This is a genomic window from Priestia sp. Y58, from assembly GCF_029522095.1.
Classification (GTDB): Bacteria; Bacillota; Bacilli; order Bacillales; family Bacillaceae_H; genus Priestia; species Priestia megaterium_E.
The window spans coordinates 515,492-746,177 of record NZ_JAKWFL010000001.1 but is presented as its reverse complement, the minus strand read 5'-3'; the positions used below and the strand labels follow the sequence as shown (position 1 = coordinate 746,177).

Here is a 230,686-nt window from a genome sequence, read left to right as displayed (position 1 = left end):
TGCTATGTGTAAACTGTATGCTTCTGAAATTTGTATGGAAGTAGCCAGTCAAGCTGTTCAGATTCATGGAGGATACGGCTACATGAAGGAGTATCACGTGGAGCGTTATTTACGAGATGCCAAGCTTTTAGAAATTGGAGAAGGAACTTCGGAAATTCAGCGCTCGGTTATTGCAAGACAAATTGGCTGTTAAGATACGCAATAATAAATTAGTTAATTATGTAAATAAAACCCTTTCACTTATGAGCATTTTCAAGTAAAATAAAAGTGCTTATACTATTTTGTTATTTCTAGGGATGGGAATACATAAAGGGGGTATAGTGAGTGAAGCGAAATCCGCTAATACCATTTTTATTAATTGCGGTAATTGGGATTGCTTTAATGTTAACGCTTTCGTTCAACGGATTGAACAATGCAAAAGAAATCGCGGCTGAAAAAGAAGGCGGTGGCGCGGAACAGCAGGCTTCAGCTAAACCAGAAGAAATTTATCAAAAAACTTGTATTGGTTGTCACGGTGATCAGTATCAAGGTGGAGTAGGTCCTTCGTTAAAAGGAATTGGGAAAAAAGTTTCTCAAGACGAAATTGCAGATATTGTTGTAAACGGTAAAGGAAACATGCCGGCCGGGCTGGTTCCTCCGGAAAAAGCGAAGGAAATGGCTAAATGGGTATCAGAAATTAAATAGAGTTCAGAAACATGATTTTCTGGAAAGCCGCTCATTTATAAAGCAGGCTTTTTTTTTATGATTTTTTTATACGCATTCGGCTAAAAGGAAAACATGAAGAGAAATAGGAATCATGCAGCTATTTATGTTAAAATAATGAACAGTAATCACATAGAGAATAGGTGACAAAATGAATGAATTAAACTTATCAATAAGACTTGAAGAAGTAGTAAAGTCGATTCCTTTGGGAGCAAAGATAGCAGACATTGGCTCAGATCATGCATACTTGCCGTGTTTTGCTTATTTAAATGGATATATTAGCGGTGCCGTAGCAGGAGAAATTACAGAAGGACCTCTACAATCTGCTATTCAGCAGGTGAAAAAAACAGGCTTAACGGACGTTATTGACGTTCGAAAAGGAAACGGCCTAGAAGTAATATCACCGAATGAAGTAGACTGTATTACAATCTGCGGAATGGGCGGAACGCTTATTACGATGATTTTAGAAGAAGGAAAAGCGAAGTTAGAAGGAGTAAAAAGGCTTATACTTCAGCCGAATATTGGTTCACACCATATTCGCAGCTGGCTGATTCAACACAGCTGGGAAATCATTGATGAAAAAATCATCGAAGAAGACGGTCGTATGTATGAAGTCATCGTCGCTGAACCTGGAAACGCCTTAGCTCCTTATAACGGTGAAGTGGAAGCCGGTGTGTTAATGGGCCCTATTTTAAAAGAAAAGCGCTCTTCTGCTTTTATGACAAAGTGGACGCATGAATTAAATCATCTTAAACAAATTGTCAGCCAAATGGAGCAGGCTCAGTCCGAGGAAAGCAAAGCAAAACTTCAAAAACTTACCCAAGACATCTCATTAATTGAGGAGGCGTTAAAATGAGTAAAATCCCTAACGGATTTCAAGTAATTGAAGCATTTGAATCATTTTCTCCCAAGCATTTAGCGGTTGAAGGAGATAAAATTGGTTTACAGATTGGAACGTTAAACAAGCCTGTAAAAAAAGTAATGGTAACGTTAGATGTTCTTGAAACGGTCGTAGACGAAGCGATTGAAAAACAAGTGGATTTGATTATTGCTCATCATCCTCCTATTTTTAGACCTCTAAAACAAGTGGTTACAGATCGTCCTGAAGGGCGTATTTTAGAGAAATGCATCAAACATGATATTGCTGTATATGCTGCTCATACAAATTTAGATATAGCTAAAGGCGGAGTAAATGACCTGTTAGCCGAAGCATTGGGGCTACAAGAGACAAAAGTGCTGGTTCCAACAACGTCTATTCAGCTGAAAAAGCTTGCTGTATTTGTTCCTTCAAATCATGCTGAAGCAGTGCGCACAGCTATTTGTGATGCGGGAGCTGGACATGTGGGTCTTTACAGCGACTGTACGTTTTCAACTGAAGGGGAAGGCACATTTAAACCTTCTTCAGAAGCCAATCCATACATTGGCTCAAAAGGAGAGTTAGAACGTGTAAATGAAGCAAAACTTGAAACTATTTTTGAAGCAGATCAACAAAATAAAATTATTCGTGCCATGCTCAGTGCTCATCCTTACGAAGAAGTAGCCTATGACATTTATCCAGTGGAACAAACGGGCGAGACGCTTGGACTTGGACGGATTGGGAAGTTAAAAGAAGAGATGACGTTAAAACAGTTTGCCGCTCATGTTAAACAAGCATTGGATGTGGATGGTGTTAGAGTAGTAGGGTCTATGGATGCCACAGTGAAAAAAGTAGCTGTTCTTGGCGGAGATGGAAACAAATATATTACAAACGCAAAATTTAGCGGAGCAGATGCCTATGTAACAGGTGATTTGTATTTCCACGTTGCGCATGATGCAATGGCAATGGGATTAAACGTTGTAGATCCTGGTCATCATGTTGAAAAAGTCATGAGACAAGGTGTAACGCGTGTATTAAACAGTCTTTTTGATGCGAAAAACTTTGAGTGTGAAGTATTTGATTCAAAAGTAGACACAAACCCATTTACGTTTATGTAACAAAGAAGGTGTTGACGAATGTCAACACCTTCTTTTGTGTCTATTAAGACGATTTTTTTGTTCGAACTTTTGGTAAAATCTTTGAAAGAGGCACGCTTTTTTCACGTGTCCAAGTTGTTTCATCTTCTGGATCGAACTGATCTAGAAAATTGATGACCTCTTTTGTGATTGGAGTAGGGGTAGATGCGCCTGCCGTAACAGCTACGGTTTTCGCGTTCATCAACCATTCGATTTGAAGCTCTGAGATGTCACCGATACGATATGCCTCAGTGCCGGCAATCTCCATTGATACTTGAGCTAAACGATTTGAATTGTTACTTTTAGGATCTCCTACTACAATTGTAACATCTGCTTCACCTGCTTGCTCGGCTACAGCTTCTTGGCGAACTTGTGTAGCTAAACAAATTTCTTTGTGAACTTCAGCGTGCGGATATTTTTCTTTTACCTTTTCCATTACTTCTGCAACGTCCCACTGACTCATTGTTGTCTGGTTTGTTACAATGATTTTCTCGCGTTGAATATTTAAATGGGCTACGTCTTCTGCTTTTTCAATTAAATGAACGATATCTGGTGCGATACCAAGTGCACCTTCTGGCTCAGGGTGATTTCGTTTTCCGATATAAATAACGTCATAACCTTCTTTTTCTTTTTGGCGAATAAGGTCATGGGTTTTTGTAACATCCGGACATGTAGCATCGATTGTTGTTAAGCCTTTTTCTTTTGCTCGTTCTTTTACTTCTGGAGATACTCCGTGCGCAGTAAAAATAACGGTTCCTTCATTTATTTGGTCTAAGATTTCTAGGCGATTAGCACCGTCCAGTGTGATAATGCCGTCCTCTTCAAACGCATCTGTAACGTGTTTATTATGAACAATCATTCCTAAGATATAGATTGGTCGAGGCAATGATTTATCTAAAGCGGCGTTTCGTGCAATGACCATTGCGTCTACTACACCATAACAATAGCCGCGCGGTGCAATTTTAATAACTTTCATTTCAATTTCCTCCTCATCATAATCCTGACGAGCAATTCAACTCGCTTCTATTATATAAAAGAGGAAGGAAGAATACAAAGATATTCTTTTTTTACTCACTGTATTTCCTTAAGGAATCAGCAGATTTATCAAATATAAAGTTTTGGTTTAGACACCCGATCTCTGGATGAATGTTCAATTTCTTCTTCAAAGAAATCCAGCTCATCATCGGATGAATCCGTGCTTTCTGCGCCTGCTGATAAGACCTTACTGTCTTTGCTTTCATCAGTTTCAGAAACCTCTGTTCCTTCTGCTTCGAGTACTTCATCTGTGTCATCACTTGAGCGCAAGGCCTGATAGATTTTCCATAGAGAAGGAGCATTTTTGACAAGAGGTCCGTATTGTTGAATCATAGGACCCATCGTTTCCGCTGCTTTTAGTACTCGCTGAACATTCCCCATCATGGAGCTCAAGTTAGCAGGGTTCGTTAATCCTTGCAAACCTCCAAGCAGGGAAGAAGAGTTAGTCGCTCCTGCAGCACCTTGGGCTCCTGAAAGGCCAGAAAACAAAGAACCTCGAGGAGCAGCTGCAGCCGCTTGTTGAAATGGTATGTTTCTATTTCCGCCTCTTCGAAATAGGCGAGTTAAGAAGTTACCTCCTCCACGGTTCAGGCCTTGCTGATTCGGGTAAAATGATTGTTGAGCATTTGTTTGCTGGGCAAAGTTACGAAACTGTTGTAATGGATTAAATTGGCCAAAGTTACCAGGTTGTTGCCCAAAGCCGTTTTGTGGTGGCATTCCTGGCATCATTCTTCTTTGCATACCGGGTGGAAATGGTGGTCTTCGCTGTAGCAAAGGACGCACCTCCTTTAGTAAAGTAGATTTTCTTTTACTATCGTATGCAACTCGCGATAAAATGTTTTTGAAACAGGTAATAAGTTTTAGTAATATGAATGAGAAGTAGTCACAGAAGGAAAAATCGATTATAATCATATATTGTGCCTTAAAAGATGAACGTGAATGTAAAAAAGGAGACTATTATGGAAAAAACAAACTTTGAACGTTTTGAGTTTCAACCATTTTTAATAGAAGCAATTAAACAATTAGGTTTTTATCAGCCTACAGAGATTCAGGAGCGCTTAATTCCTTCCGTTTTAAAAGGGGAAAGCGTAATTGGTCAGTCGCAAACAGGGACCGGCAAAACACACGCTTATTTATTGCCTTTACTTGAAAAGGTAGACCCTAAAAAAGAAGAAGTACAAGTTGTGATCACCGCTCCAACTCGTGAGCTTGCTTCTCAAATTTATCAAGAAGTATTAAAGCTAACAAAACACAGTGCTGAAGGAGAAGAAATTTCAGCAAAATGTTTTATCGGCGGTACAGATAAGCAGCGTACAATCGACAAATTAAAGAAGCAGCCTCAAGTTGTTGTAGGAACACCGGCTCGTTTGTTTGATTTAGTAAATGAAAAAGCGTTAGTTGTGTATACAACAAAGGCGTTAGTAGTAGACGAAGCTGATTTAATGCTCGATATGGGATTTTTAGAAGATGTGGACCGTTTGGCAAGCAACATGCCTGAAAAATTACAGATGCTTGTTTTTTCAGCAACTATTCCTGAAAAATTAAAGCCATTCTTAAAAAAATACATGGAAAATCCAAAATTTACGCATGTTTCGCCGAAGCAAGCAGCAGCAGCTAAATTAGAGCATGTATTAGTTCCACTGCGTCATCGTAACAAGTTTAAGCTGCTGCATGATATGCTTATTTCGTATAATCCTTATTTAGCTATCGTCTTTACAAATACAAAGAAAATGGCGGACGAAGTAGCAGATGACTTACTGTCTAAAGGCTTAAAGGTAGGAAGAATTCACGGAGATTTATCTCCTCGTGACCGTAAGAAAATGATGAAGCAAATTAATAATTTAGAATTTCAATACGTAGTAGCCACAGATTTAGCAGCTCGCGGTATTGATATTGAAGGAATTTCACACGTCATTAACTTTGAGCTTCCTTCAGATCTAGATTTCTACATTCACCGCGTAGGACGTACAGCTCGTGCCGGTCATTCTGGAATTGCTGCTACCATCTTCGATGTGGAAGATGAAGATGCAGTAAATAAGCTTGAGAAAATGGGAATCGAGTTTGCAAACAAAGATCTTCAAAAGCAAGAATGGGTTTCCATCGATGACCGTAACCGCCGTAAAAAGCGTGTGAAGAAAGCGGATGAAGTGGGAGAAGAGGCACATCGCTTTATTCAAAAGCCGAAGAAAGTAAAGCCTGGCTACAAGAAAAAACGTGCTCGTGAAATTACAAAGTATGTGCAAAAGAAAAAGCGTAGTGAAAGACGCAACAATCGTTAATCGCAATAGGTTAGAGGTGTAAAAAGTAATGTTGAAAATTGGTTCTCACGTATCAATGAGCGGCAAAAAAATGCTTTTAGGAGCAAGTGAAGAGGCAGCTTCTTACGGAGCAAATACGTTTATGATCTATACAGGCGCTCCACAAAATACTCGTCGCAAAAAGATTGAAGAGCTTAATATTGAAGCTGGTCTTTTGCATATGAAAGAGCATGGAATGACAGATATTGTTGTACATGCTCCCTATATCATTAATCTAGGAAATACAACAAAGCCCGAAACATTTGAGCTTGGAGTAGATTTCTTAACGTCTGAAATTCAGCGCACCCATGCTCTTGGCGCAAGGCAAATTGTTCTTCACCCAGGAGCTCACGTGGGCGCTGGAGCAGATGCCGGTATTCAGCAAATTATCAAAGGTCTAAACGAAGTGTTGACGGCTGATCAAGAAGTTCAAATTGCGCTTGAGACAATGGCTGGAAAAGGAACAGAGTGTGGAAGAAGTTTTGAAGAAATTGCCCAAATTATTGATGGCGTGACGCACAATGAAAAGCTCTCTATTTGTTTTGACACATGTCACGTACATGATGCTGGTTATGATATCGTTCAAGACTTTGACGGTGTATTAAATGAATTTGACAAAACTGTAGGAATACAGCGAATTAAAGTGCTTCACATCAATGATAGTAAAAATGTATGCGGTGCTCGAAAAGACCGCCATGAAAATATTGGATTTGGTGAAATCGGATTTGGTGCACTGAATTATATTGTTCATCACCCAGCGTTTACAGAAGTTCCTAAAATTCTAGAAACTCCTTATGTAGGAGAAGACAAGAAAAATAAAAAAGCGCCATATCAGTTGGAAATTGATATGATTCGTGCACAAAGCTTTGATTCAGAGCTAAAACAAAAGCTTATGTAATTTCATATGTGGTTGAAAGAGGTCATGTCTATAGACATGACCTCTTCTTTTACATCAACTGCTGAAATAATTCATTCACTCGTCTGGCAGTTTCACGATCTGTTACTTGAGCAATTTGTTTGATTAAATTTCGGCGCTCTTCAAGGTTATAAATATTTACGGGCTGCTGTCTAATGACGGATACAAGGGTATGTGCCTGCTGATCTGTAATGGGGATGTTGTATTGTTTGCTATACTTTAAAAGCTCTTTCGGGGTAATGTTGTTTACTTTCTTATTGACAATCTGCTGTACAATTTTCATATGATTACCTCCTCGTCATATACAGTTTATGAATAAAAAAGAAAGATGTGACTATATTGTGTAATAAAACAACATTTTGAGTCGGATGAACTTACGGAGGTAAGAAAACGAAGGAGTGAACCGGCTTAGTTTACAAATAAAAGACAATCCTGTATACTACATTAATGACTAAATCGTAATGATTCTGAGAAAGTAAATGGGTAACGGAGTATACGATAGAAACCGTGCCCTCTTTTGTATGGAGAAATATAAAAAAAGAATGGTGAGGCGCATATGAATACACCTGATATCATTGAAATTGATCATTTATCATTTCAATATGATGGAGTGAATGTATTAGAAGATATAAGTTTTTCAATTCCAAAAGGAGCTTTTTTGGGTCTCGTTGGTCCAAATGGTTCTGGGAAATCAACGCTAATCAAATGTTTGCTTGGTTTGCAAAAACCATCTCAAGGGGCAATTCGTTTATTTGGAAAAGATCAGAGAAGGTTTAAAGAACGAAGTAAAATTGGATATGTATCGCAAAAAGCGAATAGTTTCAACAGCGGTTTTCCTGCTACCGTTTTTGAAGTAGTTTCCACGGGTCTTACTTCAAAATTAGGTTTGTTTCGCTTTATGAATGCTTCTCATAAGCAAAAAGTGAAAGAAGCGGTAGAAGCAGTGGGGATGAGTGAATTTTTAAATCGAAACATAGGAGAACTATCCGGTGGTCAGCAGCAGCGAATTTTTATTGCGCGCGCGCTTGTAAGTGAACCCGAGCTGTTAATTTTAGATGAGCCAACAGTCGGAGTAGATGCACAAAATGTGTACACTTTTTATGAGCTTCTTGAAAAGTTAAATAAGGAAAAAGGAATTACGCTTGTGCTTGTTACTCACGATATTGGCACTGTCTCAGAAAAAGTAACCCACGTTGCTTGTTTAAATAAATTTCTACACTTTCATGGGAATGCTAAAGAATTCGAACAGCTTTGTGAACATGACGTATCTATGTTCTATGGTCATAATGTTCATGTGTTAACCCATGATCATCATCATGGAGGGCAGCACGTATGATAAGCAGTTTATTTCAATTTGAGTTTTTACGAAATGCATTTTTAACCGGTATGATTATTGGCGTCTTAGCCCCTTTATTGGGCACGTTCATCGTAGTAAGACGTCTTTCTTTAATTGCAGACGCGTTAAGTCACGTGACGCTAGCAGGGATTTCTGCGAGCTTGCTTCTTAGTCAGAAAATAGGGTTTATGCAAGGAGTGAACCCCGTTTATTTAGGGATGGTATCTTCCGTTACAGGTGCTCTTTTTATTGAAAAACTTCGAAGCGTCTACAAGCATTACCAAGAGCTGGCCATTCCAATTATTTTATCGGGCGGAATTGGTATTAGTGCAATTTGTATCTCGCTGGCGGACGGTTTTAATAATGATTTAATGAATTATTTGTTTGGAAGCGTAAGTGCGGTGAGTCGTTCGGATCTTTGGACCGTTGTTGTCATAGCCGTATTTGTCATAGCTATTGTCTTTTTCTTATATAAAGAATTGTTTATTCTATCTTTTGACGAGGAGCACGCTTCTGCTTCTGGGATTAAATCGAAGTGGATGCACTTTTTATTTATTGTGATGGTTGCTCTTGTCATTGCTGTATCGATGCGTATCGTTGGTATCTTATTAGTGTCATCTCTTATGACTCTTCCTGTAGCAGCAAGCATTCGCTTAGCTAGAGGCTTTAAACAAACGATTCTGCTTTCGGTAATTTTTGGTGAAATATCTGTTTTAGGCGGATTATTTTCAGCGTACTACTTGGATTTAGCACCAGGCGGTACAATTGTTGTCATTGCTGTTGTTATTTTAATCATATCTATTATGATTAATAAAGGACGGAAGGGGAAACAAAAATGAATTTAACTGAAGCCATTCATTTATTAAAAGATCAAGGATATAAACATACAGGAAAACGTGAAGAAATGCTTGCCCTGTTTTCAAAATCAAATAAGTACTTAACGGCAAAAGATGTATTAGAATACATGAAGCCTGATTATCCTGGTCTGAGTTTTGATACAATCTACCGTAATTTATCATTGTTTGTGGAGTTAGGCGTACTTGAAATGACGGAGCTTTCGAGCGAAAAGCACTTTCGATTTAAATGTGCAACCGCCCATCATCATCACCACTTCATTTGTTTAGATTGTGGAAAAACAAAAGAAATTGAAGCTTGTCCGATGGAGTATGTAGACGAGGATTTGCGAGGGTACAATATTACAGGCCATAAATTTGAAATTTACGGTCAATGTATAGAATGTAATCAATAAAAAAGAGAGGGCGTTATGCACCTCTCTTTTTTATTTTTGCTGTTTTTTTAACCAGCTGGCTACCCACTGATCTGCTTCTAGCCAATTGTATACGCGAACCACTCCTTTTGGAACAGGTAAGCGATTATAAGGAGTATCAAATAAGATAACGGGGATATTGCACTCTTCACTGATTTCACAAGCATTATCATGTTTGTCTTCAAAAAAGATATCAACATCATATCGTTTTGCTGTCTCAACTTTAAAATGAGAGCCGACTAACTCAATGTGATGAAACGATAGTTCATTTTTTTGAAACCATTCTTCTGTGACGTCCAATAGCTTATCGTGCCTTGCACTAATAAAGAATAATTCGTGCTTTTGATGCCATTTTTGCAAAACCGCTTTTGCATCGTCTGCAAGTGGAGAGGTTTCGTAAATAGAGCGTTCATTTGCTTTAAACCATTTCCCGAGTTCTGCAGGTGATACATTTACAAAAGGGCTGAAATCATATTCTGTAATGTCTTCGAGTGTTAAATTTAAGTTAAAGGCTTTATTTAAATGAGGAACAAAAGTTTCAGGAGAAGTAACAGTTCCATCAATGTCAATTCCAAACTTTTTCGTCAACTACGTGCACTCCTTTAATACGTTTATTCTACTTAGGTGCTTGATTATTCTTGTCTAGTGTAACATAAAGCCCAAAGAGAAACAGTAATACTTTTTATATGCCTTTGGCAAAACGTAATGATCACTGCACGGCCTGGTGATTGCATCTGTACCTATTTCTTATAAGAGAATGAGCATCTGTATAAGATTGACACTTATAATTTTTCCTCGCATTCAGATACTATAAATGCTCCTTATTTACGAAAGCGAGGGATTAAGCATGGAGAATGAAGAACAAAGGCGTAGAAAAGATGTATATGAAGCTGATTTCATGGAAGAAACTGCAGCTGAAGTGGGCGTTCCTTACCGAGTAGGGGAGCCTCATGCAGAGCGTGAAGTTATAGATGTTGATCGCAATCGCAATCATGAAGTCGCTGGACGAGGAGAAGGAACGGGATACGGGCGTTTCGCACTCGTGCTTTCGATTCTTTCACTATTCTTTTTACCAATTATTCTTGGTGCCGCTGGGATTATTCTAGGGTTTATCGCACGCAGAAAAGGAGCACTTACGCTAGGAGCATGGGCAATAGGGATCGGAGTTGTATCGATTATTGTCGGTACGTTTATATTACCGTTCTTTTCATAAAAAAAAGCGAGGCGCATATACGCCTCGCTTTTTTTTAGTTATGATTTAGCTGCAGCTTTTTCAGCTTCTTGCTTTGCGTGATATTCAGCAGCAATTTTATCAATTTCTTTTTTTAGTTCATCAACCATTGTTTCTTCAGGAACTTTGCGTACGATTTCACCTTTGCGGAATAGTAGACCTTCACCGCGTGCTCCTGCAATCCCGATATCGGCTTCACGAGCTTCACCAGGACCGTTTACAGCGCAGCCAAGTACCGCAACTTTAATCGGTGCTTTTACAGTTGAAATATACTCTTCAACTTCATTAGCAATGCTAATTAAATCAATTTCAATACGTCCGCAAGTTGGGCAAGAAATAAGAGTGGCAGCATTGGAAGCTAAACCGAATGATTTTAGCAATTCGCGCGCAACTTTTACTTCTTCAACAGGATCCGCACTTAAAGAAATACGTAATGTATTTCCGATTCCTTTAGATAAAATAGCGCCAAGACCTGCTGCACTTTTTACAGTTCCTGCAAATAATGTGCCCGATTCTGTAATTCCTAAGTGAAGAGGGTAGTCAAATGCTTGAGCAGCTTTTTCATAAGCTTCAATTGCCAAGTTAACATCCGATGCTTTCATTGAAACGATGATGTCATGGAAATCAAGGTCTTCTAAAATTTTAATGTGATGAAGTGCACTTTCTACCATGCCATCTGCTGTCGGATAGCCGTATTTATCTAAAATACGTTTTTCAAGTGAACCGGCGTTAACTCCAATACGAATTGGAATATTTTTAGCTTTTGCAGCATTTACAACAGCTTCCACTTTTTCACGGCGACCGATATTACCAGGGTTGATACGGATTTTATCCGCTCCGCCTTCAATTGCTTTTAATGCTAAGCGGTAGTCAAAATGAATATCCACAACTAATGGAATGTTAATGCGTTTTTTAATTTCAGGGATTGCATCTGCTGCGCGCTCGTCTGGACAAGCAACACGAACAACTTGGCATCCTGCTTCTTCTAAACGTTTAATTTCTGCAACCGTTGCTTCAACATCATGTGTCTTAGTGGTTGTCATACTTTGAATAACTAACTCGTTGCTGCCTCCGATTGTTAAATCTCCAACTTTAACCGGGCGTGTTTTTGTACGATGTATAATTTCACTCACGTGATAATCTCTCCTTCAAAATGAAATCAAGAATTTGAATTCATTAATAGAATAACTCTTTATGAACAAAATAACTAGTAGAAAGTACTACCTTAGCTATTTTAACAATGACTATCCCATCTTGACAAGAAGAATGCTGTCATTACTTGTAAATAGGGAACTTATACGTTTTTCCAATTTGAATATCCTCAGGCGCTGTACCGTTATTTAACTTTTTGAAGTCTGTAATCATTTGGTTCATAGAAACCGGTATCGCTTTTTTTGTAAGCTCCTCAATGACGGATAAAACTGTATCGCCTGGCTTAATTTTTATTTTTGTATAGGTGGAAGAAGAGCTGGCGGCTTTTGTTTCTGCAGGCTGCGCTTTGCTGACTTGAACTGCTTCAGTAGCAGTAGGGATGGTCCCGTATTTAATGTCATAGTGACAAATATATCCGATAAAAGCGAAAGCGGCTAATGCACATAGCTTTTTCATTATGCTCCTCCTTCATTCTTTTGCTTATGTGTAAAGCCTATGCTTGTCTTACTTAAATATGATTGGAGAACGAAAATTGAAAGAAAAATTAATGATTGTTTCATTAGGCTTATTGCCTTTGATTATGGTATTAGGAAATTCCATGCTCATTCCTCTGCTGCCAAGCATTCAAAAGTCACTTCATTTAAGCGGAGTTCAAACCAGTTTGATACTGAGTGCATTTTCGATTCCAGCCGCATTGTGTATCCCTGCTGTAGGGATTTTATCAGACCGGTATGGGCGTAAAAAGTTAATCATATATTCGCTCGTCATCATGATAATAGGCAGTGTCATCGCTGCTAGTAGTGCCTCATTCTCTTCTGGAAACTTTGCTGTGTTGATGGCTGGCAGAGTCATTCAAGGGATTGGAGCTGCAGGTACTACAACGTTGGCAATGGCATTAACTGGAGATGTATTTACAGGGGAAAAAAGAGCAAAGGTCCTCGGGATTTTAGAAGTGTATAACGGAGCAGGAAAAGTGGTTGCGCCGATAATTGGAGCATCGGCAGCACTCGTCGTATGGTATGCCGCATTTTTTGTCTATCCCTTAGCTGCAGGTGCTGCTTTAGTAGGTATAGTCATGTATGTGAGAGAAGGGAAAACAGGTTCGGATTCAGTATCTGTTCAAGAATATTTAAAGAGAGCCCTTGGGATTGTCTATGATAAAAGAAAATCGCTTTTTCCTTTATTCTTTGTCGGGGGATTGGGGTTGTTTTTATTATTTGGCATTTTATATTACTTATCTTTTTTAATAGAGGAAACGTATCATATAGACGGTTTTTTTAAAGGAACCGCTTTTTTATTTCCTCTTGGCGCAATGACGCTCGTTTCTTATTGGACCGGGCAGCGAATCAAAACAGACGTAGAGCTCATGAAAAAATTGATGATAGTAGGAATGGTTCTTTTATTTGTAATGTTTGGAGTATTAACGATGATTTACACGCTTCCTATTTTGATGTTTTGTTTGACAGTCGCCTTTGGCGGCTTAGGGTTTGTTCTTCCGTGTATTAATATGATGATTACTTCAGCGGCTTCAGAAGAAGAAAGAGGGTTTATTGTATCCATTTATGGAACGGTGAGATTTTTAGGAGTAGCGTTGGGACCTGTCGTTTTTGAAGTGTGGATGCATATTGAAAGGCTGATGTTTGTTTATAGCTTTATTCTGCTCACAGCAGGAGGTTTGTGGGTTTTGTATCAGTTGAAAATTTTTTCTTCTGCAATGGGAAGAAGAAAAGTTGTACAGAAATAAAGAGGCTGAGACAAAAGTATGTTAGTTGAAGAAGCTCCGAACGAATTTGATTCTTGATCAAGAATCAAATTCGTTCGGAGCTTTTCATTGGCAGGGTAAACATAGATTTTATGTATGTAGGTGCTTCTAGCGGTTGATTGGATTCATTTCGTTATGTTTCAATCGCTTTATTAGGTTTTATCTTTTTTCTTATAGGAACCCTTGTGACGAGCAACAAGTAAATGAAGAACGTTCCTATCCAGTAAAGAGAGCTATGTGTTGCTAGAGACAAAGAAAAAGCTTCAAAGAGCGTATAAAGCAGCGTGAAGGCTACCGTACTATAAGCGCTCAGTGCCCACAGCTGCTTAAAAGGAAGCTGCTTTTTATTAATGAGTCCAATCAGCTTTCCAAGATAAGCAAGGCAGGTAATAAAAAGGAAGTTTAGTCCAGATGTTAATACGTACAGTAAAAGCATAGCGATAGGGACAAGTATGTATAGAGAAAATTTTTGTTCGTGCAGCAAGTTTAACAGTTCATTTTTATCTTTATGGTGCCAGTTTAGCAACTCATATGAATACGTTTGTGTTTGTGAATTAGTCGTGATGTAAATTCCATCCTTTAAAAAACCAATTGCATGAGCAGGGGAATGAAACCGTTCAATAGACTGTGAGGGGTTTAAGATAAAAGCGGTACCGTTTACTTTTTTTGTGAAAGGTTGACTTGACGTAAGCTGTGAGTTTGAAATAGAAAAAGAAGAAACAGATTTTGGAAGATCTGTAGTAGCGATATGATAGCCGTTTACAATCGTCAAAGTCATAAAGAAAAATGTAGGCAGCAAAGAAATAAATGTTAAAAACAGCACAAAGCCAATTGTTTTATTCGTATGCTCAAAGCGAAGCGACCTTATTTTTTTGAAGGAAGTAAAACTCCATGCCATCTTTTTCAGCATGCTCATTGTAAAGCCTCCTCTTATTGAAGATTCTGATTATACCTTATTTTATAGCGAAAATTTAAGGTTTACAATAGATTTTAGAAACCGTTACCAATTACAATGATGCGGTGGAGCGTTTTGTCACAAGCACATCTTATGCGTATATGTACAGGTTTTGCCGTCATTGTTTTTGGGGATATTACGGGCAGCTTGAGGACCGTGCTGTTAATATTGCAGATGTACAATCGAAAATCATTATTTGAAGAGGTATTCGAAAGTAAAATAAAGGAAGGACTCGTCGTGCAAGGTCTTTCTTTATAGGAGTGATTATTGTATGATAAATAGTAATAATAAAAAGGATAGGTGCGGGCATGGCTATTTTATGTTGGGCATTAATTATCATTAGCTTTGTTGTATCGTTTGTTGGGTTGGTTTATCCCATCATCCCAAGCGTGCTATTTGTAGCTCTAGGATTTGTTATATACGGTTTATTTTATGATTTTAGCTCCTATAGCTGGTTATTTTGGGTGATACAAGGATTGTTAGTTGTCGCACTTTTTTTAGCAGACTATATAGCTAATATTATTGGTGTGAAAAAATTCGGAGGCACTAAAGCAGGTGTTTGGGGAAGTACAGTTGGGCTGCTTGTGGGTCCGTTTGTCATTCCGGGATTTGGAATTATTTTAGGGCCGTTTATCGGAGCGATTGTAGGAGAACTGATTGTTCATCGGACCACAATTAGCAACGCAGTAAAAATTGGAGTAGGTTCGGTTATTGGCTTTTTTAGTGGCGCTATTTCAAAAGGATTTATTCAACTGCTGATGATTGCCTATTTTTTATACGCTGTTTTAAAATAATATATTGACTTTAGGCTAGAAACATGTTAAATTTTTAATGTCGCTAGTAAATGTTATATTGTTCCACAGTAGCTCAGTGGTAGAGCTATCGGCTGTTAACCGATCGGTCGTAGGTTCGAGTCCTACCTGTGGAGCCATGGCGGTGTAGCTCAGCTGGCTAGAGCGTACGGTTCATACCCGTGAGGTCGGGGGTTCGATCCCCTCCGCCGCTATTTTCCAATTTGCATTTGTGACATACATAATTCATACTGTTCCACAGTAGCTCAGTGGTAGAGCTATCGGCTGTTAACCGATCGGTCGTAGGTTCGAGTCCTACCTGTGGAGCCATGTGGACCCTTAGCTCAGCTGGTTAGAGCAGACGGCTCATAACCGTCCGGTCGCAGGTTCGAGTCCTGCAGGGTCCACCATTTATAGGGTTGGAGGAATACCCAAGTCCGGCTGAAGGGATCGGTCTTGAAAACCGACAGGGGTGTTAAAGCCCGCGGGGGTTCGAATCCCTCTTCCTCCGCCATACTATTGTCTATTCAAAGCTTCTTTTGAGAAAAAGAAGCTTTTTTTATGTTTAAAAGAATAGCGAATGGGAATTAGGTAAATATAAATCATGGATTAGGAACTTTTTATTTGAAACAGTAGGGTAAATTTGCTAATCTAAACGTATATGGTGCTTTTGCGCCAAAATGCTTACATATTTTGAAGGAGGAATTATTCATGGCTTACAAATTACCAGAACTACCTTATGCATACGATGCACTGGAACCACATATCGACAAAGAAACAATGAATATTCACCACACCAAACATCACAACACATATGTTACAAATCTAAACGCTGCTGTTGAAGGCAAAGCGGATTTAGAAAGCAAAAGTATTGAAGAGTTAATTTCAAACTTAGATGCTGTTCCTGAAGATATCCGTACAGCAGTACGCAATAACGGTGGCGGTCATGCGAACCACTCATTATTTTGGACAATCCTTTGCCCTAACGGCGGCGGTGCTCCAACTGGTGAATTAGCGGACGCTATCGCTAGCAAATTCGGCAGCTTTGATCAATTCAAAGAAGAATTTGCAAATGCAGCTAAAACTCGCTTCGGTTCTGGCTGGGCTTGGTTAGTTGTAAACAACGGCGAATTAGAAGTAACAAGCACACCAAACCAAGATAGCCCATTAATGGAAGGCAAAACGCCAATTCTTGGTCTAGACGTTTGGGAGCACGCTTACTACTTAAATTACCAAAACCGCCGTCCAGATTACATTTCAGCATTCTTTAATGTTGTAAAATGGGACGAAGTTGCTAAGCGTTACGACGCTGCAAAATAAGCTAAAGACGTATTTAAGAGCCAGTAAAGTAATTATTACCTTTACTGGCTTTTTTGTTTTCCAATTCTTTTACATATCTCCTTTTCTTTTTCACACACTAGGTGTAGAAGAGAAAAGGAGTTTTTTGATATGCCTTTATTAAAAAAAGTAGTTGGAGATGTAGAAGTTAGTAAAGATTTACTTTTGCTTTTAATTATAGGCGGTCTTTATGCCTTGGCTATTTCAATTTCCAATTCGTTTGTTAACATTTATCTGTGGAAACAATCAGGCGAATTTTCGGATCTCGCTATTTATAATTTAGCGGTAGTGGTGCTTCAGCCGCTTACGTTTATTTTAGCAGGTAAATGGGCCAAACGAATTGACCGGGTTGTGGTTTTAAGGTTAGGTGTATCTTTTTTAGCTGTTTTTTATATCGCTGTATTAGTCAGTGGAGCTAACGCAGCCGAGTATTTAGTATTGCTTGGTGGACTGCTGGGTATAGGATACGGCTTTTATTGGCTAGCTTTTAATGTGCTAACTTTTGAAATTACAGAACCTGATACAAGAGACTTTTTTAACGGATTTTTAGGGATCTTAAACTCTTTTGCAGGGATGATTGGTCCTTTAGGAGCGGGCTTTGTTATTTCCGCTTTGTATGAATCACTTGGGTATAAAATTGTGTTTGGTGTATCGCTGCTATTGTTTATCGGTGCCGTTGTGCTTAGTTTTTTTATTACAAGACGCGCAGCGGAAGGAGTATACAAATTTAAAGAAGTATGGGCTGAACGAAACGTCAATAAAGACTGGAATCGAATATTGCAGGCTCATTTCTTTCAAGGGTTGCGTGAAGGTACGTTCATTTTTGTTGTATCCGTCATGGTATTTATTACGACGGGAAGTGAATTAGCTTTAGGAACATATGGACTGGTGAATTCAGCGGTTGCATTTGTAGGATACTATGTTGCCTCAAGGTTTATTAAGCAAAAAAATCGCCTTCGGTTTATCTTCACAGGGGGCCTCCTTCTCTATGGAGCAGTCTTTTTGCTTATCTTTAACTTATCGTATCCAAAGTTAATTATATATGCTGTTTGTATTGCCATTGCCTATCCTATTTTATTGGTTCCATTCATTTCTCTAACGTACGATGTGATTGGACGAGCAAAAGACGTTGTTTCAAAAAGAATTGAATACATTGTTGTCAGAGAAGTATTTCTGAATATCGGGCGTGTCGTTTCCATATCTTTATTTTTAATAGCTGTACTATTTTTTGATGAAGCAAAAAGTATTCCCATTTTATTAGCTATTGTTGGAGCAGGGCATACGATCATTTATTTTTGTGTGAGACATATCTCACAGCCTCTGCACAAAAAAGAAACGACTGTTACTCCTCCGGTATTAAATGAAGGAGACGGAGAGTCTCCAGCTTAGAGTGTTATCAGCTCCTTCATTTGTACTATGGAAAATGCTTCGCTTTTCTTTTAGAATAAATACGTTGTGTAAATAGGCACCTGCCAGGTGTCTATTTATTTGCTAAATGGCTGATTTTATGGTGTTATGGTATATATGTTTTATAAAGTGTAGGTGTTGGTATGAAAAAGAAAAAAAGAAGAAAAAGTCACGTGCCTTTTCGTGTAAACTTACTTTTTTTGACCGTATTTGCCCTATTTTCCGTATTAATTTTGCGGTTGGGACTTGTTCAAATTGTATACGGTGAGAATTACGAACGAGAAGTCGAAAAAACACAGGACGTTACGGTCAGTACGCCTGTTCCTCGAGGGAAAATGTACGATCGTTATAACCGCGTAATTGTAGATAATACCTCTTTAAATACGATTACATATACTCGTTTTCAAGGAAATACAGCTGAAGAAAGGCTGCGCATCGCTAAAAAGTTAGCCACTATGATCGATGTTCCTTACACCACAAATGTGATTGATATTCCGGAAAATAAAAAGAATAAAGATGCTAAAAATGTGGTAAAAATTACAGAACGTGATATGAAGGATTATTGGATTATGCTTCACCCTAAAGAAGCGGAACAGAAAATTACGCAAGCTGATCGTAAAAAAGTTCAAGATGGTGAAATGACTGATGACGAACTATATCAACGTCAGTTAGACCGCATCTCTAAAAAAGATTTAGAAAGTCTAAAGAGTGATTTAGAAGTTCTCGCTATTAAGCGCCAAATGGAGGCAGGTTACTCTAACACCCCGCAAATTGTTAAGAGCGGTGTGACAAATGAAGAGTATGCCGTTGTAAGTGAGCACTTAGATGAACTTCCAGGTGTTGATACAACAACGTATTGGGATCGCTCATACCCAGAAAACAGTACTCTTCGTACTTTGCTTGGAAATGTATCATCTGCCAACGAAGGACTGCCTAAAGATAAAGTACAGTATTACTTGTCAAGAGGCTATAGCCGAAATGACCAAGTTGGGACGAGCTATTTAGAGAAGCAATACGAAGCTCAGCTCAGCGGTCAAAAAGAAAAAGTCCAATATGTAACAGATAAAAAAGGAAATCTCCTTGATACAATTCAAGTGTCTAAAGGTGAACGCGGCAGTGATTTGGTTTTAACTATTGATATGGAGCTTCAAAAAGCGGTAGAAAAACAAATTACGGACCAGCTTTTAGCCAAAAAGCAAATGAAAGGAACGCAATTTTTAGACCGTGCTTTTGTTATTATGATGGATCCTCACACAGGAGAAATTTTAACAATGGCAGGTAAAAAATACACCGTTGATAAGAAGACTGGAGCGCCTAAAATAGAAGATTTTGCATTAGGAAATATTTCAACATCTTATACAATGGGCTCTGTTGTAAAAGGAGCAACGGTTTTAGCCGGCTTAGATGCAGGAGCTATTAAGCCAAACACAGTGTTCGTTGATGAACCGTTAAAAATTAAAGGAACACCGGTTAAGAAATCAGCTGAGGCTGAAGGGTTAGGACCCTTAACGTATTCATCTGCGTTAAAATATTCATCCAACGTATTTATGTTTAAAACGGTAATGGCCATGGCAGGGTTACAGTATCATAAAAACATGACTTTACCGATTAAACCTGATACATTCAGCGAACTGCGTTCTTACTACAGTCAGTTCGGCTTAGGCGTATCAACAGGCATAGATCTTGATAACGAATCAACAGGTGTCCAAGGCGGAAGCGATGTTCCAGGTACGGCGCTTGATTTAGGAATTGGTCAGTATGATACGTACACGCCGCTGCAGCTTGTTCAATATACTTCTGCAATAGCTAATGGAGGGTATCGCATTAAGCCGCAGCTAGTAAAAGAAATCCGAAAACCAACGATTAAAACCGATGAAATTGGCGGTACGCAGCATTCATTTGAGCCTGATGTATTAAATCGTATCACGATGAAAGAAGAGTACATTAAAGATGTTCAAAGTGGTTTTAAACGCGTTACGCAAGAACAAGGCGGTACAGGGTATGCAGCTTTCCATACAGCGAACTATAATCCTGCTGGTAAATCAGGAACGGCACAAGCCTATGAGAAGAACCCAAGCGGAGGGGATCCGATTAAAGTTAATAATTCAAACTTTGTGGCCTTTGCTCCGGCAAATGATCCTGAAATTGCAGTAGCTGTCGTGGTACCATCGGCATTTGTGCCAAGTGCACCAAATACCATTACAAAAGAGCTTGCTCGTTCTGCCCTCGATACGTATTTTGATTTAAAGAAAAAAGGTGAACAAGAAGTAAAAGACCAAGAAGAGAATCAACAGGCTGTCATTGCAAACGACGCCAATTAAAGAGGCTGGGACAAAAGCATATTAGTTAAAGTAAGATCCGAACGAATTTGATTAAGAATCAGCTTCGTTCGGATTTTTTTATTGGTAGGGTGAACGTAGATTTCGTGTGTGTAGGTGCTTTTAGCGGTTGATCGGAGGGCAAGGTGAATACTCCTGCAGGAAAAGCGGAAGCGACGAGGAGGCTCACCGGCCGCCCGTGGAAAGTGAAGTCTTGCACGAAAATCAACAGCGGTGTCGGAAGTGGTTCATACTAGCTTATTTATCCAATTTCCCCATCTTTAGATTGAATTAATTTAGTTATGTTTCTACCTCTTCTTTTTTTTGTTAAAAATCTTTACATATATGGTTTTTTATTGAATTTAAGGGTCGTAAGAACTAGTTTTTTACCTAAAAAACACGCAGATAGACCTTCGTTTACAAAAGCTTTACATTGAGTTAAAACACAATTAATAGTCGGCTATTATTCTGTAAGTGTAAGGGTTAATAGAAATGATCAAAATAAGGGGAAGCGTTTCGGCTTCTCGTATTTATTTACACTTATAGTAAACAATAGATATTAAATAGACATAGAGAGACTTTTATTGTGCTCAAAACGGTTAAAGACGATGAAGGAGGATTATCCAATGGCAATAACAATGGAATTGACTAACAAAGAAAAAGTAAATACTCCGCAAACAAAAGAAATTGTATATAAAACAAAAGGTTTGAATTTATGGTATGGCAACACACATGCCTTAAAAAATATTGATTTAGACATTCATGCTAACGAAGTTACCGCGATCATCGGTCCATCAGGCTGCGGAAAATCAACATATATTAAAACGTTAAATCGTATGGTAGAAATGACTCCAATTGTCCGTACATCAGGTGAGATTGAGTATAGAGGGAAAAATATTTTTGATAAATCGTACCACGTGGAAGAGCTGCGCACGCAAGTAGGAATGGTTTTCCAAAAGCCAAATCCGTTCCCGAAATCTATTTATGATAATATTGCGTACGGTCCAAGAATTCATGGCGTTCGCAACAAGAAAAAACTAGATGAAATTGTTGAAAAAAGTTTACGAGGAGCAGCTATTTGGGACGAAGTTAAAGATCGTTTGAATCAAAATGCAAATGGGTTGTCAGGTGGACAACAGCAGCGTATCTGTATTGCGCGCTGCTTGGCAATTGAACCTGACGTTATTTTAATGGATGAGCCTACTTCTGCGCTCGATCCAATTTCAACATTAAAAGTAGAAGAGTTAGTACAAGAATTAAAGAAAGACTTCAGCATTATTATTGTGACCCACAATATGCAGCAAGCGGCACGTATTTCAGATAAAACAGCATTTTTCTTAAATGGAGAAGTGGTAGAGTACGCAGAAACAGATAAAATCTTCTCAATGCCATCTGATAAACGCACAGAAGATTATATTACAGGTCGTTTCGGTTAAGACATACAAGGAGATGGGATGAGTGGTTGTACGCGAAAAGTTTCATGGTGATTTAAAGATATTACGTGAAAAATTATTAGAAATAGGGCGCTTAACGCATGAGGCGCTATCAAAATCAATTGAAGCGTTGCAAACAAGCAACGTTGAGCTGGCGCTAGAAATTATCGACGGCGATTCATACGTGGATGACTTAGAAGAAGAAATTAATGACCTAGCTATCTTACTGATTGCAAAGCAGCAGCCGGTGGCTATCGATTTAAGACGTATCATTGTGGCAATTAAAATTGCTTCGGATGTTGAGCGTATGGCAGATTTTGCGGTTAACGTAGCAAAATCAGCTATACGAATTGGAAACGAAGAATTAATTAAGCCGTTAGAACATGTAAAGAAAATGCACGATATTTCGATTGAAATGTTGAGCCTTTCGTTAAAAGCTTATCACGAGGAAGATCTTGTATTGGCTAAAAAGGTAGCAGAAATGGACGATCAAGTGGATGAGCTTTACGGCATAACAATCAAAGAACTTTTAAGTCTTGCTAAAGAAAAGCAGGAGGCTATGAACCAAATTACGCAGCTTTTATTTGTAGCCCGCTATTTAGAGCGTATGGCTGATCATACCACTAACGTAGCAGAAAGCGTATTTTACCTTGTAAAAGGCAAACGCTACGACTTAAACGAATAGTAGAAAAACCTCTTCTAATAAGCGAAGAGGTTTTTTTGTTAGTAAATTATAATTACTACGTTAACCTGAATTTTTAACACAAATCGACAAATTGCGTTTATTGTGGCAACTTTTTCTGAATGGTAAGATGTTAATAAGTTTATACGGCATTTATATGTAGAAAAAACATTCTAAGAAACGAAGTGATAAAACAGTGGCTGCTAATCTTATTCAAAACTTAAATGTGTGTATAGCTACTCAGCTTGACTCATCTCGTATTTATGTTCACTGGTCGTTTTCTGAGCATATTCGAGAGATGGTAGAAAGTATGTTTTCGACACGGTGGAAAGAATTGAATCTAGCTATGTGTACGTATGATATAACAGGTCTTCATTTTAACGGCCATGAATCAAACCGCTATTATATGAAGGGTCTTACTCCTAAGCAAGACTTCATGTTTATGAACAGCCTGGAAAGTGAGCGCACGTATGTAATAGATATTGGTATTCAAGATAAAGAAGGAAGTTTTTTTTCCCTTCTTCGTTCGAATCCAGTTTATTTGATGAAAGAACAACATGAACAAGTGAATGTAACTTCGTTGAGCTGGATGTACGAACCTGTAAAAGTTCACCAGGGTGTTCAAAATGAATTTAGCACATATTCCTTATATTCAAATGACTTGGAGCAGGTGAAGAAGCAATATGAATAGTGATGACTGTATTCTTTTAACTTATATGCATTATCCCTTGCTACATGTACTTCAAGCAGAGAGTGAGTATCCGCTGTTTGAACAAGTAACGAACGAGTTCATCCCTTTTTTAGATCAAATTGAGTCTAAGAAATTGATAGGTGCAACAGCTGTGATGTCTTGTGTGTTTTTGAACGCATTAAACGACGAGGAATTTAACACTCGTTACGCTCGGTATTTACACCAGTTTTCAAGCCGGCAGCATCAGAGAGCACTCACCTTTTTAAAAAAGTGGAACGGGAGCTTGTTCTCAGCCTGCAAATATTTCTTTCAGCATGACATGATGGAATGTATTCCTACTACTGTAACGAACGCGTTCGTTTCCGTCCTTAAAACCGAACAAACATTAAATCTACAAATCACAGAAGCAATACGTGTTTTTCAACAGTTTTTTGAAAAAAAGCCCGCTGGTTTTTTTATACAACAAGGAGAGTATACTCATCAAGTAGATATGCTCCTGAAATCTCATGAAATGCGCTATACCTTTGTGAAGTCATCAACAGATGAACTAAAAAAGTCGCCTGCTGGCATTATCTTGTTTCCATATCCTAAGCAAGGAAAACAAGTTGAGGAAGGAACCATGAATAAAGCGAGTGCTGTTTTGGATTTGAAAGCTAAGGACACGCTTGGCTTTCAGCGAATGCAAGCAGCAAGCGGTACATTTCAATATCCTTTAGACTACGCGAGGGATATACAGTTTCTTCAAAGCGAAACTCTTGCACTCTACGGTGCAACAAAAAGCGCCGAATTTGTCAGTGAGAACAATCGATTGTTTATTTCAACCGTACAGAAGTCAGAGGCGATGCTAGATGTTATCGATTCTAAACATCCTAGCGTGGTGAATGCTATCTACCGACAGTGGCTTCTTTTAAGTAGCAGCGATTGGCTTTATAATTTTGAAAAAGTCAGAGATGAATACGAAAGGCAAGTAAAACTATTTGATTTTCTTTGTCACGAAAAGAATCCAAGGATGGATAGCGAAAATAGTTTTCTTTCAGGAAGTTCTTTTTTATACCCTACAAAAGAGATAGAGCCGGCGGCTTTATCAGTAAATCAATATAAAGGCGGTCTCTCCATTTTAATGCTTGCATGGGAATTCCCTCCTCTAGTTATCGGAGGACTTGCACGACATGTATTTGATTTATCCAGAGCGTTAGCAAAGGCGGGCCATCACGTTAGTGTATTAACAACGTATGTAGAGGGGCTGCCGGAATATGAGCGGTTATACGGTGTTCACGTTTACCGAGTTAAAAGCCTGCAGCCTCATCATCCGGATTTTTTGACATGGGTAAACAGTTTGAACGTGGCTATGGCTCTTAGAGGACTGCAATTAGGCTACAAGCTGTCTTTTGACGTTATTCATGCTCATGACTGGCTTGTTGCCTCCGCTGCAAAATGTTTAGCAGATAAAACGGATAGACCGCTAATTACGACCATTCATGCGACAGAACATGGGCGCAATAATGGTATTCATAATGACATGCAGCAGAAGATTCACTTGCAAGAAGAGGAGCTGATTCGACAATCAAGCTCAATCATTGTCTGCAGTGACTATATGAAGAAAGAATTAATCACTTTATTTCACGTAGAGCAAGATAAAATTGCTATATTTCCGAATGGAATTGACAAGCAACTGGTAGTCGACGCAGTAAATGAGCGGCTAAAAGAAAATTTACAAAAGAAATATAATTTTAGAAAGGCCCCTATTATTTTTTCAATTGGACGAATTGTATATGAAAAAGGATTTCAGCTTTTTATTGAAGCAGCGGAACTATTTAAGAAAAAACAAATAGATGTTCAATTTGTTGTGGCGGGAAAAGGGCCTTTACTTCATGAGTTTCGAACACAGGTAAGTGAAAAGCAATTAGACAAATACGTGTATTTTATTGGATACATTACCGATAACGAACGAAATCAGCTTCTTCAAGCTTGCAAAATGGTTGTTTTTCCAAGTCTATATGAACCTTTTGGAATTGTGGCTTTAGAGGGGATGGTAGCCAAGAAACCAACTATCGTTGCCGATACAGGAGGTCTAAGTGATATTGTTTCACATTTCGACACGGGCCTGACGTTTGCCCGAGGAGATACGCTCGAATTAATCAACTGTATTGAATTTTTGCTAAAAAATGAAAAAACGGCTGCAAAAATCAGCGAAAATGGGTATAGAAAAGCAACAACTATGTTTAGCTGGGAAAAAATCGCTATTGATACAAGTAAGCTGTTTCAACATCACATTTGCCAGGATAAAAAAAGAAGGGAGGCAAAAAATTGAAAGCCATTATACTTGCTGGCGGTAAAGGAACAAGACTGCAGCCCTTGACCTATACGATTCCAAAGCCTATGCTGCCGCTTTACGATAAACCTGTGATGGAATATAGCATTGAACTGCTTAAGAAACATGGAATTACAGAGATTGGGATTACGCTGCAGTATAGGCATGAACAAATTATTGAATACTTTGGGGACGGCTCTCAGTGGGGAGTGACGCTTACTTATTTTATCGAAAAAGAGCCTCTTGGAACAGCGGGCGGAATTAAGCGAGCAGAGGCCTTTATTGAGGAAGACTGTATTATCATTAGTGGAGATGCCTTAACAGAAATTAATCTTCAAGACGTTATTCATTTTCATTATGAACAAAAAAGCGAAATGACCATTGTTACAAAAGAAGTAAACGACGTGCGGGGTTATGGAGTGGTGACGATAGATGAAGGGCATCGAGTCACGGGATTTGTAGAGAAACCGACTTACGAACAGGCCAATAGCCGATTGATTAATACGGGAGTGTATGTGATCAAAAAATCCGTTCTTGATTACGTGAATTCTTATGGTCCTACAGATTTTAGCTTTGACATTATTCCGCTTCTTTTGGAATATAATCATACTGTGTGCAGTTTTGTAACGGAAGATTATTGGATTGATATTGGGCAAATCCACCATTATCGTCAAGCACACTATGATTTGTGGAGGAAGTGGTTTGGCAAGAGACAGGAAAGTATTGTCTCAGATGACGCGCTTATAGAAGAAGGGGTGACTGTTTACGATCCGGTTTACGTAGGAGAAAATGTGGTGATTAGAAAAGGTGCTTCAATTGGTCCTTACACGATTATCGGAACCAATAGTATCATAGAAGCACATGCTGCAATCGATAAAACGATTTTGCTTCAAAACGTAACGGTGGGGACAGAATCATTTTTATACAACGCTACGATAGGTCCCTATGTAAATGTTCAAGCAATGACTACGTATGTCCAAGATACAGTAGCTGAAAACCAAGTGCTACCCCAACTTTCTGTAAAACCAGATGTTTCTATCTTTAAAAACGGTCGCCTGTATGTACATTCATCTGTTGATCGAGAAAGACTATACAATGCGTTATTACTTGTATGCAAACATCAAGGGTCGTTCTGTCTAGCAAGCGATGATGAAGGAGAAGCCACTCAACTTCGCAAAGAATGCTTTTCTTTTTTACGGAGTAATCATTCAGCTGTGTATGATATTAAAAAAGAAGCTCTTCCGGTATTTCGATATTACATGATGACTTCACAAGCGAGCATTGGTATTTATATTGGTGTGGATAGCAAAAACAGCGGTCTGTTTTTAGAAATATATGACAATAAAGGGCAATTAGTTAATCAGCTTATTGAAAAAAAGATTGAGCGGATGTACCTTCAAGCTAAAAAAGCAAACGTAACGACTTCTGTTTCATTTAAAGAAACAAGCATAGGAAATATCAGGGGAGAATATTGTGATGCTTTAGTAAAATCAATTAATCAGCATGCTTTATTAGAAGACAGTATGCGGATTGGCGTGATTTGTTCGCCGTTTATACAGGAAGTTGTCGAATTATTATGTAAGCGTCTTCGTGTCCACGTTTTATTTTTAAACAAATGGGAGAAAACAGAAGAAACCAAACGAATAATTAAACGAAATAAGCTGTCTTTTTGTATTCAGATTAAAGAAGATGGAGAAACATTTGCTCTATATGATGAAAAAGGCTGCAGCGTAAATGACTCAGAAATTATGTCGCTTTATATTTATAGCGTATACATGACAAAAAAAGTAGCATTCGTTCCTATTCCTATACACTATTCATCCACCCTAGAAACATTTGCTCAATCTCTCAATCAATCATTTATGAGGACAAAAGCAAAAAAACGTGATTTGCTTAGTCTTTTGGGGCCCGTTCAATTTCAGTTAGATGCCATGTACGCTTTATGTCAGCTGATCGAATTAATTATGGTGCAACAGCGGAAAATTTCTGAAATGATTCAATATGTCCCGCACGCTTATATGAACTGGCGGTATATTTCGTGTCCCCTAGAAATTCAAGAACAAGTGATGAAGAAACTATTAGAAGAAGCAATCGGTAAACAAGTGTATGTCATTGATGGCTTAAAAATTTACCATGATCCTCATGAATGGACGCTTATTTTGCCCGATGGTCACTTGCCTGTATTAAATATTTATTCAGAGGCGTTAAACACTCAGACTGCCAAGAAGCTGTCGGCATATTTTGTAGAAAAAATACAAGAGTATCAAAGAGTGTAAATAATGGCTTTTATTTAAAAGAAAGGAAGTGCGCCTCTCATAAAAAGAGTTCCGCTTATTTCAAGAAACTTCATCTATATATAAGGCGCAGCAGAGAAGGAGCTCAGGGCTCTAAGAGGAAAGAAAAAGTGAAGAAATGAAATTAAATGACTTTCTTCAAAAAAACAGACTGGCATTTCCTTTCGAAAAATGATATTATATTAAAGTCTGATTTATGTTTATAATGTTTGGAGGGAAAATAGATGCGCGTAAACGTTACATTAGCTTGCACTGAAACTGGTGACCGTAATTACATTACAACTAAAAACAAGCGTAATAACCCAGATCGTCTTGAGTTAAAAAAATACAGCCCAAGACTTAAAAAAGTTACACTTCATCGTGAAACAAAGTAAGCAGTAGGAGTACAATCCTGCTGTTTTTTTTATAGGGGGGAATTAAAATGAAATCTCATCTGCGCAAAGAGATGAAGCGCGTTCTTAATTTAATTTCTGAAGAGCAGCACGAGGCACATTCAACAAGCATAGCAAATGCACTGTATGAAACTTGTTTATGGAAAGAAGCTAGAGTCATTGCAGCTACAGTTTCAAGAAATAAAGAAGTTAATACGAAAGCCATCATTGAACGTGCTTGGAAAGATGGAAAGAAAGTAGCTGTTCCAAAATGCAACCCCACAACATCTCAAATGGTTTTCTACGAGATTACGAATTTTTCACAGCTTGAAACAGTGTACTACGGGTTAGCCGAACCAATTGTTGAAGAAACTGTTCCCGTTTCAAAATCTTCAATTGATTTACTCCTTGTGCCTGGCGTAGTATATAGCAAAAATGGATATCGTATCGGCTATGGAGGCGGCTATTACGATCGTTATCTAACAGATTATAGCGGACAGAAGCTAAGCCTTGCGTTTGAGTGTCAAGTCGTTTCAGAGGTCCCATATGAATCTCATGATATTCCCGTTGAATATATTTTGACAGAGAAGGAGCTTATTTGCTGTGAATCCGTTTGATGCTGTCATGATAATTGTAATATTACTCATGGCAGGAGCAGGCTACATAGCAAAAGCACTGACAGTATCGGGAGCCTGCATGTCTTTCATCGTAGGAGCGAGCGTTTATATTGGTTTTTCGCTTCAAGGTTTTTTACTCTTACTCTTATTTTTTAGCACTTCTACGTTGTGTAGTAAGTACAAAAAAGAAAAAAAACGCGCATTAGAAGAAAAGCTAGAGAAGCACGACAGGCGAGATTATATTCAAGTCCTTGCTAATGGAGGTGTAGCTGCTGCTTGCGGTTTGTTATATGCTGCAACAGCTTTTCCTGTTTACATGTGGATGTTTATGATCAGTATCTCAGCTGCTAATGCGGACACATGGGCATCTGAAATAGGATCTCTTAGTAAGAAGCCGCCGTTTTACCTTTGGACATTAAAGAGAGTAGAAGCGGGTACCTCAGGAGCCGTTTCACTTTTAGGTACAGCAGCCGGAGCAGCCGGAGCTTTTCTTATTGCTGCCGCTTGTTATTTTGCTTTTCCATCCGCATCGCTGAGTAGTATATTGCTAGTAGGGTGCTTTGGTTTTATTGGAAACGCTATAGACACTCTTCTTGGAGCAAGTGTGCAAGTTCGCTTTCGCTGTCAAAGCTGCGGTATTGAAACGGAACGGAAAGATCATTGCCGTAAGCCAACGATAAAAGAGAAAGGAATAACTTTCTTTAACAATGATGTTGTAAATCTTGCCGCTATTTTGCTTGCTGCTTTTACAGGCGGAATCCTTATCCTGCTTTTACCTATATAAGAGCATAAAATGTTCGCCATAGGAGCAAAGTAAACGTAAGGAGGCTTGAAAATGAGACATATTGTATTAGTACTTACGCTTTTAGTTGTTGGAACGCTGGGCTATCAAATGAGATACCGTGTTTTAAATTCGCTGTTTGGAAATTCATTTATCCGCAGTCTAGCTGTTCGTTCATTTTTTAATTTGCCGTTTGTTCGGGATCGTTTAATGAAGCAGGTCTTCCGCTAGGAGCGAAAGATACATAAAAAACACCTTACAGACCTGTAAGGTGTTTTTTTGTAGAAAAAGAAAAAGGGAAAATCGTTGCTTTTTTCCTGGCTTTCTGCCATCTTTACATATAGAGAGTATGAGGAGGTGACTATTTGTCTAGGCAAGATTTTTATTATTTGCAGCTGGCACAGCAATTGCTTGGCCATTCTTCATATGAGCTGATTTCGATGAAAGCTGATGCTTCAGAGCTATGGTTTCAATCTTCGCATCGCAAAGATAAGTCAATTGTCCGCATAGTCCGCCGGAATTTTAAATCAGCCGTTGAACAGCAAAAAGATGTGTTATATGCATTACAAAGAGCTGAGAATGTGCGAAAGCAGAGAGGTAAATCAACGCTTACTCTTAACACGATTTACTTTGCTGATTTTGATCCTTTTTATACAGAGCAGTCCTTAGAAAGTACGCCGAGTCCCTCTAAAGTGAACAGCTCAGTTGAACAACTAACGGCAGATAAAGCAAGCGCTTATGAATCTCTATTCGAACGGCTAGGTCTTACATTGGAAAGTGCAGACAATTTCTCTTCCGAAGAAGAAGCCGAGCGCATAGAACAGTGGAAACATAAAATTGTGCTTTTTGTACAGAAAAAACAAAGCGAAGAACAGCAAATAGCTGGATACGGGAAGCCTATTTTTACATATATATTTTTAGCGCTGCAAATCTTAATGTTTCTATTTCTGGAGTGGAAAAGCAGTACACAAAATACGCTCACTCTGATTCAATACGGAGCTAAATACAACCCCTTAATTATGGAAGGCGAATGGTGGCGTTTTTTTACACCTATAATTTTGCATATAGGACTTCTGCATTTGCTTATGAATAGTGTAGCCCTGTATTATTTAGGAACGCTTGTAGAGAGGATATATGGCAGCGGGCGTTTTGTCTTTATTTATATATTTGCCGGGTTTGCAGGATCTCTAGGAAGTTTTATATGGAATACGTCTATTTCCGCAGGAGCCTCAGGGGCTATTTTCGGTTGCTTTGGAGCTTTGCTGTTTATAGCAAGAACAAATCCACGCTTCTTTTTTCGAACAATGGGGTCGAGTTTCATTGTCATCATTGTGATTAACTTGATTTTTGGATTTGTTGCGCCGAACGTCGATAATGCAGGGCATGTTGGCGGTTTGGTTGGCGGGTTTTTAGCTGCGAGCATCGTCAGTTTACCGAAACAAAAAAAGCTGTATATTCAGATTCCGGCTTTCATTTGCACGCTTTTATTAGTAGGAAGTCTGCTTTTTTATGGATATCATGAGCGTTCTGTTTATCAAGATGAGCCCTATGCACTCAGCGTAGCAGCTACGTACCTGCAGCAGAAGCAGTATGAAGAAGCAAAAGATGCCATTAAGCTTTTTGTTGAAAAAGGAACAGGAAATAGTAACGTGTATTTCGTCAGTGCTAGCGCAGAATTTTATCTTGAAAATTATAAAGAGGCTAAACAGCAATTGAATCAGGCTGTAAAGTATGATTCAACTTTTCATGAGGCGTATTACAATTTAGCTCTGGTGAATATGAAGCTCAATGATATTCCAGCGGCCACACAAAATATCGATAAAGCAATTGCGCTGGAACCGCAAAATGAAAAATACGAAAAGCTGAAGCAAGAGCTAGGAAATTAAAACTGTTGAATGACGAATTTAATATTTTATACTTTACTATTGTGAGAACGTTTACTAGAATATTAATATGTAGACCTAGCAGTGGGCGTTAAATACGGCCGCTGTTTATGACTGAATGACTGTTGAGTTATCTCAAAATAAATGAATCATATCACCTAGAAAACAGGATAAAGGTGACAGAATGAATACCTTATATGATGTACAACAATTATTAAAGTCCTTCGGCATTTTTATATACGTGGGCGATCGTATTGCTGATTTAGAGCTGATGGAAGCGGAAGTAAAAGAGTTATATCAGTCTAACTTGATTGATGTACGTGATTACCAAATGGCAATTCTTTTGCTTCGTCGAGAGTTAAAACAACAAAAAGAGAAAAAGGATGAATGAACATGGATGACAAATGGTTAGTTGGAGTTGATTTAGGCGGTACAACAATAAAAATGGCCTTTATTAATCATTATGGAGAAATCATTCACAAGTGGGAAATTAATACGGATGTGAGCGAGCAAGGCCGTAAAATTCCAACAGATATTGCAAAAGCAATTGATAAAAAGTTAAACGATCTTGGAGAAGTAAAATCAAGGTTAGTAGGAATTGGTATTGGTGCACCGGGGCCTGTCAACTTTGCAAACGGTTCGATTGAAGTAGCTGTCAATTTAGGTTGGGAAAAATTCCCTATCAAAGATATCTTGGAAGTAGAAACTTCTCTTCCTGTTGTAGTAGACAATGATGCAAACATTGCAGCGATTGGAGAAATGTGGAAGGGTGCTGGAGACGGAGCAAAAGATTTACTTTGCGTTACGCTTGGCACAGGCGTTGGCGGTGGCGTCATTGCAAACGGTGAAATTGTACAAGGCGTAAATGGAGCCGCTGGTGAGATCGGGCACATTACTTCTATTCCTGAAGGCGGGGCACCGTGTAACTGCGGCAAAACCGGCTGTTTAGAAACAATTGCTTCAGCAACTGGAATTGTACGTTTAACAATGGAAGAATTAACGGAAACGGACAAACCAAGTGAGCTTCGCACAGTGTTAGAACAAAATGGACAAGTTACATCTAAAGATGTATTTGATGCAGCTCGTTCAAAAGACGAGTTAGCTATGCATGTTGTAGATAAAGTTGCCTTTCATTTAGGTCTAGCACTAGCAAACTCTGCTAATGCATTAAACCCTGAGAAGATCGTTCTAGGCGGCGGTGTGTCTCGTGCAGGCGAGGTATTACTTGCACCGGTAAGAGATTATTTCAAACGTTTTGCATTTCCTCGCGTAGCGCAAGGTGCTGAATTAGCAATCGCTACTTTAGGAAACGATGCGGGAATTATTGGAGGAGCTTGGTTAGTTAAATCTTATTTTGAATAATAAGCAAGAATCTAACTGAGATAAAAAAGCGCTTTGACATTTAGTCAAAGCGCTTTTTTATCATGCATCTTTTCAATCTTTACATATACATAGTGTAAAGGAGTGAAGATTATGCAAATTGTAGATATCCAAAAGCCCTACGATTACACGCGAACAATACAAGATATCCAAACACTTTTGACGTACTACCCCTATGGTTCTCTTGAATGGATAGGGTGCAGCGTGCTTGGAAAGCCGATTCCTCATATTTTAATTGGAAACGGAGAAAGAAAAGTTCATATTAATGCGTCTTTTCATGCCAATGAATGGATTACAACAAATGTTCTTCTACAGTTTGTTGAAGATTATTTAGCTGCTCTTCATTATGACCAGGCGTTGAACGGGCAGGAAGCAAGAGCTCTTTTTAACCAAGTTACGCTTTCTGCGGTTCCAATTGTTAATCCAGACGGAGTAGACCTGGTCTTAAAAGGTCCTACTGTAAGTGAACCTTATGCGTCTTTTCTTTCTAAAATAGGGAGAGATTTTCCTGATTTTCAAAGCTGGAAAGCAAATATCCGAGGGGTAGACTTAAACAATCAGTTTCCGGCTTATTGGGAAATTGAAAAAAAGCGCAAAGAACCTAAAGCTCCGCATTATCGGGACTTTCCAGGTTATGAATCACTGTCTGAACCTGAAGCGCAGGCAATGGTAAAACTCGTTGAGCGTCATGATTTTGATTGTGTGATAGCTTTACATACCCAAGGAGAAGAATTTTACTGGGGGTATATGAATGAAGAGCCGAAGGAAGCGGAGAAAATAGCCAGTTATTTTGAAAGGGTAAGCGGTTATAAAGCAGTCAAAACGATTGATAGTCACGCTGGATTTAAAGATTGGTTTATTTTAGAAAGGAAAAAGCTAGGGTTCACCTTAGAACTGGGGAAAGGAATTAATCCGCTGCCTTTATCTCAAATATCGCGCGTATATAATCCGACCAAGGCTATTTTAGTTGCGGCAATGGAATATCTATCTATTTGAAAAGCCACGCAAAGCATATGCTTTGCGTGGCTTTTTTAATGATGTACCGCCGGATAACCGTGATGTATAATGGTCATCACGGTAAACCATCCGAACACACCGAATGTTAGTACCGAAAAACCAATGCCTAATATGTTTTTATTTCTAAAAGATGAAATAGCTGCAAATACGCCTAGCAATGTTGTTAGTGCAAAAATAATCATAAGACCCACTCGAAGAAACCTCCTTTAGGCAACTTAAAATTAAAGCGCTATCATTAGCTTATCCCTTTAATTGTAAAACTTTTCTAACCGTTTGTCGAGATGAAAACCAATCTTTCTTTCGCCTTATTAGCTTAGAAAGGTCCTTACTTTCATTTATAAGATGATGTGTGTATGATAATGCATATAACGGAAATAAATTTTACAAGGAGGATACATTATGAACTATCATCGTATACCGCTAGGACCTATTCAAACGAATTGTTATATCGTTGCTAACGAAAAAAATGAATGTTTAGTTTTTGACCCGGGAGCTCAGGGAAAACAGCTCGTTGAATTTCTAGAAAAACAAACGTATAAACCGTTAGCTATTTTGCTGACACACGCTCATTTTGATCACATTGGAGGAGTAGATGAAGTGATGAATCACTACTCTATCCCGCTTTATGTACATAAAAATGAAAAAGAATGGCTTCATAATAGTGATTTAAACGGGTCGAAGTTTTTTGATTTAGGAGAAATTACGGCTCCAGATGCAACCGATATTATTTCAGTCGAAGGCAATTTAACAATTGGCTCATTCCAATTTGAGGTGTACGAAACGCCTGGCCATTCTCCTGGCAGCGTTTCATATTATTTCAAACCGGGTAACTTTGTAGTATCTGGTGACGCGCTTTTTGCAGGCGGCATTGGACGCACAGATTTACCTGGAGGCAATCAAGCTCAGCTGTTAGAAAGCATCGAATCGAAATTGCTGTCCCTTCCAGAAGATACACTTGTACTAAGCGGTCACGGACCTGAAACAACTGTGGGACACGAAATGGATCAAAATCCTTTTCTAAATGGTTTTTAAGAATACAAAAAGCGATGGAAGCCCATCGCTTTTCTCTTTACTGTCCTGGTGTCATCATAAAAGTTGACCAGTACGTGAACCCCACAAAAAAGACGGTCAAATATGCTCCGAAAACGTAAATGTACATTCTTTCAGACAGCTTTAAATAACTAAGAATTACAAAAAAGCCTGTTTGAGCTAAAAAGAGTAAAGAAGTCTTATGCATGTGACCGAGGTAAAACATTACAGTGAAAATTGCTGTCCAGAACCCCATTACACGGTACATTCGTTCCACGTCCATTTCCTCCTTTATCAAACTTAGTTAGTGTCATGATGAATGTCATCGCTGTGTAAGCACTAGAAAGCGCTTATGAAACTATATCGATACTTTTCCATTATAATACATCCTTTCTTTCCTGAAAACGCTATCTTTTCCTTGAAATACGACAGAAGAAAAAAAGTTATACAAAACATGTGCAAAATACTATACAAAAGTTATACAAAACGTGTACAATGTATATAAACAACCTATAACTAAAAAACGGGAGGGTTTCATATGGAAGAAATTAAATTTTATACGTACCCGAGCTGTACATCTTGTCGTAAAACGAAAAAGTGGCTAGTGAAGGAAGATGTGAATTTTAAAGAGCGTCATTTATTTAGAGAAACACCTACTCATAAAGAAATGCTTGAACTTCTTTCTATGACAACAGAAGGGATGGATGAACTTCTGGCTAAAAGAAGTCAAGAATATAAAAAGTTAAATGTTGATGTGGATAGCATGACACTATCAGAAGTGGTCAATCTATTAATTGAACATCCTCGTTTGCTTCGCCGACCAATTTTAACAGATGGCAAAAAGCTTGTAGTAGGCTATAATGAATCTGCTCTTAAAAATCTAGTCAAGAAAAAAACAAGTCTTGCTTCTCTAGTTGTCTAAGCGTACATGATGAAGAAGCTCAATTCAGTAAATAACGAATAAAACGACAGCGTAGAGTTTTACATCACGTTGTCTTTTTTTATGTAGTCGTTTAGAGGTGTACAGAAGTTGTACATCGTGTACAAGGACTGAAACGAAGAAAAGAAACGTATACTAAAAAAATTATAAAAAATGAAAAAAGAAGAAGGAAAATCTCGAAAAAGGTCGAAATTACTGTTTCTAGATGTTTTGACAATCATCTTTATTACAAATAAAGGAGCGATGATCGTTTGACCGAAATTGAACAGTTTGCAACTTACATTATACGAGATGCATGTGAGTGCCGAAGTTCTGATGTGCATATTGTGCCCCGAAAGAAAGATGCTGTGATTCAGCTGCGAATTGACCAGGAGCTTAGTTTAAAGAGGGTTATTTCAAAGGAAATGTCTGAACGGCTCATTTCGCATTTTAAATTTTTAGGGGGAATGGATATTGGCGAGCGCAGAAAACCTCAAAATGGTGCACTGACCACTTCCATTGATCACTATCAAGTAAATTTGCGTTTATCAACTCTTCCTACTTCTCATGATGAAAGTCTTGTTATTCGACTTTTGCCTCATCAACAATCTACATCTCTCAAACATTTATCTCTTTTTCCTGAACATACTAAAAAGCTTATTTCTCTCTTGAAATTCTCTCATGGATTAATTATTTTTACCGGTCCTACAGGATCAGGTAAAACCACCACTCTATATACTCTTTTACACGAAGTAAAGCACCTTTTTAATCGGAATGTTATTACATTAGAAGATCCTATTGAAAAACCGAGTGAAACCGTGCTTCAAGTGCAGGTAAATGAACGCGCAGGGATTACGTATACGACTGGTTTAAAAGCTATATTGCGCCATGACCCAGACATTATCATGGTGGGAGAAATAAGAGATAGTGAGACCGCCAAAATTGCTGTGAGAGCAGCGCTTACCGGACACTTGGTTTTGACAACAATGCATACTAAAGATACAAAAGGATCTTTGTACAGGCTGCTTGAATTTGGGGTTAGCTTTCAAGAAATGGAACAGACTCTTGTAGCAGTAGCTGCGCAGCGCCTTGTAGAAATTCGCTGTCCGCTGTGTTCCGGAAAATGCCACCCTGCTTGTAAGAAAATGAGGAAGCATCGTCAGTCCAGCATATACGAATTGCTTTATGGCAAGGAGCTTAGCGCAGTGATGAGAGAAGTGAAAGGAGAAAATGCGGATTATGATTATAAGACGCTCCGAGATGTTATTCTAAAAGGAATTGCGCTAGGCTATTTATATCCGCATTCGCTAGATGGATGGGGGTAAAGACAAATAAACAAAAAAGGTGGTCTCTGGCTCAGCAAGCAAAAATTCTTAAGCAGGTCTCTAAGCTCTTAGAAAAAGGCTACACTCTTTCTCAAGCTCTTTCATTTTTGACGTTTCAAGTATCTAGCAAAGAAAAAACGGATATTGAAAAATGTCTTGAACAGTTAAAACGAGGAGAATCTTTGCACGATGCTTTTGTTAAACTTCAGTTTCACCGTGATATTCTAAGCTATTTATATTTTGCAGAACAGCATGGAAACCTTCAATTTGCTTTGAAAGAAAGCAGCTCAATGATTGAAGAAAAAGTAAGGCATCGTAAAAAATTTCAAAAGCTTGTTCAATATCCCGTATTGCTACTGCTGTTTATTCTTTCCATTTTATTTGTTTTAAGTACGGTTTTACTTCCACAGTTTGAAGCTCTGTACTTATCCTTTGGAAACAAGCAGTCTTCGTTTATCCTCTTATTTATGCAGGCGATGTCGTTCTTTCCTTTTGTGTTACCTGCAGTCATCAGTATGCCAATCATCCTGTATTTGTTTTATGTGATTTACATTAAAAAATTGCCTCCAGTAGTTCAAATGCAGCTTTTTATGAGAGTTCCCGTTATCCGAACGTTCACACGGCTATTTAACTCGTACTTTTTTTCTGTTCATATGAGCAATTTACTAAATGGTGGTTTATCTATTTATGAATGCTTTGCTCTTTTTCAAAAGCAAGAGCATCATCCGTTTTTTCAAGTGGAAGCTTTTGCTTTTACAGATCAGCTTTCCTCAGGAATGCGACTAGATCATATCATTTCAGGTAAATCTCATTATGAAAAAGACTTGGCTCACGTTATTGTGCATGGCCAGCAGAACGGTGAGCTTTCTCAAGAACTGTATGATTACAGTCTATTTATGATGGAAAGAATGGAACAATTTATTTTTTGTATTTTAAAATATGTACAGCCGCTTACATTTTTATTCATCGGAATTGTCATTCTGCTTATGTATATGTCCGTTATGCTTCCGATGTTAGAAGTGATGTCGAGCTTGTAGAAAGGTGAAAGAGTATGATTCTAAAAGGTGATAAAGGATTTACCCTTATTGAAATGCTCATTGTTATGCTCGTTATTACCGTGCTTTTGCTCATTATGATTCCAAATGTATTAAAGCATAATACGGTTATTAACAACAAAGGCTGCTCAGCTCTTGTCAAAACCGTAGAGGCTGAGGTACAAGTATACGAACTTGAAAATGGCGAAAAACCAAGTCTAGAAGAGCTTGAAGCAGGAGGCTACTTAAAAGAAGGCACCGTGTGTCCAAATGGCCAAGCTATTCAAATTGACGGTACCGGAAAGGTTACAGCTAGTGGTTCTTCTTAAGCAAAAAGGGTTTACCCTCATTGAGATGCTGATGGTTTTATTTATTGTGCAAGTGATGATGTTTTCCATTATTGTAGCTATTCGACCGCTTGTGGAATATTACAAAATCACACTATTCTTGCGACAGCTGCAAAGCGACACGTTTTATGTGCAGCAGACAGCCATGAACCGAGAATCTCCAATTAAAATTAACTTCGCACCGAAGGGAACAGAATATATTATTTCTGATTCTCGTGCCGTTCTTTATAAGCGCGCCTATGACTCCACCATTCATATCACATTTGGAAGCGGCAATTCCACGATACAATACAACAAAAACGGCAATATTTCTCAAGCAAAGACCATTTTTATCAGCAATCAAAAATTTAAATATAAAGTTACTTTTCAAATAGGCAGAGGGCGTTTTTATGTGGACAAGATGTAAGGGTCAGCAGGGCTACACCTTGTTAGAAATGCTTGTTTCATTTAGTATGCTTTTACTCCTAACCGGTACAATTATTCCTTTGTATGTTCAGATGAAGGAAGCAGAAAAGAAGCAATATGTTTCGTATCAAGCTGATGCTATCTTGCACGAAGAGCTATTGAAATATAAATATGAAGCAGGATATAAACGGCGAGAAAAAATCGTAAAAGAAAACGTTGCGTTTTATCTGAAGTGGGACGGAGAAAGTGCTCAAAAGCTTTGTGTAGAATGGACAGATTCCGCTGAGAAAATGAAAAAGAAGTGTGATGTGATGTTGAAGTGAAAAGGGAAAAAGGTTTTACGCTTATAGAGATGTTAGTCAGTTTTACTCTTTTTTTGATCATTGTTTCATTTTTCCCCATTATCATTCCGCTAGCTAAGCAAACATATAATCCGGACTTTAGTATGAATGAAATGGAGTGGGAAATCTTTGTAAATCAACTTGCGATGGAATATCGAGAAGCAAAAGAAGTGGGAATTCATGCGACTACGCTTACGTTGAAAATGGAAAATAATCAGATCATCACTTATGAACGCTACGAAGACAAGATAAGAAGACGAGTGGATGAAAGTGGTCATGAAGTTGTGCTGCAGCACATTAAGAATATTATGTATGAACAGCAAAAAGAAAGGCTGTTGATTCGTTCAACAGACGGTGTTAACAAAGTTAGAGAAGAAACCATTACGACGTTTTTGATGTTTGCTTATGAAACATAATGAGCAAGGATTTATTCTCCCGGTTGTTTTGGCATTTTGTGCGCTTTTTCTTCTGTTAGTAGCTCAGCAAACCACTTATTTTGTGACGAAAAGTTCATTTTATCAAGAAGTAGAGCAGAAAAATCGTCTGCAGCATCTTTTAGAAAACGCGGTTGTACATGTAAAAAAAGAAATAAAAGAACGTAATAAATCTCCATTTGCATCTTTAGTATTAGAAACTGGTACGGTTTCATACGAAGTAGTAAGTGAAGATGAACAGATGATTATTCTAAAAATAAAGTGTCAAACATTGCAAGGAAGAGCATTGACGGAAACGGCATATATTCAAAAAAAGGATCAGCACATTGTAAAGTGGACGGATTAAGTCTCTTTCTCTCCGGATATAATAGTGCTGAGGAGATGATTATATGAAAACGAATGATTATGTAAAATATATGACTCAGCAATTTGTACAATATATGGATCAGCCAAAAGAAGAGAGGAAAACGAAAAAGATTCAAAAAAAAGAAGAGCGAGCACCTTTTGCAAACAGATGGTTTGGAATGATTCCGCTGTCGTTTATGCTGTGGTATCGAAAGAAAAAAGAAAGATGAGCATATCATATGCTCATCTTTTTTTTAACCGGCTTGTGTTTTGTTAAATTGAAGAGACATCGTTTCAGGCGATATGTAAAATAAGCCACCGTTTATAAACTTAAACAAGATAGTCGGCTCGTACAGTTCTTGAAGCGCTGTTTTTTCGGTCATATATATTTCTGGCAGCTCTTCTGCTGTTTCGTAAAAATGATCAAGAAGCGCTAAGTCTTCATACCATCTCTCTTGAGCTTTTTCAGCCCATTCAGTTGGCTGAGTTTTAACATAGTCAGTCACATATGATGTGAGTCGTGCGATGGCACTTTTAGGTTTAATAAAAGGTGAGAGAGTAAAGCAATAGTCTGAGATTTTAGATGACAGATTTTGATTAATGATTAATTCGTGAAATGATTCAATAATTTGTCCATTGATTAAATTAATGCCAAGCGACAAGAGCTCATCTTTTTTACGATCGCATTTGTACGAGACTTTAATATTTAATGCAAGCCAAGGGTGCAAAGGCTGATTCGTTGGCTGAGCTGATGCAACTTGTTCATACAAGTGAATAAACCCGCCTAGTTTTTGAGTAGAAGCGAAAATTTGGTGCAGTCTAGGTGAACCGAAATGAATTCGTTCTCCTTGAACGGAATCGTCTTCAAATGCTGGGTCTGTAATGAAAGTGAGCGAAGCAGGAGTTGCTTCTCCTCCCGTCTTTTCGATATAGTGCCAATAAAATGGACGATTCATCAATTCTTTATCGAGTTCAATCGTTAATTGAACCGTCAGGTAAGACGATGTTTCTGTGACAATAGAACAATTATTAGCTAGAAAATAACGCTTTAAAAATTGATGAATATCAGTTTGCTGCATGCTGATCCTCCTCGCTGTCTTCGTATTGAATAATAGACGTCAAGTTCTCCATTTTGATTTTTATTTCTCCTTCACTCCGTGAATGAAATAAAATATCCTGAATATGCTCTTCGATATTTTTTAAATCAAGCTTTGTTAAAATATCATCTAGCTCTCCAACAACTCGTTCAAAAAGGTTTATTTTTTCGTACAGTAATTTTAAAATATGTTCTTCGACCGTATGTTGAATGGCTAAATTGTAAATGTGAACATCATGTTTTTGACCTAAACGATGGACCCTTCCAATTCGCTGTTCTAGACGCATTGGATTCCACGGTAGATCATAGTTAATGATATGATGACAAAACTGAAGGTTGATTCCTTCTCCGCCTGCTTCAGTGGCAATAAATACTTGCGCGTGGCTTTCAAAAAGCTGCTTCATCCAGTCTTTTTTACCTCGCTTAAATCCGCCTCTAAAAGGTACAGAGGTAATTCCATGCTGTTTTAAATACCACTGTAAATACAGTTGAGTTGCTCGGTACTCAGTAAAAATAATGACTTTATCATCAATTTTCTGAACGAGCTCTAGCACTTTTTCTGCTTTTGCATTTTGCGGCACTTGCTGAAGTAGTTCCATTAACGGCGTAATCATATGTTCCGTTAATGCGCTGTTTTGATCTTCCTGACGTTCCAGCATGTTTTTTAATGTCATATACACCGCTTCGCGGCTGCTGCAGGCCTCTCGCTGCAGGGTTAAAATTGAAAAAGCGCTTGAAGGGTGGAGTCCGTTTCCTTTAAAAGATGTAATCGCATCGTACAGCTCCCGTTCTTTTGGCGAGAATTCAACAGGAATGGTTTGAACAATTCGCTTCGTCCATTCGATACCCGTATCGTGGCGGCGATTTCGAATCATAACTTTGTTAACAAGCTCTTTTAAGTGTTCATCGTTTTGCAAAGAGCGTTTTTTAGCGGAAAATAATTCTTCGAAATAGTCTTTATTACCGAGATGGCCAGGCTTTAAAAGAGAGACTAAGTTAAAAATTTCTTCAATTCGATTTTGAATCGGTGTTGCGGTTAGCAACAGACAAAATTTCTTTTTTAGACTTTGCACAAATTCATAGTTTTTTGTTTTGTTGTTTTTAAGTTTATGAGCTTCATCAATGATAATGAGGTCGTAGTCTTGTTCTAGCACAATTTCTCGATGAGGAGAACGTTTTGCTGTATCAATTGAAGACACAACGATGTCGCACTGATCCCACACATATGATTTTCTTTGAGGGACTGCGGGAATATAAAATTTTTGATTCAATTCTATAGCCCACTGTGAAACAAGCGAAGCTGGAACTAAAATGAGAACTTTTTTAACAAGTCCGCGAATCATATATTCCTTCAAAATTAACCCTGCTTCAATCGTTTTTCCCAGTCCTACTTCATCTGCTAAAATGGCTTTCCCATTCATTGTTTCAACTACTTGTTTGGCCACTTCGAGCTGATGAGGAAGCGGAGTTAAATCAGCTAGATGTTTTGGGCTTTGCAGTCCTTCAAATTCTGAGATAAGCGTTTGGTCTTCTATTTCATAGGCAAGTTTATACAAATCCCATGCAGACCAAGGGCCGTCTTGCTCCAATTTAGTTGAGAAGGCTGCTTCCCATGTTTCATCGATGTTTAATTTCACTTTCATGATAAAAATGCTCCTTTGTAAAAAATTTTTATTGAACAAATGATAAGAATCAGGTAGGATAAAAATATATTTAGAAAATTTGAAAAAGAAAATAGATTAGCACTTTACAAATGATTGTGTGAATAAAGATAGATACATCTTTCAGTAGTATGCCCAACTTTACCAACTTTATAGAAGCGAATGACGACACGGGGAGAGACTACTTGAATGTAGCGCCGAAGGAGCAAGCAATAAAATTGTGAATCTCTCAGGCAAAAAGACTCTTGTTTGACGCAGCTCTGGAGAGTGTCTATGCGTTTATAGACCACCCACGAGGCAAACCTATTCGTTTATAGGTAAACTTTCAGGTGAAAAGGACAGAGACTTCCTACTAAATACAGTAGGGGGTTTTCTGTCCTTTTTTGTTTGGATACATAGTGATCCCCACACTATTTGAAAACTCCCCGTTATGAAAAGTTTCACGTGAAAAAGAGGAGGACATAAATATGACAACAGAATTACACAAAACGCCGCTTTATGATACCTATCAAAAATATGGTGCCAAAACAATTGATTTTGGCGGATGGGCTCTTCCCGTTCAATTTTCTTCTATTAAAGAAGAGCATGAAGCTGTACGTACAAAGGCAGGCCTTTTTGATGTCTCTCATATGGGAGAAATTCTTGTAACAGGAGCTGATAGCTTAGCTTTTCTTCAGCACACGATGACAAATGACGTTTCTACCCTCGTAGATGGAAAAGCGCAGTATACGGCTATGTGTTATGAAGACGGAGGCACGGTAGATGATTTGCTGATTTATAAAAAAGCAGATCAAGAGTATTTGCTAGTCGTAAACGCTGCTAATATTCAAAAAGACTATGAGTGGCTGGTGTCTCACAAACAAGGAGATGTAACGCTCGTTAATCAATCTGGTGAAACTGCGCAGCTAGCTTTACAAGGTCCTGTAGCAGAAAAAGTTTTACAAACTTTAACGAACGAAAATTTATCTTTATTAAAGCCATTTACATTTGCTAATGATGTAGAAGTAGCGAATGTAAAAGCTCTCGTTTCACGTACTGGGTACACCGGGGAAGATGGCTTTGAAATTTATTGTTCTTCAGCTGACGCCGCTCACTTGTGGACGGCTATCTTAGAAGCAGGCAGTGATGAAGGTGTGTTGCCTTGCGGATTAGGAGCTCGCGATACGCTTCGTTTTGAAGCTACTTTGGCTTTATATGGCCAAGAGCTTTCAAAAGATATTACGCCCATTGAAGCTCGAATTGGATTTGCAGTAAAGACGAACAAAGACAGCTTTATTGGAAAAGAAGTGTTAAAAGAACAGCGTGAAAGCGGGGCACCTCGTAAGCTGGTAGGAATTGAAATGATTGATAAAGGTATACCAAGACACGGTTACGAAGTATTTGCAGATGAAGAACAAATTGGATTTGTGACAACAGGTACACAGTCACCGACATTAAAGAAAAACATCGGTCTAGCACTATTGTCAGCAGAGTATACAGAGCTTGGTCAAGAAGTGGAAGTGCAGGTTCGGAAAAAACGCTTAAAAGCAAAAGTAGTTTCAACACCTTTTTATAAACGTTCAAAGTAAGCTTTGGGGAGGAATTTAACATGTTACATCGCTATTTACCAATGACAGAACAAGATCAGCAGCAAATGTTAGCAGCAATTGGTGTTTCATCTGTTGAGGATTTATTTTCAGATATTCCGCAGCGCGTTCGTTTTCAAGGAGAATACAATATTAAAAAAGCGGCTTCAGAGCCTCAGCTGTTAAAAGAATTAAATAGTATGGCTGCTAAAAATGCTCATTTAAAAGACTATGCTTCTTTTTTAGGAGCAGGAGTTTACGATCATTACATGCCGGTTATTGTTGATCATGTTATTTCTCGTTCGGAATTTTATACGGCCTATACTCCGTATCAACCAGAAATTTCTCAAGGAGAACTTCAGGCCATCTTTGAATTTCAAACAATGATTTGTGAGTTAACGGGGATGGACGTGGCTAATTCTTCTATGTATGACGGAGGAACTGCTTTAGCAGAAGCCGCTATGCTCAGTGCAGGTCAAACAAAAAAGAAAAAAGTACTTGTCTCTGCGGCTGTTCACCCTGAGTCAAAAGATGTGTTAAAAACGTATGCGAAGGGTCAATACATTGAAGTGGTAGAAATCCCTGCAGCAGACGGAGTAACAGATATGATTGCGTTAGAAAAAGAGATGGGGAGTGACGTGGCAGCTGTTATTGTCCAGTATCCAAATTTCTACGGACAAATCGAGCCGTTAAAAGAAATTGAAGAAATTACCCATCAAGAAAAATGCATGTTTGTGGTTTCAAGCAATCCTTTATCATTAGGTTTACTTACGCCTCCTGGAGAATTCGGAGCTGATATTGTCATTGGAGATGCACAGCCATTTGGTATTCCAAGTCAATTTGGAGGCCCGCACTGCGGATACTTTGCAACTACGTCTAAGCTTATGCGAAAAATCCCAGGACGATTAGTAGGGCAAACAGTAGATGAAAACGGTAAGCGAGGGTTTGTTTTAACCCTTCAAGCACGTGAACAGCATATACGCCGCGATAAAGCGACTTCTAACATTTGTTCAAATCAAGCGTTAAATGCTTTAGCGGCATCAGTTGCCATGACAGCTTTAGGCAAGCAAGGTGTAAAAGAAATGGCGCTGCAAAATTTATCAAAAGCGCATTATGCATATGAAGAGTTAAAGGCAAAAGGGGTAAATGTAGCATATGAAGGACCGTTTTTTAATGAATTAGTCGTGAAGCTTCCTGTTTCGGTAACAGAAGCAAACAGTCAGTTATTAGCTTCAAAAATAATTGGCGGTTATGATCTTAGCCGTGATAACCAAGAGCTTGAAAATCACATGCTGCTTGCTTTTACAGAGCTCCGTACAAAAGAGGAAATTGACCAACTTGTAAATGAATTGGGGGATCTTCATGCTTAATCAAAATCAATCACTTATTTTTGAAAGCAGTAAAGAAGGACGAATCGGCTATTCATTGCCTGAGTTAGATGTGCCAAAAGTTAATGCTGAAGAACTGCTTGGAAAAGCGTATGTGCGTACCGAAGCGCCTGAGCTTCCTGAAGTATCAGAACTCGATATTATGCGTCATTACACCGCGCTTTCAAAACGAAATCACGGAGTGGATTCAGGATTTTATCCGCTTGGTTCATGTACGATGAAATATAATCCAAAAGTGAACGAACAAGCAGCACGCATTGCTGGTTTTGCGCACATCCATCCGCTTCAAGATGAGCAAACGGTTCAAGGTGCTCTCGAACTTTTATATGATTTACAAGAGCATTTAACAGAAATCACAGGAATGGATGAAGTAACGCTTCAGCCAGCAGCAGGTGCTCACGGCGAGTGGACCGGGCTTATGATGATTCGTGCCTATCACGAAGCAAATGGTGAGACGCAGCGAACAAAAGTCATTGTTCCAGACTCAGCTCACGGAACGAACCCGGCTTCGGCAACAGTTGCGGGATTTGAAACGGTAACGGTAAAATCAAACGAACATGGTTTAGTGGACTTAGAGGATTTACGCCGCGTAGTAGGAGAAGATACAGCCGCTTTAATGTTAACAAACCCAAATACGCTAGGGTTATTTGAAGAAGATATTTTAGAAATGGCTGAAATTGTTCACGCAGCAGGTGGAAAGCTTTATTATGACGGTGCAAATTTAAACGCAGTATTAAGTAAAGCCCGTCCTGGAGATATGGGGTTTGACGTGGTTCATTTAAACCTTCATAAAACGTTTACAGGCCCTCATGGAGGAGGCGGTCCTGGTTCTGGTCCGGTAGGGGTAAAAGCAGATTTAATTCCTTATTTGCCTAAACCAGTGCTTGTGAAAACAGAACAAGGCTATCACTTTGACTATAACCGTCCTCAGTCAATTGGACGCGTAAAGCCGTTTTACGGAAACTTCGGCATCAACGTTCGCGCTTATACGTATATTCGTTCAATGGGTCCAGACGGCTTAAAAGCCGTAACAGAAAATGCTGTGTTAAATGCCAACTATATGATGCGTCGTTTAGCAGAGCACTATGAGCTGCCGTTTGACCGTCACTGTAAGCACGAATTTGTTTTATCAGGAAAACGTCAGAAAAAGCTTGGCGTACGCACATTGGATATCGCGAAACGACTGCTTGATTTTGGCTATCATCCGCCGACGATCTACTTCCCGCTTATCGTAGAAGAGTGCATGATGATCGAACCAACGGAAACAGAGTCGAAAGAAACGCTAGATGCGTTTATCGATGCGATGATTCAAATTGCAAAAGAAGCAGAAGAAACGCCTGAAGTCGTACAGGAAGCTCCCCATACAACGGTTGTGAAGCGCCTTGACGAAACGCTGGCAGCGAGAAAGCCAGTGCTTCGTTATCAGAAAGAACAGGCTGTTCAAAACGTCTAACAAAAAACCTCGCCCAAAGGCGAGGTTTTTCTATATACATACCATTATTTTTTCTTTTTCACTTTACCGTTCCACATTTTGAAGCCGCCTTTTAAATCATAGATTTCTTGAACACCGTGGCGACGAAGCATTTGTGCTGCGCGTCCTGTGCGCATTCCGCTTTGACAATAGATGTAGACAGGCTGATCTGGACGAAATTCTTTAATGCGCATACGGAACTGTGACAGAGGAATATTTCGTGCGCCTAAAATATGTCCGTTTTCGAATTCATTCGGTTCACGAATATCAACTAGCTGTGCCTTGCGGTAGCCGCTGCGGAATTCTTCTTCAGTTAACGTTTTCATAATGCGACGTTGGACAAAGAACATAACGACAGAGTATATGATGATTACTCCAAGTAAAATGAGTACTGCTGTAATTGCTGACATGCTGATTCTTCCTTTCTTCGACAAAATCCATACTCTTATTATATAAGTGAATGAAATTAGAAGTAAAGCGATTTTGCCTTGAATCTAGCGGATTTCTTCCCGGAAATGAAAAAACTACCACATTTGAATTCACAGTTTTATGTTGCTCTTTGCTTTTCCTTAGCTCAATCTTTTGGTAGACTAAAAAACGGATTTATTTTTTATATTACATATAGCTGAGGATGAGGTAGATGAAAGCAAAGTGGAGATTTATTGATTCCAACAACCGTTCGCCTTATTACAATATGGCGTTAGATGAAGCGTTATTAGAATGGCATAGTAAAGGAGAAATTCCACCTACGATTCGTTTTTACGGATGGAACCCTCCAACGCTGTCAATCGGTTATTTTCAAAAAGCTGAAAAAGAAATTAACTTTGATAAAGTAAAAGAATTAGGACTAGGCTTTGTAAGACGTCCAACGGGCGGCAGGGGCGTGCTTCACGATGAAGAGCTTACTTACAGCGTCATTGTATCTGAAGAGTATCCTAACATGCCTAAGACAGTTACAGAGGCATACCGCGTAATCTCTGAAGGTTTACTGGAAGGATTTCGTTCGTTAGGGCTCGAGGCTTATTTTGCTATTCCTCGTTCAGAAGAAGAAAAAAATAGCTTAAAAAACCCTCGTTCGTCCGTGTGCTTTGATGCTCCTTCTTGGTATGAACTAGTTGTAGAGGGCCGCAAGATTGCTGGAAGTGCCCAAACTAGACAAAAAGGAGTTATTCTACAGCACGGCTCTATTCTGTTAGAGATTGATGAAGATAAATTATTCAGCGTGTTTAATTATCCAAATGATCGCGTGAAAGAAAGAATGCAGCGCGCATTTCGTTCTAAAGCGGTAGCCATCAATGCAATTGCGGGCCGCAAAATCTCTATTGAAGAAGCAAAAGAAGCGTTTTATAAAGGATTTGCTTCTGCTCTTGATATTGATTTAGAACCGTATACACTGTCTGAAGAAGAGGAAGCATATGTAGAAGAACTAGCGCGCACAAAGTACGGATCGGATGAATGGAACTTTAAGCGCTAAACGGATGCCCATGGGAAATAGATAAAAGTGCAACTTCTTATAAGTTGCACTTTTTATTGGGATTTTTAGAAACAATGCTTGGCTAATAGAATACATAGGGAAGAAAAGTCAAACACTTTTTTTACGAAAAAAAAAATATTTCACTTGACACCCTTCTATATGTAGATGTTTGGAGAAGTGTCAAATACTATATATTGAATTCGTCCAAGCCGTGTGGTAAGTTATTGATAGTTGATTGAAAAACTCTATTTCCTTTAAAAGGAAATAGAGTTAATAAATTTATAGATGTTCGATAGGTAAGGAGTTGTGAGAATGACTGTTTTGTTAAATCAAAAAGTGAATATGAATGTTGAAAAGCTCAATTCAGATATTGAACGCTTTCCGCAAGTACATCCGATTACACCGGATATGAAGTTGACTCATAAAGGTGTTTCAAGATTGGTAATGTTAGACCGCTATGCGTTTAAAGATACGGAAAAATTAACGTTATCAGAAGGAGATTTTGTTGTTCTAACCGTAAAGGAAGATCCAAAATTTCCAGCACGAGGACTTGGCTATGTGGAAAGCATTAATTTTGAGCAAAAAACTGCTGTTGTCAAGGTAGAAGATGAGTTTAGAGGAGCTTTATCGCCTGAAGAAGCAGAAAACGGATTAATTACTCGTTCTTTAGATGTCATTGAAAAACCTCTAGAAGTCTTCTATGAGCAAATTGCAAAACGTAATGCAACAGGCTTAGCTTCTGTGGAAAAAACAGAAGAAAAGCGCAAAGAGTGGTTTGAAAAGTTCTATCAAGAGCTTGTTCAGCTAAACTTTGTACCAGCTGGCCGCGTTCTTTACGGTGCAGGTGCTGATACGGACGTAACGTACTTCAACTGTTATGTAATGCCTTATGTAAAAGATTCACGTGAAGGTATTTCAGAACACCGCAAACAAGTAATGGAAATCATGAGCCGTGGAGGCGGTGTTGGAACGAATGGTTCAACTCTTCGCCCGCGCAACACGCTGGCTCGCGGTGTAAACGGCAAATCATCTGGTTCGGTTTCATGGTTAGATGATATTGCTAAACTGACGCATCTTGTTGAGCAAGGTGGGTCGCGCAGGGGCGCCCAAATGATCATGCTTGCCGACTGGCATCCTGACATTGTAGAATTTATTATTTCTAAAATGCAAAACCCTCGCATTTTACGTTTCTTAATTGAAAACACAAATGACGAAATGATTAAAAAACATGCGCAAGATAAATTGAAGTTCACGCCGCTAACAGAGTCTGAAGAAGCGATGTACCAAGGAATCATTAACTATAAACAAATTCCGGGTCTTGGTGGATTCAGTGAAAAAATCATCAAAGATGCAGAAGAAAAGCTGCAAACAGGCGGAACGTACAGCGTTCATAACTCAGAGTTTTTAACAGGAGCAAACATTTCTGTATGCTTAACAAAAGATTTTATGGATGCTGTTGAAAACGACGGAGAATACGAACTTCGCTTCCCAGACGTAGAAAGCTATTCAAAAGAAGAAATGGCTAACTACAATGAAAACTGGCACGAAGTAGGCGATGTGCGCGAATGGGCAAAACAAGGAAACAAAGTTCGTACGTATCGTACTATCCGTGCAAAAGAGCTATGGAACTTAATTAATATTTGTGCAACGTACTCAGCTGAACCAGGCATTTTCTTCTTCGACAATGCTAATGACATGACAAATGCTCAAGCATATGGTCAGCACGTTGTTGCAACAAATCCATGTGGTGAATAGTTTGCCTCATGTAAAACATTGCGGAATAAAGCAGGAACCCTGAGATGGGAATCTGAACCGAAGGCTAAACGTAAAGGTTTAGTCAGGGGCAACGCATAGAAGCTGATCCTGTATAACAGACTATAATGCTTCCACGAGGCCGCAACGTTACAATTTTAAAGCTCCGAAAGAGTACTTGAAAGAAATGGCTGAATAATTGTAACGAAAACGTATGCTGAACTTACGTAAATATGAAGCGTAAGAGGTAGAGGATAAAAAGCCTTTACGATAACAAATTTGGAACAACCACTTGCACCATTCTCTGTTTGCAACTTAGCTGCTGTTAACTTAGCGCAAATGGCAGATAAAGAAACGAAAACTGTTAACTTTGAAAAGTTACGTCAAACGGTTGAAACAGGCGTTAGAATGCAAGATAACGTTATTGATGCAACTCCTTATTTCTTAGAAGAAAACCAAAAACAAGCGCTTGGCGAACGCCGCGTTGGCCTTGGTGTAATGGGTCTTCACGATCTTCTTATTTATTGTGAGACAGAGTACGGCTCTGACAAAGGCAATGAGTTAGTAGATAAAGTGTTTGAAACAATTGCAACGACAGCTTACCGCGCGTCTGTAGAGCTTGGAAAAGAAAAAGGAAGCTTCCCGTTCTTAGTGGGCGAAACAGATGCTGAAACGGCTTCTTTACGTGAAGCATTTACAAATACAGGCTTCATGAAAAAAATGCCTGAAGATATTCGTGAAAACATTAAAGAGAACGGTATCCGAAACTCTCATTTATTAACAGTAGCGCCAACAGGCAGTACTGGAACAATGGTTGGAGTATCAACGGGTCTTGAACCTTATTTCTCATTCTCATACTTCCGAAGCGGCCGTTTAGGTAAATTTATTGAAGTAAAAGCTGATATCGTTCAAGAGTATTTAGATCAGCATCCAGAAGCAGATCCAAACAACCTTCCTGAATGGTTCATTTCAGCTATGGAACTTGCACCACAAGCTCACGCGGACGTGCAATGTGTGATTCAGCGCTGGATTGACAGTTCAATTAGTAAAACAGTAAACGCTCCTCGTGGTTACACAGTAGAGCAAGTTCAAAAAGTGTACGAGCGTCTGTATAAAGGCGGAGCAAAAGGCGGTACGGTGTACGTAGACGGCAGCCGTGATGCACAAGTCTTAACGCTAAAAGCAGAAGAAAATACGTTTGATGAAGAAATTGAAGCGCCAAAAGAAGAAACGAAACCGCACGTTGTGTTAGTTGATACAATTAATGAAATTCGTTCAACTGATGTAACAATCGGTTCTGAAGTAGGTAATACTTGTCCGGTTTGCCGTCAAGGAACGGTAGAAGAAATGGGCGGATGCAACACATGTACAAACTGTGGTGCACAGCTGAAATGCGGCCTTTAATTTTTAATCATCATTGACTAGTAAAAGCTGACTCAAGTGAGTCGGCTTTTATTATGTATGAAAATGGGGCATAAATAAGAAGCGGGAACGAGCGGTTCTTGTATTTGAATAAGCATTGTAGTATGATTTTAATTGAATGTCTTTTATCCAGTTTTATCTTATGACATCGCTTTATTTACACGTTTTTTTCACATAGATTCTTAAACATGAACACGATATCACTATAAGAAACAGACATTTATGACTTATTATTAGCAATACATAATATTAATTGGGGGAGATTTCATGCCTACACCGAGTATGGAAGATTATATTGAACAAATATATATGCTAATTGAAGATAAAGGATACGCTCGAGTGTCTGATATTGCTGATGCATTGGCGGTTCACCCCTCATCTGTAACGAAGATGGTTCAAAAACTAGACAAAGATGAGTACTTAATTTATGAAAAATATCGAGGCCTTGTTTTAACAGCTAAGGGACAGAAGATTGGAAAGCGTCTTGTTTATCGCCACGAGCTTTTAGAGCAGCTGCTGCGCATCATTGGCGTAGATGAGAAAAATATTTATGATGACGTAGAAGGAATTGAACATCATTTAAGCTGGAATTCCATTGATCGCATTGGAGATTTAGTTCAATACTTTGAAGAAAATCATAACCGTATTCAAGATCTTCGCAATGTACAAAAACGAAATGAAGAAGAGCAAAAATTATAAGAAAAAAGCAGCGGCCAATAGCGTCACTGCTTTTTTCTTTTTATCATAACTTGTTGCTGAGTTGACTACAAATGTAGAGTGGGTAGTTTGGAGGAGAGGCTGTGTACGTCGACGGAGTGTTTTCAGGTGGCGGTATTAAAGGGCTTGTACTGATTGGCGCGTTACAAGCTCTAGAAGAAAAAGGCTTTATTTTTCGGCGGTTAGCCGGAACGAGTGCGGGTTCCATTATTTGTGCATTTGTAGCAGCCGGTTATACAAGTGAAGAAATTGTTGAAATGATGAATGAAATTGAGTTATCGTCTTTTTTAGATCAAAGAATGTCTTTTTTACCATCAAGCTTGACAAAATGGCTGTTTTTATATTGGAAAATGGGATTATATAAAGGAGAAAGGCTTGAGAAGTGGATTGCTGAGAAATTGCGGAGCAGAGGAATTCGTACATTTGCTGATTTGCCTGATCAGTCGCTGCGTATTATTGCTTCAGATTTGACCAACAGTACGATGCTTGTTCTTCCAGATGATTTGCCTAAATATCAAATCGACCCGAATCGCTTTTCTGTAGCAAGAGCCGTTCGAATGAGCTGCAGCATTCCATATTTTTTTGAGCCAGTTAAATTAAAATCTACCCCAAGCAGTTTAATAGTCGACGGGGGCGTGTTAAGCAACTTTCCAATTTTTCTATTTGATGATGATAAAAGTCTTAAGAAACGACCGGTAATTGGTGTGAAGTTGAGCCCGAAGGACGAAGAAAGAGAACGGAATAAAATTAAGAATGCCGTTGGTTTATTCAGTGCGCTTTTTGAGACGATGAAAGATGCGCACGATGCAAGACATATTTCAAAACGTCACGAAAAAAATATTATCTTTTTGCCTGTTAATCAAGTTTTTGCGACAGAATTTACCCTCACAGAAGAACGGAAGGAAGAGCTGATTGCGTTTGGTAAAAAGCGTACAAGGGCATTTTTGAAAAAATGGTGCTATTAAAAAAACAAGGAGGTTTTTCTCCTTGTTTTTTTAAAAGAATGCTCTATTTTTCTTTTTTCCTTTTTTACCTTCGATGACGGTCAAGTGTGAGTTGTTTTTCTTTTTCTTTAGCGGTTTCGTTGATTTGGATACCGGGCGCTTATTTGAGCTTCGGTACGTATGCATATCAACTTTGTTGCTTCCTCGCTCTTTTTCTTTTTGACGCAGTTTTGATTGTTTTACTGCGCGCACATAGCCTCTATCTTGACCTTTTGTCTGAGAAGGGCGGAGAATAAACCGATAAACTAAGTAAAACAAAATGATAAACAGAAAAATATAACCTGCTTGACGTAATAAAACAGCTGGATCTGTAATCAACGTAAATGCAAAGCCAATGACTCCTAACCCGATTAGACCATATACAAGTGGTTTCACGAATGGACGTCTCATTTTGTTCACCTCCTAAAATAGTAAAAAAAGAAAGCAAAACGGTGTGGATTAGACAACTTGTTCGTCAGTGGTAGAAGAAAGTTCATTTTCAACGCGTAAAAGTTCTTTAAATGAAGCAATCGCAACTTCAACTTGATCATCTTTTGGTTCTTTGGTTGTTAAAAGCTGAAGCCATAAACCGGGATAACCTAAAAAGCGAAGAAGAGGGACATGACGAACTTTATTGGTTAACTGTAACACTTCAAATGATAAACCAAGGACAACTGGAATTAATGCAAGGCGATCCACAATTCGTAACCAAAGAGGATCCGTTGGAACAAGTAGGTAGACAAACATTCCTACAACTACGGTAAAGAGGATAAAGCTACTTCCGCAGCGATAATGAAGTCGAGATTGTGCTTGCACGGCTTCTACCGTAAGTTCAGCATTGTTTTCATATGCATTAATGACCTTGTGTTCTGCTCCATGATATTGAAACACCCGTTTAATAAGTGGCGTTTGTGAAATCACATAAATATAGCCAAGAAGCAATAATAGTTTAAATACTCCTTCAATAAAAACCTGAGCTACACTTGAAGTGAAAACAGGACGTGTCAATTGTGCTAAAAACACAGGAATCAATGTAAATAGTACTTTCCCGAAAAGAAAGGATATTACACCAATAGTTGCAACGCCAAATATTAAAGATAGTTTTGATTCTTTTTTCTCTTTTTGTTGTTCTGCTGCTACTTGAGCATCATCTTCTGGATTCACGTCATAGCGTTCAGAGGAAAAGTTCAAGTGCTGCGTACCGTTTGCACTGGCTTCAACAATAGCAGCAATTCCTCGTAAAAAAGGAATTTTTTTTAAAGCAGTGAGTACGGAATTTGATTTTCTTTTTGAATGAAAATAATCAATAGATTGATCTTTGCGGCGAATAGCCGTCACCATCATACGTTTGCCACCGAACATGACGCCTTCTATAACGGCTTGACCACCATACGCAGGTTTTTGTAATTTAGACATTTCAGGCACCAACCTAACTTAACTAGACTAGACTTCTTAGTATTTTATATTCTACAGCAAAATCAAATAAACCTCTAGGCGGATGCATGTTATCTAGTTTAGCCAATATTTTTCATCTCCACACCCTTGTTATGAATTTTTTTCCTTTCACTTATAAAATTTGTTTATGAAACTCTGTGCCAAGTAGTTTTAAAATGTCTCTGCGATATCAGGCTTCCTTCTTGCGTATAGGAAGAGTAATAAACGTAAAAACTTAGAAATGAGAAAAAAGTTCATACTACATCAAGAGGTGATTAATATGTCAGAACCTAAAGAACAGCATGAAAAAAAACAGGATAACCACCCTACGCATAAACAGGAAATGTCTTTTTTATTTAAAGCCGTCTTTATTTCCTTTTTTGGAGGGGTTTTCTGGAGCTTTATTGGCTATTTAAATTATCTGTTCAGCTTTAGTGTTATCAATCCAAATATGCTTTTAGATCCATGGGCATTAGGTGATTGGAAAGATAAAGGAATAGGTGTTATCGTCAGTATTTTTCTTATAGGGGTATTATCTATTGTTGTCGGGTTGTTATACTACGTCCTATTAAAGAAGTTTAAAACAATTTGGATAGGTTTTGCTTACGGCTTATTATGGTGGGCAATTGTATTCATTGTTTTGAATCCGCTCTTTCCCAACTTAAAAACAATTGGAGAGCTTCCAGCTAACACGATTATTTCATCCCTCTGTATTTATATTTTATATGGTGTATTCATCGGATATTCCATTTCTTTTGAAGCTGCAGAGCTTCAAACAAAAGATGAATCTACAGATTTTCAAACGGCGAATAAGTAGTGTGAATGTTCCAACGTATGCTAATATATTCTATATAATGATTTAAAAAGAAAAATAAAGTGCAAATTCACATAAGTGAGCTGCATAGAGGGTTCGTAGTAGGGGAGAGTGTTGAATTAAGATGAATAAGATTTTAGTAATAAACGGTCCTAATTTAAATCGTTTAGGCGTACGCGAACCAGCGGTATATGGGACAGATAATCTTCAAAATCTTGAAGAGAAGCTTCAGCGAGCAGGCAGAGACCATGGGGTAGAAGTTGAGTGCGTACAGTCTAATCACGAAGGTGTAATTATCGACTGGATTCATGAAGCGGATGAGAAATTTGATGGAATTATGATCAATCCTGGTGCTTTTACTCACTACAGTTATGCCATTCGAGATGCGATTGCCAGTATATCTGTTCCTGTTATTGAAGTGCATATTTCGAACGTACATAAGCGTGAAGAGTTTCGCCACCATTCGGTGACGGCACCTGTTACACATGGTCAAATTGTCGGGTTAGGTTTATACGGATACGAGCTTGCCCTGCAGGCACTTTTACAATTAAGGGGGAAATAAAATGAAAATCGAAAAACTACGCGAACAGTTTTCAAAGTTGAATGTGGACGGTGTTGTAATTACAAGTGAATATAACAGACGCTATATGACCAATTTTACAGGGTCTGCTGGTGTCGTTATCATTTCTGAAGACAAAGCGGCATTTGTAACAGATTTTCGTTATGTTGAACAAGCAACTAGTCAAACAGAAGGTTTTGATATCGTTCAGCACAAGGGTCCTATTGTAGAAGAAGTAGCGAATGTAGTGAAACAATTTGGAATTAAAAAGCTTGGTTTTGAACAGAATTATGTTACATATGGACAGCATCAATTATTTGATAAGCATATCGGCGCGGAACTTGTTCCAATCTCGCACGCAATCGAAAACTTACGCTTGATAAAGAGTGACTCAGAGATTAAGATATTAAAGGAAGCTGCAAAAATAGCAGATGCAGCATATGAACATATTTTAACCTTTGTTCGTCCTGGTTTAACAGAGCTTCAAGTATCTAATGAACTGGAGTTCTTTATGAGAAAACAAGGCGCAACATCTTCATCCTTTGATACAATTGTTGCTTCAGGGCATCGCGGGGCTTTACCGCATGGTGTTGCTTCTGAAAAAGTAATTGAAAAAGGGGAACTTGTAACGCTTGATTTTGGCGCATACTATAATGGTTACTGTTCAGATATCACACGAACATTTGCCGTCGGTGAAGTAAGTGATAAGCTAAAAGAAATTTATAATGTCGTACTGCAAGCGCAGCTTAATGGAATGAGCGGCATTAAAGCAGGTATGACGGGTAAAGAAGCAGATGCGTTAACGCGTGATTATATTACAGAACACGGATACGGCCAGTATTTTGGACATTCGACCGGTCACGGCGTAGGGTTAGAAGTACATGAAGGCCCATCACTTTCTGTGAAATCTACAGATGTACTGCAGCCAGGTATGATTGTAACCGTTGAACCAGGTATTTACATACCAGACTTAGGGGGCGTTCGTATTGAAGATGATACGATCGTCACAGCAGAAGGTAATGAGGCATTATCGCACTCATCAAAAGAGTTCATTATTTTATAAAATGTAGGAGGATTTCTTCATGATTTCAGTAAATGATTTTCGTACAGGTTTGACAGTAGAAGTAGACGGAGGTATTTGGCGTGTAATGGATTTCCAACACGTAAAGCCTGGTAAAGGCGCTGCATTCGTTCGCTCAAAACTACGTAACCTTCGTACAGGAGCTGTGCAAGAAAAAACGTTCCGTGCAGGTGAAAAAGTAGGAAAAGCACAAATTGATAACCGTAAAATGCAATATCTATATGCAAGCGGCGATCAGCACGTATTCATGGACAACCAGTCTTATGAGCAATTAGAGCTTCCGGCAAGTGCAATTGAATATGAGCTAAAATTCTTGAAAGAGAATATGGAAGTAGCAATTATGATGTACCAAGGTGAGACATTAGGTGTTGAACTTCCAAACACAGTTGAGCTTAAAGTAACAGAAACTGAACCTGGTATTAAAGGTGACACAGCTTCTGGCGGTACAAAACCGGCAACTGTTGAAACTGGCTTAACAGTAAACGTTCCGTTCTTCGTAAACGAAGGCGATGTATTAATTATCAACACAACAGACAGCAGCTACGTATCACGCGCGTAATTGGAGCGTGTAAGCAAGCTGAAAACATACAAAAAAGGCAGAGAATCATTCTCTGCCTTTTTTGTATGTTTTTTTGTGCTAACTCTTCCTTATTTTGCATAGGTTGTACTAAACAACGCAGAGATATAGGAGGGGCTTATGAAGCAGTGGTTGGATCATTTAAACGGTACGGTATTAACGATGGCGTGCCTTCGATTTATTTCTTCATTTATTGAGTTTATTGCCGCTATTTTAATTGTCACAAACAATGATGTGAAAAAAGCGTTAATGATTAATGGAATGTTAGCGCTTGTTGGTCCGATTGTAATGGTGAGTTCTTTTACTATAGGTTTAGTGTCCGTAGCCGATCAATTATCTTTTGGGAAATTAATCATGATTGTAGTAGGAGTGCTCTTCATTTTAATCGGCGTTTTTAAATAAAAGGTAGGCATAAAATGGTCAAGCTTATAATACATTGAAGTGAGTTCAAATATGAGGGGATGAATATGTTAAACGAAATACTTGCAATCTTTCCGCCTAATTTAAAAAAGACTGTTGAATTTTATGTTACAAACCATTCTCATGTACTAGAAGAAATTCGAGTGCGCATAGGAAGACCTGTCGAATTTACAATCAACAATCAGCCATATTTCGAATCGTATCTTCCCAGTGCAGAAGATGCTTTATTTATCTTAAATAAATTAAGCCAGTTTTCGATTTATATGATTGAAGAAGAATTGAAAAAAGGATATGTCACCATTGAAGGCGGGCACCGGGTTGGGCTAGCGGGAAAAGTTGTAACGGAAAATGGACAGGTTCGTGTGATTCGAGATGTATCATCCTTTAATATCCGGATTGCTAAACAAAAGATTGGTATTTCGAATCAGCTTATTCCTTTTTTATACAATCGCTATTGGCAAAGTACGGTCATTATAGGACCTCCTCAGACAGGAAAAACAACCATGATTCGCGATTTAGCCAGAGTAATAAGTACTGGCATAGAGCGCTCTAAGATTCCTCCGTTTAAAGTGGGAATTGTAGATGAACGATCAGAAATTGCTGGGGCTGTTAAAGGGGTTCCTCAGCATACATTCGGATCTAGAATGGATTTATTAGACAGCTGTCCGAAAGCTGAAGGCATGATGATGATGATTCGCTCCATGAGCCCCGATGTGCTGATTGTGGATGAAGTGGGAAGTGAAGAAGATTGTAAGGCCGTACTTGAAGCGGTTAATGCTGGCGTTCGTGTCATTATGACTGTTCATGGCTATGACATTGACGATTTAATGAAGCGTCCCACTTTGCAAGCTTTAATGAAACTTCACGTATTCAAAAGGTATGTTGTGCTATCGAACAGCCGAGGTCCTGGAACACTTCAGGCTATCTACGATGAGCACTATAATTCCATGAAAACGTCCGCTGAAAAGTCGCTTATTGAAAATAGTAAAGGGTGATGGTGTATGAAACTGTTTGGTGCCATCTTTATCTTATTTGCTTCCACTTACACAGGATTTGAGTTTGCAAAGCAGCTTAGTGCAAGACCTAGGCAGCTCAGGCAATTAAAAACGGCTCTGAGGTCGTTAGAAGCAGAAATTATGTACAGCAATCGGCCTCTTCAAGAAGTTGCTCATTTGTTATCTCTACAGCTTCCTAATCCTTTGGCTTCTTTATTTAATGAGTTTTCAATGAAATTAAAAGAAGGTACTGAAAGTGTCAAGGAAGCTTGGGAAAAGACGTTGGACCAATTTTGGAAACAAACCGCACTTAAAACGGGAGAGCTAGAAATCTTAAAACAATTTGGTGAAACGCTTGGTCAGCATGATCGTTATTCGCAGCAAAAGCATATCTTACTGACGCTGAATCATCTTGAACGCGAAGAACAAGATGCAGTTGATAAGCAGAATCGCTATGAAAAAATGGTTAAAAGTTTAGGCTTTCTATCTGGGTTGCTACTGGTCATTCTATTGATGTAGCGATAGAGGAGGATTGAATGTGGGAATTGATATGAACACCATTTTTCAGATTGCTGGGATTGGTATCGTCGTAGCTTTTTTAGTCACCGTACTCGAACAGATGGGAAAAAAAGATTACGCGAACTGGGTTACCCTCATCGGTTTTATTTATATTTTATTTATGGTTGCTTCGATTGTAGAGGACTTATTTCAAAAAATCAAATCGGTTTTTTTATTTCAAGGGTAGAGGGGTGAGTTGCCATTGAAATGCTTCAAATTGTGGGCTTAGGGTTAGTAGCTACGTTTTTGGCTCTTATTTTAAAAGAACATAAATCACCTATTGCTTTTTTACTTGTTGTATTCGTGGGATCCGTGATCTTTCTTTTTTTAATTGATCAAATCTACGAAATTATTAAGATGGTCGAGCGGCTGTCGATTAATGCCCACGTTAACATGATTTATGTGGAAACCATCTTGAAAATTATTGGTATTGCCTATATCGCCGAATTTGGTGCTCAAATTACGAAAGATGCAGGGCAAGGTGCCATTGCTTCTAAAATTGAACTAGGTGGAAAAGTGCTGATTCTCTCCATGGCAATTCCTATTTTAACGGTCATTATTGAAACGATTATTTCAATGCTGCCCAATTAATTTTACTTAATATGAGGTGACGAAATGAAGCGGTGGACGTTTAAAGTGAATATACTCGCTCTTCTTTTGTTCCTCTTTTTTTTCTTTCCAGAAAATGTACAAGCTTCCGAACCCCCGAAGCAGCAAGAACTTGTCAATGAACAAATTGATAAGCTCGGTATCGATGAAGTCAAACAGTTTTGGGACGATATTATTACCCAATACGGCGGCTTTTTACCCGAGAGTCAGAAGGGAAGTTTAGTCGATTTTTTAAAAGGAGAAAAAGAGTTCTCTCTTAAAGAATGGCTAGGAGGTCTTGTAAAGTTTTTATTTCACGAAGTATTAGCGAATGGAAAGCTCCTCGGTACGCTCATTATGCTAACGGTTTTTAGCGTGTTTTTGCAAACGCTCCAAAGTGCGTTTAATCAGCAAACCGTAAGTAAAGTAGCGTATGCGCTTGTATATATGGTTTTGATCATCATTGCTCTTAATAGTTTTCAAATTGCTATCTCTTATGCAACGGGAGCGATTGAGACTATGACTAAATTCATTTTAGCTCTGGTGCCGCTGCTGCTTGCCTTAATGGCATCATCAGGGGGAGTTGTATCGGCAGCCTTTTTTCATCCGATGATTTTGTTTTTAATGAACACAAGCGGCTTGCTTATTCAATACGTAGTGATGCCGCTGCTCTTTCTTTCAGCACTGCTTAGCATTGTGAGTACGATTTCAGATGAGCATAAGGTTACACAGCTTGCTCAGCTGTTGAGGAATATAAGTATTGGCGTGCTTGGAATATTCCTAACTGTTTTTTTAGGAGTGCTATCCGTTCAAGGGGCCACCTCAGCTGTTGCCGACGGTATTACAATTCGAACGGCAAAGTTTGTCACAGGGAACTTTATACCTGTTGTAGGACGTGTATTCACAGATGCGGCTGATACAGTCATCAGTGCCTCGCTTCTATTAAAGAATTCAGTAGGGATTGCTGGAGTAGCAGTCTTACTGTTAATCGTCGCGTTTCCGGCTATTAAAGTGTTAACGCTCGCTTTTATCTATAAGCTAGCAGCAGCTCTTCTTCAACCTATTGGAGGAGGACCGGTTATTTCCTGCTTGAGCATTATCAGCAAAAGCGTCATCTATATTTTCGCGGCGCTTGCGGTTGTCTCGCTTATGTTTTTCTTATGTTTAACGGTCATCATTACAGCGAGCAACGTCACAATGATGGTGAGGTGAAAAAATTGCAGGCCTTAACGACGTGGATTACTAATATCGTTCTTTTTATCTTATTAGCTACCATTATTAATTTACTGTTGCCCAATTCTAGTTTTCAAAAATATACAAAGCTGGTGGTTGGACTTCTTTTAATGCTGATTATTATTACACCCGTTTTTCAAATTTTCAAAGTGGATGTTAATCAAATGCTGAAATCACTTAGCTTATCATCTATTCGATCTGATCAGCAGATAGAAAATTCAATAGAAAATCAGAAAAAAGAAATACAAGCTTCACAACGTGCATATATTTTAGAACAAATGGCTGTCCAAATGGAGGCAGATGTAAAAGAGGAGTTGATGGATCAGTATGGTGTAGCAATTGATCGAATTCACATTGAAACCAAAAAGCCGAACGACGAACCTACCGCTGATAATATTAAATCCATTTCAGTTGCCGTAAGTAAAAAAGCATCGGGTGATTCCGAGGTTGTTTCAGCTGTGAAAGTTATTTCTATTGATACCTCCACACCGATCGAAACAAACAAACCAACAGAATCCAAGAAATTATCCAACTATTTAGCAGCAAAATGGGATGTAAAACAAGGCCAAGTTGTTGTGAATATGGAGGAGGGAGACACGAAATGAGTCAAAAGCCAGAAAAAGGTGACCCATCATTTTTTCAGCGGTTCTTTTCACTTAAACAGTCATCAACTACGAAGAAACCTTCAAAGTTAATGTATATAGGCATTTTACTAGCTGCAGGCGTTATCTTTATGGTATTTAGCAACTCACTCACAACATCTATGAATTCAGGCGGATTACTAAAGAGTGCAAGCAAAGAAACCAGCGCATCACCGGTATCACAGGATGTTCCCGCTTTTAGCTCTAAAAAGACAACAACGATGACAGGTTATGAAGAGCGGTATGAGGAAGAATTGAAAGATATTTTGGATCAAGTTAGAGGCGTAAGTAAGGTAAAAGTAATTGTGAACCTAGATGCAACAGAATCCAAAATATATGAAAAAAACAGCGTCACAAAATCGCAAACGACCAACGAAACGGACCGTGAAGGAGGGACTCGTAAAGTTGAAGATTCCTCAACAGACGAACAGCTGGTCATTGTAAGAAGTGGAGAACAAGAAAAGCCTGTTGTAGTTAAAACCGAAAAGCCAAAAGTAAGAGGCGTGTTAGTTGTCGCTAAAGGAGCTGATAATATCGAGGTAAAGAAATCTATTATTGAAGCCGTGACAAGAGCGCTCGATATACCAAGTCATAGAGTAGCAGTATTAGCGAAAAAAGGATGAGGGGGAAATGAATATGTTATTAAAAAAGCAAACGGTTTGGTTATTAACAATGCTAAGTTTAGTTGTTGTGTTATCGGTATATTATATGACAACGCCAGAAAATCCTCAGAGTAATGTTGCGTTAGTAGACAATGAAAAACAAAGCGAAAAGCAAGCTGATGATAAGGCTCCTGCAGAAGATACAAAACAACAGACAGATGAGAAATCAGGAACAAAAGAAGATTCAAAAACTGAAGGCTCAGCAGAAGATGTAAAGAAGGAAACGGCTAAAAATGCAAAAGAATCAGCGGTTGTATCAAGCACAGATAGCGATGAGCTATTTACGGCGCTTCGTTTGGAATTAAATGATGAAAGAAGTCAATTAAAAGAAGAGTATCAAGAAGTAGCGGCATCAAAAAATGTGACGCCTGCGGAAGTAAGCAAGGCGATGGATAAAATTGATGAATTATCAAAGCTCGGGGAAAAAGAAGCCACGCTGGAAACATTAATTAAAGCAAAAGGATACAGTGACGCGCTAGTAAGAGCAGACGGAAAGCAAGTACAAATTACGGTTAAGACAGAAAAACACTCAAAAACAAAAGCAAATCAAATCATTCAGCTAGTCAAAAAAGAAATGGGTCCAAAAGAAGTAGCGGTAGAGTTTCAGCCAACTAAATAAAGGGAATAAAAGAAGTGTGAAACAGCCGTAAATTGGGGTTGTTTACACTTCTTTTTTTATGAAATGACTAAAATCTAAGCGAGACGGTAAAAATTTTAACATGGCTTTCTTTTTTTACTTCGGTTATAATAGGTTTCATAATCTTATATTAGTACTAGGTGACAAATGTTTTCATACGTGTTGTCATCTGTAAAGCTATGTTTCCATTTATAAAACGATAACGCTAAAAAGTTATTATAGAGTAAGTGGAACTTCTTTTTAATGTTTGCCAAACGAATTGAATGGCTGTAGCCATCTGTCGTATTATTAACATTGTAGAGAATTCTATTTTCATGAGGTAGGAGTGTTCAATATGTTAAAAATTCAAGAGATCCGTGAGATCATTAAACTAGTTGATCAATCATCAATCGAGGAGTTCACCTATGAGCACGAAGGCTCCAAAATCAAGATGAAGAAAAAAGACGCAATTGTTTCCAAACAAGCGCAGCAAGTAATGGTTTCGGCACCTGAACAAGCGGCAGCACCTGCACCGCAGGCAGCAGCGGCTCCAGCGCCAGCCCCAGCAGCACAGTCTGCTCAACCAAAAGAAGAACAAGCGGCCCCAGCGGTTGATGAGAGCTTACATAAAATTACATCTCCGATGGTAGGGACATTCTATGCGTCATCATCGCCAGAATCAGATGTATACGTGACTCCTGGAGATAAAGTACAAAAAGATTCGGTTGTATGTATCGTAGAAGCAATGAAATTATTTAATGAAATCGAAGCAGAAGTTAAAGGTGAAATCGTTGACGTATTAGTTGAAAATGGACAACTTGTAGAATACGGTCAACCTCTTTTCTTAGTAAAGCCTGAATAAGGAGCGGTAAATATGATTAAAAAGCTATTAATTGCGAATCGAGGAGAAATTGCGGTTCGAATTATTCGAGCGTGTAAAGAATTAGGTGTAGAATCAGTAGCTGTTCATTCTCAAGCTGATCGTGACTCTTTGCATGTACAATTAGCAGACGAAGCGTATTGTATTGGACCAACGTCATCTAAAGACAGCTATTTAAACTTTACAAACATTATGAGCGTTGCGATGCTAACGGGCTGTGACGCCATTCACCCTGGATACGGCTTTTTAGCTGAAAACGCTGATTTTGCAGAGCTATGCAGAGAGTGTAACGTTACATTTGTAGGACCAAGTCCTGAAGCCATTAACAAAATGGGAACAAAAGACGTAGCGAGAGAAACGATGCGTGAAGCGGGTGTCCCAATTGTTCCTGGTTCAACTGGAATTGTAGAGTCAGTGGAAGACGGTATGTCAATTGCTAATGATATTGGCTATCCTGTTATTATTAAAGCAACGGCAGGAGGCGGAGGAAAAGGAATCCGCGTTGCGAAAAATGAACAAGAGCTTATCAAAGGTATTACAATTACACAGCAAGAAGCTGCTACAGCTTTCGGTAACCCTGGTGTGTACATTGAAAAGTTCATTGAGGATTTCCGTCACGTTGAGATCCAAGTGTTGGCTGATTCTCATGGGAATACTGTACATTTAGGAGAGCGTGATTGCTCGATTCAACGCCGTCTTCAAAAATTAATTGAAGAAACGCCTTCTCCAGCGTTAGACGAAAAAACCCGTGAATTAATGGGCGACGCTGCTGTTAAAGCCGCTCAAGCCGTTAATTACACAGGAGCCGGAACAGTGGAATTCATTTATGATTACCGTGAAAACAAATTTTACTTCATGGAAATGAATACACGTATCCAAGTAGAACACCCTGTTACAGAGATGGTGACAGGAGTTGACTTAATTAAAGAACAAATCAAAGTGGCAAATGGTGAAACTTTACCGTTTACGCAAGAAGAAGTGACATTTAACGGATGGGCAATTGAGTGCCGAATCAACGCAGAAAACCCAGAGAAAAACTTTATGCCATCACCAGGTACGATTCAAATGTACTTGCCGCCAGGTGGCTACGGAGTGCGCGTAGACTCTGCTGCATACCCGGGCTATGCAATCCCGCCTTACTATGATTCAATGGTGGCTAAATTGATTGTTCATGCGCCAACTCGTGAGGAAGCTATTGAACGAATGAAGCGCGCATTAGATGAATTTGTTATCGACGGCGTGGCGACCACTATTCCTTTTCACCAAAAACTATTAAATCATGAAAAATTTGTTAGCGGTGAATTCAACACGAAGTTTCTTGAGCTATATGACGTAATGAATTCTTAGTATAATATAAACTATAGGAGGTGCTGTACATGAATGAAAATCATGTATTAGAAATGGAAGAACACCCAAATTCTCTTGGCAAAGTAGAAATTGCTCCTGAGGTTATTGAAGTCATTGCGGGTATTGCTGCTTCTGAAGTAGAAGGCGTTTCTGCAATGAGAGGAAATTTTGCAGCTGGCGTTGTGGAGAAACTAGGAAAGAAAAACCACGGTAAAGGTGTAAAAGTGGACTTAACAGAAAACGGGATAAAAGTAGACGTATTTTGTATGATGAAGTTTGGAGTGTCTATTCCAAACGTAGCGCAACAAGTACAAGATAACATTCGTCAAGCCCTTAAAAATATGACAGCTATTGATCTCGATGAAGTAAACATTCATATCGTAGGGATTCAGTTTGACACGCAAAAAACTGATATTGAAGAAGTTGAATAAAACAAACGTTTACCTAACGGCTGTTGCTAAAATGGAATAACGTATGATTACTTGTTCCTTTTCAACACAAGCTATGGTAAAGTGAAAAAGACTGTCTCGTCATAAAGACGGTCTTTTTCGTGTTCTACAAACTTCGTATAAGAACAATGAAGTATCGTTTCATAAACTATGCTATTATCTAGGTATACTAGTTGAAGAAGATAAATAAAGGAGCAAAAATAATGAAAAGACATACAGCACGCCAAAAAGCATTACAAGCACTATTTCAGCATGATTTAGGGCAGACCGAGCCAATGGAGGCAATCGGAAATGTTGTACAAAATGAAAAGTCTGATCAATTTTTAGAAAGTCTCGTGCTAGGTGTGGTTGAACATCAGCAAGAAATTGATGAACTTTTACGCAATCATTTAGAAAAGTGGACGTTAGATCGTGTAGCTACTGTAGACCGCGTTATCCTACGTATTGCCGTATACGAAATGAAATATGAAGAAGAAATTCCTACGAGCGTTACGTTAAATGAAGCGATTGAATTAGCGAAAACGTTTGGCGATGATCAATCAAGCAAGTTTATCAATGGCGTATTGTCTAAAGTGTTAACAACTTTATCTAAATAAAGGTTCATCTTGCCAAATCAAGTGACCAAAATGCTTCTCTCCTTTATATAAAGGGGAGAGGGTGACTGCAAAGGAGGCAAAATGATGAGTGAAGTTCGTTATCTAACCGTTACGGCTCTTACACGATACATTAAGCGCAAGTTTGATGTAGACCCTCACATGCAAGATGTATGGATTAAAGGAGAAATTTCTAACTTTAAACGTCATAGTCGGGGACATATGTATTTCACCTTAAAAGATCAAAATGCTCGTATCGCAGCCGTTATGTTTGCTGGGCATAACCGGCAGCTTAATTTTCAGCCTGAAGAAGGAATGAATGTACTCATTCGAGCTGAAATTTCGGTGTATGAACCAAGCGGAAATTATCAAATGTACGTAAAAGAAATGCAGCCTGACGGCGTGGGAAACTTATACTTGGCCTACGAACAGCTGAAAAAAAAGCTGGAAAAAGAAGGCTTATTTGATCCTGCTAGGAAACGAAAGCTGCCGAAGTATCCAACAACAATAGGTGTGATTACGTCTCCAACTGGAGCAGCCGTACGTGATATTATTACGACATTAAAGCGCAGATATAACGCGAACATTATTGTTATGCCCGCTCTTGTTCAAGGAGTGAATGCGGCACCGTCTATCATTAAGGCAATTGAAGAAGCAAACCGTCGTAAAGAAGCAGACGTATTAATTGTTGGGCGCGGTGGTGGGTCAATTGAAGAGCTTTGGGCTTTTAACGAAGAAAGCGTTGCTCGTGCAATTTTCACTTCTACTATTCCTGTTATTTCAGCGGTTGGACATGAAACCGATTTTACAATTGCAGATTTTGTAGCAGATCTTCGCGCTCCTACTCCAACGGGTGCCGCGGAATTGGCTGTACCTCATATCAGTGAAATTACGGAAAGATTGACTCAGCGAAATATCCGTCTTCTTCGTTCGATGAAAGAAATGCTTCAGTCTAGTAGCCGCAGGCTTGAACGATCCCAGAAATCATATGCTTTTCGTTATCCTCAAAAGTTGGTCGAGCAAAAAGAGCAGCAGTTAGATCAGTTGATGGAGCGTTTTTATCGTGAAGGTAGAAGGTACATTGAACATAAACGGACGAACTACGAGCAGCTAACTGCTGCTTTGTCGCGCAATCATCCTGAGCACCAGTTAACGAAAGCAGCGGAGCGTCAACAGCAGCTGACAAAAATGCTGACAAAAGAGATGCAGCAGCTGCTAAAGCAAAAACAGCTTTTATTTGCCACGGCAACGTCAAAATTACATACGCTTAGTCCATTAAAAACAATGGAAAGAGGCTACAGCTTAGTATACGATGAAGAAAAAGAGTTAATTAAATCAACCAAACAAGTATCCGAAGGCGATGTGGTAAACGTTCGTTTGGCGGATGGACAATTGCAGTGTGAAGTTTCGAAAATAGAGGAGCGATGAAAAATGGCGACAAATAAAGAGTATACGTTTGAAGAGGCGATGGAACAGTTAGAAACCATCGTAAACAAGCTAGAAGAAGGCGACGTGCCTTTAGAAGAAGCAATTCAACAATTCCAAGAAGGAATGACTCTTTCAAAATTCTGTCACGATCGTCTTCAGCATATTGAAAAGCAAATGGAAACTATTTTACGTGAAGACGGAACGCTTGAGCCATTCTCGGTACAGGAGGAAGAGTGATGGTGAATGAAATGAATTTAAAAGAGTATATTTCTTTTACAAAAGATCGAGTAGAAACACGCTTGCCTGAAGTGGTAAACGCATTACATGCTCCGGTTAACTTAAAGGAATCCATGCTTTACTCTCTTACGGCAGGAGGAAAGCGACTTCGCCCAGTGATGTTATTCGCCACGCTACATGCGTTTGGAAAAGACGAGAGCATGGGATTAGAAACAGCATGTGCAGTGGAAATGATTCATACATATTCTCTCATTCACGATGATTTACCCAGTATGGATGATGACGACTTAAGAAGAGGAAAACCGACGAATCACAAGGTGTACGGCGAAGCAACGGCTATATTAGCTGGAGATGCTCTTTTAACAAATAGCTTTCAGCTCATTTCTGAAGCAGCCCATCCTGAAATTACGTCACATATGAAGCTTCAGCTCATTACAGAACTGGTAAAAGCAAGCGGAACAGAAGGTATGATCAGCGGACAGGTTGCGGATATGGAAGGCGAAAAAAAGCAGCTCACGCTAGACGAGCTTGAATATATTCACCTTCATAAAACGGGGAAGCTGCTAGGGTTTTGTGTAAAAGCAGGAGCTATTCTTGCAAAAGCTACGCCTCTACAGCAAGAATTATTAGAAGAATTCAGTAAGCACGTAGGGTTAGCGTTTCAAATTCAAGATGATATCTTGGATGTCGAAGGGTCTGAAGAAAAATTAGGAAAGCCAATTGGCAGTGATACAGAAAATGAAAAAACGACATATCCTTCTTTGTTAGGTATGGAAGCGGCCAAAGAAAAGTTACAGTATCATGTTGAACAAGCACTTCTCTCGTTACGTCAAGCTCAAATTAAGCACGGATTACTAGAAGAAATTTGTTTATATATAGCAAAACGTGATAGTTAATGACGATTTCTGTCAGGTTTTTTGAGTGATACAGTAAAATAAGATTGAGTCCCAATAGGGGCTATGCTATAATGATTTTACTACTGTATAAAAGCGTAGTGCATAGGTTTGAAAGACATATACAATATCTTGGTGGCCGTTATCACATTTGTGTTAGCGGCTATTTTTTCACTGTTTTCCTTTGAATATCACTGGTTTACTGATAGAATATCAAAGGTATTGTAAGTAATAAGGAAATACTAAAAATTGACTATACGTATAAAACAATAGACAATGTATTAAGGTAACTTTATAACAAGTACGAAAGTGAGTGATCCACCTTGGATCTTACAACGATAAAAAATCCTGAGTTTTTAAAGAAAATGTCAGTAACACAATTAGAAGAACTAAGTGAAGAGATTCGTCGTTTTTTAATTACAAAGCTTTCTGCAACTGGTGGTCATATAGGGCCGAATTTGGGGGTTGTTGAGTTAACGCTTGCACTCCATAAAGTGTTCGACAGCCCAAAAGATAAATTTTTATGGGACGTCGGGCATCAGTCGTATGTCCATAAAATTTTAACAGGACGAGCGGGAGAGTTTGATACAATCCGTCAATATAAAGGATTATGCGGTTTTCCAAAGCGTGACGAAAGTGAGCATGACGTATGGGAAACGGGACATAGTTCTACATCTCTTTCAGCCGCAATGGGAATGGCTGCTGCAAGAGATTTGCAAAAAACAAAAGCTCATATTGTTCCTATCATTGGTGACGGAGCTTTAACAGGTGGTATGGCTCTTGAAGCGCTTAACCACATCGGTCACGAGCAAACGGATATGACCGTTATTTTAAATGACAATGAAATGTCTATCGCTCCTAACGTGGGGGCTGTACACAGTATTCTAGGACGTTTGCGCACGGCGGGCAAATACAACTGGGTAAAAGATGAGCTTGAAGTCTTGCTGAAAAAAGTGCCTGCAGTAGGCGGGAAGCTTGCGGCAACGGCAGAACGTGTAAAAGATGGCCTAAAGTACATGGTCGTGTCAGGCATGTTTTTTGAAGATCTTGGCTTTACGTATTTAGGCCCGGTTGACGGCCATAGCTATGATGATTTATTGGAAACGTTACAATATGCAAAGAAAACAAAAGGACCGGTACTGATTCACGTTATTACGAAAAAAGGGAAAGGGTACTTGCCAGCAGAAAGCGATAAAAGCGGAGCATGGCATGGTACAGGCCCTTACAAAATTGAGTCTGGTGACTTTATTAAAGACAAAAATGTTCCGATTGCTTGGAGTAAATTAGTAAGTGATACGGTATTGAAGATGGCTAGAGAAGATGATCGCATTGTAGCCGTAACGCCAGCAATGCCTGTGGGTTCAAAACTCGAAGCGTTTCAAAAAGAGTTTCCACATCGCATGTTTGATGTTGGGATTGCAGAGCAGCATGCAACAACAATGGCAGCGGGTCTTGCAACTCAAAATATGAAGCCCTTTTTAGCTATTTATTCTACGTTTTTACAGCGTGCATACGATCAGGTGGTTCATGATATTTGCCGTCAGAAGCTAAATGTATTTATTGGGATTGATCGCGCTGGGCTAGTAGGTGCTGATGGTGAAACGCATCAAGGCGTGTTTGATATTGCATTCTTACGTCATTTGCCTAACCTTGTTATTATGATGCCAAAAGACGAGAATGAAGGCCAGCACATGGTTCACACTGCTTTGACTTATGAAGAAGGTCCGATTGCTATGCGTTATGCTAGAGGAAACGGATTAGGTGTTGAACTAGAGTCAGAACTGAAAAACATTCCGATCGGTACATGGGACGTATTAAAAGAAGGTTCAGATACAACCATTTTAACGTTTGGTACAACGATTTCAATGGCGATGGATGCAGCAGCAGAACTTGAGAAGCAAGGAATCAGCGTCAAAGTGGTAAATGCTCGTTTTATTAAACCGCTGGATGAAAAAATGCTTCATGAAATTTTCCAAACGAATAAGCCTGTGATTACGGTAGAAGAAGCGGTACTTCAAGGCGGTTTTGGAAGCGCGGTGTTAGAGTTTGCATCAGAGCACGGCTATTATGATACGCGCGTTGAACGTATGGGAATTCCAGATCGCTTTATCGAGCACGGCAGCGTAACAAAACTTTTAGAAGAAATTGGCTTAACCAAAGAAGAGATTATAAATCGAGTTAAAAAACTCGTAACACCAACACAAAAGAGGCTTGAAGTTAAGTGACAAAAAAAGAACGAGTAGATGTATTATTAGTAGAACGAGGTTTGATTGAAACAAGAGAAAAAGCAAAGCGTACAGTGATGGCAGGACTTGTCTATGCGAATGAAGTCCGCTTAGATAAGCCGGGAGAGAAAATTGAACGCGATACGCCGCTGACAATTAAAGGTGCAGTAATGCCTTACGTCAGCAGAGGCGGCTTTAAGCTTGAAAAAGCGATTAAAGAATTTAATGTCCATGTAGCGGATAAAATCATGATTGATATTGGTTCTTCTACTGGAGGCTTTACTGATTGTGCGCTTCAAAATGGAGCGAAGATGTCCTATGCGCTAGACGTAGGCTATAATCAGCTAGCTTGGAAGCTTCGTCAAGATGAGCGAGTAGAAGTAATGGAACGAACAAATTTCCGTTACGTGACGCCAGCTGATTTATCAAGAGGCTTGCCTGAATTCGCTTCTATTGATGTCTCATTTATTTCCTTAAGACTCATTCTTCCTGTGTTAAAAACACTTCTTGTTCCACACAGCGATGTTGTTGCGCTCGTTAAGCCACAGTTTGAGGCTGGAAGAGAGCAAGTTGGGAAAAAAGGAATCGTGCGTGATTCAAAAGTGCATGAAGAAGTCCTTCAAGGCATGGTGGATTTCTCGCTTCGTCAAGGATACGATGTATATAACATGTCGTATTCACCGATAACAGGAGGAGATGGAAATATCGAATTTCTTCTCCACCTGCGCTGGAAAGGCGAGCGTGAACTCGGCGAAAATCAAGCTCCGCTTACTGTGCGTGAAGTAGTCGAAGAAGCGCATAAAACGTTAAAAGAGAAAAAGTAATAATGGCCAATGTTAAGCGAAGACTTAGCATTGGCGATTTGATTATGACTCTTTATATAAAAAGGTGCATAATCAAGTTGAACACATTATGATACTTAAATAGTGAAAGACTTATACACAACAACACAAAAAGAAGATTACATATTAATGTGAGGTGCCAACATGAATAAAGGGCAAAGACATATTAAAATTCGTGATATTATCACGAATAATGATATTGAAACACAGGATGAATTGGTAGATATTTTAAAAAACCAAGGTTTTAATGTAACACAGGCAACAATCTCTCGTGATATTAAAGAATTGCACTTAGTCAAAGTGCCTTTGATGGACGGTCGATACAAATACAGCTTGCCTGCAGATCAGCGTTTTAATCCCTTACAAAAGTTAAAGCGCTCTCTTATGGACGCATTTGTAAAAATTGATTCAGCTGGGCATATGTTGGTGATGAAAACATTACCGGGAAACGCAAATGCGATTGGCGCATTAATTGATCATTTGGACTGGGATGAAATATTAGGAACAATTTGTGGAGACGATACATGTTTGATTATTTGCCGTACTCCTGAAGATACGCAAATTATATCAGACCGATTCTTAGAAATGTTATAAAGGTGAGTGAAGCAGGTTGTTAGCTGAATTATCCATTAAAAACTTTGCGATTATTGATGAACTTTCTGTTTCATTTGAAAAAGGCTTAACGGTATTAACAGGCGAAACAGGAGCGGGGAAATCGATTATTATTGATGCCATTTCATTGTTAGTAGGTGGGAGAGGCTCTTCGGAGTTTGTCCGCCACGGAACAGACAGAGCCGAAATTGAAGGACTTTTCTTATTTGATGAAGAACAGCATCCAAGTCATGAAAAAGCCAAACAAGTCGGTTTGGAAGTGGAAGATGGAATGATTGTGCTTCGCCGAGATATCACTACAAATGGGAAAAGTATTTGCCGCATCAACGGTAAGCTCGTAACGTTAGCTATCCTACGTGAAGTTGGACAGACGTTAATTGATATACATGGACAGCACGAGCACCAAGATTTAATGAATCAAGATCGTCACTTAACTCTTCTTGATCAATATGGAGGAGAAAAAGTAGAAGAGGCTTTGACGGAGTATCGAGAGGTATTTTCTAGGTATACATCGCTAAAAAAGCAGCTCGATCAATTAACTGAAAATGAACAGCAGATGGCACATCGCCTCGATCTTATTCAATTTCAATTAGATGAAATCAAAGCGGCAAATTTGCAGCTGAACGAAGACGAGGAACTAAATGAAGAGCGTTTGAAGATTTCTAACTTTGAAAAGATCTATACGTCACTAAACGATGCATACAATGCGCTGCATGGTGAACATCAAGGTTTAGATTGGGTAGGCGTAGCCATGAATCATACGGAGGATATTTCATCACTGGAAAAAAACTATGCCGAAATTTCTGAGATCATTTCATCGAGCTTCTATCAGCTAGAAGACGCATCTTATAAAATTCGTCAGCAGCTTGATTTATTAGAATTTGATCCCAAACGCTTAGACTTTATTGAAGCGCGCTTGAATGAAATTAATCACTTAAAGCGTAAATACGGTCAAAGTGTAGACGAAATTCTAGAATATGCTGCACAAATTGAAGATGAAATTGATCGTATTGAAAATCGAGATACGCATGTGAGCAAAATTAAAGAACAGTTAAACAGCGTAGCGCAGGATTTATTAGTAGAAGCTAATAACGTTTCAGCTATTCGAAAAAAACTTGCTCAAGAGTTAACGGACAGCATCCATCATGAGCTTCAAGAACTGTATATGGCTAAGACCGTATTTCAAATTAAATTCTCTGTTGTAAATGCAGGTAAAAATGACGTTGAAGTAAATGGAGAAAGAATAAAATTCACCAAAGACGGCATTGACAACGTAGAGTTTTATATTTCTACCAATCCTGGTGAACCGTTAAAACCTCTTGCAAAAGTAGCATCAGGAGGAGAACTGTCAAGAATTATGCTGGCGTTAAAGAGCATCTTCTCTAAGCATCAAGGTGTGACGTCCATTATCTTTGATGAAGTTGATACAGGTGTAAGTGGAAGAGTAGCTCAATCGATTGGTGAAAAAATACATGCTATTTCCGTTGATTCACAAGTTCTCTGTATATCTCATCTGCCGCAGGTAGCAGCGATGGCAGATACTCATCTCTTTATTGCTAAAGAGGTAAAAGGTGATCGTACAACGACGTCTGTTCTTCCATTAACTCTTGATGAAAAAGTAAAAGAAATTGGTCGAATGATTGCAGGAGCTGAAATTACAAGCTTAACAAAGGAACATGCCAAAGAGCTTTTAGATTTAGCGGATAAGATGAAGCACACCATTTAATAAAACACCTTTTAACACGTAACAGTATGTGTTAAAGGTGTTTTTTTATACAAAATGGAGAAACTGAAAATGTTTCCTTGCACTTCTTTTCATTTTTCTCTGAACTTCTGTTATAAATGCGCTCTAAGAAGGCTAAATTAAATGTGTAGCCATTTAGGCGAGGAAGCGAGGAGAGTGAAAACATGCAAAATCGATACAGACATATAATTGGTGCGATTCTCCTTGTTTCGTTCATTTTTGTAGGATTTATTCCAGTTGTGCAACAATATATACACATTCCAAAACAAATCGTCTTATTTGAACAGCAAAAAGAAAAAATTAATACGACATTACCGCTTAGCGTAGAAGCTTCGTCACCTGTTTACGATGTAACAAGTAACAAGGCGAAGCTGACCGTAGCAGGCAAACAGGTAGGCAAAGAAGAGTTGATGCTTCATTTGGCTGGTATTCCTGTAAAGCGTGTAGACGTGCAGGTATTATCTGATTTTAAAGTCATTCCAGGTGGACAATCAATCGGTGTGAAATTAAATTCAAAAGGTGTTCTTGTTGTAGGCTATCATCAGGTAGATACAGCAAAAGGTAAAAAATCTCCTGGCGAAATTGCGGGTATTCAAGTTGGAGATATGATTACGAAGATTAATGGTAAAACCATTGAAAAAATGAGTGATATTACACCGTTTATTCAGCAGGCAGGAAAAACGGGTGAACCATTAAATCTGCATATTTTAAGAGAAAAAAAGCAGTTTGATACTAAGCTGTATCCGTTAAAAGATAAGCAAGATTATGCGTACAGAATTGGTTTATACATCCGTGATTCAGCTGCAGGAATTGGCACAATGACTTTTTATGATCCAAAATCTAAAAAATACGGCGCTTTAGGCCACGTTATTTCGGATATGGATACGAAAAAGCCAATCGTAGTAGAAGATGGACAAATTGTCCGTTCGACCGTTACATCAATTGAGAAAGGTTCTAACGGCGTTCCCGGTGAAAAGCTAGCAAGGTTTTCTGAAGATAGACAAATCATTGGAAATATTACACGAAATAGTCCTTTTGGTATTTTTGGAAAATTGTCTTCAACGATGGAAAACGGAATAATGGATAAAGCAATGCCAATTGCCCTATCTCATCAAGTAAAAGAAGGACCGGCTAAAATTCTAACGGTAGTAGATGATGATCAAGTGGAAGAATTTGATATTGAAATTATGAGTACTATACCTCAAAAGTTTCCGGCTACTAAAGGAATGGTTATTAAAATTACAGATCCTAAATTGTTAAAGAAAACAGGTGGAATTGTTCAAGGAATGAGCGGGAGCCCAATTATTCAAAACGGTAAAGTCGTTGGAGCGGTTACCCATGTTTTTGTAAATGATCCTACCTCGGGTTATGGTGTCCATATTGAATGGATGCTTAACGAAGCAGGAATTGATATTTATAAAAATAATCGAAAAAAAGCGAGCTAATGTTGTCATTAGTTCGCTTTTTTTGATAAAAATTATTGTCGTAAATGTACGAGAAAAACGTCGAAAAACAAAGAAAATAAGAGAAAATCGAATAAATTCCATTTAAAAGACTTTTTTCTAAAAAAATAAAGGAAATAATGTTGCATTGTCGAATTTGTCCTTTAGAATAAAGAATAGAGACACGTAGGAAACGACGTATAACATAAAGGACTGAGGAGGAAGCTGCATTGAAAAAAATTAAAGTATGCTTGGTTGATGATAATCGGGAACTAATTGGTTTGCTTGAAGATTATATTTCAGAGCAAGAAGACATGGAAGTAATCGGAGTAGCTTACAATGGACAAGAGTGTTTATCCATTTTAAAAGATAAAGATCCGGATGTTCTTGTATTAGACATTATTATGCCGCATCTAGATGGATTAGCAGTTTTAGGTCAGTTAAAAGAAATGAAAAAAGAAAATTATCCAAATGTCATTATGCTAACGGCATTTGGTCAAGAAGACGTAACGAAAAAAGCGGTCGATTTAGGAGCTGCTTATTTTATTCTAAAGCCGTTTGATATGGAAAACTTAGTGAATCATATTCGTCAAGTTAGCGGACAAACATCTTCATTTATGCAACGTTCATCTTCTTCCATGCGTTCACATCGCGACAGCAAACCAGCAAATTTAGATGCAAGCATTACGAGCATCATTCACGAAATTGGTGTACCTGCTCACATCAAAGGCTATTTATATTTGAGAGAAGCCATTTCAATGGTATATAAGGATATTGAGCTGCTTGGTTCGATTACAAAAGTACTGTATCCTGATATTGCAAAAAAATATAATACAACGGCAAGCCGCGTTGAGCGCGCCATTCGTCATGCCATTGAAGTAGCATGGAGCCGAGGAAATATTGATTCCATTTCTTCATTATTCGGATATACTGTCAGCATGTCAAAAGCGAAGCCGACAAACAGTGAATTTATCGCCATGGTTGCGGATAAATTACGCCTTGAACATAAAGCGAGTTGAAAGGGATAGGACTGCTGGAATTACGGGGTTTTGAGTGAGCTGATACCTTTTGTAATACAGAGTACATGCCGATAAACTTTTGGAAATTACACTAGATAGTAAACTGAAAACCAATAAACTTTTTACTGCAGGGCCGATGAATTTTAATCATTCATTGGTCTTTTTATTTTGTTTTAAGAGGTGAAAATATTGAGGGTAATGGAACGTGCATCTTGTTTTTCTTCATATCCATAGTGGTGTATTTTATTGAAATAATTTATTTAATTGTTATGAGGGTTTTGTACTTGAAAGAGGATTTAGAAGATGCATTAAAAAATTTGTCTCCATATTTTAAATGTGATATGGATGAGTAAATTATAAGAAAAGCAGCCTTTTCTGAAGGCTGCTTTTTTTAATCCATTAATTTAGCAATCGGTTTTGAAAGGAACAGAACAATAATTCCAAGTACAATTGTTACAGCTCCGATTAAGCTGAAGATATCGAAATAACCTAAAGACTGTGTATAAGATGCAAGAACACCTGCTAGCTTATTAGCGACAGCAGAGCTTGCCATCCATACGCCCATTAAAAGAGAAGCAAGCTTTAATGGAGCTAGTCTACTTACCATAGACAGCCCTACTGGCGAAATCATAAGCTCAGCTAGCGTGTGCAGGAAGTAAGTGAAAATCATGAACAGGATATTTACTTTTAAAGCTGGGTCATTACCAGTATACATAACGGCTGGAATTAAAATTAAGAATCCTAATCCAACTGTTACAAGTCCCATACCCATTTTTGTTGGCGTTTTGAAATCACCGCGCTTTGAATTTCCTAGCTTGTACCAAACTAGTGACATAATTGGTGCTAAAATCATGATAAACAGCGGATTCAATGATTGGAACCACTCTGTTGGAACCGTGAAACTACCTATTTGACGATTAATTTGATCTTGAGCATATAGCGTTAAAGAACTTCCGGCCTGTTCAAAAGCTGTCCAAAAAGCAATAACAACGAAGGCTAGAATAACGATAGCAACCGTTCTTTTCTTTTCTCGTGCTGACAGCGGAGCAGTTGATGTTTGAGATGCCGCTGCGTGAACTTTTCCTGTAGGCTCTTTCCCGATATCGCCTAAGTAGCGATTAGCCAGTAGGTTAAATAAAATTTGTCCAACAACCATTCCGATAGCTGCTGTTAAGAATCCGTATTTGTAACTCATTAATCCAACAACTAACGGTGCGAAAAATGCACCAAAGTTAATACCCATATAAAAAATGGTAAAAGCACCGTCACGGCGAGGATCATTTTCTTCATAAAGATCTCCGACCAATGTGGAGATATTTGGTTTGAAAAATCCGTTTCCGATAATTAATAAAGCAAGTCCGATATACAAAGCGGCTATGCTTTGATGAATAAAGATGGAAAAATTCCCGAGTGCCATAATCACACCACCGATAGTGATGGCTAGCCTTCTTCCGAGGAAGCGGTCTGTTAAATATCCGCCAATCATCGGCGTAATGTAAACAGCACTAGTGAATGTTCCATATAAGCTCAGTGCAGTTGCTTTATCTACGCCGAGTCCACCTTGAGCAGCGGTAGCAGTTAAATAAAGAACCAGAATGGCTCTCATTCCATAATAACTAAATCTTTCCCATGCCTCAGTAGCGAATAATAAGTACAGTCCAGGAGGGTGTTTTTTCCTAGACCCATTTGGCTGCTGATTTTCGTGTTGTACAGCTGCTTGCATAATGAAGTCCCCCTAAAATTTTTCTCATACTATTTAATTCTTTTATTTGAATTGATCAAAAAATCAGAATATAAGTACTGGAATAAAAATAATGTATTTTTATTTTAGTAGAAAAACATTAATTTCGTCAATGAAATTATATGGAAAAATCAAAAAATAATTAAATATACATAAAAAAGTATTAAATTACTTATCTAAAAGCATTTTTAAAAATACATTTATATTATTAAATATTCTAATATATGTTATGGGGAATGGAGTTAGAAAGTAATACTATTTTTGGAAATGAAAATTCGAAAGAAAAAAGGATCTGTTATTCAGATCCTTTTTTATCTTCGCCCGCATTTAATTCGGCAAGTTTCTGCAGCAAAATATGCTGAGGCATATGCATTAATTGCTCGAGGGGGATATTTAATTGTTCCGCTAATTTTACGGCTGTATCCGGTGAAATTTGCAGTGGTCTCATACACAACGACCTCCTTTTGCATATAAAGTAATGAAAGTAAAAAAGTATAAACAGTAAATTCGTGCTTTCACTATTAAGTAATGCTAAAGTTAATAATAAGTGATAATAGAGGAGTTGAGCAAGTATGTTTGTAATAGGTCATCGCGGCGCAGCTGGAACGTTTCCTGAAAATACGATGATTTCCTTCAAAGAAGCAGCGAGAGTTGGAGCACACGGAATTGAACTTGATGTGCATATGACAAAGGATGGAGAACTTGCTGTAATTCATGATGAAAAAGTAGATCGAACGACGAATGGAAAAGGGTATGTAAAAGATTTTACGTATCAAGATTTACAAAAATTAGATGCGAGCTATAAGTTCAAAAAAAAGTATGGAGTATGTAAAATCCCCACGTTAAATGAAGTAATGGAGTGGGCTTCAAGTGAAGGAATTAGCGTAAATATTGAGTTGAAAAACAATATATTTGACTATCCATACTTGGAAATGAAAGTCTTGGATTTAATTTATTTATACAAGATGAAGGATCGAACGATGATTTCATCTTTTAATCATAACAGCTTAGCCCGAATTGGTTCTCTGGATTCTACGATTGAAACAGCTATTTTATACTCTTATCCGATGTATGAGCCTTGGGTATATGCGCAGCATCTTGGCGCAAAAGCTCTTCACCCTAATCAGCGTACCGTTAATGAAGTAAATGTAGCCGCTTCAAAAGATTGTCAAATTCCAGTGCGACCTTACACAGTAAATGATGTGAAAGTAGCTGAGCAGCTTCGGAAATATGGATGTGAATCCGTTATTACCGATTATCCAGAAAAAATGGTGAAGCAATTTGGAGGGCGCTTTTCCTAAAAAAACATCGCATTAATGCGATGTTTTTTTATCTTTTTGAAATCGGTTTTGAACTTTGTTTCGCTTGCGGTCTCTGTGCAGAATAAAGCCAGCAACAAATCCAAGGCCGATTAAAAATAATAGAAGGCCGACTGAAAATTGCAAAAATAAAGAAGGGAACGGGGATTGCAGGATGCCAAAAATCATATCTCTCATAAGTTTAATGCCATAGCCAGCGAGTATACCAGGAATAAGTAAGATTAGCAGTGCGATAATTCGAACCATAACTGCTCCTTTCGCTTCTCTTTTTTAAAATGAATGCGTTTACATTATAAAACCGTTATACTTGAATCATAAAAGAACTAAATAAATTGTCAAGAGCGTTTCTTTTTTTATATGATAGGTATATGCAATATTTTGCACGGGATATGTACATATTAAGTAGAAAAGGTGAAAAAATATGCAAAATGTGTTGATCGTTGGAGGAGGAAAAGGCGGATTAGCTATTCTGAAAATCTTGTTGGAAACCGAATTTATGAAAGTGATTGGTGTAGTAGACGTACGAGCTAACGCGCCGGCTGTTTTGCATGCGCAAGAACAAGATATTTCAACCGGAATGAATTGGGAGCCTTATATGACAAAGCAGCTCGATGTCATTGTTGAAACAACAGGTAAACAAGGCGTCTTTCAACAATTGCAAAGAAGCAAACCCGCTGATGCACTGGTAGTGCCGGGATTGGTTGCTGAAATTATGGCAAATCTGATGGAGGAAAAAGAAGAGTTAATTCAGCGGTTAAAACAAGAATCGTATAAATATGATCTTATTTTTAATGCAGCTCATGATGCGATGGTCGTGATTGATAGGAATGGATATATTACGCTATTTAATCAAAGTGCCGAGCGTTTGACGAACTTTTCACACAGAGATGTAATTGGTAAGCATCTTCATGAAGTCATTCCAAATAGTAAACTTGTTGATGTTCTTCATACAAAAACGATTGATCAAAATAGTGAATTTGTGTTAGATAGCGGACGCAAGGTAATTACGACTAGAATACCAATACTCGACGAGAATGGAGAGCTGTTTGGGGCCTTTTCGATTTTTAAAGATATTACGGACGTTGTCGGATTGGCAGAAGAAGTTACGAACTTAAAAGAAGTACAAACTATGCTTCAAGCTATTATTCAATCTTCTGAAGAAGCTATTTCGGTTGTCGATGAAGAAGGAAGAGGGATTTTAATTAATCCTGCTTATACGAGAATTACGGGTTTAAAAAAGACGGATATTATTGGTCAGCCCGCGACTGCCGATATCTCTGAAGGAGACAGTATGCACATGAAGGTGCTGCAAACAAGGCGTCCTGTTCGAGGTGTAAGAATGAGGCTCGGTCCGAGTAAAAGAGACGTGGTTGTCAATGTTGCCCCCGTTATTGTCGACGGGAAATTAAAAGGCAGCGTTGGCGTTATTCATGATATGTCTGAAATTCAAGAGCTTACAAATGAACTCAAAAGAGCGCGTCAAATTATTCGAACGCTTGAAGCGAAATATTCATTTGCTGATATCATTGGTCAATCTGAAGAGTTTCAGTTAGCAATTGAGCAGGCTAGACTTGCTGCCAAAACACCAGCTACTGTTTTGCTTAGAGGTGAATCTGGGACGGGTAAAGAGTTGTTTGCACATGCGATTCATAATGCGAGCAGCCGAAAGTTTAATAAATTTGTCCGGATTAACTGTGCTGCGCTTTCTGAGTCTTTGCTTGAAAGCGAACTTTTTGGGTATGAAGAAGGAGCTTTTTCCGGGGCGAAACGAGGCGGAAAACGAGGCGTTTTTGAAGAAGCCAATAACGGTAGCATCTTTTTAGATGAAATCGGGGAGCTTTCAGCTCATATGCAGGCTAAGCTGCTTCGGGTGCTTCAAGAAAAAGAGCTTATTCGCGTTGGAGGAACGACTCCTATTCCGGTGAATGTTCGCGTTATTGCAGCTACGAATGTGAATTTAGAAAAAGGAATGGCTGATGGAAGCATCAGACAGGACTTGTATTATCGGCTAAACAAAATTCCGATTCACATACCTCCTCTTCGGAAGAGAAAAGAGGATATTGGTGCGCTTGTTACACACTTAATTACAAAAATTAACCAAGATTACGGCCGGCATGTTGAAGGAGTAACAGAGCGGGCTTTACACTCATTAAGATCATACGACTGGCCAGGAAACGTTAGAGAGCTTGAAAACATATTAGGCAGAGCCATTATTTATATGCACTATACAGAAACAATGATTGATTCTATTCATCTCCCTTCGCTTGAAGGCAAGGGCAAAAAAGAAAAAAATCAGGTGAATGAAGAGGTAGTGTTCGAAGGGAAGACTTTAGCACACATGATGGAAAATTATGAAGCGGAACTTATTCAAAAAGTGCTGCTTGCAAACGAGTATAACCGAACAAAGACAGCAAAACAGCTCAATATTTCCCTGCGTTCTCTATATTATAAGTTGGAAAAATACAATCTTGCAAATAACAGCATGCAATAAAATGCATGGTGTGCAATTTATTGCATATAAATAGAGAGGTATTCTTTTTTTCTATTTGTTGTTAGAATCAATAAAAAAAATTTTTTGTGCGTAGAAACGGATATAAGCAGCTATATTATGTAATATATGCAGAGGGTGGCACAAATCTTGCATGTATTTTAGGTGACTGCATAAACGCGCAGTATGCTCTTTAAAACGGAGCAAAAGAAAGAATGAAAAAGGAGAGGTCGAACATTCCATGACTCTTGCTACCATCTTATCTCGGGTTGCTAAGCAGTCTTCTTTGACTGTTGCTGTTGCTGCAGCTGAAGACTTAGAAACAATTGAGGCAGTGTATGAAGCTGTGTCAAGGGAAGTTTCTGAATTTATTTTGTTTGGCAACGAAACGACAATTAATGAATTATTCAGGCAGTACCGCCCATCCTTACTCACTCATAAGGCTGTTACGGTCGTACATACGGAGTCCGTTTTAGAAGCGGCTCAATTGGCTGTGCGTTCAGTTCAGCAAGGTCAAGCTCATATCGTAATGAAAGGGAATTTATCCACATCGCTTATCTTAAAAGCTGTGTTAAATAAAGAGCATGGTTTGCGTACGGGAAATGTTTTATCACATGTAGCTGTGTTTGACGTTCCTCACTATGACCGTCCGATTCTTGTAACAGATGCAGCTATGAATATTACGCCATCTCTGGAAGAGAAAGTTCAAATCATTCAAAATGCGGTGAACGTTGCCCACTCGATTGGGATAGAGATGCCAAAGGTAGCTCCTATTGCAGCGGTTGAAGTTGTCAACCCTTTGATGCCTGCAACAGTAGAGGCTGCACTTCTTACACAGATGAACCGCAGAGGACAAATTAAAGGCTGCGTTATTGATGGACCTTTAGCACTCGACAATGCCATTAACATAGAAGCAGCCAAGCAAAAAGGCATTCAAAGTGAAGTTGCTGGTCAAGCAGATATATTACTCGTTCCTGCAATTGAAACAGGGAACGTTTTATATAAATCCCTCATTTATTTTGCTAAAGCAAAAGTTGGAGCTATTCTAGCAGGAGCAAAAGCTCCGGTCGTCTTAACATCCAGAGCAGATTCATCAGAAAGCAAATTATACTCACTGGCGCTTGCTATCAGCGTCGCTCAACAGAATTCTTAGGAGGCACTAACAATGAAAATTTTTGACTATATGGAAACATACGATTATGAGCAGTTATTATTTTGCCAAGATAAAGATTCAGGTTTAAAAGCCATTATTGCGATTCACGATACAACAATTGGACCAGCTCTAGGCGGTACGAGAATGTGGACATATGAATCAGAAGAGGCTGCAATTGAAGATGCGCTTCGTCTATCACGCGGAATGACTTATAAAAATGCAGCAGCAGGCTTGAATTTAGGCGGAGGGAAAACGGTTATTATCGGAGATCCTCGCAAAGACAAAAATGAAGCGATGTTCCGTGCATTTGGTCGCTTTATTCAAGGATTAAATGGTCGATACATTACAGCAGAAGATGTGGGCACAACGGTAGAGGATATGGATATTGTATATGAGGAAACGGATTATGTAACGGGTGTATCTCCTGCTTTTGGTTCATCAGGCAATCCATCGCCAGTCACAGCCTACGGTGTATACCGAGGAATTAAAGCAGCAGCAAAAGAAGCATTTGGAACAGATATGCTTGAAGGAAAAGTAGTAGCTGTCCAAGGCGTAGGAAACGTAGCATATAATTTATGCCGCCACCTTCACGAAGAAGGAGCGAAACTTATTGTAACGGATATTAATAAAGAAGCTGTTCAGCGTGCGGTAGAAGAATTTGGGGCGCAAGCAGTAGACCCGAATGATATTTATGGTGTAGAATGTGATATCTATGCTCCTTGTGCACTCGGAGCAACGATTAACGATGAAACGATCCCTCAAATAAAAGCAAAAGTTATTGCAGGGGCAGCTAATAATCAATTGAAAGAAACGCGTCATGGTGATTTAATCCATGAATTAGGCATTGTATATGCACCGGACTATGTTATTAACGCAGGAGGCGTTATTAACGTAGCTGATGAGCTAGTTGGATATAACCGTGAGCGTGCGCTGAAAAAAGTTGAAGGTATTTATGATAATATTGAAAAGGTAGTTGAAATCTCAAAGCGAGATGGCATTCCAACCTATCTAGCAGCAGATCGCTTAGCTGAAGAAAGAATTGAAAAGCTGCGTCGTTCACGCAGTCAATTTTTACAAAATGGACAGCATATTTTAAGTAGACGTCATACGCGCTAATGTTTGAGCTGAAGGCTAGGCAAAAGGAATAAATGAAATCCTTTCGACCTAGCCTTCGTTTATGAGAATGATAAGGTAGGAGGACATTTGTTGGATATGCACGAATATCGAATGCTGATAATAAATCCGGGTTCAACGTCCACAAAAATTGGCGTGTTTCACAACGATAAACCAATTTTTGATCGAACAATCCGCTACGATTCACAGCAAATGAATCAGTTTGAGACGATATATGCACAGTATGAGTTCCGTAAAAACTCGATTTTAGAGGCACTTGATGAAGAAGGGATTAATTTATCTAAATTAAGTGCAGTATGTGGAAGAGGAGGGCTTTTACGCCCGATTGAAGGCGGCACATACGAGGTAAATCAAGCCATGCTCAAAGATTTAAAAGACGGTTATGCCGGCCATCATGCTTCAAATTTAGGCGGGATTTTAGCGTTTGAGATTGCATCTGGATTAAATATTCCAGCATACATTGTTGATCCAGTGGTGGTAGATGAGCTAAGTGACATCGCTCGTATCTCAGGAACTCCTTTTATGGAAAGGAAAAGCATCTTTCACGCGCTGAATCAAAAATCGGTGGCTCGAAAAGTGGCCAAAGAAATGAATAGCACATACGAACAAATGAACGTTATTGTTACCCATATGGGCGGAGGCATTACAGTTGGAGTTCATCAACGAGGAAAAGTAATTGATGTGAACAATGGCCTGCACGGCGATGGTCCTTTTAGTCCAGAGCGCGCTGGCAGTGTACCGGTTGGTGAATTAGTTCGTCTTTGCTTTTCAGGTCAGTATTACCGCGAGGAGATTATGAAAATGCTTGTAGGAAAAGGCGGGCTTGTCGGTTATTTGGGCACATCTGACGTGCAGAAAGTCGAAGCGCTAGTGAAAAATGGAAACGAAAAAGCTAAGCTTATCTACGAAGCAATGGCTTATCAAATTTCGAAGGAAATTGGAGCTGCCAGTACGGTATTGCATGGAAAAGTAGATGCCATTATTCTAACGGGAGGCATTGCTTATTCAAAAGCGTTTGTTGAGCTGATTATCAATCATGTAAAGTGGATTGCAGATGTCATTGTTTATCCTGGAGAAAATGAGCTTCAAGCGCTAGCTGAAGGGGCTCTCCGAGTGCTTACAGGTGAAGAAGAAGTGAAGGAATATAAAGGCGCTTAATAGCGTTTGCAGAAAGGTGTGAAGCAGTGTGGCAAAAGAATATGATTTGGTCATTCTCGGCGGTGGAACCGGAGGGTACGTAGCAGCTATTCGTGCCTCTCAGTTAGGTCTATCGGTAGCGGTTGTGGAAAAAAATAAGTTAGGCGGCACATGCCTGCACGCAGGGTGTATCCCAAGCAAAGCTTTACTAAGAAGTGCAGAAGTCTATCAAACGGCTAAGAAAAGCAGTGAATTTGGCGTAGAAACGTCCAATGTACTATTGAACTATGCACGTGTACAAGAACGAAAGTCAGAAATTGTTTCACAGTTACATAATGGTGTCAAACAGCTAATGAAAAAAGGTAAAATTGACGTATATGAAGGAATCGGACGCATTTTAGGACCTTCTATTTTTTCTCCTATGCCAGGAACCATCTCCGTTGAATTAAAAAGCGGTGAAGAAAACGAAATGCTTATTCCAAAGAATGTAATTGTCGCAACAGGGTCTCGTCCTAGAACATTACCTGGTTTAACAATCGACGGAGAGAAAGTAATCACTTCAGATGAAGCATTAAAGATGGAAACACTTCCTGCTTCTATTATTATTGTGGGAGGCGGCGTCATTGGAATTGAATGGGCGTCAATGCTCACAGATTTTGATGTTGATGTAACGGTTGTTGAATACAGCGATCGAATTTTACCAACAGAAGATCAAGATATCTCCCGTGAAATGACGAAGCTTTTAAAAGCAAAAGGAGTTACCATTATTACTTCTGCTAAAGTAATGGCTGATACACTGTCTGTTGGTGGTCAGGTGAAAATTTCTGCTCAAGTAGGAGACGATATGCAAGAATATGAAGCAGAAAAGCTGCTTGTATCTGTAGGGCGTCAAGCGAATGTCGAAGGAATTGGTCTCGAGAATACCGATATTGTAGTAGAAAACGGTGTGATTGCCACGAATGATTTTTATCAAACGAAAGAATCTCATATCTACGCAATTGGAGATGTGATTGGCGGACTGCAGCTTGCACATGTAGCTTCTCACGAAGGAATTGTAGCTGTTGAGCATTTACATGGTGACAAGCCTTTGAAGATTGATTACACAACAATCTCTAAATGCGTATACAGCAGCCCGGAGGCAGCAAGTGTAGGATTAACAGAACAAGAAGCAAAACAGCAAGGATTTCAGCTGAAGGTTGGAAAGTTTCCGTTTAAGGCCGTTGGAAAAGCTCTTGTATATGGAGAGGCAGAGGGATTTGTTAAAATTATTGCCGATGCCGACACAAATGATGTTCTTGGTGTGCATATGATTGGACCTCACGTGACGGATATGATTTCTGAAGCGGGTCTTGCAAAGGTATTGGATGCTACACCATGGGAAATTGCTCATACCATTCATCCTCATCCTAGCCTTTCAGAAGCGATGGGAGAAGCTTCATTAGCTGTAGATGGAAAAGCGATTCATTTTTGATGATTAAAGGAGGTTTAAACATGACAAAAAACCGTCATGAATCATTAGGATTAACTGATGAACAAGTACTTGAAATGTACCGCACTATGCTGCTTGCACGAAAAATTGATGAGCGTATGTGGCTATTAAACCGTGCAGGGAAGGTGCCTTTTGTTATTTCATGTCAAGGTCAAGAAGCCGCCCAAGTTGGCGCAGCTTTTGCCTTAAACAGAGAGAATGATTACATATTACCTTATTACCGCGATCTGGGTGTTGTGCTGGCATTTGGAATGACCGCGCGCGATTTAATGCTTTCTGGGTTCGCTAAAGCAGAAGATCCAAACTCAGGAGGCCGTCAAATGCCAGGTCACTTTGGCCATAAGGAAAAGCGAATTGTAACAGGATCTTCTCCAGTTACAACACAGGTGCCTCATGCAGTAGGAATCGCTTTAGCAGGACGATTGGAGAAAAAAGACTTAGTAACGTTTGTCACGTTTGGAGAAGGATCTTCTAACCAAGGAGATTTCCACGAAGGCGCGAACTTTGCAGGTGTTCATAAGCTTCCTGTTATCTTTATGTGTGAAAATAACAAGTATGCGATTTCTGTTCCGGTTGAAAAGCAGCTAGGATGCGCAAAAGTATCTGATCGTGCGATTGGATATGGTATGCCAGGCTACACAATTGATGGAAACGATGTCCTTGAAGTATACCGAGTGGTAAAAGAAGCAAGAGATCGTGCATCCAGAGGAGAAGGGCCTACTCTTATTGAAACTGTTTCGGAGCGTTTGACTGCCCATTCAAGTGATGACGATGATCGTGCATATCGCGGAGCAGAAGAATTGTCTGAAGCTAAAAAGAGTGATCCCCTTGCGTACTTTGCGACTTATTTAAAAGAGGTTAACGTGTTAACCGATGAACGAGAAAAACAAATGCTCGATGATATTATGAACATCGTTAATGATGCAACAGATTATGCTGAAAACGCTCCTTATGCAGAAGCGGAATCGGCTTTAAAATACGTGTACGGTGAGTAAGGAGGAGAACATATGCCGGTTATTTCATATATTGATGCAGTAACAATGGCCATTCGTGAAGAAATGGAAAGAGATTCCCGCGTGTTTGTATTAGGAGAAGACGTAGGGAAAAAAGGCGGCGTATTTAAAGCAACCAACGGACTGTACGAACAGTTCGGGGAAGAAAGAGTTATTGACACACCTCTTGCAGAGTCTGCTATTGCAGGCGTAGGAATCGGAGCGGCAATGTACGGCATGCGTCCGATTGCTGAAATGCAATTTGCTGATTTTATTATGCCTGCAGTCAATCAAATCGTGTCAGAAGCAGCGAAAATTCGCTATCGTTCTAATAATGATTGGAGTTGTCCAATTACAATTCGAGCTCCTTACGGCGGCGGAGTTCACGGTGCTCTTTATCATTCTCAATCTGTTGAAGCACTGTTTGCCAATACGCCAGGGTTAAAGATTGTGATGCCTTCTACGCCTTATGACGTAAAAGGATTATTAAAAGCAGCTATTCGTGATGATGATCCAGTTCTTTTCTTTGAGCATAAGCGTGCGTACCGTTTGATTAAAGGAGAAGTCCCTGAAGATGATTATGTACTTCCGATTGGCAAAGCAGATGTAAAGAGAGAAGGAGACGACATCACGGTTATTACATATGGTCTTTGTGTACACTTTGCTCTTCAAGCTGCTGAAAAGCTGGAAGCAGACGGTATTTCAGCACACATCTTAGATTTAAGAACGGTCTATCCACTTGATAAAGAAGCTATTATAGAAGCAGCATCTAAAACAGGTAAGGTTCTGCTTTTAACGGAAGACAACAAAGAAGGCAGCATTATGAGCGAAGTAGCAGCTATTATTGCTGAACACTGCTTATTTGATTTAGATGCGCCAATTCAGCGCCTTGCTGGCCCCGATGTTCCAGCTATGCCGTATGCACCAACAATGGAAAAATATTTTATGGTGAATCCAGATAAAGTAGAAAAAGCAATGAGAGAATTAGCTCAATTTTAAAAGGAGTTGTATCAATTGGCTATTGAAAAAATTACGATGCCGCAGCTCGGTGAAAGTGTAACAGAGGGTACAATTAGCAAATGGCTCGTTTCTGTTGGAGATCACGTAAATAAGTACGACCCGTTAGCTGAAGTCATGACGGATAAAGTAAATGCTGAAGTGCCTTCTTCTTTTAGCGGAACAATTAAAGAGTTAATTGCAGGTGAAGATGATACTTTGCCTGTAGGAGAAGTGATTTGTTTAATTGAAGTAGAAGGAACTGTACCTCAAAAAGAACAGAAAACGTCTGATAAGACTGTAGAAGAATCAGCGCCAAAAACAGCTGACAGTCAATCCAATAAAAGCCGATACTCTCCAGCTGTTATGCGTCTGTCACAAGAGCATAATATTAATTTAGATACCGTGACAGGAACAGGAGCAGGCGGCCGCATTACGAGAAAAGATATTTTAGCTGTTATCGAAAAAGGCGGAGCTGCTGAAGTGAAAGAAACACCTGCATCAACAGTTCAGCCAGCAGCACCTGTAGCAGCTGCTGCTCCAAAAACGCAGCAGCCCGCGGCGCCGGTTGTGTCTGCTGCAGGAGATCAAGAAATACCTGTTACAGGCGTGCGCAAAGCTATTGCAGCAAATATGCTTCGCAGCAAGCATGAAATTCCGCATGCATGGACAATGGTTGAAGTTGATGTAACGAATTTAGTTTCTTATCGTGATTCATTAAAGGCGGAGTTTAAGCAAAAAGAAGGTTTTAACTTAACGTATTTTGCGTTCTTCGTAAAAGCAGTGGCTCAGGCTTTAAAAGAATTCCCTCAAATGAATTCAATGTGGGCAGGGGACCGTATTGTCCAGAAAAAAGATATTAATGTATCCATTGCTGTTGCAACAGACGATGCTTTATTTGTGCCGGTTATTAAACAAGCCGATGAAAAGACAATCAAAGGCATTGCGCGTGAAATTACCGAACTCGCGCAAAAAGTTCGTACTGGTTCATTGAAGTCTGAAGACATGCAGGGCGGAACGTTTACTGTTAACAACACAGGCTCATTTGGTTCCGTGCAATCAATGGGGATTATTAATTACCCGCAAGCGGCTATTTTACAAGTAGAATCTATTGTAAAACGTCCAGTTATTATTGATAACATGATTGCCGTTCGAGATATGGTTAACTTATGTTTATCACTTGATCACCGCGTGTTAGACGGCTTGGTGTGCGGCAGATTCTTGGCAAGAGTTAAAGAGATTTTAGAATCTACTTCTAAAGAGAATACGTCCGTCTATTAAAAAAGAGGCTGGCGCAAAACTATTTTAGCTGAAGGAAGATCCGAACGATGAATTGAGATTCTTGATAGAGAATCCCACTCGTTCGGATTTTTTATCGTGATGGTAAATGTAGGGTAATTATATCCCGGCCTCTTTTTATTTTGAAGCAATGATTGAACAATTTGTAAAAGATGTATTAAAATAAAAGAAGAATCATCAAACTTCAAAGTGTAATCATCTCGGTTTAGCAGGCAGCTATTAACTGTAAAGGGGCATGGAAATGAAAACAAATACATTATCATTTCATGAATTTACACGTACACCTAAAGAAGATTGGGAGCAGGAAGTTAGCAAAAATACCACGCTTAACTCAAAAGAAACGTTAGAAAACATCTTTTTGAAACCGCTTTATTTCGAAAGTGATACGGCACATTTAGACTACTTGCAGCAGAGTCCGGCGGAAATAGATTGTTTAAGAGGAGCCGGTAAAGAATCATACATATTAGGGGAATGGGAAATTACCCAAAAAATCAACTTACCTTCTATTAAAGAAAGCAATAAACTTCTTTTACACAGTTTGAGAAATGGACAAAATACGGCCGCTTTTACGTGCAGTGAAGCAATGAGGCAAGGAAAAGACGTTGATGAAGCAACTGAAGCTGAAGTAGCCTCAGGCGCTACAATTTCCACTTTAGAGGATGTTGCTCATTTGTTTCAGCATGTAGCTCTTGAAGCTGTGCCTTTATTTTTAAATACGGGATGTACATCTGTTCCACTTCTTTCGTTTCTAAAAGCATACTGTGCTGATCATAACTTTGATATGAGACAGCTAACAGGTACGCTTGGAATGGATCCGCTCGGCACCCTTTCTGAATATGGAAGAGTTCCACTTTCTACTCGAGATTTATACGATCATTTAGCTTACACGACGCGTTTGGCTCACAGTAATGTTCCAGAGCTCAAAACGATCATTGTATCAAGTATTCCTTACCATAACAGCGGTGCAAACGCTGTTCAAGAACTAGCTTATATGCTTGCTACAGGGGTGCAGTATATTGATGAGTGCATAAAACGCGGTTTGTCCTTACATCAAGTTTTACCTCACATGACCTTTTCTTTTTCAGTTAGCTCACATTTATTTATGGAAATATCAAAACTTCGTGCTTTTCGCATGCTTTGGGCAAATGTGGTTCGTGCTTTTGATGACACAGCCGTTTCAGTGCCGTTTATCCATACGGAAACGTCACATCTTACACAGTCTAAAGAAGACATGTATACAAATGCATTAAGAAGCACGGTTCAAGCATTTGCTTCTATTGTAGGAGGAGCGGATAGTCTGCATATTGAACCATATGATTCCGTCACATCCCCATCCTCTCAGTTTGCTCATCGCCTTGCCCGTAACACTCATTTAATTTTACAGCACGAAACACATATATCAAAAGTAATGGATCCTGCCGGAGGCTCTTGGTACGTTGAAGCTTACACACATGAATTAATGACAAAAGCTTGGGAGTTATTTGGCAACATTGAAGACCTCGGCGGAATGGAAGAAGCTTTAAAACAAGGGCGAATTCAAGATGAAGTTGAACAAATGAGAGTAAAAAGACAAGAGGATATAGAGTGCCGAATTGAGCGCTTGATCGGAGTCACACACTATGCTCCTAAGCAACAGGATGCATCTCAAGAGATAAAAAACACGCCGTTTAAAAAAGAAGAAATAAAAATGGATAAATACAGTGATCAGAACGCTTCGGAATTTTCATCAAATCTTTCGCTAGAGGACTATACAAAGCTAGCATCTAAAGGGGTAACAGCAGGGTGGATGCTAAAACAAATGGCGAAGCAGACACAGCCTGACAGTGTTGTGCCGCTCACTAAGTGGAGAGCAGCAGAGAAGTTTGAAAAAATACGGGTTTATACAAAGGGAATGAGCATTGGCATTATGGAGCTCACCGATCCTAGCAGCCGTAAAAAAGCTGAGATTGCCCGGTCTTTATTTGAAAGCGCAGGCTTTGCGTGTGAAACAATTAAAAACATAGATTCTTATGTGGAAATAGCAGATTGGATGAATGAACAAAAGCATGAAGCATATGTGATCTGTGGAAGTGATGAACTCGTGGAAAAGCTCTTAACAAAAGTGATGACTTATTTTGAGGAAGATTCGGTTTATGTGTACGTAGTGGGAGAAGAACATGTATCACGCAAAACGCAGTGGCAGCAAAAAGGTATAATGAGCGTCATACATCCTAAGACGAATGTTATTCAGTGCGTTAAGAAGTTATTATGTGCTTTGGAGGTAGAAGTTCATGTATAAAAAGCCTTCTTTTTCTAATATTCCATTATCATTTTCAAAGCAGCAAAGGGAAGATGACGTGACTCAAAGTTCCTTCACTGCTTTTCAAACAAATGAACAAATTGAATTAAAATCAGTATATACAAAAAAAGACAGAGATAACCTCGACTTTATTCACTTTGCACCTGGTGTCCCACCGTTTGTGAGAGGACCGTATGCAACGATGTATGTGAATCGGCCTTGGACTATTAGACAGTATGCAGGATACTCAACGGCGGAGGAAAGCAATGCCTTTTACCGCCGAAACCTAGCTGCTGGACAGAAAGGGCTGTCCGTTGCTTTTGACCTCGCTACCCACCGCGGCTATGACTCTGATCATCCAAGAGTTGTTGGAGATGTAGGGAAAGCAGGCGTGGCAATTGATTCAATGATTGATATGAAGCAGCTGTTTGAAGGGATTCCGCTTGATCAAATGTCCGTGTCGATGACGATGAACGGGGCGGTGCTTCCTATTTTAGCTTTCTACATCGTAACAGCTGAAGAACAAGGCGTAAAAAAAGAAAAGCTGGCTGGAACGATTCAAAACGATATTTTAAAAGAATATATGGTGCGCAATACGTATATTTATCCGCCCGAGATGTCAATGCGAATTATCGCGGATATCTTTAAATATACGGCAGAGTACATGCCGAAATTTAACAGTATTAGTATATCAGGCTATCATATGCAAGAAGCAGGTGCTCCAGCAGACTTAGAGCTTGCTTATACGCTTGCAGACGGACTTGAATATGTACGCACCGGCTTGGAAGCGGGAATTACAATTGACGCATTTGCTCCGAGACTATCCTTTTTCTGGGCAATTGGAATGAACTACTTTATGGAAGTAGCGAAAATGAGAGCAGGGAGGCTGCTGTGGGCAAAACTAATGAAGCAGTTTGAGCCGGATAATCCTAAATCACTCGCTCTTAGAACGCATTCTCAAACGTCCGGATGGAGCTTAACGGAGCAGGATCCATTTAATAATGTTATTAGAACATGCGTCGAAGCTCTGGCTGCAGTGTCAGGACATACGCAGTCGCTTCATACAAACGCACTGGATGAAGCGATTGCTCTTCCGACTGATTTTTCAGCTAGAATTGCTCGAAATACGCAGCTTTATTTACAAAGCGAAACGGAGATTTGTTCCGTTATTGATCCTTGGGGAGGCTCTTATTATGTGGAATCATTAACGAATGAATTAATGATAAAAGCGTGGAAGCACCTTGAAGAAATAGAGAAGCTAGGCGGAATGACAAAAGCAATAGAAGCAGGCGTACCTAAAATGAAGATAGAAGAAGCTGCTGCCCGTAGACAAGCAAGAATAGACTCAGAGGCAGAAATTATTGTAGGTGTTAACCAGTTCCAGCCAGAGCAAGAAGAACCGCTTGATATTCTGGATATTGATAACACAGCAGTTCGAATGAAACAGCTGGAAAAGTTAAAGAAAATACGCAGTGAACGTAACGAACAAGCGGTAATCGAAGCGCTTAATCGACTGACTACTTGTGCCAAAACAGGTGAAGGGAATCTCCTTGCTTTTGCGGTTGAAGCTGCTCGAGCTCGAGCTACACTAGGTGAAATTTCAGAAGCTATTGAGAAAGTGGCTGGAAGACATCAGGCTACTTCTAAGTCAGTCAGCGGGGTATACAGTGCGGAGTTTGTGCATCGAGATCAAATCGAAGAAGTTCGAAAGCTCACGGCTGAATTTTTAGAGGAAGAAGGAAGACGCCCAAGAATTTTAGTCGCGAAAATGGGGCAAGACGGTCATGACAGAGGATCGAAAGTTATTTCAACAGCCTTTGCTGACCTTGGATTTGATGTGGATATTGGTCCTTTATTTCAAACGCCTGAAGAGACAGCAAGGCAAGCTGTAGAAAACGACGTACATGTGATTGGCATAAGCTCTTTGGCAGCCGGGCATAAAACGTTGCTGCCGCAGCTTGTTGAGGAGTTAAAGAAATTAGAGCGCGACGATATCGTTGTTATTGTCGGAGGCGTTATTCCTAAGCAAGACTACTCATTTCTTTTAGAACACGGCGCTTCTGCAATCTTTGGACCTGGAACAGTAATCCCAAAAGCGGCCGTTTCCGTCTTACATGAAATAAAGAAACGGTTAGAAGAATAGTTGGTGAAGACAATTGGTGAAATTAAAAACGGTACAAGATTATAAACAAGGGCTGCTTGAAGGGAAAAGAACAGCGTTAGCTCAAGCCATTACTTTAATTGAAAGTAAAGCGCCGAAGCATAAAGTAATAGCACAACAGCTGATTAAAGAAATCTATCCTCATACAGGGCATTCAGTGCGCATTGGTTTTACAGGCGTACCCGGAGCAGGAAAAAGTACGCTGATTGACAAATTTGGGTCGTACCTCTGCAAAAATGGCCATTCCGTTGCAGTTTTGGCAGTCGATCCAAGCAGTACCTTGTCTGGAGGAAGTATTTTAGGAGATAAAACGAGAATGGAGCTTCTTGCCAAACAAGAGAACGCTTTTGTCCGTCCTTCACCTTCTCAAGGAACGCTTGGAGGTGTTCATCTTAAAACGAGAGAAGCCATTTTTCTTTGTGAAGCGGCTGGGTATAACATCATATTTGTCGAAACGATGGGCGTTGGACAAGGTGAAATGATTGTAAAAGAGATGGTAGACTTCTTTGTTCTGCTTGCTCTAACCGGAGCAGGAGATGATTTGCAAGGAATTAAAAAAGGGCTGCTTGAATGGGTTAATTTGATTTGTGTAAATAAAGCAGACGGGGATAACCGGCTAAAAGCAAAAGTGACTGCAAAAGAATATGAAAGCGTCATCGGTTTCCTTCACGGTCATTCTGGAGGATGGAACCCACAGGTCATCACAACTTCTGCTTATGAAGAAGCATCGTTTCAAGACTTGTGGAAGATAATTTGTGACTATAAGGAATGGATGAATAAAAAGGATCTGTTTTATACAGTAAGGCAAAAGCAAATGAAGGCATGGTTACAAGCAAGTGTTAATGAATATTTACAAGAATCATTTTATGAACATCCTTTAGTTAAGCAAACGTTAGGGGATGTTGAAAAACAAATGATGACAGGAGATGTCACAATGGCTGAAGCTCTCGAACACTTGATTAAAACCTACCAGCAGGCGATGAAGGAAATATAAAAAGGGATCCTGCATTTTATGCGGATCCTTCTACACTAGGGAGTTAGGAGTATGGTTTTCTAGCTGTAAAAATAGTATCACCATTTCTTTTCTTGTTTAATCTTGATTACCAAGAAAAAATGAGTCAAAGCAATCGCCTTTTTAGTTTTCGTTTGCTATGATAAAGAATAGATAGCAAAAGGGAGGTATGAAAATGAATATCGATTTTAACTTGTTTATGAACGACGTTGTTCGTCAAGCCCGCAAAGAAATTACAGCTGCTGGTTATACAGAATTAACGACGGCTGAAGCGGTAGATGAAACGTTTAAAAAGCCTGGTACAACGCTTGTAATGGTGAATTCAGTTTGCGGTTGTGCAGGAGGTATTGCAAGACCTGCTGCAGCGCACGCTGTACATTATGATAAACGTCCAACAAACTTGGTTACAGTATTTGCTGGGCAAGATAAAGAAGCAACTGCACGTGCACGCGAATACTTTGAAGGTTATCCGCCTTCGTCTCCATCTTTCGCTTTATTAAAAGACGGAAAAATTATCACAATGGTAGAGCGTCACGAAATTGAAGGCCACGAGCCAATGTCAGTTGTGATGAAGCTGCAAGAAGCATTCGAACAGCACTGTGAAGAAGTGTAAGAGAGAAGCCGTTTTGAACGGCTTCTTTTTTTATGCGTTTTTTTACCTATCTGTATGCAGGCTTTCTAGAGAGTGGAAAATGTTGAGAAAAGGTATTTTCAAATAGTGAAACTTATATTTAAAAAAGATATTGCATATTTATAATGTTGTGTTAAAATACATTTATATGAATATATATTTAAATTTCGACATTTACTTGCAATAGCAAAAAACTTATTTCATAATATTATTAATTTTTAAAAAATAATGTAAGGAATAAACTAGGGGGAACGAAGATGAAATTGAAGAAGTGGTTATCGGTAACGGCAATTGGTCTTTTAACAGCAGGCGTTTTAGCTGCATGCGGAGCAGGAGAAGGAACGTCTAATGGCGGAGCAAGCAGCGACGACAAAGATAAAAAAGTACTAGTAATGGGAACATCAGCAGATTACCCACCATTTGAATATATTGATACGGCAAAAGGTGATAGTGAAGCAATCGGATTTGACGTAGATTTAGCAAAAACAATCGGTAAAAAGTTAGGCTATGACGTACAGGTGAAGGATATGGAATTTGGCGGATTAATTCCAGCTTTACAATCTAATAAAGTCGATTTAGTTTTAGCGGGTATGACGCCAACTGAAAAGCGTAAAAAGAACGTGGACTTCTCAGACGTATATTATGAAGCAAAAAACATGATTGTATCGAAGAAAGATGCGCCAATTAAAAATGCAGAAGAACTAAAAGGAAAAACAGTCGGTGTACAAACTTCTTCTATCCAAGCAGACGAAGCAAAGGAAATTGCAAAAGAAGTTGACGGGGTAAATGTAACAACGCGTGACCGTATTCCAGAACTAATTCAAGAAATGAAATCAAATCGTATTGATGCAGCGATTATTGAAGATACAGTAGCTAAAGGGTATGTGAACAAAGACAAAAGCTTGCAAATGTCTGATACAGGACGTCCAGATTCAAGTAAAGGATCAGCAATCGCATTTCCTAAAGACAGCAAGCTAACGAATGACTTTAACCGTGAATTAAAGAAAATGAAAGAAAACGGTGAATTAGATAAATTAATCGTTAAGTGGTTTGACGACCAAAAATAAGAATGATAGTTAGAGAGGAATGGAACTAGGCATGAATTTGGATTTTTCGCAAATCGTGCCTTCTATGCCTTATATTTTAAAAGGGATAGGGGTAACGATACAGATAGTCCTAGCTTCAGCAATTTTAGGGTTTGTGCTGGGAGTTATTTTATCTTTATGTAAAATCAGCCGCAATAAACCTCTTCAATGGTTTGCGGATGCATATACGTCCGTGTTTCGCGGAACACCGCTTGTACTGCAATTATTATTAATATACTTTGGATTACCTCAGCTGCTCGGGTTTGATATTGCCCCGTTTCCAGCAGCCGTTGCTGCGTTCGGGCTAAACTCTGCAGCATATATATCTGAAATTATTCGCGCTGGTATTTTAGCTGTTGATAAAGGGCAGCGTGAAGCGGCATTAGCGTTAGGAATTCCTTATCGCCGCATGATGGGACAAATTATTTTGCCACAGGCACTTAAAAATATTTTACCTGCTTTAATGAATGAGTTCATTACATTAACAAAGGAATCAGCTATCGTTACAGTTATTGGAGCACTCGACATTATGCGCCGTGCTTACATTGTAGGGGGAGAAAAATTCGCCTACCTTGAACCGTTAATTTTTGCAGGGTTGATTTATTATGTAATGGTAATGGGCTTAACGCTCCTTGGTAAAGCAGTCGAGAGGAGAATGAGAAAAGGTGATTAACGTTGAAAATTTACACAAATCATTTGGTAAAAATGAAGTTTTAAAAGGTATTTCAACTACGATTAAAGAAAAAGAAGTCGTGGCTGTTATTGGCCCTTCTGGTTCTGGTAAATCTACTTTTTTACGCTGTATGAACCTGCTTGAAGAACCGACGGGCGGAGTAGTTTCAATTAACGGTCAAGTGATTACGGATAAAAAAACAAACATTATGCGTGTGCGTGAAAACGTAGGAATGGTATTTCAGCATTTTCACTTGTTTCCACATATGACAGTGCTTGAAAATTTGACGTATGCTCCGATGACGGTAAAAGGCGTGTCAAGAGAAACGGCTGTTTCTAAAGGTAAAGAATTACTCCAAAAAGTGGGACTTGCTCAAAAAGCCAACGAGTTTCCAAGTCGCTTATCGGGCGGTCAAAAGCAGCGTGTAGCTATTGCCAGAGCACTGGCAATGGAACCGAAAGTGATGCTGTTTGACGAACCAACCTCAGCATTGGATCCAGAGATGGTAAAAGAAGTGCTAGATGTAATGAAGTCGCTAACAGAAACAGGAATGACGATGGTCATTGTAACGCATGAAATGGGATTTGCACGAGAAGTAGCGGATCGTGTGCTGTTTTTAGACGGCGGTGTGCTTGTTGAAGATGCGCCTCCAGCTGAATTTTTCTCAGCGCCTAAAAGCAAGCGTGCTAAAGATTTCTTAGAAAAGATTTTATAATAAAAAAGTGCAGAAAGAGTACAATCTTTTCTGCACTTTTTTTATTGAAATTTATACGGTACAGCAAGATTTAAGGTTGTGTTATTTTTCTATTCGTGTTAATAAAGAATAGAGTATTTTATCACACTAAAAAGAAACCAACATGTAGGAGTCTAGAAAATGAAATTTAAAATTGGGTACCGGACAATTAAAACAGCGGTCGGTACATCACTGGCTATTATTATTGCTCAGTTCTTTCACCTCGAGTTTTTTGTATCAGCTGGAATTATCACCATTTTGTGTATTCAAAATTCAAAGAAAAAATCGTTGCGAAGTGCAAGCGATCGTTTTATTGCTTGTTCTTTATCCATTCTGTTTTCGTTTATATTCTTTGAAGGGATTGCTTATCATCCACTTGTTATAGGACTGATGCTGCTTTTGTTTATCCCGGTTACGGTTATATTCAAAGTTAATGCAGGCATTGTTACAAGCTCCGTTATTTTGCTTCATATTTACTCCAAAGGCAATATGACATGGGGAATCGTCTTTAATGAACTTGGCTTAATTGTAATTGGGATAGGTGTTGCCCTGCTTGTGAATTTATACATGCCAAGTTTAGATCAAGAGCTTCGCACGTATCAGCAAGAAATTGAAGAGAATTTCCGGTCGATGTTAAAAGAAATTGCCCTATATCTCAGAACCAATGACAGCAGTTGGGACGGTAAGGAAATTGCAGATACGGTAAAAATTTTAGAAAAAGCAAAAAGCCTTGCGTTTCGTGATGTAGAAAATCATTTTGTGCGTGGGGAAAACTATTATTACCGTTATTTTAAAATTCGTGAAAAACAGCTTGAAATTATTGAGCGAACGCTTCCTCTCATTACCGCTATTGATTTGGTGGTAGAACAGCGCTACATGATTGCCGATTTCATTGAAGAATTAAGTCTATCCATCCACCCCGGTAATACAGCAAAATTATTTTTAGCCAAACTTCAGCATTTACGAGAAGCGTTTGCAGAGATGCCGCTTCCTAAAACGCGGGAAGAGTTTGAAGCACGTGCGGATTTACTGCACGTAGTCAAAGAAATTGAACAATATTTGGTTATTAAACAAACCTTAAAAATAAGATAAACAGCATGCATGTTGTTTATCTTGCTTACGAACACTAAAAAAGACAAGAGATATCTCTCTTGTCTTTTACTTAGGACTAACGTAAGGTGGTGGATTACGTGCATGTGTTTGCTTTTATCCTTTTACTACTATCTCCGGTTTGGCCATTAGGAGAAAATCCGTTGCCAAATGATCCTTATATTATTATTAATAAACAAAGCAATGAGCTTGCTTATATTCAAAATAAAGAAATTAAACAAATTATTAAAGTAGCAACGGGGAAAACAGTTAACCTGACGCCCGAAGGGGAGTTCACGGTAACAGTAAAAGCTGTTAATCCTTATTATCGGAGAAGTAACATTGAAGGAGGCGCTCCTCAAAATCCTCTAGGTGTAAGATGGATTGGGTTTGATGCAAGAGAGACTGACGGACGTATTTATGGCATTCATGGTACAAATCAGCCGGGTTCCATCGGTAAATATGTATCGAATGGCTGCATTCGCGTAGAAAATCGGGAAGTAAGCCATTTATATGATCAAGTCCCGTTAGGTACAAAAGTGTGGATTGTATCTACAGATCAATCTTTTGAAGAGTTAGCCGCTCAAAAAGGCATTGTGAATATACAGCAAAAGACTGGTGACTAGTCACCAGTCTTTTTTATATGTTTGCACTGCACATAGAAACAGCAGTGCAGCTATGTTTTTAGTCATCAGTCCCGATTAAAACCACATGGCAAGTCCCGCTAAAAGCGTAGATATTAACATGACAAGAAGCATTAAAAACACAATGGTTTTTTGGATTTTCTTATTAGACATACAACCAAAGTCCTCCTACACGTTTTTTTCTTATTTTACATGTCTTCCGCTGCTTAGACAAGCAACTTTCTGTAGATACGCGAGCAGGAGATTTCTTTTGTTTTCAAGAATATGTGTAAATGAAAACGCTTTTTTAAGAGGTGAGAAAGTGATAAAAGGAATTGATCACATAGGAATAGCTGTAAAATCAATTGAAGGCAGCCTCCCGTTTTATGAAAAGGTATTAGGACTGTCTCTATTAAAAGTAGAAGAAGTAGAAGAACAAGGAGTAAAAGTTGCTTTTATTCAGTGCGGCAACGTAAAAATTGAATTATTAGAGCCGCTCTTTGAAGACAGTGCGGTCGGCGCGTTTATCAAAAAGAGAGGTGAAGGTCTTCATCATGTTGCTTTAGGTGTGCGCACGATTGAAGAACGGATTAACGAGTTAAAGGAAAAGGGTGTGCACATGATTGACGATGTTCCGCGAAAAGGCGCAGGGGAAGCATCCATTGCTTTTTTGCATCCAAAGTCAGCAAACGGTGTTCTTTATGAGCTCTGTGAAAAAACACTAGAGGAGGAGAAGAAACATGGTTGACATTTATGATAAATTAAATGAATTGTACGATAAGCGCCGAAAGATCGAGTTAGGCGGTGGAGACGAAAAAATTGAAAAACAGCACCATAAAGGAAAACTAACGGCGCGCGAACGAATTGAAATTCTTTTGGATGAACATACATTTGTCGAATTAAATCCGTTTATTGAACATCGGTGTGCAGATTTCAGTATGAATAATCAAGTAGGGCCAGGAGACGGGGTAGTAACAGGTTACGGCAAGGTAAACGGTCGCTCAGTCTACTTGTTTTCGCAAGATTTTACAGTATTCGGAGGTGCGTTAGGTGAAATGCATGCTAAAAAAATTGCGCACGTAATGGACTTAGCGGCTAAAACAGGCGTGCCGTTTATTGGCTTAAATGATTCAGGCGGAGCTCGTATTCAAGAGGGCGTCATGTCTCTTGATGGATACGGTCATATTTTTTATCGAAATGCCATTTATTCGGGTGTCATGCCTCAAATATCTGTTATTATGGGTCCTTGTGCAGGCGGAGCCGTGTACTCACCGGCGATTACGGACTTTGTTTTTATGGTAGAAGAAACAAGTCAAATGTTCATTACAGGACCAAAAGTAATTGAAACGGTAACGGGAGAAAGCATTTCCTCTGAAAATCTTGGAGGAGCAGCTGTTCATAACGAAATTAGCGGTAATGCCCATTTTAGAGGTGCAACAGAACAAGAGGTGCTAGAACAAGTACGAACGCTCTTAAGCTATCTTCCTCAGTCTAGCCAAGAGCAGCCTCCTTTAGCCTCAAAGGCAGAGTCTGATCATTATCGTCCGGATTTATTAGACGTTGTCCCGTTTGATGCCGTGCGCCCTTACGATGTGCGTCAAGTCATTCACCAAGTAGTGGACGAGCACTCATTTTTTGAAGTGCAAAAAGACTTTGCAAGAAATATTGTCATTGGTTTTGCTCGCATAGATGGAAAAGTTGTCGGACTTGTGTGTAACCAGCCTAAAGTAATGGCAGGCAGTTTAGATATTAACTCCTCAGATAAAGCAGCAAGGTTTATTCGATTTTGCGATTCATTTAATATCCCACTTATTACATTTGAAGATGTTACAGGTTTTTTCCCAGGTATCAAGCAGGAACATGGCGGAATTATACGTCATGGTGCTAAAATTTTATATGCATACTCCGAAGCTACCGTTCCGAAAATCACGGTGATTTTGCGAAAGGCGTACGGCGGTGCATACGTAGCTTTAAATAGTAAATCGATTGGAGCGGACCTTGTGTATTCGTGGCCGAATGCCGAAATCGCTGTTATGGGTCCTCAAGGTGCTGCAAATATTATCTTTGCAAACGACATTCGAGGTAGCGAAAACCCAGATGAAACAAGACACGAAAAAATTGAACAGTATCGCGAGAAATTTGCTAATCCTTACGTAGCGGCAAGCGCTGGAATGGTTGATGATGTTATTGATCCTAGGGAAACGCGAATAAAATTAATACAAGCGCTTGAAATGTTGCACAATAAAAAGGAAGAGCGTCCAGCAAAGAAACATGGTAACATACCATTGTAGGTTATTTTTGGAGGGATTACATATTATGATTAATGAACAACGAATCGTTGATTTATTTATTGAATTAGTACAAGTAGACTCAGAAACAAAGCATGAAGAAAAAATTGCTGTTGTACTAAAAGAAAAATTTACCGCATTAGGTGTCGAAGTAGTAGAAGATGATGCCAAAGAAAAAACGGGCCACGGAGCCAACAACTTAATCTGCACACTGCCAGCTACAAAAGAAGGCGTAGACACAATCTACTTTACTTCTCATATGGATACAGTCGTACCTGGAAACGGTATTAAACCATCTATTGAAGATGGCTATATTAAAAGTGACGGCACGACAATTCTTGGAGCGGATGATAAAGCAGGCTTAGCAGCAATGCTAGAAGCCATCACCGTATTAAAAGAAGAAAACATCGCGCACGGCAAAATTGAATTTATTATTACAGTAGGAGAAGAATCTGGCTTAGTGGGCGCTAAAGCTCTTGATTCTAGTCTCGTAACGGCAAAATTCGGCTACGCTTTAGATAGCGATGGCAAAGTGGGAGACATTATTGTTGCTGCGCCGACGCAAGCAAAAGTAAATGCAACAATTTATGGAAAAACAGCTCATGCAGGTGTAGCTCCTGAACGAGGCGTTTCTGCTATTACGATTGCTTCAAGAGCCATTTCTAAAATGCCGCTTGGGCGTATTGATGAAGAGACTACAGCGAATATTGGACGTTTTGAAGGTGGAACGCAAACGAATATCGTGTGTGACCGCGTCGATATTTTAGCAGAAGCTCGTTCATTAATTCCAGAAAAAATGGAAGCACAAGTAGCGAAAATGAAAGAAGCGTTTGAAACAGCTGCACAAGAAATGGGCGGACGTGCAGAAGTTGATATTAAAGTGATGTATCCAGGCTTTAAATTTGGCGATGGAGATCATGTTGTCGAAGTTGCTAAAAAAGCCGTGGCTAATATCGATCGTCCTTCACGCCTGCTTCAAAGCGGAGGCGGAAGCGATGCAAATGTAATCGCAGGCTTTGATATCCCAACAGTAAATTTAGCAGTTGGTTATGAAGACATTCATACGACAAATGAAAAAATTCCGGTAGAAGAACTGGTGAAGACATCTGAACTAGTAGTGTCGATTATTAAAGAAGTAGCAAAATAATAGTTGCAGCCTTGCTTTTATATAAAAGCAAGGCTTTTTACATAGTGAATAGTAAATAGTCTGAATTTTTTAACATAATGTATAATGAAGAAAAGACGGTCGTTTTGTACAATAAAGTTAGTAATACATTTTACCAAAATAGAAGTTGAAAATAACGTATATAAAAAATATGTAAGCGCTTTCAATTTGAGTTTTATCAACAGATATCCTTGGGAGGTTGATGCAATGCGGTCACAGGAAAGTTTGCAGTCCATCATTCAAAACTTTAATGAAGTAGAAAAAGGGTTGTCAAATAGAGAAGCAGTCGAAGAATCTAATCGATGTTTGTACTGTTATGATGCACCCTGTATTCAGGCATGCCCTACAGGAATTGACATCCCGACGTTTATTAAAAAAATTGCATCGGGCAATTTAAAGGGGTCTGCCGAAACGATTATGTCTTCTAATCCCGTAGGAGCAAGCTGTTCGAGAGTTTGTCCAACCGATGAACTATGTGAAGGAGCGTGTGTGCTTAACCACTCAACCAAACCAATTATGATTGGAGATTTGCAGCGTTACGCAACGGATTGGGCTATTCAAAATGAACAGGTGCTGTTTGAGAAAGGAAGAGCAAACGGCAAAAAGGTAGCAATCGTTGGTGGAGGTCCGGCTGGTCTCTCTGCAGCAAGAGAACTGGCGCGATTTGGGTATGACGTAACCATTTTTGAAGCGGAGAAACAAGCAGGAGGGTTAAATACATATGGAATCGTGTCGTTTCGTCTTCCTCAAGCGATTTCATTTTGGGAAGTTGAACAAGTAAAAAGCTTGGATGTAAAAATTAAAACAAACGTAAGAATTGGAGAAGATGTTCTTCCAAGCGAATTGCTGCAGTCGTATGACGCGGTCGTATTAGCTATTGGTATGAGCAAGGTGCCTTCTCTACATGTTGAAGGTGAAGAGCTAGACGGTGTGTATGACGCGATTGATTTTGTGAAAAAAACGAAGTCGGAAGCGTTATCAACAGAATTTGTGGGTAAGCGTGTTGCCGTCATTGGTGCGGGAAATACTGCGATTGATGGTGCTACGTGTTCCGTGCGCTTGGGGGCTGAAAATGTTCAAATTTTATACCGTCGTACACGAGAAGAAATGACGGCTTATGATTTTGAATTTGAATTTGCGAAACAAGATGGTGTTGAATTCCGCTGGTTAACGGCTCCTATACGAATTATTGGAGATGAAAATGGTAAGGTAAGCGGGATTGAATGTGTAAAAATGACGTTAACAGATCCAGATGCAGACGGCCGAAGAAAGCCTGTTCCTGTTGAAGGTTCAACGTTTACGATTCCAGTCGATGCTGTTGTTAAAGCAATTGGTCAAGAACGGTACCTGTCTTTGATTCAACAATTTCAGCTGAACCATGAAGACGGAGTTGTCTTAATTAATCAAGAGACATTTCAAACATCAAATCCAAAAGTATTTGCTTGCGGAGACGTTATTTTTGGTAAAGGGCAAGGAGAAGCAATGGTTGTGACCGCTGCTCAGCAAGGAAAACAAACGGCGTTAAATATTCATATGCAGTTAACAAAAGAAACAATGGAAACAGCTTAAAATCAGGAGGAGGAGAAATCTATGGCAGATTTAACAACAAATTTAGCAGGTATTCAATCACCAAATCCGTTTTGGCTGGCATCCGCACCGCCAACCAATTCAGGTTATCAAGTGCAGCGTGCATTTGAAGCAGGATGGGGAGGCGCAGTTTGGAAAACGCTTGGTGATCCGATTTTAAATGTTTCCTCACGATTTGCTGCCGTTGGTTTCAACGGTCAGCGCGTAGCCGGCTTTAATAATATTGAGTTAATCACCGATCGTCCGCTTGAAGTTAATTTGAAGGAAATCTATGAAACGAAAAAGAAGTTTCCTAACCACGCAATTATTGCCTCTCTTATGGTAGAGCCTCAGCAAGAAAAATGGCATGAAATTGTCAAAAAAGTAGAAGACGTAGGAGTGGATGGATTAGAGCTGAACTTTGGTTGTCCGCATGGAATGGCAGAACGAGGGATGGGTGCTGCCTCTGGACAAGTCCCTGATTTGGTTGAAAAACAAACGTATTGGGCTAAAGAAGTTGCCCAAACACCGGTCATTGTTAAATTAACCCCAAATATCACAGATATCACCGTTACAGCAGAAGCAGCGGTTCGAGGCGGTGCTGACGCTGTGAGTATGATTAACACTATTAATAGTTTAGCAGGAGTAGACATTCATTCATGGAATACGATTCCACACGTAGCAGGAAAAGGCGCTCACGGAGGTTATTGCGGCCCGGCTGTTAAGCCGATTGCATTAAACATGGTTGCTGAATGTGCAAGAAGTCCGTTTATTAACGTTCCAATATCAGGTATGGGAGGCGTTTCGAACTGGCAGGAAGCCGTCGAATTTATGCTCATGGGTGCTACAGGTGTGCAAGTATGTACAGCTGCTATGCATCACGGATTCCGCATCGTAGAGGATATGATTCAAGGTCTCAATTATTATTTGGATGAAAGAGGAATCGAAAAAGTAAGTGATATTGTAGGGAAAGCCGTTTCAAAATATTCCGACTGGGGCAACTTAGATCTCAATTATAAAGTAGTGGCTCGCATCGATCCGGATACGTGTATTAACTGCAATAAGTGTCATATTTCTTGTGAAGATACTTCTCACCAATGTATTGACATGCTGAAAGATCCTTCAGGGAAATCTTATTTAAAAGTAAGAGAAGAAGATTGTGTAGGCTGTAATTTATGTTCGATTGTATGTCCGGTGGACGGGGCTATATCCATGGTTGAATTACCAAATGAACAGCCTCCAATGACGTGGAATGAACGCCAAGCTGCTTTACAAGCGACAGCTGCACAGCGATTAGACGTATAAAGACAAAGGGGATGAAGAAATGAAGAAAATCGTTAAAAATGGTGTGGTAGTCACAGCAACAGATACGTATAAAGCTGATATTTTAATTGAAAATGGAGTTATTTCGGCAATTGGCTCGACATTTGAAGAGCAAGGCTGTGAAGTGATTGATGCAAAAGGAAACTATGTATTTCCGGGAGGCATCGATCCTCATACTCATTTAGATATGCCGTTTGGAGGCACCGTTACAAAAGATGACTTTGAAACAGGTACAAGAGCAGCAGCTTTTGGAGGTACGACAACTGTTATTGATTTTTGCTTAACCAATAAAGGCGAACCGCTGCAAAAAGCGATCGGTACATGGCATGAAAAATCAAAAGGAAAAGCGGCTATCGACTATAGCTTTCATCTAATGATTGGCGAAATCACGGAAGATGTATTAAATGAGCTTCCTACAATTATTGAAAAAGAAGGAATTACTTCATTTAAAGTGTTCATGGCCTATAAAAATGTTTTTCAAGCAGACGATGCTACCCTTTATCAAACGCTAGTGCAAGCTAAAAAACTAGGTGCGCTTGTGATGGTACATGCTGAAAATGGAGATGTTATTGAGTATTTAACGGCAAAAGCACTAGAACAAGGACAAACCGATCCTATCTATCATGCACTGACTCGCCCTCCAGAAATAGAAGGAGAAGCCACGGGAAGAGCCGCTGTGCTAACGGAGCTGGCTGACTCACAGCTCTATGTTGTTCACGTGTCGTGCGCTGAAGCGGTTAAAAAGATTGCTGAAGCAAGGGAAAAAGGCGTAAATATCTGGGGTGAAACGTGTCCGCAGTATTTGACGCTTGACCAAACCTATTTAGAGAAACCGAATTTTGAAGGAGCAAAATACGTATGGTCGCCGCCTTTACGTGAAAAATGGAACCAAGATGTTTTGTGGAATGCTTTGCGTAATGGCGACTTGCAAACGATTGGATCAGATCAGTGTTCATTTGATTTTAACGGTCAAAAAGATCTGGGAAAAGGAGATTTTACGAAGATTCCAAACGGAGGCCCTATTATTGAGGATCGCATGAGTATTTTATTTTCAGAAGGAGTAGTGAAGAACCGAATTAATATAAATCAGTTTGTTGATATAACATCAACAAAAATTGCTAAGCTGTTCGGACTGTACCCGAAAAAAGGAACAATAGCGGTTGGCGCAGACGCCGATCTGCTTATATTTGACCCTTCTGTTGAACGTGCGATTTCAGCAAACACGCATCATATGGCAGTCGATTATAGTGCATTTGAGGGAATGAAAGTCACAGGTGAGCCGGTTTCAGTACTTTGCCGCGGGGAATTTGTCGTAAAAGATAAGCAGTTTGTCGGTCAAAAAGGCTACGGACAATTTACAAAACGAGCAAAGTTTAATGAGTTAAACACGGCTAACGAAGCTGAAAAATTAATGTTATAAAAACAGATGAAGAAATAGATCGGGGGCAGGGAAATGTCAAGTTACCATGAATATATGGCAGAGCGAGAAAAGATTGATTTTTTGCTGCAAAAAGGATTTAAAATAACAGCCGTAACGGAGAATCTAAGCGGGGCATTTGTGACGTTTGAACGCACCGAAAATAACCAAACCGAACAAGAAACCCTTCATATATTGACGGCGGATGCTAGAAAATATTTTTCATCCGTACTGATTCAACAAGTATAAAAACGGAGGCTGGGACAAAATTATTTTAGCTGAAGGAAGATCCGAACGATGAATCGTTCGGATTTTTTTATTGGTAGGGTGAACGTAGGTTTCATGTATGTAGTTGCTTCTGGCTGTTGATTGGAGTAATTTAATTATGTTTCAATCTCTTTATTTGTTTACTAATACCTATAAGTTTTTTACTATATTGGCTGACAAAAGTGATCCGTTTTTGTGTTTTTTTCGTTTTGGATGTGAAGCAAAATAACTAGATATTATCCATTCACTGTATTACAGTTGTTACATTTCGTTTACATCGAAAGAGAAAAGGTTTAGTTATCTAGTAAATTGTAGTAAATATTATAGTAGAACGTTTTCAAACTAAATCTATTAAATACGAAAAGGGTGTGACACGGATGGATCAAGCTATGCAGTGTATGACACAGGAAGAAACAAAAATTATTGATAAATTAAAAATGGAAATGTTAAATGCAGTGTCACTACAAGATTTGCGTTTTTATAAAAAAGAAATTCACCGAATTAAAGAACAAGCGGTTAAACGCCACGGTTTTTTTAATAAATTACAGCAAACAGCTCAGAAGCTGTAACGATCCATTATCGTTACAGCTTTTTTCGTTTCTTTCATTAAATATTTTATTTCTTCTAAATATTTAATATAATGTAAGAAGATATAGCTTTTGTTCTACACATATGCGAAATACGCGTTAATGATCCAGGAGACATGATGTGAAATTCGCTAGGGGCGGTGTTGACTTGAAATCATATTTAACAGTAACAGAGATTTTAACAAGGAAACATTTTGTAAACTGTGAAGTAATAGCTGGAGAGAAAGGGCTTACTAATTCTGTGAAGTGGGTGCACGTGATGGAAGTGACGCGCATTAATGAGCTGCTAAAAGGAAACGAGCTCATTTTATCAACAGGGGTAGGCTGGGGAGAAGATTCTCAATCTTGTTTATCATTTCTTCAGCAATTAATTTCTTGTAAGGCATCAGGACTGTGTATTGAACTTGGCACTTATACTTCTAAGATTCCGCAAATTGTCATTGATAAAGCGAACGAATGTGATTTTCCGATTATTTTATTTCACGAGGAAGTTCCGTTCGTTGAAATTACACAAGATGTTCACTCGCTTTTAATTAATCAGCACTATCAAATGATTTCCGATTTAGAACAGTATTCTCATAGGCTAAATCAGCTGCTGTTAACAGTTAATGACCCAGCCGTCATCTTACAGTGTTTATATGAATCTACGGGGCTTCTTGTCGGCCTTAAAGTTTCAAATGAATTGCTTACCTTTGCTCCGGAGATGGACTTGCTCAAACAGCAGCTTCTACTTCATTATATAAGCAGGGAAAATGAAAGTCCGCATTTTACTGAGCAGCCTATTCATTTATTAGGACAAGATTATGCTCAGCTGTATGTTGCTTCTATAAATGAAGCCTTAACAGAACTTGAAGTGCTCACCGTTGACCGAACGGCGACTGCACTTGCTCAGCATTTTTTGAAGGACCTGTATGTCGAAGAGAAAAAAAGAGTAGATGAAACCGAATGGATGACGAAATGGATGAACGGAGAGTTAACTCTTGAACAAATAAAAGACTCTATGCACGAAGTGTGTTCAGATTCGCCTATTCGCGGAGGTGTCGTTGTTTGCTGTAAGTGGCAAAGGCGGGAGAAGTTTGATCGAACGTATTTTAAGCTGATCTTGCGAAGCATTTTTGAACAAGAAGGCTTTCACTTATTAGTCTCCGAGCGAAATCGCGAAGTATTATTTATTCTTTTGAACAAACGAATGGTTAGCACGTGGAGAGAGAGACTAGAAAACAGCCTTCATCGCTGGATGAATCAATATGAATCGGATGAAAATTCAAAGAGGAACGCCATTAGCTTTATCGGAATTGGCCAATACTGTGAACAGCTTGACTGCATGCATAAAAGCTATGAAACGGCTAAAGAAACAATTTCGATTCAAGAAATGCTGCAGAAACAAACCATTATTCATTTTTATGATGATTTGCATATGTACCGGATTATTTCGCTTTTACATCAGCATGAAGACTTACAGGAAGTGGTGTTTGAATATCTGCAGCCCGTTATTACATATGATGAAACGTATAATGCAAAACTCATGGAAACATTAAAAATTTATTTAGCATGCAATGGATCTAAACAAGAGACGGCTAAGCGTTTATACATTGTTCGGCAAACGCTGTATCACCGTATTGAAAAACTAGAAAAGCTGCTGGGTGAAGACTTTATGGAGCCGGAAAAACGACTGGCAATTGAGTTTATGATTATGGCATATGAATATTTGTTTATGATGAAAAAGTCGCGCGCGGAATTTATAAACGGATAAGTAAGCAGCTGGAAACAGCTGTTTTTTTATGTTGAGGATGATTTTACTATATGTTCATTTTAGTTCATGCTTTCTCCTAGTTCACTGCGCAAAATGTGAAACGAGAATCTAGAGTTGTTTCACATTTTGTCTAATGCAACCACCATTTATTTATTCAATAATAAAGGTAGATTTGTCATTTCTTATTTTTTGAGGAGGCCAAGCGATATGTCAGTTGTGAATAATGATACGCAAGTTTTAAAAAATTACGTGGGCGGAAAATGGGTTGATACGGCAGGGGAAAAATTTGGAGAGGTAATTAATCCATCGACGGGCGAAGTAATTGCAAAAGTACCGCTTTCTACAAAAGAAGACGTAGCCAATGCGGTGGAAACAGCTCAAAAAACATTTGAAACATGGCGTAACGTTCCTGCTCCAAAACGAGCAAGATTAATGTTTGCGTTTCAGCATTTACTAGTTAAGCATCATGAAGAGTTAGCTAAATTAGTTGTACAAGAAAACGGCAAGGCTTTCAAAGAAGCTTACGGTGAAGTACAGCGCGGTATTGAATGCGTGGAGTTTGCCGCGGGTGCTCCTACTTTATTAATGGGAGAATCATTAAATAACATAGCGGAAGAAATTGATTCTGAGATGTTCCGTTTTCCACTGGGTGTCGTTGGCGGCATCACACCTTTTAACTTTCCGATGATGGTACCGCTTTGGATGTTCCCTCTTGCGATTGTATGTGGAAATGCGTTTGTATTAAAACCGTCTGAGCGAACGCCGCTTTTAGCAACGCGACTTGCTGAACTTTTTACAGAAGCAGGAGCACCGGATGGATTATTAAATATTGTGCACGGGGCACACGATGTCGTGAACGGATTAATAGAGCATGAAAAAGTTAAAGCGATTTCATTCGTCGGATCGCAGCCGGTAGCAAAATATGTTTATGAACAAGCTGCTGCTCAAGGGAAACGAGTTCAGGCTTTATCTGGAGCTAAAAATCATCATGTTGTGATGCCAGACTGCGATATGGATAAAGCGGTATCACATATTATCAGCTCGGCTTATGGAAGTGCCGGCCAGCGCTGCATGGCGTGCAGCGCCGTGGTCGTGGTTGGTGAAAAAGGCGATGAATTCGTCGGGAAATTAAAGCAAAAAGCAGATGAATTAATTATGGGAAGCGGATTTGATGATGAAGTGCTTCTAACGCCTGTAATTCGAAAAGAGCACCGTGATAAGGTGCTGGATTATATTGAACTTGGCATGAAAGAAGGAGCGGAACTCATTCGTGACGGACGTAAAGAAATGGATGAGCATACGGAAGGCAACTTCTTAGGGGCAACAATTTTTGACCGCGTAACTCCTGATATGACCATTGCTAAAGAAGAGATTTTTGCACCTGTACTAAGCTTGCTTCGTGCTGACACATTAGATGAAGCACTTCGCTATATGGAAAAATCCCGTTTTGGAAATGGAGCAACGATTTATACAAAAGATGCAAAAGCGGTGCGTCAATTTAGAGAAGAAGCAGATGCCGGTATGCTCGGTATTAACGTAGGAGTACCTGCTACAATGGCTTTCTTCCCATTCTCCGGTTGGAAAGACTCTTTTTACGGAGATTTGCATGTTAACGGCAAAGACGGTTTGAACTTCTTTACACGTAAAAAGATGGTTACATCACGCTTTGACTTTTAACATATAGATGAATATAGCAAGTGGCTTCGGCATTTTGTCGAAGTCTTTTCATACAGAAAAAAATACCGCGCTAGCGATTTGGGAGTGGATAAGATGGTACAGGTCAGTCAAAATGAAAAAGATCTGCGTGCAAAAGATGAGCAGTATGTATGGCATGGAATGAAACCGTACAGTCCGGATGCAACGATGGTAGCTACAAAAGCAAAAGGTGCTTGGATTACAGATGAACAAGGAAATCGCTATTTAGATGCAATGGCAGGGCTTTGGTGTGTAAATACCGGGTATGGACGGGATGAGTTAGCGCTCGCAGCCTATGAGCAGCTAAAAGAACTGGCTTATTTTCCACTCACTCAATCTCACGTACCTGCTATCAAACTGGCAGAGAAGCTAAATGAAATGCTAGGTGATGACTATGTTATCTTCTTTTCAAATAGCGGATCTGAAGCAAATGAAACGGCTTTTAAAATTGTGCGTCAGTACCATCAGCAAAAAGGAGAGCATTCTCGCTACAAATTTATTTCGCGTTATCGAGGGTATCACGGAAATTCAATGGGCGCACTAGCAGCAACGGGCCAAGCTCAGCGTAAATATAAATATGAACCGCTTGCCCCTGGCTTTATTCACGTTGCCCCGCCTGATTCGTACCGAGGGCAAGATGACTACGATGCACCGAAAGAGAAGCTTCAATCTGTAAAAGATATTGACAATGTTATGACGTGGGAGCTAAGTGAAACGATTGCCGCTGTTATTATGGAGCCAATTATTACAGGAGGAGGAATTCTTTTACCGCCTCAAAATTATATGAAAGGCGTAAAAGAAACGTGTGAAAAACACGGTGCACTTTTAATTGCAGATGAAGTTATTTGCGGCTTTGGACGTACAGGAGAAGCCTTTGGTTTTATGAATTACGATGTAAAACCAGATATCATTACCATGGCAAAAGGAATTACAAGCGCATATCTTCCGCTCTCTGCAACTGCTGTTAAAAAAGAAATTTATGAAGCGTTCAAAGATAGCGATCAGTATGAGTATTTTCGCCATGTTAATACATTTGGAGGAAGTCCAGCTGCGTGTGCACTAGCATTAAAGAATTTAGAAATTATGGAGAGAGAAAATCTTTTTGGCCGTTCTAAACAGCTCGGAGCTTACGTATTAAGTGAGCTAAAGCCGCTTATCGATAGCCACCCATACGTTGGAGACGTAAGAGGTAAAGGGCTTTTAATTGGAATTGAACTTGTAGCTGATAAACAAACGAAGGAACCGTTAGACGTTAATCTTGTAAATGAAGTGATTGCTAAATGCAAAACCAAAGGAGTCATTATTGGGAAAAATGGAGCAACGGTGGCCGGCTATAATAATGTTCTCACGCTCTCGCCGCCGCTCAACATTGAGGAAAGTGATATTGAGCTGTTATTAGCTACTATTACGTATGCGCTTGACAGCATCAAATAGGTAAGTTTACAAAAAGCCTGTATAATATACTTACAGGCTTTTTGTGCGTGTGAAGGAGGAAGTAGAAAATGGAATTGTTATTTTTAGGAACGGGTGCAGGAGTACCGGCGAAACAGCGGAATGTTTCATCTCTTGCGCTCGAACTTTTGCAAGAAAGAGGGGCGGTGTGGCTTTTTGATTGCGGAGAAGCAACGCAGCATCAAATTTTACATACAACCGTTAAACCGAGGCGAATTGAGAAAATTTTTATTACGCACCTTCACGGTGATCATATTTACGGATTGCCTGGACTCCTGGGAAGCCGTTCGTTTCAAGGCGGAGAATCGCTGCTTACTGTATACGGGCCAAAAGGAATTAAAGAATTTATTAAAGTCACGCTGGCTGTAAGTCAAACTCATCTGCAATATCCTCTAGAGATTGTTGAAATAGAAGAGGAAAGTGAAAGTGGAACGATTTTTGAAGATGAAACTTTTTCAGTGGAATTTGGCAAGCTTGAACATGGCATTTTATCTTATGGATACCGAGTTGTCGAAAAAGATTTGCCAGGATCACTGGACGTTCAGCGTTTAAAAGAGATGAATATTCCCCCAGGGCCTCACTATCAGCAGTTAAAAGAAGGGAAAGAAGTAGTATTAAAAGATGGGCGTCTTATTAATGGACAAGAGTTTGTAGGAGAGCCTAAAAAAGGGAAGGTTATCACGGTTTTAGGAGATACAAGAAAGTGCATGCAAAGTGTTCAGCTTGCTATGCATGCGAATGTGTTAGTCCATGAAGCTACTTTTTCAGCGGGAGACGAGGAGCTTGCTTACAACTATTTTCATTCTACTGCAAAAGAAGCCGCTGAAATTGCTAAAACAGCATCGGCCGAGCGTCTTATTTTATCTCATATTAGTTCGCGTTACCAAGGAGACGCAGTCAGCCGGCTAGCAGAAGGAGCAAAAGAAATTTTTCCGAATACCGACATAGCAGAAGACTTGAAGCGGTTTACGATTTCATAAAAAAAGACGAGGATATCCTCGTCTTTTTTTACCATCCGCGTTCGTACTGAACGGGTGCTGAAATTGTTTCATTTAGTTCTTTTGCCGCCGTGCGCGGGAAGTACGGATCGCGCAGAAGTTCGCGCGCAACAAAAATTAAATCAGCGCGTTCGCTTTGCAGAATCTCTTCTGCTTGTCGTCCAGTTGTAATTAACCCAACAGCGCCTGTATCAATATTAGCTTGCTGCTTGATTTTGTCTGCAAACGGCACTTGATAGCCAGGGTATACGTTGATTGGAGCATGTACCAGAGCACCAGAACTAACATCAATTAAGTCGACGCCTTGTTCTTTCATCCATTTTGCAAATACAACGTGATTATCGACTGTTAATCCGCCTTCTGTATAGTCAGAAGCAGAAACACGGACAAATAAAGGGCCGTCCCACTCTGTTTTCACAGCTTCAATAATTTCCTTTAAGAAACGATAGCGGTTTTCAGCGCTGCCGCCATATTCGTCGCTTCGCTTATTGCTTAGCGGCGATAGAAATTGATGTACTAAATAACCGTGTGCCGCATGAAGCTCAATAATATCAAACCCAGCTTCTTTTGAACGTCGAGCGCTTTCTTTAAAAGCAGAAATCGTTTCATGAATTTGTTCTGTGGTCATTTCCACAGGTTTTTTACTTTTATCATCAAAAGCAATAGCGGAAGGAGCATAAATATCGCCTTCAACAGTTGCTTTACGTCCTGCGTGTGCAAGTTGAATAGCTGTTTTTGCACCGTTTTCTTTTAGCTGTGTCACAAGTTTCTTTAATCCATCTCTTTGTTCATCATTCCAAATTCCCAAGTCTTGAGCTGAAATACGACCTTGTGGCACGACAGCTGAGGCTTCAACCATAATGAGACCTACTTGTCCAACCGCACGAGTTGTGTAGTGAACCATATGAAAGTCGGTTATTACGCCGTCTTCCTTTTCGCATGAATACATGCACATTGGTGACATTACAATTCGGTTTTTTAATGTTACATCTTTCACTGTATAAGGTGAAAATAGTTTTGTTGTCATTCGGTTTAACCTCCAATTATTTCGATACTCTAAACAAAAGTTATTATATCACCGCCTTGAATTTTCTTTCACATAATCTGCTTATCCATTTTTAATCATAAAAAAACCTCTTTCTTTTTTTAGAAAGAGGTGAACCTCTACGAACGTTTACTCGAGATTTTTTCGTCAATCGTATCTCCTAAATATTTGGAGCGAATTGTAGCTTGTTCAATACACTGCATCATGGCTTCTTGGAAGTTATGAGAAATAAGCTGTTCAATTCCTGCTTCTGTTGTGCCGCCGGGACTCATCACTTCTTTTCGAAGTACGGCTGGCGTTTTAGGTGACTGTTTTAGCATTTCTGCAGCACCGATAAGAGTTTGAAGAATTAGTTCATTTGACACTGACGTATCCAAGCCTTGTTTTTCAGCTGCTTTTTCCATTGCTTCTACTAAATAGTAGACATATGCTGGGCCGCTTCCAGATAGTCCTGTTACAGCGTGAAGCTGCTCTTCCTCTACAGTTGTAACTGTACCAATCGTTTCAAATAAAGCAGTAGTAACGCTCATATGCTCTGCTGTAGCAAACTTGCCGGGTGCAATGGCTGTAGCCGATAATCCAATAGAAGCAGATGTATTTGGCATAGCTCTTACAACCGCTACGTCTTGGTCAAACAAGTTTACAATTGTGCCAGTCGATACACCTGCTAAAACAGAGAGAACGAGGTGGTGCGGACGAATATAGGACTTAATCGTATCGATGCTTTCCGCTACGTCTTTTGGTTTAATAGCAAGCACGACGATATCGCTTTTTTCGATTAACAAGGCATGATTACGCGTAATGTTAATTTCATAGGCGTTTCGAAGTTCGTGAAGTCTTTTATCGTTGCTATGGTTTGTTACGGTGATTTGATTGGGGCGAAGCTTTTTATCTGACAGCAGCCCTGAGATCATGGCTTCAGCCATTGATCCAGCTCCAATAAAGGCGATGTTTAGATCCGTTTTCATTAAAAGTTCCTCCAGTCATTTGCTATCCAATGAAAACAGATACTGAGATTTCAGTATCTGTTAAAGGTTTGTGTTTGTGTATCTCTTCTTTATAAAATGCATAGTTATCTAAAGATATGAATAAAACTTCACTATATTTCTGTCATTATGCAATGAAAAAGAGAAGGATGTCAATGTAATTTTCAGAAAACGAATGCAATTGTATAAATAACAGGAAAAATCGTGTAAACTTAAAAGAAAATGCGATGGTAAAGGAGCAAAAATACAGATGAATGAGCAATTATATAAAATTGTGCTGCCTACTCCTTTTGCGGTAGGAGATGTGAATGTTTTTGTTATAAAAGGTCAGACCGTTACGCTAATCGATGCTGGTATTAAAACGGAGGCAGCGTGGTCTGTATTTAAAGAAAAGCTTAATGAAATAGGATTAAAACCAGATGATATTAAGCAAGTTGTCCTAACTCATCACCATCCTGATCACGTAGGAATGCTTGATTTTTTTGATAAAGATATCGCCATAGTCGGTCATGCGAAAAATCAGCCTTGGATCTCCCAAAATCCAGATTTTTTTGAGTGGTACGATGCGTTTTTTGAAGATCACTTTATGAAAGCCGGCGTAGATGAAAGGTTCCGCCCTTATTTAAAACGTTTAAAAGCATCAATGAAGTATTCATGTCACCGTTCTCTTACAACTTCTGTGCAGGAAGGAGATTACATTCCGGGCCTAGAGAGTTGGAAAGTACTTGAAGTACCCGGTCATGCTCAAAGCCATATTGCATTATACAATGAAAGAACAGCGGTTATGATTGGAGGAGATTTACTGTTAAAGCATATTTCATCTAATCCGCTTATTGAACCTCCTATGAAACCAAGCGGCGAGCGACCTAAAACGCTTCTTCAATATAATCATTCATTAAGACGTCTGCTTGACTTAGAGATAAACTGTATCTATACAGGTCATGGAGATGAAGTGTTACATGTTCGCGAACTTGTACAAGAGAGGTTACAAAAGCAGAGCGACCGAGCGGATAAAGTGCTTAGCATGATCAAAGAACGTCCTCAAACAGCTTTTGATATTTGCAAACAGCTATTTCCTACTATTTATGAAAAAGAACTAGGGCTAACACTTTCTGAAACAATCGGTCAGCTCGATTTTCTAGAAGATGCAAATAAAATCAGTACACATGAAAAAGGAAATACGCTTATTTATTCTGTGTGCTCTTAACTTATAAAAAAGGTGTGTTAGATTTGAAATCCTCGTTAAAGAACCAATATGTTGTGATTACAGGCGCTTCAGGAGGCCTTGGAGAACATTTAGCTTATGAAGTGGCCAAAAGAGGGGGCGTGCCCGTTTTACTTGCACGTACAGAAGAAAAGCTGCAGCGAGTAGCCGAGCAAATTAGTCAAAAGTATGGGATTACCTCTTACATATACAAAGCTGACGTAGCGAACGTGGAGGAAGTCAAAAGAGTTATTCAGAAAATGATGAGTGAAATTAAGCGTGTTGATGTGCTGATTAATAATGCGGGCTTTGGCGTATTTGAAGAAGTGAAAGAAGCCTCTATTTCGACAATTGCTTCAATGTTTCAAGTCAATGTTATTGGGCTGATTGCATGTACACAAGAAATTTTAGCTTATATGCTAAACGAAAACAAAGGACATATTATTAACATTGCTTCTCAAGCAGGCAAACTTGCAACGCCTAAATCCAGTGGCTATTCAGCTTCTAAACATGCCGTGCTAGGGTTTACCAACAGCCTGCGAATGGAATTAGCGAAAACAGATATCTATGTAACGGCAGTGAATCCAGGTCCTATTCAAACCAACTTCTTTTCAATAGCAGATCAATCAGGAAACTATGAAAAAAGCGTAGAAAAGTTTATGTTAACCCCTCAATACGTGGCTGAAAAAACGGTTAGTATAATTGGTAAACCAAAACGAGAAGTCAACTTGCCTAAGTGGATGAATATAGGTTCGAAGATGTATCAGCTTGCCCCCGGGCTCGTAGAAAAATTGGCAGGGGATGCGTTTAATAGAAAATAACCTGTGCTTTAAACACAGGTTACCAATGTTTTTTGTTAACGGTTTCGTTCAGTAAGGCTGTAATTTTATGAATCTACTGCTCGTCTAAAATTTTTGCAGCGCGCACACAAGAGTCGAATTTTCCTTTATGATTTCCGTCGCAAAAGGGCATCTTTTGCGACTGGCCACATCGGCATAGTGAAAATGTCGGCTTTGTTTCAAATTTGTTGCCGTCTGCATCAATTAATTCAACGTCTCCAGTGACACGGAAAGAGCCGTTATCCATTACTTTAATTTGTACTTTTGACATAAAAAAACCTCCTTTTTGTACACATCTATATGAAGCGCCAGAGTTTAATGAAAGCGAGATGTGTATTATACTCATTATATAAGCAATTTTCGTTTGTTTATACAATTAGTTTAAAAGGAGTTAAAGGAAAATGAATATTACCTTTACTGATAAAGCGATAGCAAAAGTACAAGAAAAGTACGGTAAAGATTCTTCACTATATTTAAAATTAAAATACGATACGGATGGATGCGGCTGTGTTGTGAGCGGTGTAACGACGCTATGGATTGTTGATGAAAAAGAGAGCGATGATGTAACCATTGAGACGAATTTTGTTCCTGTTCTTGTCGAAAAAACAAAGCAAGTATTTTTAGATGATAATATGACGATTGACTATAATGAAAGTGCATATGCGTTTATGCTAAAATGTCCTTCTCAAATTTTAAATCCGCGCATGTCATTTATCGATAAAACAAAAGAAGCGCTTTAAAGCGCTTCTTTTTGTGTTTTTTCTAAGAATTCTTCAATAACATGTTCATATTCCACTGGATTATCAGCATACGAGCGGGCGTGAGTGCCTACAGGTGCTAAATACATCCGTTTTGCTCCCATTTTTTTAGCATGCAGCTGCTCCGTCATTTTAGGAAGAATATAGTCATCTTCTTTACTATGGATAAACAGAACAGGATGTTTGATTTGATCTACGACTGAAATGGGTGATACGTCTTTAAATGAGTAGCCTTCTCGCCATTTTAAAATCATATTAGCTGCTGGCATCACGAGCTGTTTAGGTAGGTGGAAATCTTGTTTTAAGCGATAGGCAAGAAGTTCTTCCAAATCAGAAAAAGGGCAGTCGACAATATAAAAATCAGCTCCGTCTTCCATTCCAGCATACAAAAGAGTGGTCGCAGCTCCCATAGACTCCCCGTGAATTCCAAGGGAAATAGTTGAACCGAATTGTTCTTTTACCCAGTGAACAACGGATTGAAGGTCCAGTTTTTCATAATAGCCGTAGCTCGTTGTTTTCCCTTCAGACTTGCCGTGGCGGCGATGATCATAAAGAACGACGTTCCATCCAAGCTTTAGAAAAAGCCGAGCATATTTCATAGAGTTCAGTGAATGAACTGTAACTCCGTGCGAAAGAATCATAAATCGGTTGTTTTCGTGTTGTTTAATAACGGTCCCAGCTATGTTATAGCCTAGAGAAGAAGGAAGCACAAATGCTTCTTTAGGAAGAGTGCTATAGACTTTCTCATCATAAAAGCCATCTTCTGTATCGCGGTCAATAATAACTTTGTCGGTCTTTTTACGGATGTACATCATTTGATTTGTAAAAAAGATGCCAAGAGCGGCAAATGCTCCGAAAACACTTCCTATTAATAATAGCCATTTTTTCATGATTAGCGGCTCCTTTTGTTAATATAGCTATTATTTATTATAGCATCGCTCTCATAAAAACCTAATTTTTAACGCTGTGCAAATAAAGAGTATTGCTTGCTTTCAATCGGTCTTGAAATGTGAGGAGCGATAAAAGCGACTGCTTCGAGCAGCTTTTCTTCATTAATAGAAGTGGAAATACCCATTTCATGAAGCATAAAGACGAGATCTTCTGTAGCTACGTTTCCCGTTGCTCCCTTAGCGAATGGACATCCACCTAACCCCCCAGCGGATGAATCGAACCTGTTAATACCGGCTTGCAGAGCTGCATAGATATTTGCAATGGCTAATCCTCTCGTATCGTGAAAGTGCGCAGCAAGTAGCGTGTGGGGAAAGTTTTGTTTTAATTTCGAGAAAAGTGAAAATACATCTTTAGGGTTTGCCATGCCAATTGTATCAGCAACGCTTAGCTCATTCACTCCAGCCTCCACAAAGCTTTCGCAAAGGGCCAGCACGTCGCGTTCATGTATTTTTCCTTCATACGGGCAATAAAAGGCGGTGGAAATGCAAGTTCGAATAAAATATTCTTGCTGCTTGAGCTGCTGAATGAGAGGAAGCAGCGTTTGTACAGCTTCTTTGGTGTTTTTGTTAATATTTTTTTGATTAAAAGTATCGCTTACGCCAATAAACAGCGCAACGGAGCGGCAATTAGCCTGCAGTGCTTTTTCCAAGCCTTTTTGGTTTGGCACAAGTACAATGTTTCGGCATGTATCAGACTGAAATGTATTTGCAACAGTAGAAGCATCTTTCATTTGAGGAACCCATTTTGGAGAAACAAAGGATGTAATTTCGATTTCGGATAGTCCAGCTTCTTTTAATTTTTTGATAAAATTAATTTTTTTTTCAGTTGGAACAAAATTTTTTTCATTTTGAAGTCCATCTCGTGGACCAACTTCTATAATTGTTACTTTTTCAGGAAATCCCATAAACCGCTCTCCTCCTATATTGTAAACGCTTACTAATATTCATTTTAATTCTAAAAAATTAAAATTCAATAAAAATTATAAATTTTTACAAAAAAAGAGGAATTTCGCAAGCGATGTCGAAATTAATACAGGTGACAGTTAATCACAGTAATCAAACAGTAAGGAGAGGTTTTCGACATGGGTCAAACAGAAGTAGTCATTGTAAGCGCTGTACGTACAGCAATCGGCAGCTTTGGGGGAAGCTTACAAAATGTATCCGCAACAACTTTAGGTGGTACTGTAATTAAAGAAGCTTTAAACAAAGTAGGGGTATCAGCAAACGAAGTAGATGAAGTTATCATGGGAAATGTCCTACAAGCAGGTTTAGGACAAAATCCAGCACGACAAGCAACTTTAGCAGCAGGTTTACCTGAAACTGTTTCAGCATTAACCATCAATAAAGTATGCGGATCAGGACTAAAAGCAGTACATCTCGCTACACAAGCGATTCTTGCTGGGGATGCTGATGTGATTGTTGCTGGTGGAATGGAAAACATGAGCCAAGCACCATACTTATTAAAAAATGCACGCAACGGGTTTAAAATGGGCGACCAAAAAGTAGTTGACAGCATGATTCAAGATGGATTATGGTGTGCATTTAACGACTACCATATGGGCGTTACAGCTGAAAATCTGTGTGATAAATATGAAATTACTCGTGACGAACAAGATGCGTTTGCAGCTTCAAGTCAGCAAAAAGCAGAAGCAGCTATTCAATCTGGTCGTTTCAAAGATGAAATCGTGCCAGTAGAAGTGCCTGGAAGAAAAGGTCAAGTAACTATTTTTGAACAAGATGAGTTCCCACGTGCAGGCACAACGGCTGAAAGCTTAGGGAAACTACGTCCAGCCTTCAAAAAAGACGGTTCTGTAACAGCTGGTAATGCATCTGGTATCAATGACGGTGCAGCGGCGGTAGTGGTAATGAGCCGTAAAAAAGCAGACGAGTTAGGCCTAACACCATTAGTGTCTATTAAAGCTAATGCAACTGCCGGAGTAGACCCAAGCATTATGGGAATCGGTCCTGTAAGCGCAGTGAAAAAGGCGCTGGAAAAAGCTGCTGTTTCATTAGAAGATGTTCAATTAGTAGAAGCAAACGAAGCATTCGCTGCACAGTCAATCGCTGTGGATCGTGAACTTCAATTTAATCATGATATTTTAAATGTAAACGGTGGAGCAATTGCGCTTGGACATCCTATTGGTGCAAGTGGTACACGTGTCCTAGTTTCACTTATTCATGAAATGCAAAAACGCGACGCAAAACTTGGGTTAGCAACGTTATGTATTGGCGGAGGCCAAGGCGTTGCAACAATCGTTGAACGTCCTTAATTTGATATAGTTTTAACAAACATTAAAGCTATATCACAACGCCACAGATTCCAAACATACAGCTTTGGAACTCGTGGCGTTTTTGTTTTTCCTTTAATTTGTCTAGTAATATAACTTTTTTGACAAAAAAATGATTAAATTATAATTTTCAGTTATATATATATTTAAAAAGAAATAAAAATCTTTTATAATGGATTAGAAAGCGTTTTCAAAAATAACGAAGGGGTGGTTATGTATGAAACAAGTACATACGTCGTTTAAAGAAGCGGTGAAAGATATTCACGACGGTGCTACGATTATGGTCGGTGGTTTTGGTTTATGTGGAATTCCGGAGAATTTGATTTTAGCGTTAGTTGAAACAGGGGTAAAAGATTTAACCGTAATTTCAAATAACTGCGGCGTAGACGACTGGGGACTTGGACTGCTTCTGAAAAACAAACAAATTAAAAAGATGGTTGGTTCTTACGTGGGAGAAAATAAAGAGTTTGAAAGACAAGTATTGTCAGGAGAAATTGAAGTAGAATTGCTACCTCAAGGCACGCTAGCTGAAAAGATTCGCGCCGGCGGAGCGGGCATACCTGCATTTTATACACCAGCGGGAGTGGGAACACCCATTGCTGAAGGAAAAGAAGTTCGCGTGTTTGAAGGAAAAGAATATTTACTAGAAGAGGCGTTAAAAGCTGATTTTAGTTTGGTTAGAGCTTGGAAAGCCGATCATATGGGGAACTTAGTGTATAACAAGACAGCGCGCAATTTTAGCCCAATGATTGCAGCAGCAGGAAAAGTGACGATAGCAGAAGTAGAGGAACTTCATCCAACAGGTTCACTTGATCCAAATATTATCCACACACCTAGTGTATATGTTCAATCGTTAATTATTGGTGAACAAGAAAAACGTATTGAGCGTTTAACCGTTCAAAAATAACAAAAGGGGAGAGATTTTTCATGATTGAAAACGGCGTGAACGTGAGAGAGCGAATTGCAAAACGTGCTGAAAAAGAAATTTTGGACGGATTTTATGTAAACCTTGGAATTGGTATTCCAACGCTTGTGGCTAATCATATCTCAGATAATAAAACGGTGGTGCTTCAGTCCGAAAACGGTCTGTTAGGCATTGGACCATATCCGAAAGAAGGAGAAGTAGATCCTGATTTAATTAATGCAGGCAAAGAAACCGTAACGGCGACAAAAGGGGCTTCTTACTTCGACAGTGCTGAATCGTTTGGCATGATTCGCGGAGGGCATATTAATATTGCGATTTTAGGAGGCATGGAAGTCTCAAAAACTGGTGACTTAGCTAACTGGATGATTCCTGGAAAAATGATTAAAGGAATGGGCGGTGCAATGGATTTAGTTCATGGAGCGCAGCGCATCATTGTTATTATGGAACATGTGACGAGAAAAGACCAACCTAAAATCTTAAATGAGTGCACCCTCCCTCTGACAGGAAAAGGGGTAGTAGATCGTATTATTACAGATCGAGCGGTCATTGACATTACGGCAGAAGGCCTAAAGCTTGTTGAAGTAGCGAAAGGCTATACGGTAGAAGATATTCAACAGTCTACAGAGCCAATTTTAATCATTGATGAACATGTAAAACTAGATGCATTTTGATTTTTGGTAACAAAAGCAAGAATATGATACAATATCTCTCAATTAAAGTAGCGGGGGAATTGTGATGGCTAAAAAAAAGCAAAAACAATCAGCACAAAAACAAAATGATCAGCTCAGTATCAAAGATCAGCTAAATGATAGCTTATTAAAACAGCTTCAGGCTAAAAAACAGGCGCTTTCTTTAATAGAAGAAGAGCAGAAAGAAACAGAACGTAAAGAAGCTGCTCGAATTCGAAAAGAAAAAGAAAAAAATAAATCGTTTGAAGAACTGTTAAATGAAAGTGATATGAACTGGTCCGAATTTAAAAAATAAAAGCGCCGATAAAGGCGCTTTTATTTTTTAACGGTGAGCTTCGTATTGATTTGCTTTAAAGATCGATTGCAGCTTGCTAATTTCAGTGGGCTGAAGCGGGGAGGTCTCGACAGCTTTGACGTTTTCACGAAGCTGTGAAGAAGAGCTTGCTCCTGCTACAACCGAGGCTACCGTAGGATTAGCTAAACAGTATTGAAGTGCCGTTGAGTTTAGAGAGTGAGTTGGTCGTACGTGACGAAATTCTTCTATCGTTTTTGCTAATTCCGTACCGCTGTAATCTAAGTAGCCCTTGCGCTCAAATGCAGCAAGCTTTTGCTCTCCTTTGTCGGTTAGAAGCCCTTTGGCTACCGGACCTCTCGCTACAACGCTAATGCCGTTGTCATATAAAAGAGGAAGTGCACTTTCTTCAGGACGTCTGTCTAACAAGCTGTATTGCATCATGACGCTGACAATAGAAGAATTTTGCACATACTCTCGAATCACATTTGGGCGGATAGATGAAATACCATAGTAGCGAATGACGCCTTCTTGTTTTAATTCTTCAAATGCTTCAATCGTTTCCTCAATATTATCTTCAACGGTTCCTCCGTGCAGTTGATATAAATCGATGTAATCTGTTTGAAGACGGCGCAGGCTTTCTTTTACTTCGTCTTTTATGTAAGCTTTAGACGGATCCCATGTCCAGCTGTCTTTTGCATCATTCCAGCGATTCCCCACTTTTGTGGCTAAAATAATATCATTTCTGCGTTTTTTTAGGGCTTGTCCCACAAACTCCTCGTTTAAGCCAAAATCATATAAATCTGCTGTATCGAAATAGTTAATGCCATATTCGAGAGCTTCATCAATCATATTGACAGCGTGTTTTTGTTCCGTTCCAAGAGACATGCACCCTAAACCTAATGTACTGACAAGCAAGTCTGAAGTACCTAAGCGTCTTTTTTCCATATATGTCACTCCTTATTTTTTCCCTGTTTCTATCTATTGTAGCGCTATGATAGAGGGAAACTCAAATAAGAAGATTAAAAAACTGCAGCACAATTAGTGTCTGCAGTCTGCTTGTTTGTAAGAATTGAAATTTTGAGAGATAGCGTTCGTCCACTCATCAACATACTGAAATTGTTCACCGTATTCTTTTAACTTTTGCTTGATTTCCCATGCTTTACCGACCAAAATGATTTGCTTCTCGTGAACATAAACTTTCATTTTTTCTACCTCCCAAGATTCGTATGATAGAATATATGTAAGAGTCAAAAAAATAGAACGAGGTGTAGAAAATGGATCATTTAACAGAAAAAATGCTGTCTTCTGAAAAGCTGTTTGGAGGCAGAGTGATTGATTTGTACTTAGAAGAAGTAGAGCTTCCAAACGGAAAAACGAGTACAAGAGAAGTAGTTAAGCACCCTGGAGCCGTAGCTGTCATTGCATTAACAAGTGATCATAAAATGGTTATGGTCAAACAGTATCGCAGGCCGATGGATCGTATTTTAGTCGAAATTCCAGCCGGCAAGCTAGAAAAAGGAGAAGAGCCGATTGTGACGGCAAAACGTGAGTTAGAAGAAGAAACGGGCTATACGACAGATTCGCTTAGCCATATTATTTCTTTTTATACATCACCAGGTTTTGCGGATGAGTTGGTGCACCTTTATTTAGCGGAAGATTTAAAAGTGATGACCACCAAAGCGGAATTAGACGAAGATGAATTTGTTGAAGTGATGGAAGTTACGGTAGATGAGGCGCTTACTCTTATTCAAAACAAGGAAATTTATGATGCAAAAACAGCCTATGCTGTGCAGTACTTACAGTTAAAAAGCGGCTTAGGAGAGTAAGAGAGTTTTTTCTTTTACATACGAACGGCAATCTAGCAATTTAGAGGTTTACATTGAAACGTCATTTGATGTGAGAAAAAACAGGCATGCGTGTATCTCTAGCTTAAAAAATGTGTGACAACCATATTTTAGTTGAAGGAACATCCGAACGATGAATAGAGATTCTTGATGGAGAATCAAATTCGTTCGGATTTTTTTTAGGTGATGGTGAATGTAGATTTCATTATGTCTCATTCTCTTTTTTTATTTGATAGATTCAAAAGATTCTTGGCATAGTTTTTGTACTCTATCATACACTCTATTAAGCGATTAATAGGAGGAAGACGATGAGAAAAAAACAATTGCCATTATCGTATGCAAGACATTTTCAAGAAAACAGTTCTATTTATTTGTTTGTGACCGTGCTGTTTTTAATGGGAATCATTTTTGGGGCTATTGTTGTAAATAGTTTGACGCTTGATCAAAAAGAAGACCTGTACTTCTATTTAAACCGGTTTTTTGGACAGGTAAAGAGCGGAGAAGTAGCAAGCAGCGTTGAAATGTTTCAGCAAAGTTTTTTTCATAATGTTAAATACTTAGGGCTCATTTGGATATTAGGAATTGCCATTATTGGTTTGCCTGTAGTGTTAATTCTGCTGTTTTTAAAAGGAATGGTGATTGGTTTTACCGTAGGCTTTTTAGTCAATCAAATGGGACTCTCTGGTTTTGCGCTATCTTTTGTATCGGTTATGCCGCAAAATATCTTTCTCATACCGGCATTTCTAATCTTGTCTGCAGCTTCAGTTGCCTTTTCTTTGAAGCTTGTGCGGCAGCAATTCTTTAAAAAAGCAGCGGAGCCAATTTCCGCATCCTTTTTACGCTATAGCGGCACGATGATTGCAATGATATGTTTGGTTGCCTGTGCGGCTACAGTTGAAGCCTACGTATCACCTACTTTAATGAAAAGTGTAATGGCTCTATTAAATAAGTAAGAATAAGTATTAAGTAAAAAGAATTCTTTTTTCTTATTAATAATAACTTTATTTTGACACCCTCGACACATCTGATATAATGGATTAGTGAATGGCGAGGGAGGGAATAATTATGGAAAGTCGAATTGAGCGAATTAAGCAGCAGTTGCACTCAGCTAGCTATAAATTGACACCTCAACGTGAGGCGACTGTAAGAGTACTTCTTGAACATGAAGAGGATCATTTAAGTGCCGAAGATGTATATCTCCTCGTCAAGGAAAAGTCTCCGGAAATTGGATTGGCAACTGTTTATCGTACGTTAGAATTGTTAACTGAACTTAAAATTGTTGATAAAATAAACTTTGGCGATGGCGTTTCTCGCTACGATTTAAGACAAGAAGGAGCCGCACACTTTCATCATCACCTTGTGTGTATGGAATGTGGATCTGTGGACGAAATTCAAGAAGATTTGCTTGAAGACGTTGAAGAAATTGTGGAAAAGCAATGGAATTTTAAAATTAAAGATCACCGCTTGACATTTCATGGCATTTGCCATCGCTGTCAGGATAAAGAAGACAAGCAGTAAAAGCCTTTTCCCTAATGGAGAAGGTTTTTTGTCGTACATACATAAAAAAATAACGAGGTTACAAGCTACATGGTTTTATAGAAAGAAAGGAAATGACCAGGAGAGAACTCAGCGTATAAAGGCAAGAAACATGTATAAAACCTGTCCCAATTGGCATATCTTCTAATAGAATCAAAAATTGGAGGAATTGTTTCATGAAATCATGGGCTGAAATGGTATATAATACATGTAAAGTATTTATCTTATTTACCGGGTTTACTCTTTTGTTTTATTTTGGAATGATCTGGGTATCTCAAGAGTATCAAAATTATAAACGTTATGATGAGCCGTCGGGTTCAGCAGTTAAGGTCATGCAAGCAAGTGTGAACAAAGACCAGACGTGGCTGGAGCGTTTATTTATGTTTTATCAAAACGGGGAGTAGAGGCTATTGAATGATCAAATTCAAGATTTTATTCATTATTTAGTAGTAGAGCGGGGACTGGCGAAAAATACGATTGATTCATATGAACGAGATTTAAAAAAGTATGCTCAATATTTAGAGCATGTAGAGCAGCTGAAATCATTTAATGAAGTAACAAGACTCCACATCGTTAATTTTCTGAAATATTTAAGTGATCAGCAAAAGTCATCTAAAACGATTGCGAGACATGTGGCTTCAACTAGATCTTTTCATCAATTCTTATTAAGAGAAAAAGCAGCGGATACAGATCCATCCGTTCATATTGATACTCCGCAGCTTGAGCGCAAGCTGCCAAAAGTGCTAAATGCAGAGGAAGTAGAGGCGCTGTTAAATGTGTTTGATACTTCGACGCCTTTTGGCATACGGGACAAAGCGATGCTTGAGTTGCTTTATGCTACTGGAATTCGTGTATCTGAACTCGTTAACTTAAATATTGATGATGCACATTTGACGATGGGATTTATTCGTTGTATCGGAAAAGGGAATAAAGAAAGAATTGTCCCTATCGGAAGGTTGGCAACGGAGGCGATTGAAGAGTATCTACAGCGTAGCCGGAGTGTTTTAACAAAGCAAAAGGAACAGGATAAAGCACTCTTTGTTAATCATCACGGAAGGCGTTTAACAAGGCAGGGGTTTTGGAAAATATTAAAAAAGTTAGCTTCTGAAGCAAAAATTGAAAAAGAATTAACTCCGCATACGTTACGACATTCGTTTGCTACTCATTTGTTAGAGAACGGCGCGGACTTGAGAGCCGTTCAAGAAATGCTCGGGCATGCGGATATTTCGACCACTCAAATTTATACACATGTCACAAAAGCACGTTTAAAAGATGTATACAATCAGTTTCATCCGCGAGCGTAGGAAGATTCCAATGTCCAATGAGTTCATAGACATTGGTTTTTTTGATTGAAAACACTTTCATTCATGTGTACAAAAAAATAAAAAGCGTCTATACTAATAGAGAGGTCAGACTTCTGACCAATAAGAGAAGATGGTTAAATTATTTCCAAACGGGAATTTTATAGAGAATAAATAAATTGATATTTGGAGGGAATAAAATGGCGCATACATATAAACGCGTATTTTTAATTGTCATGGATTCAGTGGGTATCGGTGAATCACCGGATGCTGAAAAATACAATGATAAAGGTGCTGATACGTTTGGTCATATTGCAGAACACTGTAACGGTCTTCATATGCCCAATATGGCTAAGCTTGGCCTAAGCAATATCCGTGAAATTAAAGGAATCGATAAAGCCGAAAAACCGTTGGCTTACTATACAAAAATGCAGGAAGCTTCGGCAGGAAAAGATACAATGACAGGTCATTGGGAAATTATGGGTCTTAATATTGATACGCCTTTTAATGTATTTCCAGATGGATTTCCAGAAGAGCTGATTTCACAACTAGAAGAAAAAACAGGTCGAAAAATCATTGGGAACAAACCAGCGTCTGGTACAGAAATTTTGGATGAGCTAGGAAAACAGCATATGGAAACAGGTGACTTAATCGTCTATACATCAGCGGATTCTGTTTTGCAAATTGCTGCTCATGAAGAAATTGTTCCAATTGATGAATTGTACAAAATTTGTGAGATTGCTCGTGAATTAACGCTTGATGATCCATATATGATTGGACGTGTTATCGCTCGCCCGTTTTTAGGTGAACCAGGTAACTTTACACGTACATCCAATCGTCATGACTATGCATTAAAGCCTTTTGGACGTACAGTAATGAATGAATTAAAAGACAATGACATCGATGTTATTGCTATCGGTAAAATTTCTGATATTTACGACGGAGAAGGGGTAACAAAATCTCTTCGTACCAAATCGAATATGGACGGCATGGATAAGCTAGTTGATACATTAAACATGGACTTCACAGGCTTAAGCTTCTTAAATTTAGTTGATTTTGATGCTCTCTATGGTCATCGCCGCGATCCACAAGGATATGGGCAAGCACTTGAAGAATATGATGCACGCTTAGAAGAAGTATTTGATTTATTAAAAGAAGATGATTTATTGATTATTACAGCGGATCATGGAAATGACCCTGTTCATCATGGGACAGACCATACGCGTGAATACGTGCCGCTTCTTGTGTACAATAAAGGCATGCAAGAAGGAAAAGAACTTTCTATTCGTCAAACGTTTGCAGATATTGGCGCAACGGTAGCAGAAAATTTTGGCGTAGCAATGCCTAAGCATGGAAAAAGTTTTTTAAAAGAGTTGAATTAAGCAGGGGGAATGGAGTATGAAAAAAGAGTATATTGAAAAAGCAGCAGCATATATTAAAAATCAATCAGCTGTTACACCAACAATTGGGCTTATTTTAGGTTCTGGACTAGGGGTATTAGCTGACGAAATTGAAGGCCCGGTAAAAATTCCGTATAACGACATTCCTGAGTTCCCGGTTTCAACAGTTGAAGGTCACGCAGGTCAATTAGTAATAGGTACCATTCATGACGTACCCGTTGTAGCTATGCAAGGACGTTTTCACTTTTATGAAGGGTACGCTCTTGATAAAGTAACATTTCCAGTGCGCGTAATGAAAGAAATCGGTGTAGAAACGTTGATTGTAACGAATGCAGCGGGCGGAGTAAACGAATCCTTTAATCCAGGAGACTTAATGATTATTTCTGATCATATTAATAATTTTGGAACCAATCCTTTGATTGGACCTAATGACTCTGATTTCGGAGTAAGGTTCCCGGATATGTCAACTGCTTACTGCAAGGATCTTCGTCAATTAGCGAAGAAAGTAGGAGCTGATTTAAATATCGCCTTACAAGAAGGTGTATATGTAGGAAATACAGGTCCAACATATGAAACGCCTGCTGAAGTGCGCATGCTTCGCATTATCGGGGGAGACGCGGTCGGTATGTCTACAGTGCCAGAAGTTATTGTGGCACGCCATGCAGGTATGAAAGTGCTAGGTATTTCTTGTATTTCTAATATGGCAGCTGGTATTTTAGATCAGCCGTTAAATCATGAAGAAGTAATTGAAACGACTGAAAAAGTAAAACAGCAGTTTTTATCGCTTGTAAAAGAAGTAGTAAAGCAGCTTCCAGCTTATCAAAAATAAGAAGAAAATATGACTTCAAGCATCGAGAATTTCTCGATGCTTTTTTTATTTCCCTTAGTATAAATCGATTATACCTTGGAAAAAATAGGTTGTATAAAGAATGGAGGTTTGTGGAGATGAAGCGAACTATTGTAAAGTTACTCGTTGTCATATTTTTATTTCCACTTATGACGCAACCTGTTTTAGCCGCAGAAAAAAAGAATTCCGAGCTTGCTGACAGTGCTAGGTCAGCTATTTTAATTGAACGGGATACAGGAAAAATTCTATACGAAAAAAATAGTAATCAAGAACTTCCCCCTGCCAGTATGACTAAAATTATGACAATGATTTTAATTATGGAGGCTTTGGATAAAGGGAAAATTACCTTAAAAGATAAAGTGCGAGCAAGTGAATATGCCGCTTCAATGGGAGGCTCACAAATCTTTTTAGAGCCCGGAGAAGAAATGACGGTAAATGATTTGCTAAAAGGGATTGCGATAGGTTCTGGTAACGATGCTTCTATGGCAATGGCTGAATATTTAGCTGGATCAGAAGAAAAATTTGTAGCAAAGATGAACCAAAAAGCGAAAGAGCTTGGTTTGACTCATACAAAATTTCAAAATCCGACAGGCCTGCCCGTAGAAAATCACTATAGTACAGCTCATGATATGGCCATGATGGGCAGAGAGCTGCTAAAGTATGAAAAAATTATTAACTATACAAGTAAATACGAAGCTTATTTGCGCACGGATACAGATAAGAAGTTTTGGTTAGTAAATACAAATCGCTTAGTGAAGTTTTATCCCGGTGTTGATGGACTCAAAACGGGATTTACAGGTCAAGCTAAGTATTGCCTAACAGCTACCGCTAAAAAGGGAAATATGCGTGTGTTAGCCGTTGTATTCGGTGCAAGCACGCCAAAAGATCGCAATAATCAAGTAACCAAAATGTTAGACTACGCATTCAGTCAATATACAACGAAGCCTTTATACAAAAAAGGAGACGTTATTACCAAGATAGATGTAAACAAGGGTAGCGAAGATCAAGTAACAGCTGTTACGTCCGAGCCTATTTCTGTTTTATTGAAAAAAGGAAATGCAGCCAAAGACGTTAAAACAGAAGTGAAAATGAACGAGAAGCTAAATGCGCCTATTCAAAAAGGAGACAAAATTGGAATGTTGACCATTAAGAAGGATAACAAAGTAGTTAGTTCTTCACCGCTTCTTGCAAAAGAAGATATCGATGCTGCTTCTTGGTGGAAGATATTCAAACGTACATTCTCTATTTTCTCTCAAACATCTTAAACAGCTAAATGTGACGAAATAGAACTAGTTTTGTCGGTGAGAAGGATTCTATTCTGTCGGCAGCGAAAGACTGACTATAAGATTTCCGAGGAGGTTTGTATAGTGAGTCTTTCGATTGAATTGGAATTCAAACAAGATGTCTTGTTGGTTCGATTAACAGGAGAATTAGATCATCATACGGCAGAAGAGCTAAGAAGCAAAATCACCGAAGCGATAGAGAAGGAATCTATCAGCCATTTGATTTTAAATTTACAGCATTTAACCTTTATGGACAGCTCTGGCTTAGGGGTTATTTTAGGGAGATACAAACAGGTTCATAATAACGGCGGGGAAATGGTTGTATGCGCTATTTCTCCTGCCGTAGAACGTTTGTTTAATATGTCAGGTTTATTTAAAATTATTCGTTTTGAACCTAATGAAGAAAACGCGCTTCAAAAATTGGGGGTGGCATAATGAAAAATCAAATGAACCTCCAATTTTCCGCGCTTAGTCAAAACGAATCGTTTGCCCGCGTCACGGTAGCATCATTTATTACGCAGTTAGATCCAACAATGGATGAGTTAACAGAAATTAAAACAGTCGTATCTGAAGCAGTAACAAATGCTATTATTCACGGCTACGAGAGCAATCCGGATGGTGTGGTATACATTTCTGTGACGCTTCATGAAGATGGTGTAGTCGAGCTGATGATTCGTGATGAAGGAATTGGTATCGATAACGTGGATGAAGCCAAACAGCCTTTATACACAACGAAACCAGATCTAGAACGTTCTGGAATGGGTTTCACCATAATGGAAAACTTTATGGACGAAATTCGAGTGGAGTCAACTGTATTAGAAGGTACGACCTTATATTTAAAAAAGCACTTAACAAATAGTAAAGCGCTATGTAATTAAGGAGACTTGCCAATGGATGTGGAGGTCAAAAAAAATAAAAACGAACCGTATTTAAAGGATCATGAAGTTAAAGACCTCATCAAGCGCAGTCAGCAAGGTGATCAAATTGCACGAGATACAATCGTCCAAAAAAATATGCGGCTCGTTTGGTCGGTTGTTCAACGTTTTATTAACCGTGGTTATGAGCCAGATGATTTATTTCAAATTGGATGTATAGGGCTATTAAAGTCCGTTGATAAATTTGACTTATCGTATGATGTTAAATTTTCAACATATGCTGTTCCAATGATTATTGGTGAAATTCAGCGATTTATTCGTGATGACGGAACGGTAAAGGTTAGCCGTTCTCTGAAAGAAATGAGCAATAAAATACGTAAAGCAAAAGACGAGCTTTCCAAATTACTTGGACGCGTTCCTACAGTCGCTGAGGTTGCAGAACATTTGGATCTCACTCCTGAAGAAGTAGTGCTAGCTCAAGAAGCTAATCGTGCTCCTTCGTCTATTCACGAGACCGTCTATGAAAATGATGGAGATCCAATTACCCTTCTTGACCAAATTGCTGATCATACAGAAGCGAAGTGGTTTGATAAAATTGCCTTAAAAGAAGCGATTGAAGAACTTGATGAGCGTGAAAAGCTCATTGTCTATTTGAGGTATTACAAAGATCAAACTCAGTCCGAAGTGGCCGCAAGGCTGGGAATTTCTCAGGTTCAGGTATCGAGGCTTGAGAAGAAAATCTTAAAACAAATGAAGCTGCATATGAATGATACGTAATACTTAATAAGCAATCCGTTTTGCTATTCAAAGAAGAATAGTGAAACGGATTGCTTTTTTTATTTGGTAATTAATGGTCTGTTCAGAAACGTGAATTAGAAAATTTAAGAAAATCCATACTACACGTACAGGGAGATAATGAATCGTAAGGTGTGATATGAGTGGAAAACGTTCTTTATCTTAAAATGAGACATCGTATTCAAGTAAAACCTGATGAGGCTGTAAATATTGGACAATTAGCAATGGTTATAGCAGGAGATTCTGTTCAAAAGCAAATTGAAAAGCTAGTTGTATATCAAGTAAGTATGAGTGATCGAAATATTATCATTGTTGATTTAATGAAGGTAATTGAAAAAGTTGCCTCTCGGTATCCGTATTTGGACATTCAGACGATTGGACCCGCTCAAACGATTGTAGAGGTCGTGTATAAAAAGAAACAATATTCCTTTTTGTTTTTTCTAGCTGTTTGGTTTCTTCTTTTCATCGGAGCTGCTTTAGCAATTATGAACTTTCACGAAGATGTGAGTATGAGACAAGTACATCAAAAATTGTTCTACATGCTGACCGGTCTAAGAGATAAGCAGCCTTTGCTGATTCAAGTGCCTTACTCTATCGGTTTAGGCCTGGGAATGATTCTGTTTTTTAATCATGTCTTTAGAAAACGAATTAATGAAGAGCCTAGTCCTCTCGAAGTCGAAATGTTTAATTACCAGCAAGACTTAGATCAATACGTCATTATGCACGAGAATAAAGAAAGTATGAAAAAAATTGATGATCATTAACATTGTGATGACCATTGTAATTGGACTTGCGGGAGGACTGGCTGCAGGTGCTGGGTTTGTAGCATTTTTAACGGTGCTGGGCATTATTCCGCGTTTGATGCAGCTGACCAAAACCATGAAATATATTCAAGCGTATGAATGGGGAGTGGTGGGTGGTGCTGTTACAGGCGGGTGGTGCAGTCTTCATCAATACACATGGCAGTTTCCTGCGGTGCTTATTATGATCATAGGTCTAACGAGCGGTATTTTTATTGGAATGCTGGCAGCAGCGTTAACAGAAGTGCTTAATGTATTGCCGACGTTAACGAAACGAATAGGGATGGAAGGCAAACTTATTTTATTGTTAATGGCCATTGTACTAGGCAAAGTATGCGGATCATTATTTCATTGGATTTATTTTGTTAATCAATAAGAAAAGGATGTATGTAACATGGCAAATAATCAAAAATTAAAAGATAACTATCAAGAAAGCATTAAACCATTTCAGCCTAAACCTTCATATGTGGCAAATTGCATCAAAGCCTTTTTGGTAGGGGGAATCATTTGTACATTAGGACAGGCAATTCAAAATTTCTATATTGCATTTTTTGACTTTAATGAAAAAAATGCAGGTAATCCTACCGTTGCAACCCTTATTTTAATATCTGCGCTTTTAACGGGGTTTGGGATATACGATCGTATTGGTCAATTCGCAGGTGCAGGTTCAGCTGTTCCTGTTACGGGTTTTGCCAATTCCATGACGAGTGCAGCGCTTGAACATCGAAGTGAAGGGATTGTTCTTGGAATTGCGACGAACATGTTCAAACTGGCCGGAAACGTCATTGTATTTGGAACGGTTTCGGCTTACGTTGTAGGAATCATTCGCTACCTTTTTAAAACTTATTTGCTATGAAAAGAGGGGGATTATGAGAAAAACTGGAAAGCAAACGTGGGTTTATGAAAATCCTATTTATATTAATGCCACAGGAACAGCTGTAGGACCAAAAGAAGCAGATGGACCGTTAGGAGAAACATTTGATATTACACATAAAGATTTGCACTGTGAAGAAGACAACTGGGAGTTGGCTGAAAGAAGGCTTATGACGGAGTCTATTGATTCCTGCTTGCAAAAAATAAATTTATCCTATGAAGACGTTGATTTGTTTTTGGCTGGAGATTTATTAAATCAAAACGTAACGGCTAATTTTGTGGCCAGGCATAACCAAATTCCATTTCTATGCATGTTTGGCGCTTGCTCCACATCGATGGAAACACTTGCAACAGGAGCAGCTCTTGTAGATGCAGGGTTTGCTAATCGTGTTATTGCATCAGCGAGCAGTCATAACGCAACGGCTGAGCGCCAATTTCGAAATCCTACCGAGTACGGAGGACAAAAACCAGATACAGCAACGGCAACCATTACGGGGGCAGGGGCAGCTCTGGTCTCGAAAGAAAAAGGTATTGTGCGTCTGACGTCTGCAACCATTGGTCGGGTAATGGATTACGGGATTAAAAATGCAAACGACATGGGTTCTGCTATGGCACCAGCTGCTGCAGATACCATTCAAAGGCATTTGGAAGACTTAAACGTTGCTCCAAGCGAGTATGATCTTATTTTAACAGGAGATTTATCTGGTGTAGGAAGTCCAATCTTAAAACAGCTGCTCAAGGACGAAGGCTACGATATATCAACCAATCATAATGATTGCGGATTAATGGTATACCGCCCTGATCAAAATGTATTTGCAGGAGGAAGCGGCTGCGGCTGCTCGGCTATTGTCACGTATGGGCATATTTTAAATGAATTAAAATCAGGAAACTTAAAAAAAGTGTTTATGGTGGCAACAGGAGCTCTTTTAAGTCCAACGATGATTCAGCAAAAAGAGTCAATTCCAACAATTGCTCATGGCGTCGTCTTAGAACATATTGGGGAGGGGGATGATCAATGGAGTATGTAATAGCTTTTGCTGTAGGAGGAATCATTTGCGTTATTGGGCAGCTGCTGCTTGATTTTGCTAAGCTTACTCCAGCGCATGTTATGAGTTCGTTTGTAGTTGCAGGAGCGATTTTAGATGGATTTGGTCTTTATGATAAGTTAATTGAATTTGCTGGCGCCGGAGCGACGGTTCCAATTACAAGCTTTGGTCATTCTTTGCTGCACGGAGCGATGAAGCAAGCGGATGACCATGGATTTATCGGGATTGGTATTGGAATTTTTGAACTTACCTCGGCTGGAATTTCAGCAGCTATTTTATTTGCTTTTATTATCGCGTTAATCTTTAAACCGAAAGGATAAAAGATTATGAAAAAAAGAAGGGTCATTATTGTAACCGATGGGGACGAATATGCACGCAAAGCAATTGAGCATGTAGCTAAATCGGTTGGTGGCAGATGCATTTCGAGGTCATATGGAAACCCTACTACGTTAACAGGTAGTCAAACGGTAGATTTAATTCTTCAAGCACCATATGATCCCGTCTTTGTGATGTTTGACGATAGCGGTTTCTTAGAGGAAGGGCCTGGGGAAATTGCTTTGCTCCATGTAGCAAAGCATCCTCAAGTAGAAGTTCTTGGAGTGATTGCCGTTGCATCACGTACTCATCAAAGCGAATGGACAAGAGTGGATGTGACCATTGATCGTTTTGGGGAAATATCGCATTACGGCGTGGATAAAAGCGGAATTCAAGAGTTAGAAGTCGGACGAATTAATGGAGATACAGTTTACTGCTTGGATCAGCTCGATATTCCCTTAGTTGTAGGAATAGGGGATATCGGCAAAATGGCTAGGATGGATGATGTTAAACTGGGATGTCCTATTACTGAAAAAGCAGCAAGACTTATTTTAGAAAGGAGCGGTTCGTTTGGGTAAGCTAGCAGAGAAGAAAACAGCCATTTTTTCAAAAGTGCAAAAAAACGATCAGTGGTTCAAGGAAAACGCTAGTATGAACACAAGCTTTGATGTGGGCGTGCGTAAACTGCTTATTTTGGATCGAGAAGTTCATATTTACTATGTAACGGGGCTGTGTGATAGTTCATTTATTATTGAAATTGCAAAAGTACTCATTCAAATTAATGATAATGAAGTTGAACGAGCAAAGCTAAAGGATATTGTTGAAAACCGTCTTATTCATCAGCAAGTCAAGCCTTTAAAGACGCTGGATGATGGAATGGTGTCGGTTTTATCAGGACTGCTATTCGTTTTAATTGACGGTGAAGAAGTTGGCTTTGAAGTCGATGTGCGTACATATCCTGGCAGATCCCCTGAAGAAGCGGATACAGAGAAAGTGATTCGCGGAGCAAGAGATGGATACACTGAAAACATCATTATCAATACAGCGTTAACAAGAAGAAGAATTCGTGACGGAAGATTTCGTTTTGAAATTATGAAGGTAGGCGAACGATCAAAACTGGACGTAGCGATTGGGTACATAAATGGAGTAGCTGATCCAGGGCTGGTTAAACTGATAAAAGATGAACTAGAAGCAATTGATATAGATGGTTTGCCGATGGCTGACAAATCAATTGAAGAGTTTTTAGTCAAACAAGGAATTAATCCTTTTCCAATGGTACGCTATACAGAACGTCCGGACACAGCAGCAGCTCATGTACTAGAAGGGCATGTGATCATTATTACCGATACGTCTCCAAGCGTCATTATTACGCCAACTACGCTGTTTCATCACGTGCAGCATGCAGAAGAATACAGGCAGTCTCCTTCTGTCGGTACGTTTATCCGCTGGATACGGTTTTTAGGAATTCTTGCCTCTCTTTTCTTATTACCGCTATGGCTGTTATTTGTACTTGAGCCAGACCTGCTGCCGGCAAAATTGCAGTTTATTGGACCAAACGAAGAAACAAATATTCCAACTGTTGTTCAAATTTTCCTAGCTGATTTTGGGATTGAGTTTCTGAGGATGGCGGCGATTCATACGCCGACGCCGCTTGCCACGGCGATGGGGTTGATTGCCGCCGCGCTTATTGGGCAAATTGCTATTGATGTAGGTCTCTTTGTTCCCGAGGTTATTTTGTATGTGGCTATTGCAGCAATTGGTTCATTCGCAACGCCAAGCTATGAGTTAGCAGTAGCAAATAAAATGCTGCGATTGTTTCTGTTAATTTTTGTAGCGGCCTTTCATACTCCAGGATTTCTTATTGCAACAACGTGTATCATTCTCTATATGGCGCGATTAAAATCGTTGAATACGCCTTATTTGTGGCCGTTTCTTCCATTCAACCCCCAGGCTTTATGGCAGATTATCATTCGCACACCGGTTCCTGGAGCAAATCCGCGTCCTAGTATTGTACATCCGCAGGACAAAGACCGCCAGCCTGCAAAACCTTAAACAAAATATGTAGTTGAAACCTGTATGAAGATGTGATAGATTTGTTTTAAATATGGAAAATAATAAATATTTAGACAGTTAGCAGCGAATTGCCGTTAACTGTCTTTTTTACACTATACACAGGAACGGGGTCTAAACATGTTTTTACACGGAACAAGTCGCATAAATAAGCAGGGTCATCTTGAAATTGGTGGAGTTGATACGGTTAAATTAGCATCAAATTTTGGGACACCCCTTTACGTATATGACGTGGCTTTAATTCGGCAGCGTGCTAGAGAATTTAAAGAAACATTTGAAAATCATGGGGTAAAAGCACAGGTCGCTTATGCAAGCAAAGCTTTTTCTACAATCGCAATGGTTCAAGTTGTTCACGAAGAAGGTCTTTCGTTAGACGTCGTTTCGGGAGGGGAACTGTATACGGCTTTAGCAGCTGACTTTCCGAAAGAACGGATTCATTTTCATGGAAACAATAAAAGTCGAGCAGAACTAGAAATGGCCATCAAAGAAGATGTAGGATGCATTGTAGTTGATAATTTTTATGAAATTGCATTGCTTCAGGAAATAACGGAACAGTATCAAAAAAAGATGCCTGTTCTACTCAGATTAACACCCGGAATTGAAGCTCATACACATGATTATATCTTGACAGGGCAGGAAGACTCGAAGTTTGGGTTTGATCTTCAAAACGGTCAAGCAGACGAAGCTGTGCGTCTTGTACAAAATAGCAAGGGGCTAGAACTTTTAGGTATTCACTGTCATATAGGATCTCAAATTTTTGAAACAACCGGATTTATTATGGCGACTCAAAAGCTTTTTGCAAAAATGAAAGAGTGGAAGCAACGTATGGAATTTGTTCCGCAAGTATTAAATTTAGGCGGCGGCTTTGGCATTCGTTATACGGAAGAAGATCAGCCTATTCCTGTTTCGCAGTATGTGGAAGTTATTATAGAAGAGGTCAAAAAGCAGTCCAAACAGTTAGAGGTAGAAATCCCTGAAATTTGGATTGAGCCCGGCCGCTCTCTTGTAGGAGATGCTGGAACGACCCTGTATTCAATTGGTTCTCGTAAGCATGTACCTAATGTACGTGAATATGTAGCGATTGATGGAGGAATGAACGACAATATCCGTCCTGCGCTGTATCAAGCGAAATATGAAGCGGTCATTGCCAATCGAATGAATGATGAAAGTGATGAGCTTGTATCTATTGCTGGTAAGTGCTGCGAATCGGGGGATATGCTGATGTGGGATGTACACCTTCCAAAAGCAAACCCAGATGATTTATTAGCAATGTTTTGTACAGGCGCATACGGTTATTCTATGGCAAGTCACTATAACCGTTTGCCAAAGCCAGCTGTCGTGTTCGTAGAAGATGGAGAAGCACAGCTAGTCGTAAAACGCGAAACGTATGAAGACATTGTAAAAAATGACGTGAAATACAAAGTGACGGTAAAAAAGTAACGAGTGATTAACGTAAAAAAAGAACCTCTTGTTCAAGAGGCTCTTTTTTTTATGAGAATAACGATTTAATAGCATTAATAATATCAACAAAGAATTGCTTTAATTTATCAAGAAATGATTGGCCTTCTTCTGACTGAAGAAATGTTGTTACTTTTTCCTTTGTCGCGGAAAGCTGGTCTTTTACTTGATTCCAATCGATATTCATATCTTTTAAACGATTGAAAAAGTCAACAAGTGTATTAAGCTCTGAATCTGTTAATTTAATACCTAAATCATCAGCCACTCGCTGAATTAACGTGCGTAAATCGTCCTTTGTTTGAGGATTTTCTTTGGCGATTTCTTCTTTAATCGTTGCCATAAACTGAGCTGCTTTTTCTTTACCGATTTTTTCACCAAGCTCAGATGTCTGGACCATCTCTTCATTGGCTGCTTTTTTTACTTCTTCTGGGATTTTTTGATCTGTTTGAACTTCATATGCTTTCATAATACCTGTTAAAGCAGCTGTACCAGATACTTCAAATGGAGCGGTAATCTGGATTTTTGCATCTTTAACGCCGGCGGTCATCAAAGCATTAATATACATGTCGTCTGTAATACCATTAATATTTTGAGTTGATACGCTTAAACCTGAATCTTTTGAACCAAGGGTAATACTAGAAGATGAAATAGCACGAGATCCAATAGTAGCCTTTGGAATAAAGTCACCTAAATATTCATGCTCTTCTTGGTTTGTCACGGTTACTGTTTGAGCATTGCTTGGCGCATCAAGGTCATTTAATACCTGTTGCTTCTGAGAGCTGGTTAAGTCCTCACCTAATGTAATAATAACATCGCCCGGAGCAGCATCTGCAAAACTTTTTAAGGGTGCGGTTAGGAATAGAAGAAGACCTAATGTCACCATCATTGCTTTTATCGTTAATTTCAAACCTTTTTCCTCCTTTAATCCCATACTTGCCCTATTATAATACGGGCAGGTCTGAAGTAACAGAGTCAATTCATCATTTTCCCATAAATCAGTCTAGAGACGTAGATTTCTAAATGAAAAGAACTCTATGTATCTCTACCACTGTATTAGACGGATAATACTATAAAAAGTTTCATCTCACAACCACTATTTTTTATTTAGAGCTACATGAAAAGAAAGTGGATAAGTGCATTCGTTGAATTCATGGGCTTGTTTGTAGTAGAATAGAGTGAGTTTATAGTTGTAAAGGTTCTACCTCTAGGTGGCATTTACAACTTTTACATGTTGCCGCTTTGACGGGGAAAATAGAGCCTATAGCGGTACTAATACATATATTGGAGGTCATTTATATGAAAAAGGCAAGTATTTTAATGGAAAATGGCGAAAAAATTCTAATCGATTTATTTCCGAACGAAGCACCAGGAACAGTAGAAAACTTTGAAAAGTTAGCAAATGAAGGATTCTACAACGGCGTAACGTTCCACCGCGTTATCCCTGGATTTGTTTCTCAAGGAGGAGACCCAACTGGTACAGGTGCTGGCGGCCCTGGCTATTCAATTAAATGTGAAACAGAAGGAAACCCTCACAAACACGAAGCGGGTTCTCTATCAATGGCACATGCTGGTAAAGACACAGGCGGCAGTCAGTTCTTTCTTGTTCATGAGCCACAGCCTCATTTGAACGGTGTTCACACTGTATTTGGAAAAGTAACAGAAGGACTTGATACAGTGTTAAAAATGAAAAATGGCGACGTAATGAAAGAAGTAAAAGTCTGGGAAGAATAAGAGCATACTGCTATAAATGGATATCAGCTAATAAAACGTCATAACAACCTTTAAAAGGGGGTTACGGCGTTTTTTCTTCGCGCAACAGCTCAAAAAGCGTAATAGATTAGGTTTCTCATACACGCATGACATATGACAGGCTTTTGTGTAATATTGCTATTTACTTATAAATTTTGTATGATAAAAGCAGTAAAAAACGCAGCGCATTAATTTGTAGGAAAGTTTGAGGACGAGGGAGAATCGTATGCTTATTCGCTATAAACGAAACTATGAAAAAATTGCCATGGGTCTTCTATCGTTTGTACCTACGGAAAAAGATTTAAAAAAACTTCAACAAACGATGAAAGAATATGAGCAAAACGAACATTGGCAGCTGTATCTTTGGAAGCAAGAAGAAGATATTATTGGGATTGTTGGCATTTCCATGCTCGATAAAAGTTTGATTGAGGTTCAACACGTCAGTGTAAACCCTTCACACCGCCAACAGGGCATTGGCAAAAAAATGATTAAAGCTCTTAAAGAAATGTATACGACTGCACAAATTAAGCCGAGTGAAATCATCGCTCCGTTTTATGAAAAGTGTCAGGCGGATGAATAAAGAAAAGCATGATTAGGTGAGGTGCGAAAGCTTCTTTCACATCTTAGTCATCATAAAACAACAGGTAGCTAGAAGCTACCTGTTGTTTTGTTTTGCCAATAAGTTCGCTTGTCTTTCCGCAATCACATCTGACCGATCTCGCGTGGTGTGACGATGAATAATCGCATCATTTTGCAGATTAGAAGCTGATAACCAGACAAGCTGTTTATCAGTGCTTCTTTGTTTGCAAGCTCGTAATAATGCTGGATCTTCAATGGGCAAGTTAATACTTTTATATGGCTGATAGGTATCGATTAAAGCTAATTGTTTGCGAAGAAGTTTAAGCAGTGAAGGATAATTAAGTCCAAGCTGTGCAATATTTTCTTCTTCCTTCGTTAAAATTGCCAGCGCCTTTTGCATCGTTCTTTTGGCTCCGGCGAAATTTTGGCGTCGATGATGATAGAGTGAAACAGCAATTTGAATAAGGCCAACCCAAATAATATTGCGGTGTCCTCTTTCGTCTTTTTTCCAGTGTTCTTCTAGCAGTTCATGACATTCAAAGTAATCCCGGTCGCCATGAAAATGAACTAAATAATCAATATAGGCTTGTGAATACAATCTTGTTCCCTCCTGGTAAGACTCTATATGTAGTGTATCACAAAAATTAGCTATTCATCAGCGCGGTGCCTTTAAAGAGACAAACGTGCTCAAGGTATGGCGAACACGTTTGTTTTTATTCAATATGTGTGGTTAGAAGCGTAAGCAAGAACAACCAACAATAATTAATAAAATAAACAGTACAACAATTAAAGCGAAACCGCTACCGTATCCACAAGATTTTTCACCCATGCGAGTTCCTCCTTCAGCCATTTCAAAATCTTATTACCTTGACATCATATGTATATTTAAACTTTTTGTATGGGCAAATGACCTATTTTTACGTTAATTTGTATTGGACATGTGTCTATAATCCTCTATACTAATGATAGTAACGTTATATAAAGCAGCAGAAATGATAAGCAATTGAAAAGTGTTGGTGAGATAAAAGTGGAGTATAGTGTAAAAGTAGATGCGTTTGAAGGACCTCTAGATCTTCTTCTGCATTTGATTAACCGATTTGAAATTGATATTTACGATATCCCAGTAGCGACAATTACTGAGCAATATATGATGTTTATACATACAATGAATGAGCTTCAGCTAGACGTTGCCAGTGAGTATCTAGTCATGGCAGCAACTTTGCTTCAAATTAAAAGTAAAATGCTTCTGCCTACGTATGAAGAAGATATGGATGAAATTGAAATGGTCGATGAAGAAGATCCGCGTGAAGAATTGATGCAGCGCTTAATTGAATATCGAAAGTTTAAAGAAGCGGCGGTAGAGCTTCAAAAACTGGAAGAAGACCAAAGTCATGTGTATACAAAACCTCCAAGTAATGTGCAGATAAATGCAGAAGAACGTACGCTGCCTCAGGACGAAGGGTTGGATATATCACTGTATGATATGCTAAGTGCTTTTCAAAAGTTGATGAAACGGAAGCAAAACAAAAAGCCTATGCAGACGAAGATAGCAAGGCAAGACATTCCAATTGACAAGCGCATGAGTGAAATTGTGAACGAATTAAAAGCCTTTAAAGGGAAAAAAAGTTTTTATCAGCTGTTTCCTTATCAAGAGCGTGATCATATTGTTGTAACGTTTTTAGCTGTGCTGGAATTAATGAAAGAAAATGAAATCGTTGTGGAACAGCAGCACAATCTAGACGAGCTTTATGTATCGTATCGAGAAAGGAATGAAGAGGAATGACAACAAATAATCTACAGGCTATTATTGAGAGCCTACTTTTTGTTTCTGGTGATGAAGGTCTATCCATTAGCCGGTTAGCTGAGATTATAGAAAAGCCTCATGAAGACATTCAAGGTGCTTTGGAGAGCTTAGAGCAAGAGTGTAAGTTAAGAGGAGTTACACTTGTTGAAATAGGAGGGGCCTATCAGCTTGTCACAAAAAAAGAGTATGCGCCATATATTGAGAAGCTCGTAGAAGCTCCCGCTAATCAATCACTATCACAAGCAGCGCTTGAAACGTTAGCTATTGTAGCGTATAAGCAGCCAATTACAAGAGCTGAAATCGAAGAGATTCGCGGAGTGAAAACGGAAAGACCTCTTCAAACTTTAATTGGAAAGGTTTTATTAAAAGAAGTGGGACGAGCGGAAGGCGCAGGCCGGGCCATCTTATACGGAACGACAAAAGAATTTTTAGGCTATTTTGGTCTTAAAAGTATCGAAGAGCTGCCGCCGCTTCCAGAAGATTTATTACAAGAAGGAACCGATCAAGAAGCAGATTTGTTTTTCCAATCGTTTCAAGAAATGAAGTGAAAATGTAAAAGAACATAGAGTTTTTTCTATGTTCTTTTTTGTATGGACAAATCTTTTCATTCATAACCAAAAAAGACGAGCATAAACTTGTACAAACAGGTAGAGGGACGGGGATGACATGAAAAGAAGCAAAAAAAGTATCATCTATCTATTTATTGTATTGCTATGTCTCAGCGGTTGGCCTTCCGTATCATCTGCAGCAGAGAGTGTAAGTGCTCATAGTGCTATTTTGATGGAACAGAAGTCAGGAAGAGTTTTATATGCTAAAAATGCAGATCAAGTTAGCCGAATTGCTAGCATCACAAAAATTATGACAGCAATACTGGCGATTGAATCTGGCAAAATAAATAAAAAAGTTACCGTTAGCCACAACGCAGTTGGCGTTGAAGGTTCTTCTGTGTATTTAGTTGAAGGTGAAAAAATAAAATTAAAAGACTTAGTGTATGGCTTGATGCTTCGTTCAGGTAATGATGCTGCTGTAGCTATCGCAGAAGCCGTTGGAGGAAGCGAAGATGGATTTGTTTATTTGATGAATAAAAAAGCAGAAGAAATTGGCATGACAAATACAACATTTCAAAATCCGCATGGATTAGACGATCATGAAAATCATCGCTCAACAGCGCACGATATGGCTCTGCTTATGCGCTATGCAATGAATAATAAAATTTTCAAAGAGATTTCAGGAACAAAAGTCTATCGAATGAAGCACCCTGAAGAGAAATGGGATCGAGTGTGGAAAAACAAAAATAAACTGCTGACAACACTATATGCATATTGTACTGGCGGAAAAACAGGATATACGAAATTAGCAAAACGAACGCTTGTGACAACTGCTACAAAAGATGGAATGGATTTAATCGCCGTAACGATTAATGCGCCAGATGATTGGAACGATCACATTTCCATGTATGAAAATGCATTTGATAAATATGATATGACCAGTTTAGCTGCAAAAGGCGAATTGGCAGATATAAAAGATTCTTTCTATAAAGATCAGTTGTATATTAAACGAAATGTCGTCTATCCTCTTACAAAGAAAGAACAGAGCTCTGTAGAAGTGAAAACAACGTTAATTCAGCCTAAAAAGCAGTGGAAAGAAACAGGGAAAGTTCCCAATGTTGTAGGGAAGCTCGATATTTATAGAAGTGGAGAAACGATTGACAGTGTTCCTATTTATTTCGAAAAGCAGGCCGAGCAGCAAAAAGGTTTCTTTGATAGAGTGAAGCGATTAATGTTTATTCAGTCTGGAGCCAAAACAGATGGTTAATATTATTTGGATGCTCCTGACCATTATTGGAATTGTTTTTGCGATTATAAATGGGAAAATTGGTGATGTAAACAAAGCAATTTTTCAAGGAGCAGGCGAAGCAGTGACCATCAGCATAGGGTTGATCAGCGTGCTGGTCTTTTGGTTAGGGATGATGAATATTGCTCAAAGTGCAGGGCTTCTCGACAAGTTAGCGAAATTGTTTCGACCCATTATTACAAGACTTTTCCCTGATGTTCCAAAAGATCATCCGGCCTTGGGGTACATATTGTCCAATATGATGGCGAATATGTTTGGACTCGGGAATGCGGCAACTCCTCTCGGCATTAAAGCGATGGAGCAGCTTAAAAAGCTAAACGGCGATAGAGACGAAGCAAGCCGTTCTATGATTACACTTTTAGCACTTAACACAACCAGTTTAACACTTATACCAACCACAGTTATTGCAATTCGAATTACGTATAACTCGGCTAATCCTACTGAAATTGTGGGTACTACGCTTTTAGCAACTGTTGTAGCTACGATAGGAGCTATCATCATTGATCGCTTCTTTTATTATAGACGTACACGAAAAGGGGGAAAACGAAAATGACTATGCTTAATCAAGTATCATTGATGTTTATTCCTCTTATTGTAGGATGTATTTTACTTTATGGGACCTATAAAAAAATTCCTACGTATGAAAAGTTTGTAGAGGGAGGGAAAGACGGGTTACAAATTGCTTTTTCCATCATTCCTTACTTAGTCGGCATGTTAGTGAGCATCTCTATTTTTCGAGCTTCAGGAGCCCTTGATTTTTTCTTATCTGTTTTAAAACCTATGCTGCAAGCAGTCGGCGTTCCGGCTGAAATTGTACCTTTAGCTCTTATCAAACCGATATCTGGAACGGCTGCTCTTGGTATCACGACGGATCTAATTTCTACATACGGACCTGATTCTTTTATCGGTCGTTTGGCATCGACCATGCAGGGAAGTACAGATACCACATTTTATATTTTAACGGTTTATTTTGGAGCGGTTGGCATTAAAAAAATGGGAGATGCGCTGAAGGTTGGTTTACTGGCAGATTTGGTAGGAATTATTGCCTCAGTTGTCATTGTAATCCTTGTGTTTGGCCGGTAAGAAATCGAAAATTCTACCTCTGAGTGGCAAATACACTTGTGTATTACTTCGTAAACAAGTAAGATGTTACAAGAGGTGAAGTGTTAATGGAACGATTACAAAAAGTAATTGCTCACGCAGGTGTAGCATCAAGACGTAAAGCTGAAGAATTAATCGGCCAAGGCCGAGTGAAAGTAAATGGAAAAGTTGTAAGAGAATTGGGCACGAAAGTAGGTCCTAACGATAAAATTGAAGTAGACGAAGTGCCGGTAGAAAGCGAAGCGCCCGTTTATTTTATGTTATACAAACCAAGAGGCGTCATTTCAGCTGCTAACGACGATAAGGGAAGAAAAACAGTCGTTGACTTCTTTCCACATGTAGAAGAAAGAATTTATCCCATTGGACGTCTGGACTATGATACGTCGGGTTTACTTCTTTTAACAAACGACGGTGAATTTGCTAATCAGCTAATGCACCCTAAATTTGAAGTGGACAAAGTGTATGTGGCTAAAATTAAAGGAATTCCAAGTCGTGAAAAAATCAGACAGCTGCAGCGCGGTGTGATGCTTGAGGACGGAAAAACAGCACCAGCTCGTGCAAAAGTTCTTTCTATTGATAAAAGCAAGCAGACGGCAATTGTGGAATTGATGATTCACGAAGGAAAAAATCGTCAAGTACGTCGTATGTTCGATGCAATCGGACATTCTGTATTAAAACTAAAACGTGAGCGCTACGGACCTTTAGATTTACGCGGATTAAATGCAGGAGAAGCTCGTGAGCTTACAGCGCATGAAGTCAAACAATTATATTCAATGTCTCAAACAGGTAAGTAATTTTCACTTACCTGTTTTTTTTATGAAAAATGTCGTGAATTAGAAAAACAAGCAAGGTTTTTTGAAAAAATGTCGAACTTGTAGAATGAGAGGAAGACTTCACAGAAACGTCGAAATATTATTGGAAAGCCACTACCACAAAAATGATATAATGGTAGAAAAAAGCGTATTGAAAGCGGTTAAAAGGAGTTCGTGCCATGAAAAAAAAGCGCTTGATTATTCGAACAGTTATATTGGCAGTTTTGCTATGCGCGGTTGGATATACCCTTTATGCTCAATTTTTTGCTGATAAACAAAAGGTATCAGTAGGAGATAAGGCACCTGACTTTATATTAAGAGATGTTAATGGAGAAACTCATCAGCTATCAGATTACAAAGGCAAAGGAGTTTTTTTGAATTTTTGGGGAACGTGGTGCAAGCCCTGTAAACAAGAGATGCCGGCGATGGAAAAGCAGTATGCCTCATATAAAAAGCAAGGTGTTGAAATTCTAGCTGTTAACGTTGCGGAAACGAATATAGCAGTAGAGCAGTTTGCTAAACAGTATGGGCTATCTTTTCCAATTTTGATGGATAAAGATTCACAAGTTTTGGGTGCATACGGAATAGATCCTCTGCCGACTACATTTTTAATTGATAAAAACGGAAAGATTGTAGACAGTTTTATTGGGGGATTGGAAGAGTCTAAAATAAAAGAATATATGGAAGAAATTAAACCATAGGGAGTGTTGACAATGAAACACGTAAAATGTGAATGTGGACACGTTAACCCGCATGGTACGATTTTGTGTGAAGCCTGTGGTAAGCCGATTGCAGAAGAAACAACTGATAAATTAGTGGATATGCGTTATGAAGGAAGCGCAAGGCGATCGCAAACGTACAATAAAACAGTTATCGATAAAATATGGAATTTTTTCTCTTCTGTAAAAGTAGGTATTTGGATCATTATTGTAACGCTTGTTGCGTCTGCAGTCGGAACCATTTATCCTCAAGAAGCTTACATACCTCCTAATGTGACAGCAGACGAGTATTACCAAAAGGAATATGGATGGACAGGAGAGCTTTATTATAAGTTAGGTTTTCATCATCTCTACGAATCGTGGTGGTACTTGCTTTTAATTGCTGCTTTAGGAATGTCGTTAGTCATTTGCAGTTTAGATCGAGTAGTGCCTTTGTACCGAGCTCTAAAAAAGCAGAGTGTAACAAAACACCCAAACTTCTTAAAAAGACAGCGTTTATACAGCATTTCATCATCGTGGACCGATCAAGAATATGAACATGTAAAAAGCATGCTTAAAAAAAGAAGATACTCTATTCGTGAAGAAAAAGGAAATCTGCTGGCTGAAAAAGGACGCTTCTCAAGATGGGGTCCATACGTTAATCATATCGGTCTCATTATCTTTTTACTAGGTGCTATGCTTAGATTTGTACCAGGTATGTATATAGATGAAGTTCTTTGGATCCGCGAAGGTGAAACAAAAGTTATTCCTGGGACGAACGGAGAGTATTTTTTGAAAAACCATCGTTTTACTGTTGAAATGTATGATAAAGATAGCGAAAACGCTGTGTTTCAAGAAGCAATTGATCGTGCAGGGAATAATAAAGTAGCCAAAAAATATGAAGCGGATGTTAGTCTGTATAAGCGCGAAGGAAAGCTTATACCGGGAGCAGATCCAAAGTTAAAGAAAATAAAAGATTCAGAGATTCGTGTGAATCAGCCGCTTAAGTTTGAAGGATATGCCATGTACCAAGTGGATTTCAAGTTAAATGAATTTAGCTCTATGTCTTTCCATTTAACAGATAAAAATGCAAATAGAAACGTTGGTTCACTTACAGTAGATTTACATAATCCAAAAGAAACATATGATTTAAAAAACGGATATAAAGTCAAGCTCATGAGTTACTTTCCAGACTTTTTCTTTGATGATGAAGGAAATCCAAACACAAAGACCAGAGTGCCTAACAATCCGGCTTTTGTATTTAAAATGATTACGCCTCAGCATAAAAAAGGTGAAGTTGCTTTTGTTGGGATTAGAGAGAACTTGGAGCCGCTAGGAAATAACGATTATAAAATGACCTTTGCTGGTGTGGAAACGAAAAATGTAACGGGATTAACCGTTCGCAGAGACTATACGCTTTGGTTTTTAGGAGTTGGCGGAGCCATCTTTATGATTGGTGTAATTCAAGGGATGTATTGGAATCATCGCCGCATGTGGATTCAAAAAGTCAATAATGAGATATGGTTGGCCGCACATACAAATAAAAACTGGTATGGGCTTAAAAAAGAACTAAATGGTTTATTAGAATCAACATCTCTTACACAGCTGAAGGACCAAAATGATAAAGAAACAAAATAGGAGGAAAAAGCATGGATTACGCGAGTATAAGTAGTAATTTACTGTATGTGGCGTTTATTGCTTATTTAGTTGCAACCTTTTTTTTCGGAGGAGCTATTCGAGATAAGCGAGCAGCTCAAAAGAAAACAAAGTGGGCAACGTTTGGAATTGCGGTTACCATCATCGGCTTTATTGCACAGATTGGCTACTTCATTACAAGGTGGATTGCATCAGGTCACGCTCCTGTTAGTAATTTATTTGAATTTACGACGTTTTTTGGCATGATGCTTGTTGGCGCATTTATTGTTATTTACTTTATTTATCGTCTTAGCATGCTTGGACTGTTTGCATTGCCGGTGGCTCTTTTGATCATTGCTTATGCAAGCATGTTTCCAACTGAAATTACGCCGCTGATACCGGCTCTCCAAACGAATTGGCTGCATATTCACGTTACAACTGCTGCTACGGGTGAAGCCGTGCTTTCCATTAGCTTTGTTGCAGGATTGATTTATTTAATCAAAACGATTGACCAATCCAAGCGAAATAAAAAAGCATTTTGGCTGGAATTCATCCTGTATACGCTTATTAGTACGCTTGGGTTTGTAGCGGTGACGCTGGCTTTTAATGCGGCTCACTACGAGTCATCATTTAATTGGGTTAATAAAAGTGGAGAACAAGAGCAAGTCGTATATCATATGGTTCCGCTAGTGGGGCCTCATCAAAGTGAGTGGACAGACGGGAACGACATAAAGCCGCTTGTTGATATGCCAGCTATTATCAATGCTAAAAAATTAAATACGGTTATTTGGTCGTTAGGCGGTGGCTTTGTATTATATTGGCTGATTCGCCTTATTTTACGGAAGCGAATTGGAGCTGCGCTGCAGCCTCTTGTGAAGCAGGTAAACAGCGACTTGCTTGATGAAGTAAGCTACAGAGCAGTGGCGATTGGATTTCCTATTTTCACACTAGGAGCACTTATTTTCGCTATGATTTGGGCTCAGATGGCCTGGACGCGCTTTTGGGGGTGGGACCCTAAAGAGGTGTGGGCGCTGATCACCTTTTTATTTTACGCCGCTTTTCTTCATCTTCGGCTGTCTAAAGGATGGCACGGTGAAAAATCAGCTTGGCTGGCAGTTGGCGGGTTTGCCATCATTATGTTCAACTTAGTGGCTGTGAACCTAATTATTGCAGGTTTACATTCATATGCTTAACCTTTAAAAATAGAATAGAGGCTGAAACAAAGATATTTTAGTTGAAGGAAAATCCGAACGAATGAGATTCTTGATGGAGAATCTCATTCGTTCGGATTTTTTCATTGGTATGGTGAACGGAGGCTTCATATATGTAGGTGCTTCTAGCTGTTGATTGGAGGGTAAGGCGAAGACTCCTGCGGGAAAAACGGAAAAGGTGAGACCCCGCAGTAGCGGAAGTGACGAGGAGGCTCACCGGCCGTCCGCGGAAAGCGAAGTCTTGCACGGAAATCAACAGCGGTGGAGTAAGCGATCCCTACTAGCTCCTGTATTTTATTTGTTCGTCTTTAGATTGAATGGATTTCGTTGCGTCTCAGCCTCTTTTTGGTAAAAAAAGCTGTTTTTCGTAAAGGTGTTCACGAATTGTCACATTGTTTGGGTATCATAAGTAGAACTCGCCGGTTTTTTTTTGTACACTAAGACTAGGAGGTTGAAAATACATGCAAAACGAACAAAGATTACTGCTAGTAGACGATGAAGATCGCATTAGACGATTGTTAAAAATGTACTTAGAAAAAGAAGGATACATCATTGAAGAAGCAGCCGATGGGCATGAAGCAATCGAAAAAGCGTTACACATAGATTATGATTTGATTGTATTGGATTTAATGATGCCTGGCATAGACGGTATTGAGGTTTGTAAACAAATTCGGGAGAAAAAAGCAACTCCTATTATCATGCTTACAGCTAAAGGGGAAGAAGTAAACAGAGTCCAAGGGTTTGAAGTAGGTACAGATGATTATATCGTTAAGCCGTTTAGCCCAAGAGAAGTGGTTCTTCGCGTAAAAGCACTGCTTCGACGTTCTTCTCAAGCAACGTTTATTCAACCAGAAACGAGCGTGAAAAATCTTATTGTCTTTGATCACTTAACGATTGATAATGACGCACATCGCGTTACAGCAGACGGAAAAGAAGTTAACTTAACTCCAAAAGAATATGAATTATTATGCTACCTTGCAAAAACGCCAGATAAAGTATATGACAGAGAACAGCTGCTGCGTGAAGTATGGCATTATGATTTCTTTGGAGATCTTCGTACGGTAGATACGCACGTCAAGCGTTTGCGTGAAAAGTTAAATCGCGTATCGTCACAAGCGGCGAAAATGATTGTAACCGTTTGGGGAGTAGGTTATAAATTTGAGGTTGAGAATAACTGATGTTTTGGAGAAGTGTAGTTGGTAAACTATGGTTTACTATCCTATTGCTCGTCACGCTTGTTTTATTTATTTTGACCATTTTACTGCTTCAGTTTTTTGAAAATTATCATGTTGTAGATGCAGAAAACCGTTTAACTAAAACGGCTGCTAAAATCTCTACCATTGTGCAGGAAACGGACGATGAAAAACTAGGACTATCCATTGCTCGTGAACTTGCAGACCAAGCAAGTGTAGTTATTGTTCAAGACAAAGATTTTTATTGGCATTCCACACATCCTGATAAAGAAAATAAGAAAGCTATTTCGGCCATTGTTAAACAAAATGATCAGCTAAATCAAGTGGTTGAAAAAGGTAAAGTAATACGGGAAAAAATGTACATGACTACAAAGAAAGATACGAGTGATGAGCCTTTAATGTTTGTTGTCGGTGTACCTTTAATGAAAGATAACAAACCGACAGGCGGCGTTTATTTGTATCAATCTCTTTCTGAAATTGAAGAACCAGCTCAATATACGACTAAGTTCATCTTATTGGCTGCAGGCATTGCTATTATTTTAACTACTATCTTTGCTTTTTTCTTATCCACTCGAATTACAGCGCCTCTTAGAAAAATGAGGCAGGCGGCATTTGAAGTAACAAAAGGCAACTTTGATACAAAAGTACCTATTTTAACTCACGATGAAATTGGAGAGTTAGCGATTGCTTTTAATCAAATGGGCAGGCAGTTAAAGTTTAACCTCAATGCGCTCAATCAGGAAAAAGAGCAGCTTTCAAGTATTTTAAGCAGTATGGCAGACGGTGTTATTACGTTTAGTAGAGACGGATCGATTTTAATTACCAACCCCCCAGCGGAGCATTTTCTTCAGACTTGGTATTACGAGCAGGATGTCAACAATCAGCAGGTGCCTGAACTTCCAGCAAACGTCGTCCATTTGTTTCAAACGGTAGTAGAGACTGAAACGGAGCGAAGTGCAGAATTGAAAATCCAAGGGAAAACGTGGGTCATTTTAATGTCACCGCTCTATAATCAAACGAAAATTCGCGGTGCTGTAGCTGTACTACGGGATATGTCTGAAGAGCGTAAACTTGATAAATCGAGAAAAGATTTTATTGCAAACGTGTCTCATGAATTACGTACACCTATTTCTATGCTTCAAGGTTATAGTGAAGCTATTATTGACGATATTGCAAGTACGGATGAAGAAAAGAAAGAAATTGCACAGGTGATTTATGACGAATCACTCCGTATGGGCCGGCTTGTAAATGAACTTTTAGATTTGGCGCGAATGGAAGCAGGACATGTGCAGCTTCACTTAGAATCTGTAGCAATGGTTGAATTTACAGAACGTGTTTTGCGTAAGTTTCAAGGGTTAGCTAAAGAAAAACATATTAAACTGTCTCTTAATGGAAAAATAGAAGATGAATTTGAAGCGATGATTGATTCAGACCGTATGGAACAAGTGCTGACAAACTTAATTGATAATGCCATCCGTCATACGGATGACTACGGAGAAGTAAAGCTGCATCTTGATAAAAGTCAATCCGAAATCCATCTTTCTGTTCAAGATACAGGAGCAGGCATTCCGAAAGAAGATCTTCCATTTGTATTTGAACGATTTTATAAAGCGGATAAAGCCAGAACGAGAGGGAAGTCAGGAACTGGTCTTGGGCTTGCAATCGCCAAAAATATCGTGGAGGCACATCAAGGGATCATTGCGGTTGAAAGTGAATTAAATGAAGGAACAACTTTCTTTATCAAACTGCCAAAGTAAACACATGCCAACTAACAGTTTTTCTTCGGCTGAAATAATAAGAATGGCAAAGAGATGTGATTCATTGGAGAATCACATCTCTTTATTTTTTCTATAAACAAGTCTAAAAGAGAAGGAATTGGCATATAGTATGTTTTGTGTGCAATGATCTACATAGGAGGTTCTTTCTTCATGATTGACGTGTTAAGGAGAATATTGGTTGTATTAGTAATGGGATTGTGTATAGGTCTTTTATTTTTTGGCGGGCAAATGGTAAAAGCAGAAGAGATGCAGTGGGAGTGGCCGGTTCAAGGAGTCTTAACTGATATATTTGGTTCTCGTCACGCCAAACACTTTGGAATTGACATAGCAGCACCTGTAGGTACACAGGTGTATGCTGTTGCAAAAGGAGTGGTGAGCCGCTCTTACTATTCAAATACATACGGACAGGTTGTTTTTATCAAACAAACGAATGGATACGAAACGGTCTATGCTCATCTAGAGGAACGTTTTGTTGCAGAAGGAAATTCTGTAGCCGCAGGTCAAAAAATTGGACGAGTTGGCAATACAGGGCGATCTTCAGGTGCACATTTGCATTTTGAAGTTCATCAAGGAAGTTGGAATCCGGATAAAACCAATGCAGTAAACCCACTTGCCAAATTGGACAAGCAAAAACTATCGGCATACGTAAAAAGCGATTTAGCTGCGACGGTTTTTCAGCAGTTACATCAGACTTCTGATAACTGTATTCTTATCCATCAAGGAGATACATTATCTGAACTCGCGGCCAAATATGAAGTAGATGTGGAGCAGCTAAGAAAGTGGAATCATTTAGAAAATACGATGTTAAATGCAGGACAAGTGTTAAAAATAAGTCCATAAAAAAAGAGCCGCTAAGGCTCTTTTTTCAATGTCACAATTCAATACGCTGTATGGTCACAATTTCGCTTGTTTGTTTTAACGAGGAGATGACAGAATCATCTAAAAGTTTATCAAACGTAAGCATCATAATGGCTTCTCCGCCTTTTTGCTTACGGCCCACTTGCATGGTAGCAATGTTAATACGTAAATCTCCAAGTACTTTCCCTACATTTCCAATAACTCCGGGCTGATCGCTGTGACGGATATAAAGAAGATGTCCTTCCGGATAAAAATCAATATCAAACGAATCAATATTAACAATTCGAGGTCCATAGCCTGCTATATAGGTGCCCGTAATGGTAAATGTACGCTGTTCGCCTGTTACTGTAACGTCAATCATATTGGAATATCCTTGCGTATCTTCCGATGTTTTTTCACCAAATGTAATTCCTCGTTCTTTGGCAATCATAGAAGCATTGACTTCGTTAACAGGTGAGTCGATACGATGAGTTAAAAAGCCTGATAATAAGCTCCGTGTAATATAAGTGGTTTCCAAATCCGTCACTGTACCTCCGTAGGAGATAGAGATATGCTGAACAGGTTCTCGCATGCATTGAGATAAAATAGCTCCCATTTGTTTAGTAAGGCTAGTAAACGGCTGAATTTTTTCAAAAACTTCTTTAGAAAGCGTCGGTAAATTAATGGATGAGCTTACAGGATTACCTTCTAGAAAACGCAAAACGTCATGTGCCACGTCTTCAGCAACGTTAAGCTGAGCTTCTTTTGTAGAAGCTCCTAAATGGGGAGTTGTGATAACTTGATCAAAATGTAACAAAGGGTTATCAATCGGCGGCTCAACTTCAAATACGTCAATAGCTGCACCTTGAACATGGCCAATTTCTAAATAATGAACTAAGGCTTTTTCGTCAATGATCCCGCCGCGTGCGCAGTTTAATAAAAACACGCCCTTCTTTGTTTTGGCTAACGTGTCATGATTGAGCAATCCCTTTGTTTCTTTCGTAAGCGGAGTGTGCACGGTAATAACATCCGCTGCTGCTAGTAATTCATCCAGGGATAATAGTTCTACGCCTAGCTTTTCAGCTCGGGAAGATGTTAAAAAAGGATCGTAAATGTGAACGCTCATATTGAAGGCTTTTGCGCGTTTGGCAAGCTCTGAGCCAATTCGTCCAAATCCGATAATGCCCAGGTGTTTGCGATTAAGCTCTGTTCCAACGAATGCTGAGCGGTTCCATTCGCGCGCTTTAACTGAAGCATTTCCTTGGGGGATATGCCGAAACAAGCTAGCCATCATAGCAAATGTATGTTCGGCCGTTGAAATGGTATTTCCGTTCGGCGCGTTAATAACGACAATCCCTCGTTTGGTTGAGGCTTCAATATCAATATTATCGACACCTACTCCAGCGCGGGCAACAATTTTTAAATTCGGCATTTTTGCCAGCAAATCCTCTGTAACCGTCGTAGCACTCCGTACTAAAAGCGCATCGTACGTATGCAAATCATTCTCAACTTCTTCAACTTTTTTTCGCGTAAGATTCACATGAGGAGCTTCAAGTAGTGGAGCAAGACCTTCATTGCTAATTGAATCAGCTACTAATACATTATACATGACGTGAACATCTCCCTTGGGTTTTACTATCATCAAATATTTGATAATTTACCATGTTAAAAAAATTCTGTCAATTATATTTTTTAAACTTTACGATTAGTTATCAAATACACAATTATAAATGTAAAATTGAAACTATAAATATGTCATAATGCTGTTGGTTATGCACTTATTTCCTTATTTTACATATAAAAACAAGAAGGAAGTTTATAAAATACATCAATTTAATAGGGATTAAAAAACTTCTTTATTTACTTTTAATTCGAGATAACATATAATAAATTCATAATTAAATATTGGTCTATCTTCGGGGCAGGGTGAAATTCCCGACCGGCGGTAAAAAACAAATTGTTTTGAGCCCGCGAGCTTATATGTAATACATACGAGCAGATTTGGTGAAATTCCAAAGCCGACAGTACAGTCTGGATGGGAGAAGGTGGAGGTTCAGCGTTCAAAACCTAATGTGATGAACGTTTATTAAATATGCCTGCCATGTCTCCTCTCAACGAATCATTTGTTGGGAGGTTTTTGCGTGGGGATATAAAGTTGAACCTTTCTTCTTTGAAGAGTGGATCACAAAGAAGGAGAGAGGCAAGATGCAACAAAGTAAGAAAACTCAAAAGCTGGTTGTACTAGGAATGTTAAGTAGTATTGCTTATATTTTAATGATGATTAATTTTCCGATTCCTGGATTACCTCCGTTTTTAACAATTGATTTTAGCGAAATTCCTGCACTCGTAGCAGCACTTGTATTTGGACCGATGGCTGCTGTTATAGTAGAAGGAATAAAAAATTTATTGAATTATTTAATTCAAGGAAGTGCTACAGGGGTTCCAGTTGGTCAAGTGGCGAACTTTGTGGCTGGTTTACTGTTCGTTCTTCCTGTATCATACATGTTCAACCGATTTAAAACAGCTAAAGGCGTAACGATAGGTTTGGTTACGGGTACGGTGGTAATGACGGTACTCATGGCTGTCTTAAATTATTATGTCTTCTTACCAGCGTATACAATCTTCTTACAATCGCCAGAAATGTCTAGTGAACAAGCACGTCAATATATCGTTGCAGGTATTTTGCCGTTTAACTTAATAAAAGGAGCAGCAACAGGAGTTATCTTTGTCTTATTGTTTTCAAAAATGAAGCAGTGGATCACGCGTCGCATTGCTGTTTAATTCAATCGCTCTCCCGGGGAGAGCGATTTTTATATATAAAAAAACCTGCAGCATGTACACTACAGGTTTGCTCAATACTTATTCGAATTTATTAGCATCGCCTTCGAATTTTTCATCCGCTACGCGAATTGAATCCGTAGGGCAGCCTTCCATTGCATCCATCATATCATCTTCTAGATCTTCTGGAATTTCTACTACACCTTGGTTATCATCTAATGTTACGAATGCAATACCTTCATCATCATAATCGTAAATGTCTGGTGCTGCTGCTCCGCAAGCGCCGCATGCGATGCAAGTATCTTTATCAACAATTGTATATTTTGGCATAACAAGACCTCCTGTAAAGTGTTCGAAAATTTCTCATTATATAATCTCTTCGCGAATCAAGAGTGAAATTTCTCCTTATTCATTGTAAAATGATTTATAAAACTTTTCAATAGAAAAGTCACTGAGAATGCTTATCAAATCAAGGTTTCTTCACTTACCCAAACGTTTTGATACATAAAGGAAAGAGCTAAAAAGCCTTTATCTCACATGCTATTGGTCACTTTTGGTACAATGAATGAGAAAGGAAGTTGACACCTTTGAATTATATTCAAGTTAGCATTTTATTTTGTATAAAACAGTTAAAAGGTGAGCGAACCGCCTATGGTATTTATCATTTATTAACAGGTAAAAAGTCAGCTCAAACGATTCAAGACGGAAAAATTTTTGGAATTTCGTTTCTTTTTCAGTCATTTGTTTACTTAGATAAACGGTCTTTTGAAACCTGCGTTGCATATTTAAAAGAACAGCAGTATATTGAAGAAACTGAAAATCAAAAGTATGTGATGACAGATAAGGGACAAGCACACCTTGAAGATGAACTGACGGCTCGACCCTTTCATCCAGCTTTAGACGGATGGAAATTCGCAAGCAGTACTCAATTATTTTTAGCAAGAATCACTTTGTTCATTCAGACCTTATCAAACCTACAGTATTTTCAAAAAGGGTTTTTACCTATTTCCAAAAATCCTGAGGTTATTCAATGGGTCAAAACGTATATTATGTCTCAAAAGCAAACGCGTCAAGAGTTAGCCGCCGAGCTATTCAAGGAGCTCCAAACGTGCTTGAAAGATTGTACGGAACGGGACGCGTCTCTTTTTGTTTTGCAACTGACTGGATACCAAAGAGTAGGCTTTACAAAAAATCAGTTAGCATATCAATATGAACTCGATGAGCATTATGTTCATATTCAACTTTTAGGGGTTATTCACCATATCATTGAAAAAGTGAGTAAAAATAATGAAAGCTTTCATGTACTTTCTTCTTTTTTACGTGATCTATATTTAGAATTGCCTTTGACGAGCTCGACGGTAAAAACGTATAGCTGGCTTCAAAAAGGCAAGACGCTTGAAGAAATTGCTTATATAAGGCGTTTAAAAGAAAGTACAATTGAAGATCATATTGCAGAATTAGCTCTGTTTGTTCCATCTTTTTCAATCGATGCATACGTATCGCCTAAGCTGCAGGAAGAAATTATCTCAGCTTTTGAAGGTTTGCGTACAAATAAATTAAAGGTGATAAAGGAAGAAGTAAAAGACGACGTTACCTATTTTCAGATTCGTCTCGTATTAGCAAAACATTTTACCTGATACTAAAAAAAGTGGTGTTTGATGTGAAGATAGAACAACTCCTACAGAAACAATTTGGCTATAGCCAATTTCGGCTAGGACAAAAAGAGATTATTCAAGATATTTTAACAGGTCATAATGTGTTAGCGGTTCTTCCTACAGGAACAGGAAAATCATTGTGCTATCAGCTCCCAGCTTATTTGTTGAACCGACCGGTGCTGATTGTATCTCCTTTAATTTCACTGATGGAAGATCAAGTTCAACAACTAAAGGCAAGCGGAGAAAAACGAGTTATCGCTTTAAACAGTTTCCTACAACAAGAAGAAAAACGACGAGCGCTAAAAAATTTAGCTTTTTATCGTTTTATTTATGCATCTCCTGAAATTTTGCAAAATGCTGTTGTAGTAGAAGCCTTAAAACAGGCAAAGGTAGGCCTTTTCGTTGTGGACGAGGCGCACTGTATTTCTCAGTGGGGACATGATTTTCGTTTGGATTATCTACAGCTAGGAGATATATGGAAGGAACTTGGCAGTCCGCTATGTCTGGCACTAACGGGAACTGCGACGAGGGAAGTAGTGGAAGATATTAAGCGCTACTTATCGCTGCCTGCGGTCAACGAGCACATCTATTCCATGAATCGAAGTAATATTGCGATGAAAGTTGATTTTGTTGCAAGTATTGAAGAAAAAAAAGAGAAGTTACTGATGTACGTTAGTGAACTGCAAGGTCCGGGAATTATCTATTGTTCCAGCCGATCTTGGACAGAAGCATTAACACAGCTTCTAAAGGAAAATGGGATACAGCGAGTGCAGTATTACCACGGAGGAATGGAACCCAATGAAAGAATGCTTGTTCAACAGCAATTTTTAGAAAATCAGCTTGATATCATTTGCTGCACAAGTGCATTTGGAATGGGGGTTAACAAATCGAATGTTCGCTTTGTTATTCATTTTCATACACCTACGCAGCTAGAAGCATACGTACAGGAGATTGGAAGAAGTGGACGCGATCAGCAAAACAGTATTGCGATTTTGCTTTATGCTGAAGGAGACGATGATTTTGCTCATTCTTTACTTGAAATTGAGCTTCCTTCTTCAGATATCATCTTATACTGCTTGTCGTATTTACGAAACCATGATCAGGCCATTCCTTTAAAACAAGTAGAGTCTCACTTTCTTTATACAGTAGGTATTCAAGAAACACATTGGCGATTTATTCGTTATTATTTGTACAGAGAAAATGTAGTGGAAAATGAACATGTTGAACCTAGGAAAATCCCTGAATCGCTGCATGAAACGATTGTTGCAGCTGTAAATAAACGTCTTCGAAACAAACATGACAAGTATCGTGCGATGAAGGGATTTATTGAGACAAAAGAATGCCGTCGTCACGTGCTGCTTGGCTATTTCAATGAGCGGGGAAAATCAGAGCTTGAGAATTGTTGCGATTGCTGCGGCTTGAATTTAGAAAACTATAAAAAAACAAATGGTGAACAAGAGCAATGGACCTTTCAAGGCTGGGAATTAGAATTAGCTCGTTTGCTTCGTCAAGGAGAGATATAATGGCAAAATCACAGCAAGAGCTTATTTCATCCATGACAGATGCAGAGCTAGTTAAGAATTTATATGTAACACAGCTGCTTATCTGCTTCATTGCTTTAGGCATCGGTTTCTTTACATTCGATTCATGGAATTCTTTTTTTCAGTTTTTTCAGCTGGATGGGTCTTCTATTTTATTGTACGGGGGAGGAACAGCTCTCTTGGTAGTAGGAGGAGATATACTTCTAATGAAATGCGTACCTGAGCATTTATACGATGACGGAGGGATCAATGAACGTTTATTTGCTAATCGTTCTGTTCCTCATCTAGCCCTTATTTGCCTAATTGTTGCATGTTCAGAAGAAATATTATTTCGAGGGGTTATACAAGTTCAGTTTGGTCTGTTTTGGGCGAGTATCGTATTTGCACTCGTTCACATTCGATATTTAAAAAAGTGGTTTCTTTTTATTTCGGTTGTGTTTTTAAGCTTTTTAATAGGGTCACTTTTTTGGTGGACTGAAAATTTGTATGTCACGATTTTTACTCATTTTCTCATTGATTTTTTATTAGGTCTGCAGATAAGAAAATCAAAAGGGAAATCTGCACAGCGAGAAGAACTAATGCAGTAAAGGTTAAGGAGACAGCCATTATTTTCAGTGCTACCCACATAATCTTTTATCTTTCCTCATATGTTGTACTAGCATACGAGGGGGTGGAATGATGGAAAACAAGGTGACAGACTTTGAAAGCGATGAAACACTTCAATATATATTAGCGAGCGTTATTAAAAGAAAAGAGACAGTTAATAAGCTGAAAGCTAAAGAGAAAAAATGGAAGCTTTTGTTTTTAGCTAGTGTAACGGCTGTTATTAGCTACTTTTTTTTCATATTTCAAAGCGGTTTTTTTACGACGTTTAGCGAATTCTTTTCATTTTTGTTAGGCAACGTGGGGCATTTGATGTTTCTATTGCTTACCGTCTCACTTTATTTTTATACTGTACAGCTGCAGAAAAAAAGCGAGAAAGCAGAAAAGACTTTTCAAGATTTGCGCTGTGAGATTATTAAAAGAAGCAAAGAGCTATGGGCGACGCCTGAAACATGGGAGCACCGAAAAGAAACGTTCCGCTGGATGCAGTCAACCTATGGAATTAATTTATATCATGAAAACAAATAGAATCGCATGAAAAAGCCTCTTTTTACATAGAAGTTTAGTGGAGGGGGTTTTTTTGTGAGGGATTGGTTTAACTTGCTGGCTGCATGGTTATGCAGTTATTATATCAGCAGTTTAACGGCTGTAGGCTCAAAAGCTTCGTTAACCTATTTACTTATTCAAATGATTTTACATCCGTTAGATGTGTTTAGTGTTATAATCTTATTTTTCACGGCTCTTTTTTGTCTGTCGGCAGCAGTTCGTAAAGTGTTTCTGCAAAGTCGATTGTTTCTAAAAGGCTATAAGGTAAAATGGCATGAATACCTTGTTTCATGTCTATGTGTGATAGGAATTTTATCGTTAAGTGCAGTTGCGCTTTATCAAGTAGTAGGTTTGTTAACAATTGCGATAATTTATGCCCTTTCTTCTTTAACGGAAACACATCGGGTATAAAATGAAAAGAAGGAGAATATATGGTTATTCTTTTAATGGTTTTAGCGTTAGGCATAGGCTTGCTGATTTTTATGTTTTCAGAAGCTCATCGTACATATGTCGAAGAAAGAACGATTCATTTATCAGCATTTCCTGAAAACCAGCAGCCTTTGCGCCTGTTTTTTATATCGGATATACATAAGCGAACAGTTTCGTCGAAGCTGTTGGAAAAAATACCGGGCGAAGTAGATTTTGTGATCATAGGCGGTGATTTACTAGAAGGAGGAGTCCCTTTATTGCGGGCTCGTCAAAATATTCAAAAACTTAAAACGCTAGGACCTGTCTATTTTGTGTGGGGAAATAATGATTACGAAGTAAGTCAAATGCAATTGAAGCAGATGCTTAAAGATGAAGGAGTTATTGCCCTTAAAAACGAGCATGTCTTTGCCGCTTCTAAAGATGGTACTACATGCCATTTTGCGGGGGTAGATGATTTATCAGAAGGTCAGATGAATCTAAAGAGAGCTGTTTCTTCCATTGAACCTGAACAGCTTACTATTCTTCTAAGCCACAATCCTGATGTTATCTATTATGTAGATGAAGAATCAAAAGTAGATTTAATTTTGAGTGGACATACACACGGAGGACAGATACGCTTATTTAATTTTGGTATGTATGAATTAGGAGGGCTGAAAGAAAAAAGAAAAATTCCTCTTTTTGTCAGTAACGGATATGGTACAACCTCTTTGCCTCTCCGTTTACAAGCTAGAGCTCAAACGCATTATATCACTTTAAAAAGGAAAGAATAGCCTTGAACAAACTCTTTACATAGCATATACAAATTTTACACACAGGATAACTTATCCTATAATTCAATTAATAGATACAGTTCACGAAGAGTAGTTGGAGGTTACGTATGGCTCACGAAGGGAAGTATAATATTAAAGCCATCTCAAATATGGTCGGAATCCAGCCGGGAACTTTGCGTGCATGGGAACGACGCTATCAAATTTTAAATCCTGTCCGTAATGAATCCGGGCATCGGTTATATACAGAGGAAGACTTGCGGAAATTAAAATGGCTCACGGAAAAAGTGAGCGGAGGTTTTACTATAAGTCAAGCGGTTTCGTTATTAGAAACGGAAAGCAGTACAGTAGGAACGTTTGAAGAAGAAGGAGAAGTAGATTCCCCTCAAAAAATTAGGGATGAGCTGTTAACGGTGCTTTTATCTTTTGAAGAAGGAAAAGCACAGGATTTAATTAATCATGCTTTTAGCCTGTATTCGGTAGAAAAAGTGGTTATTGATATTTTGGGTTCTCTACTCGTGACGGTTGGAGATATGTGGGAAAAAGGGCAAATTACAAGTGCTCATGAGCATTATACGACTCAAGTATTAAAAACGCGTATCAGCATGATTTTTTATTCGCTGCCTTCAAATGGCTTATTGCCTAAAGCGATTGCTGTGTGCGGGCCTAATGAGACACATGAAGTGGGACTCCTAGTCTTTACGCTATTTTTACGCCGTAAAGGGTTTGAGGTTATTTATTTAGGAAGCAGCATTGAAGATAAAGATGTTGAGTTAATTATTAAAGAAGTAGACCCAACGTTTTTATTTATGTCATGCACAATGATGGAAAATGCCGAGAAAACACTAAATTTGACGAACCAAATGATAAAGAAGTTCCCGCATCTCAAAGTAGGATTAGGCGGTTATGTGTTTGATGGTTTAGATAGCAAAAGAAAAGGCGAGGCTCAGCCGTTTGTTTTAGGAAATACAAAAGAAGAGTGGAACAGCTGGCTAACAAAAAAATTAGCAGAAATTGATTGAGAATAGCTTGTCTTTCCTATCATAAACCTGTAAACTCGTAAGTAAACATCACGAACCGTTTTCCAAAAAATACATATACTGCATTATCGAACCATGTGGTTATGAGTGCAAGCGGGGAGGGACGCTAATGAGGCTTGAACGATTAAACTATAATAAGCTAAAAGTTTTTTTGACCTACGATGATTTAAAAGAAAGAGGGTTAACAAAAGACGATCTATGGACAGATACATTCAAAGTAAAACAGCTTTTTCGTGAGATGATAGAGCAAGCTTCTCAAGAACTGAACTTTGAACCTACAAATTCTCTTTCGGTAGAAGTTTTTTCACTTCAAGCACAGGGAATGGTTGTATTTGTGACGAAGCAGTATGAAGAAGAAACCAGCTACGGTGAGTTCGATGAAGACGAGTTCGAGGACTTCATTGAAATGCAGGTCATGCTAGATGAAAGCGAAGACATGTTTTTTGAGTTTGATTCATTTGAAGATGTCATTCAGCTGACCAAACGCATGTCAAACTTTTACGATACGGATAGCGTGCTCTTTTCATTTGAAAAACGTTTTTACGTGCTGTTGGATTATCACATGCTGTCACCGGCTGAAGTTGGGAATATGATTGCGGTTTTGGCGGAGTATGGAAATCCCTCTACAATTACAAAGCACCGCGTAAATGAATATGGAAAAATGTTAGTAGAAAAGAGAGCTTTGGAGTATATCAACTCTGTCTTTTCTTAACTGTTTAATTGAAATAATTACACCCGTGAAGGATAAAGCACTTTTATTAAAATAAGAGTGGCTGCACTTTCAGCTTGTACAAAGTTGTTGAAAGTGCTCTTTATCACCGGGTGTTTTTTATTTTTTTTAGACGATTAAAGCATACTAGAAAAGAGGCAGACTTAAAACATTGTAGCATACCTTGTAAAGATATTGGAAGCGTTTTCTTAGAAGAACACAAAAAATACTAAAAGTTCGATATTTTCCTTTGCAATGTAAAACTAAGGGTGTATACTATGTCATGAAAGAAGCACCATTCAATTAAAAACGAATAATTTTCGATACATTTTAGGAGGTTTACAGATGGTAGCCGACAAGATGCAAGACAGTAAAAATAGTCAAGAAGAGAAGCATGATGTTTTAAAATCTACACAAACAGTGATACATAAAGCGTTAGAAAAACTAGGCTATCCTGATGAAGTGTATGAACTATTAAAAGAGCCATTACGAATGATGACAGTAAAAATTCCTGTTCGTATGGATGACGGATCAGTTAAGATTTTTACAGGTCACCGAGCGCAGCATAACGATGCAGTTGGTCCTACGAAAGGCGGAATTCGTTTTCACCCAAACGTAACTGAAAAAGAAGTAAAAGCTCTATCTATATGGATGAGTTTAAAATGTGGAATCGTTGACCTTCCTTACGGTGGAGGAAAAGGTGGAATTGTTTGTGATCCTCGAAATATGTCTTTTGGAGAATTAGAGCGTTTAAGCCGCGGATATGTTCGTGCGATTAGCCAAATTGTTGGACCAACAAAGGATATTCCAGCGCCGGATGTGTTTACAAATTCACAAATTATGGCTTGGATGATGGATGAATACAGCCGGATTGATGAATTTAACTCACCGGGCTTTATTACTGGAAAGCCCCTTGTCTTAGGTGGTTCACACGGCCGTGAAACAGCGACTGCAAAAGGAGTAACTATTTGTATTCGTGAAGCAGCGAAAAAACGAGGCATTGAATTACAAGGTGCACGGGTAGTAGTACAAGGGTTTGGAAATGCAGGAAGCTTTTTAGCTAAGTTCATGCACGACGCTGGCGCTAAAATTGTAGGGATATCCGATGCGTACGGAGCGCTGCATGATCCTAACGGTTTAGACATTGATTATTTATTAGATCGACGCGATAGCTTTGGTACAGTAACGAAATTATTCAATAATACAATCAGCAATAAAGAGCTGCTTGAACTTGACTGCGACATCCTAGTTCCAGCTGCGATTGAAAATCAAATTACAGAAGAAAATGCCCATAACATTCAAGCGAGTATTGTAGTAGAAGCAGCAAATGGACCAACAACTCTTGAAGCAACGCGCATCTTGTCAGAGAGAGGAATTTTATTAGTTCCAGACGTTTTGGCAAGTGCCGGCGGTGTAACAGTCTCTTATTTTGAATGGGTGCAAAATAACCAAGGTTATTATTGGACGGAAGAAGAAGTAGAAGAAAAGCTTGAAAAAGTAATGGTTAAATCATTTAATAACATCTACGAAACCTCTACAACTCGAAAAGTCGACATGCGTCTAGCTGCTTATATGATAGGCGTAAGAAAAATGGCGGAAGGCTCTCGTTTCAGAGGCTGGATTTAAAAGCAGAACAGCAGAACAATTGCGTAAATAGAAAAAATCTCCTATCATTAATGAGGAGATTTTTTTGTTTTACACTGCGTTAAAATAAAAAAAAGGTGCGTTTACAACTGAAGGAGTGACAGGCATGAAGAAAGAAAAAGTAATTATTGTTGGCGGAGGACCATGCGGCCTTTCAGCAGCTATTGAGCTTCAACATACAGGTATTGATGCCCTTGTAATTGAAAAAGGAAATATCGTGAATGCAATTTATAACTATCCGACCCACCAAACGTTTTTTAGTTCGAGTGAAAAACTGGAAATCGGGGATGTCCCTTTTATTACGGAAAATCGTAAGCCTGTGCGCAACCAAGCTCTTGCTTACTACCGAGAAGTGGTGAAGCGCAAGCAAGTTCGAATTCAGCCGTTTGAACGTGTCTTGCAAGTAGACAAACAAGCGGAAAACCAATTTATTGTCACAACATCTAAAGAGACGTATGAAGCGGAGAATGTCATTATAGCTACGGGCTATTACGATCATCCTAATTATATGAATGTTCCTGGTGAAGATTTATCAAAGGTATTTCATTATTTCAAAGAAGCGCATCCGTACTTTGATAAAGATGTAGTCGTTATAGGTGGAAAAAACTCTAGCGTCGATGCAGCTCTGGAATTGGTGAAGTGTGATGCAAGGGTGACGGTTATTTATCGTGGCTCAGATTACTCCCCTAGCGTAAAACCTTGGATATTGCCTGAATTTGAGGCGCTGGTTCGAAATGGAACAATTGGGATGCATTTTAATGCTCATGTAACGAAAATAACGGATGAAACGGTAACGTATGAGCAGGAAGGGAAAGAATCTACGATTAGTAACGATTTCGTTTTTGCGATGACTGGCTATCATCCTGATCATTCGTTCTTAACAAAAATGGGTGTGGAATTAGATACTGAAACAGGCCGCCCTTCTTTTAACGAAGAGACGATGGAAACAAACGTGGAAGGAATTTATATCGCTGGTGTGATTGCTGCAGGAAACAATGCTAATGAGATTTTTATCGAAAATGGACGTTTTCATGGAAAATCTATTGCTTCTCATATTATCAACAAAAACAACGCATAGGCTTCTATGCGTTGTTTTACTAATGATTAAATAGCTGCTGCAGCTCATCATGATTCGTTGTTACTTGGAGAGCAACTAACAGTTTAATGCGTGCTTTAGGACCATTTAAGCCATTTGAAAAAATAACGCCCATCTCTTTCAACTGCTTGCCACCACCTTCATATCCATATACATCTTGAGAAATTCCATTAAAACAGCGAGAAACGAGCACGATGGGTATCTTTCGCTTCAAAAGCAATTGAATTCCTGGAATTGTGAGAGGAGGTAGATTTCCTTGACCGAGGGCTTCAATTACAAGTCCATCAACATTCATTGAAGCCACTGCTTGAAATAAATGGTCGTCCATTCCTGCATAAGCTTTTAATAAAGTGATTTGTTTATCTATCTGATTAACAGGATAAAATTCATGTTCTGTAGGCATGTGGTGAAAAGATACGCCGCGTTTTGTGATTAATCCTATTGGCCCGTACTGAGGACTTTGAAATGTCGCCACGTTGCTTGTGTGGGTCTTGGTCACATTTTCAGCGGTATGAATTTCATCGTTCATCACAACTAAGACACCTTTTCCTTTTGCCCCGTCACTAATAGCCACCCGAACCGCAGATATAAAATTATAAGGACCGTCTGAACCAATTTCATTGCTTGATCTCATGGCTCCAGTTAAGACAATTGGAATATCTGTATGCACTGTTAAATCTAAAAAATAAGCGGTTTCTTCCAGCGTGTCCGTACCGTGAGTTAACACGACTGCATCAATTTTGCCTTCATTAATTTTATCGCGTATTTTTTTTGAAAGTATAAGCATTTCCTTAGGAGTAATGTGAGGAGAAGGCAGATGAAATGCTTCTTCTACGATTACATTGGCCATACCTGAAACAGATGATGTTGAGCGGTGAAGCGGGTTTTGAATATCTGGTGTTACTGATCCAGTTGCCATGTCTTCTTTCATAGAGATTGTGCCGCCGGTGTGAAGAATATAAACAGTTTTCATAGAGAGCTCCTTTCAATTTTTCATATAAGTATGATACATTTTTTGGTATACTTGTTTAAGGTCTTTGTTAGGCTTTGTAAATCGACAGCAAGTTATGTGAGCATTTACATATAAAGATAAGGACATTATATATGGAGATTTTCATCCTAAAGATAACATGTTACTATTAAAAAAAATAGAGGAGATGAGGCGCTATTTATGTTGGCGATTGTATCTGCAGGCATTGCGCCAGGATTGGCATTGTTAAGTTTTTTTTATTTGAAAGATGAATATGAAACTGAGCCTATTTCAATGGTATTAAAAACATTTATTTTTGGAGCAATGCTTGTTTTGCCAATTATGTTTATTCAATATGTATTTGGTGAAGAACACGTTTTTCAATCACCTTTTCTTGAAGCATTTTTTACGACAAGCTTTTTAGAAGAATTTTTCAAATGGTTCATTTTATATTTCACGATTTATCAGCATGTGGAATTTGATGAGCATTATGATGGAATTGTTTACGGAGCAGCTGTTTCATTAGGTTTTGCTACCGTTGAAAATATTTTATATTTATTTGCAAATGGTTTAGAATCAGCGCTAGGAAGAGCCTTTTTACCCGTATCTAGTCATGCTTTATTCGGCGTCATTATGGGGTATTATTTAGGGAAAGCAAAGTTTTCTGAAGGAAAGGAAAAAACGAAGTGGACGCTGTACTCCGTATTTGCGCCGCTCATTTTACATGGAACATATGATTATATTTTAAAAACAATGGATCATTGGGTATTTATTATTATTCCATTTATGATTTATTTATGGTGGCTGGCATTAAGAAAAGTAAAAAAGGCCAAACAGCCATCGATTGTCTAGGCTCAGCTTGTAAATCTTTTTTGAGAGATTTACGAGCTGAGTTTTTTTCATTTCGGTAAATTTTACGCATCTTGTATAAAAAAACAACCTTTACAAAAAATACTCCTATCATCTTATCAGTTACATACGATGTAGGAGGTTTTGTCATGTTATCATTTCGATGTTTTAAAAAGTATGCATGTCTCATATGCATATGTTCATTTATTGCAGCGTCCGTTGTGAGTCCAAAGGCCGCTCACGCGTTTTCAAATCAAGTCATTCAACACGGAGCAGTTGGAGATGACGTTATTGAGCTGCAGTCGAGACTTCAGTATTTAGGTTATTACAATGGGAAAATTGACGGTGTATTTGGATGGAGCACATACTGGGCACTGCGCAATTTTCAATATGAATTTGGCATTAAAAAGATTGACGGTTTAGCAGGCTGGCAAACAAAGATTAAATTAGCCAACGCAACAAAATATCACGAAAACTATGTGAAAAATCAAATTAGAAAAGGAAATAAGTTTACGCACTATGGCGGTCAGCCTCTTGATCAGCAGTCTAAAGGAAGCGGTAGCAGTGGAAAAAGCAGCGGGAACAATGGTCAGCAAAAAGCACAAAGCGGATCTTCTCAAGCAAAAAAACCTGCCAGTCAGCCGCAGCGTAATACGCCTAAAGGAAATTCTGAACAACAGAAAGAAAAAGCACAAAAGCCAACAGCGGTGAATGTACCGAGCGGTTTTTCACAAAATGATATTCAGCTCATGGCAAATGCCGTGCATGGTGAAGCACGGGGTGAACCATATAATGGTCAAGTAGCCGTAGCGGCCGTTATTTTGAACCGAGTTAACAGTCCGTCATTTCCAAATACAGTCGCTGGAGTTATTTTTGAACCGCGTGCATTTACTGCCGTAGCAGATGGGCAAATTTGGCTTGAACCCAATCCAACATCTAAAAAAGCGGTTATGGATGCGATTAACGGATGGGATCCTACTGGGAATGCTATTTATTACTTTAATCCGGATACAGCAACAAGCGCATGGATTTGGTCACGTCCTCAAATTAAGCAAATTGGGAAACACATTTTCTGTCGATAAAGAGAGGTGAAGGAAACATGATTCGAACAATTTTAATTGTATTATTAGCTATTGGTGTTGTAGGTGTAGGATATTGGGGGTACAGTGAACATCAAGAAAAAGATGCTGTGCTGCTTCAAGCGGAGAATACGTATCAACGAGCATTTCATGATTTGTCATATCAGCTAGACTTATTAAATGATAAAATCGGTGGCACGCTCGCCATGAGTTCGAGAGATCAGCTTTCGCCCGCGCTTGCAGAAGTATGGCGTTTAACTTCTGAAGCTCATAACAATGTAGGACAGCTACCTTTATCGCTTTTACCGTTCAATAAAACAGAAGAGTTTCTTTCAGATGTTGGGGACTTTACGTACAAAGTGGCGGTAAGGGATTTAAGCAAATCACCCTTAACAGATAAAGAGTATAAAACGTTAAATTCGCTTTATGATCAGTCAGGCGAAATTCAAAATGAAATGCGCCAAGTACAGCATCTGGTCATTGATAATAACTTGCGCTGGATGGATGTTGAGCTAGCCTTAGCGACAAAAGAAAAGCAAGGGGACAATACGATTATCGACGGATTAAAAACCGTTGAAAAAAGTATGGATTCTTTTGCCGAAACAGATTTAGGCGTTATGAATGCAACGAATGAGCAGGAAAAAAACGCTTTTCATCAATTAAAAGGTAGAGAAGTTAGTGAAGATGTTGCAAAACAAGTGGCGCGTTCGTTTTTGAATTTAAAAGGAAATGAACAAATTCACATTGTAAAGAGCGGAAAAGACGCTGATTATGAGGTGTACAGCTTAACCATTACAGATCCAAAGACGAAACAAGAGACGTATATGGATATTACCCAAAAAGGTGGATATCCGCTTTGGGTGCTCGAAGATCGAGATATTAAAAAACAAAATATTAGTTTAAACGATGCTATGAACAAAGCGACTAAGTTTTTAAAAGATCATCGTTTTGAAAGCCTAGTGATGGCTGAAAGCGCTCAATATGATAACATGGGAGTCTTTACATTTGTAGAGCAAACGGAAAGTGGAGTTCGGATTTATCCGGATTCAGTTAAAATGAAAATGTCTTTAGAAGATGGATCTGTGATTGGTTTCTCAGCTAAAGACTTCTTATTAAAACATCGTACAAGAGATATTCCAAAACCTAAAATTTCGAAAGAACAGGCAAAAACCAAGCTGAACTCGAATGTAAAAGTGATGGAAGACCGCTTGGCAATTATTACGAATGATTTAAACGAAGAAGTGCTATGCTATGAGTTTTTAGGGACAATAAAAAATGATACGTATCGTATTTTCATCAATGCCGATACGGGTTTTGAAGAAAAAGTCGAAAAACTGCAAAACTCAGAACCTTTATATAATGAAGTGTAAAGTTGATAAAAACCGGTGTCTATAGACACCGGTTTTTGTATTTTGTAATATTTTATTGAGTCTAAATAACTAATTTATATTTACAAAATAAACATATTTGACTATGTTTGAATAAAGGGAAAAAGTGTATATAGTGGAACTGAAGGAGAGAGAAGATGATAAAAGCGGGAATGAGGTTGACGTTAGAGAGCGGGCACAGAGAGTCTACATTACACCAAACATATCGATGTAAAGTAGTTGAGTTTACGGAAGACGTGATTTATATTAGCTATCCGCTAAATGAAGAAACGCAGCGAAGTGCTTTTTTACTAAAAGGTACAAAATTGCTTGCTACGTTTATTGGATATGATCAAAATGTATATACCTTTCCAACTGAAGTAACAGGGCGTGAAATAAAAGGCATGCCTGTTGTGAAGCTCTTTTACCCGGGCGATAAAAAGTTAAAATCCATCCAAAGAAGAAATTTTTTCCGTGTGCCGCTTACAGTGAAAGCGGTGATAGAAAGTGAACAAGAACAGCAGGACGTAATGGAAATCATGACTAAAAACATCAGTGCAGGTGGAATAGCCGGCTCCTTCCAACATTCGCTGCTTTTTAATGAGAAAGATTCGGTTGTTGTACGATTAAGTCTTCCTAATCGTGAGGGAGCTTTGCAGCATCTTGAATTAAAAGGGGAAGTTGTACGAATTACCGCCCCGACTTCTTGTAAAGTAGGTCAGCTATCTATTAAGTTTATGGATATGGAAAAACAAACGAAAGAAATGATGATTCGTTATACCTTAAAGCGTCAGCTCGACCTAAGAAGAAAAGGTCTTCTTTAGCGTATAAAAAAAACTTCTCTTTCCTAAACTGTAAGCAAAGGTATTACTTCTTACAAAAGGAGAAAAAAAGTGAATCGAATAGAACGAATTTTAATTAAATTAGTGGTTATTCAATTTGTGTTTTTAATAATTGCCCAATGTATTTTACTATCTAGCAGTCACAGTACATATTTCTCAAAGGTTATTCAGTATGAGGGAGTTAGCAAAAATAATTTTAATAAAATTATTGAAACATTCGACCAGTAGTCGGACGTATGGTAGAATAACTAGGAAAGAAACATGCAGTGAACACCAGGCAGGAGAAGACCCCCTGCTCTTTTTTTCGTTTATAAACGTTTCATATAAAATGGCTCATTGTATAAAAGATGAAAGTGGTTTGTTCCTGTTTTGAAATTAAGGGAGGCACTTATGGAAAAACAAATTTCAATCGCGATTGACGGTCCTGCAGCTGCTGGGAAAAGTACAGTGGCAAAGATTATAGCAGAAACCTTATCATATATTTATGTTGATACAGGAGCGATGTATCGTGCTCTAACGTATCAAGCGCAGAAAAACCAGGTAGATTTGCAAAATGAAGAAGAGCTGTTGCATTTGCTTAACGAAACAGTAATCGATTTAAAACCGTCTGAATCTGGACAGGTAGTCATCTTAAATGGACAGAATGTTACAAGTGAAATTCGTTCCGCAGAAGTAACCAACTCTGTATCCGTCGTAGCGAAACATCGTGCAGTTCGTGAAGAGATGGTAGCGAGACAGCAGGGCCTTGCTAAAGATGGAGGCGTTGTGATGGATGGACGTGATATCGGTACACACGTGCTTCCTCACGCAGAAGTTAAAATCTTTTTATTAGCGTCTGTGGATGAAAGAGCACAGCGACGCCATGACGAAAACATAAAAAAAGGTTTTGAATCAAATTTAGAGCGTTTAAAAGAAGAAATTGCCCGCAGAGACAAGCTGGATTCTGAGCGCGAAGTAGCACCTCTTAAAAAAGCTGAAGATGCAATTGAAATCGATACAACTTCCTTATCGATTGAAGGAGTTGTAGAAAAAATACTTTCTATTACAAAAGAAAGGATTGGATGATTTTGAGCTTTTATATGTTTGCACGTGCCATTGTAAAAGGCATTTTAACACCAGTTTATCGTTATGAGGTAATCGGTGCAGAAAATATTCCTTCAGAAGGCGGAGTTTTGCTTTGTTCAAATCATATTGACAACTTAGATCCGCCTACTGTAGGTGTGACATGTCCAAGGCCTATTTCGTTTATGGCAAAAGCAGAGCTGTTTAAAGCACCTTTTCTGAAGACGGTTCTGCCAAAGTTAGAAACATTCCCTGTAAAGCGCGGGATGGCAGATCGTGAAGCTTTGCGCCAAGGGTTAAAGATTTTAAAAGAAGGAAAAGTGCTTGGATTATTTCCCGAAGGAACAAGAAGTAAAGATGGGAAATTAGGAAAAGGGATGGCTGGAGTAGGCTTTTTTGCTTTGCGTTCAAAAGCAGCTGTTGTGCCTTGCGCTGTTATTGGTCCATATAAGCGTTTTGCAAGGTTAAAAGTAGTGTACGGACCGCCAATTCAGATGGATGAGCTTCGCGAACGAAAAGCATCAGCCGACGAAGTAACCGAAGTTATTATGAAAAGCATTGGTGAATTAATTGAAAAATATCAATAGTTTGTAACCTTATGACTTGACAAAAGATTCTATTTATTAGAAGTTAGTAACAAAGAGAGTTTTTTCTATACAGAGCTATATACAATAATGATGAGCTAAAAGAGTGAAGAACTCTTACAAGGGAATACATATTGTAGATGGATATTGGAGGAGGAAAAGACGATGACAGAAGATATGAATCAAGTAGAGGTAACGTCATTAGAAGTAGGAGAAACAGTAAAAGGTACTATTACAAAAGTAGAAGAAAAGCAAGTGTATGTAGATGTACCTAACAGCAAACTAGACGGTATTATTCCAATTAGTGAATTAGCGAGCTTACATATTGAAAAAGCAGGCGATGTAATCCAAGAAGGTGCCGAAGTCGAAGCGAAAGTGATTAAAGTGGAAGACGATTTGCTTGTGCTATCTAAACGGGCTGTAGATGCTGAAAAAGCATGGGATGGTTTAGAAGCAAAACTTTCTTCAGGTGAAGTGTTTGAAGCGGTAGTCAAAGAAATTGTCAAAGGCGGATTAGTAGTAGATATTGGTGTAAGAGGGTTCATTCCAGCTTCTCTTGTTGAAACTCATTTCGTTGATGATTTTGCAGAGTATCAAGATCAAACTCTTACAGTCAAAGTAGTGGAATTAGATAAAGAAAAAAATCGCGTGATCCTTTCGCATCGTGCAGTTGTAGAAGAAGAGCTTGTACAACAAAAAGAAAATGTTCTTGATTCATTAAAAGAAGGTCAGGTTTTAGAAGGAACCGTTCAGCGCTTAACAGACTTTGGAGCGTTTGTAGATGTAGGCGGAGTAGATGGGTTAGTGCACATTTCTCAGCTTTCACATACGCGTGTAGAAAAACCTTCAGACGTAGTAGCTGAGGGAGATACTGTGAAAGTCAAAGTATTGTCTGTTGACAAATCAACGGGGCGTGTTTCATTATCTATTAAAGATACGTTAGAAGGCCCATGGTCCAACATTTCTACGAAGCTTCGCCAAGGTGATGTAGTAGATGGAACCGTTAAAAGACTTGTATCTTTTGGAGCTTTTGTGGAAGTTCTACCTGGAGTAGAAGGGCTTGTACACATTTCTCAAATTTCCCATAAGCATATCGAGACACCGCATGAAGTACTTTCTGAAGGTGAAAAAGTGACGGTAAAAGTACTTGATGTGAATGAACAAGAACGACGCGTTTCGTTAAGCATTCGTGATCTTGAGGAAGAAGAACAAGAAGATTATGGTGACTATGAATTACAAGAAGAGTCAAAAGGTTTCCAATTAGGTGATATGATTGGGGATCAATTAAAAAAATTAAGATAAGTAATGGTGATGATTTGTGAGCAGAGCAAAACGTAAAATTGATCACATTCATCATGCGATTCAAACGGGACAGCATCGGCTGCACGGGCTAGATGATATTCGCTTCGTTCATAATAGCTTACCAAATACAGGCGTGCACGATGTTCATATTGATACAAAAATTGGCGAACTTTTGTTAAGTTCGCCAATTTTTATAAATGCTATGACGGGTGGAGGCGGACAAGAAACGGAACGGATTAACCGTTCGTTTGCGCAAATTGCTCATCATGGTCAATTAGCAATGGCCGTTGGATCGCAGATGGCTGCGATTAAAGATGAAGAGGAAGAACAATCATACAGAGTAGTGCGTCAAGAAAACCCTAACGGAATTATTTTTGCCAACTTAGGCAGTGAAGCTACAGTGGAACAAGCTAAAAAAGCGGTTGATATGCTTGAAGCAAGTGGACTTCAAATTCATTTAAATGTTATACAAGAACTGGTCATGCCAGAGGGAGACCGTGATTTTACCGATGCATTACGTCGTATTGAACGCATTGTCCGGGAAGTAACCGTTCCTGTAATTGTCAAAGAAGTAGGTTTTGGGATGAGCGCTCAAGCAGTGCAAAAACTTAAAGATGTTGGTGTTAAAATCGTTGATATTGGTGGGTACGGCGGTACCAATTTTTCGAAAATCGAAAATGAAAGACGAGCAAAACATTTTCACTTCTTTAATGATTGGGGAATTTCCACAGCAGCTTCTTTAGCGGAAGTATCTCAGCACGTAGAAGGTATGTCCATTATTGGTTCAGGAGGTATTCAAACCTCTATGGATATTGCTAAGTCTATTGCGTTAGGAGCTTCTGCAACGGGAATGGCAGGATATTTTTTATCCATTTTAATGAAGTCTGGTTTAGAAGCAGTTGTAGAAGAGATAGCCGAGCTGCATGAGGAGTTAACGTTTATCATGGCTGCGTTAGGAGCAACTTCTATTGCTAAGCTTCAGCAAATGCCTCTAGTTATTACAGGGGATACCCATAGCTGGCTGACTCAGCGAAATGTATCTATAGAAACATTTAATAACAGATCATAAAAAAGCATGCAGTTAACTGCATGCTTTTTTATTTCTTTAGAAGATGAATGCTCGCGTTTTTATTTAAAAAAACAAAAAATGTTGGCAGAAGAAGTGACAAAAAGCATGAAATCCCAAACGTTAGCCACTTATAATAAGTTAAATAAACAGAAAAATCAGAAAAAAGAGGTGGCGTAATGAAAAAAGGACATCCTATATTTACAATTTTTCTTTTCTTTTTAGGGTGGGTTTTCATGTATGCAGATCGTAATATTTTATCTCCAGTTATGGGAGATATCGGTGCGCAGTGGGACCTTAATAAAGCTGAACTTGGGCTAATGTCTACCGTATTTTTTGCAGCGTATGCAGCTATGCAAATTCCAACGGGTTTTTTGGCAGATCGATTTGGTCGCGTTAAGATCTTAGTGGCTGGATACATCTTGTTTGGAGTTGCCACATTTTTTACAGGACTTACAACTACTTTCGGTATGTTCTTACTCATGCGGGCGCTGACAGGACTTGGAGAAGGAACGTATTATGGTTCACAATACGGAATTTCTTCAAGCATCACGTCCGAACGATACCGAGGTCTAGTGTCTGCGCTCATCAATAGTGGAATGGCTTTTGGTATATCGCTTGGTTTTATCGGTTCTACATACATTACATATACGTTAGAAAAAAACTGGCAGTTTACTTTTTACTTATTTGCTATTCCGACTATAGTAATAGCTATTTTAATAGCTTTCTTTGTAAAAGATAAGCAAAGAGATCAAGAAAAAAATTCGCCAAATAAAGAAACCAAGCAGTCGCTAAAAGTATTATTTACAAAAAATCATATTTTCGTATACATTTTAATCTTCTGCTCTCTTTACGGATTTTTTGGGATGCTGACGTGGCTTCCTTATTATTTGCAGCACTCGCGCGGCTTAGAAGGGTCTCAAACAGGCATCATAGCATCTTTAGTACCGTGGGCGTCTATTCCAGGAGCAATCTTCTTTGGATATATATCTGATCGAATTGCAAATAAAAAAGCATTAATTGTGAGTTTGTCAGTAGCGGGCGCTTTATGTCAATTTTTTATTCCCTATACAGAGAGTTATTCTTGGCTATTAATCGGCTTAATTGTGTACGGTCTGATAGGGAAATTAGCATTAGATCCGATTTTGATTTCGTATATGGCGGATATTACTCCATCGTCCATGTACTCTAAAGTGTACGGTTTTTTCAACTTCAGCGGCATGCTGTCATCGATCTTTGCACCTTACATTACGGGATATTTTGCAGATAAACTTGGAAGTATGGAATTTGGATTTTATTTGTCAGGAGCACTATTGTTAGTGGGAGGAGTTCTCTTTTTGTTTACAGGAAAGAAAGAACGTTCCTATCCTGTTTCACATCCAGTTTTAAAATAAAAAATGCGCTGACTTAGTCAGCGCATTTTTTTATTTATGATCATTTAACTCGCGCGCTTCTTCAGGACTTTGCAAGCTGGTCGCTCCCGGATAGTGAAGTCCTTGATCACGGTCAGATTCAACTCGTTTTGATTCCTTTAATTTTTTCTCTTGACGATCTTTTCCCATTTTATATTCCCTCCTTTTTTCTGATAGGTTGTCCAAAATAAGGAGTTCTATTCTAAAACTCCGATTAAGTTTTCCAAAATTGATACATACTGATGACAGGTAGAGGAGGTGCCATATTCAGTGGACGGAATTTTCTTTTATTGGCTTTCGTGGATGGGATGGATTGTTGCGACTTTTCTTATGCCCAAAACACCTAGGCGTTGGAAGGTAGCAGCCATTATATTAATCAGTATACTCTTAAGCGGAATGAACATGCATATGGCTCAGTTTTCATGTAGCTACACCGCTTTGTTTTTAGTGGGGGTAGCGTGTATTTATGCTTCAGGCTACAGCAGGTTTCAGCAGTTATATTATGTTATTGTATGCGGCATTATAATAATTGCCTATGCTGGTTTTTGTTTACTTGAGCTCTATGATCCTGTGTGGATTTTTATTGATCGTAAGTGGATTTTGACTGGACTTATCTTATATATTTGCTTTATGGTGATTAAAGATGCTGAAAAAAGATTCGCAGCGATCATTTTAGGTGTAGTTGGAGGAGATTTTTTATACGCAGTTGTCATTCGAGATATTGCATCTTATGAAGTAGGGTCTCTTCGGACACTCGACGTTTTAGCAACAGCAGTAGGAGCTATGTTTATTTGGGAGATGCTGGTTTATTTCTCTGCTTATTTAGATTTGTACGTGCTGAAGTCTCACAGGCAAAAGCAAAGTACTTACAAATAGAAGAAGAGATTTCGTAAAATTATATTGTTGTTACCGGTGATTTTTGATAAAATTGTTTGATTGAAAGAGTAATGCTTATTCAGCGGATAGGCAGTTAATCAGCTTGGTGTAAAATAGAGCTGATAAAAAGCCTGCTTTATCGCTTATGATCGATTAGTAGAGGTCATGCCACGCTGCATGGCCTCAATTTTTGAAAAACGAATGATCTTATTTATTTGTACATGTAGATAAATACCTTTAGTCGATTAAAGACTGGTTGCCGATACATAAAAAAGATCAAGGAAAGGGAAGAATCGTATGCCAAAACCAATTATTGCGATTGTTGGTCGTCCCAACGTAGGAAAATCAACAATTTTCAACCGAATTGTAGGAGAGCGAGTATCTATTGTAGAAGATATTCCGGGTGTAACTCGTGATCGTATCTATAGTTCAGGTGAGTGGCTGAATTTGGATTTTAACATTATTGATACTGGCGGTATTGATATTGGAGATGAGCCATTTTTAGAACAGATCAAACAGCAGGCAGAAATTGCAATTGATGAAGCGGACGTAATCATTTTTCTAGTGAATGGACGCGATGGAATTACTGCAGCTGATGAAGAAGTGGCGAAAATTTTATACAAATCCAAAAAGCCCGTTGTCCTAGCTGTTAATAAAGTAGATAATCCTGAAATGAGAGAATTAATCTATGATTTCTACGCACTAGGATATGGAGAACCGTTCCCAATCTCAGGAACGCATGGTTTAGGTTTAGGTGACCTGCTAGACGAGGCAGCTAAGCACTTTCCAAAAGAAAAAGACGAAGATTACGGAGAAGAAGTCATTAAATTTTCATTGATTGGTCGTCCTAACGTAGGAAAATCTTCATTAGTTAATGCTCTTCTAGGTGAAGACCGTGTTATTGTCAGTGATCTTGCCGGCACGACACGCGATGCCATTGATACAAAGTTTACAAAAGAAGATCAAGAATATGTTGTTATTGATACAGCTGGAATGAGAAAACGTGGAAAAGTGTACGAGAGTACTGAAAAATACAGCGTACTGCGCGCATTAAAGGCAATTGAACGCTCAGATGTTGTCTTAATTGTATTAAATGCTGAAGAAGGTATTATTGAACAAGATAAGAAAATTGCTGGTTATGCACAAGAAGCTGGAAAAGCTGTTGTCATCGTTGTGAACAAATGGGATACAGTAGAAAAAGATGAAAAAACAATGAAAAAATTTGAAGAAAATATACGTGAGCATTTTCAGTTCTTAACATATGCTCCAATTGTATTCCTTTCAGCTAAAACGAAAAAACGTACGCACACGCTATTGCCAATGATTGATCTTGCAAGCGAAAGCCATGCGGTGCGTGTAGAAACAAGCATCTTAAATGATGTGATTATGGATGCAGTAGCAATGAACCCTACGCCTACTCACAACGGCAACCGCTTAAAAATCTATTACACAACTCAAGTAGCGATCAAGCCGCCAACTTTTGTTGTGTTTGTAAATGATCCTGAGCTAATGCATTTTTCATATAAGCGTTTCTTAGAAAATAAGCTTCGTGAAGCTTTTGGATTCGAAGGAACTCCAATTAAAATTATTGCAAGACCAAGAAAATAACAGAGGATGTGATCGGCGTGGAAAGAATAGCTGTACTAGGAGCAGGGAGCTGGGGAACTGCATTAGCTTTCGTATTGGCGGAAAATGGACACGATGTTCGCATTTGGGGACATAGACAACAAGTCATTGATCAAATTAACGAGACGCATCAGAATGAAAAATATTTGCCTGGTGTAGAGCTTCCTCATCAGATTAAAGGTTTTACGTCATTAGAAAAGGCAATAGAGGGTGTTGAAACCCTTATTTTAGCTGTTCCAACGAAGGCCATTCGTGAAGTGTTGCAGCAGCTAAAATCCCTTACCGATGAACTGTTTACAATTGTTCATGTAAGTAAAGGGATTGAACCAGATTCTCTTTTACGTATATCTCAAATGATTCAAGAAGAAATTGATACAAAAGACATCGTTGTCTTATCAGGTCCGAGTCATGCTGAAGAAGTAAGTAGAAGGCAGCCGACAACCGTGACATCAGCTTCAACAAATATACAAGCAGCAGAAAAAGTGCAGGATTTATTTAATAATCAACAGTACTTCCGTGTTTATACGAATCCTGATGTGATTGGTGTGGAAATTGGGGGAGCGTTAAAAAATATTATTGCTCTTGCTGCTGGTATCACGGATGGACTTGGATATGGTGACAATGCGAAGGCCGCTCTTATGACTCGTGGCTTAGCTGAAATCGCTCGTTTAGGTACTGTGCTTGGTGCCAATCCTCTGACGTTCTCAGGTTTAACCGGGATTGGAGACTTGATTGTAACGTGTACAAGCGTTCATTCTCGAAATTGGCGCGCTGGTAATCTTCTTGGAAAAGGCAAAAATTTAGACGAAGTATTAGAAAATATGGGAATGGTTGTAGAAGGTGTACGCACGACGAAAGCAGCTTACCAGCTATCTCAAAAATATGACGTAAAAATGCCGATTGCTGATGCTTTATATAATGTACTGTTTAATGATGTGAAGGCAAAAGATGCAGTAGACGCGCTTATGTCTCGTACTAAAACACATGAAATGGAAGATTTAGCGAATGTTTTAGGAGAAAAATTAAATTAAGTGCAAAGAAATATGAAAAAATAGGCAATTGGTGATACCCAAAATCATTTACTTGCATAAAATAACGTGTAAATAAAGATGAGTAGAACTGTTAGTATGGGAATATTTAGTTATGATCGAAGCGAAGAGCCCCCTTCGCTTCGATTTTTTTATGTGAAAAAGCAGGAATTTGTCAATTTAATAGGAAAGTAATTACTATAGAGCTTGAATTACTGGAAGGTAAATAAATAGTGAATTTAGAAAGTTCTATCAATATCCATCTTAACTATAAGTCCTTATGTTATAATAACGGTGAAAAAAGGAGTGGATGCAATTTGTCGCCAGGTTTGTTAAAGATGTGGATTTCATTGGGTTCCATTGTATTTATGTTTATTTCGGTATTTTCTATTTACTTTAGTCGTTATAAAATTACGAACCGCATTGGTAAAATTGTACTCGCTTTCATTGCCTATTCGCTTATGATTGTAGCAGGTCTTATTATGGTAATTGTTGTATTCAGCGGGCCGACAGATGCTTAATGTACATATGGTAGGGTGAGGGAAATGAAAAAATTCATGCTAACGTCTATTGTTGGGTTAACCATTTTTGTATTATCCGGTTGTTTGTACCCGGCGGAAAGAATGTCTCAAAATCAAGTTCCTTATAAAGATCAAGTTGCTTCCGTGCAAACGGCGGTTGATCAATTTAAACAAGAAAGCGGAGGCTTATTGCCAATAAAAACGAAAGATATGGACACGCCAATTTATCAAAAATATCCGATTGACTTTACGAAAATTGTTCCTAGATACATGCAAGACGCACCTGGGAATTCGTATGAAAGCGGAGGGATATTTGCGTACGTAATTGTGGATGCAGAAACAAAGCCCACGGTTAAATTATTAGACTTACGGATGGCGGATACGATTCAAGATGTTAACGTACATTTGAATATATACCGTCAAAACCATAAAGGGTACGTACCGTTTAAAGACGTCATCGCTCCCGGCGTATTCTCTATTAATTATAAAAAATTGAATATGAAAGAGCCTCCTGTCGTTACTAGCCCATATACAGGGAATAGTCTTTCTTTAATTGTTAATGGACAGGGAGATGTATTTGTAGATTATCGTCCTGATTTGTATGACGCCATTCAAAAGCATAAAAGCTCCTATAAACCTGGTGAAGATATACGAAAGCTCCTTGTGGAAAACAGTGATTTTGTACCTGCTTACTCTCTTCCTTATACAGTCAACGATAAGAATGAACCAATATTTTTTAAAAAATAAGTCATGAACCCCTTCTCCTTGAATAATATTCAGAGAGAAGGGGTTTTCTCTTTCTTGTACACCAATAATGATAATCAGAATGACTAAGTCAGCATGTGCATGAAAAAAATCATAAATTTTTCTATCAAAAGTCATATTTTAATAGGACAACGTCATAACTATATAGTGTCCTAATTTACTCTCGCAATGGATGTCATATTCCATGAACTCATAGATCGGAGGGGATCTTTTGGAAAAGGTGGATGTATTTAAAGATATCGCTGAACGTACAGGAGGCGATATATATTTAGGTGTGGTGGGAGCAGTTCGAACAGGAAAATCTACATTTATTAAAAAATTTATGGAGCTGGTGGTCCTGCCTCACATCGAGAACGAGGCAGAAAGAGCTCGCACGCAAGATGAACTACCACAAAGTGCAGCTGGAAAAACGATTATGACAACTGAGCCGAAATTCGTACCGAATCAAGCAGTTAATGTTTTGGTAGATGACGGGCTAGAAGTTAACATACGGTTAGTAGATTGTGTAGGATATACGGTGCCTGGTGCTAAAGGGTACGAAGATGAAAACGGACCTCGAATGATCAATACACCTTGGTATGAAGAACCAATTCCATTTCACGAAGCGGCTGAAATTGGAACGAGAAAGGTAATTCAAGAACACTCAACGATTGGTGTCGTCATTACAACAGATGGCTCAATTGGAGATATACCTCGTCAAGATTACGTCGAAGCAGAAGAGCGCGTCATTAATGAGCTAAAAGAAGTAGGCAAACCATTTATCATGGTTATTAATACCGTACAGCCATATCATCCTGATACAGAAAAGCTTCGTGCAAAGCTTAATGAAAAATATGATATTCCAGTATTAGCGATGAGTGTGGAAAGCATGCGCGATACTGATGTGATGAACGTATTAAGAGAAGCACTCTACGAGTTTCCTGTATTAGAAGTCAACGTTAATCTACCAAGCTGGGTAATGGTTTTAAAAGATAAACATTGGCTGCGTGAAAGCTATCAAGAAGCCGTTAAAGAAACGGTAAAGGATATTAAGAGGCTGAGAGACGTTGAACGGGTAGTAGAGCAATTTAGCCAGTTTGAGTTTATCGATCAGGCTCGATTAGCCGGAATTGAAATGGGGCAGGGAATTGCCGAAATTGACTTATACGCTCCAGATGACTTATATGATCAGATTTTGAAAGAAATCGTGGGAGTAGAAATTCGCGGAAGAGATCATTTGCTGCAGTTAATGCAAGATTTTGTGCATGCAAAAACCGAGTATGATCAAGTCTCTGATGCCCTTCGTATGGTTAAACAAACGGGTTATGGTGTAGCTGCACCTTCGCTTTCGGATATGAGCCTTGATGAGCCTGAAATTATTCGCCAAGGATCGCGTTTTGGAGTTCGTTTAAAAGCAGTGGCACCTTCTATACACATGATTAAAGTGGATGTAGAATCAGAATTTGCGCCGATTATCGGAACGGAGAAGCAAAGCGAAGAATTAGTTCGTTATTTGATGCAAGACTTTGAAGATGATCCGCTTTCAATTTGGAATTCAGATATATTTGGCCGCTCTCTAAGTTCAATCGTAAGAGAAGGGATTCAAGGAAAGCTGTCGCTGATGCCTGAAAATGCGCGATATAAGTTAAAAGAAACGCTAGAACGGATTATTAACGAAGGATCCGGAGGTTTAATCGCGATTATTCTATAAGCATGTAACGTTAGGCTCCTCATAAAGGAGCCTCTTCTTTTTGGATAGATCATACAAAACTTTACATATATTGTGATAGATCGCGTGGTTATCCTATTCCTGCGTTATTTTCTGCTTGCTATGCCTTGTTCAATATGTTAATCTTTTAACAGAAATCGATCGATCATACTGTTTTCACTACATACATACGGCAGATGAATGAAAAACATTGAATTATTTAGTTCAATCGTTTATGATTAGGCTTGTCGATACATAGGTTATGTATAATATCCATTTGTTTTGTTAAAGAATGAGATATAACGAATTACTAGATTCCTTTTCTAACAAGGTTTTTAGTTATTATATGATCCGATTTTGGGAGGAGGTGAATGGCATGAACAAGACAGAATTAATTAATGCTGTTGCAGAAGCAAGTGAGCTTTCAAAAAAGGATGCTACAAAAGCAGTTGATGCTGTTTTCGATACAATTTTAGAAGCTTTAAAAGCTGAGGACAAAGTTCAACTTATCGGTTTTGGTAACTTCGAAGTACGTGAACGTGCTGCTCGTAAAGGACGCAATCCACAAACTGGCGAAGAAATCGAAATTCCTGCTAGCAAAGTTCCTGCATTCAAACCAGGTAAAGCTCTTAAAGATGCTGTAAAATAATATCTACATAAAATGGCTTTATTTACAGCCGTTGATGAAGAGCTTTGAAAGGTCGCACATTTGCGACCTTTCTTTTTTGCCTTTGGTATATACATATGCTAGAATTTTTTTCATAAAGTCGTAATGCAACGAATTGGAGGGCAACAACATGTCATCTGTAAATAAACCACAGATCGAACAAGCTGTGAGACTAATTTTAGAAGCAATTGGTGAAGATCCAAACCGTGAAGGATTATTAGATACACCAAAGCGAGTAGCTAAAATGTATGAGGAAGTCTTTTCCGGGTTAAATGAAGATCCAAAAGAGCATTTTAAAACAGTTTTTGGAGAAGATCATGAAGAGCTAGTGCTTGTAAAAGATATTCCTTTTTACTCTATGTGTGAACACCACTTAGTGCCTTTTTACGGAAAAGCTCATGTTGCGTATATTCCAAAAGGCGGACGAGTGACCGGTTTAAGTAAGCTAGCAAGAGCGGTAGAAGCTGTTGCGAAACGTCCTCAGCTTCAGGAGAGAATTACATCTACAGTGGCGGATTCTATTGTAGAAACATTAGAGCCGCACGGGGTAATGGTAGTAGTGGAAGCAGAGCACATGTGTATGACCATGCGAGGCATTAAAAAGCCTGGAGCTATGACAATCACTTCTGCTGTACGTGGAGTGTTAGAACACGATGCAAGTTCTAGAGCTGAAGTTTTATCACTGATTAAATCATAATGTGGACGATGAAGGAGAAGAGAATATGACACAAAAAGGAACGCCGGAGTATATTGTCATTAAAGCGGTCGAAGATGGAGTTAACGTAATTGGATTAACGCGAGGAGCAGATACGCGATTTCATCATTCAGAAAAACTAGATAAAGGCGAAGTAATGATTGCGCAGTTTACTGAGCATACATCCGCAATTAAAATTCGTGGCAAAGCCGTCATTCAGACTGTTCACGGAGAAATTGAATCCGATACGAAAAAATAAGCAGGGATTTTCCTGCTTTTATTTATATTTAAAATAAATGAATAAGAACAGGAAAAACATGGTGAAACTAAAAGCAATATCTTAAATTACTGTCTAATAAATCCAGATGGCATGTAGACGAACGGTGTTCAAGCGGATGAGCAGCTAAATGATTTAAACCGTGAAAAAGCTTCAAAAGAATTTAAAGGATATTTTATAATGTAATTATGTTATAATTGACACTATCGATTTGGAGTTAAAAGAACTTTAAACAAATAGTGATGGAAAGGGAGACAAGGATGATGAGCGTAAAAACCATCTATGATATTGTGGCCAACATGAAAGAACAGCTTCATGTTGAATTAAGTCATCCATATGTAAAAAAATATATTCATCATCCGCGTATTGATGAAAATAGATTACTGTACATGTGTTCGTTCTTAGATACTCTTTCAATGGAAGAAGAAAAAAAGAACAGCTCTGTGCTATCTGTGATGCTCGTTCAAACCGCACTTGATACCCACGATCTAGTCTCCACTCAAAATGTTAGCGGAAACGAAGGAAAGCTGCATGAGCGGCAGCTGGTAGTTTTGGCCGGAGATTATTACAGCGGCCTGTACTATTACTATTTAGCTCAAAGCAACCAGCTGAATTTAATGAAAGTTATAGCATCTGCTATTAAAGAAATTAATATCGCTAAGATACACATTTATAACAATCGCTCTACTAATCCACACGACGTTATGAATAGTTTTTTAACAGCAGAATCATCGTTTGTAAGATGCTTATGTGACTATTTTGAACGTGAAGAGTGGAAAGAACTTTTAAAACATGCAGCGTATTTGAACGGGATATTAAAGCAATTAAAGTCATTACAGCATAAAGAGCCTACTCTCTTGCTAAACTATTGCAAACAAATTGGCATGAATCAAGAACAAATAAAAGAATACCTTTATTCGTATACTCAACAGTCTGTAAATATTGTTAGAGGATACTTACGAAGTGAATTTGTGATGAATGAGTTTTTAAGAGAGCACTTAGATGAACTTACATCTAGCTTAGAAGTGCTGAAAAATGTCGTAGGAGAAGGATAGAGATATGCAGCAATCAAAAGAACAGCGTGTCCATGGCGTATTTGAAAAAATATACAAAAATTATGATCAAATGAATTCTGTTATTAGTTTTCAGCGTCATAAGGCATGGCGCAAAGATACGATGAAGCGAATGAATGTTCAAAAAGGAACAAAAGCTTTAGATGTTTGTTGCGGAACTGCGGATTGGACGCTAGCTATGGCTGAAGCAGTTGGAGAAACAGGAGAGGCAGTTGGCCTGGATTTCAGTCAGAATATGCTAAAGATTGGTGAAGAGAAAGTAAAAAACTCACCTTTTTCAAACATTACCTTACTACATGGCAATGCAATGGAGCTTCCTTTTGAAGATAATTCATTTGACTATGTAACGATTGGATTCGGACTGCGCAACGTGCCCGATTACCTTCAAGTGTTAAAGGAAATGCAGCGCGTCGTGAAACCTGGCGGAAAAGTGGTTTGCCTTGAAACGTCTCAGCCCACGATGATTGGCTACCGACAAATGTACTTGCTTTATTTTAAGTATATTATGCCTGCGCTTGGAAAGATGGTCGCTAAAAGCTATGACGAATATTCATGGCTTCAAGAGTCAGCTAGGGACTTTCCAGGTCAAAAGCAATTGGCTGATATGTTCCGTGAAGCCGGTTTGACAGATGTTGAAGTGAAATCTTACACAGGTGGAGTAGCAGCGATGCATCTAGGGTACAAACGATAAAAGAGAAAAAGCTTGTCCTACAGGTGCAACAGCCTGTAGGATAAGGAGTAAAGAATGAATATATAATGCAAGGTGAGTCCAATGAAACTAAAAATGATGTACGCTTTTTTGAATACGGATATTACCCTTATTGAAAAAGAACTTGAACAAACTGTTCATACCGATGAAACACTTATCACAGATGCTTCTCTTCACCTTTTACAAGCAGGGGGGAAACGAATTCGCCCTGTATTTGTTTTGTTGGCAGCTAAATTTGGGCATTACAACATCGACCGAATCAAACATGTGGCAGTAGCGCTTGAGCTGATTCATATGGCGTCTCTTGTCCATGATGATGTTATTGATGACGCTGATAAGCGACGCGGAAAACCAACAATTAAGGCAAAATGGGACAATCGTATTGCTATGTATACAGGGGATTACATCTTTGCTCGTGCGCTTGAAGTTATGAGTGAGGTTAAAGATGTGGAAGCACATAAAATTTTATCTAATACGATGGTGGAATTAACACTGGGTGAAATTGAACAGATTAAGGACAAATACAACCTAAACCAAAACTTACGCGTGTATCTGCGTAGAATTAAACGTAAAACGGCACTGCTAATTGCTGCAAGCTGTCAGTTAGGTGCAATTGCAGCGGGAGCTCCTGAAGATATACATAAACGTTTATTTTGGTTTGGATATTACGTGGGAATGTCATTTCAAATTACCGATGACATTTTAGATTTTATTTCATCAGAAGAACAGCTTGGGAAACCAGTTGGCAGCGACTTACTGCAAGGAAATATTACGCTGCCAGTTTTGTATGCCATTGAAAATGCTGAGTTTCGAGATAAAGTAGAACAGCTTTTCGAGAGGGAATATGAGCAAGAGCTGATCAATGAAATTATTTCTGATATTAAATCTTCTAACGCCATTGAACGTTCATTTGAGATGAGCGATCGTTATCTGCAAAAAGCGATGAGCATTTTAGAAGAACTGCCGCCAAACAAGGCGAAAAAAACGCTGCATCAAATTGCGAAGTACATTGGAAAACGGAAATTTTGATTTATTTACTTTCATAAGTTGTAAACTGCTCGAAACAATGTTAATATCTTCATGAGGTGTGATTGCGCTTTCAAAACTTGTTTACATATCATGAACTTCAGGGGTGGAGAGTAAAATGATACAAAAAACGTTTTTAATGGTCAAACCAGACGGGGTACAAAGAAGCATTATTGGTGAGGTTATTTCTCGCTTTGAGAAAAAAGGTTTTCAATTAGTTGGAGCTAAGCTTATGCATATTTCGCAGGAATTAGCTGAAACACACTACGGTGAACATAAAGAGAAACCTTTCTTCGGTGAGTTAGTGAAATTTATCACATCAGGTCCAGTTTTTGCTATGGTATGGGAAGGTGAAAACGTGATTTCAGTATCACGTCAAATGGTGGGAAAAACTAACCCTCAAGAAGCGCTTCCTGGAACTATTCGAGGTGATTATGGACTGATTGTCGATAAGAATATTATTCACGGCTCAGATTCACCAGAGAGTGCGGAGCGTGAAATCAGCTTATTCTTTGAAAGTGAAGAGCTGACTTTCTATAAAAAAGACGCAGACGCTTGGATTTACTAATTTAGATAGCGCAAAGAGACGAATGAATTTTCATTCGTCTTTTTTATTGTGTTTATAAATAGGCTTCTAGGCTATTAAGTGCAAAGATTTCCCTACATAAACATTTTCATAATGTATTCCGATATATTAATAAGAAGATAAGCGTATATAAAGGTTTTATTTCTTTATACGTCTAGCATCAACGTATAGAAATAAGAAAGGAGAGTCAAAAATGATAGATGAATACGACGCGTTTGTGGAGAAAATAAAAACAAAAACAGGCATTGATTTATCACTATATAAGCAGTCTCAAATGCAACGCCGCCTTACCTCCCTATATGAAAAAAAAGGTTTTTCTAGTTTTTTTGAATATTATCAAGCAATGAACAGTAACAACGAACTGCTTGAGGAGTTTTTAGATCGGATGACGATTAACGTGTCAGAGTTTTATCGCAACTATCAGCGGTGGGATATATTGGAGAAGAAAATTTTACCGACTCTTGTAAAAGGAAAAACAGACCTGAAAGTGTGGAGCGCTGCCTGTTCAACAGGGGAAGAGCCATATACACTAGCGATGGTTTTATCAACATTTTTTCCGCTTTCGCGTATTTCTATATTGGCGACCGATTTGGATGAAAAAGTGATAGAAAAAGCAAAAACAGGCTTTTATGATGAACGTTCACTTCAGGAAATGCCTGTTTTGATGAAAAATAAGTACTTTCAACAAAGAGGAACCGGGTACTTATTAGATGAAAAAATCAAAAAAACAGTTGTTTTTCAAAAACATAACTTACTGTCAGACTCTTTTCCAAAAAACGTTGACTTGATTGTTTGTCGCAATGTGCTTATTTATTTTACAGATGAAGCTAAGCATGCTTTATATGAAAAATTCAGCAGAGATTTAGCACCTGGCGGCATCTTATTTGTAGGTAGCACAGAACAGGTTTTTACTCCGCAAAAGTATGGATTTGAAACGGCTGATACGTTTTTTTACAGAAAAGTAAAGACCATTTAATCGAGACAACCTAAAGCGGTTTCTTAAAAGGTAGGGTGAAACTTTTTGTACATTCTTATGTTATAGTATGGTATAGTCATATTTAAAAATGGAAAAATTCTGACGAATAATACATATTAAGCGGAGGTACGATTATGCGATATTTAACAGCAGGAGAATCACATGGTCCACAGTTGACTACTATTTTAGAGGGTGTGCCGGCAGGGCTTCCTTTAACAGCCGAAGACATCAATACAGATTTAGCGCGAAGACAAAAAGGTCATGGTCGCGGAAGACGTATGCAAATTGAAAAAGATCAAGCGGAAATTTTAAGCGGTGTCCGCCACGGCTATACGTTAGGGTCTCCTATTACGTTAGCGGTAGAAAATAACGACTGGAAACACTGGACAAAAATTATGGGCATCGAGCCAATTTCTGAAGAAGAATCAGAAGAAGTAAAGCGTAAAATCTCAAGACCAAGACCAGGGCATGCCGATTTAAACGGCGCTATCAAATATGGCCATCGCGATATGAGAAATGTATTAGAACGTTCTTCAGCTCGTGAAACAACTGTAAGGGTAGCAGCAGGTGCTGTGGCTCGTCAAATCCTTGCTCAGTTCGGGATTTCTGTAGCTGGACATGTATTAGAAATTGGCGGGGTACAGGCAAATCCGCCTCAATACAAAAGCTTAGAGGAACTTCAAGAAGTCACTGAAGCTTCTCCAGTAAGATGTTTTGACTCAGCTGTTGAGAAAGACATGATGCAAGCAATCGATGATGCTAAGAAAAACGGCGATTCTATCGGAGGCGTAGTAGAAGTTATTATTGAAGGCGTGCCAGCAGGAGTAGGCAGCTATGTTCATTACGATCGTAAATTAGATGCGAAGATTGCTGCAGCTGTTATGAGTATCAATGCATTTAAAGGCGTTGAGTTTGGGATTGGATTTGAAGCGGCTCGCAGACCAGGAAGCGAAGTTCATGACGAAATTCTATGGGATGAAAAGAATGGATATACCCGTAAAACAAACAACTTAGGCGGCTTTGAAGGCGGCATGACAACAGGTATGCCAATTGTAGTACGCGGTGTAATGAAACCTATTCCAACGCTTTACAAGCCGTTAAAAAGTGTTGATATTGAAACAAAAGAAGCCTTCGAGGCAAGCATCGAACGTTCAGACAGCTGCGCTGTGCCGGCGGCAAGCGTTGTCGCAGAAGCCGTTGTAGCTTGGGAATTGGCTAATGCGCTAATCGAACAGTTTGGACAAGACCGAATTGATTTAATTGCTGAAAATATTGAGAAAATGCGTGCGCATGCGAGGGAGTTTTAATGTTGCAAATTGATATTCAAACTTTATCCAAAACATATCCTCTTTATTTAGGAAATGGATTAATTGAAAAGCTGCCTTCTATTGTCGAGAGTGTAAAACCTAATCTGTCTTCCGTGTTAATCATCACCGATTCAGCCGTAGATTCATATTATGGAGAAGCGGTTGTAAAAGCGATTGAGACGCAGTTTAAAGTGGCTAAATACGTAGTGCCAAGCGGTGAACATGCAAAGTCATTTCAACATTACTACGATTGTCAGACATTTGCACTCGAGCAGCAGCTTGACCGCAATGCGCTCGTTATTGCTTTCGGCGGAGGGGTAGTTGGCGATTTAGCTGGATTTGTAGCCGCTACATACATGAGAGGTGTTTCTTTTATTCAAGTGCCAACGACGCTTCTTGCTCACGACAGTGCTGTAGGCGGTAAAGTAGCCATTAATCATGAGCTTGGAAAAAATATGATTGGCGCTTTTTATCAGCCTGAAGCGGTTGTTTATGATATTGATCTTCTTAAAACGCTTCCTGAAAGAGAATGGCGTTCCGGTTTTGCAGAAGTGATTAAACACGCTTTTATTCACGACGAAGCTTTTTACGAATGGCTTCAGCAAAATATACAATCGCTGACTGATTTACAAGATGAAAAATTAATTTATGCTATTCAAAGCGGTATTTTAGTCAAAGCATCTGTTGTAAAAGAAGATGAGACAGAAGCTGGCGTTCGCGCCCATCTGAACTTTGGACATACGCTAGGTCATGCGATCGAAGCAGAGTGCGGCTATGGACAAATCAGCCACGGAGAAGGCGTTGCGATTGGTATGCTGTTTGCTATGAAAGTCAGCAATGTTCTTGGGAAAAGTCAGTTCCCTGTGGACGACATTGCAAAATGGTTTGAAAAATTTGGCTACAAGACTTCTGTCCCAAACCATCTTTCAGCTGAAAAACTGCTCGTAAGAATGAAAGCGGACAAGAAGTCTAAATCAAGCAATGTTCACATGGTACTGCTTGAAGGCATAGGCAGGCCTTTTGTTCAACAAGTAGAAGATGAAGTGATTCTTAAACTGCTGAATGAAGAGCTTCAAGCTTAGTTTCGTCTAAAGCCAAGTAGATAGTAGTTGACAAATGAATTTGAAACGTACTACAATTGGTAACAAGTTAGTTTAGAGATTTTAGTTATGAGAAAACAATAGACAGTTTAGTTGAGATTAGGGTAGACGAGAATGAGACAGTTGAGCAGAGTTTAGTTGAGTGAATTTTACCATTCGTATACCCAAAGGCCCATTTTTGATGTGTCTTTGGGTTTATTTATTATATCCTCTTTTATATAACCTCATCTATTCTCATTCTCCATGAAATGGAGGATTGAAAGATATGACGAACACGTATACTTCTTTTTTAGAAGACTCTACAAAGTATTTAACCATTCCAATCATAAAAAAAATATTTATCGATAGCATGACACCTGTTGATCTTTTTCAACAAGTAAAAGATGAAGCCGTATATTTGCTTGAAAGTAATGATGAATCATCACCATGGTCCAATTATTCTTTTATTGGCTTAAACCCATTTTTGTATGTTGAGGAAGAAAACGGAACCTATCTAGCAAAAAACAAGCAGCTTCAGCCTGTGCTGCAAGGAGACAGCTTTAAAGAGGTGTTTTGTAAAATTCAGCAAGAGCTGAAAGTGAAAGTACCAGACCTTGCACTTCCTTTTAAAGGAGGAGCAGTAGGGTTTATCAGCTACGACGCAGTATCGCAAATTGAAAAAGTAAACGTACATGCCCAAAACGATTTGAACATGCCTACTTTTCACTTTATCTATTGTCAAACGATGCTTGCTTATAATCATCAAACAAAAGAGCTTATGGTGATTCATTACATTCAGCTTGATGAGCAAGATAAAGAACAGCAAAAAAAAGAAAAACATGATGAAGCTCTAGCAGAGATCAATAGATATGTTGAAAGAATAGCGCAGACGGTGAAAGAAAAGCCAATGATGTTTGAAAGTGAGCAGCGCGAAGTTAGCTTTGAAGGCGTGACATCGTCCTACCAAAAAGATAAATTTGTGCAAGATGTGGAAAAAATTAAGGAATATATTAAAAGCGGAGATGTTTTTCAAGCTGTATTGTCGCAGAGATTTCAAATTGATACGACCGTAGCTGGATTTGATATTTACAGAGTATTGCGATTAGTTAATCCATCTCCTTATTTATTTTACGTGAAAGTAAAGGGAGTGGAGTTGATCGGAAGTTCCCCTGAGCGATTGATTCAAATTGAAAACGGCCATTTAGAAATTCATCCGATTGCAGGAACGAGAAGACGCGGCAAGGATGCAGAAGAAGATGCGCGCTTATACGAAGACTTAATTAACGATGAAAAAGAGCGGGCAGAACACTATATGCTCGTGGACTTAGCAAGAAATGACATCGGCCGAGTTGCACAGTATGGAAGTGTCCAAACACCAGTATTAATGCAGCAGGTTAACTTTTCGCACGTCATGCACTTGATTTCTAAAGTGACAGGACGCCTTGATGAACAAGTACATCCCATTGATGCGCTGCTTTCTGCATTTCCAGCGGGTACCGTATCTGGCGCTCCAAAAGTGCGAGCGATGCAAATCTTAAATGAAATTGAACCAGTTGCGCGAAATGTATATGCAGGAACCGTAGCATATCTCGGATTTGATGGAAACATTGATTCGTGCATTGCGATTCGTACCATTCTTTTGAAAGACCAAACCGCTTATATACAGGCTGGAGCAGGAGTGGTTGCTGACTCAAAACCGGAGCTTGAGTGGAAAGAAACCCGCAATAAAGCTAGCGCTTTAATTAAAACAATTCAATTAGCTCAAGACATCTACGATAAAAAGGAGGATGTATATGTTTAAAGAATTGTTAAAAAAGTGTTTGCGCGGCGAGTCACTTTCAGCGGAAGAAGCAGAAAAAATTATGAATGATATTATGAACGGTAAAGTCCCGGCAGCTCAAATTGCTAGCGTGCTAACCATTTTAACGTACCGAGGAGAAACCGTCGATGAAATTGTTGGTTTTGTCCGGGGTATGAAAAACAATATGAATGCTATTTCTCTAGAAGAATTAAACGTAGTAGATACGTGCGGTACGGGAGGAGACGGCGCCTCTACGTTTAATATTTCGACGGCTAGTGCGATTGTGGCATCTGCTGCTGGAGTAAAGGTTGCGAAACATGGGAATCGCGCGGTGTCTTCTAAAAGCGGAAGTGCAGACGTGTTAGAACATCTAGATATATGGATTCAAGGAAATGAAAAAGAAGTGAAAAATGCGGTGTCTGACCTCAACATGTCCTTTTTATTTGCGCCGCTTTATCACCCTGCTATGAAGCACGTTGCTGCTACTCGAAAGGAATTAGGGTTTAGAACCGTTTTTAATGCATTAGGTCCGTTAGCAAACCCTACTAACTGCACAAAGCAAGTAATTGGCGTTTATTCTATTGAGCTTGCACGGAAATTAGCAGAAGCGCTTGTTGTACTGGGAGCTAACCACGTCCTGCTTGTTGCGGGCAGAGATGGTTTAGATGAAATTAGTGCCACGGATGTAACGGATATTGTAGAAGTGCAAGACAATGTTATTACAGAATATACGCTTGCACCAGAGGATGTACACTTACAGAGAGGGAAGCTTGGAGACTTGGTGGTAGAAGACGCGAAATCGAGTGCAGAGCTCATTGAATCGCTATTTTTAAATAAAAGTAATGTAACTGCTAAAAATGCAGTCGTGTTGAACTCTGCTGCAGCTATTTACGTTAGCGGAAACGTTTCTACTTTTGAAGAAGGAGTAGCTGTAGCTTTAGAAACAATTGAATCAGGTGCTGCATACACGCAATTACAACGATTGAAATCGAAAAAGGTGGTTGAACATGCTCAATAAAATTATTGAAACAAAAAAAGAAGAAATTCAAAACCTACAGTTACCCGAACAGCAAAATGTTACAAAACGATCATTTTTAGAAGCTTTATCAAATCCGAATCGAGAGCTGGCTCTTATTGCAGAAGTAAAAAAAGCCTCTCCTTCCAAAGGATTAATAAAAGAGAATTTTCAGCCTGTGGAAATTGCTAAAGCCTACGAGGAAGGAAAAGCAGATGCTTTGTCTGTGTTAACGGATCAGCACTATTTTCAAGGACATCAAACGTTTTTAAGTGATATTAAACAGCATGTCTCTATTCCTGTGCTTCGCAAGGATTTCATCATTGATTCCATTCAAGTGGAAGAAAGTGCAAGAATCGGTGCCGATGCTATTTTACTCATTGGAGAAGCACTTGAACCATTAAAATTGCAAGAGCTTTATCTTCAAGCTGCTGAAAAAGAGTTAGATTGTTTAGTAGAAGTGCATTCTTTAGAAACGCTTGAACAGCTGTTAGCTGTATTTACACCGAAGATTATCGGAATTAATAATCGAAATCTTCACACGTTTGAAACCAGCGTGCAGCAGACAAAAGAAATCGCTAAGCACGTGCCGAAAGATCAGCTTTTAGTAAGTGAAAGCGGCATTTACTTATACGATGATGTTTCCTACGTAAAAGAAGCCGGAGCAAAAGCTATTTTAGTAGGAGAATCGCTTATGAGACAGGATAATCAAACCAAAGCGATTGAAAAGCTGTTTGGGGAAAGTGAATATGCTTATTAAGTACTGCGGGATTCGATCAAAACAAGATATAGCTTTAATCGAAAAGTCGGCTGCTACTCACATTGGCTTTATTTTCTACCCTAAAAGTAAACGATATGTAAAGCCTGAACGAGTAAATGAGTTTGTAACGGATGAAATAAAAAAACAAGTCTCGCTAGTAGGGGTATTTGTTAATACACCGGTGGATCACATACTTAAAATTGCCTCCGTGACAAATTTAGATGTGATTCAGTGCCACGGGCAAGAAACAGCTGCTGAAGTACGTGAGTTAAAGCAGCGTGGATATGAAGTATGGAAAGCGCTCCCGCACAATAAAGATACGCTGCAGCAAATGCATGTATATGAAGAAGCTGACGGTTATGTAATTGACAGCAAGGTTAAAGAACAATTCGGAGGAACGGGCGTCGCTTTTGATTGGAGCTTCGTTCCTCAGTATGAATCAGCTGCACGAAAGTTAGGTAAAAAATGCTTTATTGCTGGAGGAATCAATGCTTTTAACATTGAGAACTTGTTACCCTACAAGCCTGGGGCGATTGATATTTCTGGCGGTATTGAAACAAATGGAACGAAGGACTATACAAAAATTATAGAGATTGAAAGGAAGATCATACTATGACATACAATCATCCTGATGAATTTGGCCGCTTTGGTGAATTTGGCGGAAAATACGTACCTGAAACATTAATGAAACCGCTTGAAGAAGTAGAAGCAGCTTTGAATCAAGCAATGAAAGATCCGGCATTTAAAGATGAGTATCTATCCTTACTCGTCAATTACTCAGGGCGACCAACAGCTTTAACATATGCTGATAATATTACCGAAACACTCGGCGGGGCAAAAATTTATTTAAAACGTGAAGACTTAAATCATACGGGTGCTCACAAAATCAATAATGCCATTGGACAGATTTTACTTGCTAAACGTATGGGCAAAACAAAAATTATTGCTGAAACAGGAGCAGGTCAGCACGGGGTAGCCACAGCTACAGTAGCTGCAAAGTTCGGAATGGAATGCAAAGTATTCATGGGAGAAGAAGATATTGAACGCCAGGCGTTGAACGTTTTTCGCATGAAACTTCTAGGAGCGGAAGTCATTCCTGCAACTTCTGGAACAAAAACGCTAAAAGATGCAACAAATGAAGCAATTCGCTACTGGGTTCAACATTGTGAAGATCATTTTTACTTAATTGGTTCGGCCATTGGACCGCATCCTTATCCTAAAATGGTTCGAGATTTCCAAAAAATTATTGGAGAAGAAGCAAAAGAACAGTTTACAGCGGTAGAAGGCAAACTTCCGAATGCTGTGGTGGCATGCGTCGGAGGCGGCAGTAATGCAATCGGCATGTTTTATCATTTTATTAAAGAAGAAAATGTACGCTTGATCGGCGTAGAAGCAGGAGGGAAAGGACTAAATACAGCCCTTCATGCTGCTAAAATGGCTAAAGGTACAAAAGGTGTTATTCACGGAACGCTCACGTATTTACTTCAAGATGAAAATGGTCAAATTACAGAGCCTTATTCTATTTCAGCAGGTTTGGATTATCCAGGTATCGGTCCAGAGCATTCTCACCTTTCATCTATTGGACGAGTAGAATATGAAAGTGTAACGGATGATGAGTCAATCGAAGCTCTTCAGCTGCTGGCGAAAACAGAGGGAATCATCCCGGCTATTGAGTCCGCCCATGCGCTGGCAAAAGCATTTGAACTGGCTAAAAGCATGACGAAAGAAGAAACAATTTTAATTTGCTTGTCAGGTCGAGGAGATAAGGACGTTCATACATTAGTAAACTTGCTAGAAGGGAAGGAAGAAGAACATGAATACGTTTGAAGCGAGACTACCTAAACACGAAACATTGTTTATTCCATTTATTACAGCAGGAGATCCTCATGAAGATGCAACGGTGGATATTGCTTTGTCTTTGCAAAAGCAAGGTGCTTCTATTTTAGAGCTGGGCGTACCATATTCCGACCCTTTAGCAGATGGTCCAATTATTCAAGAGGCGTCCAAAAGAGCTTTATCTGGCGGTATGTCTATTTCAAAAGCCATTAAGCTTGTATCGGTGATGAGAAAAAAAGGTGTGAAAATACCGGTAATTCTCTTTACCTATTTTAATCCTGTGTTACAATTAGGTTTAGAATCCTTTTTCGCGTTAATGCGAGAAAATGAAATAGATGGAGTGCTAATTCCGGATTTACCGTACGAAGAGAGTGGCCGTATCCGGGAGCTTGCCGCTGAAAATGAAGTTGCGTACATTTCAATGGTTGCTCCTACATCTAAAGAGCGTATTCAAAAAATCGCTGCAGATGCAACGGGGTTCTTATACTGCGTGTCGTCTTTAGGCGTTACTGGGGTTCGCTCTACGTTGCCAGCTGATATTGGAACCTTTTTAGAAGATGTGAAAGCAGCAGCTTCTATACCGGTTGCCGTCGGTTTTGGGATTTCAACAAGTGAACAAGTAGAGGTGTTAAAAGAACATAGCGACGGCATTGTAATTGGAAGTGCAATTGTTAATAAAATTGGCCAGCTCGAACAAGTTCTTTTAAATAAGGATACACGCCGAGACGGATTAAATCAAATTGAGGAGTATGTTGCATCCATCGTTTCGCCTATACAAAAATGCGAGGTGTAACACGTTGAAGGTAAAAGAACAATTACTAACTTTATCTCCATATAAACCAGGTAAGCCAATTGAAGAAGTAAAGCGTGAATTTAATTTAGATCGCGTTGTAAAATTAGCGTCTAACGAAAATCCTTACGGCAGTTCTGCTTTAGTAAAAGAGGCGATTGCTGCAGAAATCGAAAATATGGCGCTTTATCCAGACGGCTATGCAGCTGAACTGCGTGCAGCAGTAGCAAAGCACGTAGGCGTAGAGCAAGATCAGCTGATTTTTGGAAATGGGTCTGATGAAGTCATTCAAATTATTTGCCGAGCTTTGCTATCGGCTGATACAAATACTGTCATGCCGACGCCATCATTTCCTCAATATAAGCACAATGCCGTAATTGAAGGTGCAGAAATTCGCGAAGTACCGCTGCGCGGCGGAGATCATGATTTAGATGCTATGCTTCGTGCAATTGATGAAAATACGACAATTGTGTGGGTATGCAGTCCTAATAACCCAACGGGAACGTATGTGAAGGGCGATGAGTTAATTTCTTTTATGAAACAAGTTCCTAAGCATACATTAATCGTTATGGATGAAGCCTATTTTGAGTATGCAGCAGATCAAGCCGACTATCCGAATACGGTAGAGTTTTTGAATGAATATGAAAACTTAATTGTACTTCGCACATTTTCAAAAGCATACGGCTTAGCTTCTTTGCGCATTGGTTACGGTATTGCAAACGAATCATTGCTACAAAAAATTGAGCCGGCTCGTGAACCTTTTAATACAAGCCGCATGGCTCAAAAAGCAGCAATCGTTGCTCTTGAAGACCAAGCGTTCATTGAAGAGTGTAAAAAGAAAAATGAAGAAGGCTTGCAGCAATATTATGCTTTCTGTGATAAGAACGGCTTAAACTATTATCCTTCTTTCACTAACTTTGTTCTAATTGATTTTGGCCGTCAAGGCGATGAAGTGTTTCAATTTTTATTGCAGCGCGGATTTATTGTTCGTTCAGGGAACGCATTAGGCTTCCCAACTTCCGTTCGTATTACAGTGGGAACAAAAGAACAAAATGAACAAATCATTGAATTGCTTCAGCAGTTTGTTAACCAAGCAGCAGCGAAAGCTTAATACCCAATATAGTAAAAGATGAGAGTGTGATTTCACACTCTCATCTTCATATGTACAATGAGGTGAAGGAAAGTGAAAGAAAATGTTTTTGTTATAGGTCTGGGGTTAATTGGAGGATCGCTGGCACTTAATATAAAAAAGACGCACCATCATCTTGATGTAATAGGTTTTGACATTAATCGAGAGCAGCTGGAGCTAGCCAAAACCCTAGGTGTAATTGACCAAGCGGCTTCTTCTTTGCAACAAGGCGCGGAGCAAGCGGATTATATTGTTATTGCCATTCCGGTCACTCAAGCAGCGGAAGTGCTAAAACAGTTAGAACATTTTACGCTCAAACAGTCTGTCATCGTAACAGACGTAGGAAGTACAAAAGAAGAGGTAGTGAAGACAGCCGAGGTTCTTATTTCTAAAGGCATTGAGTTTATCGGCGGTCATCCAATGGCGGGGTCTCATAAAAGCGGAGTAGCTGCTTCTAAAGCTCATTTATTTGAAAATGCAATGTATGTATTAACACCTTCATCTTCTACTTCTTCGGAGGCTTTAAACAGCTTAAAGGAATTGCTAAGTGGTACAAAAGCTAAAATTATTGTGATGTCACCAAAAGAACATGATAAATTAGCGGGTGTCATCAGCCATTTTCCTCATATTATTGCTGCAAGCCTTGTTCATCAAGCAGAATATTACCAACAAGACAACCAGCTAGTTTCGCAGCTTGCAGCTGGAGGGTTTCGTGATATTACACGTATTGCTTCAAGCAGTCCAGCGATGTGGAGAGATATTTTGCTTCATAACCAGGATGCGCTTCTTTCAATGTTTGACCACTGGCTTGAAGAAATGAACGACGTGCGAAATATGATCGAACGAAAAGACGCGAACGATATCTATACATATTTTTCACAAGCAAAACAGTTTAGAGATCAGCTTCCTGTACGAACCAAAGGAGCGATTCCATCCTTTTATGATCTCTATGTGGATGTTCCTGACTATCCGGGGATTATTTCAGAAGTAACGGGTTATTTAGCAGAAGATGAAATCAGTATTACAAACATTCGAATTTTAGAAACACGAGAAGACATATACGGAGTATTACGTTTGAGCTTTCAAACAGAGGAAGATAGAAAGCGGGCAAGAGCGTGTCTCCATCAGCATCAATATCAGACGTTTATTTCTTAATGTACGAAAGGTGTGAATGAAATGAGTGGAAAACAATTAAAAACGAATCTTTCATCTCTCCAAGGAGAAATTTCTATTCCTGGAGATAAATCGATTTCTCACAGAGCTGTGATGTTTGGAGCGATGGCAGAAGGTAAAACAACGATTAATCATTTTTTAGCAGGGGAAGATTGCTTAAGTACGATTTCGTGTTTTGAAAAGATGGGCGTATCGATTAAAAGAGAAGGCGAGTATGTCGAAGTGGAAGGTAAAGGTATCGAAGGGTTAAGTGAACCCACTTCCATCCTAGATGTAGGAAATTCAGGAACGACTACTCGTTTAATGCTTGGGATTCTTGCAGGTGTGCCGTTTCATACGTCTCTAATTGGAGATGAGTCGATTGCCAAGCGTCCTATGAGCCGCGTTACGGTGCCCCTGCGCTCTATGGGTGCAAAGATTGATGGGCGTGAGCACGGCCAATATACGCCTTTATCCACTCGGGGAGGAGCTTTAAAAGCAATTCATTACCATTCTCCTGTAGCAAGTGCACAAGTAAAATCAGCGATTTTACTAGCGGGACTTCATGCGGAAGGCACAACAAAAGTAACCGAGCCTTTTACATCACGTGACCATACAGAGCGTATGCTTCGCGCTTTTGGAGTAGACGTAGAGGTAGATGGAACGACTGTAAGCATTAAAGGAGGACAATCTCTGCGCGGAACGGATGTATACGTACCTGGTGACATTTCTTCAGCCGCGTTCTTTCTTGTTGCAGGAGCCATTGTTCCAAACAGCCGAATCGTTTTGAGAAACGTCGGACTCAATCCTACAAGAACAGGTATTATTGATGTGCTTCAGCAAATGGGTGCACGCCTTACAATTTCTAATGAACGTATTCAAAATGGAGAGCCTATTGGCGATTTGACAATTGAAACGTCTCAGTTGAAAGGGATTGAAATTGGGGAGGATTTAATTCCTCGTTTAATTGATGAAATTCCAGTGATCGCTCTTTTGGCGACTCAGGCGAATGGGAAAACAGTTATTAAAGATGCCGAAGAATTAAAAGTAAAAGAAACGAACCGTATCGATACGGTTGCAACGGAGTTAAGCAAGCTCGGTGCCTCTGTTACTCCAACAGCTGATGGCCTCATTATTGAAGGCAAGACGGCCCTGCAAAGCGGTGAAGTAGACAGCTATGGAGATCATCGAATTGGAATGATGCTTGCGGTCGCAGCAACCATTGCAACGGGAGAGGTAACGCTAATGAGAAGTGAAGCTATTCACGTCTCGTATCCTACTTTCTTTGAAGATCTTGATAAACTAAGCGAATAAGAAAAAGACTGGAACAAACGCATTGTGGTTGAAGAAAAATCCGAACGATGAATTGATATTCTTGATAGAGAATCAAACTCGTTCGGATTTTTATTCGAAAAATGTAAGCGTATTCAAATTGATTTGTTGAACAAACGCTCAAACTATTTTATCATGGTGTATAGAAGCATGTGTTCTTGCTTCGGTTTGGAAAAATAGAAAATTAATTCGTTTTATTTGTATATAAAAAGTGAATGTAATAATAAAGGAGAATTGTGTGTGAAAGAATTAGACCGCGCGATAGGTTACGTAGAATCCAATGAAATTGAAAAAGGTCTTGCCCTTATTCATGAATTGAAAGATAAAGCTACAGACGAAGAAAAATTTTTAATGGCTGAACAGCTTCAGGAGTGGGGACTAGTGAATGATGCGCTGCCTTTAATAGATGACCTCATCGCTAAATACCCAGAAGAAGGCGAGCTGTATTTATTAAAAGCTGAAATGCTTATTGATTTAGAAGAAGAAGAAGAAGCAATTCATATTTTAAATCAAATTAGCAGCGAAGATGATAACTACGTACCAGCTCTGCTTCTTGTAGCTGATTTATATCAAATGCAAGGCCTTAGTGAAGTAAGTGAGCAAAAGTTAATGGAAGCGAAAAAAATGCTTCCAAATGAACCCGTTATCGATTTTGGGCTCGGTGAATTTTACAGCAGTCAAGGAATTTATCAAAAGGCGATTCCTTTTTATCAAACGCTGCTAAAAACAGAAAAAGAATTTAACGGCACGGATCTTCGTCAGCGATTAGCTGAAAGTTTAGCAGGCATCGGCCAGTTCGAAGAAGCGCTTCCTTACTTTGATCAAGCGCTAAAAGATAAGCTTGAGATTAACACACTATTTGAATATGCGATTTCAGCGTATCAAGCAGGTCATTATCAGACCGCTATTGAAAAGTTCACAGAACTAAAAGAGTTAGACCGTGAGTACCATTCTCTTTATTTATATTTAGCAAAATCATATGAACATGAAGAGATGCTAGAAGAGGCTGCGGTGGCTGTCAACGAAGGTATTGCGCAGGATGAATTTCAAAAAGAACTTTACTTTTTTAAAGGTAAAATAGCATTAAAGAGCGGTCTAGAAGAAGAGGCTGAATCGGCATTTCAACAAGCGATTGCACTAGATCCAGGATATATTGAAGCCATTTTAACTCTCTCTAAACTTTATATGAGTCAAGAGAGATATGAAGATGTAGTAGAGAATATCGAGCACGCCAAAGAATATAATGAGCATGACCCTCATTTTGAATGGGATTTAGCAAAAGCTCATCAGGAATTAGAAAATTATGAAGAAGCGCTAAAATACTACGAATCTGCATACACTGTTTTTAAAGAAGAGTATGCGTTTTTAGAAGAGTATGGTTACTTCTTATTAGAAGAAGGACAGCGTTCGAAAGCGAAGGGGATTTTCCAAGCTTTATTAGCAATGGATCCAACAGTAGATGAAATTCAAGACATATTATTTCAATTAGAAGAATAAATAATAGTTCAGAGGATTTTATTGCTGCCGTGTGGAATAAATAACTGTAAAAGGTGTTTTAACTGAGAGTTTAAACACAGAGGAGGGAAGTGAGAATATGACGACCCCTGTTACTGTCAACGAGAAAAAAGAATTTGTTCGCTGGTTTTTAACGAATTATCAGCTGAAGCGCAGAGAATGTGTATGGATTTTAAATTATTTGATGAGCCATGATCAATTGATGAAACGAGTTCACTTCGTTGAGCAAGCACAGTTTTGTCCTCGCGGGATGGTGATGTCTACGCACTGTGTGGAAGACCCTCCATTTCGTTTTTATAAAGAAAATATCATGACAACCGATGCAGAAAAATCATTTCATGATATTCGTTTGAATCGAGAAGAAGACATTTATATTCAATTAAACTTCCGATCGTTGTATTCATCGCCTCAATATGTGGCTGTACTGGAAGACAATCCGTATATGCCAAAAGCTAATCAAACAAATGAAAAAGACAGAGTATTAGCTGAGCAAATATTGGAAGAATCTATTCAGAAGTTTCAACGATCAAAAATCATGGAACTAATTGATAAAGCGTTAGATGAAAACGATAAAGAGGAATTTCAGCGCTTAAGCGAATATTTAAATAACCATTATGTACAGTAGATAAATGAGGGATTGGCTAGCTTCTTAGAAAAAGGTCAATCTCTTTTTTTATCTTCTTATTCATTTTGAAAAATAAATAAGACAAGCTTTAGCGAGCTTGCTGAGAGGAGAAGGAAGTTGAAGCTTCAGGCCAAGGAAATGGATGTGTATCTACAATCCAAAAGTTATGTTGATACCGTATTAGTTCCACTCATTCCAATTGATTTCGGAGAAGATTTAAAGCTTACTGCATCTATGAGTGAATATACGACTGCTCTTACTGAAGAGTTAGAGAGACAATTTAAAGGAAGAGTGATTTTAACACCTAGTTTTACATACTTAAAAAAAGATGGAGTAGCTGCTGTTTATGAAACATTACTTCGTTGGAATGAGCATATAAATGACAATGAAGTCAAACATCTTTTTGTGCTTACTAGCGACCGAGACTGGCTGCAGTTTGAAAAAGAAATAGGGGCGTACTGCATTTGGATACCTGCTTTACCGCTTGAGCATATAGATGAGTCGCATAAGTATACGCTCATACATGAACAAGTTCAACAGCTCTTACCGATTTTTGTAGAGAAATGGAGTGTTTAAAAAGACTGTAGAATAAGCAATGGAAGCGCAAACAAAATAATGACAAAAAATTTAGAAAAATAAAGATTATTTCCATGTTTTAGGTTTTTATTGTATTGACCTTCCAGAAATATTAATATATCATGATTATGTCCTAGTTTAATAGAATGGTCCATCATGTGTCCAAAATTCTCTGGACTGAACTTTTTTAAAGGGGGGAAAAGCATGGGTGATCGGGTATCAAGACGACAGTTTTTAAACTATACGCTCACTGGTGTAGGAGGATTTATGGCTGCTGGAATGTTAATGCCAATGGTGCGCTTTGCAGTAGACCCAATTTTGGAAAAAGAAGCGGGTCAGGATTTAGTAGCTGTAGCGCAGGTTAAAGACATTACAAAAGAGCCGAAACGTGTCGATTTTAAAATCAAGCAAGTGGATGCGTGGCATAAATCAGAAGAACCAAGATCGGCTTGGGTGTACAAAACTGATAAAGGTGAAATCGTCGCGCTGTCACCAATTTGTAAGCATTTAGGCTGTACGGTTAACTGGGCTGGTGACAAAAACTATCCACATCGTTTCTACTGCCCTTGTCATGGGGGAATGTATGAAAAAAGCGGTAAAAATGTACCGGGGACACCACCGATGGGACCGTTAGATGTATACGTTCAAAAGGTAAAAGGCGGTACGTTATATCTAGGAAAAGCCAAACCACAAGGAGGGGCATAGAAAATGTTGAATAAAATCTATGACTGGGTGGATGAACGGCTGGATATTACTCCTTTATGGCGAGATGTGGCCGATCATGAAGTGCCAGAGCACGTAAATCCTGCACATCACTTTTCAGCATTTGTGTATTGTTTTGGTGGATTAACGTTTTTTGTTACCGTTATTCAAATTTTATCAGGTATGTTTTTAACCATGTATTATGTACCAGATATAAAAAATGCATGGGAATCCGTTTATTATTTGCAAAATGAAGTCGCTTTCGGACAAATTGTTCGAGGTATGCATCACTGGGGAGCAAGTTTGGTTATCGTCATGATGTTTTTACATACACTTCGTGTTTTCTTCCAAGGAGCATACAAAAAACCCCGCGAGTTAAACTGGATTGTGGGTGTGTTAATTTTCTTTGTTATGTTAGGTTTAGGTTTTACAGGTTATTTGTTGCCGTGGGATATGAAAGCGCTCTTTGCAACGAAAGTAGGTTTGCAAATTGCTGAATCCACACCAATTATAGGCCAGCAAGTGAAGACATTACTCTCAGGACATCCAGACATCGTTGGTGCTCAAACACTAACTCGCTTTTTCGCCATTCACGTATTCTTTTTACCCGGAGCCCTACTTGGCTTAATGGGTGCCCACTTCTTAATGATTCGTAAACAAGGAATTTCAGGACCACTATAAAATTTTATACGCTTTATTCAAGTATTCAATCACACTAGTCATCATATGCATCAAGCACATACTCCGTTGTTAGTACTTTCACTAGAACAGTGAGAAAAAGGAGGGAGAACATGCATCGTGGTAAAGGGATGAAGTTTGTTGGAGATTCACGTGTTCCTGCAGAACGAAAACCCAATATTCCAAAAGATTACTCTGAATTTCCAGGGAAAACAGAAGCATTCTGGCCAAACTTTTTACTAAAAGAATGGATGGTAGGGGCAGTTTTTTTAATCGGTTATCTATGTTTAACCATCGCTCATCCATCTCCTCTTGAACGTATTGCCGATCCAACTGATACGGGGTACTTGCCTCTTCCTGACTGGTATTTTTTGTTCCTATATCAATTGCTTAAATATTCATTTGCTTCTGGTCCATATAATATTATAGGTGCATTTATTATTCCAGGGATTGCATTTGGCGCATTAATGCTTGCTCCGTTCATTGATCGAGGACCAGAAAGAAGACCCGCTAAGAGGCCGTTTGCAACAGGATTCATGCTTTTGGCTATAGCAGCAGTCTTTTTCCTAACGTGGCAGTCAGCGACGCAGGTGGATTGGAAAGCGCGTGAAGAGCAAGGGAAAATTAGAGAAGAAGTAGCGATTGACAAGAATTCAGAAGGCTACAAAATTATGCAAGAACAAACGTGCTTGACCTGTCATGGTGATAACTTACAGGGAGGCCCTGCGGCTCCGGCTTTAACAGGAATTGATTTATCTCCTGAAGAAATCGCCAATATCGCAAAAAATGGTAAAGGCAATATGCCAAAAGGTGTTTTCAAAGGTTCAGATAAAGAATTGAAAACGCTCTCGGAATTTGTCGGCAACTTAGGGAAAGAATAGTGAAAATCAGCCAAAGGGCTGGTTTTTTTTTGAATTTATTTAATGCTGTGTTTTACATCAATGAGATAGGTGCTTGCTATTGTTCAAAAACTGTACATAATAAAGAAGAGATTAAATGTAAAGGAGACTTTCTAAATGGCTTGGTTATGGTATACCTTAAAAGATAAGCGTTTTTTAACGCTTTTGCTGATTGTGAATATACTAGGAACAATCTACGGATATATTTGGTATGGAAGTCAATTAGCGGAAACGCCTAAGAAGTTTTTATTATTTGTGCCTGATAGTCCAACGGCAAGCTTGTTTTTTGTTATTGTACTTATCGGTTTTTTACTTGGAAAGCATTTTTCACTGTTTGAAGCTTTAGCAATGATCACGCTGTTTAAATACGGGATTTGGGCCGTCGTAATGAATGTATTGGTCTATGTGTTAACAGGATACATTGATTGGATGATGCTTATGTTAATGGCTTCTCATGCAGCAATGGCTTTTCAAGGGCTTTTATACGTACCGTTTTACCGGATTAAATTATGGCATATAGCTGTTGCCGCTGTATGGGCTGTACATAATGATATCATTGATTACGTTTTTTCTATGATGCCAAGATACAGCATGCTCAATGCGTATATGTCTGAAATTGGTTATTTTACATTTTGGCTAAGCATTTTATCTATTTTCATTACATACTGGTTCACAGTTCGTGCTTCTTCAAAAAAACAGCTATAAAAAATTTTTGAAATAGGCGCACGAAACGAGCTCTCTTTTTCTAAGATATAGTAGGCTATATTTAAGTATGAGGTGAGTGACTGTGAAGGAAACCAAACGAGAGCTTCATCCGTCCGTTGTGGAATTTAAACAATTTGTAAAATCACATCCCAAATTAGTAGAACAGGTTCGAAAGCAGCAAAAAACGTGGAAAGAGCTTTATGAAGATTGGTATTTATTCGGTGCAGAAGATCCAATGTGGGAGGCATATCGTTCAGAAGAAAGTGCAAAGACTGAACCAGCTGCTGCAACAGAGGAGAAAAAAGATATTATGGGTACAATTGTATCCTCGCTGAAAAACATGGACTTGAATCAAATGCAAAATCATATCACAAATGTAAATTCAGCTATTTCGAATATTCAACAAGTACTGCAGCAATTTCAGCCATCTAAGCCATCCGGTGGAGGAGCAGCTTCCGGGCCAGGGAATCCATTTGGCTTTAGGAAAGATTAAACGCAATGAGAAAAGATATATACGAGTATATGCAGTCTCGCCCTAAGCTCAACGACTTCGTTCGTGAACAGCCAATGTGGTACCGGCGTTTATCTAGAAATCCTGAAGAACTGGAGAAATTTGAATTAGAATCCAAGCACTACTACAAACAAACGATTCCTCATAAAGTCGAAAAGTTTTCGAATTCGATTCAAATGGCAAACATGATGTTTCATATGTTTCAGTCCATGAAAAATCAATGATCTCTGCATACATAGCGATGCAGAGATTTTTGCACGTCATGAGTAAAAACAAAGAGTTTGTAAACACTATGGAGAAACGAATGATAAAGGAATGGTATTATGCGCTTACTATTAACGACGGCCTTATGTGTAGTTTCTCTGCTAGGATGCAACCATGATAAACCAAAACCTGAAACTGAAATTTCCTCTCAACCGCGGGCAGCTGAAACGTTTGGTGCAATGAATACAAAACCTTCACTGATGGTACACCAGCATGTGAAAGGACAAAACGTATACGTCGAATGTATTCTAAGCGGGTTTTCATTTTCAACAGAGAGTGGATTCCTTCAAATCAAAGTAGATGGAAAACCATTTAAAGAAATGAAGCAAGCAGCCTTTGTTTTAAGTGATCTTCCAAAAGGATCTCATACTGTTACGATTGAACTGATGAAATCTAAAGAAGAAAGTTATCAAGTGAGGAATACCTTTACGGTTGAAATTATATAGTTAAAAAGTAGAACTTGTAGTAAATCAGTGTAAGCTGTTTTAGCAAGTTCTTTTTCTTTAGATCCAAAACGTGATAAGATAAAAACGGAGGTGCACAGCCATGCTGACAACAATGAGAACTGTTGAATTACTCGATGAGTCTGATCACGTAGCGAACATGGTGTTACAATCAGACGTAGCCGAGAACTATCGTCAATGTTTATATAGATTAAATAAAGATTCACATGCACAGGCATTAATTGCTGAATTTGTGAAAATAAAGGAACAGTATGAGGATGTTCAACGATTTGGAAAATATCATCCTGATTATAAAACCATTACGAGACAAGTACGTGATGTAAAGCGTCAAGTTGATTTACACGCGACAATCGCTGCGTTCAAAAAAGCAGAAAATGAATTACAAAAGCTGCTTGATGAAATTAGCGTTATCCTTGGTCAAGCTGTTTCAGAGCACGTTAAAGTACCGACGGGAAATCCGTTTTTTGATACGGGAAGCAGCTGCGGCGGTGGCTGCGGATCTGGTGGAAGCTGTGGGTGCAGCGCATAAGCCGTTTACTGTATAAACCGAACGCAATCAGCACAGGAATTTCCACAGCAGGCCATTTTACGCTGTGGAACGTAAAACCTGTGCTGATAGACATAAGTAAGATGCTGACTTCTGACAAAAGTCGAGCGCCACGTAGCATTTGTATTGGATGTAGCAAAAATAGATGAAGCTTCTAGAAGCTCATCTATTTTTCTACGCTTAATTGATGTGTTTATATACAAAAAGGGTATATTTGTGATTTTTTTGAAAATGACTTGTTCAATAGTTCTGTGCTCGTTAAAATGATTAAGAAAGAGCATCCAGATATCATCTAAATTCATACATAAAGCACCTACTTCATATAAAAGAATTTATGATAAAGAAAACCAATATAACGTATGCAAAAGGGGAACTAAATATGTTTGTTGAACGTCAAGGAATTGTGGCGTATGTGCATTCTGTTAAGCAAGCAAAAGCATTGCGAAAGTACGGAAATGTACATTACGTATCTAAAGAATTAAAGTATGTTGTCTTATATTGCAACCAAGATGGCATTGAAAAAACAATCCATAAACTTCAGTCTCTACCTTTTGTGAAGAAAGTAGATCCTTCTTATCGGCCGTTTTTAAAAACAGAATTCGAAAATTCAAAGCCGGATAAGGCGAAGGAATATGACTATAAGATAGGAATTTAAACAAAAAAGGAATGTGATGTACATTCCTTTTTTTATTTTACTTGCCTTTAGCAAACGAATAGGCAAGGATGAGATTATTGCATTGGCGGAATAAAGCGGTTCATTCGCAAAATGCCAATAAGGTGCTGATAGTATAGTGCTGTTTCTGGAAATGTAGTAGATGGTTTGACATCGAGTGCCACAATTTCTTTTCCCGCTTCCTCAGCAGCTTGTTTAAATAACTCAACGCGCTTGCTGTCGTTTTGTTTTAAAACAATTCCTTCTCTGCAAACGTAAAGCGGTTGGAAATTCCCTTCAGCTGTTGGGTGCAAGACAGCGACAAAAGAAGCTACTTGTCGATCTTCTTTTACTGTTCGCAGCATAATAAGATGAGCAAGACGATGTTTGTTGGTTTTAACAATCTCTAACAGCTCATAAATATCTGAATACCCTTCTCCGAGCTCAATAAAACGCTGAATCATATGTATTTCCCCCTTTATGTATTAAAAAAGCAAACTCACGTAGTTTAATGTATCATTGAATATTTTAAGAGTAAATAAAAAAATCCCTACAACTACTCATTGTAGGGCCCTTCAATAAAGGGGTGTAATCACCTCTGCGATTACAAGCACCTTGATGAAGGCAAAGGGAGAGGAGAAACCGGAGGAAGAACTTATGGGGAAACGTAAGTCTTCTCCGCGGTTGGCAACAACATCGGTTAGATGATGTTGTTACTAGTCAGTATGTCCGTTTTAAACGTTCATATACCTGTCTTGTGAAATTCACTTTTTAATACATAAAAGATTGATAACATGACAGAGAAAAAGGGTAAATTTACGTTTATTATGACATATTAAAGTAAAGGAAACCTTCTATGAACGAAATGCCGAATGATCTTCATAGGTGTATCTTCTAGAAAAGAATCAGTGTATCTAAGGACACAGTCGTAAAAGTCCATCATAAAAGCAAGCTGCTCGGTTATTGCACAGAATGCATACAGCATTGAATAAATTGAGGATTTTTGCTAGTCTTTGTAATTCAAAATATGTTAGGATAATGAAGAATAAGGAAGTAAAAGTAAGGTAGTGATAAGGATGAGAGTAGTAGCAGGTTTATATAAAGGCCATGCGTTAAAGGCGGTTCCAGGATACTCAACCCGCCCTACAACAGATAAGGTGAAAGAAGCTATTTTTAATATGATTGGACCGTTTTTTGAAGGTGGAACAGCTCTTGATTTGTTCGGTGGAAGCGGTGGCTTGGGAATTGAAGCTCTAAGTCGAGGAATAGATAAAGTCATTTTTGTGGATCGGGATGGCAAAGCGATTCAGACGATTAAAGCAAACTTAGCATCCTGCCGGTTAGAAGACCGCGCTGAAGTGTATCGAAATGATGCAGAACGTGCACTGAAAGCGATAAAGAAAAGGGAGCTGACTGTCGATTTACTTTTGCTTGATCCACCGTATAAAGCACAAAAGTTGAAAGCGCTTATCGAAACGGTAAGTGAAGAAAATCTTCTAGCAAAAACAGGAATTATTGTAGCGGAGCATTCTCATGATGTACATTTAGATAATGAGATTGGTTTATTTGAAAAAATAAAAAGCGAAACGTACGGTATCATTGGTGTTTCTATTTATACATACAAAAAAGAAGAATCAGTTGAATAAATCAATGAGCTGTTAGATGTAGAAAGGGGATACGTATGGGCAGTATAGCTGTTTGTCCAGGAAGCTTTGATCCAGTTACAAATGGACATTTTGATATTATTAAACGAGGCGCAAATGTATTTGATACGATTTATGTGGTTGTTTTAAATAACTCCTCAAAAAGTCCTCTATTTACAGGGGAAGAGCGAGTAGCTTTGCTGAAAGAAGTAACAAAATCACTTCCTAATGTGGTAGTAGAGTCGTACAGCGGATTATTAATGGAGTATGCAAAAGAAAAGCAGGCAAAGACCATTTTAAGAGGTTTGCGTGCAGTATCGGATTTTGAGTACGAAATGCAAATCACATCTGTAAATCGCGTATTAGATAAAGAAATCGAAACGTTATTTATGATGACAAATAATCAATACTCGTTTTTAAGTTCTAGTATTGTAAAAGAGGTAGCTAAATACGGCGGGAATATTTCTGAATTAGTTCCTCCCCCTGTTAGAGAAGCGCTTGCAGAAAAATTTGAACAGCTGTCTCAAAAATAAGATAAAAAAGAACGTGACGTTTTCTTTGCCGATAAGAAAACGTCACGTTCTTTTTTTACTAGGAACGATGAAGAAATGTTCTTTTTGAATAAAGATAAATATAGCAGCACAGCGTAAAAATCGTTAAGAGCGGTCCGTACACGTTTAGCCACTGCGATAGAATCGTAACGGACTCCAAGTGAGAAAAAACCGGCAGTGCTCCTTCAGATGCTTGAAAAGTAGTAATGGATTCTCGAAGAGGACCCCATAGAAAGATAGTGAATACTACCGCAAAACAGCCGTGAAAAATCCGTGCAATAAAAAACGGGAAAAATCGAATATCTGTTTCGGCGAGTATACTAGCTACTTGTGCTTGAACGGAGAAACCGCTGAAGCCTAATACAAAGCTAACGATGATAATTTGATGAAACAGCAGCGTGTCTGGTGCTTCACTTGCTAGACGGCTTCCTAGCGTGATTTCAAAAATCCCTGAAATAAAGGGAAGGCTCAGTTCAGTTCCTATATGACACAGGGAAAACAAATAAGCTAGACCGCTGCTTAAAACGGCCGTGATATGAGTAACATATAAAAGTTTGTTTAATACAGAAAATAAAATGATAAAACCGCCAATCATTAAGAGAGATTGAACAGCAGAAGTAACTGCATCTCCTAGAAGCTTCCCGATAGGACGCTTATCTTTTAAACGCGTTTTATGCATTTCATGAAAAGCTAACGATAAAGAAGGTTTTTGAGTTACTTGTCCTTTCGGTTTTGCTGATCCATAAAAACGCATCACCAGTCCTACACAAATATTCCCTATGTAATGAGAGAGAGCCAATATGATACCGACAGCTGGATTGTGAAAAAAGCCAACTGCCACAGCTCCAAAAATAAAAATAGGGTTAGATGAGTTAGTAAATGATACGAGTCTTTCAGCTTCGATAGCTGTTAGCTGCTTTTCTTGACGCAGCCGGGAAGTGATTTTTGCACCTGAAGGAAAACCAGAAGCCATGCCCATTGCTAAAGCAAAACCCCCTACTCCAGGTACTCGGAATAAAGGCCTCATAAACGGCTCTAATAAGATCCCAATGAACTTCACTACGCCAAACCCAATAAGCATTTCTGAAACAATAAAAAAGGGCAGCAGAGAAGGAAAGACGACCTTCCACCATGTGTTGAGACCTCTTACTGAACCTTCTAGCGCTTCTTTTGGATATACAATAAGCGCAATAGCGAGAAGCGTTACGCTCGTCCCGAGCAGAAGTGTTTTCACCATCGATTTATTCAACGAACGATTCATCTCCTTTTCTAAGCTCACGTCATTTTGATATGAATGAAATGAGGAGTTTTAGGCAAATGTACAAGTTCTTCTATATATCAATATACGAAGCTAGGCATCGACTTTATGCCTATGAGTAAGGAGAAAATAAATTCATGATGAATAAAAAGGCGTCTTGTCACATTTGGAAATACAATTCATATACATAAATCAATGCACTTTTAGGATGGTCAAGAAGTAAAAAAACGTAGACGCAGCTAGCGAAGAGTAAGAATTTCTTAAAACAACCTTCAGTATAGTATAATGCTTAATAACCACGGTGTATTGAGCAAAACATATCTTTAGCTTCATACTAAATGAACAAATAGAAAATGAAGAATAGTCCTACCGAAGACAGGGCAACAATGATAGAGAAGCTCATCAAATGTTTTTACATTTTTAGAAGTCTATAAGGTAAAACGAGGGGGCAGGTAAAGTGGAAAGCCCAAAAATAGGAGTTGCTTTAGGCTCAGGTGGAGCTAGAGGTTTTGCCCATTTAGGAGTAATCAAAACGCTAACAGAAAATAACATTCCTATTGATTTTCTAGCTGGCAGCAGCATGGGAGCTTTAGTTGGTGCACTATATGCGTCAGGTATTGAACTGGAAACTCTTTATAAAATGGCGCTAACGTTCAAACGAAAGTATTATTTGGATTTTACCGTGCCTAAAATGGGATTTATTACAGGTAACAGAGTAAAATCGCTGGTTCGCACCTTTACGCAAAATAGAACCATTGAACAGCTATCTATACCGTTTGCCATTGTAGCGACAGATTTGAAAACAGGAGAGAAAGTGGTGTTTAAACAAGGACCTATCGCTGAAGCGGTGAGAGCAAGTATTTCAATTCCAGGAATCTTTGCTCCCGAAGTAATTGATGGACGATTGCTTGTAGACGGCGGGGTAGTGGACCGTATTCCTGTATCGGTTGTAAAAGAAATGGGATCTGATATTGTCATTGGAGTCGATGTATCAAAAGCGAAAGTGAATGCAGAAATCAGCTCCATTTTTGATGTCATTATGCAAAGTTTAGATATTTTGCAAGATGAGCTAGTAGCTCACCGAACTATTGCTTCAGACGTTATGATTCGTCCTAATCTCGATACTTTTAGTTCCAGAGCGTTTACAAACATTCAAGAAATGATTTCAATTGGTGAACAAGCAGCACATGAGCAGTTGCCTTCTATTCTACAAGCAATTGATCACTGGAAGGAGAACAAAAAAAGTGAAATCTAGAATTAGAATTTTGGTATATTTGGCTGTTATTGCAGTGGTGGCAATGCTTTGTTTTTATCCTTTGCCGTACTACATTACAAAGCCTGGAATGGCAGAAGAACTTGCGCCTATTATTAAGGTAGAAGATGGATACCATGAAAAAGGGACGTTTATGCTTACAACTGTAAGAATGGGCAGAGCAACTCCTCTTTCATATGGTCTTGCGAAAATACAGGACTTTCATGAAATTTTCCCTACCAAGCAAATTTTGCAGCAAGGTGAAAGCGATGAAGATTACTCGACAAGGCAATTACATATGATGGATACGTCAAAAAATGCCGCTATTTCAGTAGCATATGAAGCAGCTGGAAAGAGCGTTTCCTATCACAATAAAGGCGTATATGTTACATATGTTGTAGAAAATATGCCTGCACATGGAAAACTTCATGTTGGAGATGTAGTGACAAAAGTAGATGAGAAAAAAATTCAAACTGCTGAGGACTTAATCAACTACGTATCGACTAAAAAAGCAGGAGATTCAGTATCAATTTATGTAAAAAGAGCTGGCAAAGAAAGCAAACATACTCTAAAAGTTAAAGCATTTCCTGACGAGCCGAAACGAGTAGGCCTAGGAATTGCCTTAGAAACAAACCAAGAATTAAAAGTTAAGCCCGATATACATATTGATACTGAAAAAATAGGAGGGCCTTCAGCAGGGCTGATGTTCTCGCTTGAAATTTATAATCAGCTTGTTAAAGAGGACATGACAAAAGGCCACCGAGTTGCAGGTACAGGGACTATCAATGATAAAGGAGAGGTAGGACCAATTGGAGGTATTTCGCAAAAAATTGTAGCGGCAGATAAAGAAGGAGCAGAGATTTTCTTTGCACCAAATGAAAAAGGGGCTGCGGGCTCTAACTACCGAGAAGCAGTGAAGACAGCTAAAAAAATAAACAGTGATATGAAAATTGTACCCGTGGATTCATTTTCAGATGCCGTAACGTATTTAGAAAAGCTGAAACCATAAAAAAATCGTCTCTTGCAGACGATTTTTTTATGGCCAAATGATAGGGGGCTGCGTATATTCTTGTTTCATAAACTGAGAGCGCAGAGGTTCCACAAATGGCATACTATAAACATGTGTCGCTTTAATATCGGTATCAATTTCTTTTAGTTTACATTGCGATACAGTGGATACAATAGGAAGGGAAAGCTTTTTCTTAATTGTTTTTAAATAGCCTTGTCCCGTTTTTGACATCCCTAATAAGCGAATATAAGGGTCAGCTTGTTGCATCTCGCTTTTTGTTGTGTTGGTTAAAAGGTGAACGCACATGCGCTGTAAACGGGTTCTCGTATATCGCTTCGTTTTAACCTTTGTTAAAAAATCTTCAAATGAAGTAGCTGAAGAAATATAAGATAGCAGCCGATGTTCAATGCCTTCTTCTATTTCATAAATACGCTGTAAGTCATAAAGTGGAGTAGTTAGTAATTTGTATTTCAAAAATGGGAAATAATGTTCCCATTTTTGAAACTGCCCGTGTGCTTGCTTGTAAGCTGCTAATTCATTTGCTGTACTAACTGGCATGTGCTTGCTCAGATCCCCATGGCTGCTGCTGTCAAAAATAGCTTTACGTATGCTTGTAGCGCTTGAAATAAAAGAGGAAGACAGGGAATCATCGTGATAATGTGATTGAATTCGAGTGATTGTATATGGTTTAATAGATGCATGCTGTTTTTTAATGGCAGCTACATAGCTCATTCCAAGCACATTATTTGGCTGAGATAGATCAATAGGAGCCTCCGTGAAAAGCTGTAAGAAAGCATTGGAAGCTGCTTTTGGATAACTGTTCCCTTTTTTCATCTCTTTTTGAATTAAAGCGGATAGCTCTGATTCATGAGCTTCGAGCAAATCAGCGGTGCGGGTAAATGAGTCAATATTGCCATTTTCGCTGCCAAAGCATACAAAGTCAGCGTGAAGGGATTCTAAAATAGAAATAGCGCCGCTTGCGAATGTATCAGCTTTTTGAGTAGAAAAAGCATAGGGTAATTCAACGACTAAGTCTGCACCAGCGGCTAAAGCCATTCTTGTGCGGGACCATTTCGATACAAGAGCAGGCTCTCCGCGCTGCAAAAAGTGTCCGCTCATCACAGCAATCACACAATCTGCTCCGGTTTGTTGTTTCGCTTGCTGCAAATGATAAGCGTGTCCGTTATGAAAAGGATTATATTCGACAATTATTCCAACTGCTTGCATAATGTCTCCTTTTAATTTATTATTTTTAGTCTAGCTCTTTGTTTTAAAAACATTTTTTTATGAAAGTAAGAAATTTTTACAAAAAAGCATATTTAAGTACATTATAGTGTAAAGAAAAAATATTGACAAATAATCTTGTGAAAGCTATAATAACCTTTGTTGCCTTGAGGTGATTAACAATGAAATGGACAATACATCAATTGTATCAGTTGCAAAATAAAGGTCTAACATTTGACGAAGTGATTGACGGCAAAGAGTTTATGAATGCTGATCCTCAAATTCGTAGAATGTCAGATGTAAATGTGAAAGGAAGAGCCGACATTAGCTCTTCGAAAGTAACGTTTCACCTTAAAATCTCAGGAGAAATGACGTTGCCTTGTGCTCGTACATTAGTTGACGTTCCGTATCCGTTTGAAATTAACGCAACTGAAACGTTTTTATTGAATGTGAATGCTGATTATGAAGAAGATGCTGAAGTACGCATTGTAGAGGGAGAAACGGTTGATTTACAACCTTTGATTCAAGAGCTAATTATTGTTGAAATTCCTCTGCAGGTATTTAGTGAAAATCAGCAAGCGGCAGGAGCAGCTCCACAGTCAGGAAAAGACTGGGAAGTTGTTACCGAAGAAGAACAGCAGGAAAAAGTAGATCCCCGCTTAGCCGTACTCGAAAATTTCTTTAAAGACAAAAAGAAATAAAAATGCGAAGATCCGGCTTTCGGGCCTTCATATGATTTTAAAATTCTTTTAAGGAGGTGGGAATAATGGCTGTACCTTTTAGAAGAACATCTAAAATGAAGAAAAGAACGCGTCGTACGCACTTTAAATTACAAGTTCCTGGTATGGTAGAGTGCCCAAATTGTGGTGAAATGAAACTATCACACCGCGTATGTAAAGCTTGTGGTACTTACAAAGGAAATGACGTAGTAAGCAAATAATTGCTTATTTAAATAAAAGACCCTCTTAAAGGGTCTTTTATTTTTTTTGCCTTTTTTCCTTCTCTGCCCTTTGGAAGAGAAGGATTTTTCTTATAGAACAAGAACTCTTTTTAAATAAACAATTACTGTTGTAAAAGGATTCATACCTTGTCTATAAGGAGGAAAAAGCATGAAAAAAAGCGAGTTGTTTACTACAAGCCAAGGCATTGCTACATTTGTGATTAATCGTCCTGAAAAGCGTAATGCTATTGATTATGATGTTATGAATGAACTGCAGCAAGCTGTAGATTATGTGAAACATGATCAGTTAGTAAAAGCTTTCGTAATTACAGGTGCTGGTTCAGATGCATTTTGCAGTGGAGGAGATTTAAGCGTATTTCATGAGCTAAAGACTTCGAAAGAGGCGTCTCAAATGTTAACGAAAATGGGGAAAATTCTTTATGAGATTTTAACGCTCCCAAAACCCACAGTTGCCCTTTTGAATGGAACATCGGTTGGAGGAGGATGTGAGCTTGCGATTGCATGTGACTTCCGTATAAGTGCAACCCATAGCCAAATGGGCTTTATTCAAGGGAATTTAGGGATTACAACAGGCTGGGGAGGAGGAACCATTCTTCTTGAAAAGCTGCGTTATCAAGAAGCGATGGAAATGATCTACAGTGCTCAGCTGTATGGAGTAGAACGAGCAAAGCAAATTGGATTTCTTTCCTATGTCACATCGTTTAAAGAGCTAACTATGAGGTGTGAAGAGTGGTTAGCCCCTATCACTCATAAACCGACCCAGGTATTGCAAGCTTACAAAGAAATCGCTATTGAGAAATGGGAGCAAAGCCGGGTTTGGAATCGGATGGAACAAGAAATTCATCGCTGCTCGATATTGTGGGAGTCACCTGAGCATGAAGAAGCGGTTCAAAAGGTCATCGTTAAAAAAACATAGTTATGAACTGCATTTCCATAGCAATATAGTTAATAAGCGAAAGATGAAAGAATCACGGGTTTTCCATTTTGCTTCAAAGTATATGAAAGATTTTCTTGATTGAGAAGAGGAACAATAGTCTATCTTATCTAGTAGGTGCATATTCATTTAATAAGTACGGATAAGGAGGGATAGAAAAATGACTTCTTCTCGTCAAGATGCATGGACTCATGATGAAGATTTATTACTCGCAGAAATTGTACTGCGTCATATACGTGAAGGTGGCACTCAGCTAGCTGCATTTGAAGAAGTGGGGAAGAAACTTACACGAACATCAGCAGCTTGTGGCTTCCGCTGGAATTCTTTTGTGCGCAAACAATACAAGACTGGTATTGATCTTGCGAAAAAACAGAGAAAAGAATTAAAAGCAAGAACTGTTTCAAAAGATGACGAGCAGCCTGCACGCTTATCATATATGGAAGCAGAGAAACATATTTCGCTTAATGAGGTAATTAAGTATTTAGAAAATGTAGATCAAGGGCAAAGACACTCGTCAGAGCTTCTCGAAGCTAATGAAGAACTGCAGCAAAAGATTGAACGTTTACAAGAGAAAGTAACGATTTTGGAAAAAGAAAAAAAAGCTTTGCAAAACAACTTGTTAATTGTGGAAGATGACTATAAAGCTCTTATTGAAATTATGGAGAGGGCTCGTAAAATGGTTGTCTTAAAAGAGGATGAAAAAAGTAGAAAAGTGAAATTTCAAGTGGATAAAAATCTAAATTTAGAAAAAGTTCAAAAGTAAAACGACAGTTGAATGCTCCCTACTTCATGTTGATCATATATACCACATAGATATAAAATAAACAGCTGGAAATCAGCTGTTTATTTTTGTTCGCTTACACCGTTTGGTAGCCAAATAAGAGGGTTTTCTCCCAAATCACGATCGATATCATATGTTACAGGTACGAACCCCATTTTTGACCAAAAATCACTCGATTTTACTCGTGGGCTTGTTTTGATAGGTAATTGAAAGGATTTGGCGTATTCAACGAGCGTTTGACCCAATCCTTTGCGCTGAAAATCGCTGAGCACTTCGAGCTTCCACACTTCAATATACGTTTGAGGCGGCTCGAAATATTGATCGTACTGCTTGTTTCGCTTATAGAGACTCATCCGAGCCACTAAGCTATTTCCAAAATAAATACCGTAAAACGGAGAATTTATTTCATTATCGGAAATCTTCGCATGTAATTCTTCTAGCATTGAAAGTTCTTGAATGCCATATTCTTTGAATTTCTTGAACTCTTCTAGCGTTTTAAAATTAATTTTTAAATGCTTCACTTCGTAATTCATCCCATATCCCCCTTGTTATGTCTCCTTGCTAGACGAACGAACTGGCTTGGTTCGTTCATCTAATATTATATAACAAAAATACAAAATATTCTGTTTTCATGATTGGTGAACGAATATTCAATGCGCATAAGGAAAAATGAATTCTTTCAGTTAAATACGAAGAATACATTACTATAAGCATCGCTTTTTAGAAAGGAAGCAAAAGGAAAGTGAGATTGGAATAGAAAGCGTTTTCAAAAATTGTAGAGGAGTTTTAAAATTATTGTAGAATTATATGGGGGAAAGTAGAAATTTGAGGAAAGGGGAGAGAAAGGTGAAAAAAATACTGATTGCAAATCGAGGAGAAATTGCTCTTCGTATTATTCATACATGCAAACAAATGGGCATTGAAACGGTGGCTGTCTATTCCGATGCAGATGCAGAGCTTCCTTATGTTCAAGCAGCTACAAAAGCACGTCGAATTGGAGAGCCTCCTGTGCAAAAGTCATATTTGAATGTAGAAGAATTGCTGCGAATTAGTCATGAAGAAAAAGTAGATGCCATTCATCCTGGATATGGATTTTTATCGGAAAATAGTGCATTTGCTAAAAGAGCGATTGATGAAGGTTTTTGTTTTATCGGTCCTTCTCCCGAAATCATTTCAATGATGGGCGACAAAATTGCTGCTCGTGCCGCGATGAAAGAAGCGGGTGTACCTGTTGTCCCCGGCAGTGAAGGCGATGTGACGTCAGTTGAAGAGGCTTGTAAAGTAGCGAGTCTAATTGGATATCCCGTTATGTTAAAAGCAAGCGGAGGCGGCGGAGGAATTGGGATGGTGCGCTGCGATAACGAAGAAGCAGTAAAACAAGTGTATGCCTCAACAAAAGCAAGAGCCAAAGCATATTTTGGTCAAGAAGGAATGTTTATTGAAAAGCTTATCACAAACGCAAAACATATCGAAGTACAGGTGTTTGGAGATCAGCATGGTAATGTCGTTCATCTTTTTGAACGCGATTGTTCTGTACAAAGAAGAAATCAGAAAGTGATTGAAGAAGCCCCTGCGCTTTCTTTAAAAGAAAGTACGCGACAAGCCATGCAAAACCAAGCCGTTCAAGCGGCTAAAGCAATCGGATATTATAATGCAGGTACGGTGGAGTTTATTGTGGATGAAGACGAAAATTTTTATTTTCTTGAAATGAACACGCGGCTGCAAGTTGAGCATCCGATCACCGAGCAAATTGCAGGGGTCGATTTAGTTAAGTGGCAGATCTTAGCTGCGCGCGGAGAAAAGCTTCCACGTGTGCAAGAGGAAATAGCAGCAAATAACTATGCCATTGAATTTCGAATTTATGCAGAAGATCCGTTTACTTTTTTACCGGCTCCGGGAAAAATTACGGGTTATCACTTGCCGGAGCGAACCTATGCGCGCGTAGACAGCGGCTACAGTGATATGAATGCGGTTACACCTTTTTATGATCCAATGATTGCAAAAGTTATCATTACTGGTCGTACGCGTTCAAATGCAATTGAACTAGCTAAATCATATTTTACAGAAGCTGTCATAGAGGGAATCAAAACGAATATTCCTCTATTTAAGCAGCTGCTAAATGAAGAGTTATATGAAAAAGGCACCTATAACACATCGTTATTATCAACAGTATTAAATAAAGGAGGAGCACCAAAATGAGTGAAATTAAAGCGACAATGGCAGGCATGGTATTTAATGTGTTTGTTCAGCAAGGTGCAAGTGTAGCTAAAGGGGAAGTTGTTGTTGTATTAGAATCTATGAAAATGGAAATTCCTATTGAAAGCGATCAAGCTGGTATTGCAGAGACCGTCCATATAGCCGTGGGGGATTTTGTGAACGAAGGCGACGTTTTGGTGACTATTTCATAACTCATAAAGGAGAGATATCATGATACATACAGGTGAATCTCAGAAAAAATATGATGAAAATCGTCAAAAAGTAGAGCGTGGCAACGCGGAGAAGTACAAAGAGAAACTTGCAAAACAACAGAAGCTTTTTGTAAGAGATCGTTTAGCCCTTTTATTTGATGATGGGAAATATGAAGAAGACGGCATGTTTGCAAATAATAAAGCCGAAGGGTTGCCGGCAGACGGTGTTGTAACTGCAATTGGAAAAGTAAACGGTGAAACGGTTTGTGTAATGGCTAATGACTCTACTGTAAAAGCAGGGTCTTGGGGGGCCAGAACAGTAGAGAAAATTATTCGGATTCAAGAAGTAGCAGAAAAACTGCATGTGCCTTTGCTGTACCTAGTGGATTCTGCAGGAGCGCGTATTACGGATCAATTAGATATGTTTCCAAACCGCCGAGGAGCTGGACGGATCTTTCACAATCAAGTAAAACTTTCCGGCGTCATTCCTCAAATTTGTTTGCTCTTCGGTCCGTCAGCAGCTGGAGGGGCTTATATCCCTGCATTTTGTGATATTGTTGTGATGGTAGATGGAAACGCTTCTATGTACTTAGGTTCGCCGCGTATGGCCGAAGCTGTTATTGGAGAAAAGGTTACGCTAGAGGAAATGGGAGGAGCACATATGCACTGCAGCGTTAGCGGATGTGGAGATGTGTTAGCTTATTCTGAAGAAGAGGCTATTTCATATGCCAAATCTTATTTAACCTACTTTCCACAAAACTATCAAGAGAAGCCTAAAGTACAAAAAGCTAAAGAGCCTAAGCAGACAAAGGATTTAGTAGAACTAATTCCGGAGAATCAAAATGTTCCATTTGATATCTATGAAGCAATTGATACCCTTATTGACGAAGGGAGCTTCTTTGAAGTGAAAAAACTGTTTGCCGCCGAATTGGTAACAGGGCTTGCACGAATAGATGGAAAAGTAGTAGGGATTATTGCCAATCAGCCGAAGGTCAAAGGAGGAGTGCTGTTTGTAGATTCAGCAGATAAAGGCGCAAAATTTATTCAACTGTGCGATGCCTTCCATATCCCTTTGCTATTTTTAGCGGATGTACCTGGATTTATGATTGGAACCAAAGTAGAAAGAGCAGGCATCATTAGACATGGTGCAAAATTGATTGCAGCGATGAGTTCAGCTACAGTTCCTAAAATTTCCGTAGTCATGCGCAAAGCTTATGGCGCAGGGCTTTACGCTATGGCTGGTCCAGCTTTTGAACCGGATTGCTGCCTTGCATTGCCTACTGCTCAAATTGCCGTAATGGGTCCTGAAGCGGCAGTAAATGCCGTCTATTCTAATAAAATTAATGAAATTGAAGATCCGAAAGAGCGGTTTATGTTTGTTAAACAGAAACAGCAGGAGTATAAAGAACACATCGATATCTATACGCTGGCTTCTGAACTTATTATTGACGACATCGTTCCTGCTAACGAACTGCGTCGAACTTTAATTGACCGCTTTCGATTATATGAAACAAAGAATGTGACCTTTAGCCGTCGTAAACATCCGGTGTATCCCGTATAATAGAAAAAAACGGGATCACTCTAAATAATTTACAACAAGCCCGGTGATTTTTAATCACACGGGCTATATGAATAGGTAAAATTTTAAGAATGCATTTAATTCAAAGCATTTTTTTGCTAAAATGAAACTCAATAATAGAAAGAGGAACAAAAAATACGATGAAAACTATAGGTATTATTGGAGGCGGATCATTAGGTCTGTTGTTTAGCGCGTATTTATCAGATTGTTATGATGTAACCTTGTACACGAAAACAAAAACTCAAGCAAAGTGTATTAACGAAAATGGAATTACCTTACATAGACAAGGGGAACATTACACTAAAAAAGTCAGTGCTATCCCTCTGGAAAAAAACATAAAAGAAGCAGATTTAATCATTATTACTGTAAAACAGTATCATTTAAAAGAGATTATTCCTTTTATTAAAACCCTTACTATACATACTCCCCTTTTGTTTATCCAAAACGGTATGAGCCATATTGAAATTCTCAAAAATCTCCCGCAGCGCACTCTCTATTTGGGTACAGTTGAACACGGGGCAATGCGTACAAATATGGATAGCGTCCATCATACAGGAATAGGAACAACCCGTATTGCTTCGTACAGGGGAGAAATAGAGTCTATCTTTCCAATTGTGAATTTTCCTTGGGTGATTGAAGCAGATTGGTATGCGATGCTGGTGAAGAAATTAGTTGTAAATGCGCTCATTAATCCTCTTACGGCGCTGTATCGGGTAAAAAATGGGCAGCTGATTCATAACAGCTACTTTTATAAAACGATGCGTCTATTGTTTGAAGAAATTGCCGCTGTGTTAAAACTGGATTCAGCTTTTAATTATTGGGAAAATGCGCTGGGGGTTTGTTCGCGCACGAGTACAAATCAATCTTCTATGCTAAAAGATATACAAGAGGGGCGGCAAACAGAAATTGATGCTATTTTAGGCTATATTCAAACACAAGCTGCTGAAAAAAGAACGTCGACGCCTATTGTTGACTTTTTATATGGGTCAATAAAAGGAATCGAAGAAGAAAAGGGTGATTAACATGGGAAGTTTTATTGCTGGAGTTTTTGCGACGTTTGTTACTCTGCCGCTCGTTGGTTTTTTTATTCTATACATGCTTTTACGCAAACTGACGAAAAATAAAAGGAAATCTGTCCACATAGCAACGTACATTACTACGGTTTTTCTTATTTTGTCCGTGCATTATGCAGCTGTCGAAATTTTCGGGCACTCTTTTTTGTGGTTGATTGCGTTAGTCCTTTTAGTTGTAGCAATGATTATGATGTTTGTACATTGGAAAGTCAAACATGACTTAGAAATGAAGCTTGTTGCGAAAGGGTTCTTTCGGATGAATTTTGTTTTGTTTTTTATTGCACATATTGTATTAAATATAGGTGGAATCGCTTTTCGTATTTCCTCTCTGTAAAGCATGTTACTAGACGTGAGCAGTTACATTATGGATAATGAAGCTATATGTAGAGAATATAAGTATTAGGAAAAGAAAGGAAGTTCTTTCATGGAGATTACAGACGTCTCTTTAAAGGCGGGAAACAAACTAACGAACGATTACATAAAAGGTGAAAAGCAAGCCCTTTCCTTTTTTCATTATAATATACACGAAAAAGACGTATATGAAAAACGTTTAGCGGATGTTCAAAAGCAGTCTTATCCAAGAGAACAGCTTGCTGAGTATCTGCTTGATTTTAATAAGCGCTACGGAGCATCTTCTAAGACGATTGAAAATATTGAAAAGCTAAAAGATCCTAACAGCGTAGTGGTCGTTGGAGGTCAGCAAGCGGGGCTGCTTACGGGTCCTTTGTACACCATTCATAAAGTGATTTCAATTGTGCTCCTAGCTAAACAACAAGAGGAAGCTTTAAACGTGCCCGTGCTTCCGGTATTTTGGATTGCTGGAGAAGATCATGATTTTGCTGAGATCAACCATGTATACACAGAGCATAAAAACCAGCTTTTAAAGAAAACGTTAAAGCATTCTTTAAAGAAAAAGCAAATGGTTTCTCAAATCGAACTAGACCATGAAGCCTGTAGAAGCTGGGTTCGTGATGTATTTCAAACGTTTAACGAAACGGCGCATACAAACCAGGTATTACACTTTGTTTTAGAGGCGTTAGATAAATCACGTACCTATGTCGATTTCTTTGCTCATTTGGTTACCACAATGTTCGCAGAGTCAGGTCTTATTTTAATGGATGCAGCTTCTAAAGAAGTACGCAGCATTGAATCTTCTTTCTTTGTGACGTTAATTGAACAAAATGACAAATTATCGTCAGCCGTTATGGAACAGCAAACAGAGATTCAAAAACAATACGGACGAATGATTGAAGTGGGAGAAGAAACGGCTCATCTCTTTTATTCACACAACGAAAATAGAGTACTTTTAGAAAGAGATGCAGAACAAAAGCAGTTTGTTGGAAAGCAAAATGAACTCGTGCTGTCTAAAGAAGAGCTGGTTCAAATTGCTAAACAAACGCCTGAGCTTCTTAGTAACAACGTTGTGACTCGACCCCTTATGCAGGAGTACTTACTTCCTACCCTTGCGTTTATTGCAGGTCCGGGGGAAGTAGCGTATTGGGCAGAGCTTGAAAAAGCATTTTCTTTATTTAGCTTTAAAATGCCTCCCGTGGTCCCTAGGTTATCCTATGCAATCGTAGAAAGACATATCGAGAAGTATATGGATGAACTTCAGTTAGACCTTTCGAACGTAGTGAACGAAGGCGTAGATGCAGAGAGGGAGCACTGGCTTAAGACAGAAGTTCACAACCCATACGAAATGTATTTTGAAAAAGCGAAAGAAGATTTTGAAAAAATTCATAAAACTCTTCGTGAAAATATTCAAAAAGAAGACAAAACATTTGATGAAGTCATGCTTAAAAATCGAGGGATTATTCAAAAGCAGTTTGAAACCATTCAAAAGATTGTCGAATCCAAACAGCTAATTAAGCACGATGTGAAGCATTCAAAATATGCTCAAGTTGAACTTGCTCTTCGTCCCTACAACGCTCCACAAGAACGTATGTGGAATATTATGTATTATTTAAATGGTTATGGTATGCAATTTGTGTCAGATTTACTAAGTGCTGAAGTCGAATTAAATCACCAGTTAAAAGTCTGTTATGTCTA

General features: G+C 38.9%; 250 protein-coding genes, 5 tRNA genes, 2 pseudogenes and 2 riboswitches (2 of these 259 cut by a window edge). Of the genes and pseudogenes, 221 read left to right on the top strand and 36 right to left on the bottom strand.

The window, feature by feature from the left end:
- From MMB68_RS03965 to MMB68_RS03950, 4 genes are all read left to right on the top strand, one after another.
- A protein-coding gene (locus MMB68_RS03965) for an acyl-CoA dehydrogenase family protein (RefSeq protein ID WP_016765585.1) crosses the window boundary here: on the top strand, positions 1–193 show its final stretch. It extends 947 nt beyond the left edge of the window; 193 of the gene's 1,140 nt are visible here — the last part of the coding sequence; its start codon lies off the left edge, out of view; the stop codon is at positions 191–193.
- Between the two features lie 131 nt (positions 194–324).
- The gene (gene cccA, locus MMB68_RS03960) at positions 325–684 is read left to right on the top strand and encodes a cytochrome c550 (protein ID WP_013085044.1); all 360 of its coding nucleotides are present in this window, start codon (positions 325–327) and stop codon (positions 682–684) included.
- A gap of 169 nt (positions 685–853) precedes the next feature.
- Positions 854–1,558, top strand: a complete 705-nt coding sequence (locus MMB68_RS03955) for a tRNA (adenine(22)-N(1))-methyltransferase (RefSeq protein ID WP_221784587.1) — start codon at positions 854–856, stop codon at positions 1,556–1,558.
- A complete protein-coding gene (locus MMB68_RS03950; protein WP_221784586.1) occupies positions 1,555–2,676 on the top strand; it encodes a Nif3-like dinuclear metal center hexameric protein in 1,122 nt (373 codons plus the stop codon). Before MMB68_RS03955 ends, MMB68_RS03950 begins: the two co-directional genes overlap by 4 nt.
- 43 nt (positions 2,677–2,719) lie before the next feature.
- Here the strand turns inward: MMB68_RS03950 and MMB68_RS03945 are convergent, their stop codons facing one another.
- Together MMB68_RS03945 and MMB68_RS03940 are read right to left on the bottom strand one after the other, a co-directional pair.
- Entirely contained in the window at positions 2,720–3,670 is a 951-nt protein-coding gene (locus MMB68_RS03945) for a 4-hydroxy-3-methylbut-2-enyl diphosphate reductase (RefSeq protein ID WP_013059214.1), read from the bottom strand.
- A 128-nt stretch (positions 3,671–3,798) separates the two neighbouring features.
- The gene (locus tag MMB68_RS03940; RefSeq protein ID WP_223272395.1) at positions 3,799–4,512 is read right to left on the bottom strand and encodes a YqfQ family protein; all 714 of its coding nucleotides are present in this window, start codon (positions 4,510–4,512) and stop codon (positions 3,799–3,801) included.
- Positions 4,513–4,688: 176 nt separating this feature from the next.
- Between MMB68_RS03940 and MMB68_RS03935 the strand changes: the two genes are divergently transcribed.
- Both MMB68_RS03935 and MMB68_RS03930 read left to right on the top strand, forming a co-directional pair.
- A complete protein-coding gene (locus tag MMB68_RS03935; protein ID WP_221784585.1) occupies positions 4,689–6,008 on the top strand; it encodes a DEAD/DEAH box helicase in 1,320 nt (439 codons plus the stop codon).
- Between the two features lie 28 nt (positions 6,009–6,036).
- Complete coding sequence (locus tag MMB68_RS03930) at positions 6,037–6,924, top strand: deoxyribonuclease IV (protein ID WP_264408570.1); 888 nt, start codon at positions 6,037–6,039, stop codon at positions 6,922–6,924.
- 49 nt (positions 6,925–6,973) lie between these two features.
- On the opposite strand, the gene MMB68_RS03925 is transcribed toward MMB68_RS03930, so the two are convergent.
- The gene (locus MMB68_RS03925) at positions 6,974–7,225 is read right to left on the bottom strand and encodes a DUF2624 domain-containing protein (RefSeq protein WP_013059210.1); all 252 of its coding nucleotides are present in this window, start codon (positions 7,223–7,225) and stop codon (positions 6,974–6,976) included.
- A 273-nt stretch (positions 7,226–7,498) separates the two neighbouring features.
- On the opposite strand from MMB68_RS03925, the gene MMB68_RS03920 reads away from it, so the two are divergent.
- From MMB68_RS03920 to MMB68_RS03910, 3 genes are read left to right on the top strand one after another with little or no spacing between them, the layout of a single operon-like run.
- Positions 7,499–8,278 (top strand): metal ABC transporter ATP-binding protein, encoded by a 780-nt coding sequence (locus tag MMB68_RS03920; RefSeq protein WP_013059209.1) that lies wholly within the window; start codon positions 7,499–7,501, stop codon positions 8,276–8,278.
- Entirely contained in the window at positions 8,275–9,117 is an 843-nt protein-coding gene (locus MMB68_RS03915) for a metal ABC transporter permease (protein ID WP_013059208.1), read from the top strand. The genes MMB68_RS03920 and MMB68_RS03915 overlap by 4 nt, the downstream gene beginning before the upstream one ends.
- Complete coding sequence (locus tag MMB68_RS03910; RefSeq protein ID WP_013059207.1) at positions 9,114–9,527, top strand: Fur family transcriptional regulator; 414 nt, start codon at positions 9,114–9,116, stop codon at positions 9,525–9,527. Before MMB68_RS03915 ends, MMB68_RS03910 begins: the two co-directional genes overlap by 4 nt.
- 30 nt (positions 9,528–9,557) lie before the next feature.
- Here the strand turns inward: MMB68_RS03910 and MMB68_RS03905 are convergent, their stop codons facing one another.
- Positions 9,558–10,133, bottom strand: coding sequence for a 5' nucleotidase, NT5C type (locus MMB68_RS03905; protein ID WP_277548249.1), 576 nt, complete (start codon positions 10,131–10,133; stop codon positions 9,558–9,560).
- A gap of 259 nt (positions 10,134–10,392) precedes the next feature.
- Between MMB68_RS03905 and MMB68_RS03900 the strand changes: the two genes are divergently transcribed.
- Positions 10,393–10,758 carry a G protein-coupled receptor family protein gene (locus MMB68_RS03900; RefSeq protein WP_269871075.1) on the top strand — a complete coding sequence of 122 codons (366 nt, stop codon included), beginning with the start codon at positions 10,393–10,395 and terminating at the stop codon, positions 10,756–10,758.
- A gap of 38 nt (positions 10,759–10,796) precedes the next feature.
- Here MMB68_RS03900 and ispG read toward each other — a convergent pair whose 3' ends face one another.
- Both ispG and MMB68_RS03890 read right to left on the bottom strand, forming a co-directional pair.
- Positions 10,797–11,900 carry a flavodoxin-dependent (E)-4-hydroxy-3-methylbut-2-enyl-diphosphate synthase gene (ispG, locus tag MMB68_RS03895; RefSeq protein ID WP_269871131.1) on the bottom strand — a complete coding sequence of 368 codons (1,104 nt, stop codon included), beginning with the start codon at positions 11,898–11,900 and terminating at the stop codon, positions 10,797–10,799.
- Between the two features lie 151 nt (positions 11,901–12,051).
- Positions 12,052–12,384 (bottom strand): hypothetical protein, encoded by a 333-nt coding sequence (locus tag MMB68_RS03890; RefSeq protein WP_221784583.1) that lies wholly within the window; start codon positions 12,382–12,384, stop codon positions 12,052–12,054.
- Positions 12,385–12,460: 76 nt separating this feature from the next.
- Here MMB68_RS03890 and MMB68_RS03885 point away from each other — a divergent pair, with 76 nt between their 5' ends.
- The gene (locus MMB68_RS03885) at positions 12,461–13,672 is read left to right on the top strand and encodes an MFS transporter (protein ID WP_277548247.1); all 1,212 of its coding nucleotides are present in this window, start codon (positions 12,461–12,463) and stop codon (positions 13,670–13,672) included.
- A 151-nt stretch (positions 13,673–13,823) separates the two neighbouring features.
- On the opposite strand, the gene MMB68_RS03880 is transcribed toward MMB68_RS03885, so the two are convergent.
- Positions 13,824–14,606: a DUF1189 domain-containing protein gene (locus MMB68_RS03880; protein ID WP_277548245.1), complete on the bottom strand. Its 783-nt coding sequence runs from the start codon at positions 14,604–14,606 to the stop codon at positions 13,824–13,826.
- A gap of 114 nt (positions 14,607–14,720) precedes the next feature.
- Between MMB68_RS03880 and MMB68_RS03875 the strand changes: the two genes are divergently transcribed.
- From MMB68_RS03875 to MMB68_RS03760, 24 genes are all read left to right on the top strand, one after another.
- The gene (locus MMB68_RS03875) at positions 14,721–14,903 is read left to right on the top strand and encodes a hypothetical protein (protein WP_221784579.1); all 183 of its coding nucleotides are present in this window, start codon (positions 14,721–14,723) and stop codon (positions 14,901–14,903) included.
- A gap of 50 nt (positions 14,904–14,953) precedes the next feature.
- Positions 14,954–15,439 (top strand): DUF456 domain-containing protein, encoded by a 486-nt coding sequence (locus MMB68_RS03870; protein WP_013059199.1) that lies wholly within the window; start codon positions 14,954–14,956, stop codon positions 15,437–15,439.
- A gap of 62 nt (positions 15,440–15,501) precedes the next feature.
- Positions 15,502–15,576, top strand: a tRNA-Asn gene (locus MMB68_RS03865).
- 1 nt (position 15,577) lies between these two features.
- Positions 15,578–15,651: transfer RNA gene (locus MMB68_RS03860), tRNA-Met, on the top strand.
- A gap of 40 nt (positions 15,652–15,691) precedes the next feature.
- Positions 15,692–15,766 (top strand) — tRNA-Asn (locus MMB68_RS03855).
- 3 nt (positions 15,767–15,769) lie between these two features.
- A tRNA-Ile gene (locus MMB68_RS03850) sits at positions 15,770–15,846 on the top strand.
- An 11-nt stretch (positions 15,847–15,857) separates the two neighbouring features.
- A tRNA-Ser gene (locus MMB68_RS03845) sits at positions 15,858–15,950 on the top strand.
- A gap of 197 nt (positions 15,951–16,147) precedes the next feature.
- Positions 16,148–16,756, top strand: coding sequence for a superoxide dismutase SodA (gene sodA, locus MMB68_RS03840; protein ID WP_013059198.1), 609 nt, complete (start codon positions 16,148–16,150; stop codon positions 16,754–16,756).
- 129 nt (positions 16,757–16,885) lie between these two features.
- Positions 16,886–18,163 carry an MFS transporter gene (locus tag MMB68_RS03835; RefSeq protein WP_277548242.1) on the top strand — a complete coding sequence of 426 codons (1,278 nt, stop codon included), beginning with the start codon at positions 16,886–16,888 and terminating at the stop codon, positions 18,161–18,163.
- A 161-nt stretch (positions 18,164–18,324) separates the two neighbouring features.
- Complete coding sequence (locus MMB68_RS03830; RefSeq protein ID WP_264408569.1) at positions 18,325–20,502, top strand: peptidoglycan D,D-transpeptidase FtsI family protein; 2,178 nt, start codon at positions 18,325–18,327, stop codon at positions 20,500–20,502.
- A gap of 127 nt (positions 20,503–20,629) precedes the next feature.
- Positions 20,630–20,794, top strand: coding sequence for a hypothetical protein (locus MMB68_RS03825; protein WP_269870424.1), 165 nt, complete (start codon positions 20,630–20,632; stop codon positions 20,792–20,794).
- Positions 20,795–21,137: 343 nt separating this feature from the next.
- On the top strand, positions 21,138–21,935 hold the full coding sequence (gene pstB, locus MMB68_RS03820) for a phosphate ABC transporter ATP-binding protein PstB (RefSeq protein ID WP_370506071.1): 798 nt from the start codon (positions 21,138–21,140) through the stop codon (positions 21,933–21,935).
- Between the two features lie 22 nt (positions 21,936–21,957).
- Positions 21,958–22,617 carry a phosphate signaling complex protein PhoU gene (gene phoU / locus MMB68_RS03815; protein ID WP_013059193.1) on the top strand — a complete coding sequence of 220 codons (660 nt, stop codon included), beginning with the start codon at positions 21,958–21,960 and terminating at the stop codon, positions 22,615–22,617.
- Between the two features lie 193 nt (positions 22,618–22,810).
- On the top strand, positions 22,811–23,305 hold the full coding sequence (locus MMB68_RS03810) for a DUF4912 domain-containing protein (protein ID WP_221784578.1): 495 nt from the start codon (positions 22,811–22,813) through the stop codon (positions 23,303–23,305).
- Complete coding sequence (locus tag MMB68_RS03805) at positions 23,298–25,616, top strand: glycosyltransferase (RefSeq protein WP_221784577.1); 2,319 nt, start codon at positions 23,298–23,300, stop codon at positions 25,614–25,616. The genes MMB68_RS03810 and MMB68_RS03805 overlap by 8 nt, the downstream gene beginning before the upstream one ends.
- A complete protein-coding gene (locus tag MMB68_RS03800; protein ID WP_221784576.1) occupies positions 25,613–27,892 on the top strand; it encodes a sugar phosphate nucleotidyltransferase in 2,280 nt (759 codons plus the stop codon). The genes MMB68_RS03805 and MMB68_RS03800 overlap by 4 nt, the downstream gene beginning before the upstream one ends.
- A gap of 242 nt (positions 27,893–28,134) precedes the next feature.
- The gene (gene rpmG / locus MMB68_RS03795) at positions 28,135–28,284 is read left to right on the top strand and encodes a 50S ribosomal protein L33 (protein WP_013059189.1); all 150 of its coding nucleotides are present in this window, start codon (positions 28,135–28,137) and stop codon (positions 28,282–28,284) included.
- Positions 28,285–28,331: 47 nt separating this feature from the next.
- Positions 28,332–28,898 carry a 5-formyltetrahydrofolate cyclo-ligase gene (locus MMB68_RS03790; protein ID WP_221784575.1) on the top strand — a complete coding sequence of 189 codons (567 nt, stop codon included), beginning with the start codon at positions 28,332–28,334 and terminating at the stop codon, positions 28,896–28,898.
- Complete coding sequence (locus tag MMB68_RS03785) at positions 28,885–29,682, top strand: DUF92 domain-containing protein (RefSeq protein ID WP_028410639.1); 798 nt, start codon at positions 28,885–28,887, stop codon at positions 29,680–29,682. The genes MMB68_RS03790 and MMB68_RS03785 overlap by 14 nt, the downstream gene beginning before the upstream one ends.
- A gap of 51 nt (positions 29,683–29,733) precedes the next feature.
- Positions 29,734–29,910, top strand: a complete 177-nt coding sequence (locus MMB68_RS03780) for a hypothetical protein (protein ID WP_013059186.1) — start codon at positions 29,734–29,736, stop codon at positions 29,908–29,910.
- Positions 29,911–30,044: 134 nt separating this feature from the next.
- Entirely contained in the window at positions 30,045–31,565 is a 1,521-nt protein-coding gene (locus tag MMB68_RS03775; RefSeq protein ID WP_277548237.1) for a rhomboid family intramembrane serine protease, read from the top strand.
- A 181-nt stretch (positions 31,566–31,746) separates the two neighbouring features.
- Positions 31,747–31,953: a YqgQ family protein gene (locus MMB68_RS03770; protein ID WP_013059184.1), complete on the top strand. Its 207-nt coding sequence runs from the start codon at positions 31,747–31,749 to the stop codon at positions 31,951–31,953.
- A 2-nt stretch (positions 31,954–31,955) separates the two neighbouring features.
- On the top strand, positions 31,956–32,924 hold the full coding sequence (locus tag MMB68_RS03765) for an ROK family glucokinase (RefSeq protein WP_013059183.1): 969 nt from the start codon (positions 31,956–31,958) through the stop codon (positions 32,922–32,924).
- Between the two features lie 111 nt (positions 32,925–33,035).
- Entirely contained in the window at positions 33,036–33,938 is a 903-nt protein-coding gene (locus MMB68_RS03760; RefSeq protein ID WP_221784573.1) for a M14 family metallopeptidase, read from the top strand.
- Between the two features lie 35 nt (positions 33,939–33,973).
- Here the strand turns inward: MMB68_RS03760 and MMB68_RS03755 are convergent, their stop codons facing one another.
- On the bottom strand, positions 33,974–34,150 hold the full coding sequence (locus MMB68_RS03755; protein ID WP_013059181.1) for a DUF2759 domain-containing protein: 177 nt from the start codon (positions 34,148–34,150) through the stop codon (positions 33,974–33,976).
- Between the two features lie 208 nt (positions 34,151–34,358).
- Here MMB68_RS03755 and MMB68_RS03750 point away from each other — a divergent pair, with 208 nt between their 5' ends.
- The gene (locus MMB68_RS03750) at positions 34,359–34,991 is read left to right on the top strand and encodes an MBL fold metallo-hydrolase (RefSeq protein ID WP_269870420.1); all 633 of its coding nucleotides are present in this window, start codon (positions 34,359–34,361) and stop codon (positions 34,989–34,991) included.
- 37 nt (positions 34,992–35,028) lie between these two features.
- Here MMB68_RS03750 and MMB68_RS03745 read toward each other — a convergent pair whose 3' ends face one another.
- A complete protein-coding gene (locus tag MMB68_RS03745; RefSeq protein WP_013059179.1) occupies positions 35,029–35,265 on the bottom strand; it encodes a DUF2626 domain-containing protein in 237 nt (78 codons plus the stop codon).
- A gap of 261 nt (positions 35,266–35,526) precedes the next feature.
- On the opposite strand from MMB68_RS03745, the gene MMB68_RS03740 reads away from it, so the two are divergent.
- From MMB68_RS03740 to MMB68_RS03700, 9 genes are all read left to right on the top strand, one after another.
- Entirely contained in the window at positions 35,527–35,910 is a 384-nt protein-coding gene (locus MMB68_RS03740) for a Spx/MgsR family RNA polymerase-binding regulatory protein (RefSeq protein ID WP_013059178.1), read from the top strand.
- A gap of 269 nt (positions 35,911–36,179) precedes the next feature.
- The gene (gene comGA, locus MMB68_RS03735; protein ID WP_221784571.1) at positions 36,180–37,232 is read left to right on the top strand and encodes a competence type IV pilus ATPase ComGA; all 1,053 of its coding nucleotides are present in this window, start codon (positions 36,180–36,182) and stop codon (positions 37,230–37,232) included.
- Positions 37,223–38,269, top strand: a complete 1,047-nt coding sequence (comGB, locus tag MMB68_RS03730; RefSeq protein WP_221784570.1) for a competence type IV pilus assembly protein ComGB — start codon at positions 37,223–37,225, stop codon at positions 38,267–38,269. The genes comGA and comGB overlap by 10 nt, the downstream gene beginning before the upstream one ends.
- Positions 38,270–38,283: 14 nt before the next feature.
- Positions 38,284–38,595 carry a competence type IV pilus major pilin ComGC gene (gene comGC, locus MMB68_RS03725; RefSeq protein ID WP_013059175.1) on the top strand — a complete coding sequence of 104 codons (312 nt, stop codon included), beginning with the start codon at positions 38,284–38,286 and terminating at the stop codon, positions 38,593–38,595.
- Entirely contained in the window at positions 38,537–39,019 is a 483-nt protein-coding gene (gene comGD / locus MMB68_RS03720; protein ID WP_223260330.1) for a competence type IV pilus minor pilin ComGD, read from the top strand. The genes comGC and comGD overlap by 59 nt, the downstream gene beginning before the upstream one ends.
- A complete protein-coding gene (locus tag MMB68_RS03715) occupies positions 39,003–39,341 on the top strand; it encodes a type II secretion system protein (protein WP_028410645.1) in 339 nt (112 codons plus the stop codon). Before comGD ends, MMB68_RS03715 begins: the two co-directional genes overlap by 17 nt.
- Positions 39,338–39,775, top strand: a complete 438-nt coding sequence (gene comGF, locus MMB68_RS03710; protein WP_264408568.1) for a competence type IV pilus minor pilin ComGF — start codon at positions 39,338–39,340, stop codon at positions 39,773–39,775. The genes MMB68_RS03715 and comGF overlap by 4 nt, the downstream gene beginning before the upstream one ends.
- Positions 39,765–40,139 (top strand): competence type IV pilus minor pilin ComGG, encoded by a 375-nt coding sequence (comGG, locus tag MMB68_RS03705; protein WP_221784568.1) that lies wholly within the window; start codon positions 39,765–39,767, stop codon positions 40,137–40,139. Before comGF ends, comGG begins: the two co-directional genes overlap by 11 nt.
- A 43-nt stretch (positions 40,140–40,182) precedes the next feature.
- Positions 40,183–40,368 carry a YqzE family protein gene (locus tag MMB68_RS03700; RefSeq protein ID WP_013059170.1) on the top strand — a complete coding sequence of 62 codons (186 nt, stop codon included), beginning with the start codon at positions 40,183–40,185 and terminating at the stop codon, positions 40,366–40,368.
- Between the two features lie 24 nt (positions 40,369–40,392).
- On the opposite strand, the gene MMB68_RS03695 is transcribed toward MMB68_RS03700, so the two are convergent.
- Together MMB68_RS03695 and MMB68_RS03690 are read right to left on the bottom strand one after the other, a co-directional pair.
- A complete protein-coding gene (locus MMB68_RS03695) occupies positions 40,393–41,217 on the bottom strand; it encodes a YqhG family protein (protein ID WP_221784567.1) in 825 nt (274 codons plus the stop codon).
- Entirely contained in the window at positions 41,204–42,877 is a 1,674-nt protein-coding gene (locus MMB68_RS03690) for a DEAD/DEAH box helicase (protein ID WP_153254569.1), read from the bottom strand. The genes MMB68_RS03695 and MMB68_RS03690 overlap by 14 nt, the downstream gene beginning before the upstream one ends.
- A 180-nt stretch (positions 42,878–43,057) precedes the next feature.
- Positions 43,058–43,150, top strand: a riboswitch (glycine riboswitch).
- A gap of 212 nt (positions 43,151–43,362) precedes the next feature.
- On the opposite strand from MMB68_RS03690, the gene gcvT reads away from it, so the two are divergent.
- The 3 genes from gcvT to gcvPB are packed head-to-tail and all read left to right on the top strand — an operon-like array spanning position 43,363 to position 47,301.
- A complete protein-coding gene (gene gcvT / locus MMB68_RS03685) occupies positions 43,363–44,463 on the top strand; it encodes a glycine cleavage system aminomethyltransferase GcvT (protein WP_221784566.1) in 1,101 nt (366 codons plus the stop codon).
- Positions 44,464–44,483: 20 nt separating this feature from the next.
- Positions 44,484–45,830 (top strand): aminomethyl-transferring glycine dehydrogenase subunit GcvPA, encoded by a 1,347-nt coding sequence (gcvPA, locus tag MMB68_RS03680; protein ID WP_221784565.1) that lies wholly within the window; start codon positions 44,484–44,486, stop codon positions 45,828–45,830.
- Positions 45,823–47,301, top strand: a complete 1,479-nt coding sequence (gcvPB, locus tag MMB68_RS03675; protein WP_050689212.1) for an aminomethyl-transferring glycine dehydrogenase subunit GcvPB — start codon at positions 45,823–45,825, stop codon at positions 47,299–47,301. The genes gcvPA and gcvPB overlap by 8 nt, the downstream gene beginning before the upstream one ends.
- Positions 47,302–47,345: 44 nt before the next feature.
- On the opposite strand, the gene MMB68_RS03670 is transcribed toward gcvPB, so the two are convergent.
- Complete coding sequence (locus tag MMB68_RS03670; protein ID WP_013085006.1) at positions 47,346–47,729, bottom strand: rhodanese-like domain-containing protein; 384 nt, start codon at positions 47,727–47,729, stop codon at positions 47,346–47,348.
- A gap of 230 nt (positions 47,730–47,959) precedes the next feature.
- Between MMB68_RS03670 and MMB68_RS03665 the strand changes: the two genes are divergently transcribed.
- The 5 genes and pseudogenes from MMB68_RS03665 to MMB68_RS03645 all read left to right on the top strand — a co-directional run bounded on the left by MMB68_RS03665 (position 47,960) and on the right by MMB68_RS03645 (position 53,649).
- Complete coding sequence (locus tag MMB68_RS03665; protein ID WP_013085005.1) at positions 47,960–48,793, top strand: lipoate--protein ligase family protein; 834 nt, start codon at positions 47,960–47,962, stop codon at positions 48,791–48,793.
- Between the two features lie 312 nt (positions 48,794–49,105).
- Positions 49,106–50,542 (top strand): annotated as a pseudogene (locus tag MMB68_RS03660) (vitamin B12-dependent ribonucleotide reductase); the annotation flags it as partial.
- Positions 50,543–50,827: 285 nt separating this feature from the next.
- Positions 50,828–51,949, top strand: a pseudogene (locus MMB68_RS03655) (ribonucleoside-diphosphate reductase); the annotation flags it as partial.
- A gap of 285 nt (positions 51,950–52,234) precedes the next feature.
- Positions 52,235–52,666, top strand: coding sequence for a transcriptional regulator MntR (gene mntR / locus MMB68_RS03650; protein WP_013085004.1), 432 nt, complete (start codon positions 52,235–52,237; stop codon positions 52,664–52,666).
- Positions 52,667–52,767: 101 nt separating this feature from the next.
- On the top strand, positions 52,768–53,649 hold the full coding sequence (locus tag MMB68_RS03645; RefSeq protein WP_264408567.1) for a patatin-like phospholipase family protein: 882 nt from the start codon (positions 52,768–52,770) through the stop codon (positions 53,647–53,649).
- Between the two features lie 30 nt (positions 53,650–53,679).
- Here the strand turns inward: MMB68_RS03645 and MMB68_RS03640 are convergent, their stop codons facing one another.
- A complete protein-coding gene (locus MMB68_RS03640) occupies positions 53,680–54,078 on the bottom strand; it encodes an SA1362 family protein (protein WP_013059160.1) in 399 nt (132 codons plus the stop codon).
- A gap of 48 nt (positions 54,079–54,126) precedes the next feature.
- Positions 54,127–55,083: a DUF1385 domain-containing protein gene (locus MMB68_RS03635; RefSeq protein ID WP_014458240.1), complete on the bottom strand. Its 957-nt coding sequence runs from the start codon at positions 55,081–55,083 to the stop codon at positions 54,127–54,129.
- Positions 55,084–55,381: 298 nt separating this feature from the next.
- Here MMB68_RS03635 and MMB68_RS03630 point away from each other — a divergent pair, with 298 nt between their 5' ends.
- The 26 genes from MMB68_RS03630 (at position 55,382) to spo0A (ending at position 77,556) form a co-directional block, all read left to right on the top strand.
- Positions 55,382–55,918, top strand: a complete 537-nt coding sequence (locus MMB68_RS03630) for a YqhR family membrane protein (RefSeq protein ID WP_221784564.1) — start codon at positions 55,382–55,384, stop codon at positions 55,916–55,918.
- 121 nt (positions 55,919–56,039) lie between these two features.
- A complete protein-coding gene (aroQ, locus tag MMB68_RS03625; RefSeq protein WP_013059157.1) occupies positions 56,040–56,477 on the top strand; it encodes a type II 3-dehydroquinate dehydratase in 438 nt (145 codons plus the stop codon).
- Between the two features lies 1 nt (position 56,478).
- Positions 56,479–57,537 (top strand): M24 family metallopeptidase, encoded by a 1,059-nt coding sequence (locus MMB68_RS03620; protein ID WP_028410654.1) that lies wholly within the window; start codon positions 56,479–56,481, stop codon positions 57,535–57,537.
- A gap of 19 nt (positions 57,538–57,556) precedes the next feature.
- Positions 57,557–58,114 (top strand): elongation factor P, encoded by a 558-nt coding sequence (efp, locus tag MMB68_RS03615; protein ID WP_013059155.1) that lies wholly within the window; start codon positions 57,557–57,559, stop codon positions 58,112–58,114.
- Positions 58,115–58,252: 138 nt separating this feature from the next.
- The gene (locus MMB68_RS03610) at positions 58,253–58,534 is read left to right on the top strand and encodes a YqhV family protein (protein ID WP_013059154.1); all 282 of its coding nucleotides are present in this window, start codon (positions 58,253–58,255) and stop codon (positions 58,532–58,534) included.
- 65 nt (positions 58,535–58,599) lie between these two features.
- A complete protein-coding gene (gene spoIIIAA / locus MMB68_RS03605; protein ID WP_013059153.1) occupies positions 58,600–59,547 on the top strand; it encodes a stage III sporulation protein AA in 948 nt (315 codons plus the stop codon).
- A gap of 6 nt (positions 59,548–59,553) precedes the next feature.
- A complete protein-coding gene (gene spoIIIAB / locus MMB68_RS03600) occupies positions 59,554–60,066 on the top strand; it encodes a stage III sporulation protein SpoIIIAB (protein WP_013059152.1) in 513 nt (170 codons plus the stop codon).
- A gap of 19 nt (positions 60,067–60,085) precedes the next feature.
- The gene (gene spoIIIAC, locus MMB68_RS03595) at positions 60,086–60,292 is read left to right on the top strand and encodes a stage III sporulation protein AC (RefSeq protein ID WP_013059151.1); all 207 of its coding nucleotides are present in this window, start codon (positions 60,086–60,088) and stop codon (positions 60,290–60,292) included.
- A 20-nt stretch (positions 60,293–60,312) separates the two neighbouring features.
- A complete protein-coding gene (gene spoIIIAD / locus MMB68_RS03590; RefSeq protein ID WP_013059150.1) occupies positions 60,313–60,696 on the top strand; it encodes a stage III sporulation protein AD in 384 nt (127 codons plus the stop codon).
- Between the two features lie 24 nt (positions 60,697–60,720).
- Positions 60,721–61,905: a stage III sporulation protein AE gene (gene spoIIIAE, locus MMB68_RS03585; protein ID WP_013059149.1), complete on the top strand. Its 1,185-nt coding sequence runs from the start codon at positions 60,721–60,723 to the stop codon at positions 61,903–61,905.
- Positions 61,906–61,910: 5 nt separating this feature from the next.
- Positions 61,911–62,531: a stage III sporulation protein AF gene (gene spoIIIAF, locus MMB68_RS03580; protein ID WP_221784563.1), complete on the top strand. Its 621-nt coding sequence runs from the start codon at positions 61,911–61,913 to the stop codon at positions 62,529–62,531.
- Positions 62,528–63,190 (top strand): stage III sporulation protein AG, encoded by a 663-nt coding sequence (gene spoIIIAG / locus MMB68_RS03575; RefSeq protein ID WP_057243217.1) that lies wholly within the window; start codon positions 62,528–62,530, stop codon positions 63,188–63,190. The genes spoIIIAF and spoIIIAG overlap by 4 nt, the downstream gene beginning before the upstream one ends.
- Before the next feature lie 7 nt (positions 63,191–63,197).
- Entirely contained in the window at positions 63,198–63,848 is a 651-nt protein-coding gene (locus MMB68_RS03570) for a SpoIIIAH-like family protein (RefSeq protein ID WP_225049505.1), read from the top strand.
- A gap of 352 nt (positions 63,849–64,200) precedes the next feature.
- Entirely contained in the window at positions 64,201–64,707 is a 507-nt protein-coding gene (gene accB, locus MMB68_RS03565; RefSeq protein ID WP_221784562.1) for an acetyl-CoA carboxylase biotin carboxyl carrier protein, read from the top strand.
- Positions 64,708–64,719: 12 nt separating this feature from the next.
- Positions 64,720–66,072 (top strand): acetyl-CoA carboxylase biotin carboxylase subunit, encoded by a 1,353-nt coding sequence (gene accC, locus MMB68_RS03560; RefSeq protein ID WP_013084993.1) that lies wholly within the window; start codon positions 64,720–64,722, stop codon positions 66,070–66,072.
- Between the two features lie 29 nt (positions 66,073–66,101).
- Positions 66,102–66,503, top strand: coding sequence for an Asp23/Gls24 family envelope stress response protein (locus tag MMB68_RS03555; protein WP_013059143.1), 402 nt, complete (start codon positions 66,102–66,104; stop codon positions 66,501–66,503).
- Between the two features lie 221 nt (positions 66,504–66,724).
- Positions 66,725–67,117: a transcription antitermination factor NusB gene (gene nusB, locus MMB68_RS03550; RefSeq protein WP_013059142.1), complete on the top strand. Its 393-nt coding sequence runs from the start codon at positions 66,725–66,727 to the stop codon at positions 67,115–67,117.
- An 84-nt stretch (positions 67,118–67,201) separates the two neighbouring features.
- A complete protein-coding gene (gene xseA / locus MMB68_RS03545) occupies positions 67,202–68,542 on the top strand; it encodes an exodeoxyribonuclease VII large subunit (RefSeq protein ID WP_050688160.1) in 1,341 nt (446 codons plus the stop codon).
- 3 nt (positions 68,543–68,545) lie between these two features.
- Positions 68,546–68,779: an exodeoxyribonuclease VII small subunit gene (locus MMB68_RS03540; protein WP_013059140.1), complete on the top strand. Its 234-nt coding sequence runs from the start codon at positions 68,546–68,548 to the stop codon at positions 68,777–68,779.
- Positions 68,779–69,675, top strand: a complete 897-nt coding sequence (locus tag MMB68_RS03535; protein WP_221784561.1) for a polyprenyl synthetase family protein — start codon at positions 68,779–68,781, stop codon at positions 69,673–69,675. Before MMB68_RS03540 ends, MMB68_RS03535 begins: the two co-directional genes overlap by 1 nt.
- Positions 69,676–69,995: 320 nt before the next feature.
- Positions 69,996–71,897 (top strand): 1-deoxy-D-xylulose-5-phosphate synthase, encoded by a 1,902-nt coding sequence (gene dxs, locus MMB68_RS03530; protein ID WP_277548221.1) that lies wholly within the window; start codon positions 69,996–69,998, stop codon positions 71,895–71,897.
- A complete protein-coding gene (locus MMB68_RS03525; protein ID WP_057233494.1) occupies positions 71,894–72,721 on the top strand; it encodes a TlyA family RNA methyltransferase in 828 nt (275 codons plus the stop codon). Before dxs ends, MMB68_RS03525 begins: the two co-directional genes overlap by 4 nt.
- A gap of 162 nt (positions 72,722–72,883) precedes the next feature.
- Complete coding sequence (gene ahrC / locus MMB68_RS03520) at positions 72,884–73,333, top strand: transcriptional regulator AhrC/ArgR (RefSeq protein ID WP_013059136.1); 450 nt, start codon at positions 72,884–72,886, stop codon at positions 73,331–73,333.
- A gap of 16 nt (positions 73,334–73,349) precedes the next feature.
- Positions 73,350–75,077, top strand: a complete 1,728-nt coding sequence (recN, locus tag MMB68_RS03515; protein ID WP_221784559.1) for a DNA repair protein RecN — start codon at positions 73,350–73,352, stop codon at positions 75,075–75,077.
- A gap of 182 nt (positions 75,078–75,259) precedes the next feature.
- Complete coding sequence (gene spoIVB / locus MMB68_RS03510; RefSeq protein WP_028411587.1) at positions 75,260–76,540, top strand: SpoIVB peptidase; 1,281 nt, start codon at positions 75,260–75,262, stop codon at positions 76,538–76,540.
- A 227-nt stretch (positions 76,541–76,767) separates the two neighbouring features.
- Positions 76,768–77,556, top strand: a complete 789-nt coding sequence (gene spo0A / locus MMB68_RS03505) for a sporulation transcription factor Spo0A (protein WP_013084985.1) — start codon at positions 76,768–76,770, stop codon at positions 77,554–77,556.
- Positions 77,557–77,947: 391 nt separating this feature from the next.
- On the opposite strand, the gene MMB68_RS03500 is transcribed toward spo0A, so the two are convergent.
- Positions 77,948–79,279 (bottom strand): peptide MFS transporter, encoded by a 1,332-nt coding sequence (locus MMB68_RS03500; RefSeq protein ID WP_221784558.1) that lies wholly within the window; start codon positions 79,277–79,279, stop codon positions 77,948–77,950.
- Positions 79,280–79,592: 313 nt separating this feature from the next.
- On the bottom strand, positions 79,593–79,745 hold the full coding sequence (locus MMB68_RS03495) for a YycC family protein (RefSeq protein WP_064504589.1): 153 nt from the start codon (positions 79,743–79,745) through the stop codon (positions 79,593–79,595).
- 124 nt (positions 79,746–79,869) lie between these two features.
- Between MMB68_RS03495 and MMB68_RS03490 the strand changes: the two genes are divergently transcribed.
- Positions 79,870–80,598 (top strand): glycerophosphodiester phosphodiesterase, encoded by a 729-nt coding sequence (locus MMB68_RS03490; RefSeq protein WP_116514846.1) that lies wholly within the window; start codon positions 79,870–79,872, stop codon positions 80,596–80,598.
- A gap of 12 nt (positions 80,599–80,610) precedes the next feature.
- On the opposite strand, the gene MMB68_RS03485 is transcribed toward MMB68_RS03490, so the two are convergent.
- A complete protein-coding gene (locus tag MMB68_RS03485; protein WP_013059128.1) occupies positions 80,611–80,862 on the bottom strand; it encodes a DUF2627 domain-containing protein in 252 nt (83 codons plus the stop codon).
- Positions 80,863–81,037: 175 nt separating this feature from the next.
- Here MMB68_RS03485 and MMB68_RS03480 point away from each other — a divergent pair, with 175 nt between their 5' ends.
- The 17 genes from MMB68_RS03480 to MMB68_RS03400 all read left to right on the top strand — a co-directional run bounded on the left by MMB68_RS03480 (position 81,038) and on the right by MMB68_RS03400 (position 101,592).
- The gene (locus MMB68_RS03480) at positions 81,038–83,107 is read left to right on the top strand and encodes a sigma-54 interaction domain-containing protein (RefSeq protein WP_221784557.1); all 2,070 of its coding nucleotides are present in this window, start codon (positions 81,038–81,040) and stop codon (positions 83,105–83,107) included.
- A gap of 238 nt (positions 83,108–83,345) precedes the next feature.
- Positions 83,346–84,257: a phosphate butyryltransferase gene (gene yqiS / locus MMB68_RS03475; RefSeq protein ID WP_028410667.1), complete on the top strand. Its 912-nt coding sequence runs from the start codon at positions 83,346–83,348 to the stop codon at positions 84,255–84,257.
- Between the two features lie 12 nt (positions 84,258–84,269).
- Positions 84,270–85,373: a branched-chain amino acid dehydrogenase gene (bcd, locus tag MMB68_RS03470; RefSeq protein ID WP_013059125.1), complete on the top strand. Its 1,104-nt coding sequence runs from the start codon at positions 84,270–84,272 to the stop codon at positions 85,371–85,373.
- A gap of 96 nt (positions 85,374–85,469) precedes the next feature.
- Entirely contained in the window at positions 85,470–86,549 is a 1,080-nt protein-coding gene (gene buk, locus MMB68_RS03465) for a butyrate kinase (RefSeq protein ID WP_481861878.1), read from the top strand.
- Between the two features lie 28 nt (positions 86,550–86,577).
- Positions 86,578–87,999 (top strand): dihydrolipoyl dehydrogenase, encoded by a 1,422-nt coding sequence (lpdA, locus tag MMB68_RS03460; protein WP_028411580.1) that lies wholly within the window; start codon positions 86,578–86,580, stop codon positions 87,997–87,999.
- A 20-nt stretch (positions 88,000–88,019) separates the two neighbouring features.
- Positions 88,020–89,012, top strand: a complete 993-nt coding sequence (locus MMB68_RS03455; protein WP_013084976.1) for a thiamine pyrophosphate-dependent dehydrogenase E1 component subunit alpha — start codon at positions 88,020–88,022, stop codon at positions 89,010–89,012.
- A 12-nt stretch (positions 89,013–89,024) separates the two neighbouring features.
- The gene (locus tag MMB68_RS03450; protein ID WP_013084975.1) at positions 89,025–90,008 is read left to right on the top strand and encodes an alpha-ketoacid dehydrogenase subunit beta; all 984 of its coding nucleotides are present in this window, start codon (positions 89,025–89,027) and stop codon (positions 90,006–90,008) included.
- Positions 90,009–90,023: 15 nt separating this feature from the next.
- A complete protein-coding gene (locus MMB68_RS03445; protein WP_277548218.1) occupies positions 90,024–91,286 on the top strand; it encodes a dihydrolipoamide acetyltransferase family protein in 1,263 nt (420 codons plus the stop codon).
- Between the two features lie 259 nt (positions 91,287–91,545).
- Positions 91,546–93,582: an acyl-CoA mutase large subunit family protein gene (locus MMB68_RS03440; protein WP_277548216.1), complete on the top strand. Its 2,037-nt coding sequence runs from the start codon at positions 91,546–91,548 to the stop codon at positions 93,580–93,582.
- Entirely contained in the window at positions 93,575–95,725 is a 2,151-nt protein-coding gene (gene scpA, locus MMB68_RS03435) for a methylmalonyl-CoA mutase (protein ID WP_277548213.1), read from the top strand. Before MMB68_RS03440 ends, scpA begins: the two co-directional genes overlap by 8 nt.
- Before the next feature lie 16 nt (positions 95,726–95,741).
- On the top strand, positions 95,742–96,737 hold the full coding sequence (gene meaB, locus MMB68_RS03430) for a methylmalonyl Co-A mutase-associated GTPase MeaB (protein WP_277548367.1): 996 nt from the start codon (positions 95,742–95,744) through the stop codon (positions 96,735–96,737).
- A 193-nt stretch (positions 96,738–96,930) separates the two neighbouring features.
- The gene (locus MMB68_RS03425) at positions 96,931–97,368 is read left to right on the top strand and encodes a BrxA/BrxB family bacilliredoxin (RefSeq protein ID WP_013059116.1); all 438 of its coding nucleotides are present in this window, start codon (positions 96,931–96,933) and stop codon (positions 97,366–97,368) included.
- A 281-nt stretch (positions 97,369–97,649) separates the two neighbouring features.
- The gene (locus MMB68_RS03420; RefSeq protein ID WP_026106695.1) at positions 97,650–98,453 is read left to right on the top strand and encodes a transporter substrate-binding domain-containing protein; all 804 of its coding nucleotides are present in this window, start codon (positions 97,650–97,652) and stop codon (positions 98,451–98,453) included.
- Positions 98,454–98,484: 31 nt separating this feature from the next.
- The gene (locus MMB68_RS03415; RefSeq protein WP_013059114.1) at positions 98,485–99,144 is read left to right on the top strand and encodes an amino acid ABC transporter permease; all 660 of its coding nucleotides are present in this window, start codon (positions 98,485–98,487) and stop codon (positions 99,142–99,144) included.
- Positions 99,137–99,859 (top strand): amino acid ABC transporter ATP-binding protein, encoded by a 723-nt coding sequence (locus MMB68_RS03410; protein ID WP_221784552.1) that lies wholly within the window; start codon positions 99,137–99,139, stop codon positions 99,857–99,859. The genes MMB68_RS03415 and MMB68_RS03410 overlap by 8 nt, the downstream gene beginning before the upstream one ends.
- Positions 99,860–100,018: 159 nt before the next feature.
- Entirely contained in the window at positions 100,019–100,969 is a 951-nt protein-coding gene (locus MMB68_RS03405; RefSeq protein WP_057243197.1) for an aromatic acid exporter family protein, read from the top strand.
- 98 nt (positions 100,970–101,067) lie between these two features.
- The gene (locus tag MMB68_RS03400) at positions 101,068–101,592 is read left to right on the top strand and encodes a L,D-transpeptidase (protein WP_028410676.1); all 525 of its coding nucleotides are present in this window, start codon (positions 101,068–101,070) and stop codon (positions 101,590–101,592) included.
- 75 nt (positions 101,593–101,667) lie between these two features.
- Here MMB68_RS03400 and prli42 read toward each other — a convergent pair whose 3' ends face one another.
- Positions 101,668–101,763 carry a stressosome-associated protein Prli42 gene (prli42, locus tag MMB68_RS03395; RefSeq protein ID WP_149917156.1) on the bottom strand — a complete coding sequence of 32 codons (96 nt, stop codon included), beginning with the start codon at positions 101,761–101,763 and terminating at the stop codon, positions 101,668–101,670.
- 148 nt (positions 101,764–101,911) lie between these two features.
- Between prli42 and mce the strand changes: the two genes are divergently transcribed.
- The 12 genes from mce to rnz all read left to right on the top strand — a co-directional run bounded on the left by mce (position 101,912) and on the right by rnz (position 116,082).
- Entirely contained in the window at positions 101,912–102,337 is a 426-nt protein-coding gene (gene mce / locus MMB68_RS03390) for a methylmalonyl-CoA epimerase (protein WP_028410677.1), read from the top strand.
- A complete protein-coding gene (locus MMB68_RS03385; RefSeq protein ID WP_043976280.1) occupies positions 102,330–103,880 on the top strand; it encodes an acyl-CoA carboxylase subunit beta in 1,551 nt (516 codons plus the stop codon). Before mce ends, MMB68_RS03385 begins: the two co-directional genes overlap by 8 nt.
- Before the next feature lie 25 nt (positions 103,881–103,905).
- Complete coding sequence (locus tag MMB68_RS03380; protein WP_013084962.1) at positions 103,906–105,024, top strand: tripeptidase T; 1,119 nt, start codon at positions 103,906–103,908, stop codon at positions 105,022–105,024.
- A gap of 225 nt (positions 105,025–105,249) precedes the next feature.
- Positions 105,250–106,611, top strand: a complete 1,362-nt coding sequence (locus tag MMB68_RS03375; protein ID WP_221784551.1) for an NAD(P)-dependent oxidoreductase — start codon at positions 105,250–105,252, stop codon at positions 106,609–106,611.
- 21 nt (positions 106,612–106,632) lie between these two features.
- Positions 106,633–107,913: an NAD-dependent dihydropyrimidine dehydrogenase subunit PreA gene (gene preA, locus MMB68_RS03370; RefSeq protein WP_013084960.1), complete on the top strand. Its 1,281-nt coding sequence runs from the start codon at positions 106,633–106,635 to the stop codon at positions 107,911–107,913.
- 19 nt (positions 107,914–107,932) lie between these two features.
- The gene (hydA, locus tag MMB68_RS03365; protein WP_221784550.1) at positions 107,933–109,351 is read left to right on the top strand and encodes a dihydropyrimidinase; all 1,419 of its coding nucleotides are present in this window, start codon (positions 107,933–107,935) and stop codon (positions 109,349–109,351) included.
- A 33-nt stretch (positions 109,352–109,384) separates the two neighbouring features.
- Positions 109,385–109,597 carry a hypothetical protein gene (locus MMB68_RS03360; protein ID WP_013084958.1) on the top strand — a complete coding sequence of 71 codons (213 nt, stop codon included), beginning with the start codon at positions 109,385–109,387 and terminating at the stop codon, positions 109,595–109,597.
- 395 nt (positions 109,598–109,992) lie between these two features.
- Positions 109,993–110,184, top strand: a complete 192-nt coding sequence (locus MMB68_RS03355) for a hypothetical protein (RefSeq protein WP_098249282.1) — start codon at positions 109,993–109,995, stop codon at positions 110,182–110,184.
- A gap of 139 nt (positions 110,185–110,323) precedes the next feature.
- Positions 110,324–111,955, top strand: coding sequence for a PucR family transcriptional regulator (locus tag MMB68_RS03350; protein ID WP_013059102.1), 1,632 nt, complete (start codon positions 110,324–110,326; stop codon positions 111,953–111,955).
- Between the two features lie 207 nt (positions 111,956–112,162).
- Positions 112,163–113,632 (top strand): CoA-acylating methylmalonate-semialdehyde dehydrogenase, encoded by a 1,470-nt coding sequence (locus tag MMB68_RS03345; protein ID WP_221784549.1) that lies wholly within the window; start codon positions 112,163–112,165, stop codon positions 113,630–113,632.
- A 93-nt stretch (positions 113,633–113,725) separates the two neighbouring features.
- Entirely contained in the window at positions 113,726–115,084 is a 1,359-nt protein-coding gene (locus MMB68_RS03340; protein ID WP_221784548.1) for an aspartate aminotransferase family protein, read from the top strand.
- A 68-nt stretch (positions 115,085–115,152) separates the two neighbouring features.
- Positions 115,153–116,082 carry a ribonuclease Z gene (gene rnz, locus MMB68_RS03335; protein ID WP_221784547.1) on the top strand — a complete coding sequence of 310 codons (930 nt, stop codon included), beginning with the start codon at positions 115,153–115,155 and terminating at the stop codon, positions 116,080–116,082.
- Between the two features lie 28 nt (positions 116,083–116,110).
- On the opposite strand, the gene namA is transcribed toward rnz, so the two are convergent.
- On the bottom strand, positions 116,111–117,127 hold the full coding sequence (gene namA / locus MMB68_RS03330; protein WP_221784546.1) for an NADPH dehydrogenase NamA: 1,017 nt from the start codon (positions 117,125–117,127) through the stop codon (positions 116,111–116,113).
- 137 nt (positions 117,128–117,264) lie between these two features.
- A complete protein-coding gene (gene proI / locus MMB68_RS03325) occupies positions 117,265–118,113 on the bottom strand; it encodes a pyrroline-5-carboxylate reductase ProI (protein WP_221784545.1) in 849 nt (282 codons plus the stop codon).
- 268 nt (positions 118,114–118,381) lie between these two features.
- Between proI and MMB68_RS03320 the strand changes: the two genes are divergently transcribed.
- Entirely contained in the window at positions 118,382–119,338 is a 957-nt protein-coding gene (locus tag MMB68_RS03320) for an MBL fold metallo-hydrolase (protein ID WP_221784544.1), read from the top strand.
- A gap of 23 nt (positions 119,339–119,361) precedes the next feature.
- A complete protein-coding gene (locus tag MMB68_RS03315) occupies positions 119,362–120,156 on the top strand; it encodes an SDR family NAD(P)-dependent oxidoreductase (protein WP_221784543.1) in 795 nt (264 codons plus the stop codon).
- A 73-nt stretch (positions 120,157–120,229) separates the two neighbouring features.
- Here the strand turns inward: MMB68_RS03315 and MMB68_RS03310 are convergent, their stop codons facing one another.
- On the bottom strand, positions 120,230–120,445 hold the full coding sequence (locus MMB68_RS03310; RefSeq protein ID WP_013059094.1) for a CDGSH iron-sulfur domain-containing protein: 216 nt from the start codon (positions 120,443–120,445) through the stop codon (positions 120,230–120,232).
- A 130-nt stretch (positions 120,446–120,575) separates the two neighbouring features.
- Here MMB68_RS03310 and MMB68_RS03305 point away from each other — a divergent pair, with 130 nt between their 5' ends.
- Positions 120,576–120,914, top strand: coding sequence for an iron-sulfur cluster biosynthesis family protein (locus MMB68_RS03305; RefSeq protein ID WP_028410692.1), 339 nt, complete (start codon positions 120,576–120,578; stop codon positions 120,912–120,914).
- Here MMB68_RS03305 and MMB68_RS03300 read toward each other — a convergent pair.
- Together MMB68_RS03300 and MMB68_RS03295 are read right to left on the bottom strand one after the other, a co-directional pair.
- A complete protein-coding gene (locus tag MMB68_RS03300) occupies positions 120,911–121,822 on the bottom strand; it encodes an alpha/beta hydrolase (RefSeq protein ID WP_221784542.1) in 912 nt (303 codons plus the stop codon). The two genes, MMB68_RS03305 and MMB68_RS03300, sit on opposite strands and share 4 nt — an antisense overlap.
- Before the next feature lie 68 nt (positions 121,823–121,890).
- A complete protein-coding gene (locus MMB68_RS03295) occupies positions 121,891–122,787 on the bottom strand; it encodes a hydroxymethylglutaryl-CoA lyase (RefSeq protein ID WP_221784541.1) in 897 nt (298 codons plus the stop codon).
- A gap of 177 nt (positions 122,788–122,964) precedes the next feature.
- Between MMB68_RS03295 and MMB68_RS03290 the strand changes: the two genes are divergently transcribed.
- The 4 genes from MMB68_RS03290 to MMB68_RS03275 all read left to right on the top strand — a co-directional run bounded on the left by MMB68_RS03290 (position 122,965) and on the right by MMB68_RS03275 (position 126,079).
- Entirely contained in the window at positions 122,965–124,152 is a 1,188-nt protein-coding gene (locus tag MMB68_RS03290) for an acetyl-CoA C-acetyltransferase (protein ID WP_013059090.1), read from the top strand.
- 235 nt (positions 124,153–124,387) lie between these two features.
- Complete coding sequence (locus MMB68_RS03285; RefSeq protein WP_221784540.1) at positions 124,388–125,077, top strand: CoA transferase subunit A; 690 nt, start codon at positions 124,388–124,390, stop codon at positions 125,075–125,077.
- Between the two features lie 20 nt (positions 125,078–125,097).
- Positions 125,098–125,766 (top strand): 3-oxoacid CoA-transferase subunit B, encoded by a 669-nt coding sequence (locus tag MMB68_RS03280; protein WP_221812657.1) that lies wholly within the window; start codon positions 125,098–125,100, stop codon positions 125,764–125,766.
- A 64-nt stretch (positions 125,767–125,830) separates the two neighbouring features.
- Positions 125,831–126,079: a YqkE family protein gene (locus MMB68_RS03275; RefSeq protein WP_221812656.1), complete on the top strand. Its 249-nt coding sequence runs from the start codon at positions 125,831–125,833 to the stop codon at positions 126,077–126,079.
- 27 nt (positions 126,080–126,106) lie between these two features.
- Here the strand turns inward: MMB68_RS03275 and MMB68_RS03270 are convergent, their stop codons facing one another.
- Together MMB68_RS03270 and mciZ are read right to left on the bottom strand one after the other, a co-directional pair.
- Complete coding sequence (locus MMB68_RS03270) at positions 126,107–127,024, bottom strand: aldo/keto reductase (RefSeq protein WP_221812655.1); 918 nt, start codon at positions 127,022–127,024, stop codon at positions 126,107–126,109.
- Positions 127,025–127,117: 93 nt separating this feature from the next.
- Positions 127,118–127,282 (bottom strand): Z-ring formation inhibitor MciZ, encoded by a 165-nt coding sequence (gene mciZ / locus MMB68_RS03265; protein ID WP_013059085.1) that lies wholly within the window; start codon positions 127,280–127,282, stop codon positions 127,118–127,120.
- 71 nt (positions 127,283–127,353) lie between these two features.
- Here mciZ and MMB68_RS03260 point away from each other — a divergent pair, with 71 nt between their 5' ends.
- The 19 genes from MMB68_RS03260 to lysA all read left to right on the top strand — a co-directional run bounded on the left by MMB68_RS03260 (position 127,354) and on the right by lysA (position 142,504).
- Entirely contained in the window at positions 127,354–127,905 is a 552-nt protein-coding gene (locus tag MMB68_RS03260) for an NUDIX hydrolase (RefSeq protein ID WP_013059084.1), read from the top strand.
- Positions 127,906–128,231: 326 nt separating this feature from the next.
- Entirely contained in the window at positions 128,232–128,876 is a 645-nt protein-coding gene (gene spoIIM, locus MMB68_RS03255; RefSeq protein WP_025750451.1) for a stage II sporulation protein M, read from the top strand.
- A gap of 112 nt (positions 128,877–128,988) precedes the next feature.
- Positions 128,989–129,441 carry a ferric iron uptake transcriptional regulator gene (gene fur / locus MMB68_RS03250; RefSeq protein ID WP_013059082.1) on the top strand — a complete coding sequence of 151 codons (453 nt, stop codon included), beginning with the start codon at positions 128,989–128,991 and terminating at the stop codon, positions 129,439–129,441.
- Positions 129,442–129,635: 194 nt separating this feature from the next.
- Positions 129,636–129,863 carry a YqzK family protein gene (locus tag MMB68_RS03245; RefSeq protein WP_013059081.1) on the top strand — a complete coding sequence of 76 codons (228 nt, stop codon included), beginning with the start codon at positions 129,636–129,638 and terminating at the stop codon, positions 129,861–129,863.
- Between the two features lie 6 nt (positions 129,864–129,869).
- Positions 129,870–130,763: a site-specific tyrosine recombinase XerD gene (gene xerD, locus MMB68_RS03240; RefSeq protein ID WP_014458295.1), complete on the top strand. Its 894-nt coding sequence runs from the start codon at positions 129,870–129,872 to the stop codon at positions 130,761–130,763.
- 197 nt (positions 130,764–130,960) lie between these two features.
- Complete coding sequence (deoB, locus tag MMB68_RS03235) at positions 130,961–132,142, top strand: phosphopentomutase (RefSeq protein WP_025750449.1); 1,182 nt, start codon at positions 130,961–130,963, stop codon at positions 132,140–132,142.
- A 16-nt stretch (positions 132,143–132,158) separates the two neighbouring features.
- Positions 132,159–132,989 (top strand): purine-nucleoside phosphorylase, encoded by an 831-nt coding sequence (locus MMB68_RS03230; RefSeq protein ID WP_221812654.1) that lies wholly within the window; start codon positions 132,159–132,161, stop codon positions 132,987–132,989.
- A gap of 116 nt (positions 132,990–133,105) precedes the next feature.
- Positions 133,106–134,272 carry a D-alanyl-D-alanine carboxypeptidase family protein gene (locus MMB68_RS03225; RefSeq protein ID WP_025750447.1) on the top strand — a complete coding sequence of 389 codons (1,167 nt, stop codon included), beginning with the start codon at positions 133,106–133,108 and terminating at the stop codon, positions 134,270–134,272.
- Between the two features lie 102 nt (positions 134,273–134,374).
- Positions 134,375–134,725, top strand: coding sequence for an anti-sigma F factor antagonist (gene spoIIAA / locus MMB68_RS03220; RefSeq protein WP_013084936.1), 351 nt, complete (start codon positions 134,375–134,377; stop codon positions 134,723–134,725).
- A complete protein-coding gene (gene spoIIAB, locus MMB68_RS03215; RefSeq protein WP_013084935.1) occupies positions 134,725–135,168 on the top strand; it encodes an anti-sigma F factor in 444 nt (147 codons plus the stop codon). The genes spoIIAA and spoIIAB overlap by 1 nt, the downstream gene beginning before the upstream one ends.
- Positions 135,169–135,180: 12 nt before the next feature.
- Positions 135,181–135,942, top strand: coding sequence for an RNA polymerase sporulation sigma factor SigF (gene sigF, locus MMB68_RS03210; protein ID WP_013059074.1), 762 nt, complete (start codon positions 135,181–135,183; stop codon positions 135,940–135,942).
- Between the two features lie 161 nt (positions 135,943–136,103).
- The gene (locus MMB68_RS03205) at positions 136,104–136,724 is read left to right on the top strand and encodes a stage V sporulation protein AA (RefSeq protein ID WP_277548208.1); all 621 of its coding nucleotides are present in this window, start codon (positions 136,104–136,106) and stop codon (positions 136,722–136,724) included.
- A complete protein-coding gene (locus MMB68_RS03200) occupies positions 136,714–137,136 on the top strand; it encodes a stage V sporulation protein AB (protein WP_014458301.1) in 423 nt (140 codons plus the stop codon). Before MMB68_RS03205 ends, MMB68_RS03200 begins: the two co-directional genes overlap by 11 nt.
- Before the next feature lie 18 nt (positions 137,137–137,154).
- Positions 137,155–137,616 carry a stage V sporulation protein AC gene (gene spoVAC, locus MMB68_RS03195; RefSeq protein ID WP_221784535.1) on the top strand — a complete coding sequence of 154 codons (462 nt, stop codon included), beginning with the start codon at positions 137,155–137,157 and terminating at the stop codon, positions 137,614–137,616.
- 13 nt (positions 137,617–137,629) lie between these two features.
- Positions 137,630–138,661 (top strand): stage V sporulation protein AD, encoded by a 1,032-nt coding sequence (spoVAD, locus tag MMB68_RS03190; RefSeq protein WP_013084932.1) that lies wholly within the window; start codon positions 137,630–137,632, stop codon positions 138,659–138,661.
- Entirely contained in the window at positions 138,649–138,999 is a 351-nt protein-coding gene (gene spoVAE, locus MMB68_RS03185; protein ID WP_025750441.1) for a stage V sporulation protein AE, read from the top strand. Before spoVAD ends, spoVAE begins: the two co-directional genes overlap by 13 nt.
- A 6-nt stretch (positions 139,000–139,005) precedes the next feature.
- Positions 139,006–139,572 carry a stage V sporulation protein SpoVABEA gene (spoVAEA, locus tag MMB68_RS03180; protein WP_071270796.1) on the top strand — a complete coding sequence of 189 codons (567 nt, stop codon included), beginning with the start codon at positions 139,006–139,008 and terminating at the stop codon, positions 139,570–139,572.
- Entirely contained in the window at positions 139,565–141,046 is a 1,482-nt protein-coding gene (locus MMB68_RS03175; RefSeq protein ID WP_221779360.1) for a spore germination protein, read from the top strand. Before spoVAEA ends, MMB68_RS03175 begins: the two co-directional genes overlap by 8 nt.
- Before the next feature lie 138 nt (positions 141,047–141,184).
- Positions 141,185–142,504: a diaminopimelate decarboxylase gene (gene lysA / locus MMB68_RS03170; RefSeq protein ID WP_221812653.1), complete on the top strand. Its 1,320-nt coding sequence runs from the start codon at positions 141,185–141,187 to the stop codon at positions 142,502–142,504.
- A 49-nt stretch (positions 142,505–142,553) separates the two neighbouring features.
- Here lysA and MMB68_RS03165 read toward each other — a convergent pair whose 3' ends face one another.
- Positions 142,554–143,429, bottom strand: coding sequence for a DUF1002 domain-containing protein (locus MMB68_RS03165; RefSeq protein WP_057273997.1), 876 nt, complete (start codon positions 143,427–143,429; stop codon positions 142,554–142,556).
- Between the two features lie 389 nt (positions 143,430–143,818).
- On the opposite strand from MMB68_RS03165, the gene MMB68_RS03160 reads away from it, so the two are divergent.
- A complete protein-coding gene (locus MMB68_RS03160) occupies positions 143,819–144,253 on the top strand; it encodes a peptidylprolyl isomerase (protein WP_013059064.1) in 435 nt (144 codons plus the stop codon).
- A gap of 244 nt (positions 144,254–144,497) precedes the next feature.
- Positions 144,498–144,851, top strand: coding sequence for a GNAT family N-acetyltransferase (locus MMB68_RS03155; RefSeq protein WP_013059063.1), 354 nt, complete (start codon positions 144,498–144,500; stop codon positions 144,849–144,851).
- A 75-nt stretch (positions 144,852–144,926) separates the two neighbouring features.
- Here the strand turns inward: MMB68_RS03155 and MMB68_RS03150 are convergent, their stop codons facing one another.
- Together MMB68_RS03150 and MMB68_RS03145 are read right to left on the bottom strand one after the other, a co-directional pair.
- Positions 144,927–145,448 (bottom strand): DUF309 domain-containing protein, encoded by a 522-nt coding sequence (locus MMB68_RS03150; protein ID WP_277447105.1) that lies wholly within the window; start codon positions 145,446–145,448, stop codon positions 144,927–144,929.
- Between the two features lie 132 nt (positions 145,449–145,580).
- Positions 145,581–145,679 carry a YjcZ family sporulation protein gene (locus MMB68_RS03145; RefSeq protein ID WP_170836726.1) on the bottom strand — a complete coding sequence of 33 codons (99 nt, stop codon included), beginning with the start codon at positions 145,677–145,679 and terminating at the stop codon, positions 145,581–145,583.
- Between the two features lie 198 nt (positions 145,680–145,877).
- Between MMB68_RS03145 and MMB68_RS03140 the strand changes: the two genes are divergently transcribed.
- The 12 genes from MMB68_RS03140 (at position 145,878) to MMB68_RS03085 (ending at position 157,776) form a co-directional block, all read left to right on the top strand.
- The gene (locus MMB68_RS03140; RefSeq protein ID WP_221812652.1) at positions 145,878–146,633 is read left to right on the top strand and encodes a segregation/condensation protein A; all 756 of its coding nucleotides are present in this window, start codon (positions 145,878–145,880) and stop codon (positions 146,631–146,633) included.
- Positions 146,630–147,202, top strand: coding sequence for an SMC-Scp complex subunit ScpB (scpB, locus tag MMB68_RS03135; RefSeq protein WP_195695936.1), 573 nt, complete (start codon positions 146,630–146,632; stop codon positions 147,200–147,202). Before MMB68_RS03140 ends, scpB begins: the two co-directional genes overlap by 4 nt.
- A gap of 118 nt (positions 147,203–147,320) precedes the next feature.
- The gene (locus MMB68_RS03130) at positions 147,321–148,469 is read left to right on the top strand and encodes a D-alanyl-D-alanine carboxypeptidase family protein (protein WP_277548205.1); all 1,149 of its coding nucleotides are present in this window, start codon (positions 147,321–147,323) and stop codon (positions 148,467–148,469) included.
- Complete coding sequence (locus tag MMB68_RS03125; RefSeq protein WP_013059057.1) at positions 148,462–149,061, top strand: nucleoside recognition domain-containing protein; 600 nt, start codon at positions 148,462–148,464, stop codon at positions 149,059–149,061. Before MMB68_RS03130 ends, MMB68_RS03125 begins: the two co-directional genes overlap by 8 nt.
- Entirely contained in the window at positions 149,058–149,591 is a 534-nt protein-coding gene (locus MMB68_RS03120) for a spore maturation protein (RefSeq protein WP_013084923.1), read from the top strand. The genes MMB68_RS03125 and MMB68_RS03120 overlap by 4 nt, the downstream gene beginning before the upstream one ends.
- Before the next feature lie 86 nt (positions 149,592–149,677).
- Positions 149,678–150,403 carry a pseudouridine synthase gene (locus MMB68_RS03115; RefSeq protein ID WP_221784528.1) on the top strand — a complete coding sequence of 242 codons (726 nt, stop codon included), beginning with the start codon at positions 149,678–149,680 and terminating at the stop codon, positions 150,401–150,403.
- Positions 150,404–150,600: 197 nt separating this feature from the next.
- Positions 150,601–151,122: a thiol-disulfide oxidoreductase ResA gene (resA, locus tag MMB68_RS03110; protein ID WP_014458314.1), complete on the top strand. Its 522-nt coding sequence runs from the start codon at positions 150,601–150,603 to the stop codon at positions 151,120–151,122.
- 12 nt (positions 151,123–151,134) lie between these two features.
- A complete protein-coding gene (resB, locus tag MMB68_RS03105) occupies positions 151,135–152,757 on the top strand; it encodes a cytochrome c biogenesis protein ResB (RefSeq protein ID WP_221812651.1) in 1,623 nt (540 codons plus the stop codon).
- An 11-nt stretch (positions 152,758–152,768) separates the two neighbouring features.
- Positions 152,769–153,947: a c-type cytochrome biogenesis protein CcsB gene (gene ccsB / locus MMB68_RS03100; RefSeq protein ID WP_176343438.1), complete on the top strand. Its 1,179-nt coding sequence runs from the start codon at positions 152,769–152,771 to the stop codon at positions 153,945–153,947.
- A 479-nt stretch (positions 153,948–154,426) separates the two neighbouring features.
- Entirely contained in the window at positions 154,427–155,143 is a 717-nt protein-coding gene (locus MMB68_RS03095; RefSeq protein WP_013059051.1) for a response regulator transcription factor, read from the top strand.
- Positions 155,143–156,915 carry an ATP-binding protein gene (locus MMB68_RS03090; RefSeq protein ID WP_028410715.1) on the top strand — a complete coding sequence of 591 codons (1,773 nt, stop codon included), beginning with the start codon at positions 155,143–155,145 and terminating at the stop codon, positions 156,913–156,915. Before MMB68_RS03095 ends, MMB68_RS03090 begins: the two co-directional genes overlap by 1 nt.
- Before the next feature lie 171 nt (positions 156,916–157,086).
- Positions 157,087–157,776, top strand: coding sequence for a peptidoglycan DD-metalloendopeptidase family protein (locus MMB68_RS03085; RefSeq protein WP_277548200.1), 690 nt, complete (start codon positions 157,087–157,089; stop codon positions 157,774–157,776).
- Positions 157,777–157,807: 31 nt separating this feature from the next.
- Here MMB68_RS03085 and serA read toward each other — a convergent pair whose 3' ends face one another.
- Positions 157,808–159,382 carry a phosphoglycerate dehydrogenase gene (gene serA / locus MMB68_RS03080; protein WP_221812649.1) on the bottom strand — a complete coding sequence of 525 codons (1,575 nt, stop codon included), beginning with the start codon at positions 159,380–159,382 and terminating at the stop codon, positions 157,808–157,810.
- A 299-nt stretch (positions 159,383–159,681) separates the two neighbouring features.
- Positions 159,682–159,824: riboswitch (FMN riboswitch) on the top strand.
- Positions 159,825–159,978: 154 nt separating this feature from the next.
- Between serA and MMB68_RS03075 the strand changes: the two genes are divergently transcribed.
- Positions 159,979–160,554 (top strand): ECF transporter S component, encoded by a 576-nt coding sequence (locus MMB68_RS03075; RefSeq protein ID WP_013059047.1) that lies wholly within the window; start codon positions 159,979–159,981, stop codon positions 160,552–160,554.
- A 78-nt stretch (positions 160,555–160,632) separates the two neighbouring features.
- On the opposite strand, the gene MMB68_RS03070 is transcribed toward MMB68_RS03075, so the two are convergent.
- The gene (locus MMB68_RS03070; RefSeq protein WP_013059046.1) at positions 160,633–160,881 is read right to left on the bottom strand and encodes a ferredoxin; all 249 of its coding nucleotides are present in this window, start codon (positions 160,879–160,881) and stop codon (positions 160,633–160,635) included.
- A 257-nt stretch (positions 160,882–161,138) separates the two neighbouring features.
- Between MMB68_RS03070 and MMB68_RS03065 the strand changes: the two genes are divergently transcribed.
- The 10 genes from MMB68_RS03065 to MMB68_RS03020 all read left to right on the top strand — a co-directional run bounded on the left by MMB68_RS03065 (position 161,139) and on the right by MMB68_RS03020 (position 170,563).
- Positions 161,139–162,188, top strand: coding sequence for a YpbB family protein (locus MMB68_RS03065; protein WP_221784524.1), 1,050 nt, complete (start codon positions 161,139–161,141; stop codon positions 162,186–162,188).
- 23 nt (positions 162,189–162,211) lie between these two features.
- The gene (locus tag MMB68_RS03060; RefSeq protein WP_221784523.1) at positions 162,212–163,729 is read left to right on the top strand and encodes a RecQ family ATP-dependent DNA helicase; all 1,518 of its coding nucleotides are present in this window, start codon (positions 162,212–162,214) and stop codon (positions 163,727–163,729) included.
- Positions 163,729–164,334 (top strand): CPBP family intramembrane glutamic endopeptidase, encoded by a 606-nt coding sequence (locus MMB68_RS03055; RefSeq protein ID WP_221784522.1) that lies wholly within the window; start codon positions 163,729–163,731, stop codon positions 164,332–164,334. Before MMB68_RS03060 ends, MMB68_RS03055 begins: the two co-directional genes overlap by 1 nt.
- An 88-nt stretch (positions 164,335–164,422) precedes the next feature.
- Positions 164,423–164,878: a DUF2663 family protein gene (locus tag MMB68_RS03050; RefSeq protein WP_221784521.1), complete on the top strand. Its 456-nt coding sequence runs from the start codon at positions 164,423–164,425 to the stop codon at positions 164,876–164,878.
- Positions 164,879–164,932: 54 nt separating this feature from the next.
- Positions 164,933–165,307, top strand: a complete 375-nt coding sequence (locus MMB68_RS03045; RefSeq protein WP_221784520.1) for a hypothetical protein — start codon at positions 164,933–164,935, stop codon at positions 165,305–165,307.
- A gap of 20 nt (positions 165,308–165,327) precedes the next feature.
- Positions 165,328–166,095, top strand: coding sequence for a metallophosphoesterase (locus MMB68_RS03040; RefSeq protein WP_221784519.1), 768 nt, complete (start codon positions 165,328–165,330; stop codon positions 166,093–166,095).
- A 107-nt stretch (positions 166,096–166,202) separates the two neighbouring features.
- Positions 166,203–167,114 (top strand): MerR family transcriptional regulator, encoded by a 912-nt coding sequence (locus MMB68_RS03035; protein ID WP_221812648.1) that lies wholly within the window; start codon positions 166,203–166,205, stop codon positions 167,112–167,114.
- A gap of 127 nt (positions 167,115–167,241) precedes the next feature.
- Positions 167,242–167,844, top strand: coding sequence for a genetic competence negative regulator (locus MMB68_RS03030; protein WP_221784517.1), 603 nt, complete (start codon positions 167,242–167,244; stop codon positions 167,842–167,844).
- Between the two features lie 357 nt (positions 167,845–168,201).
- Positions 168,202–169,467, top strand: a complete 1,266-nt coding sequence (locus MMB68_RS03025; RefSeq protein WP_370506064.1) for a Glu/Leu/Phe/Val family dehydrogenase — start codon at positions 168,202–168,204, stop codon at positions 169,465–169,467.
- Positions 169,468–169,591: 124 nt separating this feature from the next.
- Positions 169,592–170,563 carry a YpdA family putative bacillithiol disulfide reductase gene (locus MMB68_RS03020; RefSeq protein WP_221784516.1) on the top strand — a complete coding sequence of 324 codons (972 nt, stop codon included), beginning with the start codon at positions 169,592–169,594 and terminating at the stop codon, positions 170,561–170,563.
- Positions 170,564–170,582: 19 nt separating this feature from the next.
- Here MMB68_RS03020 and MMB68_RS03015 read toward each other — a convergent pair whose 3' ends face one another.
- Positions 170,583–171,554, bottom strand: a complete 972-nt coding sequence (locus tag MMB68_RS03015) for an asparaginase (RefSeq protein ID WP_221812647.1) — start codon at positions 171,552–171,554, stop codon at positions 170,583–170,585.
- A 198-nt stretch (positions 171,555–171,752) separates the two neighbouring features.
- On the opposite strand from MMB68_RS03015, the gene prsW reads away from it, so the two are divergent.
- The 10 genes from prsW (at position 171,753) to MMB68_RS02965 (ending at position 181,096) form a co-directional block, all read left to right on the top strand.
- On the top strand, positions 171,753–172,403 hold the full coding sequence (prsW, locus tag MMB68_RS03010) for a glutamic-type intramembrane protease PrsW (protein WP_116073497.1): 651 nt from the start codon (positions 171,753–171,755) through the stop codon (positions 172,401–172,403).
- 146 nt (positions 172,404–172,549) lie between these two features.
- Complete coding sequence (sleB, locus tag MMB68_RS03005) at positions 172,550–173,482, top strand: spore cortex-lytic enzyme (RefSeq protein WP_264408559.1); 933 nt, start codon at positions 172,550–172,552, stop codon at positions 173,480–173,482.
- Between the two features lie 17 nt (positions 173,483–173,499).
- Complete coding sequence (gene ypeB / locus MMB68_RS03000) at positions 173,500–174,849, top strand: germination protein YpeB (protein WP_014458333.1); 1,350 nt, start codon at positions 173,500–173,502, stop codon at positions 174,847–174,849.
- Between the two features lie 155 nt (positions 174,850–175,004).
- A complete protein-coding gene (locus tag MMB68_RS02995) occupies positions 175,005–175,670 on the top strand; it encodes a flagellar brake protein (protein WP_277548194.1) in 666 nt (221 codons plus the stop codon).
- Positions 175,671–175,739: 69 nt separating this feature from the next.
- Positions 175,740–175,916 carry a YpfB family protein gene (locus tag MMB68_RS02990; protein ID WP_013059030.1) on the top strand — a complete coding sequence of 59 codons (177 nt, stop codon included), beginning with the start codon at positions 175,740–175,742 and terminating at the stop codon, positions 175,914–175,916.
- Positions 175,917–176,078: 162 nt separating this feature from the next.
- Entirely contained in the window at positions 176,079–176,753 is a 675-nt protein-coding gene (gene cmk / locus MMB68_RS02985; protein ID WP_264408557.1) for a (d)CMP kinase, read from the top strand.
- Positions 176,750–177,337, top strand: coding sequence for a lysophospholipid acyltransferase family protein (locus MMB68_RS02980; protein WP_057233610.1), 588 nt, complete (start codon positions 176,750–176,752; stop codon positions 177,335–177,337). The genes cmk and MMB68_RS02980 overlap by 4 nt, the downstream gene beginning before the upstream one ends.
- 162 nt (positions 177,338–177,499) lie before the next feature.
- The gene (rpsA, locus tag MMB68_RS02975) at positions 177,500–178,636 is read left to right on the top strand and encodes a 30S ribosomal protein S1 (protein ID WP_221812645.1); all 1,137 of its coding nucleotides are present in this window, start codon (positions 177,500–177,502) and stop codon (positions 178,634–178,636) included.
- A gap of 16 nt (positions 178,637–178,652) precedes the next feature.
- The gene (fni, locus tag MMB68_RS02970; protein ID WP_221812644.1) at positions 178,653–179,705 is read left to right on the top strand and encodes a type 2 isopentenyl-diphosphate Delta-isomerase; all 1,053 of its coding nucleotides are present in this window, start codon (positions 178,653–178,655) and stop codon (positions 179,703–179,705) included.
- 176 nt (positions 179,706–179,881) lie between these two features.
- The gene (locus MMB68_RS02965) at positions 179,882–181,096 is read left to right on the top strand and encodes an MFS transporter (protein WP_221812643.1); all 1,215 of its coding nucleotides are present in this window, start codon (positions 179,882–179,884) and stop codon (positions 181,094–181,096) included.
- 30 nt (positions 181,097–181,126) lie between these two features.
- Here MMB68_RS02965 and MMB68_RS02960 read toward each other — a convergent pair whose 3' ends face one another.
- Complete coding sequence (locus tag MMB68_RS02960) at positions 181,127–181,264, bottom strand: YpzI family protein (RefSeq protein ID WP_016765475.1); 138 nt, start codon at positions 181,262–181,264, stop codon at positions 181,127–181,129.
- A gap of 120 nt (positions 181,265–181,384) precedes the next feature.
- Between MMB68_RS02960 and MMB68_RS02955 the strand changes: the two genes are divergently transcribed.
- The 37 genes from MMB68_RS02955 (at position 181,385) to MMB68_RS02775 (ending at position 213,967) form a co-directional block, all read left to right on the top strand.
- The gene (locus MMB68_RS02955; RefSeq protein WP_221784509.1) at positions 181,385–181,990 is read left to right on the top strand and encodes a YphA family membrane protein; all 606 of its coding nucleotides are present in this window, start codon (positions 181,385–181,387) and stop codon (positions 181,988–181,990) included.
- Positions 181,991–182,287: 297 nt separating this feature from the next.
- Positions 182,288–183,598 (top strand): ribosome biogenesis GTPase Der, encoded by a 1,311-nt coding sequence (der, locus tag MMB68_RS02950; RefSeq protein WP_014458340.1) that lies wholly within the window; start codon positions 182,288–182,290, stop codon positions 183,596–183,598.
- A 17-nt stretch (positions 183,599–183,615) separates the two neighbouring features.
- Entirely contained in the window at positions 183,616–184,647 is a 1,032-nt protein-coding gene (locus MMB68_RS02945; RefSeq protein ID WP_050689707.1) for an NAD(P)H-dependent glycerol-3-phosphate dehydrogenase, read from the top strand.
- Positions 184,648–184,961: 314 nt separating this feature from the next.
- Positions 184,962–185,165, top strand: a complete 204-nt coding sequence (locus MMB68_RS02940) for a DUF2768 domain-containing protein (protein ID WP_013059020.1) — start codon at positions 184,962–184,964, stop codon at positions 185,163–185,165.
- Between the two features lie 24 nt (positions 185,166–185,189).
- Positions 185,190–185,912 (top strand): hypothetical protein, encoded by a 723-nt coding sequence (locus MMB68_RS02935; RefSeq protein ID WP_221812642.1) that lies wholly within the window; start codon positions 185,190–185,192, stop codon positions 185,910–185,912.
- Between the two features lie 229 nt (positions 185,913–186,141).
- Entirely contained in the window at positions 186,142–187,620 is a 1,479-nt protein-coding gene (gene spoIVA, locus MMB68_RS02930) for a stage IV sporulation protein A (RefSeq protein ID WP_013059017.1), read from the top strand.
- A 373-nt stretch (positions 187,621–187,993) separates the two neighbouring features.
- Positions 187,994–188,266: an HU family DNA-binding protein gene (locus MMB68_RS02925; RefSeq protein ID WP_013059016.1), complete on the top strand. Its 273-nt coding sequence runs from the start codon at positions 187,994–187,996 to the stop codon at positions 188,264–188,266.
- A 148-nt stretch (positions 188,267–188,414) separates the two neighbouring features.
- On the top strand, positions 188,415–188,981 hold the full coding sequence (gene folE / locus MMB68_RS02920) for a GTP cyclohydrolase I FolE (RefSeq protein WP_013059015.1): 567 nt from the start codon (positions 188,415–188,417) through the stop codon (positions 188,979–188,981).
- A 25-nt stretch (positions 188,982–189,006) separates the two neighbouring features.
- Positions 189,007–189,237, top strand: coding sequence for a trp RNA-binding attenuation protein MtrB (gene mtrB, locus MMB68_RS02915; RefSeq protein ID WP_013059014.1), 231 nt, complete (start codon positions 189,007–189,009; stop codon positions 189,235–189,237).
- A gap of 278 nt (positions 189,238–189,515) precedes the next feature.
- A complete protein-coding gene (locus MMB68_RS02910; protein WP_221784507.1) occupies positions 189,516–190,310 on the top strand; it encodes a heptaprenyl diphosphate synthase component 1 in 795 nt (264 codons plus the stop codon).
- A gap of 4 nt (positions 190,311–190,314) precedes the next feature.
- Positions 190,315–191,019 carry a demethylmenaquinone methyltransferase gene (locus tag MMB68_RS02905; protein WP_013059012.1) on the top strand — a complete coding sequence of 235 codons (705 nt, stop codon included), beginning with the start codon at positions 190,315–190,317 and terminating at the stop codon, positions 191,017–191,019.
- Between the two features lie 81 nt (positions 191,020–191,100).
- A complete protein-coding gene (gene hepT, locus MMB68_RS02900; RefSeq protein WP_221812641.1) occupies positions 191,101–192,066 on the top strand; it encodes a heptaprenyl diphosphate synthase component II in 966 nt (321 codons plus the stop codon).
- Between the two features lie 115 nt (positions 192,067–192,181).
- Positions 192,182–192,631: a nucleoside-diphosphate kinase gene (ndk, locus tag MMB68_RS02895; protein ID WP_013059010.1), complete on the top strand. Its 450-nt coding sequence runs from the start codon at positions 192,182–192,184 to the stop codon at positions 192,629–192,631.
- Between the two features lie 211 nt (positions 192,632–192,842).
- The gene (locus tag MMB68_RS02890; protein ID WP_221812640.1) at positions 192,843–193,625 is read left to right on the top strand and encodes a CheR family methyltransferase; all 783 of its coding nucleotides are present in this window, start codon (positions 192,843–192,845) and stop codon (positions 193,623–193,625) included.
- 134 nt (positions 193,626–193,759) lie between these two features.
- Complete coding sequence (gene aroC, locus MMB68_RS02885) at positions 193,760–194,932, top strand: chorismate synthase (protein ID WP_221784504.1); 1,173 nt, start codon at positions 193,760–193,762, stop codon at positions 194,930–194,932.
- On the top strand, positions 194,932–196,014 hold the full coding sequence (gene aroB / locus MMB68_RS02880) for a 3-dehydroquinate synthase (protein WP_221812639.1): 1,083 nt from the start codon (positions 194,932–194,934) through the stop codon (positions 196,012–196,014). The genes aroC and aroB overlap by 1 nt, the downstream gene beginning before the upstream one ends.
- A gap of 283 nt (positions 196,015–196,297) precedes the next feature.
- Positions 196,298–197,812 (top strand): anthranilate synthase component I, encoded by a 1,515-nt coding sequence (trpE, locus tag MMB68_RS02875; RefSeq protein WP_221784502.1) that lies wholly within the window; start codon positions 196,298–196,300, stop codon positions 197,810–197,812.
- Positions 197,805–198,830 (top strand): anthranilate phosphoribosyltransferase, encoded by a 1,026-nt coding sequence (gene trpD, locus MMB68_RS02870; protein WP_221784501.1) that lies wholly within the window; start codon positions 197,805–197,807, stop codon positions 198,828–198,830. The genes trpE and trpD overlap by 8 nt, the downstream gene beginning before the upstream one ends.
- The gene (gene trpC, locus MMB68_RS02865; RefSeq protein ID WP_221812638.1) at positions 198,820–199,587 is read left to right on the top strand and encodes an indole-3-glycerol phosphate synthase TrpC; all 768 of its coding nucleotides are present in this window, start codon (positions 198,820–198,822) and stop codon (positions 199,585–199,587) included. Before trpD ends, trpC begins: the two co-directional genes overlap by 11 nt.
- Positions 199,577–200,203 (top strand): phosphoribosylanthranilate isomerase, encoded by a 627-nt coding sequence (locus MMB68_RS02860; RefSeq protein WP_221812637.1) that lies wholly within the window; start codon positions 199,577–199,579, stop codon positions 200,201–200,203. Before trpC ends, MMB68_RS02860 begins: the two co-directional genes overlap by 11 nt.
- Positions 200,200–201,414: a tryptophan synthase subunit beta gene (gene trpB / locus MMB68_RS02855; RefSeq protein WP_221812636.1), complete on the top strand. Its 1,215-nt coding sequence runs from the start codon at positions 200,200–200,202 to the stop codon at positions 201,412–201,414. The genes MMB68_RS02860 and trpB overlap by 4 nt, the downstream gene beginning before the upstream one ends.
- On the top strand, positions 201,401–202,216 hold the full coding sequence (trpA, locus tag MMB68_RS02850) for a tryptophan synthase subunit alpha (RefSeq protein ID WP_013059001.1): 816 nt from the start codon (positions 201,401–201,403) through the stop codon (positions 202,214–202,216). The genes trpB and trpA overlap by 14 nt, the downstream gene beginning before the upstream one ends.
- Positions 202,217–202,220: 4 nt before the next feature.
- Complete coding sequence (gene hisC / locus MMB68_RS02845; RefSeq protein ID WP_013059000.1) at positions 202,221–203,324, top strand: histidinol-phosphate transaminase; 1,104 nt, start codon at positions 202,221–202,223, stop codon at positions 203,322–203,324.
- Between the two features lie 72 nt (positions 203,325–203,396).
- The gene (locus MMB68_RS02840; protein WP_269870377.1) at positions 203,397–204,497 is read left to right on the top strand and encodes a prephenate dehydrogenase; all 1,101 of its coding nucleotides are present in this window, start codon (positions 203,397–203,399) and stop codon (positions 204,495–204,497) included.
- A gap of 21 nt (positions 204,498–204,518) precedes the next feature.
- On the top strand, positions 204,519–205,808 hold the full coding sequence (gene aroA / locus MMB68_RS02835) for a 3-phosphoshikimate 1-carboxyvinyltransferase (RefSeq protein ID WP_221784496.1): 1,290 nt from the start codon (positions 204,519–204,521) through the stop codon (positions 205,806–205,808).
- Positions 205,809–206,060: 252 nt separating this feature from the next.
- Positions 206,061–207,323, top strand: a complete 1,263-nt coding sequence (locus MMB68_RS02830; protein ID WP_260506726.1) for a tetratricopeptide repeat protein — start codon at positions 206,061–206,063, stop codon at positions 207,321–207,323.
- A 97-nt stretch (positions 207,324–207,420) separates the two neighbouring features.
- The gene (locus MMB68_RS02825; protein ID WP_013058996.1) at positions 207,421–207,966 is read left to right on the top strand and encodes a ReoY family proteolytic degradation factor; all 546 of its coding nucleotides are present in this window, start codon (positions 207,421–207,423) and stop codon (positions 207,964–207,966) included.
- A 117-nt stretch (positions 207,967–208,083) separates the two neighbouring features.
- Positions 208,084–208,542 (top strand): YpiF family protein, encoded by a 459-nt coding sequence (locus MMB68_RS02820; protein WP_025750392.1) that lies wholly within the window; start codon positions 208,084–208,086, stop codon positions 208,540–208,542.
- A gap of 204 nt (positions 208,543–208,746) precedes the next feature.
- Positions 208,747–209,247: a QcrA and Rieske domain-containing protein gene (locus MMB68_RS02815; protein ID WP_013058993.1), complete on the top strand. Its 501-nt coding sequence runs from the start codon at positions 208,747–208,749 to the stop codon at positions 209,245–209,247.
- Between the two features lie 3 nt (positions 209,248–209,250).
- The gene (gene qcrB / locus MMB68_RS02810; protein ID WP_013058992.1) at positions 209,251–209,925 is read left to right on the top strand and encodes a menaquinol-cytochrome c reductase cytochrome b subunit; all 675 of its coding nucleotides are present in this window, start codon (positions 209,251–209,253) and stop codon (positions 209,923–209,925) included.
- Positions 209,926–210,035: 110 nt separating this feature from the next.
- Positions 210,036–210,803, top strand: a complete 768-nt coding sequence (locus tag MMB68_RS02805; RefSeq protein ID WP_013058991.1) for a menaquinol-cytochrome c reductase cytochrome b/c subunit — start codon at positions 210,036–210,038, stop codon at positions 210,801–210,803.
- Between the two features lie 135 nt (positions 210,804–210,938).
- A complete protein-coding gene (lhaT, locus tag MMB68_RS02800) occupies positions 210,939–211,526 on the top strand; it encodes a lipoprotein heptaprenylglyceryl N-acetyltransferase LhaT (RefSeq protein WP_221812635.1) in 588 nt (195 codons plus the stop codon).
- A gap of 82 nt (positions 211,527–211,608) precedes the next feature.
- Positions 211,609–212,019 (top strand): YlbD family protein, encoded by a 411-nt coding sequence (gene ylbD / locus MMB68_RS02795; protein WP_098249251.1) that lies wholly within the window; start codon positions 211,609–211,611, stop codon positions 212,017–212,019.
- A gap of 5 nt (positions 212,020–212,024) precedes the next feature.
- Positions 212,025–212,261 carry a YlbE-like family protein gene (locus MMB68_RS02790; RefSeq protein ID WP_013058988.1) on the top strand — a complete coding sequence of 79 codons (237 nt, stop codon included), beginning with the start codon at positions 212,025–212,027 and terminating at the stop codon, positions 212,259–212,261.
- Between the two features lie 99 nt (positions 212,262–212,360).
- Positions 212,361–212,747: a carbohydrate-binding protein gene (locus MMB68_RS02785; RefSeq protein WP_057243130.1), complete on the top strand. Its 387-nt coding sequence runs from the start codon at positions 212,361–212,363 to the stop codon at positions 212,745–212,747.
- A 100-nt stretch (positions 212,748–212,847) separates the two neighbouring features.
- A complete protein-coding gene (locus tag MMB68_RS02780; protein WP_028410752.1) occupies positions 212,848–213,294 on the top strand; it encodes a YlbF/YmcA family competence regulator in 447 nt (148 codons plus the stop codon).
- Positions 213,295–213,691: 397 nt separating this feature from the next.
- Positions 213,692–213,967 carry a YlbG family protein gene (locus MMB68_RS02775; RefSeq protein ID WP_013058985.1) on the top strand — a complete coding sequence of 92 codons (276 nt, stop codon included), beginning with the start codon at positions 213,692–213,694 and terminating at the stop codon, positions 213,965–213,967.
- 74 nt (positions 213,968–214,041) lie between these two features.
- Here the strand turns inward: MMB68_RS02775 and MMB68_RS02770 are convergent, their stop codons facing one another.
- Complete coding sequence (locus MMB68_RS02770; RefSeq protein WP_221812634.1) at positions 214,042–214,428, bottom strand: DUF7147 family protein; 387 nt, start codon at positions 214,426–214,428, stop codon at positions 214,042–214,044.
- 612 nt (positions 214,429–215,040) lie between these two features.
- Between MMB68_RS02770 and rsmD the strand changes: the two genes are divergently transcribed.
- Both rsmD and coaD read left to right on the top strand, forming a co-directional pair.
- Positions 215,041–215,610, top strand: a complete 570-nt coding sequence (rsmD, locus tag MMB68_RS02765) for a 16S rRNA (guanine(966)-N(2))-methyltransferase RsmD (RefSeq protein WP_013084870.1) — start codon at positions 215,041–215,043, stop codon at positions 215,608–215,610.
- 35 nt (positions 215,611–215,645) lie between these two features.
- The gene (coaD, locus tag MMB68_RS02760) at positions 215,646–216,140 is read left to right on the top strand and encodes a pantetheine-phosphate adenylyltransferase (protein ID WP_013058982.1); all 495 of its coding nucleotides are present in this window, start codon (positions 215,646–215,648) and stop codon (positions 216,138–216,140) included.
- A gap of 58 nt (positions 216,141–216,198) precedes the next feature.
- Here the strand turns inward: coaD and ylbJ are convergent, their stop codons facing one another.
- Positions 216,199–217,407: a sporulation integral membrane protein YlbJ gene (gene ylbJ, locus MMB68_RS02755; RefSeq protein WP_221784492.1), complete on the bottom strand. Its 1,209-nt coding sequence runs from the start codon at positions 217,405–217,407 to the stop codon at positions 216,199–216,201.
- 466 nt (positions 217,408–217,873) lie between these two features.
- On the opposite strand from ylbJ, the gene MMB68_RS02750 reads away from it, so the two are divergent.
- Both MMB68_RS02750 and MMB68_RS02745 read left to right on the top strand, forming a co-directional pair.
- Positions 217,874–218,671, top strand: coding sequence for a patatin-like phospholipase family protein (locus tag MMB68_RS02750; protein ID WP_221784491.1), 798 nt, complete (start codon positions 217,874–217,876; stop codon positions 218,669–218,671).
- On the top strand, positions 218,661–219,677 hold the full coding sequence (locus MMB68_RS02745) for a SepM family pheromone-processing serine protease (RefSeq protein ID WP_277447140.1): 1,017 nt from the start codon (positions 218,661–218,663) through the stop codon (positions 219,675–219,677). The genes MMB68_RS02750 and MMB68_RS02745 overlap by 11 nt, the downstream gene beginning before the upstream one ends.
- Before the next feature lie 27 nt (positions 219,678–219,704).
- On the opposite strand, the gene MMB68_RS02740 is transcribed toward MMB68_RS02745, so the two are convergent.
- The gene (locus MMB68_RS02740; RefSeq protein ID WP_221812633.1) at positions 219,705–220,904 is read right to left on the bottom strand and encodes a nucleotidyltransferase; all 1,200 of its coding nucleotides are present in this window, start codon (positions 220,902–220,904) and stop codon (positions 219,705–219,707) included.
- Positions 220,905–221,083: 179 nt separating this feature from the next.
- On the opposite strand from MMB68_RS02740, the gene MMB68_RS02735 reads away from it, so the two are divergent.
- From MMB68_RS02735 to MMB68_RS02720, 4 genes are all read left to right on the top strand, one after another.
- The gene (locus tag MMB68_RS02735) at positions 221,084–221,602 is read left to right on the top strand and encodes a YceD family protein (RefSeq protein ID WP_014458367.1); all 519 of its coding nucleotides are present in this window, start codon (positions 221,084–221,086) and stop codon (positions 221,600–221,602) included.
- A gap of 65 nt (positions 221,603–221,667) precedes the next feature.
- Complete coding sequence (gene rpmF, locus MMB68_RS02730) at positions 221,668–221,841, top strand: 50S ribosomal protein L32 (protein WP_013058976.1); 174 nt, start codon at positions 221,668–221,670, stop codon at positions 221,839–221,841.
- Between the two features lie 169 nt (positions 221,842–222,010).
- Complete coding sequence (locus tag MMB68_RS02725; protein WP_221784488.1) at positions 222,011–222,778, top strand: enoyl-CoA hydratase/isomerase family protein; 768 nt, start codon at positions 222,011–222,013, stop codon at positions 222,776–222,778.
- Positions 222,779–222,956: 178 nt separating this feature from the next.
- Positions 222,957–223,559, top strand: coding sequence for an RsfA family transcriptional regulator (locus MMB68_RS02720; RefSeq protein WP_013058974.1), 603 nt, complete (start codon positions 222,957–222,959; stop codon positions 223,557–223,559).
- An 80-nt stretch (positions 223,560–223,639) separates the two neighbouring features.
- Here MMB68_RS02720 and MMB68_RS02715 read toward each other — a convergent pair whose 3' ends face one another.
- Positions 223,640–224,110, bottom strand: a complete 471-nt coding sequence (locus MMB68_RS02715) for an N-acetyltransferase (RefSeq protein WP_013058973.1) — start codon at positions 224,108–224,110, stop codon at positions 223,640–223,642.
- 313 nt (positions 224,111–224,423) lie between these two features.
- Here MMB68_RS02715 and MMB68_RS02710 point away from each other — a divergent pair, with 313 nt between their 5' ends.
- The 6 genes from MMB68_RS02710 to bshC form a co-directional block, all read left to right on the top strand.
- Complete coding sequence (locus MMB68_RS02710; protein ID WP_221784487.1) at positions 224,424–225,776, top strand: acetyl-CoA carboxylase biotin carboxylase subunit; 1,353 nt, start codon at positions 224,424–224,426, stop codon at positions 225,774–225,776.
- Entirely contained in the window at positions 225,773–225,985 is a 213-nt protein-coding gene (locus MMB68_RS02705) for a biotin/lipoyl-containing protein (protein ID WP_013058971.1), read from the top strand. Before MMB68_RS02710 ends, MMB68_RS02705 begins: the two co-directional genes overlap by 4 nt.
- Positions 225,986–226,004: 19 nt before the next feature.
- Positions 226,005–227,546 (top strand): acyl-CoA carboxylase subunit beta, encoded by a 1,542-nt coding sequence (locus tag MMB68_RS02700; RefSeq protein ID WP_013084862.1) that lies wholly within the window; start codon positions 226,005–226,007, stop codon positions 227,544–227,546.
- A 158-nt stretch (positions 227,547–227,704) separates the two neighbouring features.
- Entirely contained in the window at positions 227,705–228,586 is an 882-nt protein-coding gene (locus MMB68_RS02695) for a 2-dehydropantoate 2-reductase (RefSeq protein WP_221812632.1), read from the top strand.
- A 1-nt stretch (position 228,587) separates the two neighbouring features.
- Complete coding sequence (locus MMB68_RS02690; protein WP_221784486.1) at positions 228,588–228,971, top strand: DUF3397 domain-containing protein; 384 nt, start codon at positions 228,588–228,590, stop codon at positions 228,969–228,971.
- 90 nt (positions 228,972–229,061) lie between these two features.
- Positions 229,062–230,686, top strand: partial view of a bacillithiol biosynthesis cysteine-adding enzyme BshC gene (gene bshC, locus MMB68_RS02685; protein WP_116372382.1) — the 5' portion only. It continues 1 nt past the right edge of the window; 1,625 of the gene's 1,626 nt are visible here — the first part of the coding sequence; the start codon lies at positions 229,062–229,064; only part of the stop codon is in view: it crosses the right edge, with 2 bases visible at positions 230,685–230,686.

Bases quoted from the DNA above. Each gene is read 5' to 3' on its own strand.
- MMB68_RS02995 (WP_277548194.1), top strand. From the start codon at position 175,005: ATGATAAAAGCGGGAATGAGGTTGACGTTAGAGAGCGGGCACAGAGAG.
- aroC (WP_221784504.1), top strand. From the start codon at position 193,760: ATGCGATATTTAACAGCAGGAGAATCACATGGTCCACAGTTGACTACT.
- MMB68_RS02860 (WP_221812637.1), top strand. From the start codon at position 199,577: ATGCTTATTAAGTACTGCGGGATTCGATCAAAACAAGATATAGCTTTA.
- MMB68_RS02770 (WP_221812634.1), bottom strand. From the start codon at position 214,428: ATGATTCAGCGTTTTATTGAGCTCGGAGAAGGGTATTCAGATATTTAT.
- MMB68_RS03125 (WP_013059057.1), top strand. From the start codon at position 148,462: ATGGTTAATATTATTTGGATGCTCCTGACCATTATTGGAATTGTTTTT.
- MMB68_RS02740 (WP_221812633.1), bottom strand. From the start codon at position 220,904: ATGCAAGCAGTTGGAATAATTGTCGAATATAATCCTTTTCATAACGGA.
- MMB68_RS03880 (WP_277548245.1), bottom strand. From the start codon at position 14,606: ATGAGCATGCTGAAAAAGATGGCATGGAGTTTTACTTCCTTCAAAAAA.
- MMB68_RS03500 (WP_221784558.1), bottom strand. From the start codon at position 79,279: ATGCAAGCAGCTGTACAACACGAAAATCAGCAGCCAAATGGGTCTAGG.
- MMB68_RS03950 (WP_221784586.1), top strand. From the start codon at position 1,555: ATGAGTAAAATCCCTAACGGATTTCAAGTAATTGAAGCATTTGAATCA.
- MMB68_RS03700 (WP_013059170.1), top strand. From the start codon at position 40,183: ATGAAAACGAATGATTATGTAAAATATATGACTCAGCAATTTGTACAA.
- sodA (WP_013059198.1), top strand. From the start codon at position 16,148: ATGGCTTACAAATTACCAGAACTACCTTATGCATACGATGCACTGGAA.
- MMB68_RS03765 (WP_013059183.1), top strand. From the start codon at position 31,956: ATGGATGACAAATGGTTAGTTGGAGTTGATTTAGGCGGTACAACAATA.
- MMB68_RS03305 (WP_028410692.1), top strand. From the start codon at position 120,576: ATGAATATTACCTTTACTGATAAAGCGATAGCAAAAGTACAAGAAAAG.
- spoVAD (WP_013084932.1), top strand. From the start codon at position 137,630: ATGAGAAAAACTGGAAAGCAAACGTGGGTTTATGAAAATCCTATTTAT.
- trpD (WP_221784501.1), top strand. From the start codon at position 197,805: ATGTTTAAAGAATTGTTAAAAAAGTGTTTGCGCGGCGAGTCACTTTCA.
- MMB68_RS03155 (WP_013059063.1), top strand. From the start codon at position 144,498: ATGCTTATTCGCTATAAACGAAACTATGAAAAAATTGCCATGGGTCTT.
- MMB68_RS02785 (WP_057243130.1), top strand. From the start codon at position 212,361: ATGCGCTTACTATTAACGACGGCCTTATGTGTAGTTTCTCTGCTAGGA.
- MMB68_RS03915 (WP_013059208.1), top strand. From the start codon at position 8,275: ATGATAAGCAGTTTATTTCAATTTGAGTTTTTACGAAATGCATTTTTA.
- spoVAEA (WP_071270796.1), top strand. From the start codon at position 139,006: ATGAAAAAAAGAAGGGTCATTATTGTAACCGATGGGGACGAATATGCA.
- spoVAC (WP_221784535.1), top strand. From the start codon at position 137,155: ATGGCAAATAATCAAAAATTAAAAGATAACTATCAAGAAAGCATTAAA.
- MMB68_RS03300 (WP_221784542.1), bottom strand. From the start codon at position 121,822: ATGAAAAAATGGCTATTATTAATAGGAAGTGTTTTCGGAGCATTTGCC.
- MMB68_RS03285 (WP_221784540.1), top strand. From the start codon at position 124,388: ATGAAACAAGTACATACGTCGTTTAAAGAAGCGGTGAAAGATATTCAC.
- MMB68_RS02790 (WP_013058988.1), top strand. From the start codon at position 212,025: ATGAGAAAAGATATATACGAGTATATGCAGTCTCGCCCTAAGCTCAAC.
- xseA (WP_050688160.1), top strand. From the start codon at position 67,202: ATGAGTGAAGTTCGTTATCTAACCGTTACGGCTCTTACACGATACATT.
- MMB68_RS03290 (WP_013059090.1), top strand. From the start codon at position 122,965: ATGGGTCAAACAGAAGTAGTCATTGTAAGCGCTGTACGTACAGCAATC.
- MMB68_RS03495 (WP_064504589.1), bottom strand. From the start codon at position 79,745: ATGAGACCACTGCAAATTTCACCGGATACAGCCGTAAAATTAGCGGAA.
- MMB68_RS03245 (WP_013059081.1), top strand. From the start codon at position 129,636: ATGAAATCATGGGCTGAAATGGTATATAATACATGTAAAGTATTTATC.
- trpC (WP_221812638.1), top strand. From the start codon at position 198,820: ATGCTCAATAAAATTATTGAAACAAAAAAAGAAGAAATTCAAAACCTA.
- spoIIM (WP_025750451.1), top strand. From the start codon at position 128,232: ATGAGAAAAAAACAATTGCCATTATCGTATGCAAGACATTTTCAAGAA.
- MMB68_RS02715 (WP_013058973.1), bottom strand. From the start codon at position 224,110: ATGAATTACGAAGTGAAGCATTTAAAAATTAATTTTAAAACGCTAGAA.
- rsmD (WP_013084870.1), top strand. From the start codon at position 215,041: ATGAGAGTAGTAGCAGGTTTATATAAAGGCCATGCGTTAAAGGCGGTT.
- MMB68_RS02720 (WP_013058974.1), top strand. From the start codon at position 222,957: ATGACTTCTTCTCGTCAAGATGCATGGACTCATGATGAAGATTTATTA.
- hydA (WP_221784550.1), top strand. From the start codon at position 107,933: ATGAAGAAAATCGTTAAAAATGGTGTGGTAGTCACAGCAACAGATACG.
- lysA (WP_221812653.1), top strand. From the start codon at position 141,185: ATGTTTTTACACGGAACAAGTCGCATAAATAAGCAGGGTCATCTTGAA.
- MMB68_RS03345 (WP_221784549.1), top strand. From the start codon at position 112,163: ATGTCAGTTGTGAATAATGATACGCAAGTTTTAAAAAATTACGTGGGC.
- gcvPB (WP_050689212.1), top strand. From the start codon at position 45,823: ATGCTTAATCAAAATCAATCACTTATTTTTGAAAGCAGTAAAGAAGGA.
- MMB68_RS03485 (WP_013059128.1), bottom strand. From the start codon at position 80,862: ATGGTTCGAATTATCGCACTGCTAATCTTACTTATTCCTGGTATACTC.
- MMB68_RS02705 (WP_013058971.1), top strand. From the start codon at position 225,773: ATGAGTGAAATTAAAGCGACAATGGCAGGCATGGTATTTAATGTGTTT.
- MMB68_RS03070 (WP_013059046.1), bottom strand. From the start codon at position 160,881: ATGCCAAAATATACAATTGTTGATAAAGATACTTGCATCGCATGCGGC.
- nusB (WP_013059142.1), top strand. From the start codon at position 66,725: ATGAAAAGACATACAGCACGCCAAAAAGCATTACAAGCACTATTTCAG.
- MMB68_RS03635 (WP_014458240.1), bottom strand. From the start codon at position 55,083: ATGTCTAAATTACAAAAACCTGCGTATGGTGGTCAAGCCGTTATAGAA.
- prli42 (WP_149917156.1), bottom strand. From the start codon at position 101,763: ATGTCTAATAAGAAAATCCAAAAAACCATTGTGTTTTTAATGCTTCTT.
- MMB68_RS03630 (WP_221784564.1), top strand. From the start codon at position 55,382: ATGTCAGAACCTAAAGAACAGCATGAAAAAAAACAGGATAACCACCCT.
- gcvT (WP_221784566.1), top strand. From the start codon at position 43,363: ATGACAACAGAATTACACAAAACGCCGCTTTATGATACCTATCAAAAA.
- MMB68_RS02815 (WP_013058993.1), top strand. From the start codon at position 208,747: ATGGGTGATCGGGTATCAAGACGACAGTTTTTAAACTATACGCTCACT.
- MMB68_RS03670 (WP_013085006.1), bottom strand. From the start codon at position 47,729: ATGTCAGCAATTACAGCAGTACTCATTTTACTTGGAGTAATCATCATA.
- MMB68_RS03360 (WP_013084958.1), top strand. From the start codon at position 109,385: ATGTCAAGTTACCATGAATATATGGCAGAGCGAGAAAAGATTGATTTT.
- spoIIIAE (WP_013059149.1), top strand. From the start codon at position 60,721: ATGAAGCGGTGGACGTTTAAAGTGAATATACTCGCTCTTCTTTTGTTC.
- MMB68_RS03145 (WP_170836726.1), bottom strand. From the start codon at position 145,679: ATGGGTGAAAAATCTTGTGGATACGGTAGCGGTTTCGCTTTAATTGTT.
- fur (WP_013059082.1), top strand. From the start codon at position 128,989: ATGGAAAGTCGAATTGAGCGAATTAAGCAGCAGTTGCACTCAGCTAGC.
- MMB68_RS02775 (WP_013058985.1), top strand. From the start codon at position 213,692: ATGTTTGTTGAACGTCAAGGAATTGTGGCGTATGTGCATTCTGTTAAG.
- MMB68_RS03835 (WP_277548242.1), top strand. From the start codon at position 16,886: ATGCCTTTATTAAAAAAAGTAGTTGGAGATGTAGAAGTTAGTAAAGAT.
- scpA (WP_277548213.1), top strand. From the start codon at position 93,575: ATGTATAAAAAGCCTTCTTTTTCTAATATTCCATTATCATTTTCAAAG.
- trpE (WP_221784502.1), top strand. From the start codon at position 196,298: ATGACGAACACGTATACTTCTTTTTTAGAAGACTCTACAAAGTATTTA.
- resB (WP_221812651.1), top strand. From the start codon at position 151,135: ATGAAACACGTAAAATGTGAATGTGGACACGTTAACCCGCATGGTACG.
- MMB68_RS03780 (WP_013059186.1), top strand. From the start codon at position 29,734: ATGAGACATATTGTATTAGTACTTACGCTTTTAGTTGTTGGAACGCTG.
- MMB68_RS03230 (WP_221812654.1), top strand. From the start codon at position 132,159: ATGAAAAAAGAGTATATTGAAAAAGCAGCAGCATATATTAAAAATCAA.
- MMB68_RS03025 (WP_370506064.1), top strand. From the start codon at position 168,202: ATGCAAGACAGTAAAAATAGTCAAGAAGAGAAGCATGATGTTTTAAAA.
- MMB68_RS03095 (WP_013059051.1), top strand. From the start codon at position 154,427: ATGCAAAACGAACAAAGATTACTGCTAGTAGACGATGAAGATCGCATT.
- MMB68_RS03020 (WP_221784516.1), top strand. From the start codon at position 169,592: ATGAAGAAAGAAAAAGTAATTATTGTTGGCGGAGGACCATGCGGCCTT.
- resA (WP_014458314.1), top strand. From the start codon at position 150,601: ATGAAAAAAAAGCGCTTGATTATTCGAACAGTTATATTGGCAGTTTTG.
- sleB (WP_264408559.1), top strand. From the start codon at position 172,550: ATGTTATCATTTCGATGTTTTAAAAAGTATGCATGTCTCATATGCATA.
- MMB68_RS03945 (WP_013059214.1), bottom strand. From the start codon at position 3,670: ATGAAAGTTATTAAAATTGCACCGCGCGGCTATTGTTATGGTGTAGTA.
- rpsA (WP_221812645.1), top strand. From the start codon at position 177,500: ATGACAGAAGATATGAATCAAGTAGAGGTAACGTCATTAGAAGTAGGA.
- MMB68_RS03405 (WP_057243197.1), top strand. From the start codon at position 100,019: ATGAAATTTAAAATTGGGTACCGGACAATTAAAACAGCGGTCGGTACA.
- scpB (WP_195695936.1), top strand. From the start codon at position 146,630: ATGACAACAAATAATCTACAGGCTATTATTGAGAGCCTACTTTTTGTT.
- bcd (WP_013059125.1), top strand. From the start codon at position 84,270: ATGAAAATTTTTGACTATATGGAAACATACGATTATGAGCAGTTATTA.
- MMB68_RS03130 (WP_277548205.1), top strand. From the start codon at position 147,321: ATGAAAAGAAGCAAAAAAAGTATCATCTATCTATTTATTGTATTGCTA.
- MMB68_RS02905 (WP_013059012.1), top strand. From the start codon at position 190,315: ATGCAGCAATCAAAAGAACAGCGTGTCCATGGCGTATTTGAAAAAATA.
- MMB68_RS03120 (WP_013084923.1), top strand. From the start codon at position 149,058: ATGACTATGCTTAATCAAGTATCATTGATGTTTATTCCTCTTATTGTA.
- MMB68_RS03260 (WP_013059084.1), top strand. From the start codon at position 127,354: ATGGATCATTTAACAGAAAAAATGCTGTCTTCTGAAAAGCTGTTTGGA.
- MMB68_RS03160 (WP_013059064.1), top strand. From the start codon at position 143,819: ATGAAAAAGGCAAGTATTTTAATGGAAAATGGCGAAAAAATTCTAATC.
- MMB68_RS02935 (WP_221812642.1), top strand. From the start codon at position 185,190: ATGAAAAAATTCATGCTAACGTCTATTGTTGGGTTAACCATTTTTGTA.
- folE (WP_013059015.1), top strand. From the start codon at position 188,415: ATGTCATCTGTAAATAAACCACAGATCGAACAAGCTGTGAGACTAATT.
- rpmG (WP_013059189.1), top strand. From the start codon at position 28,135: ATGCGCGTAAACGTTACATTAGCTTGCACTGAAACTGGTGACCGTAAT.
- efp (WP_013059155.1), top strand. From the start codon at position 57,557: ATGATTTCAGTAAATGATTTTCGTACAGGTTTGACAGTAGAAGTAGAC.
- MMB68_RS03015 (WP_221812647.1), bottom strand. From the start codon at position 171,554: ATGAAAACTGTTTATATTCTTCACACCGGCGGCACAATCTCTATGAAA.
- MMB68_RS03355 (WP_098249282.1), top strand. From the start codon at position 109,993: ATGGATCAAGCTATGCAGTGTATGACACAGGAAGAAACAAAAATTATT.
- comGB (WP_221784570.1), top strand. From the start codon at position 37,223: ATGGGGGTAAAGACAAATAAACAAAAAAGGTGGTCTCTGGCTCAGCAA.
- ahrC (WP_013059136.1), top strand. From the start codon at position 72,884: ATGAATAAAGGGCAAAGACATATTAAAATTCGTGATATTATCACGAAT.
- MMB68_RS03035 (WP_221812648.1), top strand. From the start codon at position 166,203: ATGGCTCACGAAGGGAAGTATAATATTAAAGCCATCTCAAATATGGTC.
- coaD (WP_013058982.1), top strand. From the start codon at position 215,646: ATGGGCAGTATAGCTGTTTGTCCAGGAAGCTTTGATCCAGTTACAAAT.
- deoB (WP_025750449.1), top strand. From the start codon at position 130,961: ATGGCGCATACATATAAACGCGTATTTTTAATTGTCATGGATTCAGTG.
- MMB68_RS03690 (WP_153254569.1), bottom strand. From the start codon at position 42,877: ATGAAAGTGAAATTAAACATCGATGAAACATGGGAAGCAGCCTTCTCA.
- lhaT (WP_221812635.1), top strand. From the start codon at position 210,939: ATGGCTTGGTTATGGTATACCTTAAAAGATAAGCGTTTTTTAACGCTT.
- MMB68_RS03055 (WP_221784522.1), top strand. From the start codon at position 163,729: ATGGCAAAATCACAGCAAGAGCTTATTTCATCCATGACAGATGCAGAG.
- spoIIIAG (WP_057243217.1), top strand. From the start codon at position 62,528: ATGAGTCAAAAGCCAGAAAAAGGTGACCCATCATTTTTTCAGCGGTTC.
- MMB68_RS03440 (WP_277548216.1), top strand. From the start codon at position 91,546: ATGAAAACAAATACATTATCATTTCATGAATTTACACGTACACCTAAA.
- MMB68_RS03075 (WP_013059047.1), top strand. From the start codon at position 159,979: ATGCAACAAAGTAAGAAAACTCAAAAGCTGGTTGTACTAGGAATGTTA.
- qcrB (WP_013058992.1), top strand. From the start codon at position 209,251: ATGTTGAATAAAATCTATGACTGGGTGGATGAACGGCTGGATATTACT.
- MMB68_RS03665 (WP_013085005.1), top strand. From the start codon at position 47,960: ATGAAAGCAAAGTGGAGATTTATTGATTCCAACAACCGTTCGCCTTAT.
- der (WP_014458340.1), top strand. From the start codon at position 182,288: ATGCCAAAACCAATTATTGCGATTGTTGGTCGTCCCAACGTAGGAAAA.
- preA (WP_013084960.1), top strand. From the start codon at position 106,633: ATGGCAGATTTAACAACAAATTTAGCAGGTATTCAATCACCAAATCCG.
- MMB68_RS02910 (WP_221784507.1), top strand. From the start codon at position 189,516: ATGATGAGCGTAAAAACCATCTATGATATTGTGGCCAACATGAAAGAA.
- sigF (WP_013059074.1), top strand. From the start codon at position 135,181: ATGGATGTGGAGGTCAAAAAAAATAAAAACGAACCGTATTTAAAGGAT.
- ypeB (WP_014458333.1), top strand. From the start codon at position 173,500: ATGATTCGAACAATTTTAATTGTATTATTAGCTATTGGTGTTGTAGGT.
- MMB68_RS03270 (WP_221812655.1), bottom strand. From the start codon at position 127,024: ATGGAAAAAAGACGCTTAGGTACTTCAGACTTGCTTGTCAGTACATTA.
- MMB68_RS03920 (WP_013059209.1), top strand. From the start codon at position 7,499: ATGAATACACCTGATATCATTGAAATTGATCATTTATCATTTCAATAT.
- MMB68_RS03380 (WP_013084962.1), top strand. From the start codon at position 103,906: ATGATTAATGAACAACGAATCGTTGATTTATTTATTGAATTAGTACAA.
- aroA (WP_221784496.1), top strand. From the start codon at position 204,519: ATGAGTGGAAAACAATTAAAAACGAATCTTTCATCTCTCCAAGGAGAA.
- MMB68_RS02695 (WP_221812632.1), top strand. From the start codon at position 227,705: ATGAAAACTATAGGTATTATTGGAGGCGGATCATTAGGTCTGTTGTTT.
- MMB68_RS02735 (WP_014458367.1), top strand. From the start codon at position 221,084: ATGAAATGGACAATACATCAATTGTATCAGTTGCAAAATAAAGGTCTA.
- hepT (WP_221812641.1), top strand. From the start codon at position 191,101: ATGAAACTAAAAATGATGTACGCTTTTTTGAATACGGATATTACCCTT.
- MMB68_RS03455 (WP_013084976.1), top strand. From the start codon at position 88,020: ATGACAAAAAACCGTCATGAATCATTAGGATTAACTGATGAACAAGTA.
- MMB68_RS03930 (WP_264408570.1), top strand. From the start codon at position 6,037: ATGTTGAAAATTGGTTCTCACGTATCAATGAGCGGCAAAAAAATGCTT.
- ccsB (WP_176343438.1), top strand. From the start codon at position 152,769: ATGGATTACGCGAGTATAAGTAGTAATTTACTGTATGTGGCGTTTATT.
- spoIVB (WP_028411587.1), top strand. From the start codon at position 75,260: ATGCAAAATCGATACAGACATATAATTGGTGCGATTCTCCTTGTTTCG.
- MMB68_RS02825 (WP_013058996.1), top strand. From the start codon at position 207,421: ATGACGACCCCTGTTACTGTCAACGAGAAAAAAGAATTTGTTCGCTGG.
- MMB68_RS03830 (WP_264408569.1), top strand. From the start codon at position 18,325: ATGAAAAAGAAAAAAAGAAGAAAAAGTCACGTGCCTTTTCGTGTAAAC.
- pstB (WP_370506071.1), top strand. From the start codon at position 21,138: ATGGAATTGACTAACAAAGAAAAAGTAAATACTCCGCAAACAAAAGAA.
- MMB68_RS02890 (WP_221812640.1), top strand. From the start codon at position 192,843: ATGATAGATGAATACGACGCGTTTGTGGAGAAAATAAAAACAAAAACA.
- trpB (WP_221812636.1), top strand. From the start codon at position 200,200: ATGACATACAATCATCCTGATGAATTTGGCCGCTTTGGTGAATTTGGC.
- rpmF (WP_013058976.1), top strand. From the start codon at position 221,668: ATGGCTGTACCTTTTAGAAGAACATCTAAAATGAAGAAAAGAACGCGT.
- MMB68_RS03295 (WP_221784541.1), bottom strand. From the start codon at position 122,787: ATGGGATTTCCTGAAAAAGTAACAATTATAGAAGTTGGTCCACGAGAT.
- rnz (WP_221784547.1), top strand. From the start codon at position 115,153: ATGGAATTGTTATTTTTAGGAACGGGTGCAGGAGTACCGGCGAAACAG.
- ndk (WP_013059010.1), top strand. From the start codon at position 192,182: ATGATACAAAAAACGTTTTTAATGGTCAAACCAGACGGGGTACAAAGA.
- MMB68_RS03790 (WP_221784575.1), top strand. From the start codon at position 28,332: ATGAAATCTCATCTGCGCAAAGAGATGAAGCGCGTTCTTAATTTAATT.
- MMB68_RS03450 (WP_013084975.1), top strand. From the start codon at position 89,025: ATGCCGGTTATTTCATATATTGATGCAGTAACAATGGCCATTCGTGAA.
- MMB68_RS03935 (WP_221784585.1), top strand. From the start codon at position 4,689: ATGGAAAAAACAAACTTTGAACGTTTTGAGTTTCAACCATTTTTAATA.
- MMB68_RS03375 (WP_221784551.1), top strand. From the start codon at position 105,250: ATGCGGTCACAGGAAAGTTTGCAGTCCATCATTCAAAACTTTAATGAA.
- MMB68_RS03535 (WP_221784561.1), top strand. From the start codon at position 68,779: ATGGTGAATGAAATGAATTTAAAAGAGTATATTTCTTTTACAAAAGAT.
- MMB68_RS03310 (WP_013059094.1), bottom strand. From the start codon at position 120,445: ATGTCAAAAGTACAAATTAAAGTAATGGATAACGGCTCTTTCCGTGTC.
- cmk (WP_264408557.1), top strand. From the start codon at position 176,079: ATGGAAAAACAAATTTCAATCGCGATTGACGGTCCTGCAGCTGCTGGG.
- MMB68_RS03870 (WP_013059199.1), top strand. From the start codon at position 14,954: ATGGCTATTTTATGTTGGGCATTAATTATCATTAGCTTTGTTGTATCG.
- MMB68_RS03925 (WP_013059210.1), bottom strand. From the start codon at position 7,225: ATGAAAATTGTACAGCAGATTGTCAATAAGAAAGTAAACAACATTACC.
- MMB68_RS02725 (WP_221784488.1), top strand. From the start codon at position 222,011: ATGAAAAAAAGCGAGTTGTTTACTACAAGCCAAGGCATTGCTACATTT.
- accB (WP_221784562.1), top strand. From the start codon at position 64,201: ATGTTAAAAATTCAAGAGATCCGTGAGATCATTAAACTAGTTGATCAA.
- MMB68_RS03695 (WP_221784567.1), bottom strand. From the start codon at position 41,217: ATGCAGCAAACTGATATTCATCAATTTTTAAAGCGTTATTTTCTAGCT.
- MMB68_RS02690 (WP_221784486.1), top strand. From the start codon at position 228,588: ATGGGAAGTTTTATTGCTGGAGTTTTTGCGACGTTTGTTACTCTGCCG.
- trpA (WP_013059001.1), top strand. From the start codon at position 201,401: ATGAATACGTTTGAAGCGAGACTACCTAAACACGAAACATTGTTTATT.
- spoIIIAA (WP_013059153.1), top strand. From the start codon at position 58,600: ATGTTAAACGAAATACTTGCAATCTTTCCGCCTAATTTAAAAAAGACT.
- serA (WP_221812649.1), bottom strand. From the start codon at position 159,382: ATGTATAATGTATTAGTAGCTGATTCAATTAGCAATGAAGGTCTTGCT.
- MMB68_RS03200 (WP_014458301.1), top strand. From the start codon at position 136,714: ATGATCATTAACATTGTGATGACCATTGTAATTGGACTTGCGGGAGGA.
- MMB68_RS03740 (WP_013059178.1), top strand. From the start codon at position 35,527: ATGGAAGAAATTAAATTTTATACGTACCCGAGCTGTACATCTTGTCGT.
- aroB (WP_221812639.1), top strand. From the start codon at position 194,932: ATGTTGCAAATTGATATTCAAACTTTATCCAAAACATATCCTCTTTAT.
- buk (WP_481861878.1), top strand. From the start codon at position 85,470: ATGCACGAATATCGAATGCTGATAATAAATCCGGGTTCAACGTCCACA.
- comGG (WP_221784568.1), top strand. From the start codon at position 39,765: ATGAAACATAATGAGCAAGGATTTATTCTCCCGGTTGTTTTGGCATTT.
- MMB68_RS03115 (WP_221784528.1), top strand. From the start codon at position 149,678: ATGGAACGATTACAAAAAGTAATTGCTCACGCAGGTGTAGCATCAAGA.
- proI (WP_221784545.1), bottom strand. From the start codon at position 118,113: ATGAAAACGGATCTAAACATCGCCTTTATTGGAGCTGGATCAATGGCT.
- MMB68_RS03640 (WP_013059160.1), bottom strand. From the start codon at position 54,078: ATGAGACGTCCATTCGTGAAACCACTTGTATATGGTCTAATCGGGTTA.
- comGD (WP_223260330.1), top strand. From the start codon at position 38,537: ATGGCCAAGCTATTCAAATTGACGGTACCGGAAAGGTTACAGCTAGTG.
- MMB68_RS03340 (WP_221784548.1), top strand. From the start codon at position 113,726: ATGGTACAGGTCAGTCAAAATGAAAAAGATCTGCGTGCAAAAGATGAG.
- MMB68_RS03910 (WP_013059207.1), top strand. From the start codon at position 9,114: ATGAATTTAACTGAAGCCATTCATTTATTAAAAGATCAAGGATATAAA.
- namA (WP_221784546.1), bottom strand. From the start codon at position 117,127: ATGACAACAAAACTATTTTCACCTTATACAGTGAAAGATGTAACATTA.
- spoVAE (WP_025750441.1), top strand. From the start codon at position 138,649: ATGGAGTATGTAATAGCTTTTGCTGTAGGAGGAATCATTTGCGTTATT.
- mciZ (WP_013059085.1), bottom strand. From the start codon at position 127,282: ATGAAAGTTTATGTTCACGAGAAGCAAATCATTTTGGTCGGTAAAGCA.
- MMB68_RS03715 (WP_028410645.1), top strand. From the start codon at position 39,003: ATGTGGACAAGATGTAAGGGTCAGCAGGGCTACACCTTGTTAGAAATG.
- MMB68_RS03030 (WP_221784517.1), top strand. From the start codon at position 167,242: ATGAGGCTTGAACGATTAAACTATAATAAGCTAAAAGTTTTTTTGACC.
- mtrB (WP_013059014.1), top strand. From the start codon at position 189,007: ATGACACAAAAAGGAACGCCGGAGTATATTGTCATTAAAGCGGTCGAA.
- MMB68_RS03040 (WP_221784519.1), top strand. From the start codon at position 165,328: ATGGTTATTCTTTTAATGGTTTTAGCGTTAGGCATAGGCTTGCTGATT.
- MMB68_RS03770 (WP_013059184.1), top strand. From the start codon at position 31,747: ATGAATACCTTATATGATGTACAACAATTATTAAAGTCCTTCGGCATT.
- MMB68_RS03805 (WP_221784577.1), top strand. From the start codon at position 23,298: ATGAATAGTGATGACTGTATTCTTTTAACTTATATGCATTATCCCTTG.
- MMB68_RS03415 (WP_013059114.1), top strand. From the start codon at position 98,485: ATGAATTTGGATTTTTCGCAAATCGTGCCTTCTATGCCTTATATTTTA.
- MMB68_RS03490 (WP_116514846.1), top strand. From the start codon at position 79,870: ATGTTTGTAATAGGTCATCGCGGCGCAGCTGGAACGTTTCCTGAAAAT.
- accC (WP_013084993.1), top strand. From the start codon at position 64,720: ATGATTAAAAAGCTATTAATTGCGAATCGAGGAGAAATTGCGGTTCGA.
- MMB68_RS03225 (WP_025750447.1), top strand. From the start codon at position 133,106: ATGAAGCGAACTATTGTAAAGTTACTCGTTGTCATATTTTTATTTCCA.
- MMB68_RS03480 (WP_221784557.1), top strand. From the start codon at position 81,038: ATGCAAAATGTGTTGATCGTTGGAGGAGGAAAAGGCGGATTAGCTATT.
- spoIIIAB (WP_013059152.1), top strand. From the start codon at position 59,554: ATGAAACTGTTTGGTGCCATCTTTATCTTATTTGCTTCCACTTACACA.
- MMB68_RS03425 (WP_013059116.1), top strand. From the start codon at position 96,931: ATGAATATCGATTTTAACTTGTTTATGAACGACGTTGTTCGTCAAGCC.
- yqiS (WP_028410667.1), top strand. From the start codon at position 83,346: ATGACTCTTGCTACCATCTTATCTCGGGTTGCTAAGCAGTCTTCTTTG.
- MMB68_RS03620 (WP_028410654.1), top strand. From the start codon at position 56,479: ATGAAAATCGAAAAACTACGCGAACAGTTTTCAAAGTTGAATGTGGAC.
- MMB68_RS02925 (WP_013059016.1), top strand. From the start codon at position 187,994: ATGAACAAGACAGAATTAATTAATGCTGTTGCAGAAGCAAGTGAGCTT.
- MMB68_RS03610 (WP_013059154.1), top strand. From the start codon at position 58,253: ATGAAGCAGTGGTTGGATCATTTAAACGGTACGGTATTAACGATGGCG.
- comGC (WP_013059175.1), top strand. From the start codon at position 38,284: ATGATTCTAAAAGGTGATAAAGGATTTACCCTTATTGAAATGCTCATT.
- MMB68_RS02960 (WP_016765475.1), bottom strand. From the start codon at position 181,264: ATGGGAAAAGATCGTCAAGAGAAAAAATTAAAGGAATCAAAACGAGTT.
- MMB68_RS03955 (WP_221784587.1), top strand. From the start codon at position 854: ATGAATGAATTAAACTTATCAATAAGACTTGAAGAAGTAGTAAAGTCG.
- MMB68_RS03385 (WP_043976280.1), top strand. From the start codon at position 102,330: ATGGTTGACATTTATGATAAATTAAATGAATTGTACGATAAGCGCCGA.
- gcvPA (WP_221784565.1), top strand. From the start codon at position 44,484: ATGTTACATCGCTATTTACCAATGACAGAACAAGATCAGCAGCAAATG.
- MMB68_RS02980 (WP_057233610.1), top strand. From the start codon at position 176,750: ATGATTTTGAGCTTTTATATGTTTGCACGTGCCATTGTAAAAGGCATT.
- MMB68_RS02805 (WP_013058991.1), top strand. From the start codon at position 210,036: ATGCATCGTGGTAAAGGGATGAAGTTTGTTGGAGATTCACGTGTTCCT.
- MMB68_RS03050 (WP_221784521.1), top strand. From the start codon at position 164,423: ATGATGGAAAACAAGGTGACAGACTTTGAAAGCGATGAAACACTTCAA.
- MMB68_RS03760 (WP_221784573.1), top strand. From the start codon at position 33,036: ATGCAAATTGTAGATATCCAAAAGCCCTACGATTACACGCGAACAATA.
- MMB68_RS03085 (WP_277548200.1), top strand. From the start codon at position 157,087: ATGATTGACGTGTTAAGGAGAATATTGGTTGTATTAGTAATGGGATTG.
- spoIIIAD (WP_013059150.1), top strand. From the start codon at position 60,313: ATGCTTCAAATTGTGGGCTTAGGGTTAGTAGCTACGTTTTTGGCTCTT.
- MMB68_RS02780 (WP_028410752.1), top strand. From the start codon at position 212,848: ATGCTGACAACAATGAGAACTGTTGAATTACTCGATGAGTCTGATCAC.
- spoIIAB (WP_013084935.1), top strand. From the start codon at position 134,725: ATGAAAAATCAAATGAACCTCCAATTTTCCGCGCTTAGTCAAAACGAA.
- MMB68_RS03900 (WP_269871075.1), top strand. From the start codon at position 10,393: ATGGAGAATGAAGAACAAAGGCGTAGAAAAGATGTATATGAAGCTGAT.
- MMB68_RS03570 (WP_225049505.1), top strand. From the start codon at position 63,198: ATGAATATGTTATTAAAAAAGCAAACGGTTTGGTTATTAACAATGCTA.
- MMB68_RS03275 (WP_221812656.1), top strand. From the start codon at position 125,831: ATGGCTAAAAAAAAGCAAAAACAATCAGCACAAAAACAAAATGATCAG.
- aroQ (WP_013059157.1), top strand. From the start codon at position 56,040: ATGAATAAGATTTTAGTAATAAACGGTCCTAATTTAAATCGTTTAGGC.
- MMB68_RS03280 (WP_221812657.1), top strand. From the start codon at position 125,098: ATGATTGAAAACGGCGTGAACGTGAGAGAGCGAATTGCAAAACGTGCT.
- MMB68_RS03555 (WP_013059143.1), top strand. From the start codon at position 66,102: ATGAATGAAAATCATGTATTAGAAATGGAAGAACACCCAAATTCTCTT.
- MMB68_RS03090 (WP_028410715.1), top strand. From the start codon at position 155,143: ATGTTTTGGAGAAGTGTAGTTGGTAAACTATGGTTTACTATCCTATTG.
- MMB68_RS02700 (WP_013084862.1), top strand. From the start codon at position 226,005: ATGATACATACAGGTGAATCTCAGAAAAAATATGATGAAAATCGTCAA.
- MMB68_RS03750 (WP_269870420.1), top strand. From the start codon at position 34,359: ATGAACTATCATCGTATACCGCTAGGACCTATTCAAACGAATTGTTAT.
- prsW (WP_116073497.1), top strand. From the start codon at position 171,753: ATGTTGGCGATTGTATCTGCAGGCATTGCGCCAGGATTGGCATTGTTA.
- MMB68_RS03540 (WP_013059140.1), top strand. From the start codon at position 68,546: ATGGCGACAAATAAAGAGTATACGTTTGAAGAGGCGATGGAACAGTTA.
- MMB68_RS03890 (WP_221784583.1), bottom strand. From the start codon at position 12,384: ATGAAAAAGCTATGTGCATTAGCCGCTTTCGCTTTTATCGGATATATT.
- MMB68_RS02965 (WP_221812643.1), top strand. From the start codon at position 179,882: ATGAAAAAAGGACATCCTATATTTACAATTTTTCTTTTCTTTTTAGGG.
- MMB68_RS03320 (WP_221784544.1), top strand. From the start codon at position 118,382: ATGAATGAGCAATTATATAAAATTGTGCTGCCTACTCCTTTTGCGGTA.
- mntR (WP_013085004.1), top strand. From the start codon at position 52,235: ATGCCTACACCGAGTATGGAAGATTATATTGAACAAATATATATGCTA.